The organism is Agrococcus phoenicis (assembly GCF_047302415.1).
Taxonomy (GTDB): domain Bacteria; phylum Actinomycetota; class Actinomycetes; order Actinomycetales; family Microbacteriaceae; genus Agrococcus.
Genome location: NZ_CP154854.1, coordinates 501,336 through 728,401, shown reverse-complemented (window position 1 = coordinate 728,401; position 227,066 = coordinate 501,336). Strand labels below are relative to the sequence as shown.

At 72.0% G+C, this 227,066-nt stretch carries 201 protein-coding genes, 2 tRNA genes, 3 rRNA genes, 1 other RNA gene, 1 pseudogene and 1 riboswitch (2 of these 209 cut by a window edge); of the genes and pseudogenes, 76 read left to right on the top strand and 132 right to left on the bottom strand.

The features are described from left to right. Positions 1-540, top strand: the end of a protein-coding gene (glgB, locus tag AA0Z99_RS03520) for a 1,4-alpha-glucan branching protein GlgB (RefSeq protein ID WP_413319505.1). It extends 1,761 nt beyond the left edge of the window; 540 of the gene's 2,301 nt are visible here — the last part of the coding sequence; its start codon lies off the left edge, out of view; its stop codon occupies positions 538-540. Positions 541-643: 103 nt separating this feature from the next. On the opposite strand, the gene AA0Z99_RS03515 is transcribed toward glgB, so the two are convergent. Together AA0Z99_RS03515 and AA0Z99_RS03510 are read right to left on the bottom strand one after the other, a co-directional pair. Then, positions 644-1,585 (bottom strand): tetratricopeptide repeat protein, encoded by a 942-nt coding sequence (locus AA0Z99_RS03515; protein ID WP_413319503.1) that lies wholly within the window; start codon positions 1,583-1,585, stop codon positions 644-646. Beyond that, positions 1,582-3,516 carry a hypothetical protein gene (locus AA0Z99_RS03510; RefSeq protein ID WP_413319501.1) on the bottom strand — a complete coding sequence of 645 codons (1,935 nt, stop codon included), beginning with the start codon at positions 3,514-3,516 and terminating at the stop codon, positions 1,582-1,584. Before AA0Z99_RS03510 ends, AA0Z99_RS03515 begins: the two co-directional genes overlap by 4 nt. 163 nt (positions 3,517-3,679) lie before the next feature. Here AA0Z99_RS03510 and AA0Z99_RS03505 point away from each other — a divergent pair, with 163 nt between their 5' ends. Further along, positions 3,680-4,747 (top strand): AI-2E family transporter, encoded by a 1,068-nt coding sequence (locus tag AA0Z99_RS03505; RefSeq protein WP_413319500.1) that lies wholly within the window; start codon positions 3,680-3,682, stop codon positions 4,745-4,747. 34 nt (positions 4,748-4,781) lie between these two features. Here the strand turns inward: AA0Z99_RS03505 and AA0Z99_RS03500 are convergent, their stop codons facing one another. The 8 genes from AA0Z99_RS03500 to rpsB all read right to left on the bottom strand — a co-directional run bounded on the left by AA0Z99_RS03500 (position 4,782) and on the right by rpsB (position 10,501). After that, positions 4,782-5,066: a hypothetical protein gene (locus AA0Z99_RS03500; protein WP_413319498.1), complete on the bottom strand. Its 285-nt coding sequence runs from the start codon at positions 5,064-5,066 to the stop codon at positions 4,782-4,784. Then, a complete protein-coding gene (locus AA0Z99_RS03495; protein WP_413319496.1) occupies positions 5,066-5,737 on the bottom strand; it encodes a lytic transglycosylase domain-containing protein in 672 nt (223 codons plus the stop codon). Before AA0Z99_RS03495 ends, AA0Z99_RS03500 begins: the two co-directional genes overlap by 1 nt. Before the next feature lie 31 nt (positions 5,738-5,768). Beyond that, positions 5,769-6,317 carry a DivIVA domain-containing protein gene (locus tag AA0Z99_RS03490; protein ID WP_413319494.1) on the bottom strand — a complete coding sequence of 183 codons (549 nt, stop codon included), beginning with the start codon at positions 6,315-6,317 and terminating at the stop codon, positions 5,769-5,771. Positions 6,318-6,348: 31 nt separating this feature from the next. Continuing rightward, positions 6,349-7,278, bottom strand: a complete 930-nt coding sequence (locus AA0Z99_RS03485; protein WP_413319492.1) for a phosphatidate cytidylyltransferase — start codon at positions 7,276-7,278, stop codon at positions 6,349-6,351. Positions 7,279-7,300: 22 nt separating this feature from the next. Then, positions 7,301-7,855 (bottom strand): ribosome recycling factor, encoded by a 555-nt coding sequence (gene frr, locus AA0Z99_RS03480; protein WP_413319490.1) that lies wholly within the window; start codon positions 7,853-7,855, stop codon positions 7,301-7,303. 44 nt (positions 7,856-7,899) lie between these two features. Continuing rightward, positions 7,900-8,613: a UMP kinase gene (gene pyrH / locus AA0Z99_RS03475; RefSeq protein ID WP_413319488.1), complete on the bottom strand. Its 714-nt coding sequence runs from the start codon at positions 8,611-8,613 to the stop codon at positions 7,900-7,902. 119 nt (positions 8,614-8,732) lie between these two features. Beyond that, the gene (tsf, locus tag AA0Z99_RS03470; RefSeq protein WP_413319486.1) at positions 8,733-9,560 is read right to left on the bottom strand and encodes a translation elongation factor Ts; all 828 of its coding nucleotides are present in this window, start codon (positions 9,558-9,560) and stop codon (positions 8,733-8,735) included. 11 nt (positions 9,561-9,571) lie between these two features. Continuing rightward, entirely contained in the window at positions 9,572-10,501 is a 930-nt protein-coding gene (gene rpsB / locus AA0Z99_RS03465) for a 30S ribosomal protein S2 (protein ID WP_413319484.1), read from the bottom strand. A 247-nt stretch (positions 10,502-10,748) separates the two neighbouring features. On the opposite strand from rpsB, the gene AA0Z99_RS03460 reads away from it, so the two are divergent. After that, positions 10,749-11,237 carry a murein hydrolase activator EnvC family protein gene (locus AA0Z99_RS03460; RefSeq protein WP_413319482.1) on the top strand — a complete coding sequence of 163 codons (489 nt, stop codon included), beginning with the start codon at positions 10,749-10,751 and terminating at the stop codon, positions 11,235-11,237. Here the strand turns inward: AA0Z99_RS03460 and AA0Z99_RS03455 are convergent. The 4 genes from AA0Z99_RS03455 to AA0Z99_RS03440 all read right to left on the bottom strand — a co-directional run bounded on the left by AA0Z99_RS03455 (position 11,222) and on the right by AA0Z99_RS03440 (position 15,118). Then, the gene (locus AA0Z99_RS03455) at positions 11,222-12,124 is read right to left on the bottom strand and encodes a tyrosine recombinase XerC (protein WP_413319480.1); all 903 of its coding nucleotides are present in this window, start codon (positions 12,122-12,124) and stop codon (positions 11,222-11,224) included. The genes AA0Z99_RS03460 and AA0Z99_RS03455 overlap by 16 nt on opposite strands. 1 nt (position 12,125) lies before the next feature. Continuing rightward, entirely contained in the window at positions 12,126-13,019 is an 894-nt protein-coding gene (locus AA0Z99_RS03450) for a metallophosphoesterase (RefSeq protein WP_413319478.1), read from the bottom strand. 4 nt (positions 13,020-13,023) lie between these two features. Then, entirely contained in the window at positions 13,024-13,758 is a 735-nt protein-coding gene (locus AA0Z99_RS03445) for a DNA-processing protein DprA (RefSeq protein WP_413319476.1), read from the bottom strand. Between the two features lie 331 nt (positions 13,759-14,089). Then, a complete protein-coding gene (locus AA0Z99_RS03440; RefSeq protein WP_413319474.1) occupies positions 14,090-15,118 on the bottom strand; it encodes an Abi family protein in 1,029 nt (342 codons plus the stop codon). Between the two features lie 300 nt (positions 15,119-15,418). Between AA0Z99_RS03440 and AA0Z99_RS03435 the strand changes: the two genes are divergently transcribed. The 6 genes from AA0Z99_RS03435 to AA0Z99_RS03410 all read left to right on the top strand — a co-directional run bounded on the left by AA0Z99_RS03435 (position 15,419) and on the right by AA0Z99_RS03410 (position 21,265). Continuing rightward, entirely contained in the window at positions 15,419-16,519 is a 1,101-nt protein-coding gene (locus AA0Z99_RS03435; protein WP_413319472.1) for a tyrosine-type recombinase/integrase, read from the top strand. Then, positions 16,516-16,869 carry a helix-turn-helix domain-containing protein gene (locus tag AA0Z99_RS03430; RefSeq protein ID WP_413319470.1) on the top strand — a complete coding sequence of 118 codons (354 nt, stop codon included), beginning with the start codon at positions 16,516-16,518 and terminating at the stop codon, positions 16,867-16,869. The genes AA0Z99_RS03435 and AA0Z99_RS03430 overlap by 4 nt, the downstream gene beginning before the upstream one ends. Beyond that, positions 16,862-19,435: a hypothetical protein gene (locus AA0Z99_RS03425; RefSeq protein WP_413319468.1), complete on the top strand. Its 2,574-nt coding sequence runs from the start codon at positions 16,862-16,864 to the stop codon at positions 19,433-19,435. The genes AA0Z99_RS03430 and AA0Z99_RS03425 overlap by 8 nt, the downstream gene beginning before the upstream one ends. A gap of 202 nt (positions 19,436-19,637) precedes the next feature. After that, a complete protein-coding gene (gene cmtR, locus AA0Z99_RS03420) occupies positions 19,638-19,997 on the top strand; it encodes a Cd(II)/Pb(II)-sensing metalloregulatory transcriptional regulator CmtR (protein WP_413319466.1) in 360 nt (119 codons plus the stop codon). After that, positions 19,994-20,596, top strand: coding sequence for a cadmium resistance transporter (locus AA0Z99_RS03415; protein WP_413319464.1), 603 nt, complete (start codon positions 19,994-19,996; stop codon positions 20,594-20,596). The genes cmtR and AA0Z99_RS03415 overlap by 4 nt, the downstream gene beginning before the upstream one ends. Positions 20,597-20,695: 99 nt before the next feature. Next, the gene (locus tag AA0Z99_RS03410; RefSeq protein ID WP_413319462.1) at positions 20,696-21,265 is read left to right on the top strand and encodes a signal peptidase II; all 570 of its coding nucleotides are present in this window, start codon (positions 20,696-20,698) and stop codon (positions 21,263-21,265) included. 289 nt (positions 21,266-21,554) lie between these two features. On the opposite strand, the gene AA0Z99_RS03405 is transcribed toward AA0Z99_RS03410, so the two are convergent. From AA0Z99_RS03405 to rpsP, 12 genes are all read right to left on the bottom strand, one after another. Continuing rightward, the gene (locus tag AA0Z99_RS03405; protein WP_413319460.1) at positions 21,555-22,094 is read right to left on the bottom strand and encodes a hypothetical protein; all 540 of its coding nucleotides are present in this window, start codon (positions 22,092-22,094) and stop codon (positions 21,555-21,557) included. Next, on the bottom strand, positions 22,091-23,623 hold the full coding sequence (locus AA0Z99_RS03400; RefSeq protein WP_413319458.1) for a YifB family Mg chelatase-like AAA ATPase: 1,533 nt from the start codon (positions 23,621-23,623) through the stop codon (positions 22,091-22,093). The genes AA0Z99_RS03405 and AA0Z99_RS03400 overlap by 4 nt, the downstream gene beginning before the upstream one ends. Further along, positions 23,620-23,973, bottom strand: coding sequence for a YraN family protein (locus AA0Z99_RS03395; RefSeq protein ID WP_413319456.1), 354 nt, complete (start codon positions 23,971-23,973; stop codon positions 23,620-23,622). The genes AA0Z99_RS03400 and AA0Z99_RS03395 overlap by 4 nt, the downstream gene beginning before the upstream one ends. A 162-nt stretch (positions 23,974-24,135) precedes the next feature. Next, positions 24,136-24,459 (bottom strand): DUF2469 domain-containing protein, encoded by a 324-nt coding sequence (locus tag AA0Z99_RS03390; RefSeq protein WP_072313771.1) that lies wholly within the window; start codon positions 24,457-24,459, stop codon positions 24,136-24,138. Positions 24,460-24,551: 92 nt separating this feature from the next. Beyond that, entirely contained in the window at positions 24,552-25,184 is a 633-nt protein-coding gene (locus AA0Z99_RS03385; RefSeq protein ID WP_413319454.1) for a ribonuclease HII, read from the bottom strand. Continuing rightward, on the bottom strand, positions 25,184-25,963 hold the full coding sequence (gene lepB, locus AA0Z99_RS03380) for a signal peptidase I (protein ID WP_413319452.1): 780 nt from the start codon (positions 25,961-25,963) through the stop codon (positions 25,184-25,186). The genes AA0Z99_RS03385 and lepB overlap by 1 nt, the downstream gene beginning before the upstream one ends. A 135-nt stretch (positions 25,964-26,098) precedes the next feature. Further along, the gene (gene rplS / locus AA0Z99_RS03375) at positions 26,099-26,446 is read right to left on the bottom strand and encodes a 50S ribosomal protein L19 (protein WP_413319451.1); all 348 of its coding nucleotides are present in this window, start codon (positions 26,444-26,446) and stop codon (positions 26,099-26,101) included. Between the two features lie 180 nt (positions 26,447-26,626). Then, positions 26,627-27,253, bottom strand: coding sequence for a hypothetical protein (locus AA0Z99_RS03370; RefSeq protein WP_413319449.1), 627 nt, complete (start codon positions 27,251-27,253; stop codon positions 26,627-26,629). Positions 27,254-27,314: 61 nt separating this feature from the next. Then, positions 27,315-28,040, bottom strand: coding sequence for a tRNA (guanosine(37)-N1)-methyltransferase TrmD (gene trmD, locus AA0Z99_RS03365; protein WP_413319447.1), 726 nt, complete (start codon positions 28,038-28,040; stop codon positions 27,315-27,317). A 4-nt stretch (positions 28,041-28,044) separates the two neighbouring features. After that, positions 28,045-28,632: a ribosome maturation factor RimM gene (rimM, locus tag AA0Z99_RS03360; RefSeq protein WP_413319445.1), complete on the bottom strand. Its 588-nt coding sequence runs from the start codon at positions 28,630-28,632 to the stop codon at positions 28,045-28,047. Positions 28,633-28,639: 7 nt separating this feature from the next. Then, on the bottom strand, positions 28,640-28,876 hold the full coding sequence (locus AA0Z99_RS03355; protein ID WP_413319443.1) for an RNA-binding protein: 237 nt from the start codon (positions 28,874-28,876) through the stop codon (positions 28,640-28,642). A 2-nt stretch (positions 28,877-28,878) separates the two neighbouring features. Then, complete coding sequence (gene rpsP / locus AA0Z99_RS03350) at positions 28,879-29,331, bottom strand: 30S ribosomal protein S16 (RefSeq protein WP_413319441.1); 453 nt, start codon at positions 29,329-29,331, stop codon at positions 28,879-28,881. A gap of 181 nt (positions 29,332-29,512) precedes the next feature. On the opposite strand from rpsP, the gene AA0Z99_RS03345 reads away from it, so the two are divergent. Next, a complete protein-coding gene (locus tag AA0Z99_RS03345) occupies positions 29,513-30,607 on the top strand; it encodes a YbdK family carboxylate-amine ligase (RefSeq protein ID WP_413319439.1) in 1,095 nt (364 codons plus the stop codon). Here the strand turns inward: AA0Z99_RS03345 and AA0Z99_RS03340 are convergent, their stop codons facing one another. Then, a complete protein-coding gene (locus AA0Z99_RS03340; protein ID WP_413319437.1) occupies positions 30,608-31,423 on the bottom strand; it encodes an LLM class F420-dependent oxidoreductase in 816 nt (271 codons plus the stop codon). It lies immediately after the preceding gene. Positions 31,424-31,492: 69 nt separating this feature from the next. Here AA0Z99_RS03340 and AA0Z99_RS03335 point away from each other — a divergent pair, with 69 nt between their 5' ends. Then, on the top strand, positions 31,493-32,638 hold the full coding sequence (locus AA0Z99_RS03335; protein ID WP_413319436.1) for an N-acetyltransferase family protein: 1,146 nt from the start codon (positions 31,493-31,495) through the stop codon (positions 32,636-32,638). A 16-nt stretch (positions 32,639-32,654) separates the two neighbouring features. Here the strand turns inward: AA0Z99_RS03335 and AA0Z99_RS03330 are convergent, their stop codons facing one another. The 5 genes from AA0Z99_RS03330 to ffh form a co-directional block, all read right to left on the bottom strand. Continuing rightward, positions 32,655-33,410 (bottom strand): ABC transporter ATP-binding protein, encoded by a 756-nt coding sequence (locus tag AA0Z99_RS03330; protein ID WP_413319434.1) that lies wholly within the window; start codon positions 33,408-33,410, stop codon positions 32,655-32,657. After that, positions 33,407-34,465 (bottom strand): iron chelate uptake ABC transporter family permease subunit, encoded by a 1,059-nt coding sequence (locus AA0Z99_RS03325; protein WP_413319432.1) that lies wholly within the window; start codon positions 34,463-34,465, stop codon positions 33,407-33,409. The genes AA0Z99_RS03330 and AA0Z99_RS03325 overlap by 4 nt, the downstream gene beginning before the upstream one ends. Beyond that, a complete protein-coding gene (locus AA0Z99_RS03320) occupies positions 34,458-35,444 on the bottom strand; it encodes an ABC transporter permease (protein WP_413319430.1) in 987 nt (328 codons plus the stop codon). The genes AA0Z99_RS03325 and AA0Z99_RS03320 overlap by 8 nt, the downstream gene beginning before the upstream one ends. A gap of 84 nt (positions 35,445-35,528) precedes the next feature. After that, positions 35,529-36,527 carry a siderophore ABC transporter substrate-binding protein gene (locus tag AA0Z99_RS03315; protein WP_413319428.1) on the bottom strand — a complete coding sequence of 333 codons (999 nt, stop codon included), beginning with the start codon at positions 36,525-36,527 and terminating at the stop codon, positions 35,529-35,531. A gap of 175 nt (positions 36,528-36,702) precedes the next feature. Then, entirely contained in the window at positions 36,703-38,247 is a 1,545-nt protein-coding gene (ffh, locus tag AA0Z99_RS03310; RefSeq protein ID WP_413319426.1) for a signal recognition particle protein, read from the bottom strand. Positions 38,248-38,308: 61 nt separating this feature from the next. Between ffh and AA0Z99_RS03305 the strand changes: the two genes are divergently transcribed. Next, positions 38,309-39,472, top strand: coding sequence for an AMP-binding protein (locus AA0Z99_RS03305; RefSeq protein ID WP_413319424.1), 1,164 nt, complete (start codon positions 38,309-38,311; stop codon positions 39,470-39,472). Between the two features lie 73 nt (positions 39,473-39,545). On the opposite strand, the gene AA0Z99_RS03300 is transcribed toward AA0Z99_RS03305, so the two are convergent. Next, positions 39,546-40,544: an IS481 family transposase gene (locus AA0Z99_RS03300; RefSeq protein ID WP_413319422.1), complete on the bottom strand. Its 999-nt coding sequence runs from the start codon at positions 40,542-40,544 to the stop codon at positions 39,546-39,548. A 115-nt stretch (positions 40,545-40,659) separates the two neighbouring features. Next, positions 40,660-41,529: a signal recognition particle-docking protein FtsY gene (gene ftsY, locus AA0Z99_RS03295; RefSeq protein ID WP_413319420.1), complete on the bottom strand. Its 870-nt coding sequence runs from the start codon at positions 41,527-41,529 to the stop codon at positions 40,660-40,662. A gap of 172 nt (positions 41,530-41,701) precedes the next feature. On the opposite strand from ftsY, the gene AA0Z99_RS03290 reads away from it, so the two are divergent. After that, positions 41,702-42,988, top strand: coding sequence for a TerC family protein (locus tag AA0Z99_RS03290; RefSeq protein ID WP_413319418.1), 1,287 nt, complete (start codon positions 41,702-41,704; stop codon positions 42,986-42,988). A gap of 802 nt (positions 42,989-43,790) precedes the next feature. On the opposite strand, the gene AA0Z99_RS03285 is transcribed toward AA0Z99_RS03290, so the two are convergent. The 4 genes from AA0Z99_RS03285 to smc form a co-directional block, all read right to left on the bottom strand. After that, the gene (locus tag AA0Z99_RS03285) at positions 43,791-44,741 is read right to left on the bottom strand and encodes a DUF817 domain-containing protein (RefSeq protein ID WP_413319416.1); all 951 of its coding nucleotides are present in this window, start codon (positions 44,739-44,741) and stop codon (positions 43,791-43,793) included. Beyond that, positions 44,738-45,895, bottom strand: coding sequence for a class I SAM-dependent methyltransferase (locus AA0Z99_RS03280; RefSeq protein WP_413319414.1), 1,158 nt, complete (start codon positions 45,893-45,895; stop codon positions 44,738-44,740). Before AA0Z99_RS03280 ends, AA0Z99_RS03285 begins: the two co-directional genes overlap by 4 nt. A gap of 895 nt (positions 45,896-46,790) precedes the next feature. Next, a complete protein-coding gene (locus tag AA0Z99_RS03275; protein ID WP_413319412.1) occupies positions 46,791-47,825 on the bottom strand; it encodes a hypothetical protein in 1,035 nt (344 codons plus the stop codon). 37 nt (positions 47,826-47,862) lie between these two features. Beyond that, entirely contained in the window at positions 47,863-51,345 is a 3,483-nt protein-coding gene (smc, locus tag AA0Z99_RS03270; RefSeq protein WP_413319410.1) for a chromosome segregation protein SMC, read from the bottom strand. A 126-nt stretch (positions 51,346-51,471) separates the two neighbouring features. On the opposite strand from smc, the gene AA0Z99_RS03265 reads away from it, so the two are divergent. Genes AA0Z99_RS03265 through AA0Z99_RS03250 form a run of 4 tightly spaced genes read left to right on the top strand, consistent with a single transcriptional unit; the run spans position 51,472 to position 56,251 of the window. Then, on the top strand, positions 51,472-52,581 hold the full coding sequence (locus AA0Z99_RS03265; protein ID WP_413319409.1) for a hypothetical protein: 1,110 nt from the start codon (positions 51,472-51,474) through the stop codon (positions 52,579-52,581). Beyond that, complete coding sequence (locus tag AA0Z99_RS03260; RefSeq protein WP_413319407.1) at positions 52,578-53,660, top strand: N-acetyltransferase family protein; 1,083 nt, start codon at positions 52,578-52,580, stop codon at positions 53,658-53,660. Before AA0Z99_RS03265 ends, AA0Z99_RS03260 begins: the two co-directional genes overlap by 4 nt. Continuing rightward, entirely contained in the window at positions 53,657-54,760 is a 1,104-nt protein-coding gene (locus tag AA0Z99_RS03255; protein WP_413319405.1) for a GNAT family N-acetyltransferase, read from the top strand. The genes AA0Z99_RS03260 and AA0Z99_RS03255 overlap by 4 nt, the downstream gene beginning before the upstream one ends. Positions 54,761-54,802: 42 nt before the next feature. Continuing rightward, positions 54,803-56,251, top strand: a complete 1,449-nt coding sequence (locus AA0Z99_RS03250; protein ID WP_413319403.1) for an aldehyde dehydrogenase family protein — start codon at positions 54,803-54,805, stop codon at positions 56,249-56,251. A gap of 64 nt (positions 56,252-56,315) precedes the next feature. Here AA0Z99_RS03250 and AA0Z99_RS03245 read toward each other — a convergent pair whose 3' ends face one another. Genes AA0Z99_RS03245 through AA0Z99_RS03225 form a run of 5 tightly spaced genes read right to left on the bottom strand, consistent with a single transcriptional unit; the run spans position 56,316 to position 59,389 of the window. Further along, positions 56,316-56,948, bottom strand: coding sequence for a DUF2461 domain-containing protein (locus AA0Z99_RS03245; protein WP_413319401.1), 633 nt, complete (start codon positions 56,946-56,948; stop codon positions 56,316-56,318). Positions 56,949-56,979: 31 nt separating this feature from the next. After that, positions 56,980-57,876 (bottom strand): bifunctional DNA-formamidopyrimidine glycosylase/DNA-(apurinic or apyrimidinic site) lyase, encoded by an 897-nt coding sequence (mutM, locus tag AA0Z99_RS03240; RefSeq protein WP_413319399.1) that lies wholly within the window; start codon positions 57,874-57,876, stop codon positions 56,980-56,982. Positions 57,877-57,885: 9 nt separating this feature from the next. After that, positions 57,886-58,596 carry a ribonuclease III gene (rnc, locus tag AA0Z99_RS03235; protein WP_413319397.1) on the bottom strand — a complete coding sequence of 237 codons (711 nt, stop codon included), beginning with the start codon at positions 58,594-58,596 and terminating at the stop codon, positions 57,886-57,888. Between the two features lie 25 nt (positions 58,597-58,621). Continuing rightward, on the bottom strand, positions 58,622-58,825 hold the full coding sequence (gene rpmF / locus AA0Z99_RS03230) for a 50S ribosomal protein L32 (RefSeq protein WP_072313798.1): 204 nt from the start codon (positions 58,823-58,825) through the stop codon (positions 58,622-58,624). A gap of 3 nt (positions 58,826-58,828) precedes the next feature. After that, positions 58,829-59,389 (bottom strand): YceD family protein, encoded by a 561-nt coding sequence (locus AA0Z99_RS03225; RefSeq protein WP_413319395.1) that lies wholly within the window; start codon positions 59,387-59,389, stop codon positions 58,829-58,831. Positions 59,390-59,495: 106 nt separating this feature from the next. Between AA0Z99_RS03225 and AA0Z99_RS03220 the strand changes: the two genes are divergently transcribed. Both AA0Z99_RS03220 and AA0Z99_RS03215 read left to right on the top strand, forming a co-directional pair. Next, on the top strand, positions 59,496-61,076 hold the full coding sequence (locus AA0Z99_RS03220) for a DUF222 domain-containing protein (RefSeq protein WP_413319393.1): 1,581 nt from the start codon (positions 59,496-59,498) through the stop codon (positions 61,074-61,076). A 109-nt stretch (positions 61,077-61,185) separates the two neighbouring features. Continuing rightward, positions 61,186-62,622, top strand: coding sequence for an MFS transporter (locus AA0Z99_RS03215; RefSeq protein ID WP_413319391.1), 1,437 nt, complete (start codon positions 61,186-61,188; stop codon positions 62,620-62,622). A 345-nt stretch (positions 62,623-62,967) separates the two neighbouring features. On the opposite strand, the gene AA0Z99_RS03210 is transcribed toward AA0Z99_RS03215, so the two are convergent. After that, positions 62,968-63,756: an SDR family NAD(P)-dependent oxidoreductase gene (locus tag AA0Z99_RS03210; RefSeq protein WP_413319389.1), complete on the bottom strand. Its 789-nt coding sequence runs from the start codon at positions 63,754-63,756 to the stop codon at positions 62,968-62,970. A 182-nt stretch (positions 63,757-63,938) separates the two neighbouring features. Between AA0Z99_RS03210 and AA0Z99_RS03205 the strand changes: the two genes are divergently transcribed. Beyond that, complete coding sequence (locus AA0Z99_RS03205; protein ID WP_413319388.1) at positions 63,939-65,270, top strand: bifunctional o-acetylhomoserine/o-acetylserine sulfhydrylase; 1,332 nt, start codon at positions 63,939-63,941, stop codon at positions 65,268-65,270. 25 nt (positions 65,271-65,295) lie between these two features. Further along, on the top strand, positions 65,296-66,540 hold the full coding sequence (gene metX, locus AA0Z99_RS03200) for a homoserine O-acetyltransferase MetX (RefSeq protein WP_413319386.1): 1,245 nt from the start codon (positions 65,296-65,298) through the stop codon (positions 66,538-66,540). 294 nt (positions 66,541-66,834) lie between these two features. On the opposite strand, the pseudogene AA0Z99_RS03195 reads toward metX, so the two are convergent. The 5 genes and pseudogenes from AA0Z99_RS03195 to AA0Z99_RS03175 form a co-directional block, all read right to left on the bottom strand. Continuing rightward, positions 66,835-67,581: pseudogene (locus AA0Z99_RS03195) on the bottom strand (glycosyltransferase 87 family protein); the annotation flags it as partial. Positions 67,582-67,712: 131 nt separating this feature from the next. Further along, the gene (locus AA0Z99_RS03190; protein WP_413319384.1) at positions 67,713-68,753 is read right to left on the bottom strand and encodes a hemolysin family protein; all 1,041 of its coding nucleotides are present in this window, start codon (positions 68,751-68,753) and stop codon (positions 67,713-67,715) included. Further along, positions 68,750-70,072 carry a hemolysin family protein gene (locus AA0Z99_RS03185; protein ID WP_413319382.1) on the bottom strand — a complete coding sequence of 441 codons (1,323 nt, stop codon included), beginning with the start codon at positions 70,070-70,072 and terminating at the stop codon, positions 68,750-68,752. The genes AA0Z99_RS03190 and AA0Z99_RS03185 overlap by 4 nt, the downstream gene beginning before the upstream one ends. Positions 70,073-70,188: 116 nt before the next feature. Further along, entirely contained in the window at positions 70,189-71,631 is a 1,443-nt protein-coding gene (locus tag AA0Z99_RS03180; RefSeq protein WP_413319380.1) for a GuaB1 family IMP dehydrogenase-related protein, read from the bottom strand. A gap of 101 nt (positions 71,632-71,732) precedes the next feature. Continuing rightward, the gene (locus AA0Z99_RS03175) at positions 71,733-73,328 is read right to left on the bottom strand and encodes a bifunctional 3'-5' exonuclease/DNA polymerase (protein ID WP_413319378.1); all 1,596 of its coding nucleotides are present in this window, start codon (positions 73,326-73,328) and stop codon (positions 71,733-71,735) included. A 72-nt stretch (positions 73,329-73,400) separates the two neighbouring features. Between AA0Z99_RS03175 and AA0Z99_RS03170 the strand changes: the two genes are divergently transcribed. The 5 genes from AA0Z99_RS03170 to AA0Z99_RS03150 all read left to right on the top strand — a co-directional run bounded on the left by AA0Z99_RS03170 (position 73,401) and on the right by AA0Z99_RS03150 (position 81,758). Continuing rightward, positions 73,401-73,907, top strand: coding sequence for an HNH endonuclease (locus tag AA0Z99_RS03170; RefSeq protein ID WP_413319376.1), 507 nt, complete (start codon positions 73,401-73,403; stop codon positions 73,905-73,907). Between the two features lie 88 nt (positions 73,908-73,995). After that, on the top strand, positions 73,996-77,847 hold the full coding sequence (locus tag AA0Z99_RS03165; protein ID WP_413319374.1) for a multifunctional oxoglutarate decarboxylase/oxoglutarate dehydrogenase thiamine pyrophosphate-binding subunit/dihydrolipoyllysine-residue succinyltransferase subunit: 3,852 nt from the start codon (positions 73,996-73,998) through the stop codon (positions 77,845-77,847). A 184-nt stretch (positions 77,848-78,031) separates the two neighbouring features. After that, positions 78,032-79,543 (top strand): sugar transferase, encoded by a 1,512-nt coding sequence (locus AA0Z99_RS03160; RefSeq protein WP_413319373.1) that lies wholly within the window; start codon positions 78,032-78,034, stop codon positions 79,541-79,543. Between the two features lie 21 nt (positions 79,544-79,564). Then, positions 79,565-80,722 carry a glycosyltransferase gene (locus AA0Z99_RS03155; RefSeq protein ID WP_413320744.1) on the top strand — a complete coding sequence of 386 codons (1,158 nt, stop codon included), beginning with the start codon at positions 79,565-79,567 and terminating at the stop codon, positions 80,720-80,722. 37 nt (positions 80,723-80,759) lie between these two features. Next, on the top strand, positions 80,760-81,758 hold the full coding sequence (locus tag AA0Z99_RS03150) for a DUF6492 family protein (RefSeq protein ID WP_413319371.1): 999 nt from the start codon (positions 80,760-80,762) through the stop codon (positions 81,756-81,758). Here the strand turns inward: AA0Z99_RS03150 and AA0Z99_RS03145 are convergent. Continuing rightward, a complete protein-coding gene (locus AA0Z99_RS03145) occupies positions 81,741-83,180 on the bottom strand; it encodes a polysaccharide biosynthesis tyrosine autokinase (RefSeq protein WP_413319369.1) in 1,440 nt (479 codons plus the stop codon). The two genes, AA0Z99_RS03150 and AA0Z99_RS03145, sit on opposite strands and share 18 nt — an antisense overlap. A gap of 181 nt (positions 83,181-83,361) precedes the next feature. Between AA0Z99_RS03145 and AA0Z99_RS03140 the strand changes: the two genes are divergently transcribed. From AA0Z99_RS03140 to AA0Z99_RS03130, 3 genes are read left to right on the top strand one after another with little or no spacing between them, the layout of a single operon-like run. Beyond that, positions 83,362-84,432 (top strand): polysaccharide pyruvyl transferase family protein, encoded by a 1,071-nt coding sequence (locus AA0Z99_RS03140; protein WP_413319367.1) that lies wholly within the window; start codon positions 83,362-83,364, stop codon positions 84,430-84,432. Beyond that, positions 84,429-85,664, top strand: a complete 1,236-nt coding sequence (locus AA0Z99_RS03135; RefSeq protein ID WP_413319365.1) for a Coenzyme F420 hydrogenase/dehydrogenase, beta subunit C-terminal domain — start codon at positions 84,429-84,431, stop codon at positions 85,662-85,664. The genes AA0Z99_RS03140 and AA0Z99_RS03135 overlap by 4 nt, the downstream gene beginning before the upstream one ends. After that, positions 85,661-87,145: a lipopolysaccharide biosynthesis protein gene (locus tag AA0Z99_RS03130; protein WP_413319363.1), complete on the top strand. Its 1,485-nt coding sequence runs from the start codon at positions 85,661-85,663 to the stop codon at positions 87,143-87,145. The genes AA0Z99_RS03135 and AA0Z99_RS03130 overlap by 4 nt, the downstream gene beginning before the upstream one ends. On the opposite strand, the gene AA0Z99_RS03125 is transcribed toward AA0Z99_RS03130, so the two are convergent. From AA0Z99_RS03125 to AA0Z99_RS03115, 3 genes are all read right to left on the bottom strand, one after another. Continuing rightward, positions 87,096-88,394, bottom strand: a complete 1,299-nt coding sequence (locus tag AA0Z99_RS03125; protein WP_413319361.1) for a hypothetical protein — start codon at positions 88,392-88,394, stop codon at positions 87,096-87,098. The two genes, AA0Z99_RS03130 and AA0Z99_RS03125, sit on opposite strands and share 50 nt — an antisense overlap. A 169-nt stretch (positions 88,395-88,563) precedes the next feature. After that, on the bottom strand, positions 88,564-93,258 hold the full coding sequence (locus AA0Z99_RS03120; protein ID WP_413319360.1) for a PKD domain-containing protein: 4,695 nt from the start codon (positions 93,256-93,258) through the stop codon (positions 88,564-88,566). A gap of 14 nt (positions 93,259-93,272) precedes the next feature. Next, positions 93,273-94,094, bottom strand: a complete 822-nt coding sequence (locus AA0Z99_RS03115; protein ID WP_413319358.1) for a hypothetical protein — start codon at positions 94,092-94,094, stop codon at positions 93,273-93,275. A 60-nt stretch (positions 94,095-94,154) separates the two neighbouring features. Here AA0Z99_RS03115 and AA0Z99_RS03110 point away from each other — a divergent pair, with 60 nt between their 5' ends. Further along, the gene (locus AA0Z99_RS03110) at positions 94,155-95,231 is read left to right on the top strand and encodes a glycosyltransferase (protein ID WP_413319356.1); all 1,077 of its coding nucleotides are present in this window, start codon (positions 94,155-94,157) and stop codon (positions 95,229-95,231) included. A 16-nt stretch (positions 95,232-95,247) separates the two neighbouring features. Here AA0Z99_RS03110 and AA0Z99_RS03105 read toward each other — a convergent pair whose 3' ends face one another. The 3 genes from AA0Z99_RS03105 to AA0Z99_RS03095 are packed head-to-tail and all read right to left on the bottom strand — an operon-like array spanning position 95,248 to position 97,533. Then, the gene (locus AA0Z99_RS03105; protein WP_413319354.1) at positions 95,248-95,856 is read right to left on the bottom strand and encodes a hypothetical protein; all 609 of its coding nucleotides are present in this window, start codon (positions 95,854-95,856) and stop codon (positions 95,248-95,250) included. A 1-nt stretch (position 95,857) separates the two neighbouring features. Beyond that, on the bottom strand, positions 95,858-96,793 hold the full coding sequence (locus tag AA0Z99_RS03100; RefSeq protein ID WP_413319352.1) for a glycosyltransferase family 2 protein: 936 nt from the start codon (positions 96,791-96,793) through the stop codon (positions 95,858-95,860). Next, positions 96,790-97,533, bottom strand: a complete 744-nt coding sequence (locus tag AA0Z99_RS03095; RefSeq protein WP_413319350.1) for a CDP-alcohol phosphatidyltransferase family protein — start codon at positions 97,531-97,533, stop codon at positions 96,790-96,792. Before AA0Z99_RS03095 ends, AA0Z99_RS03100 begins: the two co-directional genes overlap by 4 nt. A gap of 210 nt (positions 97,534-97,743) precedes the next feature. On the opposite strand from AA0Z99_RS03095, the gene AA0Z99_RS03090 reads away from it, so the two are divergent. From AA0Z99_RS03090 to AA0Z99_RS03075, 4 genes are all read left to right on the top strand, one after another. Continuing rightward, the gene (locus AA0Z99_RS03090) at positions 97,744-98,688 is read left to right on the top strand and encodes a glycosyltransferase family 2 protein (protein WP_413319349.1); all 945 of its coding nucleotides are present in this window, start codon (positions 97,744-97,746) and stop codon (positions 98,686-98,688) included. Positions 98,689-98,778: 90 nt separating this feature from the next. After that, a complete protein-coding gene (locus tag AA0Z99_RS03085) occupies positions 98,779-99,246 on the top strand; it encodes an adenylyltransferase/cytidyltransferase family protein (protein ID WP_413319347.1) in 468 nt (155 codons plus the stop codon). Positions 99,247-99,331: 85 nt separating this feature from the next. Beyond that, entirely contained in the window at positions 99,332-100,330 is a 999-nt protein-coding gene (locus AA0Z99_RS03080; protein ID WP_413320742.1) for a glycosyltransferase, read from the top strand. Positions 100,331-100,343: 13 nt separating this feature from the next. Next, positions 100,344-101,678: a phenylacetate--CoA ligase family protein gene (locus tag AA0Z99_RS03075; RefSeq protein ID WP_413319345.1), complete on the top strand. Its 1,335-nt coding sequence runs from the start codon at positions 100,344-100,346 to the stop codon at positions 101,676-101,678. A gap of 39 nt (positions 101,679-101,717) precedes the next feature. Here AA0Z99_RS03075 and AA0Z99_RS03070 read toward each other — a convergent pair whose 3' ends face one another. Both AA0Z99_RS03070 and AA0Z99_RS03065 read right to left on the bottom strand, forming a co-directional pair. Further along, positions 101,718-101,975: a zf-HC2 domain-containing protein gene (locus tag AA0Z99_RS03070; RefSeq protein ID WP_413319343.1), complete on the bottom strand. Its 258-nt coding sequence runs from the start codon at positions 101,973-101,975 to the stop codon at positions 101,718-101,720. Then, positions 101,972-102,592 (bottom strand): sigma-70 family RNA polymerase sigma factor, encoded by a 621-nt coding sequence (locus AA0Z99_RS03065; protein WP_413319341.1) that lies wholly within the window; start codon positions 102,590-102,592, stop codon positions 101,972-101,974. Before AA0Z99_RS03065 ends, AA0Z99_RS03070 begins: the two co-directional genes overlap by 4 nt. A gap of 95 nt (positions 102,593-102,687) precedes the next feature. Between AA0Z99_RS03065 and aroA the strand changes: the two genes are divergently transcribed. From aroA to AA0Z99_RS03050, 3 genes are read left to right on the top strand one after another with little or no spacing between them, the layout of a single operon-like run. After that, positions 102,688-104,019: a 3-phosphoshikimate 1-carboxyvinyltransferase gene (gene aroA / locus AA0Z99_RS03060; protein ID WP_413319339.1), complete on the top strand. Its 1,332-nt coding sequence runs from the start codon at positions 102,688-102,690 to the stop codon at positions 104,017-104,019. Continuing rightward, positions 104,016-105,056, top strand: coding sequence for a ribosome small subunit-dependent GTPase A (rsgA, locus tag AA0Z99_RS03055; RefSeq protein WP_413319338.1), 1,041 nt, complete (start codon positions 104,016-104,018; stop codon positions 105,054-105,056). Before aroA ends, rsgA begins: the two co-directional genes overlap by 4 nt. Positions 105,057-105,075: 19 nt before the next feature. Beyond that, positions 105,076-105,870, top strand: coding sequence for an inositol monophosphatase family protein (locus AA0Z99_RS03050; RefSeq protein ID WP_413319336.1), 795 nt, complete (start codon positions 105,076-105,078; stop codon positions 105,868-105,870). Between the two features lie 45 nt (positions 105,871-105,915). Here the strand turns inward: AA0Z99_RS03050 and AA0Z99_RS03045 are convergent, their stop codons facing one another. Further along, complete coding sequence (locus AA0Z99_RS03045; RefSeq protein ID WP_413319334.1) at positions 105,916-106,392, bottom strand: hypothetical protein; 477 nt, start codon at positions 106,390-106,392, stop codon at positions 105,916-105,918. Positions 106,393-106,480: 88 nt separating this feature from the next. Beyond that, the gene (locus AA0Z99_RS03040) at positions 106,481-106,951 is read right to left on the bottom strand and encodes a VOC family protein (RefSeq protein ID WP_413319332.1); all 471 of its coding nucleotides are present in this window, start codon (positions 106,949-106,951) and stop codon (positions 106,481-106,483) included. Positions 106,952-106,996: 45 nt separating this feature from the next. On the opposite strand from AA0Z99_RS03040, the gene AA0Z99_RS03035 reads away from it, so the two are divergent. Beyond that, complete coding sequence (locus tag AA0Z99_RS03035) at positions 106,997-107,287, top strand: rhodanese-like domain-containing protein (RefSeq protein ID WP_413319330.1); 291 nt, start codon at positions 106,997-106,999, stop codon at positions 107,285-107,287. 64 nt (positions 107,288-107,351) lie between these two features. Here AA0Z99_RS03035 and AA0Z99_RS03030 read toward each other — a convergent pair whose 3' ends face one another. The 8 genes from AA0Z99_RS03030 to prfB all read right to left on the bottom strand — a co-directional run bounded on the left by AA0Z99_RS03030 (position 107,352) and on the right by prfB (position 115,315). Continuing rightward, positions 107,352-108,719 carry an NAD-dependent succinate-semialdehyde dehydrogenase gene (locus tag AA0Z99_RS03030; protein WP_413319328.1) on the bottom strand — a complete coding sequence of 456 codons (1,368 nt, stop codon included), beginning with the start codon at positions 108,717-108,719 and terminating at the stop codon, positions 107,352-107,354. Between the two features lie 100 nt (positions 108,720-108,819). Beyond that, positions 108,820-109,190: a transfer-messenger RNA gene (gene ssrA / locus AA0Z99_RS03025) on the bottom strand. A 116-nt stretch (positions 109,191-109,306) separates the two neighbouring features. Then, entirely contained in the window at positions 109,307-110,335 is a 1,029-nt protein-coding gene (locus tag AA0Z99_RS03020) for a 6-phosphofructokinase (RefSeq protein ID WP_413319326.1), read from the bottom strand. A gap of 95 nt (positions 110,336-110,430) precedes the next feature. Then, complete coding sequence (gene smpB, locus AA0Z99_RS03015; protein ID WP_072313836.1) at positions 110,431-110,907, bottom strand: SsrA-binding protein SmpB; 477 nt, start codon at positions 110,905-110,907, stop codon at positions 110,431-110,433. Between the two features lie 108 nt (positions 110,908-111,015). Further along, on the bottom strand, positions 111,016-111,930 hold the full coding sequence (gene ftsX / locus AA0Z99_RS03010; RefSeq protein ID WP_413319323.1) for a permease-like cell division protein FtsX: 915 nt from the start codon (positions 111,928-111,930) through the stop codon (positions 111,016-111,018). Beyond that, entirely contained in the window at positions 111,927-112,658 is a 732-nt protein-coding gene (gene ftsE / locus AA0Z99_RS03005) for a cell division ATP-binding protein FtsE (RefSeq protein ID WP_413319321.1), read from the bottom strand. Before ftsE ends, ftsX begins: the two co-directional genes overlap by 4 nt. A gap of 97 nt (positions 112,659-112,755) precedes the next feature. After that, a complete protein-coding gene (locus AA0Z99_RS03000; RefSeq protein WP_413319319.1) occupies positions 112,756-114,189 on the bottom strand; it encodes a 4-hydroxyphenylacetate 3-hydroxylase N-terminal domain-containing protein in 1,434 nt (477 codons plus the stop codon). Between the two features lie 7 nt (positions 114,190-114,196). Further along, the gene (gene prfB, locus AA0Z99_RS02995; RefSeq protein WP_413319317.1) at positions 114,197-115,315 is read right to left on the bottom strand and encodes a peptide chain release factor 2; all 1,119 of its coding nucleotides are present in this window, start codon (positions 115,313-115,315) and stop codon (positions 114,197-114,199) included. 55 nt (positions 115,316-115,370) lie between these two features. On the opposite strand from prfB, the gene AA0Z99_RS02990 reads away from it, so the two are divergent. Beyond that, positions 115,371-116,600 carry an MFS transporter gene (locus AA0Z99_RS02990; RefSeq protein ID WP_413319315.1) on the top strand — a complete coding sequence of 410 codons (1,230 nt, stop codon included), beginning with the start codon at positions 115,371-115,373 and terminating at the stop codon, positions 116,598-116,600. Between the two features lie 66 nt (positions 116,601-116,666). Here the strand turns inward: AA0Z99_RS02990 and AA0Z99_RS02985 are convergent, their stop codons facing one another. The 8 genes from AA0Z99_RS02985 to AA0Z99_RS02950 form a co-directional block, all read right to left on the bottom strand. Then, positions 116,667-117,386: a dihydrofolate reductase family protein gene (locus AA0Z99_RS02985; protein ID WP_413319313.1), complete on the bottom strand. Its 720-nt coding sequence runs from the start codon at positions 117,384-117,386 to the stop codon at positions 116,667-116,669. Positions 117,387-117,546: 160 nt separating this feature from the next. Continuing rightward, entirely contained in the window at positions 117,547-118,023 is a 477-nt protein-coding gene (locus AA0Z99_RS02980) for a pilus assembly protein TadG-related protein (RefSeq protein ID WP_413319311.1), read from the bottom strand. A 41-nt stretch (positions 118,024-118,064) separates the two neighbouring features. Further along, positions 118,065-118,556 (bottom strand): hypothetical protein, encoded by a 492-nt coding sequence (locus AA0Z99_RS02975; RefSeq protein ID WP_413319309.1) that lies wholly within the window; start codon positions 118,554-118,556, stop codon positions 118,065-118,067. Then, a complete protein-coding gene (locus AA0Z99_RS02970) occupies positions 118,531-118,911 on the bottom strand; it encodes a TadE/TadG family type IV pilus assembly protein (protein ID WP_413319307.1) in 381 nt (126 codons plus the stop codon). Before AA0Z99_RS02970 ends, AA0Z99_RS02975 begins: the two co-directional genes overlap by 26 nt. Then, entirely contained in the window at positions 118,911-119,099 is a 189-nt protein-coding gene (locus tag AA0Z99_RS02965) for a hypothetical protein (RefSeq protein WP_413319305.1), read from the bottom strand. Before AA0Z99_RS02965 ends, AA0Z99_RS02970 begins: the two co-directional genes overlap by 1 nt. 11 nt (positions 119,100-119,110) lie before the next feature. Continuing rightward, on the bottom strand, positions 119,111-120,046 hold the full coding sequence (locus tag AA0Z99_RS02960; protein ID WP_413319303.1) for a type II secretion system F family protein: 936 nt from the start codon (positions 120,044-120,046) through the stop codon (positions 119,111-119,113). After that, positions 120,043-120,900: a type II secretion system F family protein gene (locus tag AA0Z99_RS02955; protein WP_413319301.1), complete on the bottom strand. Its 858-nt coding sequence runs from the start codon at positions 120,898-120,900 to the stop codon at positions 120,043-120,045. The genes AA0Z99_RS02960 and AA0Z99_RS02955 overlap by 4 nt, the downstream gene beginning before the upstream one ends. Next, the gene (locus AA0Z99_RS02950) at positions 120,897-122,129 is read right to left on the bottom strand and encodes a CpaF family protein (RefSeq protein ID WP_413319300.1); all 1,233 of its coding nucleotides are present in this window, start codon (positions 122,127-122,129) and stop codon (positions 120,897-120,899) included. Before AA0Z99_RS02950 ends, AA0Z99_RS02955 begins: the two co-directional genes overlap by 4 nt. Before the next feature lie 181 nt (positions 122,130-122,310). Between AA0Z99_RS02950 and AA0Z99_RS02945 the strand changes: the two genes are divergently transcribed. Then, a complete protein-coding gene (locus tag AA0Z99_RS02945) occupies positions 122,311-123,237 on the top strand; it encodes an alpha/beta fold hydrolase (protein WP_413319298.1) in 927 nt (308 codons plus the stop codon). A 70-nt stretch (positions 123,238-123,307) separates the two neighbouring features. On the opposite strand, the gene AA0Z99_RS02940 is transcribed toward AA0Z99_RS02945, so the two are convergent. Both AA0Z99_RS02940 and AA0Z99_RS02935 read right to left on the bottom strand, forming a co-directional pair. After that, a complete protein-coding gene (locus AA0Z99_RS02940) occupies positions 123,308-124,231 on the bottom strand; it encodes a hypothetical protein (protein ID WP_413319296.1) in 924 nt (307 codons plus the stop codon). A 90-nt stretch (positions 124,232-124,321) separates the two neighbouring features. Beyond that, on the bottom strand, positions 124,322-125,026 hold the full coding sequence (locus tag AA0Z99_RS02935; RefSeq protein ID WP_413319294.1) for a flavodoxin family protein: 705 nt from the start codon (positions 125,024-125,026) through the stop codon (positions 124,322-124,324). Between the two features lie 210 nt (positions 125,027-125,236). Here AA0Z99_RS02935 and AA0Z99_RS02930 point away from each other — a divergent pair, with 210 nt between their 5' ends. Genes AA0Z99_RS02930 through AA0Z99_RS02915 form a run of 4 tightly spaced genes read left to right on the top strand, consistent with a single transcriptional unit; the run spans position 125,237 to position 129,102 of the window. Further along, positions 125,237-126,385, top strand: coding sequence for a PP2C family protein-serine/threonine phosphatase (locus AA0Z99_RS02930; protein ID WP_413319292.1), 1,149 nt, complete (start codon positions 125,237-125,239; stop codon positions 126,383-126,385). Next, a complete protein-coding gene (locus AA0Z99_RS02925; RefSeq protein WP_413320740.1) occupies positions 126,385-128,358 on the top strand; it encodes a glycosyltransferase family 2 protein in 1,974 nt (657 codons plus the stop codon). Before AA0Z99_RS02930 ends, AA0Z99_RS02925 begins: the two co-directional genes overlap by 1 nt. Beyond that, complete coding sequence (locus tag AA0Z99_RS02920; RefSeq protein ID WP_413319290.1) at positions 128,355-128,687, top strand: STAS domain-containing protein; 333 nt, start codon at positions 128,355-128,357, stop codon at positions 128,685-128,687. The genes AA0Z99_RS02925 and AA0Z99_RS02920 overlap by 4 nt, the downstream gene beginning before the upstream one ends. Continuing rightward, positions 128,677-129,102, top strand: a complete 426-nt coding sequence (locus tag AA0Z99_RS02915; RefSeq protein WP_413319288.1) for an ATP-binding protein — start codon at positions 128,677-128,679, stop codon at positions 129,100-129,102. The genes AA0Z99_RS02920 and AA0Z99_RS02915 overlap by 11 nt, the downstream gene beginning before the upstream one ends. A 15-nt stretch (positions 129,103-129,117) precedes the next feature. On the opposite strand, the gene AA0Z99_RS02910 is transcribed toward AA0Z99_RS02915, so the two are convergent. Beyond that, a complete protein-coding gene (locus AA0Z99_RS02910) occupies positions 129,118-130,110 on the bottom strand; it encodes a 3-hydroxyacyl-CoA dehydrogenase family protein (protein ID WP_413319286.1) in 993 nt (330 codons plus the stop codon). Between the two features lie 2 nt (positions 130,111-130,112). Continuing rightward, positions 130,113-130,865, bottom strand: coding sequence for an SDR family NAD(P)-dependent oxidoreductase (locus AA0Z99_RS02905; protein WP_413319284.1), 753 nt, complete (start codon positions 130,863-130,865; stop codon positions 130,113-130,115). Between the two features lie 63 nt (positions 130,866-130,928). Here AA0Z99_RS02905 and AA0Z99_RS02900 point away from each other — a divergent pair. Together AA0Z99_RS02900 and AA0Z99_RS02895 are read left to right on the top strand one after the other, a co-directional pair. Continuing rightward, positions 130,929-131,011 (top strand) — tRNA-Leu (locus AA0Z99_RS02900). A gap of 29 nt (positions 131,012-131,040) precedes the next feature. After that, positions 131,041-131,763, top strand: a complete 723-nt coding sequence (locus tag AA0Z99_RS02895; protein WP_413319282.1) for a DedA family protein — start codon at positions 131,041-131,043, stop codon at positions 131,761-131,763. Between the two features lie 140 nt (positions 131,764-131,903). Here the strand turns inward: AA0Z99_RS02895 and AA0Z99_RS02890 are convergent, their stop codons facing one another. The 7 genes from AA0Z99_RS02890 to murI all read right to left on the bottom strand — a co-directional run bounded on the left by AA0Z99_RS02890 (position 131,904) and on the right by murI (position 137,602). Continuing rightward, a complete protein-coding gene (locus AA0Z99_RS02890) occupies positions 131,904-132,557 on the bottom strand; it encodes a metal-dependent transcriptional regulator (protein WP_072313857.1) in 654 nt (217 codons plus the stop codon). After that, positions 132,538-133,410 (bottom strand): metal ABC transporter permease, encoded by an 873-nt coding sequence (locus AA0Z99_RS02885; protein WP_413319279.1) that lies wholly within the window; start codon positions 133,408-133,410, stop codon positions 132,538-132,540. The genes AA0Z99_RS02890 and AA0Z99_RS02885 overlap by 20 nt, the downstream gene beginning before the upstream one ends. Next, positions 133,410-134,240 (bottom strand): metal ABC transporter ATP-binding protein, encoded by an 831-nt coding sequence (locus AA0Z99_RS02880; RefSeq protein ID WP_413319277.1) that lies wholly within the window; start codon positions 134,238-134,240, stop codon positions 133,410-133,412. Before AA0Z99_RS02880 ends, AA0Z99_RS02885 begins: the two co-directional genes overlap by 1 nt. Continuing rightward, positions 134,237-135,118 carry a metal ABC transporter solute-binding protein, Zn/Mn family gene (locus tag AA0Z99_RS02875; protein WP_413319275.1) on the bottom strand — a complete coding sequence of 294 codons (882 nt, stop codon included), beginning with the start codon at positions 135,116-135,118 and terminating at the stop codon, positions 134,237-134,239. Before AA0Z99_RS02875 ends, AA0Z99_RS02880 begins: the two co-directional genes overlap by 4 nt. 269 nt (positions 135,119-135,387) lie before the next feature. Beyond that, complete coding sequence (gene rdgB / locus AA0Z99_RS02870; RefSeq protein WP_413319273.1) at positions 135,388-136,005, bottom strand: RdgB/HAM1 family non-canonical purine NTP pyrophosphatase; 618 nt, start codon at positions 136,003-136,005, stop codon at positions 135,388-135,390. Further along, on the bottom strand, positions 136,002-136,754 hold the full coding sequence (gene rph, locus AA0Z99_RS02865; RefSeq protein ID WP_413319271.1) for a ribonuclease PH: 753 nt from the start codon (positions 136,752-136,754) through the stop codon (positions 136,002-136,004). Before rph ends, rdgB begins: the two co-directional genes overlap by 4 nt. 11 nt (positions 136,755-136,765) lie before the next feature. After that, complete coding sequence (gene murI / locus AA0Z99_RS02860; protein ID WP_413319269.1) at positions 136,766-137,602, bottom strand: glutamate racemase; 837 nt, start codon at positions 137,600-137,602, stop codon at positions 136,766-136,768. 112 nt (positions 137,603-137,714) lie between these two features. Here murI and AA0Z99_RS02855 point away from each other — a divergent pair, with 112 nt between their 5' ends. Genes AA0Z99_RS02855 through AA0Z99_RS02840 form a run of 4 tightly spaced genes read left to right on the top strand, consistent with a single transcriptional unit; the run spans position 137,715 to position 140,806 of the window. Beyond that, entirely contained in the window at positions 137,715-138,527 is an 813-nt protein-coding gene (locus AA0Z99_RS02855) for an ABC transporter ATP-binding protein (protein ID WP_413319268.1), read from the top strand. Between the two features lie 10 nt (positions 138,528-138,537). Next, positions 138,538-139,179, top strand: coding sequence for an ABC transporter permease (locus AA0Z99_RS02850; protein WP_413319266.1), 642 nt, complete (start codon positions 138,538-138,540; stop codon positions 139,177-139,179). After that, complete coding sequence (locus tag AA0Z99_RS02845) at positions 139,176-139,874, top strand: ABC transporter permease (protein WP_413319264.1); 699 nt, start codon at positions 139,176-139,178, stop codon at positions 139,872-139,874. The genes AA0Z99_RS02850 and AA0Z99_RS02845 overlap by 4 nt, the downstream gene beginning before the upstream one ends. After that, positions 139,871-140,806, top strand: a complete 936-nt coding sequence (locus tag AA0Z99_RS02840; protein WP_413319261.1) for an ABC transporter substrate-binding protein — start codon at positions 139,871-139,873, stop codon at positions 140,804-140,806. Before AA0Z99_RS02845 ends, AA0Z99_RS02840 begins: the two co-directional genes overlap by 4 nt. Here AA0Z99_RS02840 and AA0Z99_RS02835 read toward each other — a convergent pair whose 3' ends face one another. Further along, entirely contained in the window at positions 140,807-141,346 is a 540-nt protein-coding gene (locus AA0Z99_RS02835) for a GNAT family N-acetyltransferase (RefSeq protein WP_413319259.1), read from the bottom strand. A 98-nt stretch (positions 141,347-141,444) separates the two neighbouring features. Between AA0Z99_RS02835 and AA0Z99_RS02830 the strand changes: the two genes are divergently transcribed. Continuing rightward, the gene (locus AA0Z99_RS02830; RefSeq protein WP_413320737.1) at positions 141,445-142,728 is read left to right on the top strand and encodes a nicotinate phosphoribosyltransferase; all 1,284 of its coding nucleotides are present in this window, start codon (positions 141,445-141,447) and stop codon (positions 142,726-142,728) included. Positions 142,729-142,792: 64 nt separating this feature from the next. Here the strand turns inward: AA0Z99_RS02830 and AA0Z99_RS02825 are convergent, their stop codons facing one another. Next, the gene (locus tag AA0Z99_RS02825; RefSeq protein WP_413319257.1) at positions 142,793-143,083 is read right to left on the bottom strand and encodes a DUF3039 domain-containing protein; all 291 of its coding nucleotides are present in this window, start codon (positions 143,081-143,083) and stop codon (positions 142,793-142,795) included. Between the two features lie 116 nt (positions 143,084-143,199). On the opposite strand from AA0Z99_RS02825, the gene AA0Z99_RS02820 reads away from it, so the two are divergent. After that, entirely contained in the window at positions 143,200-144,066 is an 867-nt protein-coding gene (locus AA0Z99_RS02820) for a hypothetical protein (RefSeq protein ID WP_413319255.1), read from the top strand. 71 nt (positions 144,067-144,137) lie between these two features. Here AA0Z99_RS02820 and AA0Z99_RS02815 read toward each other — a convergent pair whose 3' ends face one another. Beyond that, complete coding sequence (locus tag AA0Z99_RS02815; RefSeq protein WP_413319253.1) at positions 144,138-145,649, bottom strand: S1C family serine protease; 1,512 nt, start codon at positions 145,647-145,649, stop codon at positions 144,138-144,140. Between the two features lie 91 nt (positions 145,650-145,740). Between AA0Z99_RS02815 and AA0Z99_RS02810 the strand changes: the two genes are divergently transcribed. Continuing rightward, the gene (locus tag AA0Z99_RS02810) at positions 145,741-146,982 is read left to right on the top strand and encodes an aminotransferase class I/II-fold pyridoxal phosphate-dependent enzyme (RefSeq protein WP_413319251.1); all 1,242 of its coding nucleotides are present in this window, start codon (positions 145,741-145,743) and stop codon (positions 146,980-146,982) included. A 45-nt stretch (positions 146,983-147,027) separates the two neighbouring features. On the opposite strand, the gene AA0Z99_RS02805 is transcribed toward AA0Z99_RS02810, so the two are convergent. Together AA0Z99_RS02805 and AA0Z99_RS02800 are read right to left on the bottom strand one after the other, a co-directional pair. Next, entirely contained in the window at positions 147,028-147,840 is an 813-nt protein-coding gene (locus tag AA0Z99_RS02805; RefSeq protein ID WP_413319249.1) for a carbon-nitrogen hydrolase family protein, read from the bottom strand. A gap of 63 nt (positions 147,841-147,903) precedes the next feature. Further along, on the bottom strand, positions 147,904-149,406 hold the full coding sequence (locus AA0Z99_RS02800) for a sugar porter family MFS transporter (protein WP_413320736.1): 1,503 nt from the start codon (positions 149,404-149,406) through the stop codon (positions 147,904-147,906). 55 nt (positions 149,407-149,461) lie between these two features. Between AA0Z99_RS02800 and AA0Z99_RS02795 the strand changes: the two genes are divergently transcribed. Then, positions 149,462-149,767 (top strand): MTH1187 family thiamine-binding protein, encoded by a 306-nt coding sequence (locus tag AA0Z99_RS02795; RefSeq protein WP_413319248.1) that lies wholly within the window; start codon positions 149,462-149,464, stop codon positions 149,765-149,767. Beyond that, the gene (locus AA0Z99_RS02790; RefSeq protein WP_413319246.1) at positions 149,764-150,450 is read left to right on the top strand and encodes an AIM24 family protein; all 687 of its coding nucleotides are present in this window, start codon (positions 149,764-149,766) and stop codon (positions 150,448-150,450) included. The genes AA0Z99_RS02795 and AA0Z99_RS02790 overlap by 4 nt, the downstream gene beginning before the upstream one ends. 88 nt (positions 150,451-150,538) lie before the next feature. Here AA0Z99_RS02790 and AA0Z99_RS02785 read toward each other — a convergent pair. The 3 genes from AA0Z99_RS02785 to AA0Z99_RS02775 all read right to left on the bottom strand — a co-directional run bounded on the left by AA0Z99_RS02785 (position 150,539) and on the right by AA0Z99_RS02775 (position 154,889). After that, a tRNA-Met gene (locus AA0Z99_RS02785) sits at positions 150,539-150,612 on the bottom strand. A 46-nt stretch (positions 150,613-150,658) separates the two neighbouring features. Then, positions 150,659-153,634 carry a UPF0182 family protein gene (locus AA0Z99_RS02780; protein ID WP_413319244.1) on the bottom strand — a complete coding sequence of 992 codons (2,976 nt, stop codon included), beginning with the start codon at positions 153,632-153,634 and terminating at the stop codon, positions 150,659-150,661. A gap of 124 nt (positions 153,635-153,758) precedes the next feature. Next, entirely contained in the window at positions 153,759-154,889 is a 1,131-nt protein-coding gene (locus AA0Z99_RS02775; RefSeq protein ID WP_413319242.1) for a PDZ domain-containing protein, read from the bottom strand. Between the two features lie 20 nt (positions 154,890-154,909). Between AA0Z99_RS02775 and AA0Z99_RS02770 the strand changes: the two genes are divergently transcribed. Together AA0Z99_RS02770 and AA0Z99_RS02765 are read left to right on the top strand one after the other, a co-directional pair. Continuing rightward, positions 154,910-156,370 (top strand): zinc-dependent metalloprotease, encoded by a 1,461-nt coding sequence (locus AA0Z99_RS02770; RefSeq protein ID WP_413319240.1) that lies wholly within the window; start codon positions 154,910-154,912, stop codon positions 156,368-156,370. A 72-nt stretch (positions 156,371-156,442) separates the two neighbouring features. Beyond that, positions 156,443-157,174 (top strand): hypothetical protein, encoded by a 732-nt coding sequence (locus AA0Z99_RS02765; RefSeq protein ID WP_413319238.1) that lies wholly within the window; start codon positions 156,443-156,445, stop codon positions 157,172-157,174. Here AA0Z99_RS02765 and AA0Z99_RS02760 read toward each other — a convergent pair. Together AA0Z99_RS02760 and nudC are read right to left on the bottom strand one after the other, a co-directional pair. Then, positions 157,077-158,834, bottom strand: coding sequence for an ATP-dependent helicase (locus AA0Z99_RS02760; RefSeq protein ID WP_413319236.1), 1,758 nt, complete (start codon positions 158,832-158,834; stop codon positions 157,077-157,079). The two genes, AA0Z99_RS02765 and AA0Z99_RS02760, sit on opposite strands and share 98 nt — an antisense overlap. Further along, complete coding sequence (gene nudC, locus AA0Z99_RS02755) at positions 158,819-159,793, bottom strand: NAD(+) diphosphatase (protein WP_413319234.1); 975 nt, start codon at positions 159,791-159,793, stop codon at positions 158,819-158,821. Before nudC ends, AA0Z99_RS02760 begins: the two co-directional genes overlap by 16 nt. A 58-nt stretch (positions 159,794-159,851) precedes the next feature. Here nudC and AA0Z99_RS02750 point away from each other — a divergent pair, with 58 nt between their 5' ends. After that, positions 159,852-160,979 carry a phosphotransferase gene (locus AA0Z99_RS02750; protein WP_413319233.1) on the top strand — a complete coding sequence of 376 codons (1,128 nt, stop codon included), beginning with the start codon at positions 159,852-159,854 and terminating at the stop codon, positions 160,977-160,979. Between the two features lie 41 nt (positions 160,980-161,020). On the opposite strand, the gene AA0Z99_RS02745 is transcribed toward AA0Z99_RS02750, so the two are convergent. Together AA0Z99_RS02745 and AA0Z99_RS02740 are read right to left on the bottom strand one after the other, a co-directional pair. Further along, positions 161,021-164,161 (bottom strand): UvrD-helicase domain-containing protein, encoded by a 3,141-nt coding sequence (locus tag AA0Z99_RS02745; protein ID WP_413319231.1) that lies wholly within the window; start codon positions 164,159-164,161, stop codon positions 161,021-161,023. Next, complete coding sequence (locus AA0Z99_RS02740) at positions 164,158-167,214, bottom strand: PD-(D/E)XK nuclease family protein (RefSeq protein WP_413319229.1); 3,057 nt, start codon at positions 167,212-167,214, stop codon at positions 164,158-164,160. The genes AA0Z99_RS02745 and AA0Z99_RS02740 overlap by 4 nt, the downstream gene beginning before the upstream one ends. Before the next feature lie 90 nt (positions 167,215-167,304). On the opposite strand from AA0Z99_RS02740, the gene AA0Z99_RS02735 reads away from it, so the two are divergent. Both AA0Z99_RS02735 and AA0Z99_RS02730 read left to right on the top strand, forming a co-directional pair. Further along, positions 167,305-167,523, top strand: a complete 219-nt coding sequence (locus AA0Z99_RS02735) for a DUF3107 domain-containing protein (RefSeq protein ID WP_413319227.1) — start codon at positions 167,305-167,307, stop codon at positions 167,521-167,523. Then, positions 167,523-167,828: a hypothetical protein gene (locus AA0Z99_RS02730; protein ID WP_413319225.1), complete on the top strand. Its 306-nt coding sequence runs from the start codon at positions 167,523-167,525 to the stop codon at positions 167,826-167,828. The genes AA0Z99_RS02735 and AA0Z99_RS02730 overlap by 1 nt, the downstream gene beginning before the upstream one ends. Before the next feature lie 20 nt (positions 167,829-167,848). Here AA0Z99_RS02730 and AA0Z99_RS02725 read toward each other — a convergent pair whose 3' ends face one another. Next, a complete protein-coding gene (locus AA0Z99_RS02725; RefSeq protein ID WP_413319224.1) occupies positions 167,849-168,574 on the bottom strand; it encodes a ferritin-like fold-containing protein in 726 nt (241 codons plus the stop codon). Between the two features lie 38 nt (positions 168,575-168,612). On the opposite strand from AA0Z99_RS02725, the gene AA0Z99_RS02720 reads away from it, so the two are divergent. Further along, complete coding sequence (locus AA0Z99_RS02720) at positions 168,613-170,193, top strand: DEAD/DEAH box helicase (RefSeq protein ID WP_413319222.1); 1,581 nt, start codon at positions 168,613-168,615, stop codon at positions 170,191-170,193. Between the two features lie 112 nt (positions 170,194-170,305). Here the strand turns inward: AA0Z99_RS02720 and AA0Z99_RS02715 are convergent, their stop codons facing one another. Further along, entirely contained in the window at positions 170,306-171,250 is a 945-nt protein-coding gene (locus AA0Z99_RS02715) for a PHP domain-containing protein (protein ID WP_413319220.1), read from the bottom strand. A 134-nt stretch (positions 171,251-171,384) separates the two neighbouring features. Between AA0Z99_RS02715 and AA0Z99_RS02710 the strand changes: the two genes are divergently transcribed. Beyond that, a complete protein-coding gene (locus AA0Z99_RS02710) occupies positions 171,385-172,404 on the top strand; it encodes an endonuclease/exonuclease/phosphatase family protein (RefSeq protein WP_413319219.1) in 1,020 nt (339 codons plus the stop codon). A 68-nt stretch (positions 172,405-172,472) separates the two neighbouring features. Here AA0Z99_RS02710 and AA0Z99_RS02705 read toward each other — a convergent pair whose 3' ends face one another. Together AA0Z99_RS02705 and AA0Z99_RS02700 are read right to left on the bottom strand one after the other, a co-directional pair. Beyond that, the gene (locus AA0Z99_RS02705) at positions 172,473-173,222 is read right to left on the bottom strand and encodes an esterase/lipase family protein (protein WP_413319217.1); all 750 of its coding nucleotides are present in this window, start codon (positions 173,220-173,222) and stop codon (positions 172,473-172,475) included. A gap of 84 nt (positions 173,223-173,306) precedes the next feature. Continuing rightward, positions 173,307-174,635 carry an MFS transporter gene (locus tag AA0Z99_RS02700; RefSeq protein WP_413319215.1) on the bottom strand — a complete coding sequence of 443 codons (1,329 nt, stop codon included), beginning with the start codon at positions 174,633-174,635 and terminating at the stop codon, positions 173,307-173,309. Between the two features lie 52 nt (positions 174,636-174,687). Here AA0Z99_RS02700 and AA0Z99_RS02695 point away from each other — a divergent pair, with 52 nt between their 5' ends. Both AA0Z99_RS02695 and AA0Z99_RS02690 read left to right on the top strand, forming a co-directional pair. Next, positions 174,688-175,236: an ArsR/SmtB family transcription factor gene (locus tag AA0Z99_RS02695; RefSeq protein ID WP_413319213.1), complete on the top strand. Its 549-nt coding sequence runs from the start codon at positions 174,688-174,690 to the stop codon at positions 175,234-175,236. 43 nt (positions 175,237-175,279) lie between these two features. Then, positions 175,280-176,806, top strand: coding sequence for an aminopeptidase P family protein (locus AA0Z99_RS02690; RefSeq protein ID WP_413319211.1), 1,527 nt, complete (start codon positions 175,280-175,282; stop codon positions 176,804-176,806). A gap of 47 nt (positions 176,807-176,853) precedes the next feature. On the opposite strand, the gene AA0Z99_RS02685 is transcribed toward AA0Z99_RS02690, so the two are convergent. Beyond that, positions 176,854-177,543 (bottom strand): LysE/ArgO family amino acid transporter, encoded by a 690-nt coding sequence (locus tag AA0Z99_RS02685; protein ID WP_413319209.1) that lies wholly within the window; start codon positions 177,541-177,543, stop codon positions 176,854-176,856. 85 nt (positions 177,544-177,628) lie between these two features. Here AA0Z99_RS02685 and AA0Z99_RS02680 point away from each other — a divergent pair, with 85 nt between their 5' ends. Continuing rightward, positions 177,629-178,510 (top strand): LysR family transcriptional regulator ArgP, encoded by an 882-nt coding sequence (locus AA0Z99_RS02680; protein WP_413319207.1) that lies wholly within the window; start codon positions 177,629-177,631, stop codon positions 178,508-178,510. Here the strand turns inward: AA0Z99_RS02680 and AA0Z99_RS02675 are convergent. Further along, positions 178,493-179,128 (bottom strand): general stress protein, encoded by a 636-nt coding sequence (locus AA0Z99_RS02675; RefSeq protein ID WP_413319205.1) that lies wholly within the window; start codon positions 179,126-179,128, stop codon positions 178,493-178,495. The genes AA0Z99_RS02680 and AA0Z99_RS02675 overlap by 18 nt on opposite strands. A 134-nt stretch (positions 179,129-179,262) precedes the next feature. Between AA0Z99_RS02675 and AA0Z99_RS02670 the strand changes: the two genes are divergently transcribed. From AA0Z99_RS02670 to AA0Z99_RS02660, 3 genes are read left to right on the top strand one after another with little or no spacing between them, the layout of a single operon-like run. Further along, positions 179,263-180,492, top strand: coding sequence for a magnesium transporter MgtE N-terminal domain-containing protein (locus AA0Z99_RS02670; protein WP_413319203.1), 1,230 nt, complete (start codon positions 179,263-179,265; stop codon positions 180,490-180,492). Next, positions 180,485-180,991: a DUF1003 domain-containing protein gene (locus tag AA0Z99_RS02665; RefSeq protein WP_413319201.1), complete on the top strand. Its 507-nt coding sequence runs from the start codon at positions 180,485-180,487 to the stop codon at positions 180,989-180,991. The genes AA0Z99_RS02670 and AA0Z99_RS02665 overlap by 8 nt, the downstream gene beginning before the upstream one ends. Positions 180,992-180,998: 7 nt before the next feature. Next, entirely contained in the window at positions 180,999-182,090 is a 1,092-nt protein-coding gene (locus AA0Z99_RS02660; RefSeq protein WP_413319199.1) for an Mrp/NBP35 family ATP-binding protein, read from the top strand. Between the two features lie 44 nt (positions 182,091-182,134). On the opposite strand, the gene AA0Z99_RS02655 is transcribed toward AA0Z99_RS02660, so the two are convergent. Beyond that, positions 182,135-182,512 (bottom strand): Sec-independent protein translocase TatB, encoded by a 378-nt coding sequence (locus AA0Z99_RS02655; RefSeq protein ID WP_413319198.1) that lies wholly within the window; start codon positions 182,510-182,512, stop codon positions 182,135-182,137. A gap of 79 nt (positions 182,513-182,591) precedes the next feature. Here AA0Z99_RS02655 and AA0Z99_RS02650 point away from each other — a divergent pair, with 79 nt between their 5' ends. Beyond that, complete coding sequence (locus tag AA0Z99_RS02650; RefSeq protein ID WP_413319197.1) at positions 182,592-183,230, top strand: O-methyltransferase; 639 nt, start codon at positions 182,592-182,594, stop codon at positions 183,228-183,230. A gap of 96 nt (positions 183,231-183,326) precedes the next feature. On the opposite strand, the gene AA0Z99_RS02645 is transcribed toward AA0Z99_RS02650, so the two are convergent. The 3 genes from AA0Z99_RS02645 to dapE all read right to left on the bottom strand — a co-directional run bounded on the left by AA0Z99_RS02645 (position 183,327) and on the right by dapE (position 185,832). Beyond that, positions 183,327-183,500 (bottom strand): DUF3117 domain-containing protein, encoded by a 174-nt coding sequence (locus AA0Z99_RS02645; RefSeq protein ID WP_413319196.1) that lies wholly within the window; start codon positions 183,498-183,500, stop codon positions 183,327-183,329. A gap of 83 nt (positions 183,501-183,583) precedes the next feature. Beyond that, entirely contained in the window at positions 183,584-184,768 is a 1,185-nt protein-coding gene (locus AA0Z99_RS02640; protein WP_413319195.1) for a hypothetical protein, read from the bottom strand. Next, entirely contained in the window at positions 184,750-185,832 is a 1,083-nt protein-coding gene (gene dapE / locus AA0Z99_RS02635; protein WP_413319193.1) for a succinyl-diaminopimelate desuccinylase, read from the bottom strand. Before dapE ends, AA0Z99_RS02640 begins: the two co-directional genes overlap by 19 nt. 23 nt (positions 185,833-185,855) lie before the next feature. On the opposite strand from dapE, the gene AA0Z99_RS02630 reads away from it, so the two are divergent. The 3 genes from AA0Z99_RS02630 to AA0Z99_RS02620 are packed head-to-tail and all read left to right on the top strand — an operon-like array spanning position 185,856 to position 189,359. Continuing rightward, positions 185,856-186,776 carry a DapH/DapD/GlmU-related protein gene (locus AA0Z99_RS02630; protein ID WP_413319190.1) on the top strand — a complete coding sequence of 307 codons (921 nt, stop codon included), beginning with the start codon at positions 185,856-185,858 and terminating at the stop codon, positions 186,774-186,776. A gap of 52 nt (positions 186,777-186,828) precedes the next feature. After that, a complete protein-coding gene (locus AA0Z99_RS02625; RefSeq protein ID WP_413319188.1) occupies positions 186,829-187,746 on the top strand; it encodes an ABC transporter ATP-binding protein in 918 nt (305 codons plus the stop codon). Next, complete coding sequence (locus AA0Z99_RS02620; protein ID WP_413319186.1) at positions 187,728-189,359, top strand: hypothetical protein; 1,632 nt, start codon at positions 187,728-187,730, stop codon at positions 189,357-189,359. The genes AA0Z99_RS02625 and AA0Z99_RS02620 overlap by 19 nt, the downstream gene beginning before the upstream one ends. Before the next feature lie 199 nt (positions 189,360-189,558). Here the strand turns inward: AA0Z99_RS02620 and rrf are convergent. The 10 genes from rrf to AA0Z99_RS02570 form a co-directional block, all read right to left on the bottom strand. Continuing rightward, a 5S ribosomal RNA gene (gene rrf, locus AA0Z99_RS02615) occupies positions 189,559-189,675 on the bottom strand. A 110-nt stretch (positions 189,676-189,785) separates the two neighbouring features. Beyond that, positions 189,786-192,898, bottom strand: a 23S ribosomal RNA gene (locus AA0Z99_RS02610). 405 nt (positions 192,899-193,303) lie between these two features. After that, a 16S ribosomal RNA gene (locus AA0Z99_RS02605) occupies positions 193,304-194,826 on the bottom strand. Together the 16S, 23S and 5S rRNA genes form the textbook arrangement of a ribosomal RNA operon. An 855-nt stretch (positions 194,827-195,681) precedes the next feature. Beyond that, on the bottom strand, positions 195,682-197,136 hold the full coding sequence (locus AA0Z99_RS02600; protein ID WP_413319184.1) for an NCS2 family permease: 1,455 nt from the start codon (positions 197,134-197,136) through the stop codon (positions 195,682-195,684). Between the two features lie 80 nt (positions 197,137-197,216). Continuing rightward, the gene (locus AA0Z99_RS02595) at positions 197,217-198,467 is read right to left on the bottom strand and encodes a citrate synthase (protein WP_413320734.1); all 1,251 of its coding nucleotides are present in this window, start codon (positions 198,465-198,467) and stop codon (positions 197,217-197,219) included. An 88-nt stretch (positions 198,468-198,555) separates the two neighbouring features. Beyond that, on the bottom strand, positions 198,556-199,629 hold the full coding sequence (gene dapC / locus AA0Z99_RS02590) for a succinyldiaminopimelate transaminase (RefSeq protein ID WP_413319182.1): 1,074 nt from the start codon (positions 199,627-199,629) through the stop codon (positions 198,556-198,558). Continuing rightward, positions 199,629-199,952 carry a ferredoxin gene (gene fdxA / locus AA0Z99_RS02585; RefSeq protein WP_072314026.1) on the bottom strand — a complete coding sequence of 108 codons (324 nt, stop codon included), beginning with the start codon at positions 199,950-199,952 and terminating at the stop codon, positions 199,629-199,631. The genes dapC and fdxA overlap by 1 nt, the downstream gene beginning before the upstream one ends. Next, positions 199,949-201,043: a PIG-L family deacetylase gene (locus tag AA0Z99_RS02580; protein WP_413319180.1), complete on the bottom strand. Its 1,095-nt coding sequence runs from the start codon at positions 201,041-201,043 to the stop codon at positions 199,949-199,951. The genes fdxA and AA0Z99_RS02580 overlap by 4 nt, the downstream gene beginning before the upstream one ends. A gap of 166 nt (positions 201,044-201,209) precedes the next feature. Further along, positions 201,210-203,114 carry a translational GTPase TypA gene (typA, locus tag AA0Z99_RS02575; protein WP_413319178.1) on the bottom strand — a complete coding sequence of 635 codons (1,905 nt, stop codon included), beginning with the start codon at positions 203,112-203,114 and terminating at the stop codon, positions 201,210-201,212. An 83-nt stretch (positions 203,115-203,197) separates the two neighbouring features. Then, the gene (locus AA0Z99_RS02570; RefSeq protein WP_413319176.1) at positions 203,198-205,099 is read right to left on the bottom strand and encodes an ABC transporter ATP-binding protein; all 1,902 of its coding nucleotides are present in this window, start codon (positions 205,097-205,099) and stop codon (positions 203,198-203,200) included. Positions 205,100-205,161: 62 nt separating this feature from the next. On the opposite strand from AA0Z99_RS02570, the gene AA0Z99_RS02565 reads away from it, so the two are divergent. After that, entirely contained in the window at positions 205,162-205,779 is a 618-nt protein-coding gene (locus AA0Z99_RS02565) for a PH domain-containing protein (protein ID WP_413319174.1), read from the top strand. 35 nt (positions 205,780-205,814) lie between these two features. Here the strand turns inward: AA0Z99_RS02565 and AA0Z99_RS02560 are convergent, their stop codons facing one another. From AA0Z99_RS02560 to AA0Z99_RS02550, 3 genes are all read right to left on the bottom strand, one after another. Continuing rightward, the gene (locus AA0Z99_RS02560) at positions 205,815-206,816 is read right to left on the bottom strand and encodes an ABC transporter permease (RefSeq protein ID WP_413319172.1); all 1,002 of its coding nucleotides are present in this window, start codon (positions 206,814-206,816) and stop codon (positions 205,815-205,817) included. Further along, positions 206,813-208,354: an ABC transporter permease gene (locus AA0Z99_RS02555; RefSeq protein WP_413319170.1), complete on the bottom strand. Its 1,542-nt coding sequence runs from the start codon at positions 208,352-208,354 to the stop codon at positions 206,813-206,815. Before AA0Z99_RS02555 ends, AA0Z99_RS02560 begins: the two co-directional genes overlap by 4 nt. A 138-nt stretch (positions 208,355-208,492) precedes the next feature. After that, entirely contained in the window at positions 208,493-210,313 is a 1,821-nt protein-coding gene (locus AA0Z99_RS02550; protein ID WP_413319168.1) for an ABC transporter family substrate-binding protein, read from the bottom strand. A 163-nt stretch (positions 210,314-210,476) separates the two neighbouring features. Between AA0Z99_RS02550 and AA0Z99_RS02545 the strand changes: the two genes are divergently transcribed. Then, positions 210,477-211,241 carry a CPBP family intramembrane glutamic endopeptidase gene (locus AA0Z99_RS02545; protein WP_413319167.1) on the top strand — a complete coding sequence of 255 codons (765 nt, stop codon included), beginning with the start codon at positions 210,477-210,479 and terminating at the stop codon, positions 211,239-211,241. Between the two features lie 63 nt (positions 211,242-211,304). On the opposite strand, the gene AA0Z99_RS02540 is transcribed toward AA0Z99_RS02545, so the two are convergent. The 10 genes from AA0Z99_RS02540 to AA0Z99_RS02495 form a co-directional block, all read right to left on the bottom strand. After that, positions 211,305-213,155 carry an ABC transporter substrate-binding protein gene (locus AA0Z99_RS02540; RefSeq protein ID WP_413319165.1) on the bottom strand — a complete coding sequence of 617 codons (1,851 nt, stop codon included), beginning with the start codon at positions 213,153-213,155 and terminating at the stop codon, positions 211,305-211,307. Next, positions 213,155-215,998 carry an aminomethyl-transferring glycine dehydrogenase gene (gcvP, locus tag AA0Z99_RS02535; RefSeq protein WP_413319163.1) on the bottom strand — a complete coding sequence of 948 codons (2,844 nt, stop codon included), beginning with the start codon at positions 215,996-215,998 and terminating at the stop codon, positions 213,155-213,157. The genes AA0Z99_RS02540 and gcvP overlap by 1 nt, the downstream gene beginning before the upstream one ends. After that, a complete protein-coding gene (gene gcvH / locus AA0Z99_RS02530) occupies positions 215,998-216,357 on the bottom strand; it encodes a glycine cleavage system protein GcvH (protein WP_413319161.1) in 360 nt (119 codons plus the stop codon). Before gcvH ends, gcvP begins: the two co-directional genes overlap by 1 nt. Before the next feature lie 2 nt (positions 216,358-216,359). Continuing rightward, on the bottom strand, positions 216,360-217,517 hold the full coding sequence (gene gcvT, locus AA0Z99_RS02525) for a glycine cleavage system aminomethyltransferase GcvT (protein WP_413319159.1): 1,158 nt from the start codon (positions 217,515-217,517) through the stop codon (positions 216,360-216,362). Between the two features lie 64 nt (positions 217,518-217,581). Beyond that, positions 217,582-217,668: riboswitch (glycine riboswitch) on the bottom strand. A gap of 30 nt (positions 217,669-217,698) precedes the next feature. Beyond that, complete coding sequence (gene mnhG, locus AA0Z99_RS02520) at positions 217,699-218,070, bottom strand: monovalent cation/H(+) antiporter subunit G (protein WP_413319157.1); 372 nt, start codon at positions 218,068-218,070, stop codon at positions 217,699-217,701. Beyond that, positions 218,067-218,483, bottom strand: coding sequence for a monovalent cation/H+ antiporter complex subunit F (locus AA0Z99_RS02515; protein WP_413319155.1), 417 nt, complete (start codon positions 218,481-218,483; stop codon positions 218,067-218,069). Before AA0Z99_RS02515 ends, mnhG begins: the two co-directional genes overlap by 4 nt. Further along, complete coding sequence (locus AA0Z99_RS02510; protein ID WP_413319153.1) at positions 218,483-219,013, bottom strand: Na+/H+ antiporter subunit E; 531 nt, start codon at positions 219,011-219,013, stop codon at positions 218,483-218,485. The genes AA0Z99_RS02515 and AA0Z99_RS02510 overlap by 1 nt, the downstream gene beginning before the upstream one ends. Beyond that, positions 219,010-220,518: a Na+/H+ antiporter subunit D gene (locus AA0Z99_RS02505; protein ID WP_413319151.1), complete on the bottom strand. Its 1,509-nt coding sequence runs from the start codon at positions 220,516-220,518 to the stop codon at positions 219,010-219,012. Before AA0Z99_RS02505 ends, AA0Z99_RS02510 begins: the two co-directional genes overlap by 4 nt. Continuing rightward, positions 220,518-220,973 carry a Na(+)/H(+) antiporter subunit C gene (locus tag AA0Z99_RS02500; RefSeq protein WP_413319149.1) on the bottom strand — a complete coding sequence of 152 codons (456 nt, stop codon included), beginning with the start codon at positions 220,971-220,973 and terminating at the stop codon, positions 220,518-220,520. Before AA0Z99_RS02500 ends, AA0Z99_RS02505 begins: the two co-directional genes overlap by 1 nt. Beyond that, positions 220,970-223,816, bottom strand: a complete 2,847-nt coding sequence (locus AA0Z99_RS02495; protein ID WP_413319147.1) for a Na+/H+ antiporter subunit A — start codon at positions 223,814-223,816, stop codon at positions 220,970-220,972. The genes AA0Z99_RS02500 and AA0Z99_RS02495 overlap by 4 nt, the downstream gene beginning before the upstream one ends. Positions 223,817-223,915: 99 nt before the next feature. Between AA0Z99_RS02495 and AA0Z99_RS02490 the strand changes: the two genes are divergently transcribed. Together AA0Z99_RS02490 and AA0Z99_RS02485 are read left to right on the top strand one after the other, a co-directional pair. Continuing rightward, positions 223,916-225,160, top strand: coding sequence for an exonuclease SbcCD subunit D (locus tag AA0Z99_RS02490; protein WP_413319145.1), 1,245 nt, complete (start codon positions 223,916-223,918; stop codon positions 225,158-225,160). Continuing rightward, on the top strand, positions 225,157-227,066 hold the 5' portion of the coding sequence (locus tag AA0Z99_RS02485; protein ID WP_413319143.1) for an AAA family ATPase. Its footprint extends 1,174 nt past the window's final position; the window shows 1,910 of its 3,084 coding nt (coding positions 1-1,910); its start codon is at positions 225,157-225,159; the stop codon falls past the right edge of the window. Before AA0Z99_RS02490 ends, AA0Z99_RS02485 begins: the two co-directional genes overlap by 4 nt.

Sequence of the window (227,066 nt, the reverse complement as noted above, 5' to 3'; positions counted from 1 at the left end):
CTGGCCTCCGTCCGCGCGTACCTGACCTTCATGTGGGCGCACCCCGGCAAGCAGCTGCTCTTCATGGGCCAGGAGTTCGGGCAGCCGAGCGAGTGGAGCGAGGCGCGCGGGCTCGACTGGTGGATCCTCGACCAGCCGCTGCACCGCGGGCTCATGTCGCTCGTGTCGCAGCTGAACCGCGTCTATCGCGACACCGAGGCGCTCTGGCTGCGCGACAACGAGCCGGGCGGCTTCGAGTGGATCGACGGCGGGAACTCCTCCGACAACCTGGTCGCCTTCCTGCGCTGGGGCGCTGCGGGCGACCCTGTCGCGGCGATCGTGAACTTCTCGGGGAGGCCGGTCGACGGCTACCGCCTCGGGCTGCCCTTCGCGGGCGAGTGGGAGGAGGTCGTCAACTCCGACGCCACGGAGTTCGGCGGCTCGGGCGTCGGCAACCTGGGCACCGTGCACGCGATCGACGAGCCGTGGGGCGGGCGCCCTGCCTCCGCGACCATCACCGTGCCGCCGCTCGCCGGTCTGATCCTGCGACCCAAGCCGTAGCGGAGCGAGCCTGCGCCGCCCGCTCGCCGCAGTGCGCGACGCGGGCGGCGCGCTCGCCGGCGCCGCGGCGCCGTGGGCGCTCCGACCGGCGAGATCGGCCGCGTCAGTAGAGCAGCGTCGTCAGGCGCTTGCGCGCCGCGCCGACCCGAGGATCGTCGACGCCGACGATCTCGAAGAGGTCGAGCAGGCGCAGTCGCACCTGCTGCTTCTCGTCCCCCGCGAGGGAGCCCATGAGCTCCAACAGCCGCAGGAACGCGTCCTCGACGTGCCCTCCGGAGAGGTCGAGGTCGGCGACCAGCATCTGCGCATCGATGTCGGTCGGCGCGGCCGCGGCCGCCGCGCGGATGTCCTCGGCACCGCGGCCCTGCAGCCGAGCGAGCAGTCGCACCTGCGCGAGGCCGGCGATCGCCTCGGCGTCGCGCGGGTTCTGCGCGATCGACTTCTCGAAGGCGGCGATCGCGGTGTCGAAGTCACCCGCCTCGATCGCGTCGTAGGCCTCCTGGTGCAGCGGCGGCACCGGCTCGGGCGCAGGCGCTGCGCCGGCCTCGTCGCCCGCGGCGTCGGCGACCGGCACGCTGCCGGTGACGCCCTGCTGCGCGGCGAACGCGAGCACCTGCGCGAGCACGTCCTGCACCTGCTCCTCCGACTGCGCGCCGGTGAACAGCGGTGCTGGCCGCCCGGCGATCACGGCAGCGACGGTCGGCACCGACTGCGCCTGGAAGGCCTGCGCGATCTGCGGGCTGCTCTCGCCGTCCACCTTGGCGAGCACGAGCTTGCCGCGCTGGGCCTCCACCAGGCGCTCCAGGATCGGCACGAGCTGCTGGCTCGGCTCGCTCCACTCGGCGACGATCGCGACGATGACCGGCACGCGCGTCGACAGCTCGACGAGCGTCTGCAGGTCGGCGTCGCCGATGGTGAGCACGACGCCCGGCGCTCCCCCGCCCGAGGAGGGCGGCTGCTGGGCAGCGGGCTGCGCGTGCTTGGCCGCGAGCGCCGACAGGTCGACGGCACCGGCGATCGATGCGGGCATGTGCGGGTTCGTCATCCTTGGACCTCCGAAGCGTCAAGCAGGGTCTGCGCGTAGCCCACGATCTGGATCTCCGCGCCCTCGGGCGCGTCAGCCGGGGGCACCGCGAAGAGCACCTGCAGCTGGTACGTGGTCTCGATGCCGGTCGACGACGCCTCGACACCCGCGAGGATGCCGGCGCCGTCGGCCGTGCTGATCTCGACGCCCTCCTCGTTGGGCGTCGTGCGCTGGGTCTCGTTGAACGATGTGGCGACGAGCGCGCCGCCGTCGTTCGCGACCAGCATGAGCGGGGCTTGCTCGTCATCCCGCCAGTCCCAATCGAGGGTCGTCAGCTCGTACTCTGGCAGCTCGCGCTGCTCGTCCTTCCAGGCGCGGCCGAACTGCTCGCGGAGCGCATCGCCCTCCTCCTGGAACCAGGAGGAGAAGCGGGAGTCGTCGCCGTTGAGCAGCATGTCGGCGTAGGCGAACGTGATCTCCGAGGGGCGACGCGCCAGGAGCGGCGTGTCGAGCGGGAGGCTCGCGGCACCGATCGTGGGGCTCGCGACCGCCGGCAGCTGCACGCCGGAGGCGAGGGTCATCTGGTAGACGAGGCGGTAGTCGCTGCGCGCATCCACCTGCTGGAAGACGAGCGCCGACTGCGCCTGAGCGCCGTCCTGCCACGCGACCACGGCCATCGCCGTGCGCGGCCACGCCTCGGTCTGCTGCGGCAGCAGCAGCTGCACCTCGCCGTCGGCGATGCCCTGGAGGGCCGGAAGCTCGTCGTTCTGGCTGCGCACCTCGTAGTTCGTGGCTCGCGCGTCGAGCGCGGGGCCGGCGACGCGGCGCGCGGCGGTCTCCTCCGAGAGCTCGGCGTCCGCGGCAGCGACGACCTCGCGCGTGTCGTCGAGCACGCGGGCGAACTGGTTCTCGGTCAGCGCGACCTGCGGCAGCGCCTCCTCGAGGGTGGAGGGCGTCGGCGTCGCGGCCGTCTCGCTCGGCTCGGGGCTGGGCCAGTACTGCGGCCCGCAGCCGGTCAGCGCGATCGACGCGAGCACGGGCAGCGCCACGATCCCGAAGCGCCTGCGGGTGCGGTGGATCCGACGCTCCGCCTTCGGCTCGCCCGTCGCGCGGGGGCGCTCCTCACCCCTCGCGGCATCGCTCGCGCCGCGATCGTCATGGGCGCCGCCGTCGGCGGATGCGCCGTCGGTGTCCTGGGGCTCCGACCCGGCGGCCGCATCCGGCGCCTCGATCGCGCCGCGCCCGGGCGCGGCGGCGACGGCGCGCTCCGGCAGCGGCAGGCCCGCCCGGGCGTCTCGCTCGAGCTGCCTGCGCTCGGCGCGGGTGAGCTCGCGGTGCGTGCGGCGCTGCGGGCCGCGACGGCGCCGATGACTGCGGAGGGCCAGCAGGAAGAGCACGAGCGCGAGCGCCAGGAAGACGAAGCCCGCGGTCATGAGCGGGCCGAACAGCGGCGTCTTCGCGTCGAACGGCCACTCGACCCGCACGTCCGCGGGAGCAGCCGCGCCCGGCTCGCCCTGGATGAGCATCGCGAACCCGACCGGCAGGTCGATCTCGAAGCGCACCGCTCCGTCACCGGCGTGCTCCTCGATCCACAGGTCGCTGCCGGCGATCGTGGGCAGCGCTTCGCTGTCGCCCGCCTGCTCGTCGAGCACGAGCTGGTCGTCCTCGGCGAGCTCGCCCACGGCGTGCGCGCTCCCGCCGATCCAGCCGAGCACGTCGTGGTCTCGCCCGACCGCGACGGTCACGGCGCCGCTGCCCGCGATCGACACCGTCTGCCTGCCATCGTGCTGGTTCATCGTCTCGCCGGAGACGTAGAGGAGCTGCGCGTCCGTCGGCTGCTCGAGCTGCGCCACGATGGTCTCGGGAGGAGCCCAGACGGTGCGCTGGCCGATGCCGAGTCCGAGCAGGACCAGCGAGATCACGAGGCTCACGGCCGCGAGGATGTATCGCACGAGATGCAGGTCCTTTCACGCTCACCGAGCGGATCGAGGCGCGTCGGGTGGGCACCGGGCTCGGCAGGCAAGCCTCCAGGGTACCGGAATCGCCCTGCCCGGCGCCATCCCGCGCCTGCGCGGCTGGCGAGCGCCAGCGCTCCGGCGGCCTAGGATTCGAGGTGTGAAGATCCGCAACGGCTTTCTGCTCGGGCTCGTCGGCGGCCTCGGGGTGCTGCTGGCCATCGCGATCGGCGCTGCCGTCGGCCAGATCAGCACGGTGCTCGTCTGGGCCTTCGCCGGCATCTTCCTGGCGCTGGGGATCGAACCCGTCATCCAGTTCCTCGCCAAGCGCAACGTGCCTCGCTGGGCCGCGGTCCTCATCGTCTTCGCGCTGATCCTCGCGATCCTCGTCGGCGCGACCTGGCTCATCATCCCGACGATCGTCGCGCAGTTCACCATCCTCATCCAGTCGGTGATCTCGGAGATCGAGGGCGGCGCGCTCGAGGGCGCGGTCGAGTGGCTGGGCGAGACCTTCCCGCAGTTCGACATCGACGCGACGATCGAGCAGCTCGAGGGAGCCCTCACCGACTTCGAGACGTGGTCGACGCTCCCGCCCTTCGTGGCCGAGATGGCCAGCGCCATCATCAACGGCGTCGGCCAGGTCGCCTTCGCGCTCGGCGGCGTGCTCATCGTCGTCGTGCTGATGCTCTACTTCACGGGCTCGCTGCCGTCGCTGAAGTCGGGCATGTACCGCCTCGTCCCCGCATCGTCGCGTCCGAAGTTCATCGAGATCGCCGAGCAGGTCATGCAGTCGGTCGGCCGCTTCGTGCTCGGCCAGGGCGCGCTCGGCCTGCTGAACGGCGTGCTGACCTTCATCGTCCTGTCGATCGTCGGCTCCGACCTCGCGGGGGTCTTCGCGTTCATCGCGCTCATCGCCTCGACCATCCCGCTCGTCGGCACGATCTCCGCCTCCGTGCTGATCTCGCTGCTCGTGCTCCTGCTCGACGGGCCGCAGACGGCGCTGCCGGTCGCGATCTACTACCTCGTGTACATGCAGCTGGAGGCGTACTTCATCAGCCCGCAGATCATGAACCGGGCCGTCAAGGTGCCCGGCGTGGTCGTGGTGCTCTCCGCGCTCATCGGCGGCACGCTGCTCGGCATCCTGGGCGCGCTCGTCGCCATCCCGGTGGCCGCCGCGATCCAGCTGATCCTGAAGGAGGTCGTCATCCCTCGTCAGGACGCGAAGTGACCGGCATCGGTCACTGACCGCTCGAGGGGTGCCGTCAGCCGGCGCGCCAGCAGCCGCTGTGCCAGTGGCGGCGATCCTCGATCGCCCGCTCGCCGAAGATCGAATCGGCGCGCCACACCACGACGTGCGCCGTGCCCTGCACGACGGTGCCGCCGCATCCAGGGCACGCGTAGTCCTTGACCGCGCTGGTCGCCGCCATGGGCTGCACGTGCCATGCGCCGGACGCCCGCTGCTCCACGCGCGCCACGCCCTGCAGCAGCCGTTCGACGTCGAGCGGCACGTGCGGCTGCGCGCGGCGCTTCGGCCGGCGCGCCGGCATCAGTACCAGCCGACCGACTGCGAGTGGCCCCAGGCGCCGCACGGCGTGCCGTAGCGGCCCTGGATGTAGCCCAGGCCCCAGCGGATCTGCGTCACCGGGTTGGTCTGCCAGTCGGCGCCGGCGGTCGCCATCTTCGAACCGGGCAGCGACTGCGGGATCCCGTAGGCGCCGCTCGAGCGGTTCTGCGCGTACACGTTCCAGTTCGACTCGCGCTGCCACAGGTTGTACAGGCATGCGTACTGATCCTCGCCCCAGCCGCGAGCGAGCACCATCTCGCGAGCCGCCGCCTGGGCGCTGCCCGGGTTCGGGGCGACCGCGCGAGGGATCTCGATCGAGGCCGCAGCGCTCCCTCCGGATGCCGGCGCGGCCGCGGCGGCCGCCTCAGGCGTCGGCGTCGGAGTGGGCGTCGGGGTCGGGGTGTGGACGACGATGTCGTCGCGCACGAGCGCAGCCTGCTCGCCCGTGATCTCGCCGATCGCCTGATCGGGGCGCTGCTCGCTCGGCAGCTCGATCGGGTCGGCCATCACCTGCGGGCTCGGCGTCGCGGCGAGCGTGACGAGCACGAAGCCGGCTGCCGCGAGCAGCGAGATCCCGGACAGCACGCCGCGCGTGCGCGTCGTGCGCGCAGATGCGGTGGCGGAGCGGGTGAACACGAGGAGCGAGGTTATCACGGAACGGTAACGAAGCCGAGGCCTCCTGCCGTCACCGCACCGCCAGCATCAGGCTCACGACCGTGTCGAGCAGCGCGTCGACCTCGTCCTCGTCGTAGCCGCCGAACTGCGCATCGAACTGGACCGTGCGCACCTCGCGGACCGTCATCTCCGGCCCGTCCTGCAGGTAGTCGGCGATGCGCGCGGCGAAGGCGTCGACCTCGGCCGTGCGGTAGCCGCGAGAGATGCGGCTCACGCGGCGGAAGCGCTCGCCGTCGGGCCCGGTGAGGCGAGCGAGCGCATCCTGCGCTCGCTGGCGCACCTTCGCGTACCACTCCTCCTCGCCGTGCTCGAGGATGCCTCGCTCGTGCTCTCGCCGGGCGAACGCCTCCTCGAGGCGCTCGAGCGCCGCGTCGACGTGGGCGGGCGAGTAGCCGCCCTTCTGCATCGTGAAGCTCGTGCGGCGGATCGCAGCGGAATCGATGGCCGTGGCTGCTCGAGCGTCGGTCGCGTACGCGCGCCGAGCGTCCTCGAGGAAGTCCTCGACCTGCTCGATGTCGTAGCCCGGCTGCGACCGTCGGGCTCTCGGGAACGTGCTCATCGACTCCATCATGCCAGCGGCAGGTGCGAGTTCACGCGTGCGTGATCTGGAAGAGCGCCATCATCACGGCGGCGCTCGGCAGGATCGAGTCGAGCCGGTCCAGGAAGCCGCCGTGCCCGGGCAGGAACGAGCCGATGTCCTTGATGCCCAGATCCCGCTTGATGATCGACTCGGCGAGGTCGCCGACGGTCGCGCTGATGACGAGCAGCACGGCGAGGACGATGCCGAACCACCACTCCTGCCCCAGCATCCACACCGAGAGCGCGATGCCCGCCGCGATCGCCAGCACCGCGCCGCCGAGCAGGCCCTCCCACGTCTTTCCGGGGCTGATGCGCGGGGCCAGCTTGTGCTTGCCGAGCCAGACACCCGCCGCCAGCGCGCCGGTGTCGATCACGGTGGTCATCGCGATCATCGCGATCATCCACCACTGCCCGTCCTCCTGCACGGTGAGCAGCACGGTGAACGCGCCCAGCACCGCGACGTAGGCGATGCAGAGGGCGCCGGCCCTCACATCCGCGAAGACCGCGGCAGCGCCTGTCCGCGTCGACGGATCGGCCAGCTCGACCACGCGCACCAGCGCGACGATGCCGACCGCGGCGAGCGTCGACCACCACAGGCCTGAGGCACCGAAGTACCACGTGGCGGGGATGATCGCGCAGCCGAGCAGCACCAGGGGCACGCGCGGCACGTCGCGGCCGGCGAACCGCAGCGCACTGGCCAGCTCGAACAGCGCGAAGCCGATCAGCACGGTCGCGAAGACCATGTAGAGCACCTTCACGAACAGCAGGCTCACCAGCAGCGCTGCGCCGAGCACCAGCGCGATGCCGATCGCAGCCGCCAGGTTGCGCCCGGTGCGCTTGTCCACCCGCTCGCGGGTGGCCTCGATCTGCTCTCGGGCGGCGTTGATCTGCGCCTGGATCTGCGCCTCGATCTCGGCGGCGCTTCGATGCTCGCGTCGCATGCGTCGCCCTCAGAGCCCTCGGTCAGACCTCGAGGAGCTCGGCTTCCTTCTTCTTCAGCGCATCGTCGATGCCCTCGATGGCCTGCTTGGTGCTGCCCTCGAGCTCCTTCTCGGCGCGCGAGATCTCGTCGTCGCCCACCTCGCCCTTGAGCTTCTCGAGGTCGGTCATCGCCTGGCGGCGCACGTTGCGCACGGCGACGCGCGCCTGCTCCGCCTTGTCCTTGACGATCTTCACGTAGTCCTTGCGGCGCTCCTCGGTGAGCTCCGGCATCACGACGCGGACGATGTTGCCGTCGTTCGACGGGGACACGCCCAGGTGCGGCGCAGCGACGATCGCGCGCTCGATGTCCTTGAGCGCGGTCTTGTCGAACGGCGTGATGACGAGCGTGCGCGCATCCGGCTGCTGGAACGACGCGAGCTGCACGAGCGGCGTCGGCGAGCCGTAGTACTCGACGTTCAGCCGCTGGAACAGCGCGGGGTTCGCCCGCCCTGCGCTGACAGTCTGGAAGTCGTCTTTCGCGACCTCGATGGACTGCGTCATCTTCTCCTTGGCCGAAGCCAGAACATCGCTGATCACGTGGTTCCTTCCGTCGCTGTCGAGTCTATCTGCGCCCGCGCGCCTCAGGCGCGCACGAGCGTGCCGACCGGCTCGCCGAGGATCGCGCTGCGCAGCTGGCCGTCGCCGTCCATGCCGAACACGCGCATCGGCATGCGGTTGTCCATGCAGAGGCTGAACGCGGTCGAGTCCACCACCTTGAGCCCGCGCACGAGGGCGTCCTGGTAGGTGATCTCCTCGTAGCGCGTCGCCGCCGGGTCGTGCTTCGGGTCGGCCGTGTAGACGCCGTCGACGCCGTTCTTCGCCACCAGCACCTGATCCGCACCGATCTCGAGCGCGCGCTGCGCGGCGACGGTGTCGGTGGAGAAGTAGGGCAGGCCGGCCCCGGCGCCGAAGATGACGACGCGACCCTTCTCCAGGTGCCGCTCCGCGCGCCGCGGGATGTAGGGCTCCGCGACCTGGGTCATCTGGATCGCCGACTGCACGCGCGTCTCGGCGCCAGCCTGCTCGAGGAAGTCCTGCAGCGCGAGCGCGTTCATCACGGTGCCGAGCATCCCCATGTAGTCGGCGCGACCGCGCTCCATGCCGCGCTGGCTGAGCTCCGCGCCGCGGAAGAAGTTGCCGCCCCCGACGACGATCGCGATCTCGACCGTCGCAGCCGCCTCGGCGATCTGGCGGGCGATGGCCTGCACCACGTCGGGGTTCACTCCGAGGCTTCCAGCCCCGAACGCCTCGCCCGAGAGCTTCAGGAGGACTCGACGGCGCGGCTGTGCTGGCATGTGGGCTCCTCCTGAGGGGTCTCGGCCCGAGCGCGGACCGCTCAGAAGCCTACCGCGATCCTCTCGCGCACGACGGAGGGCCGGGGTCTCCCCCGGCCCTCCGTGACGTGCTGCGGCGCTCAGGCGCCGATCTTGAAGCGCGCGAAGCCGGTGACCGTGAGGCCTGCCGACTCGAGCACCTTGGCGACCGACTGCTTGTTGTCGCGCGCGTAGTCCTGGTCGAGCAGGACCATCTGCTTGAAGAAGCCCGTGAGGCGACCCTCGATGATCTTCGGCAGGGCGCCCTCGGGCTTGCCCTCGCCGCGAGCGATCTCGGTGACGAGCTCGCGCTCCTTGTCGACCTCGGCGGCCGGCACCTCGTCGCGGGTGACGTAGCGCGGGTCGAACATCGCGATGTGCTGCGCGACCGCGCGGGCCGTCTCCGCGTCGTCACCCGTGTAGGCGACGACGACGCCGACCTGCGGGGGCAGGTCCTTCGAGGTGCGGTGCAGGTAGACGGCGTGCTCGGAGCCCTCGACGCGGGCGACCTTCGTCAGCTCGAGCTTCTCGCCGATCGTCGCGGCCTGCTCCTCGATCACCGACTGGACGGTGCCCGACTCGGCGGGCGCCGCGAGGGCGGCCTCGAGGTCGGCGGCGCCGGCAGCCGCGACCGCGGCGACCACGCGCTCCGACAGCGCGATGAACTTGTCGTTCTTCGCCACGAAGTCGGTCTCGCACGCGAGGGCGATCATCGTGACCGCGCCCTGGCCCTCCGCGGTGGCGATGAGGCCCTCGCTCGTCGAGCGGTCAGCGCGCTTCGCGTTGCCCTTCGCACCCTTGAGGCGCAGGATCTCGGTGGCCTTCTCGACGTCGCCACCGGCCTCCTCGAGGGCGGCCTTGGTGTCGCTCATGCCGGTGCCCAGCTGCTCGCGCAGCATCTTGAGGTCGGCGATGCTGATGGTTGCCATCCAGCGGCTCCTTAGTTCGACGCGGACGCGGCGGCGTCCTCGGTGGTCTCGGCGGGGGTTTCCTCGGCTGCGGGGGCCTCAGCCTCAGCGCCAGGGGTCTCCTCTGCGGGGGCAGCCTCAGCGGCAGGGGCCTCCTCGGCGGCGGGCTCCTCGGCAGCCGGCTCAGCGGCGGCCTCGGCCGGTGCCGCGTCCTGCTGCGCGAGCAGCTCGCGCTCCCACTCGGCCATCGGCTCGGCAGCGGCGTCGCCGCCGCCGTGGCGCTGCATGAGGCCCTCGGCCGCGGCGTCCGCGACGATCTTCGTCAGCAGCGCGACCGAGCGGATGGCGTCGTCGTTGCCCGGGATCGGGTACTGGACGTCGTCGGGGTCGCAGTTGGTGTCGAGGATCGCGATGATCGGGATGCCGAGCTTCTTGGCCTCGTCGACCGCCAGGTGCTCCTTGTTGGTGTCCACGATCCAGAGCGCCGACGGGGTGCGCTGCAGGTTGCGGATGCCGCCGAGCGACTTCTGCAGCTTGAGGAGCTCGCGCTTCTTGAGCAGCAACTCCTTCTTCGTGTAGCCCTGCGTGGTGTCCTCGAAGTCGATCTCCTCGAGCTCCTTCATGCGGCTCAGGCGCTTCGAGACCGTGTTGAAGTTGGTGAGGAGGCCTCCGAGCCAGCGCTGGTTGACGTAGGGCTGGCCCACGCGCGTCGCCTGCTCGGCGATCGACTCCTGCGCCTGCTTCTTGGTGCCGACGAACAGCACGCTGCCGCCGTGCGAGACGGTCTCCTTGACGAAGTCGTACGCGCGGTCGATGTGCGCGAGCGACTGCTGCAGGTCGATGATGTAGATGCCGGAGCGCTCGGTGAAGATGAAGCGCTTCATCTTGGGGTTCCAGCGTCGGGTCTGGTGCCCGAAGTGGACGCCGCTGTCGAGCAGCTGGCGAGTCGTGACGACGGCCATGGCCGCCTCCTTCTTCTGTTGCGGTTCTGTCGGCGCGGCCGGTGGCCGAGCCCCTGGCGCCCTGACCCGCCTCCGCCTCCCGCACGAGCACGGGGCTCGAGCCGAAGGACCGATGGAGGTGGTGTCGCGGTGGGCGCGCGAAGTCATCGCAGAGACGATGCCCTCCTATGCTACATGCTCCGCCGCTCTCCCCCGGTGCCCTCGGTGCGTGCGCGCGCGACGGCCGCGCCGGTGCATCATGCCCTCCATGCTCCCGTCGCCGCCTCGCACCCTCCGCCTGCTGCTCGCACTGGCGGTCGCGCTCGCTGCGTGGGTCTGGCCAGTGGACTCGCGCGACGTCGTGCGGGCCTTCGATGCGCCGGAGACCGCCTACGGCCCCGGCCACCGGGGCATCGACATCTCGGCGCCAGCGGGCTCGGCGGTCGTCGCTCCGCAGGATGGCACGGTGCGCTTCGCAGGGCCGGTCGCCGGCCGCCCGGTGGTCTCGATCGAGCACGCCGGCGGCCTGGTGTCGAGCTTCGAGCCGGTCGAGCCGACGGTCTCGGCTGGCGATGTCGTCGTGGCAGGCGAGCAGATCGGCGTGCTGCTGGCCGGCCACGCGCCCGGCCAGCCGAGGCTCCACCTCGGCGCCAGGCTCCACGGCGCCTACGTGGATCCGCTCGGCCTGCTGGGGGTGGAGCGGCCGGTGCTGCTGCCGATGGCAGGCACGAAGCTCGGTCGTCAGGCGCGCGGGTGAGCGGTGCGATAGGCCGCCGCGAGCCGCTCGAGCGACACGTGCGTGTAGAGCTGCGTCGTGCCGAGGCTCGCGTGGCCGAGCATCTCCTGGACCGCGCGCAGATCGGCACCGCCGTCGAGCAGGTGCGTCGCCGCCGTGTGGCGCAGGGTGTGCGGGCCGTGCGGGCCGGAGCCGGGCGCGGCCTCCAGCAGCGCCGAGACCAGCTCGTGCACGCGCCGCTGCCCCAGGCGCCCGCCGCGCGCTCCCAGGAAGAGCGCCGGATGCGGCTTCGAGGCGCTCGCGAGACCGGCGCGCCCGATGCGCAGCCAGTCGAGCAGCGCGTCGAGCGCCGGTCGCCCGAAGGGCACCACCCGCTCCTTCGAGCCCTTGCCGATCACGCGCACCGTCAGCCGCTCGAGATCGACGTCGTCCACGTCGAGGCCGACGAGCTCGCTCACGCGCAGCGCAGAGGCGTAGAGCAGCTCGATGACGGCGCGGTCGCGCAGCGCGAGCGGGTCACCGTCGCTCGCCGCCTCGTCCAGCTCGCCGAGCATCGCGTCGATCGCCGTCCGCGAGAGGACGCGAGGCAGGTGCTGGTCGCGCTTCGGCGTGCGCAGCCGGCTGGCGGTGTCCGCACCGCCGTGCGCTGCGATCCAGCGGCTGAGGCCGCGTGCCGCGGCGCTCCTGCGGGCGATGGTCGCCTTGCCCGCCCCTGCCTGGGTGGTCGCGTACAGCCAGTCGCGCAGGGTCTCGATGTCGAGCGCCTCCGCATCGTCGATGCCGCTCGCATCGCAGTGCGCCACGAGGCTCGCCAGATCGCTGCGGTAGGCGCGGACGGTGTTCGCGGAGGAGCCCCGCTCCCGCTCGAGGTGCGAGAGGTAGCCCTCGACGGCGACCGGCAGCCGCATCTCAGTCCGGCTTCCTGCTGAAGCGCTCCATGCGCGCAGCGGGCTCGAGCAGCAGCAGCTGCTCGACGACGTGGGCCGGCAGCGTCTCGCGCGAGTCGTGGGGCAGCGCGGGCACCACGGAGTGCGCGACCGAGTCGGGGTAGAGCTCGATGAGGTTGAACGACTGCGTGGCATCGATCCCGTGCATCGCGGGAGGCGGGCCACCGAGGTCGTCGGCGTAGCTGGTCGCACCGGCGAGCACGACCGGGATCTCGGTGAAGGTGCCGGAGCCGTTGACGTGCAGGTGCCCCGAGAGGATGGCCCGCACGTCGGCGTCGCCGAGCGCGGCGGCCAGGCGCTGCTCGTCCCGGAACTCGAGCAGCCGCATGAGCCTGCTGCGGTACGGCAGCGGCGGGTGGTGCATCACGAGCACCGTGCCGAGCGCGGGCGGATCGGCGAGCGCTCCCTCGAGCCACTCGGCTTGGCCCTCGTCGAAGCCGCCGTGATGCCATCCCGGCAGGCTCGTGTCGAGCGACACCACCCGCAGCGCCCCGACCTCGACCACGAGGTCGATCGGATCGCCCGCGCCCCCGGGGAGCCCGAGCGCTGCCCGCATCGGGGCGCGCTCGTCGTGGTTGCCCGCCGCCCAGACGATCGGGGCCCCGAGCTCCGCGGCGACCGGCTCGAGGATCTCGCGGGCCAGCGCGTAGGCCTCGGGCTCGCCCAGGTCCGCGACGTCGCCGGAGACGACGATGACATCGGCGTCGCTCGCGGCCGTGCGCAGGCGCTCGACGGTGGCGCGCAGGTGGTGCTCGGTGTCGACGATGCCCGCGAGGGCGGCGCCGCCGGCGAGCAGGTGGGTGTCGCTGAGGTGCGCGATGACCGCAGAGGGCGCGGGGTGGATGCCGAAGCTCACCCCTTCAGGCTAGCCTCGCTCCTCCACCGGACGCGGTCGCCGCGCGCACCCAGCCGCTGCTGCGCTCGACGGCGCGGCCTGCGAGCTCGAGCAGCGCGAGCGCCGCTGTCACATCGCGGGGCGCCATGCCCGTGCGCACCGCGAGCTCGTCCACCCCTCGCGCCGCGCGCGTGCTGAGCGCATCCAGGACGCGTAGCTCCTCGGCGTGCACGGCGTCGAGCGCACCGCCACCGACGCCTGCGCCCTCGATCCTCGCGCCCTCGACCAGCTCGACGACGTGCTCGGCCCGCTCGACGACCACCGCGTCGTACTCCCGCAGCAGCCGGTGGCATCCGGTGCTCGCGCCCGAGGTCACGGGGCCCGGCACAGCGCCCAGGGGCCGACCGAGCGCAGCGGCATGCCCGGCCGTGTTGATGGAGCCCGACCGCTGCCCGGCCTCCACCACCACCGTCACGCTCGCGAGCGCGGCGATCAGCCGGTTGCGCGCGAGGAAGCGCCATCGCGTGGGAGGGATGCCGCTCGGCGCCTCCGCGATGACGCAGGCCGTGGCCTCGATCCGGCGCAGCAGCTCGTCGTGCCCCGCGGGGTAGAAGCGGTCGAGCCCTCCTGCGAGCACCGCCACGGTGATGCCGCCGGCCGCCATCGTCGCCCGGTGCGCGGTGCCGTCGATGCCGTAGGCACCGCCCGAGACGACCGCGAAGCCGCGATCGACGAGCCCGGAGGCGAGCTGCGCCGTCACGAGCTCGCCGTAGCCCGAGGATGCGCGTGAGCCGACCAGCGCTGCAACCCAGCGCTATTGCGTCAGATGCACGATCCCAGTCGACAGATATCGTCCCTAATCGTACGGCGGTGGCGTCGAGCGCCCAGCGGCAGTTAGGGAAGTGCGAACGACAGGGCGGGAGATTCCCGTCTAACGCCGAAACTTCGCATCTAGCGGGAAGCGACGGGCCTTCCCGAACTGGACTTCACGGCGGACCGCATCGCGGCGCGGCGCGTCTGATGAGGCCTTCCCTGCACCCGTGTAATCGCCCACCCAAGTGCCCGAGGGCCGAAGAACTGGACGGCTTCCCTCAGGCTGGTCGGGCCCGCGCGTGGCACTGAACGCTCTGGTTCCCCACGCGCCAGATTGGGAAGTCGGCGAAGTCAGGCGGGCAGCCCATGTCTCCGAGCCCCACGCCGGGAATCCGCGTGATCTTCAGCAGCTGCGTCTTGAGGCTGGCCGGCCACTGGATGTCGGGCGCTGTGGCGCGCAGCATGTACGCGAGCAGTGCCATGTACCCATACAAGCGATCGCGGTCGCCTCGCTGGTCGAGGCTGTCTGCGCCATTGGCAAGCACGCCCGGGGCGAGCGTCGCGAGCGTTTGAGGGATGCGGCGATTCCACAAGCGGGTGTGGTGTGCGCACTGATTGCGGATCACGTTGAAGCCTTGGAAGGCCCCGACCAGACGGGTTCCGTCCGTGATCCCGAACGTGCGTGCGACGGCGTTCTGATCGTCACGGTGCAGGAGGCGGTAGAGGCGGACCAAGGTTCCGAAGTCCACGGTCTCGAGGACCAACCAGATGGGCTCCGGCTTCGCGTACTTGGCGCGGAAGTGCTGGAGGAAGTCTTCACTCGCGGCTTTCGTCAACTGCTTCTCGATCGCCCCGAGCAGCATCTCGTGCTGGGTCGCGTACTCGCTCTGATACGGCTGCGGGGGCCGATCCGCGGCGCGAGGACCGAGTGCGCCGGCGTTCGCGTGACCGAATACATCGCGCTGGCCGAGCACGTAGGCGACTCGAGCTCGCAGGACGGTCTCGAATGTGCCCAGCCCCTCGAGAACGACGCTCCTCAGCTTCGCGTCGAACCGGGCAAGCTCCAGCGCCGCGCTCAGGGTGGCGCCGGCGACGAAGTCATCGCCACGGTACTGGTGAGCAGTCTCGCGAGGCTCGTGGTCGAGCAGCAACCGCCGGAACGGGTAGAGATATGCGCCCAGCCGGTAGTATCCGTGGTGCTCCAGCGCCCGCTCGGCCGTCGCCCTGTCGCCGCAGTCGAGCCCCCTGGCCGAGAGCCGCTCGACTTGCCCTGCGTACGACAAGTGCGGCTTCGAGTAGGGATGCACGCTCGCACTCTATGGCACGAGAAAACCGGCCCTTACGCCGAAGGCGAAGAGGGGCCGGTGTGTATGCGTTCACCTTAGTCACCTGGAAACCGCCCGATCAAGTCCGTTCGCTTTCGGCGTGTCGTAACCGCAACCGAAAACTACCGGCAGCAATCGGTGGCCGATGCCGCTGCGCGATCCGGTTCGGGTTGAGACGGCTCGCCGGGAGACGCCAGGGCTGATTTGCGCAACCACGTAGTGTTCGCGTTAGATGCAGGCAGTCGGCATCTGATGGGAGAGCCTGGAGTGGTTGCTGGAAGCGTGCCGCACGGAGTCGCTGCGCTGTACCTGGCTTCCGGGGTCTCGTTCCTGCGAGAAGAAGAGGCCGTCTTCGAGGGCATGCTGGCGGGCTGGCGAGCGCAGCAGCTCGGTGGCCGCAACCTCGGCGAAGACTACGTGCGCAGTACAGCGCGGGCGGTGGCTAAGTTCCGAGCGCACTCCGGCACGTTGCCGTGGGAATGGTCGGCTGGGCAGTTCGACGAGTGGATGCTCGACCTCGTCTCGGTGCGCAAGCTGGCCCGCTCGACGATCCGCTCCTATCAGCAGGCGGTGCGGGGGTTCTGCGAGTACCTGACGTCTGAGCACTACGGCTGGGTTGCCGAGTGCGAGCGACGGTTCGGGACCCACCCGGTGCAGGTCTGTCACGACTGGAACTCCGTTCGCCACCTGCAGGACTACGAGGGCCGGCCGGGCCGGCGGCCCTTGACGCGCGATGAACTGCAGATGCTCTTCGACCGGGCGGACGAGGAGGTCGAGCGGTGCTTGGCCCGAGGGCGCAAGGGCGCTCTGCCGGCGTACCGAGACGCGGTGCTGCTCCGCGTCACCTACGGGTGGGGGCTGCGCGCGAACGAGGCGGTCAACCTCGATGTCACGGACTTCTACCGCAACGCACACGCACCCCAGTTCGGCGAGTTCGGGATCTTGCACGTGCGGCACGGGAAGGCCTCGAAGGGCGGCGCGCCCAAGCGTCGCTCGGTGGTCACGCTGCACGACTGGGCGGTGGAAGCGGTGCGCGACTATCTGGACAACGTCTGGCCACTGATGAGACCGGACGGAGAGCGGGCGATGTGGCTCTCCGAACGGGGCACGAGGCTGCGCCCGAGAGAACTCTCAGAACGGTTCGCCGCCTATCGCAACGACCTAGGTTTGGAGCGGACGTTGTCGCCGCACGCACTGCGCCACAGCTACGTCACGCACCTGGTGGAGGACGGCGTGGACGCAGTGTTCGTGCAACGGCAGGTCGGGCACCTGCACCAGTCGACGACGTCGATCTACACAGCCGTCAGCGGCGACTTCGCGAACAAGATGATGCAGGACGCATTGCAGAGGCTGAGGCCAGAACCGGAAGGATTGAGCGAATGAAGGTTGTGGGGTACGAATGGCGGCTGCGCGAGGTGATGGCATCCGCAGGAATGTTCGCGACGTCGAAACTGGTTCCGCTGCTGCGAGAGCGAGGAATCGAGCTCTCCTCCAGTCAGATATACCGGCTGGCGGTCGAGAAGCCTGAACGGCTGAACATGCACGTGCTGGTCGCGCTGATGGACATCTTCGACTGCGGCGCGGACGATCTGATCCGGAAGGTCGACCTGGGCGCTTCCGCGACCAAGGCCACTGGCACGGACGGCGGCGACCGTCTCGCGAACGGCACGGCGGTCCTACGGGAGCGCGGCCTCAGGCCGCCGAGGGCGCGGGTACTGCCGCCGGATGCGTGAGCTCGTCGTTGCCGAGCTAGCCGGTGCCATCGCCAGTGTCGAGGCGAGTCTCGAGCCGTCCACCATCCACCAGGTCATCGACCGCCTAGTCGCCAAGGAGCCACAGGGCCGTCGGCTGCAAGCAGCGCTCAACGAGGACCCGGGACTGCTGACGGCCGCATCGCCGAAGACCCCGACCGGCCTCGCCCGCATCCTCCTCGCCCTCGTCCAGGCGGGCGCGCAAACCGTGCGCGCGCCCGCGTGCGGCGATTGCGGACGGGAGCGGCCGCTGCCTAACAGGGTGGGCGGAAGCGCCATCTGCGGGGTGTGTGCCCGGGAGCGGGCGGCGGTGACGGTGCGCTGCCATCGGTGCCACGAGCATGCCAAGCGGGACCGCTCCGTCGCCGGCCGCGACTTCTGCCGGACGTGCTGGCAAGCCCTGCAGCCGACTGCCGCGGAGCGGATCGCAAGGTTCACCGCCTCCCACGTTCCCGGCGGTGACAAGACTGTGGCTGCGGCCGCCGTCGAGCAACTGGGGCTGAAAGCCGATCGCAAGCTTCGGTTGGCCCTGGAATGTGACTACTTCGGAGCAGAGTGGCTCATCGACGCATCACCCGCATCCTCCCTCTTCACCGCCTTCTACGATGCGCTGCGCGCGGAGGGAGCGCAGCTGCCCCAGCGCACGTGCGGTCACTGCGGCAGGACCGGCAAGCTCACGAGCCGCCTGGACAGTCTCACCTGCTGCCGCAAGTGCTACCGCGCCGGCCACCTGGCAGCTTGCGACGGCTGCGGGCAACCCGCGAGCCTGGAGCTGCGTCGACCCGACGGGAGCCGACTCTGCCAAGCCTGCACCAATCGCCTCGACGAGTCGTGGGCGGACTGCGTTGGCTGCGACAACCGGAGGCTGATCGCCTACCGAGCGCCACACGGGCCCATGTGCTGGCGCTGCCGGGCCGTCCCGGTCCCGGACGTCTGCACCCGATGCGGCACCGAGGCCGAGTGCCGGTTCCAAGGCACCGACAGGGCGACCTGCCTCGCGTGCTACGCCGCCGCACGGATGGACACCTGCACCCGGTGCGGATCGAGGGGCGAGTGCAAGTTCGCAGCCACGGACAACGCGATATGCCTGCCGTGCGACCGCCGCCCCGAGCCGTGCTCGCTCTGCGCCCGACTCACCGTGCCGAGAGCTCGAGACGCCGATGGCGCACCGATCTGCTGGGCATGCGTCCCCCAGAACATCGAGCGGTGCATCAGCTGCGCCCTGCCCAAGCGGGTGAACGCGCGCACGACCGTCGGACCGCTGTGCCTCAGCTGCTCGACCAACAGCCCGCTGATGCATCGAGATTGCAAGCGATGCGGAACTCGAGCGCGCCTCCACCTGCGAAAGTGGTGCAGTCGCTGCTACGCCGACGACAAGCTCTATCAGCTGCTGCCCGATGAACTCATCGCGGCCCGGCCCACGCTGGCTCGACTTCGGGAGCGCTGCCTCGCCGCCGATGCGCGCCGCACCCTGCGCGCCTTCCGGCGCAACACCACCACAGCAAAGCTCGCCCTGGCCCTCTCCAGGACGGACACATTGAGTCACGAGCTCCTCGACAGCCTCGGCAGTCTCGACGAGGTCGCACCGGTGCGCTCACTCCTCGTCGAGAACGAGCTCCTTCCGCCGCGAGATGAGCACCTCGTCCGCTTCGAGCGGTGGTGCGCCGAGACGGCAGCGGGCATCACGGACGCTGGACATCGCCGCGCCTTCGAGCGATTCGTGCGCTGGCGACCGCTGCGTCAGTTGCGCGAGCAGGACCGCCCAGTCACACCGGGGCAGACCGCCGGCCGGCGGGATGAGTTGCGGCAGGTCTTGAGTCTGCTCGCCTGGCTCACCGACCGGTCCGAGTCCATCGCCCAGCTCGACCAAGCCAGACTCGACCTCTGGCTCTCGACGGGCACGACCCGCCGGATTCGAGCCGCCGCATTCCTGCGCTGGGCCGCGCGCAACCAGCTCTGCCCCCGACTCAGGGTGCCGCCGCAGCGCAAGTCGAACCTCACGCCGACCGGCTCGAGCGTAGGTGAGCGATGGGAGCTGCTCGAACGCCTGCTCCACGATCGGGCCATCGACCCGCGGACTCGCCTGGCGGGCGTGCTCGTGCTGCTCTACGGAACTCGGGTCGTGCAGCTGCGGCGACTGCGAGTCACCGACATCGCCGTGGAAGGTGGGCGAGTTGCCATCCGGCTTGGTGCCGATCCGCTCGATCTGCATGGCGCGATCGGCGAGCTGGCGGTCGCGGCTAGAGGCCATCGAGAAGCGCCGCGGCTTCTCTCTGACGCGGGTGAGGATGACTGGCTGTTCCCTGGCCAGTACCACGGCACCTCGATCTCCACAGACGCCCTCACCGACCGCCTCAACGCGGTCGGTGTGCGCGTGCGTGCTGCCCGAACCGGCGCGGTGGTCTCGCTCGTGCAGGAACTCCCGGCGCCGGTCGTGGCGCGGCTCACCGGCCTTTCGACCGCGACGTCCTGGGCTCAGGCAGTCGCCGTCAGCGACGGCCGCTACGCCGCCCTAACCGGCCTCTTCGACGATGGCGGCGGCCCGTAGACTGAGTCCCTAGCCTCTGTGACTAGCGCTGATCTGGGCCGCGCTTGGCCCAGGCTCATCCACTGCTCGTGCGCCGAAGATGCTGAACATCCTCGAGCGCCGAGCCGACGCAACCTCAGGGCCAGGGCCCTCACCATCCTGATGCCGATCGCGCCAGCCTGGGTGACGCTTGCAGTTCAGCCTGTGCTGTATAGTTCAGCGCATGATGACTATTGCCTCTCGTGTGGATGTGATGAATCGGTTGGGGCGCGCCATGTCCGACCCAACTCGATCGCGGATACTGCTGACGCTGCTCGAGGCGCCGGCCCACCCGGCGGAGCTTGCCGAAGCTCTGGGGTTGACGCGCTCGAACGTGTCGAACCATCTCGCGTGCCTGCGCGACTGCGGCATCGCGGTCGCCATACCCGAGGGCCGGCAGACGCGATACGAGATCGCCGACCCGCACCTGTCACGTGCACTGACCGCCCTGGTCGACACCACCCTCGCGGTCAACGAGGACGCACCCTGCCTCGACCCGGCCTGCTCGGTGCCCGGTTGCTGCGAGACGGGTGCGGGCGCGTGATCCTGTCCTCGGTCCTGCAAGCGATCGGCTTGTTCCTTGCCACCAACATCGACGACATCATCATCCTCTCGCTGTTCTTCGCCCGAGGGGCCGGTGAGCGTGGCACCACCGCCCGCATCCTCATCGGGCAGTACCTCGGGTTCATCGGCATCCTCGGTGCGGCCGTGCTGGTGGCCCTGGGAGCTGGGGCGTTCCTGCCCCCGGAGGTCATCCCGTACTTCGGCCTTATCCCGCTGGCCCTGGGGTTGTGGGCCGCCTGGCAGGCTTGGCGCGCGGACGGCGACGACGACGACGACGACGCGAAGATCGAAGGCAAGAAGGTCGCCGTGTGGACCGTCGCCGCGGTGACCTTCGCCAACGGCGGAGACAACATCGGCGTCTACGTCCCGGTCTTCCTCAGCGTGGGCACGGCCGCCGTGATCGCCTACTGCGTCGTATTCCTAGTGCTGGTGGCGGTGCTCGTGGCCTTGGCCAAGTTCGTTGCCACCCGCCGACCCATCGCGGAGGCGCTGGAGCGCTGGGAGCACATCCTGTTCCCGATCGTCCTCATCGGCCTCGGCATCTTCATCCTGGTCAGCGGCGGAGCCTTCGGGCTCTGACGCGAAACAGCGAAGGAGGTACATCCATTGAATGCGAACCAGATGCCGTCAGAGGCCGCGGACCCGGACTTGTCGCGGGCACTCATCGCGGATGGCGCCGTGACGCAGACCGCTGATGCGAGCGCGCCATCCACTGCCGCCGACGCCACCGCCTCGGGACGGGACGACCGACCGCGGCGTCGAGCGGCCCTGCTGGGGTTCGTTGTGGCCCTCGTCGCGGGTTCGGTCGATCAGCTCAGCAAGGTTTGGGCAGAGGCGACGCTCGCCATGGGAGAGCGGCAGCCCTTGCTCGGCGACCTGCTCGCCATTCAGCTTGCCTTCAACCCCGGCGCGGCGTTCTCGCTCGGCGCCAGCGCCACCCCGATCATCACGGTCATAGCCATTGCCGGCTCCGCGTTCGCCGCTTGGCTCATCGGGAGGACGACGTCGCTGCCCTGGGCGGTCGGCCTCGGACTGATCCTCGGTGGCGCCTTCGGGAACGTGGTCGATCGCCTGACACGAGCCCCTGGTTTGGGCAGGGGCCACGTCGTTGACTTCATCGCCTATGCCGACTGGTTCATCGGAAACGTCGCAGACGTCTTCGTCTTCGCTGGCTTGGCGGTGTGCCTGATCCTGGCGGCCAACGGCAAGCGAATGCGTCCCGAGCACGCGCCGCGGTCCACCTCGTAGCGGCCAGGAGCTCGGCCGACGCCGCGCCGAGCGCGCCATCCGGTTGCGTAGCGGTTGACTGCTCGACCTCGCCCCTCGTCTGCTCCCGTGCGCCCCTAACGGCCGGTGCTGCGCCCCGTCTTACCGAGGCGCCGCTTCGAACGCTGGAGAGCGATGACGCCGCTGGCCCCGTCCTCCAGAACCTCTGCCTGGCCCGGAGACCGACCACTGAGGGAAGCTCCGTCGACCTCGAGCACCCCGGACCGAGAGCCTTCTTTCAGAGCGAGTTCGGAGCTATAGCGTCAAGTTGCTACAGCGCAGGTTGCCAGTCAGAGCGGCGACACGCGGCCAGCGCCGACGGGTCGCCGCGCACCCACAGCGCCGAGGGGGCGTGCGGGCCGAGGTCGTCGATCGCCGTCGGCCAGGCGTCGTCTGCGCGCGTGAGGAGTCGCTGCCCGTGCATCGCACCCTGCGAGAACGCGCCGAGGATGCGGTCGGCCCCGAGCCGCGGTCGCCAGCGATCGAGCGCCTCTGGCAGCCGGCGCGCCAGCTCCGGCTCGGCCACGGCGCCGAGCCACTGCGCGGTGCTCGCGCCATCGACGAGCAGCTCGAGCGCGCGCACGTCACCGAGCGCCGCGCGCACGAGGCCCGCGACGCCGTCCCCCGGCTCAGGCAGCACCGTCCATGCGCCGGCGGCGAAGCGGGCGAGGACCGCCTCGTCGTCGAGCCGGGACGACGGCACCGCTGCGGGCCCGTCCGCCCCCGGTTCGGAGTGCTCGCCGCGGGTCGGCGGCAGCGTGCCGCGCACCGCCTCGCGCACCACGTCGAGACCGAGTCGGAACGCCTTCATGCGGGGATCCCCTTCCTGAGCGCGAGGGCGCGCCCGATGTGCGTGATGGTGGGCGCGGCCGCCGCGTCGAGGTCGGCCATCGTCCAGGCGACGCGGACGGTGCGATCGAGGCCGCGCATGGTGAGGGCTCCGCTCTCGAGCGCGCGCTCGAGCGGAGCGAGCAGGCCAGGCTCGAGCGGCAGGCTCCGCCGCAGCCACGGTCCTGGCACGTGACCCATCGCGCTCCAGGGGGTGCCCGAGAGGCGCCGAGCGGCCCGCGCCCGTGCCTCGGCGACGCGCGCAGCAGCATCCGCCGACGTGCGCTGCTCTCCCCCTCGCGCGCCGTCGGTGCCGTCGCCCGCTGCGGCGACGCGGTCGACGCGCACCTGCAGGTCGACCCTGTCGAGCAGCGGGCCGGAGAGCCGGCCGATGTAGCGTCGGCGCTGCTGCGGGGTGCACGTGCAGTCGCCGCTGCCGAACAGGCCGCACGGGCACGGGTTGGCCGCGAGCAGCAGCTGGAACCGAGCCGGGAAGGTGGCGCTCCCTGCTGCCCGGTCGATCGTGATGGAGCCGGACTCGAGCGGCTGGCGCAGCATGTCGAGCACGGCCCGCGGGAACTCCGGCGCCTCGTCCAGGAAGAGCACGCCGTGCGAGGCCCGGGCCGCGGCACCCGGCCGGATCGTGCCGGAGCCGCCGCCCACGAGCGCGACGCCGGTGGCCGTGTGATGGGGATGCTCGAACGGCGGCAGCAGGTCGAGGGTCGCGGGGGGCGGCTCGCCCGAGAGCGATCGGAGGGAGGCCACCTCGAGCGCCTGCTCCTGGTCCAGCGGCGGCAGGATGCCGGGCAGGCGCATCGCGAGCATCGTCTTCCCCGCCCCCGGCGGGCCGATCATCAGCAGGTGATGCGCCCCCGCCGCCGCGACCTCGAGCGCATCGATGGCGTCGCGATTGCCGATCACCTCCGCGAGGTCCAGGACGGCGTGCGCGCGCACGGGCACGGGCTCGGCCGGCACCGCCTCCACCGGCTCGGGGTCGACCTCCGCCCCCAGCAGCGCGGCGGCATGGGCGAGGCTCGGCGCCCCCAGCACGCGCAGCCCGGCGACGAGCGCAGCCTCGTCGACGGCGGCGCTCGGCACCACGAGCCTCGTCATCCCCGCCGCGGCTGCCGCGCGGGCGAGCGGGAGCAGGCCGGCGACGGGGCGCAGCCTGCCGTCGAGGCCGAGCTCGCCGAGCAGCGCGGTCTCGCCGTCGTCCGCGGGCACCACGCCGCTCGCTCGCAGCACGGCGATGGCCATCGCGAGGTCGAAGTGCGTGCCCGCCTTCGGCAGCGACGCGGGCGTCAGGTTGATGACGACCTTGCCGCTGGGCGCCGTCAGCCCCATCCTGGCGATCGCGCTCCAGGTGCGGTGGCGCGCCTGCTGCACCGATGGCCCCGGCAGCCCCACGATGACGACCGCCGGCAGCCCCGACGAGGCATGCACCTCGATCTGCACGCCGATGCCGGCGAGACCGCGCAGCGCGACGCACTGCGCGCGCCCGAAGCCGCTCACGCGATGCCCCGCAGGTGCTCGACCCGCCACGGGCCGCGGTGCGGCGCGATGATCGCCACCGCGTCGAGCCGCACCGGCCCGCGCGCGCCCGAGGCCTCGAGCCAGAGGCCGGCGAGCATGCGCAGGCGCCGCACCTTGCTCGGCGTGATCGACTCGAACGGATGGCCGAAGGCGAGCCCGCGTCGCGTCTTCACCTCGACGAAGACGACCGTGTCGCCGTCGAGCGCCACGATGTCGAGCTCGCCGTGCGCGCAGCGCCAGCGTCGGTCGACGATGCGCATGCCCGCGCGCTCGAGGTGGACGCTCGCGGCGGCCTCGCCGTCGAGGCCCAGCTGATCCTTGGCTCGCATGGGCGCAGGTAAGCGGATGCGAGCGCCTCCGCGCGCCGACCGAGCGCGCGGCTGTGGAGAAGGCGGGGCGCCACGGCCTGCGGCGACCGAGGACGAGTGCGCGGGTGAGCGCGCCGGACGGGCGCGACCGCAGCGATCAGCGCCAGGGCGCCGAGCGGTCGGTCACTCCTCGATCGCGAGGTCCTTCGGCAGCTCGAGGTCGCGCGAGGCGAGCTCCTCGACGTTGACGTCCTTGAAGGTGAGCACGCGCGCCGACTTGATGAATCGGTCGGAGCGATAGATGTCCCACACCCACACGTCCGTGAGCTCGAGCTCGAAGTAGAAGTCGGTGCCGGCGTCGTGCCGGGTGATCTTCACGTCGTTGGCGAGGTAGAAGCGGCGCTCGGTCTCCACGACGTGCTTGAACATGCCGACGACGTCGCGATACTCCTTGAAGAGGGCCAGCTCGACCTCGCGGTCGTAGTCCTCGATGTCCTCGGGTTCCACGCCCCCATCCTATGGCCCCTGGGCAGAGCCCCATGGACCCTCGCAGCGCAGGCGCCGCAGGCCCGGGCGGCCCCGCATCGGGCGGCCCCGCCTCAGGCGGCGCGCAACCAGGTGCGCCGGTGCAGCGGCGTCGGGCCCAGCTCGCTGATGGCGGCCATGTGCGCGGCCGAGCCGTAGCCCTTGTTGGACGCCCAGCCGTAGCCCGCGTGCACCTCGTCGGCCTCGACCATCCGCCCGTCTCGCTCCACCTTCGCGACCAGCGCGGCCCCCGAGACCGACGCGCAGTCGCGGTCGGCCTTCGCGCGCAGCACGGTGCGCACCGGGGCGCGCAGCGCCGGCGCGAGCCAGTCGAAGGTGCCATCGAGCAGGATCGCCGAGCCGAGCACGTCGATGCCTGCGGCATGGAGCGCGACGAGCGCTCTGCGGCCGGCGAGCCCGAGCGCGACGGTGATGCCGAAGCGGTCGATCTCGTCGTTGGAGGCGTGGCCGACGGCGCTGACGCCCCACTCCCGCACGAGCGGCGCCGTGGACGCGCGCCGCAGCGGCGTCATCGTCTTCGAGTCGCGCAGGTGCTCCGGCCAGGCTCCGCAGCCGGTGCGCAGCGCGAGGGCGCCGACGCTCACGGGCCCGGCGAGCGCTCCCCGACCGACCTCGTCCATGCCGATCACCTGCGAGGCATCCGCCCACAGGGCCTGCTCGACCTCGAGCGTCGGCGTCGCCGGCATCAGTGGCTCACCGCGAGCGGCCGGATCACCTCGGTGGCAGCGCCCTGCGACTCGACGCCGACGAACGACTGCTCGTAGCTGTCCAGCCAGGTCCATCGCTCGAGCGGCCAGGAGACCACGATCGCGCGGCCCACGACCGACTGCATCGGCACGAAGCCCCCGCCCGGAGCATCCATGTGCACGCGCGAGTCGCCCGAGTGGTTGCGGTTGTCGCCCAGCACCCACAGGTGGCCCTCCGGCACCGTGACGTCGAAGGCGGTCGAGCTCGCGGGCTGGCCGTCCTGGTCGAGGCGCAGGTAGGGCTCGTCGATCGGCACGCCGTTGACGAGCAGCTGCCCGAAGTCGTTGCAGCACTGGACGGTGTCCCCCGGCAGGCCGATCACGCGCTTGATCAGGTAGCCGTGGTCGTCCTCGGGTGCGAGGCCGACGAAGGTGAGGAACCAGTCGACGGCGCCCGCGATGCCCGTCTCGGGCTCGTGCGGCTGCTCGGGCAGCCAGCCGCCCGGATCCTCGAAGACCACCACGTCGCCGTGCTCGACCGGCACCAGCGTGGGCGTGAGCAGGCTGACGATGATCCGGTCGTCCACCTGGAGGGTGTCGTTCATCGACTCCGACGGGATCCAGAAGGGCCGGATCAGGAACGTCTTCACGAGGAACGAGATCAGCAGCGCGATGAGGAAGATGACGACGATGTCGCGCAGGAACAGCAGCACCCCGCGTCCGCCGCGGGATCCGCCGTCGCCGCGGCCAGCCCTGCCGGCCTCGACCGTGTCCGTCATCCGCGCCCTTTCGCCTCACCAAGTCTAGGCGCGCGGAGGGCTGTCTCCGCGGCCGCGCGCGCGCGTCGCATCACGATTCGGCGACGAACGCAGGAGGCGGGGTCGGCAGCACGCCGACCCCGCCTCCGCGAAGCGTCAGCTGTCGCGCTTCTCGCGGATCTTGGCTGCCTTGCCGCGGAGACCGCGGAGGTAGTAGAGCTTGGCGCGGCGGACGTCGCCGCGGCTGACGAGCTCGATCTTGTCGATGACCGGCGAGTGCACCGGGAAGGTGCGCTCGACGCCGACCTGGAAGGTGACCTTGCGGACCGTGAAGGTCTCGCGCACGCCGTGGCCCGAGCGGCCGATGACGACGCCCTGGAACACCTGGACGCGCGAGCGCGAGCCCTCGATGATGTTGACGTGCACCTTGACGGTGTCGCCGGGACGGAAGTCGGGGACGTCGGTGCGGAGGCTTGCTGCGTCGACCTTGTCGAGGATGTGCATGGCGGTATCGCTCTCTGCAGCCGCCACAGGTCGACCGCGTCATAGGTATCTGGAGACGGTGCCCTGCGTCCGCTCCCCTGTGGCAGAGGCCGCCCTCGCAGGCGGGACCGCACGTGGCACCAACGACCTATCTTGCCACACGCCGAGCGACTGCACCACCGGCCCGGCCGGCGCGGCGCGTCACGGGCGCTCGTCGTCCTCCATGCGGATCACCCGACCCGCCTGCGGGCCGTCGAGGGAGGAGAAGCTCGCCTCCGCCTGTCGCGCCTGCTGCTCGAGCAGCGGCGCCTGCAGGTCGTTCACGACGCGCTCGACGCGGCGGCGCGTCTCGCGGCCGAGCTCCAGCACCTGCAGCCAGAAGAGCACGATGCCGCCCAGGATGGTCGCCATGATGCCGATCGCGGTGAAGGAGCTCGACGCGGTCAGCCAGCCGTCCCCGAACCACGCGGTCAGCGCGCTCCCCGAGCGGCCGCCCGCCGAGTCGACGACGGTCACTCCGAGGAGCGCGATGACGAGGAGCCACGGCCCCACGAGCCGCAGGTCGCGCCAGGAGACCGCGCGCGGACCGCGCACCTCCTTGCGCGCGAAGGTGACGCCCACGACGAGCGCGATCATGATCGCCAGTCCCGGACCCAGGAACGCCTGCAGCAGCAGCGCATCGCCGAGCGGCGCGCCCGCGAGGCCGCGACCGAACATGATCCAGGCCGGCAGCACGAGGATCGCTGCCGCGAACGCCCAGAAGCCGGTGCGCAGGGCCCAGTGCCGAGGGGGTCGGTCGACGCTCTGCGGAGCGGTGCTCGAAGCCATGCTCCGAGGCTAGCGACCCGAGCCCGCTCGCGCCGGGCTGTTCGCTGAGGGCAGGCGCGCGTCAGCCGCGGTCGTCGCGCAGCAGGTCAGGCCGCACGCGGCGCGTGCGCTCGAGCGCCTGCTCGCGCCGCCAGGCGGCGACGCGGGCGTGATCGCCGCTGCGCAGGACCGCCGGCACCTCGAGACCCCGCCACACCTGCGGCTTCGTGTACGAGGGGTGCTCGAGCAGGCCGTCCTCGTGGCTCTCCTCGACGAGGCTCGCCGGGTTGCCGACCACGCCCGGCACGAGCCGCCCGATGGCCTCGATCATCGCCATCGCCGCGACCTCGCCGCCGTTCAGGACGTAGTCGCCGAGGCTCACCTCGAGCACGCGGGCGCGCGTCCCGGCATGGTCGACCACGCGCGCGTCGATGCCCTCGTAGCGACCGCAGGCGAAGATGAGCCTGCGCTCTTCCGCGAGCTCGCGCGCGAGCGCCTGCGTGAAGGGCACGCCTGCGGGCGTGGGGAAGACCACCACCGCATCCGCGAGCGCCGTCGCGTCGACGGCATCCCCGTCGGGCGCGCCGAGCAGCGCGTCGAGCGCATCGCCCCACGGCTCGGGCTTCATCACCATGCCCGCGCCGCCGCCGTAGGGCGTGTCGTCGACGGTGCGGTGACGATCGTGGGTCCAGTCGCGCAGGTCGTGGACGCCGAGCTGCAGCAGCTGGTCGCGACGCGCCTTGCCCACCAGCGAGACGTCCAGCACTCCGAAGAACTCGGGGAAGATCGTGACGATGTCGATCTGCACGGCGCTAGTCCGCGTCGGGGGCGGCGGTCGGCTCGGTCGCGGCGCTCGCTGGTTCGGCGTCGAGCTCCTCGAACAGGCCCGGCGGCGGCGTGACCGTCAGCCGTCCGGCGCGCAGGTCGACCTCCGGCACGATCGCCTTGACGAAGGGCACCATGATCTCGGTGCCCTCGACGTCCACGATCAGCATGTCCTGCGCCGGCATCGGGTCGACGCGCACGACGCGGCCGATGCGGCCGCCGTCTCGCCAGACCTCGAGACCGGCGAGCTGGTGCACGTACCAGGCGTCGGGCTCGACGGGCAGCTCGGTCGGATCCTGCTCGACCCAGAGCACCGCCTTCACGAGGGACTCGGCCTCGGTGCGATCGGTGATGCCCTCGAAGAACGCGACGGGGCTGCCGTTGTAGACCCGCAGCTCGAGCAGCTCGATGGACTTGCCGTGCCACTTCGACGACGTGGGCACCTGCAGCGCGAAGCGCGCGCCCGGGACGAAGCGTCGACCGGGGTCATCGGTGTAGAGCTCGACCTTGATCGCGCCCTTGAGCCCATGGGCCCTGGCGAGCCGTCCGACGCGCAGCTGGGTGCGCGCGGGCACGGCCGGCCTAGCGATCGGTGTCCACCACGTCCACGCGGACGCGGCGTCCTCCGGGGAGCGCACCCATCACGGTGCGCAGAGCGCCGGCGGTGCGACCGCCGCGCCCGATGACGCGGCCGAGGTCCTCGGGGTGCACGCGCACCTCGAGGACCTCGCCGCGCGGCGTGTCGCGCGAGCCCACTCGCACCTCGTCAGGGCGATCGACGATCCCCTTGACGAGGTGCTCGAGCGCATCGCGCAGCATGCTCAGTCCTCGGTCTTCTCGGCCTCGGCGGCACCCTCCGCGGGTGCCTCCTCGGCGTCGGTCGGCGCGGCCGCGGGCGCCTCGGCGGGCGCCTCGGCCGGCTTCTCGGCCTTGGGCTTCAGGACGGGCTTCTTGGCCTCGTCGATCTCGAACGACCGCTTGCCCTCGGGAGCCTTGACCTGGCTCTCCGTGGGGCCCTCGCCCGTGAAGCGACCCCAGTCGCCCGTGAGCTTGAGGAGCGCGGCGACCTGCTCGGTCGGCTGCGCGCCGACGCCGAGCCAGTACTGGGCGCGCTCGCTGTCGATGTCGATGAGCGAGGGGTTCTCGGTCGGGTGGTACTTCCCGATCTCCTCGATGACGCGGCCATCGCGCTTGGTGCGCGAGTCGGCCACGACGACGCGGTAGTAGGGCGCACGGATCTTGCCGAAGCGCTTCAGACGGATCTTGACTGCCACAGTTCTCCTGCTGTTGTGTGTTCGTAGTGCACCGCGGCCTGCGCATGTGGGGATGCGCGACCCGCAAAGCTCGGTGAGCGTCGCGCGCCGGATAGAGGGTCGGGCGCGTGCTCGACCCCCCATTCTGGCACATCTGCCGGCGACGCGCGCGCCACGCAGGCGCACGCCCTACGCTTCACCCATGAAGTTCGCCGCATCACCGCGATCGTCGCTCGGCATCGAGTGGGAGCTGGCGCTCGTCGACCCCTCCACGGGTGAGATCGCGCCGCACGCGAAGGAGCTGCTCGCCTCCATCGACGACAAGCGCTTCGACAAGGAGTTCCTCACCGGGATGATCGAGCTGATCACCGGCGTGCACACCTCCACCGACGAGGCCGTCGACGAGCTGCGCGCGATGCGGGACACGGCCTGCGCTGCGGCGGAGCGCATGGGCCTCGCGCTCGTGGGCACCGGCACCCACCCGACCAGCCGCTGGCGCGAGCAGACGCAGGGGGACGACCCTCGCTACGCCCGGGTGATCGAGAAGGCCGGCGACTGGGGCCGCCGCCTCATCATCTTCGGCGTCCACAACCACGTCGGCGTCGAGGACAGCGCCAAGGTCGTGCCGCTCATGCGCACCATGCTCGACCGGCTCCCGCTGATCCTCGCGCTCTCCGCCTCGAGCCCCTTCTGGCAGGGGCTCGACACCGGCTTCGCGTCGCACCGGACGATGCTCTTCCAGCAGCTGCCCACCGGCGGCCTCCCGCCGATGCTCGTCGACTGGGGCGAGTACGAGCGCACCCTGGACGACATGCTCACCGCGGGCGTGATCGAGGACATCGGCGAGCTCCGCTGGGATGTCCGGCCCTCGCCGGCGCTCGGCACGGTGGAGATGCGCGTCGCCGACGGTGCCCCGTCGATCGACGACCTCGCCGCCGTCACCGGGCTCATCCACTGCCTGATGGAGGAGGCGTCGCGCGCCCTCGACGACGGGGAGCCCCAGCGGCACCTGCCGTCGTGGCTCGTGCGCGAGAACAAGTGGCGCGCCGCCCGCGACGGCCTCGCCGCGACCGCGATCGTCGACGAGCGCGGCACGCTGCAGCCCGTGAGCGATGCGATCGGCGAGGCGATCGAGCGGCTCGCGCCGGTCGCCGAGGACCTCGGCGCGACGCGATCGCTCGCGGCAGCCGCTCGAGTGCTCGAGCGCGGCGGATCCGCCGAGCAGCAGCGCTCGGCGTTCGCCCGCGGCGGCCACCCGGCGGTGCTCGCCGAGATCATCCAGGCGATGCGCGCCTAGCTACCGCGCGTCGTCCTTGCGGTCGCGCCAGTCGAGGAACGGCTGCACGCGATCGAGCGCGTAGCCATCGGGCGTGTCGTCGCCCGAGAGGGGGATGGTGAGCAGGCGCGTCCCGGCGGCGTGCAGCGCGTCGAGCCGCTCGAAGCCCACACCGCCGACGCCGTCGCGCACGCTCGCGCCGTTCGAGATCTCGATCTCGTCGATGTCCCGCCCGCGCGCCTCGCACGCGGCGCGCAGCACGTCGAGCTTGTGCGGCAGCTCGTCGGGCCCGACGAAGGAGTGCCAGATGTCGGCGTGCTCCGCGACCATCGGCAGCGTCTTCTGCTCTCCCTTGCCGCCGATCAGGATGGGCATGGCCCCGACCGGCGGCGGGTTCAGCCGCGACCAGCGCTCGCGGATCCGCGGCAGGGAGGCGGCGAGGTCGTTCAGGCGGGAGCCGACCGTGCCGAACTCGTAGCCGTACTCCTCGTAGTCCCGCTCGAACCATCCCGAGCCGATCCCGAAGACGAAGCGGCCGCCGGAGATGTGGTCGATCGTGCGGGCCACGTCCGCGAGCAGATCCGGGTTCCGGTAGGAGTTGCAGAACACCAGCGGACCGATCTGCACGCGCTCGGTGGCGACCGCCCAGGCGGCGAGCTGCGCGGTCGCCTCGAAGTGGGTGCCGTCGGGCTCACCGGAGAGCGGGAAGAAGTGATCCCAGCCGAAGACGGCGTCGACGCCCATCTCCTCGAGCTGCCTCGCGGCGTCGATCGTGGCCTGCATGGTCGTGTGCTGCGGCGCGAGCTGCACGCCGATGCGAGTGGGTCGATCCGTCATGGCTCGAGCCTACGACCGCCCGGCGCCCTCGTGCTCGAAGTCGGCGAGGCGGCGCTCTACGCTGGCTGGGTGACCCACCTCTCCCCCATCGCAGAGCGCGCTCAGGCGCCAGAGACGCTGCCGACGATCACCGCCGGCGGCCTCACCTGGCGCCCCGCCACCATCGAGGACGCGCCGGCGCTGACGGCGCTCGACAACGCGATCGCAGCGGCCGACGGCGCGCCGTACCGCGAGACGGTCGAGGAGACGCGGGACGAGCTCGGCGCCAGCTGGCGCGATCTCGAGCGCGACTCGCTGCTCGGCTTCGACGACGAGGGCGCGCTGCGCGCCTCGGCGCTCGTCAGCTCCTTCCCCGGCGACACCACCACCGTGCGGGCGTTCGCCTTCGGCGGCGTGCACCCGGCGCGCCGCGGCGAGGGCATCGGCCGCGAGGTCTTCGCGTGGCAGCTCGCTCGCGCTCGACAGCTCCTGGCGGCGTCGGGCAAGGACCTGCCCGGACGCATCGCCGCCTACGCCGACGACGACGCGCCGCAGTCGGTGCACCGCCTCTACCTGCACGCCGGGCTCGAGCCGCGCCGCTACTTCTCCGACCTGAAGCGCACCCTGCCGACGCGCGCGGCGGCCGGTGCACCCGACGCCGACGCATCCGGAGCGCCGAGCGCGCCCCTCCCCGAGGTCGAGCTCACGGGATCGCTGCGGCTCGTGCCCTTCTCCCCCGAGCTGGACGACGCGACCCGGCTCGCCCACAACGACGCGTTCCGCGACCACTGGGGCAGCGAGCCGCAGACCCGTGAGCAGTGGACGAACGGCCGCAGCGAGTTCGCTCCTGAGTGGTCGTTCCTCGTCGTCGACGACGCGCCCGACGTCGAGGCGCTGCTGGCGGACGAGCGCACGGATGCGGCGACGCGCGCCGCGCTCGAGGCGGGAGAGCCGCTCGTGGTCGCGTACGCGATGAACGACCGCTTCGAGGCCGACTTCGAGGTGCGCGGCTACTCCTTCGGCTACACGGGCCTGCTCGGCACGCGCAGGGCGTACCGAGGCAGGAAGGCGGCGCTCGCGGCGCTCGCGGCGAGCATGCGCGCCTTCGTCGACGCCGGCATGGAGGCCGCGGTGCTCGACGTCGACACCGAGAACCCCTCCGGCGCGCACGGCCTCTACGCGAGCCTCGGGTACGTGAAGGAGCACGGCTCCCGCATGTACTCGATCGAGCTGTAGCGGCGGGCGACGGGCCTCAGTAGTAGACCGCGAGCCGCCCGTTCGGGCCGTCCACCACCTGCACGGGGGTGTCGAACACGCGCGTGAGCACCTCGTCGACCATGATCTCCTCGACGGTGCCGAACTCGACGACCGTCCCGTCCTTGACGGCGCAGATGCGGTCGGCGTAGTGGCCGGCGAAGTTGACGTCGTGCACGACCAGCACGATCGTGCGCCCGAGCTCCTCGGCCGCGCGGCGCAGGTGTCGCATCATCTGCACGGAGTGGCGCATGTCGAGGTTGTTGAGCGGCTCGTCGAGCAGCACGTACTCCGTGTCCTGCGCGAGCACCATGGCGACGTACGCGCGCTGGCGCTGACCGCCGGAGAGCTCGTCGAGGTAGCGGTGCTCCAAGGCGCCGAGGTCGACGAAGTCGATGGCGCCGCTCACGAGCTCCTCGTCGCGCGGCGTCAGCCTCCCCCTCGAGTGCGGGAAGCGGCCGAACGCGACGAGCTGCCGCACCGTGAGCCTCGTGACGAAGTGGTTCTCCTGACGCAGGATCGAGACGACCTTCGCGAGGTCCTTCGACCTGGTCTGCGCGACGTCGTAGCCGCCGATCTCGATCGTGCCGGCGTCGAGCCCCAGCAGGCGGCCGATCATCGTCAGCAGCGTCGACTTGCCCGCGCCGTTGGGGCCGATGAGCGCGGTGATGCCGCCCTTGGGGATCTCGAGCGACACCGGCCCGATCGCGACCTCGTCGCTGTAGTGCTTGCGCACGTCCTGCAGGGTGATCACAGCCGGCCCTTTCTGAGGATGACGAAGAGGAAGACGCTGCCGCCGATCAGCTCGATGATGATCGAGACGACGCCTTGCGCGGCGAAGACGTGGCGCATGATGACGTACGCCCCGCTCAGCACGACGAACGCCAGCAGGACCGCGACGGGCAGGATGCGCCGGTGGTCGTGCGTATCGGCCGCCTGATAGGCGAGGGTGGCGACGAGGAAGCCGAGGAACACCATCGGGCCGACCAGGGCGGTCGAGACCGCCATCAGGATCGACACGAGGAAGAGCACCTGCATCGTCTGCGCGCGGTGGCCGAGGCCCAGCCCCATGCTCGCGTCGCGGCCGAGCGCGAGCGCGTTCAGCGTGCGGGCGCGGGACCAGAGCGCTCCGGCAGCGAGCAGGCAGAGCGGGATGGCGACGGGCAGGTACGCCGGATCGGCGTTCGACACGCTGCCGAACAGCCGTGCGCTCAGGACGTCGAACTCGCTGGGCGTCAGGAGCCGCTGCATGAACGCGGAGACGGAGCCGAGGCCGCCACCGATCACGATGCCGATCAGCAGCATGACGGGGAGGTTGCCGTAGCGCCCCGACAGCAGCCAGCCGTAGAGCAGCAGCGAGAAGCCCACCATGAGCGCGATCTGCAGGACGAACTGCGGCAAGCCCTGCAGCGCGACGATGCCCGTGATGCCGAGGGCGTAGACGGCGGAGGTCTGGACCGCCGTGTAGAGCGACTCGAACCCCATGATCGAGGGGGTGATGATGCGGTTGTTCGTCACGGTCTGGAAGCTGACCGTCGCGACCGCCTGGCAGAGCGCCACCACGGCCATCACGACGACGCTCGTGACGCGCAGCTCGGCGATGCGCCAGAAGCCGTCGGTGCCGAACGGCATCGGGTTGTCCCAGGCGAGCAGGATGAGCGCGAAGGCGACGGCGAGCACGAGCAGGGTGACGAGCACGATCGCGAAGCGGCGCCGGGCCGCGGGCGTCGGCAGCGCGGCGGAGGTGCGTGGGGTCTTCGTCTCGCGCGGCACGGGCGGCGTGCGGCGCGGTCGGCTGAGGTCAACCACGGCGACGCTGCCGCAGGAGCAGGGCGACGAACACGACGGCGCCGAGCACACCCAGGATGAGCGAGACGGGCACCTCGAACGGCGCGATGATGGTGCGCCCGATGAGGTCGCACGCGGTGACGATGCCGATGCCGAGCAGGCACACCCAGGGCAGGTTGCTACGGAGGTCGTCGCCGCGGATCATCGAGACGATGTTGGGCACGATGAGTCCGAGGAAGGGCAGGTTGCCGACGACCACGGTGACGACGCCCGTGGCGACGGCGACGAGGCCGGCGCCCAGCAGCAGCACGCGGCGGTGGTCGAGGCCGACGTTCGTGGCGATCTCCTCGCCGAGCCCCGCGACCGTGAAGCGCTCGGCGACGACGAAGACGGCGATCGCGACGATCGCCACGACCCACAGGAGCTCGTACTGCCCGCGCAGCACCGAGGTGAAGCTGCCGGCGAACCAGACGCCGAGGCTCTGCAGCATGTCGGTCTGCAGCGCGAGGAAGGTGGAGACGGCCGAGACGACCGCGCCGAGCATGATGCCGACGATCGGGACGATCAGGGATGCGCGCAGCGACACCCGCCGCAGGAACAGGAAGAAGACCATGGTGCCGACGAAGGCGGCGATCACCGCGCCCGCCATCCGGGGCAGGATGCCCGCGGTCGGCACCAGGATCATCACGGTCATGAGGCCGAGCCCTGCCCACTCCGTCGTGCCCGTGGTCGTGGGCTCCACGAATCGGTTCTGCGTGAGCAGCTGCATCACGAGGCCGCACATCGCCATCGCCGCGCCCGCCAGCACGAGCGCGATGGTGCGCGGGATGCGCGTGATCCCGAGCATCTCGCCGCCGTCCTCGGCGCCGACGACGTCGTAGACGCCCGTCATCAGCGAGAGCGCCAGCAGGCCGCCCACCACGCCGACGCCGAGCAGCAGGCGCCAGTCGAGCAGCTGCCGGCTGCCGCGCGTGCGCGGCTCGAGCGCTGTGTTCGTCATCCCTCACCCATCGTCATGCGCTGCGTCCTCGACGGCCGAGGGCGGCGGAGCCTCCGTGGCTCCGCCGCCGCATCGGCCGCTCGATCAGCGCGCGCCCTCGAGGGCGTCGGCGAACGCGTCGAGGAACTCGGTGTAGGTCTGGATGCTCTCGTTCGTGTAGGTGTCGGCGGGCATGTACACGAGGTTGTCCTCCTGCACCGCGGTGACGCCCGCGAGCGCCTCGGAGCCCTCGAGGATGTCGGCGGCCGGCGAGAACGACGGGTCGTCGGCGCCCACGGCAGCGTCGCGATCCATCACCAGGATCCAGTCCGGGTTCGAGTCGGCGATGGCCTCGACCGAGATGTCGTCGCCCTGGTGGTCGTCGGTCGAGCCGTCGACCACGAGCGCGGGCGTCAGGCCCAGCACGTCGAAGATCGGGCCGAGCGTGCGGCCGACGGAGGGCGCGAGGTAGCCGATCTCGCCGCCGGTGGTGGTGACGGCCATCACGGTCTGCGAGGCGTCGTAGGCGTCGGCGGCGCGAGCGATGGCGGCGTCGAGGTCGGCCACGAGCTGCTCGGCCTCGGCCTGCTTGCCGAAGACCTCGCCGAGCACCGTCACCTGGCGGCGCAGCTCCTCGTCGAGGGGCTCGCCCTCGCGCGGCTCGAGCTGGAGGATCGTCGCGTCGGGGACGAGCGCGGCGATGTCGGCGTCGCGATCCCAGAATCGCTGGCCGCTGATCACGAGGTCGGGGTCGGCCGCGACGATCAGCTCGAGGTTGGGCTCGCGGTGGTTGCCGATGTCGACGATCGAGTCGTCCTCGGTGTAGGCGATCGTGTCGGGCATGAGCGCCACCGCTGCCGCCGAGAGCTCGACGCCCCAGTCGGAGAGCGTCTCGAAGGTGCGGTTGTCGAGCGCGACGACGGAGGAGGGCTCGGCGGGCACGGTCTGGATCCCGGCGTTGTCCTCGACCTCGACGACTGCCTCGGCAGGGGGCGTCGTGCCAGCGGGCTCGGCGGGTGCGGCCGTCGTGGCCGAGCAGCCGGCGAGCACGACTGCCGATGCGGCGAGCAGCGTGAGCGCGGCGATGGGACGCTTCGCGGGCATGGGGATCTCCTTGGTGTGAGGATCAGCGATGATCCGACCTCGCCGCTGCGGCGGCTCGGGTCGTGCGCGGCCGAGCGGCCCCGCTTGCTAGATAAGGCAAGCCTAACCTAACCTCACCGCGGATGCGCAAGCGGCACTGCGGCAGCGGCGCCGAATCGCCGCGCGGGCACCGCCGTCAGCGGTTGCCGAGCATGCGCTGCAGGGTCTCCTGCTCCGCGCCCGAGAGCTCGCCGAAGGCACCCTCGGTCTTGGGCGCCCCGAAGGCGCTCCCCTGCGGCGCAGCCGGCGCGGCAGGCTCCACGCCGCGCTTGGCGGGGTTGCCCGAGCGACGCTGCTGCTTGCCGCCCTTGGGCGCCGCCTTCTTCGCCTGCCGCATCCCAGGCATCGGACCCATGCCCGGCATCTGGGGCATGCCGCCCTTCGCGACCGTCTTCATCATCTTCGCCGCCTGCTCGAAGCGGGCGATCAGCTGGTTGACGTCGGTGACCGTCACGCCCGCGCCGCGCGCGATGCGCAGGCGCCGCGAGCCGTTGAGGATCTTCGACTGCTTGCGCTCCTGCGGGGTCATCGACTGGATGATCGCCTCCGTGCGCACCAGCTCGCCCTCATCGAATGAGTCGATCGCCTCGCGCATGCCCTTCGCACCGGGCAGCATGCCGAGCATCTGCTTGAAGTTGCCCGCCTTGCGCAGCTGCTGCATCTGCTTGAGGAAGTCCTCGAGGGTGAAGCCGTCGGTCGCGATCGCCTCTGCGAAGCGGTGCGCCTCCTCCTCGTCGAAGGCCTTCTGCGCCTGCTCGATGAGGGTGAGGATGTCGCCCAGGTCGAGGATGCGGCTCGCCATGCGATCGGGGTGGAAGGGCTCGAAGTCGTCGAGCGTCTCGCCGGTCGACGCGAACATGATCGGCTTGCCCGTGATGCCGCGGATGGACAGCGCGGCACCGCCTCGCGCGTCGCCGTCGAGCTTCGTCAGCACCACGCCGGTGAAGTCCACGCCCTCCTGGAACGCCTTCGCGGTGGCGACCGCATCCTGACCGATCATCGCGTCGATGACGAACAGCACCTCGTCGGGCTGCACGGCACGACGGATGTCTGCCGCCTGCCGCATCAGGTCGGCGTCGACGCCGAGCCGGCCGGCCGTGTCGACGATGACGATGTCGTGCTGGCGCCGCTTGGCCTCTGCCACGCCGTCGCGCGCGACCTTGACGGGATCGCCGACACCGTTGCCGGGCTCCGGCGCGAAGACCTGCACGCCGGCCTGACCGCCGACGACCTGCAGCTGCGTGACGGCGTTGGGGCGCTGCAGGTCGCTCGCGACCAGCAGCGGCGTGTGGCCCTTGCCGCGCAGGTGCTTCGCGAGCTTGCCCGCGAGCGTCGTCTTGCCCGCGCCCTGCAGGCCGGCGAGCATGATCACGGTGGGCGGCTGCTTGGCCAGCTGCAGCTGCCTCGTCTCCCCGCCCAGGATGCCGACGAGCTCGTCGTTGACGATCTTCACGACTTGCTGCGCGGGGTTCAGGGCCTCGGACACCTCCGCGCCCAGCGCTCGCTCGCGCACCGCGGCGGTGAAGCCCTTCACCACCTCGAGCGCGACGTCGGCATCGAGCAGCGCCCGCCGGATCTCGCGGACGGTGCCGTCGACGTCCGACGCCGAGAGCTTGCCCTTCGTGCGGAGCTTCGCGAGAGTCTCGGTGAGGCGGGTGGAGAGTGAACCGAACGCAGCCATGGTGCGGTCAGTCTACCGGCGGCCTGGCATGCTGGTTCCGTCACCGCAGAGGGGAGACCGCATGCGCCTCCGAGGCATGCCGCCGACGCACGCGCGCTCGCTGTGGCACAGCGTGCGCACCTACGGGTTCACGATCACGGCGCTCGCCCGCCACGCGTCGCGCGTGCACGGGGACCGGCCCGGGCTGGTGGTGGACTCCTGGAGCACCACGTTCCGCCAGCTGTGGCGCTCCGCCGAGGGCGTCGCGGCGGTGCTCTACGTCGGCCCGCTCCAGCGCAGGCCGCTGCCGGTCGTCGTCTCGTGCCCCGGGCCGGCGATGGAGATCGCGCTGCTGGCGGGCTCGCGGCTCGGCCTCGACGTCATGCCGATCAGCCCGCGAGCGCTCGAGGACTTCCGGCGCGCGGTCCCCCGCGACGCCCTGCTGATCCACGACGGCGACGCGCCGGCGTGGCATCCGGGGCCCACCGCATCCGCCCGTCAGATCATGGAGTGGTCGGTCACCGACGGCTCTGGGCTCGGCCGCACCCGGCATCGGGCTCGGATCGTGCTGCCCTCCAAGACCGCCTCGGGCACGATCACTCCCCACGTGCAGGGCGCGATGGGCGTGCAGGGTCTGCGCCAGCTCGCCGGGCTGCACGACCGGCTCGGGATCCTGGGCACCGACGTCGTGCTCGCCTGCGCTCCCCCGCACCGCGGCCCGGGGCTGCAGCTGCTCGGCATGGCGCTGCTGACGGGCGCCACGCTCGTCAGCGCAGCGCACACGCCTGCGGCCGACCGCATCCGCATCATCCGCGAGCGCTTCGTCTCGGTGCTCTCGGCCTCGCCGAGGCAGCTCACCGGCATCCTGGACGAGCTCGAGCGCTCGGGCGAGCGCCCGCCGCGGCTGCGGCGCATCATGGTCGCCGGGGAGGACATCGATGCCGACCTCGTGCGGCGCCTGCACGCGACCTGGGGCCCGATCGTGCTGACCGCCTACGGGTCGGTGCAGACCGGCACCGTCGCGGTCGCGACGCCCGAGCTGCTGACGGCCAACCCCGGCACAGCCGGACGACGGCTGCCCGGCAGCGACTTCGGCATCGTGGGCCACGCCGGGCGGGGCGACGCGAGCGGGCTGCTGTGGGTGCGCGGTGCGCACGCGACGGTCATCACCGAGGATCAGGCGCGGATCGAGGACGGGCGGCTGATGATCGTCGGGCCCTTGACGCACCCGGACACCGCGGACTGAGACGGGTCTCGTGACGCGCCGGCCTGCGGCCGGCGCTGCTCGACCGACGGGACCCGCGACCTGCGCGCGCGGGCTAGCTGTGATGTCCAGGCAGGTTGTTCAACCTGCTGATGGGTGTGCCGCCGATGGCGGAGTGTGCTCGGTGGTGATTGTAGAAGTGCAGCCAGCCGGGGAGCTGCGCTCGGCGCTCGGTCTCTGATTCGTAGCGGCGTGCGTAGGCCCAGCCGTCCGCGAGGGTGCGGTGGAAGCGCTCGATCTTGCCGTTTGTTTGCGGCCGGTAGGGGCGGGTGCGCTTGTGGACGATGTCGAGGTCGGCGCAGGCGTCGCGCCAGGCGTGTGAGCGGTAGGCGGAGCCGTTGTCGGACAGGACGCGCTCGACGGAGACGCCACGGTCGGCGAACCACGCGACGGCCCGCTCGAACACGCCGACGGCGGTCTCCGCCCGCTCGTCCAAGCAGATCTCGGCGTAGGCGACGCGGGAGTGGTCGTCGACCACCGTGTGCACGTACGCCGTGCCCAGCAACGGCCGGTGCTGCTCGTTCCGGCGCGCGCCGGTGCGCTCGACGGTCGCGACCCGGTTCCGGTCGCCCTGCCGCTTGCCGACATAGCGCCAGCCGCCGCCATCCGGGATGTTGCCGAACTTCGTCACGTCGACGTGCAGCAGCGAGCCCGGATGCGGGTGCTCGTAGCGCCGGATCGGTTCGCCGGTGACCCGGTCGATGGTGCTGAGCCGGTTCAGTCGGCACCGCACGAGCACCGCATGCACGGTCGACGCGGCGATGCCGAGCCAGCCGCCGATCTGCACCGGTCCCAGCCGGTGCCGCCAGCGCAGCATCACGATCGAACGCACGAGCTCGTCCGGAGTGCGGTTGGGGAAGGACTTGGGCCGGCTGGAGCGATCTTCCATGCCAGCCACGCCCTCCTCGCGGTAGCGCCTGGCCCACTTGCGCGCGGTCGGCGGCGAGACCATGTAGAGCTTCGCGGCCACCGTGGCCGGATAGCCGTCATCGACGATCAGCCGAGCCAAGGCGAGTCGGGCGCGCTTGGTCAGCGCAGCGTTAGCGTGGGACACGAAGGCCTCCTGGTTCGTGGAGCGGTGAACTGAACAGCTCCACTCCACAACCGGAGGCCTTCACCTATCCGCAGATCAGGCCCGTGTCACGAAACAACGTCCCTGGGCATCACAGCTAGCCGACCAGCTGCTCGACGAAGACGTGCGGGGTGAAGCCCGTCAGGTCGTCGATGCCCTCGCCCTGCCCGATGAGCTTGATGGGGATGCCGGTGCGCTCCTGCACCGCCAGGATGAACCCGCCCTTGGCGCTGCCGTCGAGCTTCGTCACCACGAGACCGGTGATGCCGGCCGACTCGATGAAGGCCTGCGCCTGCGAGACGCCGTTCTGCCCCGTCGTCGCGTCGAGCACCAGCAGCACCTCGGAGACGGGCGCCTGCTTCTCGATCACCCGCTTGATCTTGCCGAGCTCGTCCATCAGCCCGCCCTTGGTGTGCAGCCGTCCGGCAGTGTCGATGATGCACATCGTGTGGCCGTGCGCCTTCGCGGCCTCGACGGTCTGGTAGGCCACGGATGCAGGATCCTGGCCCTCGCGCTCGGGCCGCACGATCGCGACGCCTGCGCGCTGCGCCCAGGTGCCCAGCTGCTCGACCGCCGCGGCGCGGAAGGTGTCGGCCGCGCCCACCACGACGGACTGCCCGTGCACGACCAGGAAGCGCGCGAGCTTGCCGATCGTGGTGGTCTTGCCGACGCCGTTGATGCCGACCACCAGGATCACCGCCGGGCGCTCCTGGAGCGAGAGGGTCGGGTCGTACTCCGCGAAGCGCTCCTCCAGCCGCTCGCGCAGCATGCGGCGGAGATCCTGCGGGTCGTCGACCAGCAGCCGCTCGACATCCGCCCGCAGCGCATCGATGAGCTGCTCCGTGATGTCTGGCCCGAAGTCGGCGGTGATGAGCGCCGTCTCGAGGTCGTCCCAGGTCTCCTCGGTGATCGTCTCGCGCTGGAACATGCCCCGCAGGGCGCCGGAGAGAGACCACTTCGCTGCCATGGCTCCATGGTAGGCGGCCAGGGGCTAGACTCGTGCTTCGGCGAAGGGGAGTATCCCGTCACGCCGCGATCGTCATCACGGATCCGCTTGCGGCACCCGGTCGCGGCGGCGCGATGAGCGCGGGAGAGACGTTCGCGTCCATGCACGCACCCATTCCGAGAGGCCACGCGCTTTGACCGCTTACCAGATCTTCGAGGTCGTCTCCATGGCGCTCCTCGTCGCCGTGCTCATCTTCGACCTGCTCATCGTCGTGAAGCGGCCGCACGTGCCCTCCATGAAGGAGGCGACCGGCTGGGTCGTCTTCTACGTCTCGCTCGCCCTGGTCTTCGCCGGCGTGCTGTGGTTCATGGGCGACGGCGTGAAGGCCGGCGAGTTCGTCACGGGCTGGCTGCTCGAGTACTCGCTGTCGATCGACAACCTCTTCGTCTTCATCATCATCCTCAGCCGCTTCGCGGTCCCGAAGGAGATGCAGCAGCGCGTGCTCATGATCGGCATCCTGATCGCCATCGTGCTGCGCGGCATCTTCATCGTCGTCGGCGTGCAGATCATCGAGCAGTTCTCGTGGGTCTTCTACATCTTCGGCGCCTACCTCGTCTACGTCGCCTGGAAGCAGGCGTTCGGCAGCGAGGACGACGCGGGCGAGAAGGACAACTTCGCCGTGCGCCTGCTGAAGAAGCGCGTCAACCTCACCGACACGTGGAACGGCGGCAAGACGACGATCACGGTCGACGGCACGAAGTACGTCACCCCGTTCCTGATGGTGATCCTGGCGCTCGGCACGACCGACCTGCTGTTCGCGATCGACTCGATCCCCGCGATCTTCTCGGTGACGACGGATCCGTTCCTGGTCTTCGCCTGCAACATCTTCGCCCTCATGGGCCTGCGCCAGCTCTACTTCCTGCTCGGCGGCCTGCTCGACCGCCTGGTGTACCTGCACTACGGCATCGCCGCGATCCTCGGCTTCATCGGCGTCAAGCTCGTCTTCCACGCCATGGAGGCGAACGACCTCGCCTTCATCAACAACGGCGAGCCCATCACCTGGGTCCCCCACATCGAGACCTGGCACTCGCTCATCGTGATCCTCGCCTCGATGGTGATCGCGACGGTCGCCTCGCTCGTGAAGCTGCGCGTGGACGCGAAGACGACCGGCGACTCGTCGCTGCACCTCGGCCCGTCCGAGGCAGAGCTCGGCGCCGACGGGCACTACCACATCGTCGACGCGACGGGCAACGCGTTCTACCGCCCGCTGCGCGTGGAGCACACCGAGACGGGCACGCTCAGCGTCATCGACGCCCGAGGCAAGGAGGCGCCCGCCGCCGACTTCCACGAGGACGTGCTGCGCGAGGCCGCGCGCGAGGACATGGAGCCCGAGGCGCTCGACGAGGTGCGCCGCCGCATCGCCAAGGGTGAGCGGCTCGATGAGCGAGAGCTCGACGAGCGCGGTGACCGCCAGGTCTGACCTGCCGGCGCGGCCGCGGCCGTCGTCTGCTCGGCGGCGGTCGTGACCGGCGCGACCGGGATCCTCGCATGGCTCGCGCCGCGAGCGGTCCCGGGCCTCGAGGTGGTCTCCCGCGACGGCTACCGCCGCTCGCTCCCCGGTCCGCGCGTCGCCGCCGTCGAGGTCGTCGGCGACGCGGCGTCGACCGCCGATCCCGACCTCGCGCAGCTGTTCGACCTGACGGGGTCCGATGCGCGACGCGCCGCCGACGAGCGGCTCGCGTGGGCGGCGGCCCGGCACGGCGTTCCCGCGCTCGCCGCGGCCGTCGCGGCGCAGCCGGCGCTGGCGCAGCCGGGCTGCGCCGACCCGCACGAGATGCTGATCCGAGCGATCGTCGGGCAGCAGATCTCGGTCGTGGCGGCGACGCAGCAGCTGGGGCTGCTGGCGGCGCTCGGCGACGCGCTGCCCGCGGCGCTGGTCGGCGACGGCCTCGACCGCTGCTTCCCCACCATGGAGCAGGTGGCGGCGGGCGCCGAGGTGCTGCGCGGGCCGGCCGCGAAGACGGCCGCCGTGCGACGCGCGGCGGAAGCTGTCGCGACCGGCGCGATCGACGTCAGCCGCGCCTCCGACCCGCTCGAGACGCGCGCGCAGCTGCTCGCGCTCAAGGGCATCGGGCCGTGGACGGTCGGCTACCTCGCGCTGCGCCTGGGCGACCCCGACGTGCTGCTGCTGGGCGACGTCGCGGTGCGGAAGGGCGCGCGCAACCTCGGCATCGCCGACCTCGCGGCCTTCGCCGAGGACTGCGCCGGCCACCGCTCCGCGCTCATGCTGCGCTGCTGGGCGGCGGCGTCGATGCCGCCCGCGGCGACGGCGACCGCGGCGCCTGCGGCCGGTGCACGAGCGTCACGAGGACGACGGACAGGATCATCAGCAGGAACCAGCTGACGACCTTCGACCCGGAGACCGGCCGCCAGCCGTCGACCTGGTCGGGGTAGAGCCAGGCACCGCCGAGCGTCGCGAGGTTCTCGGCGCCCCAGATCACCGTGGCAACGAGGCCGAAGGCGACGACGATCGGCATGCGCAGGTGCGCGCGGAGCACGCGGAACCGCATGACGCATCCGCCCCACAGGGCCAGCACCGCGGCGACGAGCACCCAGCGCAGGTCCCAGATGAAGTGGTGGGTGAAGAAGTTGGCGTAGATGGCCGCCGCGACGACGAGCGTCGCCCAGAGCGGCGGGTAGCGCGTGAAGCGGAGGTCGAACATGCGCATCGTGCGCACCATGTAGGAACCGACCGCCGCGTACATGAAGCCCGAGAACAGCGGCACGCCGCCGATGCGCAGCACTCCCTCCGCCTCGTAGGCCCAAGAGCCGACGTCGGTCTTGAACAGCTCCATCACCGTGCCGCAGACGTGGAAGAGCAGCACCACCCAGAGCTCGCGGAGCGTCTCCAGGCGGAAGGCCAGCATGGCGGCCTGGATCAGGATCGCGGCGATCGTCAGCGCGTCGTTCCGCGCGACGGGTGCGCCCTCCGGCCACCACAGGCGAGCGGCGAGGATGCACAGGAGCAGCAGGCCGCCGAAGATGGCCGCCCAGCCCTGCTTGAGCGCGAAGACAGCCAGCTCGACGGCGGCGCGGCGCCACCGGGAGGGTGCGGGCGAGGCCGGCTGGGACTGCCCGCGGAGGCCGCGCCGATCGAGGATGCGGTGCGCCGCGCGATCGATCGCCTCCTCGACCGCGGTGAACTCGACCGAGCGCCCGGCCGGGCCCGTCATCGCCTTGTCGCCGTGACGGTGAACTTCGCGTTGCGGCTCACCTGTCGCGTCTCGCCGATGCGATCGAGCAGCGGGCGGTACCCGAGCGGGCTGTTGAACACGCACCAGAGCTCGCCGCCGGGCGCGAGCGCTCGACCCGCGTCGGCGATCAGCCGCTCGGCGATGCCCGTGTGCACGGCGGCGCCCACGTGGAACGGCGGGTTGAGCAGGATGAGCCGCGCGGATGCGTCGGGCACGCCCTCGAGGCCGTCGGCCTGCCGGGCGACGATGCGTTCGGCGACGCCGTTCGCCGCAGCGGTCGCGAGCGTCGAGGCGACGGCGGCGGCCGAGGCGTCGGTGGAGAGCACCCGGATGTCGGGCCGCGCGAGCGCGAGGGCGACGCCCAGCACGCCGGTGCCGCACGCGAGGTCGATGACGTCGGGCTCGGCCGCGTGCGACGCATCCGCGCCGCGCTGGGTGCGCGGCGACACGGCCGGCAGCGCGTCGAGGTGCTGCAGCAGCGTCTGCGCCCCGATGTCGACGGCGGTGCCGGCGAACGCCGCGCCGTGCGCGACGACGGTGAGCTCGCCGTCGCCGAGGCGATGGGTGCGGCTGCGCGGCCAGCTGATGCCCGGGCGCAGCGGGCCCTCGGCGTGGAGCACGCGCGACTTGCGCCAGCCGAGGCTCGCGTGCACGTGCGTGAAGGAGCGCCCGAGCAGCGCGCTCATGCTCATCGACATGTGCTTGACGCGACCGCCGGCGATCACGCGCACCCGCTCGTCGGCGTGCGTCGCGATGCGCTCGGCGATCTCGTCCAGCGCGTCGAGCGAGCGGGGCAGCTGCAGCAGCACGAGCGTCGCGCCGTCGACGAGGGAGGCGTCGAGCGGATGGTGCACGTAGCCCGTGACGCCCAGCTCGGCAGCGTTGGCGTCGAGCGCGCGCTCCGCGACGACGAGATCCTGGTGCACGCGGACGCTCGTCGCGCCGGCCGCGAGGGCGCCGAGCGTCAGCGCGCCGTGGCGGTCGCCGATGACGACGACCTCGCCGAGCTCGCGCCGCAGCGTCGCGGCCTCGTCGAGGATCAGCGCGTCGGAGGCGTCGTGCGCCTGCAGCGTGGGGTCCTCGACGTCTGGCCAGCGGCGCAGCCGCCCGAAGAGCGCGTCGCGATCGGTCACGCATCCATCCTCGCACCGCGGGGAGGGGCGTCGCCGCACGGCTGTGACGCGCGAGCCGCGCAGAAGGTTGGGATGTGCTCGGCCAGCCCGCGACCTAGCGTGGGTCCATGAGAACCCTCACGATCGGCGCCCTCGCGGTCGCAGTCCTCCTCGCCACGGTCGGCTGCGCATCCGTCGCGGGCCCCGCGGCGACCGCACCCGGCACCCCCTCCACGGACCTCGCAGACCTGCCGACCCCGAGCCCGGACGGCGAGGTGCTCGCCGTCGCCACGGTGCTCGAGCGCGGCGACGGCCAGATCCTGTGCGCGGGCGCCGTCGCCGAGTCCGCTCCACCCCAGTGCGAGGGGCCTGCGCTGCTGGCGTGGGACTGGGAGGCCTTCGAGCATCAGGGGACCGGCGGGGTGCGCTGGGCGCAGGGGGTCGCGGTCACCGGCACCTACGACGCCGACGCGTTCGCCTTCACGCAGACGGGCGAGCCGATGAGCGCCGCGGCCATCACGCTGCCGAGCGTCGAGGTGCCGGCCGGCGACCTCGACGCGGCAGCGGTCGAGGCGCTGCAGGCCGAGCTCATGGCGCTCGACCGGGCCGACTTCCTCGGCGCGTCCGACGAGCAGGGCACCCTCGCCCTGCAGGTGCTCTACGACGACGGCTCGATCCAAGCGGCGCTGGACGAGACCTACGACGCCGGCAGCGTCTTCGTGGTCTCCGCGCTCCGGGAGAGCGTGGCGGCGGATGGCGCGCGCTCCCCCGTCATGGATCCCCCGATGAGCACGGCGGCGCCGGTCATCGCCGGCGCCGAGGCCTCGGCGATGGCCAGCGCGCGCCTCTCCCAGCCGCCGGCGCCGCGCGCTGCAGCGCCCGCCGTGCTGCACGAGTCGTCAGTGCGCAGCGCGCATCAGCCGCACACGGTGACGACGACGAGCGAGGCGTTGACGCGCAGCGTCCGCTCGTCGAACACCGCGCGCGCATCGATGTGGTCGAACGCCGTCGTCGCCATGCCGATGCCCGAGAGCTCGGGGTCGGTGAGCGCTCCCTCCAACAGCGCGTCGAGCGAGGCCGCCATCTGCGCAGGATCGCTCGGCCGCGTCAGCTGCGCACCGTAGCGAGCGGGAGCGCAGCCGGCGTCCAGGTGCTCGGTGACCGACTCGGGGAACTCCCCCAGAGGCACCTGCGACGTGGGCGCGAACAGGGCGGCGCGCGCCTCGGATGCAGCGGTCGCGTGAGGGTTCGGCTCCATGGGCTCGAGCCCCGCAGCCTCGCGCAGCGCATCGACCTCCCGCAGCAGCGCCGCCTGGTCGATGGATCGGGCGACCGGCAGCCGATCGACGTGCAGGTACTGCTGGCAGCGCTCCGCGATCACGGTCGCGAGCTGGTCGCTGCGGAGCCCGGTGCACGCGTAGGAGAAGAGCTCTGTCGGCATGATCGAGCCGTCGGCCTCGACGTAGGAGTCCTGCCACGGCGGCACGAGCGCGCCCAAGCCCTCCTCGTCGTCGAAGGCCTCGTCGAGCGCAGTCGCGAGCGCGGCGTCAGCGTCGAGCCCGTCGCGCTCCCAGACGTGATGCAGGTACTCGTGGGCGAGCAGCTCCGGCTGCCGGAAGTCGGTCCACTCCGAGGTGACGACGATCGCCGGCTCCTCCGGCTCGTAGCAGGCGCCCGCGTCCGTGCCGCACTCCGACGCGACGCTGTCGCTGCTCCGCAGGGCGACGGGAGGCAGCTCCTCGACGATGAGGTCCTCGAGCATGGCGGCGAGCACGGGGTCGCGCTCGAGGTCCCCGCCCGTCGGCGGGCTCTCCTGGCCGGGAGCGCTCTGCGCAGGCGGGGCGGCATCGCTCGCCGTGGCGCCCGTCTGGCCCGGCCCCCCGCATCCGCTCAGGGCCACCCCGAGCGCCATGATCATCGCTGCCCCTGCCGCGCGCGCTCCGAAGCTCATGCGCGGATGCTAGCAAGCGCGCGCCGAGCGGATCCGACTACGCCTGCACTGCCTCGCGCTCGCGCACCGTGCGCTGCCCGACGACCGCCGAGACCCCGTCCTGCCGCATCGAGACACCGTACAGCGCATCCGCGATCTCCATCGTGCGCTTCTGGTGCGTGATGATGATCAGCTGGCTGCTCTCGCGCAGCTGCTCGAACACCGCGAGCAGCCGGCCCAGGTTGGCGTCGTCGAGCGCCGCCTCCACCTCGTCCATGATGTAGAACGGGCTCGGCCGCGCCTTGAAGATCGCCACCATCAGCGCGACGGCCGCGAGCGAGCGCTCGCCGCCGGAGAGCAGCGAGATGCGGTCGATCTTCTTGCCCGCCGGGCGCACGGTCACCTCGACGCCCGTCTCGAGCAAGTCGTCGGGGTCGGTGAGCGTGAGCGCGCCGGAGCCGCCGGGGAACAGCACCGGGAACACCTCGGCGAAGGCCGACCTCGTGTCCTCGAAGGCGGCCGCGAAGATCGTCTGCATCGTCTCGTCGAGGTCGGCGATGATCTGCTCGAGGTCGGTGCGGGTCTTGGCGAGATCGGCGAGCTGCTCGGTGAGGAAGGTGTGGCGCTGCTCGAGCGCCTCGAACTCCTCCAGCGCGAGCGGGTTCACGCGGCCGAGGCGCGCGAGCTTGCGCTCCGCCTCCTGCAGCCTCGACTGCTCGCCCTTGCGATCCCAGCCCTCCTCCGGCGCGTACTCCGCGACGAGCACGCGCTCCTCGAGCCCCAGCTCGCTGCCCGCGCGCTCGAGCAGGTTCGACAGGTGCAGGCGCTGCTCGTACGCCTCCATCTCCGCCACGTGCACGTGCTCGGTGAGCTCCTGCAGGCGCTCGCGCAGACCGCCCTCGTCGCGCCGCAGCCGCGAGAGCTCCTCGTTGCGATCGCGCCGCGAGGCCTCGCGCTCGGCCAGCACCGCGCGCGCCCGCTGCACGGAGCGCTCGGCGACCGCGAGCACCGGCGGGATGGCGGAGAGCACGCGGGCGGCCTGCTCGCGCTGCCGCTCGCGCAGCACCGCGCGGCGAGCGGCCTCCTCGGCGCGCGCCCGCTGCGCCTCCACGTCGCGGGCGAGCGACTCGGCACGGGCGAGCTCTGCCCGCACGCGCTCGCGCGCCGTCTCGAGCTCGATCCGCAGGTCCGTCTCGCCGCCGCGAGCCGCCTCCAGCTCGGCCAGCAGCCCCTCGCGGGCGGACGCGTCGAGCATGGGCCGCGGCTTCGCCTGGAAGCGGTCGAGGGCCAGCTCGGCCGCGTCGACGCCGCGCCGTGCCTCCTCGATGCCGCGCCGGGCCTCCGCCAGCGCCGCCTCCGCGCGCTCATGCTCGCCGGAGGCCGACTCGAGCCTCGCGCGCGCCCGGCTGCGCTGCTCACCGCGCGCCGCCGAGGCCGCGTCGTGCGCGCGCAGCGCCTCCAGCGCCTCCGCCGAAGCCCGCTTTGCCTGCTGGTGCGCCTGGCGGGCATCCTCGAGCGCTCCCGCCTCGCGCTCGATCGCGGTCGAGAGCTCGTCGAGCCGCTCGGTCGCCGCGTCTCGCTCGGCGATCAGCTCGAGCCGCGACTGCGAGTCGTCGCTGCCCCCGCGCATCAGGTATTCGCTCACGTAGTCGCCGCGCCGCGTCACGACGGTCACGGGCGCGCCGAGCTCGAGCGCCGCGATCGCGGGGCCCGCCTGCTGCGCGGCCTCCAAGGAGTCGACGACGAACGTGAACGCGAGCACGCCCAGCACCCCGGCGGGCGCGTCGACCACGGAGGGCGCGTGCACCGCACCCTCGACCTTCGGGACCGTCGGCCGCATGGGCACGGCGTTGCCGACGACAGCCTCGATGCGTCCGAGCCCCTCGCGGTGCGCGTGCTCGATGGCGGCGGCGGCGGCTTCCCGCGTCTCGGCGAGCACCGCTTCACCCAGGGTGCCCAGCGCGGCCGCGATCGCCGCCTCGAAGCCCTTCTCGACCTTCACGCGCTCGGCCACGAGCCCGTCGAGGCCATCGAGGCCGGCATCGACGAGCCCAGCGGACGCGTTCGCCTTCGACAGCGCCAGGTTCAGAGCCGAGGTGCGGGCGGCGACGGCATCGCGCTCGCGCTCGACCGCGTGGAGCGCGTCGCGCCGCTCGTCGAGCGCGCTCGAGAGCCGGGCCTGGGCGTCGTCGGCGTCGCGATACCGCCGGGAGAGCGACTCGGCGTCGTCGACCTCCTGCTCGTCGCCCGTCTCCTCGGCAGCAGCGCTGGCCTCGGCGAGGCGCTGCTCGGCGTTCGCGAGGGCGCTCTCGCGCCGCACGACCTCGGCCTCGCGGGCCGCGAGCGTCGACTGCGCCACCTCGACCTTCGAGCGGTGCCCTGCGGCCTCGAGGTCGTGCTTCGAGACCAGCGCGGCCTGCGCGGCGATCTCCTCGTCGAGCGAGTCGAGGTTGGCGCGTGCCAGTGCGGTCGCCGATGCCGCCCTGCCGAGCCGAGCCTCGGCATCCGCCACCCGCCCCTGCAGCGACCCGGCCTCCTCGCGCGCTGCCTGCACCATCTCGGGCGTCACGAGCGGCGCGGCGTCGCCCATCTCGGGAGCCTCCTCGAGCAGCGCGAGGCGCTGCCCCGCGAGCGCGTGCAGCGACTGCAGGCGCGAGAGCTCCCGCTCGAGCGCGTGCGCCACGTCGCGAGCCTGATCGACGTCGTCCCCGACCATCGAGGCCTCGATGCGGCTGGCGCGCAGCTGCGCCTGCTCCAGCTGCTCCTGGAGCACGATGCGCTCGGACTTGCGCTCGGACTCCGAGCGGGCGGATGCGTCGAGCTGCGCTCGGAGACCGATGACCTCGTCGGCGATCAGCCGGGCTCGTGCATCGCGCACCGTCGCTTGGATGGTCGCGGCCTCCTTCGCGATCTCGGCCTGCTGGCCGAGCGGCTTCAGCTGCCGCCGGATCTCTCCGGTGAGATCCTGCAGGCGCGTGAGGTTCGCCTGCATCGCGTCGAGCTTCCGGAGCGTCTTCTCCTTCCGGCGCCGATGCTTGAGGATGCCCGCGGCCTCCTCGATGTAGCCGCGGCGGTCCGTAGGCGTCGCCTGCAGCACGTTGTCGAGCTGCCCCTGGCCGACGATCACGTGCATCTCGCGGCCGAGCCCCGAGTCGCTGAGGAGCTCCTGCACGTCGAGCAAGCGGCACGACTCGCCGTTGATCGCGTACTCCGAGCCGCCGTTGCGGAAGAGCGTGCGCGAGATCTGCACCTCGGCGTACTCGATCGGCAGCGCTCCGTCGGCGTTGTCGATCACGAGCTCCACGTGCGCGCGGCCCAGCGGGCCCGTCGTGGCGGTGCCGGCGAAGATGACGTCCTCCATCTTGCCGCCGCGCAGCGTCTTCGCGCCCTGCTCGCCCATCACCCAGGCGAGGGCATCGACCACGTTCGACTTGCCGGAGCCGTTGGGGCCGACCACGCACGTCACGCCGGGCTCGAACTGGAAGGTCGTCGGGCGCGCGAACGACTTGAAGCCCTTGACGGTCAGGGTCTTGAGGTGCATGCGGCTCCCGATTCGTGGCTGCGAACACCGTAGCCCGGCGATTCCGCGTTGCGCGCACGGCACGCGCTGTTCTACGCTGCAAGGCTGCCCGCAGGCACGGTGCCTCGCGCGAGCGGCAGAGCACCCATGCACGCCTTCACGATCGACGACCTCGCCCTGCCCGCCGCGCCGGACGAGCAGAGCGCTGCGGGCGCCGGCTTCCGGGCTGCCCACGAGCACGGCGAGCGCATCGGCGTCGAGCGCTACGGTGCGGGCCTCGCGAGCCTCACCGCCGAGGAGCGGCTCGCCGCCTGGCAGCCGTCGGCGGCCGAGCGCCACGTCAAGCGCGTGGTGCGCGACGGCGGGCGGGTCATCGCCTCGTCGAGCCTCTGGCTGCCCATGCTCGAGTCGACCGAGGTCGGTGACCACGGCGTCTCGGTCGAGGCAGGGCTGCCGGATGGGGATCGCCGCGCGCTGATCGACGCGCTCGTCGACGATGCCGAGCGGATCGCCGCCGAGCATGGCCGCACGACGCTCATGGGCGGATCCCCCGCCGGCCCGACCGGCGCGGTCTCGGCATCGACGGGCTTCGGCGGCGCCGACCCCGACGAGCCGGAGGCCGCGGCGCTCCTCGCCCGCGGCTACCGGCTCGAGCAGGTCTACCGCATGAGCGTCGCCGACGTGCGGCTGCTGGAGCGCCGGGACGGCTCCCCCGATCACCCCTCCCTCGATGAGCGCTGGGCGCATGCCTCAGGGCGCGCCGCGGCCGCCGGCTACGAGACGATCGCGTGGTCGGGCCCCGCTCCGGCCGAGCACCGCCCCGCCATGCGCGCCCTCCACGAGGCGATGTCGGTGGACGCGCCGGTCGGAGGCCTCGCGCTCGAGGCCGAGTCCTGGAGCGACGAGCGCCTGGCGGAGTTCGAGCGGCAGAAGACGGCCGGCGGTCGCACGATGCGCACCGTGGTCGCGCGGCACCGCGCCTCCGGCGAGCTCGCCGGCTTCACGACCCTCTTCATCGGCAGCGGCGACGTCGCGCGGCAGCACGACACGATCGTCACGCGCGCGCACCGAGGGAACGGGCTCGGCATGCTCCTGAAGATCGCCAACCTGGTGCAGCTGCGCGAGCACCACCCGACGCATCCGCGGGTCGTGACGATGAACGCCGAGGAGAACCGCCACATGCTCGCCGTCAACGAGGCGACCGGCTTCGTACCCGTCGCCTACGAGGGCGTCTGGCAGCGGAACGTCACAGGATGAGCATCGAGATCGTGCAGGTGCCGACGCCGGAGCGCTGGGATGACGAGAGCGAAGGGGCGCGGCTGCTGCGCGCGTACGTCGACGTGCGCAACGCCGTCGTGGTCGAGCTCTTCGGCGGTGACGCCAGCCACGCCTTCAGCTATCGGCAGGCGTGGGCGCAGTGGCGCAACCAGCGGGGCGTCGAGGAGGCCCTGCGGCCGCTCGCGCTGCTCGACGGCGAGCCGGTCGGGCGCGGCTACGCCGCCCGCAGCCTGCTCGAGGCGCAGACGATCGCCGAGGTCGACGTGCTCGTGCGCTCCGACGCGCGTCGCCGGGGCGTCGCGACGGCGCTCGCCGACGACATGCTGGGCCGCATGCGCGCGCAGGGCGCGACCACCTTCCAGGCGTGGGTCGACCATCACCCCGCGCCCGGGCCCGTGCTGCGGGCGCCGACCGGCGTCGGCGAGGTGCCGGCCGAGACGGCAGCCGTGCGGCTGCTGCAGCGCTACGGATTCGAGCTCGAGCAGGTCGAGCGCATGAGCGAGCTCGCGGTCGCCGATGCGACCGAGGCGCTCGCGGAGCATCGCGCGACCGCCGAGCAGCGGGCGCTGCCGCGCTACCGCGTGCAGCGCTGGCAGGGCCGCACCCCGCCGGAGCGCATCGACGCGCTCGCGGCCCTGCACGCCCGCATGTCGACCGACGCCCCGGCAGCCGGCCTCGAGCACGAGCCCGAGCGCTGGGATGCGCAGCGCCTCCGCGCCTACGAGGACGCCCAGGTCGAGGGCGGTCGCACGCTCCTGCGCGCCATCGCGGTCGACGAGGCGACCGATGCGGTGGTCGCGTTCACGACGCTCGTGAGCGCCGGCGACTCCGCCGCCTGGTACCAGCACGACACGCTCGTGCACGGGGAGCACCGCGGGCACCGGCTCGGCATGCTGGTGAAGGCGGCGAACCTGGAAGCGCTGCTCGTCGCGGCACCCGACGCCATCGTGCGCACCTGGAACGCCGCGGAGAACGTGCACATGCTCGCCGTCAACGAGTCGCTCGGGTTCCGGCGCGTGCTCGACGAGGGCGCCTGGCAGCGGAAGGACGCGACGTGACGACCCCGATGCTCGAGTGGACGGCGATCACGGCGCCCGAGGATGCCTTCGACGAGCCGGCGCTGACGCGCATCGCCCGCTACGTCACGACCTCCAACCGCGTCTCCCAGCACTTCTGGGGCGACGAGCGCGGCGACTCGACGGTCGAGGAGATCGTCGCGAGCCTGCGCCTCGGCCAGGACGCGATCACGCGCCGGTGGCTCGTCTCGGAAGCCGGGCGCGACGTCGGCCGCGGCATCGTCTCCATCAATCGCGAGGAGGGCGCGAGCGTCGCCTACGCCTCTGCCTGGGTCGTGCCCGATGCGCGCAGTCGAGGCATCGGCCGCGCGATCGCCGAGCGCGTCGAGGTCGAGGCGGCACGCCTGGGCGCCACGACCGTGCAGGTGTGGGCCGACCACCGCGTGCCGACCGAGGGCCAGCCGGCCATCAGCCCCCGCAGCGGCACCGGCGTCGTCGCCGCCGACGCCCCGTCGCGGCTCCTCGCGTCGATGGGCTACGCCCTCGAGCAGGTCGAGCGGGTCTCCGAGCTCGACGTCGAGGCGGCCAGGGCGTCGCTCGAAGGGCACCGGGCGGATGCGCTGGCGCACGCGGGCGAGGCCTACGAGGTGCGGTCGTGGCGGGGCGCGACGCCGCCGGAGCTGCAGGAGGGCATGGCCGCGCTCTACGCGCGCATGGCGACGGACGCACCGCGTGCCGGGCTCGAGGTCGACGAGGAGCAGTGGGACGCCGCTCGGCTGCAGCGCGTCGAGCGGCAGCACGAGGCGGCGCACCTGACGCCGCTGCAGGCGGTCGCGCTGCACCGCGAGAGCGGCGTGCCGGTCGCCTTCACGGTGCTGCTGCTGCCGGAGCCCGGCAGGCCCGCCTTCCAGGAGGAGACGCTCGTGCGCACCGATCACCGCGGCCACCGCCTCGGCATGCTCGTGAAGGCCGAGAACCTGCTGCAGCTGGGCCGGCTGCACCCCGACCGCACGCGCATCATCACCTGGAACGCCGAGGAGAACCGCCCCATGCTGCGCGTGAACGAGGCGCTGGGATTCCGGCCCGTCGCTGCGGAGGGCGGCTGGCAGCGCAGCCTCGCGGACGCGCCCTCCCCCGGTTGAGCCGCACAGTCGAGGGTCGGCGCGACCTGCGAGCATGAGGCCATGAGCGAGACCGACGCGACCTCCGGCCCCCGCGGCACCACCGCATCCGACCGCGCCGAGCAGGCGCCCACCGCGCCCGCCGTCACCGGCATCGCCGCCGACCTCCGTGAGGCCGTGACGAGCGGCAGGACGCGCCCGCGCGCCTACCGCGAGCAGCAGCTCGACGCGCTCGTGCGCATGCTGCTGCAGAACGTGTCGCAGTGGCAGGCGGCGCTCGCCGCCGATCTCGGCAAGAGCGAGATCGAGTCGCACCTGACCGAGATCGGGGTGCTCGTCGCGGAGGCGCGCGCGGCCCGGCGCAGCCTGCGGCGTTGGATGGCGCCGACGCACGTGGTCGCGCCGCTCGCCCTGCAGCCGGCGCTGGCGAAGACGGTGGCGGAGCCGCTCGGCGCCGCGCTCGTGATCGCGCCGTGGAACTACCCGCTGCAGCTGGCGCTCGCACCTGCGATCGGTGCGATCGCCGCCGGCGACGCGGTCGCGATCAAGCCGAGCGAGGTGGCGCCGGCGACCTCGGCGCTGCTCGCCGCGCTCGTGCCCGCCTACCTCGATGCGCGCTCCGTGCGGGTCGTCGAGGGCGGGGTCGAGGAGACGACGGCGCTGCTGGACGAGCGCTGGGACCTCATCTTCTACACCGGCAACGGCACGGTGGCGCGCATCGTCGCCGCGGCCGCGGCGAAGCACCTCACGCCCACGGTCCTCGAGCTGGGCGGCAAGAGCCCCGTCTACGTGCACCGCTCGGCCGACCTCGCGGTGGCCGCCGACCGCATCGCGTGGGGCAAGTGGCTGAACGCCGGCCAGACATGCGTCGCACCCGATCACGTGCTGGTGGACCGCGAGGTCGAGGCGGCGCTGGTCGCCGAGCTGCGCAGGGCGACGGCCGAGCAGCTGGGCGATGCCCGCGCCTCGGCCGACTACGGTCGCATCGTCAACCAGCGCCACGTCGAGCGGCTCTCGGGCCTGCTCGGCGGGGCGACGGTCGTGACGGGCGGCGAGGTCGACGCGGATGCGCGCTACATGGCGCCGACCATCCTGACCGACGTCGTCGAGGGTGCGCCGGCGATGCAGCAGGAGATCTTCGGGCCGATCCTGCCCGTGCTGCCCGTCGACGGGGTCGACGGCTTCATCGCCGCGATGCGCGGCGCCGAGAAGCCCCTCGCCCTCTACGTCTTCGCCAGGGACGCCGATGCGGTGCGTCGCGTCGAGCGCGAGACCTCATCGGGCGCGGTGGGCGTCAACGTCGCCGTGGCGCACGTGGGCGCCGGCAACCTGCCCTTCGGCGGGGTGGGCGAGAGCGGCTCGGGCGCGTACCACGGCAAGGCGTCGTTCGAGGCGTTCAGCCACCGGAAGCCCGTGCTCTTGAAGCCGACCGCGATCGACACGCTGCGCCTGATCTACCCGCCCTTCGATCAGCAGTGGCGCCGCGAGCTGGTGCAGCGCATCCTGGGCTGACTCCCGCACGGCCGCCTGCCGCTGCCTGAGGAGCGCGCGCCGCAGGCGCACGCGTCTCGAAGGCTCACCGCTTCGGCGCGATGTGCTCCGCCGCCCAGCGCACCATCGGCTGCAGCTCCTCGACGGTGTCGAACAGCGCATCGAGCAGCTCCGGGCCCAGCGCATCCGCCTCGTCGACGTGGCGCCGCGCCATCACCCACTTGTAGCGCAGCAGCGCGATGCGCGGGTGCGCCGGATCGACGCCGCGCGGCGCGGTCTTCAGCTGCTCGCCGCCGAGCTCGTAGCCAGCGCCCTCGAGCTGTTCGAGGATGCCCTCGAGCTCGGTGCCGGGCCCGACCGCCTCGACCGCTGCGCGGTAGGCCTTCGTGAGGCTCGCGTCGCCGAAGAAGCCGCCGCCGAGCGAGACCCCGCTGGCGTCGAGGTTGAGGAACCAGCCGATCCCCGGCGCCCGCTGCGCGAAGAGCCCCTGGCGCGTCTTGTAGGGCGTCTTGTCGTGGCTGAAGCGCACGTCGCGGTAGGGCCGGTACACCTTGACGGTGCTCGCGATCGGCTCGAGCTCCTCGGCCAGCGCTTCGAAGGGTGCCCGCACGTGCGCGTCGTAGCGCGGCTTGTTGTCGAGCCACCACGCCCGCTCGTTGTTGGCCTCGAGGTCGCGGTAGAACGCGAAGGCCTCTGCTGAGAATCCGGTGAAGACCATCGAGCCAGCCTACGACCGGCACGGCGGCCGCTCAGACGTCGAGGCCGCGCGGCCGCCGCTGGCACCGCGGGCATCGCGTCGAGCCGCGGTTCGCCCACGCTTCGCGCACCATGATCGCCCCGCACCGGCGGCAGGGCTGCCCACCCCGGCCATAGGCGTTGAGCGAGTGCTCGAAGTAGCCCGCCTGGCCGTTGACGTTGACGTACTGCGCGTCGAACGAGGTGCCGCCCTCGGCGAGCGCCTGGTCGAGCACGTCGCGCACGTCGGCGAGCAGGCCGAGAGCCCGCGCCTGCGTGAGCCGCTGCCCGGGCGTCGCGTAGTGCAGCCGGCTGCGCCACAGCGCCTCGTCGGCGTAGATGTTGCCGATGCCCGAGACCAGCTGCTGGTCGAGCAGGGCGGCCTTCACCCCCTGACGGCGCAGCCGCAGGCGGCGGGCGACGGCGGATGCGTCGAAGGCGGGGTGGATCGGGTCGAGCGCGATGTGCGCGGCCTGGTCGGGCACCGCCGCAGCGCTGCCCGCGTGCTGCAGCGGCCGCACGGCGAGCCCGCCGAAGATGCGCTGGTCTGCGAAGCGCAGCTCGAGCTGGCCGTGCTCCGGATGGTCGAGCAGGAGCCGGATCCGCGTGTGGCGGTCGGGAGCGGCGCCCGGCTCCCGCACCAGCAGCTGACCCGACATGCCCAGGTGCGCGAGCAGCGCATCCGTCCTGCCCCCGTTGGTGGCGGGAGCGATGGGCACCCAGAGGAACTTGCCTCGCCGCGCCGGCGCGTCGAGCGCGCGGCCGACGAGCGCGGCCTCGAAGTCGGCGGCGTCGCCGCCGTGTCGCGAGATCGAGCGCGGCTCGAGCACCTCGACGGCGTCGATGCGCGCGCCGGTGACCGCGGGGGCGAGGCCGGCCCTGACGACCTCGACCTCTGGCAGCTCCGGCACGTCAGTGCCTCACGGCTGCTGCGCGCCCGCGGTCAGCTGCTCGTGCGCTGCGAGCGCGGCGGCCATCTCCGCCACCTTCTTGCTGGAGCCGGTGCCCGTGGCGACGGCTGCATCGTCGATCAGCACCGTCGCGGTGAAGGAGCGCGCGTGATCCGGACCCTCAGCCTCGATCGCGTAGGCCGGAGCACCCAGCCCCTGCGCGGCAGCGACTTCCTGCAGCGCGGTCTTCGGGTCGAGCGCGGCGCCCGCGCGGCCCGGGTCGTCGAGCAGAGGGCCGACGAGCCGGAGCACGAGCTCGGCGGATGCGGTGTGCCCGGCGCTGAGGAACGCGGCACCGAAGACCGCCTCCATCGTGTCGGCGAGGATCGACGGCTTGTCCGCTCCGCCGGAGGCCGCCTCGCCCTTGCCGAGCAGGATGTGCTGGCCGAGGCCGATGCCGCGAGCGACCTCGGCGAGCGCCACGGTCGAGACGACGCCGGCGCGGCGCTTCGCGAGCTGCCCCTCGGGCGCGCTGGGGTGACGGCGGTAGAGCTCGATCGTGATGGCCTGGCCGAGGATGGAGTCGCCGAGGAACTCGAGGCGCTCGTTGTGCGGCACGCCGCCTTGCTCATAGGCCCATGAGCGATGCGTCAGTGCCAACGCGAGAAGCTCGGGGTCGATGTCGACCCCGAGCTGCTCGAGCAGTCGGCTGTGCGCCGGTGATGCCGCGTGCTCCGTCATGCGACGGCGATCCTCGTCAGAGGGATCAGACGTCGGCGACCTTGCGGCCCTTGTACTCCATGTACAGCGGAGTGCCGGCCGAGTCCTCGACCACCTTCGCGCGGTGCGGGAGGCTGTAGACGGTCTTGCCGCCCTCGACGGTCTTGACCAGCTTCGGGGCCTCGGCCTTCCACTGCGAACGGCGCGCACGGGTGTTCGACCGCGACATCTTCCTCTTGGGAACAGCCATTGCTCACTCCTTCTTCGACGCCTGGGCGTCATCATCCGACTGGTCGTCGGCTACGTCTTGTGCGAATCCTTGGAGCGCAGCCCATCGTGGATCGATGGTCTCCGCCGGCACGTGATCGGTGCCAGGCTCGAGCCGCTCCCCTGTCTCAGGGTCGAGCCCAGAGCAGTCCGGTCGGTCGACCGGTTGGAACGGCAGCGCCAGCACGACCGCGTCCCGGACCACCGAAAGCATGTCGACTGATTCGTCGACCACGAGGTAGTCCGATTCCGACGCACCATCATACGTGAAGAGCTCGAGGAAGTCGACATCGAGGTCGAGGTCGAACTCCGTGAGGCACCGCGCGCACGTGGCGAGGGCCGTCACTCCGGCGGTGCCGGTGGCGAGGATCCCCTCGTGCACGCTCTCGAGGCGCAGCACCAGGTCGACCGGCTGATCGGGCAGCACGGCTGCCAGGCCCTCGCCGACCTTCTCGCCGAAGGGAGCGGTCGTGATGACCTCGCGCATCTCGCCCGGCCTGCGCACGATGTCGCGCACAGAGATCACGAACGGGTGGGGGGTTGGCATGCATCCATCGTACCGGCGACCACCGACGGCACCGGCCAGCGGCGGTCCGCGCCGGAGGTCGTCGTGCCGGTGCAGCCGTGTCAGTGGCTCGTGTGACACTTCGCCCATGACGACGGATGCGGTGCACGAGCAGGAGCCGGAGGGCGCGGTCTCGTCCGCTGCCGTGCCGCAGCTGCCGCCGCTTCTGACGCCCGATATGCCGCCGCAGCTACCGCCGCATCGCGTGCCGGTGCCGTTCGCTCCCGACGTCCTCGACGGGCCGACGTGGCTGCGCGGTGGTGCGCACCCGCTCGACTCGCCCGCGGAGCGGTCGGTCGTCGCATCGAGCGCACCGCTCCCGGCCGCTCCGGTCGCGGGTCGTGATGTGGCGGAGTCTGCGATGCGTGCGGTGGTGGAGATCGATGCGGCGATCGCGAGCCTGGAAGCGATGCGGGTGCGGTTCCTCGCCGGCATCGGGCACGTGGCGGTGCAGGACGCGCTCGAGGAGCATCTCGACCCTGGCGTCGGTGTCCGCGACGTCGCGTGCGAGCTGGCGCTGATGGGTCGGCGCAGCGACCGCACGATCGAGGCCGACATCGGGCACGCCATGGAGCAGGTCACCGCGTGGCCAGCGACGCTGGAGGCGTGGGGTGCGGCGCGCATCCACCGCGGCCACGTCGCCGTGATCGCCGAGATCGGCAGTGCCATCCAAGACCCCGAAGGGCGCGCCGCGTTCGAGCAGGCGCTGCTTCCGCATGCCGAGCAGACCACGCCGGGGCGGCTCCGCGCGATCGCCCGCCGAGCGCTCGAGGAGCACCTGGAGCGGCCCCTCGCCGCCCGACACAGGACGGCCCGTGACCGCCGCGGGGTGTTCCAGGAGGAGCTCGACGACGGCATGTCGCGGCTGGAGCTCATCGCCCCGACCGTGCTGGTCGCCGCGACCCACGACCGGCTCACGCAGATGGCCAAGGCCACGCTTCGCGCGGCCACCGGCAGCGGCGAGGGCAAGGACGAGGACCCACGCACGTTCGCCCAGCTGCGAGCAGACCTCATGTGCGACCTGCTCCTCACCGCCGACCCGACCGGCGTCACCCTCGACGCCATCCGCGCAGAGGTGAGCATCATCATGCCCGCCGAGGTCCTCACCGGCGACGACGAGGGCGACGACGCCGACGATCTCAGCAACGTCGAACGCCGCAACGCCGGCGTCGCGCGCCTCTCCACCGGCGCCCCCGTCGACCCCGTGACCGCCCGGCGTCTCGCCGAGCGCTCCTCCGCCTGGACCAGGCTCTTCACCGACCCGCTCACCGGCCACGTCACCGCCGTCGACACCTACACGCCCACCAAGCCCCTCCAGCGGCTCCTCCGAGCCCGCGACCAACGCTGCAGATGGCCCGGCTGCGGCCAGCGCGCCCACCGCAGCGACCTCGACCACACCATCCCCTGGGCAGAGGGCGGCACCACCGACATGCTCAACCTCGCCCACCTCTGCAGGCGGCACCACACGCTGAAGGGCACGCAGCTCTCCGGTGCCAGACGATGGAAGGTGACACAGCGCGCACCCGGCGTGCTCGCCTTCACCTCACCCACCGGCAAGACGTACGTCGACGAACCACCGGAGACCGGGCCCGTCTTCCGCGAACGAGCACCGGAGCCAGTGACATGGGGTGCTGGCAGCGATGCCAGCGCAAGCCCACGGCAATGCTGACGCCTCGCCTGCACCTCTCGCGAGTGAGCGCGAGCGCCGCGCGCACCCACCTCGACCAGCGCACGATCGAACGTGAGGATCTCTGCCACATCGGTGTCATGATGCATCCGTGACAGCGTTGCGCCCGGTGCCCCTTGCACTCATCGGCTGGCTCGTGTGCGTCGAGCTCACGAGCGGCGTCCTCCAGGGCTACTACGTGACCCTCACCCCGGACATCGCGCGCCACATCGGCGTCACCGATGCCGACGTCAACTGGCTCGAGGCCGGCCAGCTGCTGCTCTCGGCGCTCATGGTGCCGGTGCTGGCGAAGCTCGGCGACATGCACGGCCACAAGAGGATGCTGCTGCTCTCGACCGCGATCACCGCGGGCGCCAGCTGGTGGATGGCGTTCTCCGGCGACTTCTGGAGCTACCTCATCGCCTTCTCGCTCCAGGGTGCGTACACCGTCTGGCTGCCGCTGGAGGTGGCCCTCATCTTCGACCGCGGCCGCCGCACCGGCGTCGCGCCCTCCGCGACCCGTCGCGCCGCCGGCCTCCTCGTGGTCGCGCTCCAAGCCGGCGCCATCATCGGCGCACTCGGCGCTGCCGTCGCCTTCGGGGCGTTCGGCGACGCCATGGCACCGACGCTCATGCTCCCCGCCGCGATGGTGACGCTGTGCTTCTTCGCGATCCTCTGGGGCGTGCCCGAGTCGGAACCGCTCCCGGGCCGCGAGCTCGATGCCGGCGGCTTCGTGCTGCTCGCGCTCTCGCTGCTCACCATCACCTCCGGCCTCACCTTCCTCAAGATCGGCGGCCCCGAGGCGTGGTGGGGCTGGGCGGTGATGGCGATCGGCATCGCGCTGCTGCTGCCCTTCGCTCGCTGGGTGCTCGGGAAGGACGACCCGGCGATCGACCTGCGCGTCATGCGCCGGCCCGAGATGTGGCCGGTGCAGCTCACCGCGGGGCTCATCGGCGTGAGCCTGCTCGGGGCCCAGACGCCGCTCGCCACCTACGCCGGCACCGATCCCGCGCTCGGCTACGGGCTCGGCCTCGACGCGAGCGGCAGGTCGATCCTCATCGGCGTCTACCTGCTCTCGCTGATCGTCGGCGCCGCCGCGCTCGCCATCCTCTCGGCGCGCGTCCGCCCGCGCCTGCTGCTCATCGTCGCCGCGACCCTCGTCGGCGTCGGCTACCTGCTGCTGGTGCCCTTCCACCTGGAGGTCTGGCAAGTCTTCGCGTGCATGGCCGTCGCTGGGCTCGGCTCCGGTGCGCTCGTCGGCGCCCTGCCGGCGGCGGCGGCAGCGGCAGCGCCCCGCGGTCAGACAGGCGTCGCGACCGCCATGACGAACACGACGAAGACCATCGGCGGCTCCTTCGCCTCATCCATCTTCGCCATCGTGCTCGCGGTCGGCGCGATCGGCACCGCCGCGAGCCTGGGCGGCTACATCGTCGTCTGGATCATCTGCGGCGTCACGGCGCTCATCGCCGCCGTCGGCCTCGTCGCGGTGCCGAAGCTCGCCTTCGCCGACCCCGAGCCGGTGCCGACGCCGGTCGCCGCGGAGGGCTGAGCGCTGGAGCTCATCGACATCCCCGGCGGCGAGCTGCGGCAGCGCGACGCCCGCACCGGCGCCGAGCGCATCGTGCTCCTGCAGCCGTACCGGCCCGCGCGCAGGACGCTCGCCCATCGCGACGGCATCCCCGTGCACGGCGTGCGCTGGGTCGACGCCGTCGCGCTGTGCATGGATCGCGCAGGGCGCGGTCGCCGAGCCCGGTGCGGCAGCTGCGCAGGACTGGTCGGCCGCCGCCGATCGCGAGCGCGCTGGGATCCGCGGCCCCGCTGCCGGTCGGCTGGACGCCCCTGCGCGAGCTGCTGGTGTGACCGGCGGCGCTGCTCGCCCGGGCACGCAGGCGGGTCAGCCCTTCGCGCGCAGCGGCCCCTTGAAGACCCTCCACGGGTGCGTCTGCGCGACGGGCTTGATGATCGTCTCGTCGATCGACACGTGGCCCGGCAGCGCGAGGATGTCGGTCATCACCTGGGCGACGTCGTCGGCCGAGAGCGGATCCTGCACGTCCTTGTAGACCGCATCCGCCTTCTCCTGGTCGCCCTCGAAGCGCACGAGCGAAAACTCCTCGGTCCAGACCATGCCCGGCGCCACCTCCATCACGCGGATGGGCTCGCCGTGGAGCTCGAGCCGCAGCACGTCCACGAGCTGCTTCTCAGCCGACTTCGCGGCGTTGTACCCCGAGCCGCCCGGGTAGGCGACGGTGGCCGCGATCGACGTCACGACCATGATCTCGGCGTAGCGCGCAGCGCCATCCGGACCGGGCTCGGTGGATGCGCGCAGCAGCGGCAGCACCGCGTCGATCACGCGCTTGGTGCCGATGACGTTCGCCTCGAACATCCAGCGCCAGTCGTCGATCGACGTCTCGGCGAGCTCGGCCGCACCCTTGGCGCCGCCCGCGACCTGCACGAGCCCCGTCGGGCGGAACTCCGCCGCCGCCTCGGCGAAGGCCGCGACGGCGGCCTCGTCGGTGAGATCGGCGGCGAAGGTCCGGCAGCCGATGTCGGCCGCGAGCGCCTCCAGGCGCTCGGCGCGCCTCGCGACCGCGAGCACCTCCCAACCGCGCGCGACGGCCTGCCGCGCCACCGCCTCGCCGATGCCGCTCGATGCTCCCGTGACGATGATCCGCTTCTCGCTCATAGCGCCATGCAAGCAAAAGAGATCAGATCTCGCCACTCGGGCGCGGATGGCGCGTCGCGACGGCGCGTCGTCGACGCAGTGTTACGCCGTGCGACGCGCCCCTCTGGCGATCCGCGGCCCGCCGTCGCAGGCTGGAGCCACGACCTCATCCCTGGCGCGACCAGGCCCAGCAAGGAGACCCCATGAGCGACTGGAAGTTCGAGACCCTGCAGGTGCATGCGGGCGCGCAGCCCGACCCGACGACCAATGCCCGCATCACGCCGGTCTACCGCACCACCTCCTACGTGTTCGACAGCGCCGACCACGCCGCGCGCCTGTTCGGCCTCGCCGAGTTCGGCAACATCTACTCGCGCATCATGAACCCGACGAACGACGTCGTCGAGCAGCGCCTCGCGGCGCTCGAAGGGGGCAGCGCCGCCCTCCTGCTCGCCTCGGGCCAGTCGGCCACCACGTACGCGATCCTCAACATCGCGAGCGCAGGCGACCACATCGTCTCCTCCTCGTCGATCTACGGCGGCACCTACAACCTCTTCCACTTCACGCTGCGCAAGCTCGGCGTCGACGTGACCTTCGTCGAGGACCAGGACGACCTCGACGAGTGGCGCCGCGCCATCCGCCCGAACACGAAGGCGGTCTTCGCCGAGACGATCGGCAACCCGCGCATCAACCTGCTCGACATCGCCGGCGTCTCCTCCGTCGCGCACGATGCGGGCCTGCCGCTCATCGTCGACAACACCATCGCCACGCCCTACCTGATCCGCCCGCTCGAGCACGGCGCCGACATCGTCGTCCACTCGGCGACCAAGTTCCTCGGCGGCCACGGCTCCGTCGTCGCCGGCGCCATCGTCGACGGCGGCCGCTTCGCGTGGTCGCAGTCCGACAAGTTCCCCGGACTCACCGAGCCCGACGACTCCTACCACGGCGTCACGTTCACCGAGGCGCTCGGCGACGCGATCGCCTACATCATCAAGGCCCGCGTCACGCTGCTCCGCGATGTCGGCGCATCCGCCTCCCCCGACTCCGCGTGGCAGCTGCTGCAGGGCATCGAGACGCTCTCGCTGCGCCTCGACCGCCACGTCGCGAACGCCACGGCGGTGGCGCAGTACCTCGAGTCGCACACGCAGGTCGCCGGCGTCCACTACGCGGGCCTGGCCTCGAGCCCCTGGCACGAGCGCGGCGAGCAGATCGCCCCGCGCGGCACCGGCGCGGTGCTCTCGTTCGAGCTCGTCGGCGGCGTCGAGGCCGGCAAGGCCCTCGTCGAGGCGCTCGAGCTCTTCAGCCACCTCGCCAACATCGGTGACGTGCGCTCGCTCGTGATCCATCCCGCCTCGACGACGCACGCCCAGCTCACGCCCGAGCAGCAGCTGACGGCCGGCGTCACCCCTGGCCTCGTGCGCCTCTCCGTCGGCATCGAGCACGTCGACGACCTGATCGCCGACCTCGGTCGCGGCCTCGAGGCGGCAGCCGCAAAGGCCCGGGCCTCGCATGCCGCAGCGGTCGAGGCGGCCGTCTGATCACCCCGGCGGAGAGCGGGCACCCGTGGACTGGCAGCTGAGCGACGACGCGCAGCCGGCCTCGAGGGTGCCCGCCGCTCGCCTGGCAGAGCTCGGCTCCGGCCACGGTGCGGCGCCCGGTGCCTGGCTCGGCTCAGAGCGGGCCCCCGTGCCCGTCACCGGCGCCTGGCGGCCGGGCGACGACCCAGGCGACCGCCGCTTCGCGCGCATCGGCGACCTCGACGTCGAAGCCGGCGGCACGATCGCGGATGCCGTGGTCGCCTACGAGACGTGGGGCACGCTGGACGCGACCCGCGGCAACGCGGTGCTCGTGCTGCACGCCCTGACCGGCGACAGCCACGTGCGCGGGCCCGCCGGCCCCGGGCATCCGACCGCAGGCTGGTGGCAGGAGGTGGTCGGCCCCGGGCTCGCGATCGACACGGACCGCCACTTCGTCGTCGCACCGAACATGCTCGGCGGCTGCCAGGGCACGACCGGCCCCGCCTCTCTCGGGAACGACGGCGTCGAGCTGGGATCGCGGTTCCCGCGCGTCACGGTGCGGGATCAGGTCGAGGCGCAGCGTCGGCTCGCCGACAGGCTCGGCATCGCCCGCTGGCATGCCGTCGTCGGCGGCTCGATGGGCGGCATGCACGCGCTGGAGTGGGCCATCACCCACCCCGAGCGCGTCGGCAGCGCGGCGCTGCTCGCCTCCAACGCCGCCACCTCCGCCGACCAGATCGCGCAGAACACGCTGCAGATCGAGGCCGTGATGAGCGACCCAGGGTGGCTGGGCGGCGACTTCTACGACCTGCCGGGCCACGCGGGTCCCGGTCGCGGCCTCGCGCTGGCCCGGCGCATGGCGATGCTCGGCTACCGCTCGCAGCAGGAGCTCAACGAGCGGTTCCGGCGCGAGTGGCAGTCGAGCGTCGACCCGCTCGCCGGCGGGCGCTTCCAGGTCGAGTCCTACCTCGACGTGCACGGCAACCGCTTCACCCGCCGCTTCGACGCCGGCTCCTACGTGCGGCTCGTCGACGCGATGACCACGCACGACGTAGGACGCGGTCGGGGCGGCGTCGAGGCCGCGCTCGAGCGGATCAGCTCACCGACGCTCGTCGTCGGGATCTCGAGCGATCGGCTCTTCCCGGTCGCCGATCAGCGTCGGCTCGCCGCCGGCATCCCCACCAGCGCCTCCGGCAGCGAGCCTGTCGTGCTCGAGAGCGGCTTCGGCCACGACGCCTTCCTCATCGAGTCGGGCCGCGTTGGCGAGCTGCTCGCGTCGCTCATCGGCTGAGAGCGCGAAGGGGCCGCGGCGAGCGGCCCGCACCAGCATCACGATCGCGCCGACGAGGATCCCGACGTGCACCGCGTTGCGCAGCGTCAGCAGGAGCACCGCCATCGGATCGGCGATGACCAGCCACTCGTACGACCACGGGAACTGCAGCTGCGTGAGCAGCGCGACCGCCCCGATCGCTCCGACGCCGATCCAATGGCGTCGCGCGCCGGCCTCTGCCAGCAGCAGGGCCGGCAGCGTCAGCCAGAGCACGAACTGCGGCGAGCCCACCTTGTTCGTCACGATCAGCGCCGCCACGAGGGCCACGGCGAGCCAGACGATGGCCTCGCGCCGGTGCGCGCGCCGCACCGCGATCGCGCCCAGCAGGCAGAGCGCGGCGACGGTCGCGACGAGCACGGGCGTGGCGAGGTCGGCCACCAGCGAGACGCCGTCGTGGTCGATCTGGAAGGTGTAGATCTGCCGGTCGAAGAAGACCGAGCCGTCGCCGAAGGCCGCGAGCCACATGAAGGGCGTCGCGCTGACCGCCTCGATCTGCAGGCCGCGATCACCCTGCTGGAACAGGAACGAGAGCGCGTGCTCCGATCCCAGCAGCGCCGCGACCGCGAGCACGGCGGCCGAGACGAGCGCTCCGGCGAGCAGGATCCTCCCCCGCTCTCGCCGCGCGATCAGCATCGCGAGGTAGAGCACGCCCGGCCACACCTTCATCCACGCGGCGATCGTGAACGCCGCTGCCGCCCAACCGGTGCGCCCCCCTCGCAGCACGACGAGGCCGATGATGCAGACGGCGACGGCGACCGTGTCGATGCGGCCGAGCGCCACGGGCCCGAGCGCGAGCTGCAGCCCCAGCCACACCCACGCGAGCACATGACCCCTCGGCATGCGCAGCAGCAGCGCGAACGCGACCGCGTCGAGCGCCGTGACCATCAGCATCCACACGAGCGGCAGCGCATCCGTGCCGAGCACGCTCGAGAGCAGGATCGGCACCCACGCCAGCAGCGGGTAGACCCACTCGACGTCGATCCCGAGCCAGCCGCCCTGCATGCTCTGCTGCACCCAGAACGGGTACACGGTGCGTACGTCGCCGTACGCGTCCGAGACGCTCGGGATGTTCAGGATCGCGAGCAGGGCGTGCACGCCGCCGAAGGCGAGCCACGCCCAGCTGCGCGATGGCCTCAGAAGAGCCGCCTCGTGGCATCGCGGACCTCGCCGACGAGCTCCTCGATGATGTCCTCGAGGAACAGCAGCCCCGTCGTCTCCCCCTGCTCGTCGAACGAGCGCGCGATGTGGGCGCCGGTGGAGCGCATCAGCGCGAGCGCGTCCTCCACCTCGGCATCCTGGTAGATCGAGGCCAGCTGGCGGATGCGCTTGGCCGGCACCGGCAGGTCGGCGTGCGCGTCGTCGGCCCCGAGCACGTCCTTGATGTGCACGTAGCCGCTCGGCGTGCCCTCGGCGTCCGTCACCACGTAGCGCGAGAAGCCGCGCTCGCGCACCGCCGCCTCGATGTCGGTGGGCGTCGCCCCGGGAGCCAGCGTCACGATGTCGTCGAGCGGCAGCGCCACGTCTCGCACGCGGCGCGCCGTGAACTCGAAGGTGCGGCTGATGGCGCCGGTCGGGTCGAACAGCAGCCCCTCACGCTTCGAGGTCTCGACGATCGTCTCGACCTCGTCGATCGTGAAGGCGCTCGCCGCCTCGTCGACCGGCTGCACCCCGAACAGGCGCAGGATCCCGTTGGCGACCGCGTTCATCACCCAGATGACGGGCTTGAAGATGCGGGAGATGAGCACGAGCGGCGGCGCGAGCAGCAGCACCGCGCGGTCGGGGACGGTGAATGCCGCGTTCTTCGGCACCATCTCGCCCAGCACGACGTGCAGGTAGGTGACCAGCAGCAGCGCGATCACGAACGCCACGACCGAGACGACCTCCGGTGCGAGGCCCGTCCAGGACAGCGGGCCCTCGAGCAGGTGGTGGATCGCCGGCTCGGAGACGTTCAGGATGAGGAGCGAGCAGATGGTGATGCCCAGCTGACACATCGCCAGCATGAGCGAGACGTGCTCCATCGCCCACAGCGCCAGCTTGGCCGCCGCGTTGCCGCGATCGGCGAGCGGCTCGATCTGGCTGCGCTTGGCGGAGATGACGGCGAACTCTGCGCCGACGAAGAAGGCGTTCGCCACCAGCAGGATGACGAGCCACATGATGCCCAGCCAGTCGTTCATCGCTCCACCTCCGTCGTCTCGGCGTTCGCGTCGCTCGCGGCGATGTGCCGCACGCGGTCCACGCGGCGGCCGTCGATGCGCTCCACGCGCAGCGTGCCGCCCTCGATCGCGACGGTGTCGCCGACCACGGGCAGGCTGCCGAGCTCGGCCATGATGAACCCGCCGACGGTCTCGTACGGGCCGTCCTCCGGGATCTCGATGCGGGCGCGCTCGCGCAGCTCGTCGGGCCGCAGCTCGCCCGGGAAGGTCGTCCAGCCCGGGCCGTGGATCACGTCGACGTGCAGGCGATCGTGCTCGTCGGCCACCTCGCCGACGACCTCCTCCACGAGGTCCTCGAGGGTCGCGATGCCTGCGGTGCCGCCGTACTCGTCGACGACGATCGCGAGCTGATAGCCGCTCTCCTTCAGGTCGGACAGGAGCGCGTCGAGGTGCACCGAGTCGGGCACGCGGTGCGCATCCTCGGCGATCGCGGCGACGGGCACGTCGGCGCGGCGGTCGCGGGGCACCGAGATCGCCTGCTTGACGTGGGCGATGCCGATCACCTCGTCCAGGTCGCCGTCGATCACGGGGAAGCGGGAGAAGCCGGTCGCGTGCGCGAGGGTGACGAGGTCGGCGACCGAGTCGCCGCGCTCGATCGCCTCGACCCGGGGGCGCGGGGTCATCACGTCGCCCGCGGTGAGCTCCGAGAAGCGCAGCGTGCGCGAGAGGAGCGTCGCCGCGTCGGCGTCGAGCGCGCCCTCCATGGCGCTGCGGCGCACGAGCGTCGAGAGCTCCTCAGCCGTGCGGGCGCCGGAGAGCTCCTCCTTGGGCTCGATGCCGATCGAGCGCAGGATGCCGTTGGCGGAGCCGTTGAGGGTCAGGACCGCCGGCTTGAAGATCGCGGTGAACGCTCGCTGGAACGGCGTGACGCCGATCGCCGTGCCGAGCGGCTTCGCGAGCGCGAGGTTCTTGGGCACGAGCTCGCCGATGATCATCGAGAGGATCGTCGCGCCCGTCATGGCGATGACGCTGGACGCCGGGCCGGCGACACCCTCGGAGAGGCCCCAGGAGACGAGCACCGGGCTGAGCAGGCGCGAGATCGCGGGCTCCATCGTGTAGCCCGTGAGGAGCGTCGTCAGGGTGATGCCGAGCTGCGCGCTCGAGAGGTGCGTCGAGGTCTGCTTGAGCGCCTTGATCGTGCCGTCGAGGCGCTTCTCCCCGCGATCGCGGCGCGCCTCGACATCCGCGCGGTCGAGGTTCACCAGCGCGAACTCGCTGGCGACGAAGAGGCCGGTTCCGATCGTCAGGATGACGCCGATGGAGATGAGGATGATGTCCATCAGCGGATCGGATCCGGCTCGGGACTATGACTGGAGTCGTCGTTCACGCGGGGAATCCTACCGAATCCAGCCCTCGCGTCCGCAGTCGGGCAGCAGCGCCGACTCCAGGGCTCCCGTCACCAGCTCACCGGCAGCGCCTTGCCCTCCTCGTACCCGGCGGCCGACTGCACGCCGACGCGCGCGCGCTCACGGAACTCCGGCACCGACGATGCCCCGGCGTAGGTGAAGGACGAGCGCACGCCGGAGGTGATCATGTCGACGAGGTCCTCGACGCTGGGGCGCTGCGGGTCCAGCAGGATGGTCGAGGAGGAGATGCCCTCGGCGAAGAGCGTCTTGCGCGCCAGCTCGTAGGCGTCGAGACCGCCGAATCGCCCGACGACCGCCTTCGTGGAGGCCATGCCCCACGACTCCTTGTAGAGGCGGCCGCGCTCATCGCGCTGCAGCCTGCCGGGCGCCTCGATCGTGCCCGCGAACCACGAGCCGACCATCACGCTCGACGCGCCGGCGGCGAGCGCGAGCGCCACGTCGCGCGGGTAGCGCACGCCGCCGTCGGCCCAGACGCGAGCGCCCAGCTCGATCGCCGTCGCCGCCGTGTCCAGCACCGCCGAGAACTGCGGCCGGCCCACCGCCGTCATCATGCGCGTCGTGCACATGGCACCGGGGCCGACGCCCACCTTCAGGATCGATGCGCCCGCCGCGACCAGGTCGCGCACGCCGTCGGCGGAGACGACGTTGCCGGCCGCGACGGGGACGGCATCGCCGATCGCCGCGCGCACGCCCTCGAGCGCGCGCAGCATGCCGCCCTGGTGGCCGTGCGCGGTGTCCACGACGATCACGTCGGCACCGGCGCCCACCAGCGCGGCAGCCTTCTCTCCGGGGTCGCCGTTGATGCCGACGGCTGCCGCGACGCTGAGACGACCGGATGCGTCCACGGCCGGCCGGTAGATGTCGAGCCGCAGCGCGCCCAGGCGGGAGGCGACCCCGACGCACCGGCCGCGCTCGACGACCGGCGCCACCGTGACGCCCTCGCGCTCGAGGGCGGCGAACATCGCGCGCCCGTCGACGACGTCGGCCGGCGCGAGCTGCGGCAGCTGCGAGTGCAGCAGGTCGCCGAGCGCGGCGTCCGGCAGCGCCGACGCGAGCCGCTCCGCCGGGATCGCGCCGAGCAGCCCGCCCTCCTGGTCCTCGACCACGACGCAGTGGCCGGCGATCGCGGGCACGCGCTCGAGCACCTCGGCGACGACGTCCTCGGGGCTCGCCACGTGCGGCGACTCGAGTCCGATCGGCTGCGCCTTCACCCAGTCGATGGATCGACGGGTCTGCTCCAGCGGCGGATCCTGCGTGAGCACCGCGAGCCCGCCGCGGCGGGCGAGGGTCGCGGCCATGCGCGGGCCGGTGACCGAGTTCATGTTCGCGGCGACGATCGGGAGGGTCGCGGTCGTGCCGTCGTCGGGCGAGAGGTCGACGCTCATGCGCGAGCCGAGGTCGCTGCGGCTGGGGACCAGGAAGACGTCGGAGTAGGTCAGGTCGTGCTCGGGGACGTCGTCGATGAATCGCATGGCTCCAGCGTATTCGCGGTCCGGCGGGGCATCCGCGGTCGAGCAGGGCGACCGCGGTCGAGCAGGTCCGGCGGGCGAGGCGTCCGCGAGGCGGGCCGCGCTCAGTCCTTGGCCTGGCCCCAGTCGCCCACCACCGCCGTCTGCACGGGGAAGTCGATCGGGAAGCGCCCGAACAGCAGCCTGCCCGCCTCCGCCGCGGCCCCGCGGATCGCCTCGGCGACCTCCTCCGCGCGCTCCTCGGGTGCCTGCACGATCACCTCGTCGTGCAGGAAGCACACGAGGGCCGCCCCGTCGACGTCGCGGATCGCCCTGCGCACGCCCGCCATCCACGCCAGCGCCCACTCGGCAGCCGTGCCCTGCACGACGAAGTTGCGCGTGAACCTGCCCCATGCGCGCGCCTGCGGCACGCCACGCTCGTCGTCGCGCCAGCGCGGCGGCAGGGGCGAGGTGCGCCCCAGCCACGTGCGCACGCGCTCGCGCCGCTCGCCTGCGCGCGCTGCCGCCTCCACCACGCCCATCGCCTTCGGGTAGGCGCGCGCGAGCCGCGGGAGCACGACCGCCGACTCTCCGGTCGTGCCGCCGTACAGCGCGCCGAGCATGCCGAGCTTCGCGTGCTGCCGCGTCTCCACCACACCGCGGTCGACGAGGCCGCGGTAGAGGTCGGTGCCCCTGCCCGCCTCGGCGAGGGCCTCGTCGCGCGCGATGGCGGCGAGCGCCCGCGGCTCGAGCTGCGCGGCATCGGCGACCACGAGGCGCATGCCGGGCTCGGCCGCGACCGCGCCGCGGATCTGGCGCGCGATCTGCATGGCGCCGGAGCCCTCGGTCGCCCAGCGCCCGGTGACGACGCCACCGGGCACGTACTCGATCGCGAGCCGGCACCGACCGCGCTCGTCGATGCGCGCCCAGCGCTGCGCCCAGGACCAGCCGTTTGCGGTGTGGAGGCGCGACAGGTGCTTGTACTCGACCAGCGGCGCGACGGCGGGATGCTCGTGCTCGGCGAGCTCCCAGCGCGCGGTGGATGACACATCCAGCCCCGCGCGCCGCAGCGCCTTCAGCACCTCCTGCGGCGAGTCGGGGTTCAGCGAGGGCGCGGCGAGCGCCGCTCGGACCTCGGCAGCCAGCGCCTCCATGCGTCGCGGCCGCGCGCCCGCACCCGCGCCCGCCGGGCGCTCGCCGAGCGCTTGCACGAGCAGCGCATCGTGACGCTCGCGGTCGAAGGGCAGGCCCTGCCTGCTGAGCTCCACCGCGAGCACGCCGCCCATCGACTCGGCCGCCGCGAGCATCCGCAGCCCCGCGTCGTCGCCGATCGCCAGCTCCTGCGCCGCGAGCTGCTCGGCGAGCGCGTCGAGCGGCTCGGCCTCGGGCGCGAGCGAGAACAGCCCTTCGGCGTCGCTGCGCAGGGGGCGCGACCAGCGCTCCTCGGCGCGCAGGCCACGGGCCTCGACGAGGATGCGGTGCACGAGTCGCACGTCGCGCACGCGATCGAGCGCGACACCGGCGTCGAGCAGGAGCGGCGCGGTCGCCCTCGCGTCCTGCCAGACGATGCGCGCACCCGGCATGGCCAACCGCGCGTCCTCGGCGACGCGCGCGCTCTCGTGCACCGCGGCCCCCGAGGCCCGGCCTCCCGCCAGCGTCGCGACGACGACGCGCGCGCCGCGGTCCAGCGCAGCGACGCCGATGTCGGGAGCAGCGGCCATGCCTGCACCGTAGTCGGCGGGTCCCACACCCGCCGTTCACCCACGTGCGGCACGATGGGCGCGGAGGCAGCGATGACCGCGCAGGTGGTGGTGCTCAACGCGACGCTCGAGCCGATCGGCGTCGCCTCGCTGCAGCGCGCTGTCGCGTTCGTCGTCAAGGAGCGGGCGCAGATCATGCTGGCGGCGGACGGCGTGATCCGATCCAGCTCGGTCGAGCTGCCGGTGCCGCGCGTGGTGGTCTTCAACGACTACGTGCCGATCCCGCACACCCGCCTCTACGACCGCATGCCGTGGAGCCGCCGCGGCGTGCTCGAGCGCGATCGGCGGCGGTGCGCCTACTGCGGCGGCGCGGGAGCCACCATCGACCACATCCACCCGCGCTCGCGGGGCGGCGCCTCCGACTGGCTGAACACCATCACCGCGTGCACGCGGTGCAACGGCGCGAAGGGCAGCCGCACCCCCGCCGAGGCGGGCATGGAGCTGCGCTTCGAGCCGCGCGTGGTGTGGCGTCGCGAGGTCATGCTGCTCGCCGTCGAGGCCGCCGGCGTCGATCTCGCGGAGCTCGGCCTGGCGCACTGACGAGAGCGGCTCGCCACTATGCTTGATGCAGTGTGGCCGCGACCTGTCTGCGGCATGCCCGAACGAATCGAAAGAGGCGATCGATACCGTGTCCAGCCCTGCGGACGAGAACGACTTCGGAGCGAACGAGTGGCTCGTCGAGGAGCAGTACCAGCTCTTCCTCAACGACAAGGACGCGGTCGCACGATCGTGGTGGCCCATCCTCGAGCGCTACGCGGCGCAGCGCGACGCCGGCGGAGCCACGACGGGCATGAGCGACGCGCCGAAGCCCGCAGCCCGCGAGGCCGCCCCGGCACCGTCGCCTGAGGCCGCCCCGGCATCGTCGCCTGAGGCCGCCGCCCCCGCGCAGCCGGCGCCGCCGCGCCAGCCCACGCCGCCGCGACAGCCGGCGCGCCCGGCCTCTCGCCCCGACCAGCCGGTCGACCCCGGCGAGGGCCAGCGCGCGCAGGACGCGCCGCAGGAGGACACCGAGGGCCAGGCCGAGACGCCGGCTCCCGCCACGAAGGGCGACGGCGCGATCGTCGCGAAGACCACCGCGCAGGCCGCGCGACCGAAGCCGGTGCCGGCGGATGCGCCCTCGGCCGAGTCGAAGAAGCCCGCCGAGGAGCAGACCGACGAGCCCGTCGTCACGACGCTGCGCGGCATGCCCAAGACCCTCGCGGCGAACATGGACAAGTCGCTGTCGATGCCGACGGCGACGAGCGTGCGCACGGTGCCCGCGAAGCTCATGATCGATCAGCGCATCGTGATCAACAACCACCTGCGCCGCACCCGCGGCGGCAAGGTGTCGTTCACCCACATCCTCGGCTACGCCCTGGTGCAGGCGCTCAAGGCCTTCCCGAGCCAGAACGTCTACTACGACGTCGTCGACGGCAAGCCCGCGATGGTGGCTCCCCCGCACATCAACCTCGGCATCGCGATCGACATCCCGAAGCCCGACGGCAGTCGAGCGCTGCTCGTGCCCAGCATCAAGGGCTGCGAGACGATGGACTTCTCCGAGTTCGTGGCCGCCTACGAGGCGCTCGTCAAGAAGGCGCGCGACAACAAGCTCGGCGCCGCGGACTTCGCGGGCACCACCCTCTCGCTCACGAACCCGGGCGGCATCGGCACGGTGCACTCGGTGCCGCGCCTCATGCCCGGCCAGGGCTGCATCATCGGCGTCGGCGCGCTCGACTACTCCGCAGAGTTCATGGGCTCGAGCACCGAGTCGCTCGCCAGCGCCGGCATCGGCAAGACCGTCACGCTCACGTCGACCTACGACCACCGGGTGATCCAGGGCGCCGGTTCCGGCGAGTTCCTGAAGATCGTGCACGCGCTGATCGTCGGCGAGCACGACTTCTACAAGGACATCTTCGCCGACCTGCGCATCCCCTACGAGCCCATCAAGTGGTCGACGGATGTCTCGGTGCGGGAGGCGGACGAGCTCTCGAAGCAGACGCGCGTCACGACCCTCATCAACGCCTTCCGCGTGCGCGGCCACCTCATGGCGGACATCGACCCCCTCGAGTTCGTCCAGCGCACGCACCCTGACCTCGAGATCGAGCAGCACGGGCTCTCCTTCTGGGACCTCGACCGCGAGTTCGTCACCGGCGGCTTCGGCGGCAAGCGCTCGGCGCTGCTGCGCGACATCCTCGGCGTGCTCCGCGACTCCTACTGCCGCACCATCGGCATCGAGTACATGCACATCGCCGACCCCTCGCAGCGCCAGTGGTTCCAGAGCCACCTCGAGGTGCCGTACGTCAAGCCGACGCACGACGAGCAGATGCGCATCCTGCGCAAGCTGAACGAGGCGGAGGCCTTCGAGACCTTCCTGCAGACCAAGTACGTCGGGCAGAAGCGCTTCTCGCTCGAGGGCGCCGAGTCGATGATCGCCTTCCTCGACGCGCTGCTGGCCGGCGCGGCGGCCGCCGGGCTCGACGAGGTCGCGATCGGCATGCCCCACCGCGGCCGGCTGAACGTGCTCACCTCGATCGCCGGCAAGACCTACGGCCAGGTGTTCCAGGAGTTCGAGGGTGCCGCGGTCTTCCAGGGCTCCGGCGACGTGAAGTACCACCTCGGCAACGCGGGCGAGTTCACCGCGGCCGACGGCTCCACCGTGCCGGTCTACCTCGCCGCCAACCCCTCGCACCTCGAGGCCGTCAACGGCGTGCTCGAGGGCATCGTCCGGGCGAAGCAGGATCGCATCGGCAACGGCGAGCACACGGTGCTGCCCGTGCTGGTGCACGGCGACGCCGCGAACGCCGGCCAGGGCGTGGTCTTCGAGACCCACCAGCTCTCGCAGCTGCGCGCGTACAAGACGGGCGGCACCGTGCACCTGGTGGTGAACAACCAGGTCGGCTTCACGACGCCGCCTTCGGAGTCGCGCTCCTCGACGTACGCGACCGACATCGCGAAGTCGATCCACGCGCCGATCCTGCACGTGAACGGCGACGACCCCGAGGCCGTCGTCCGCGTCGCGGAGCTGGCCTTCCAGTACCGCCAGGAGTTCAAGCGCGACATCGTCATCGACCTCATCTGCTACCGCCGACGCGGGCACAACGAGGGCGATGACCCCACCATGACGCAGCCGCTCATGTACTCGCTCATCGAGCAGAAGCGCTCCGTGCGCACGCTCTACGCCGAGAACCTCGTCGGCCGCGGCGACATCACCAAGGACGAGTACGAGGCGGCGCAGGCCGACTTCCAGGGCAAGCTCGAGCAGGCCTTCATGGAGACGCACGCCGCCGCGACCGGCTCGATGCCCGTGGTCGAGCCGGAGGTGACCGAGTCGGTGGCGAGCGAGCCCGACACCACCGGTGTCGACGCGTCGGTGATCGAGGCGATCGGCGCCGCGCACGGCAACCCGCCGGAGGGCTTCAAGGTGCACCCGAAGGTGCAGCAGGTGCTCGACAAGCGCGTCAAGGCCAGCCGCGAGGGCGGGGTGGACTGGGCGTTCGGCGAGCTGCTGAGCCTCGGCTCGCTGCTGCTCGAGGGCACTCCCGTCCGCATGTCCGGTCAGGACACGCGACGGGGCACCTTCGTGCAACGCCACGCCGTGATGCACGACCGCCGCAACGGCCAGGAGTGGCTGCCGCTGGCGAACCTCGGCGAGGATCAGGGACGCCTGTCGATCTACGACTCGCTGCTGAGCGAGTACGCGGCGATGGCCTTCGAGTACGGCTACTCGGTCGAGCGGCCCGACGCGCTCGTGCTGTGGGAGGCGCAGTTCGGCGACTTCGCGAACGGCGCGCAGATCGTGATCGACGAGTTCCTCTCGTCGGCCGAGCAGAAGTGGAACCAGCACTCCTCGCTCGTGCTGCTGCTGCCGCACGGCTACGAGGGCGCCGGCCCCGACCACTCGTCGGCGCGCATCGAGCGCTTCCTGCAGCTCGCCGCCGAGAACAACATGACGATCGCCCGGCCGTCGACCCCTGCGAACCACTTCCACCTGCTCCGCCGCCAGGCGTACGCGCGACCGCGCCGCCCGCTGATCGTGTTCACGCCGAAGGCGATGCTGCGCCTGCGCGACGCGACGAGCTCGGTGGAGGACTTCACCACCGGTAGGTTCCAGACGGTGATCGACGACAAGCAGGTGCAGGATCCGGAGTCGGTGACACGCGTGCTGCTCCACTCCGGCAAGCTGCACTACGACCTGAAGGCAGAGCTGGCGAAGCGGGGCCGCAGCGACATCGCGCTCGTGCGCATCGAGCAGCTGTACCCGCTGCCGGTGGACGAGATCAACGCCACGGTCGACCGCTACCCGAACGCCGAGCTGATCTGGGTGCAGGAGGAGCCGCTGAACCAGGGCTCCTGGCCGTTCATGCACTTCGCGCTCCCCCGCCACCTGCACGGTCGCACGCTGCGCGTCATCGGCAGAGCGCAGTCGGCCAGCCCTGCGACCGGGTCGGCGAAGCGCTCGGCGCGCGAGCTCGCCAGCATCCTGGAGTCCGCCCTGGGCTGATCGAGCCCGGCCGGCCTGACCTCAGGAACGGCTCAGCACCAAGGCTCCCCGCACGCGAAAGCGTGCGGGGATCCTTGCGTGCGCCCGCCATGCGCTCACACGAAGTTTGCTGATACTGTTACCAAACAACGTTATGGCAAGGGCGGCGAGGGATCCTCGCGGCCGACGGGGAGCGGATGTAGTGGTGCACGGACTCACGATCCCGACAGCGCTCAGCGGGGCTGAGCAGCGCGTCTTCGACCTTCCGGGAGTCCGGTCGCCGAGGTCGACCGCGTCGCTCTCGCGCCGGCTGCAGTCCGAGCGGCGCACGCGCGCCCGCCTGGCGGTCACCGATGCCGCGATCATCGCGGTGCTCACGACCACCGTGACGCTCGGGACGCTGCTGCCGACCTCCGTCTTCGAGCTCCGGGCTCCGGAGCTGGCCGTCGTCGCCCCGCTGCTCCTCGGGCTCGTCTGGTCGATCATGCTCGCCGCGTTCCGCTCGCGCGAGTCGGCGATCCTCGGATCCGGACCCGTCGAGTACCGCCGCGTCGTGCACGCGACGGTGCTCACCTTCGGCCTGCTCGCCGTCCCCTGCCTCATCACCGACTGGCCGTCGATGCGCGTGCAGCTGCTCATCGCCCTCCCCGCGGGCTTGATCGCCCTGCTGCTCGGCCGCTGGCAGTGGCGCCGCTGGCTCCTCTCCCGCTGGCGCGCCGGCGAGCTCGCCCCGCGCACGATCCTCGCGGGAGACCGCGACGAGATCGCCCACGTGCTCGAGCGCCTCGACAGCCTCGACTCGTCGCCCTACCGCATCGTGGGCGCTGCGATCGCGGGCGAGGTGGGTGCCCCGCTGCGCTTCCGCGGCGAGGCCGTGCCCGTGCTGAGCTCGCAGGAGTCGCTCGCGGCGACCGCGGAGCGGCTCGGCGCCGACACCGTCATCCTCGCGAGCGGGACGGACGCCGACGACCCGACGCGGCTCAGCCGGCAGCTCGAGGGCACCTGCGCCGAGCTGCTGCTGTTCAGCCGGCTCACCGAGGTCGCCGGCCCTCGCATCTCGTTCCGCCCCATCGACGGGCTGCCGCTGCTGCGCGTGCGGATCCCCACCTTCGACGGCGGCACGCACGTGCTGAAGCGGGTGACCGACATCGCGGTGGCCGGTGCAGCGCTCGTCGCTGTCGCGATCGCCGCCGTGCCGATCGCGCTCGCCATCAAGCTCGACTCCCCGGGCCCGGTGCTCTTCCGCCAGCGGCGAGTGGGCCGCGACGGGCGCACCTTCGACATGCTGAAGTTCCGCACCATGCGCGTCGACGCCGAGCAGCAGCTCGCGGCGCTGCTGGCGCAGAACGACGGCTCGGGGCCGCTGTTCAAGATGCGCGACGACCCGCGCGTCACGCGCGTCGGCCGCTTCCTGCGCAAGCACTCCCTCGACGAGCTGCCGCAGTTCTGGAACGCGCTCAAGGGCGACATGAGCGTCGTCGGGCCGCGCCCGCCCCTGCCGCACGAGGCGACCACGTACGATGGCGTCGTCGCGCGACGGCTCTACCTGAAGCCCGGCATCACGGGCCTCTGGCAGATCAGCGGCCGCAGCGACCTGACGTGGGAGCAGAGCGTGCAGCTCGACCTGCGCTACGTCGAGAACTGGTCGGTCATGGAGGACCTCATGATCATCTTCCGCACTGCGCGGGTCGTCCTGCGACCCTCCGGCGCCTACTAGGAGCCCGACGTGCGCATCACCATGCTCGGCACCCGCGGCGTGCCTGCCGCATACGGCGGCTTCGAGACCGCTGTCGAAGAGGTCGGATCGCGGCTCGCCGCCCGGGGTCACGAGGTGACCGTCACCGGCGACCGGACGCACCCGCACGTCACCGAGCACCTCGGCATGCGCGTCGTGCACCTGCCGGCGCTGCCGGTCAAGCAGCTCGAGACCCTCAGCCGCTCGGGATTCGCGACGCTGCGCGTGCTCGCCGGCCGACGCCCGGACGCGGCGTTCGTCTTCAACGCGGCGAACGCTCCGTACGTCTCGCTGCTGCGCGCCCGCCGCATCCCGGTCGCCGTGCACGTCGACGGCCTCGAGTGGCGGCGCGCGAAGTGGGGCGGAGCGGGACGCGCCTACTACCGCTGGGCCGAGGCGCACTCGGTCCACACCGCGGATGCGCTCATCGCGGACGCGCCGGGCATCGCCGAGTACTACGACGACGAGTTCGGGGTGCCGACCGAGCTGATCCGCTACGGGGCGCCGGTGCTCCACGACTGCCCCGCGGCACCGCTCGCGGCCCTCGGCCTCGAGCCCGCTCGCTTCCACCTCGTCGTGGCTCGCTTCGAGCCCGAGAACCACGTGCTCGAGATCGTGCGCGGCTACCGCGCCAGCACGGCGACGCTGCCCCTCGTCGTCGTGGGCTCCGCCCCCTACTCCGCCGAGTACACCCGCGCGGTGCGGGCGGCCGCGGAGGGCGACGACCGCATCCACCTGCTCGGCGGGCTCTGGGATCAGGGTCTGCTCGACGCGCTCTACGCGCACGCCGCCACCTACATCCACGGCCACTCCGTCGGTGGCACGAACCCCTCGCTGCTGCGCGCGATGGGCGCCGGCACCGCCACGATCGCCTACGACGTGGGCTTCAACCGCGAGGTGCTCGACGACGACGCGTGGTGCTTCGAGGATCCGCGCCAGCTCGGCGACGCCGTCATGGCCGCCGAGCGCGACGAGCCGCTCGCGATCGCGAGGGGGATCCGCGCGCGCGAGCGCGTCGAGCGCGTCTTCCGCTGGGACGACGTGGCCGACGACTACGAGCGGCTCGCGAAGGCCATCGCCGGCGGGGCATCGATCCACCCGCAGGCGCGCGCTGCGCCGCGCGACTCGAGCAGCTCGCGCACCGAGCAGCAGCTGCGATGATGCCTCGTTGGCGCGCGCCCGCTGCCGGGCGGCGGCCGTGACGACGAGCTCCGGGGCGACGGAGGCGCGCGGCGATGCGCAGCTGACCTTCGTCACGGTCGTGTTCGAGCCCGAGCTGGGCCTGCTGCGGCTGCAGGCGCGGTCGATGGCGCGGTTCCTCGACCCGGAGTGCGTCGCGGCGCTCATCGTGCTCGACAACTGCGCCGGCGGGATGCCGGCGCGGGCCCAGCGCTCAGTGCGCTCGGCGCTCGGCCCGGTGCTCGGCGCCCGCGTGCGATTCGTGCGCACCGCAGAGCTCGGCGTGCTGGCGCAGGCGCAGGGCTGGCGCAGCCAGCAGGCGGCGAAGCTGCTGATCGCCCGCTCGGTCGACACGCGGCACCTCGTCGTGCTCGACGCGAAGAACCACCTGATCGCCCCGGCCGGTGCCGACGCCTTCGTCGACGGAGCGGGTCGGCCGCGGGGCGGCACGCACCCGTACCGCGCGCACCCGCTGCGCGCCGACCTCGAGCGCACCCTGCGCTACCTCGGCGCGAGCGACGCGGTCGTCGAGGCAGCGCTCGACGACTTCCCGCCCACATCGACCCCCTTCGTCCTCGACGTCGAGCTGGCGAGGGCCATGCTCGACGACGTCGAGCATGGCGCGGGCCGCTCCTTCGCCGAGGAGTTCGAGCGAGCGCAGCTGCTCGAGTTCTTCCTCTACTCGGGCTGGTCGATCCTGCGGGCGGGACGCGCGCCGGTGACGGGCGAACCGATCCCCGCACCGATCGTCTGGCCGGGCCGAGCCGACGTCGCGGGCGCGCGCGCCGCCATCGCCGAGGCCGAGCGCACGGGAGCCGCCTGGTTCGCCGTGCACCGGCGGGTGCTCGCGCGAGCCGACCGCGCTGCGCTCGCACTGATCGTCGAGTTCTGGTCGTCTCGCGGGCTCATGAGCACGCGCGACGGCGCGTCGTTCGTGCGCCGCTTCCGCGCTGCGTTCGTGCCGTCGATGCTCAGGTCGCGGCTGGCGCAGCGCGTCGCGTCACTGCGCTCCCGCTGAACCGCGCTCCGCCGGGGGCTTCCGCCGGAACCGCTTCGGCTCGGCGGTCTGCACGTAGTAGGCGGTCTGCTTCGCCGGCCGCGCCTTCGTGAGCACGATGCCCAGGATCCGCCCGCCGGCCGCCTCGAGCGAGCGGATGGTGTTCGCGAGCTGCGCGCGCCGAGTCTTCCGCGCATCCACGATCACCACGACGCCGTCCACCTGCGGGGCCAGCAGGTTGGCGTCGGCGACCGTCAGCACCGGCGGCGCGTCGATGATGACGACCTCGTAGCGCTCCGCGACCGCATCGAGCAGCGACCCGAACGCGTCCGAGGTCACGACCGACGCCGGGTTCGGCGGGACTTGGCCCGAGACGAGGATGTCGGGGCCGGATTCGCGCCACGGCACGAGCGCGTCGGCGAGGTCGACCTCGCCGATCAGCACGCCCGTGAGCCCGGCTGCGCCATCGAGCCCGAAGAGCTCGCTGACGCGTGGGCGTCGCAGGTCGCCGTCGATGACGAGCGTGCTGTCGCCGGTGTCGGCGAGGGCGACCGCGAGGTTGGTGGCGAAGGTCGACTTGCCCTCGCCCGGCGATGCCGAGGTGACGAGCAGCCGCCGCGAGTCGGCGTCGAGCGCGGTGAACGCGAGCGCGGACTGCACGCGCCTGATGTCCTCCGCGATCGCGCTGTGCGGCTCGCGAGCGACCACGAGGGAGGGATCGCCTCCGCGCTTGGGGCGGCTGACGACGCCGAGCACGGGCAGGTCGGTGACGCGCGCGACCGCCGCCTCGTTGCGCACCCGAGTGTCCGCGATCGTGAGGATGGTGGCGACGAGCATGCCCAGCAGCAGGCCGACGAGCGCCGCGAGCGCCGCCTCGCGCGGCTTGTTCGGCGAGGACTGCGACTGCGGCGGCACCGCGTCGTCGATGACCGATGCGCTGATGGTCGCCGCGCCCGCGACCCCCTGCGCGGCGACGTCCTGCACGACCGCAGCGAGCTCGGTGGAGACGCTGTTGGCGATCTCGGATGCGCGCATCCGATCGGTCGACGTGACGGTGACCTCGAGGATCACGGTGTCCTGCGGGATCGTGATCGCCACGGAGCGCGCCAGGTCGCGCGGCGTGGTCCCGAGGTCGAGCTCGTCGATCACCGGCTCGAGCACCCTCGAGGAGGTCGCGAGGCGCGCGAACGAGAGCATCTGGTTCTGGGTGTACGCCGAGCCCTGGTTGAGATCGGCACCGGAGGTGCCCTGGTCCAGCGCGAAGTAGAGCGAGGCGCGCGCCTGGAACTGCGGCTCGGTCGACGCGGCGACGGCGTAGCCGACGGCTCCGCCCACCATGGCGAACCCGAGGATCAGCAGCCAGAGCTTGCGGAGCGCCTCCCAGACGTGGGCGAGGCTCCAGGTGCCCGGATCGACGGTCGCGGCGCGCAGCGGAGCGCTCACCGCGTCGGCTCCGGGCGTCTGCGAGCGCCCGCACGGCCCACCGCGGCCGTCGGTGCTGCGATCGCGCGCTCGCTGCGTCCGGTCTGAACCGTCATGGCTGTAGAATAGCGGCGTTACGCCCTCTGAACCTGTGGTCGCGCTGCGGCACCCTGGCGGGCGTCGAGCGACGAGAGAGGATGCCGTGCGGATCCTCATCGCGTGGGCGGACGACTCCTCCCCCAACCTTGGCGTCCGAGCGCTCGGCGAGGGCTCTGTCGACCTGCTGCGCAGGACGTGGCCGGACGCGGAGTTCGTGTTCATGAACTACGGCCGGCGCCCCACCCAGATCCCCTGGGGGCGGCAGCGCTCGCTGCTGCGCGAGCGAGCCACGGCACGCCTGGGCATGCAGCGCTGGCTCGCCGGCTTCGACCTGGTGTGGGACACGCGCTCGGGCGACAGCTTCGCCGACATCTACGGCCTGCCGCGGCATCTGACGATGTCGCTCATCCACGAGTTCGCGGTGCAGGCCGGCACCCGCGTCGTGCTCGCTCCGCAGACCATCGGCCCCTTCGGCTCGCGCCGTGGCCGCGCGCTGGCGAGGCGCACCCTGCGCCGGAGCAGCATGGTCTTCGCGCGCGATCCGATCAGCGCCGGCGCCGCCGCGCGGCTCGGCCGACCGGTCGACGCCGTGACGAGCGACCTCGTCTTCGGGCTCGAGCAACCGGAGCCCGGCGCCGAGCGCGACGTGCTGCTCAACGTCTCCGGGCTGCTGTGGCGCGGCAACGCCCACGTGGACGCGGGCGGCTACCGGAGCGCCGTGCACGGCATCATCGACTCGCTGCTGGCCGAGGGGCGCTCCGTCACCCTGCTGCCCCACGTGCTCGATGCCGACAACCCCGACACCGACGTCGCCGTCTCGCGCGCCCTCGCCGACGGCTACGACGGCCGCATCGGTCTGCACGTGCCGACGAGCCTCTCCGATGCCCGCAGCGCGATCGCCGGCGCCCACCTCGTCATCGGCGCCCGCATGCACGCGTGCCTCAACGCCCTCTCCACGGGCACGCCGACGGTGGCGATGGCCTACTCGCGCAAGTTCGCGCCGCTCATGGCGTCGATCGGCTGGGAGCGCGTCGTGCAGCTCGGCGCCGACGACATCGCGAGCGCGGTGCTGGAGCACGCGCGAGCGGCCGACCTGGGGGCAGAGGCCGAGGCCGCCCGCGGCCAGGGTGCGGCGCTGCTGCAGCAGGTCAGCGAGCGGCTGGGCGACGGGTGACCTCGCCGCTCGAGCAGCCGATCCGCGACGTCGTCGAGCGCGGCGCGTGCTCGGGGTGCGGGCTGTGCACCCGGCTCGATCCCGCGGTGACGATGCACCTCGATGCAGACGGCTACCTGCGCCCACGCGTCGACGGCGAGTCCGCCGCGATGGCGGGAGCCGCCGAGATCTTCCGCGGATCGTGCCCCGGCGTCGTCGTCCGCGCCCCTGCGCATCCGCCCGGAGCCACGGCCGACGCGCTGCTCGGCAGCCACCTGGGCATCTGGCGCGCGTGGGCGAGCGACCCCGCCCTGCGACACGCGGGCAGCAGCGGCGGTGCGCTCAGCGCGCTGCACGCGTGGCTGCTCGCGAGCGGCCGCGCAGCGGTCGTCACGGGCGCCGCCGTCGACGCAGCGAGCCCGCGCCGCACCGTGCCCGTGACGATCATGACGCGTGAGCAGGCGCTGGCGGCGGCCGGATCGCGCTACGCGCCGGTCGCGGCGCTCGACAACCCCGACGTGCTGCGACCGGGTGCCGCGGTGGTGGGCAAGCCGTGCGAGATCGCAGCCCTGCGGCAGGCGGCTCCGGCGCTCGTCGGCGAGGAGCAGCCGCTGCTGCTCTCCTTCTTCTGCGCAGGCACCCCGAGCCAGCGCGCGACCGATGCGCTGCTGGCAGAGCTCGGCATCGACGAGGAGGCGCCGGTCGACGCGCTGCGCTACCGCGGCAACGGCTGGCCGGGCCGGTTCACCGCGCGCAGCGGATCGCACGAGGTCGCGGCCGACTACGACACCTCCTGGGGTCGCACGCTCGGCCCCACCACGCAGTGGCGGTGCAAGGTGTGCGTCGACGGCGTGGGCGAGCTCGCCGACGTGGTCTCCGCGGACTCGTGGGAGACGGATGCCCGCGGCTATCCGCTCTTCGCCGAGGGCGAGGGGATGTCGGCGCTCATCGCGCGCACCGAGCGCGGGCTCGCCGTCGTCCGTGACGCGGAGGCTGCGGGCGTGCTCGTGCTCGCCCCGCTGGCGCCCGCGGCGCTCGCCGCCGCGCAGCCGCTGCAGACCGAGCGGCGGCGGTTCCTGCTCGCGCGGCTGCTCGGCTCGCGGCTCGCCGGCAGGCGTCCGCCCAGCTACCCGGGGTTCCGGCTCGCGCGCCTCACCCTCGCCTCGCCGCGGCTGGCGGCGCGGGTGCTGCGCGGCACGTACCGCAGGGTGCGCGCGGCTCGCGCCCTCCACGCGACGACGCGCGACCGATGAGCTCCTCGCTCGCGCAGGACGCGGCGCGCGGCGCGTTCTTCACGCTCGCGGCGCAGGGCGCGCGCGTGCTGCTGCAGCTGCTCTCGGTCGTGGTGCTCGCCCGCCTGCTGACACCGCACGACTACGGGCTGCTCGCGATCGTGCTGGTGGTCGTCGGGCTCGGCGAGATCTTCCGCGACTTCGGCCTCACCTCCGCGTCCATCCAAGCGCCGGTGCTCGAGCGCGAGCAGCGGGACAACCTCTTCTGGATCAACGCGGCGATCGGGGCGACGCTCGCGCTGGCCATGCTGCTCGCCGCCGCTCCCCTCGGCGCCCTCACCGGGCTGCCGGAGCTCGTGGGCATGGCGCAGTGGCTCTCCCTCACCTTCCTCCTCAACGGGCTGGCGACCCAGCATCGCGCGAACCTCATGCGCGAGCTGCGCCTGCGGGCGCTCGCGCTCGCCGACGTCGCAGCCTCAGCCCTCGCGCTCGCCGCGGCGATCACCGCCGCGCTGCTGGGCGCCGGGTTCTGGGCGCTCGTCATCCAGCAGCTCACGACCGGACTCGTCTCGCTCGTCATCGTGCTGATCGCCGGCCGATGGGCGCCGCGCCGCTACTCGCGCGCCCACAGCGTGCGGTCGATGGTGCGGTTCGGCGGCAACCTCGTGGCGGCGAACCTCATCCAGTACGCCGCCCGGCAGATCGACACCGTCGTCGTCGGCCTCCGCTTCGGCACCGCATCGCTCGGCCTCTACAACCGGTCGTTCCAGCTCATCATGACGCCGCTGAACCAGGTGCGATCGCCGCTGCAGTCGGTCGCGCTGCCCGTGCTCGCGCGCGTGCAGCAGGATCAGCCGCGCTTCGAGACCTACGTGACGGCAGCCCAGCTCGCGCTCGGCTACCTGATCGGCATCCCCATCGCGATCGTCGCGGGTCTCGCCGAGCCAGTCGTCGCGATCATGCTCGGCGGCGCCTGGCTCGAGGCCGCGCCCATCCTGCGCATGTTCGCGATCGCGGGCATGCTCACCACCATCTCGTTCGTGGGCTACTGGGTCTACCTCGCCAGGGGCCTCGGCACGGCGCTGCTGCGCTACACGCTCGTGACCGCCGCGATCAAGATCGTCTGCATCCTCATCGGCTCGATGTTCGGTGTCGTGGGCGTCGCCGTCGCCTTCGCCATCCACCCCGCCATCGCCTGGCCGATCTCGCTCGCCTGGCTCTCCCGCGTCACGCCCATGCCGACGCGCCGGCTCTACGCCGGTGCAGCGCGCATCCTGGGCGTGACGATCACAAGCGGTGCGGCCGCCTGGGGCGTCAGCCTGCTCGTCGCGCAGCACGGGGACTGGCTCGAGGTCGCCGTCGGCCTCGTCGCCGGCGCGCTCACAGCCGCCGCCGCGCTCGTGCTGCCCGCCTATCGTCGCGACGCGCGCTCGCTGTCGGGGTTCGTGCGCCTCATGGTGCGACGCCGCCCCGGTGCAGCCGCACCGGAGCGGGAGGGCTGAGCCCGACCGGTGGGGCGAGGCCCGCCTCGTCTGCCCCGTGCGATCCCGCATCGGTCGGCCGCAGCCGCCAGGCGACCGAGAGCCCGATGAGGAACCAGAGCAGCATGCCGAACTGCGTGATGAGCGCGACCGCGAACAGCGCGGGGATCTGCGACACGACCGCGATGGTCGCGGGGTCGGAGCGCCGCCGCAGCGCACCGAGGGCGATGGCGGCGAAGACCGCCAGCACCAGCAGCACGGGCAGCCAGCCGAAGCGCAGCCCGATCAGCAGCAGCGTGTTGTCGACCGAGCGCGCGAAGGTGCCGAGGTAGGTGCCGTCGACGGTGCGCGAGGACCAGTCGCCCGCAGACCCGAGCAGCTGCACCTCGCTCACGAGCGTGAGCAGGCCGGTGCGGTAGTCGGCGCTGCCGCCCGCCTCGTCGCCCGCGTCGGTGAACACGCCGCCGATGAAGGGCACGATCATCGCGATCGCGATCGCGCCGCCGACCCCGATGGCCCAGCGCGCGCCGCGTGCGACGTCGGGGAGCAGCAGCAGGCTGAGGGCGACCGCGATGCCGACGGTGACGATGCCGATGCGACTGAAGGTGACGACGATCGCGCCGACCGCGAGCGCGAGCGCGAGCAGGGTGAGCGGCGCCCGCCAGCGCGCGGCGACGATGAAGGGCGCGGCCATCGCGAGCGAGGCGCCGAGCGCGATCGAGTGGCCGAACGCGCCCTCCGCGCGCACGAACGAGGCGCGAGGCTGCAGGGTCGACCACTCGGCGTAGGGTCCGGGGCCGGGGATCCCGACGAACACGTTGACGCCGGTGGCGAACTCGACGAGCGCGACCACCGCGACCGCGGTCGCCACCGCGGCGATGACGCGCGTCACGAAGTCGGTGCTGAGCCGAGTGAGCACGAGCCGGCCCCAGAGGTAGGGCACCACCCACTCGAGCACCGCGATGACGGTGGCGGCGAGGGATGCGAGCTGCAGCGCGAACAGCGCCACGACGAGCACCACGAAGAGGGCGACGATCGCGTCGACGACGCTCAACCGCAGGTCGCGCAGGTTCGCAGCGATCGCGACCAGGGTGACGGCGGTGATCGCCGCCCAGAAGAAGCCCGCCGTCGCCCCGATCCACACGGGCACGAAGCACAGCACCAGCATCCAGATGACGAACGCCGCCTTCGGGCTCGCCCGGAAGACAAGCAGCGCGACGCCGCCGGCACCGAGGGCGAGCAGGCCGAGCAGCGCGAGCGGCCAGCTCACGGCCGCCCGCTCGCCTGCTGCGCTGCGCGCTCGGCCGGGCTCACACCGCTCAGCCTATGCGGAGCGGGCGGCGGAGCCGCCGAGACCGCTGCGCGCGAGCGCGCGGAGCCGGCGCTCGGCGGCCCGAGCCTGGGCGGCCCGAGCCGGGGCGGCACGGGGCGATCCGGCCTCACCCGAGGTCGTCGACCCGGAGCCCGTCGACCGTGAAGACGCCGGTGGTGGTGGCGCTGCCGGCACGGTTCACGTGCACGCCCACCGCACCGCTCGCAGCCAGGCCCGTCGCATCCACGGTCGTCAGCTGCCAAGCGGCGGGCGGCGTCGTGCCGGCCGGCCAGAGCTTGGCCGAGATGGTCGTGGTCGCGCCGCCCGTCACCTCCACCTGCAGGGTGTGCACGGCTCCCGCCTGGCGCACCAGGCCGGGCACCTGCACGCTCTGCAGCACGGTCGAGCCCTGCTGCGCGACGAGCCAGAGCGTGCCGTTGTCGCGCATCCACACCCGAACCCGGTAGTCGTCGGATGCGCTGGCGCGCGCGAGCACGCCCAGGTAGGAGGAGCCGGTCGCGGGCGCCGCATCGAGGCTCAGGTCGGCCGTGATGCGCACGTCTCGCAGCGGCGTCTGCGTGAGCGCGAGGTTGCGGGTGGAGCCCGCCGGGATCGTCAGCCGACCCGCGCCGTCGGCGACGGAGGCGGGCGCTGCCGTGCCGCTGAGCATCGACCAGGCCCCGCCGGTGTCCGCGACGCCCCATCCTCCGGTGACGGTGCGGTCGAAGTCGTCGGCGATCGCATGCTCGGGCTGCGGGGGCTCCGCGACGGTCACCGAGCGCTCGGCGACCGCCGTGCGCCCGTCGTCGTCGGTGACGGTGAGGCGCACCGCGTAGGTGCCCGGCGCCGCGTAGGCGTGGGTCGCGGTCGCGCCCGTGCCGTCGGGGGTGCCGTCGCCCCAGCTCCACCGGTGTCCGACCACGGTGCCGTCGGCATCCGCGGAGGCTCGCCCGTCGACCGTGACCTCGAGACCGCTCGCTGTCGCGTCGAACGCGGCGACGGGGTCGACCGGATCGACCGGATCGACCGGATCGACCGGGTCGACGGGGTCCACCGGCGCACCGAGGTCGGTGACCCGCAGGGTGTCGAACGAGAAGACACCCGTCGAGGACGCCGAGGCCGCGCGGGCGGCGTGCAGGCCGATGCTGCCGGCGGCCTGGAGGGCAGCGGTCGCATCCGTCGTCGTCAGCTGCCAGCTCGCGGGCTGAGCATCGCCGGCCTCCCAGATCATCGCCCGGATGGTCGTCGGCGACGAGCCCGTCACCTGGACCCTGAGCTGCAGCTCGTCGCCGGCGCTCCACTGCAGCGGCAGCGCCTGGGTCGCGATGACGGTGCTCCCTCGCTGCGCGACGAGCCAGACCCGGCCGTCGGTGCGCAGCCAGGCGCGCACGGCGTAGGAGTCGCTGCCGTTGACGCGAGCGTAGGCGCCGATGTAGGAGCCGCCGGTCGATGGCGCCTGGTCGAGCGTGGCCGTGACCGTGGTCTCGGAGTCCGCGACCGACAGTCCCTGCATCGCCATGACGCGGCTCTGCCCGGGGGGCAGGGTCAGGTCGCCCGTGCCGTCGACGGACGCGACGGTGACCGAGCCCTGCATCCTCGCCCAGGTGCCGCCGACATCCGCTGAGCCCCAGCCGTCGGCGACCGAGCGCCCGAAGTCGTCGCGCGCGGCGAAGGAGGTCTCCGTGACGCTCACCTCGCGCGTCGTGGTGGAGCTCGCGCCGATGCTGTCGGTGAGCGTGAGGGTGACGGTGTACGTGCCTGCCTGGGCGTAGTCGTGGGTCGCCGAGACGCCGCTGCCCGCGGGGGTGCCGTCGCCCCAGCTCCAGGCGTAGGAGAGGCTCGCGTCGTCGCTCGCGGTGGATGCCGAGGCGTCGACGGCCACGCGCAGCTGCGCTGCGGTCGCCGCGAACGAGGCGACCGGGTCAGCATGCGTCACGGTGACATCGCGACTGGTCGTGGAACGTGCCCCGCGGTCGTCGGTCACGGTGAGCGTGACGGTGTAGGTGCCGGGGCTCGCGTAGCGGTGGGAGTCGGTCGTGCCGGAGCCGGCTTGCGACCCGTCGCCCCACTGCCACTCGTGCGAGGCGATCGAGCCGTCGGGATCGCTCGAGCCTGCGCCGTCCACCGTCACCCGGAGGCCCTCCGGGGCGGCCGTGAAGGCGGCGCTCGGCTGCTGGTTGGCCGCGAGCACGGCGACCTCCCGGGTGGCGGTGCCGCGGATGCCCCTGCTGTCCGTCGCCGTCAGCGTCACCGTGTACGTGCCGGGTGTCGCGTAGGTGTGCGAGGTCGTGACCCCCGAGCCGGCGGGAGTGCCGTCGCCGAAGTCCCACGCGTACGAGGCGATGGTGGCGCCTGAGGCCGGGGTGGTGCCGGAGGCGTCCAGCGCGACCCCGAGGTCGGTGGTCGTCGCGCTGAACGCAGCCGCCGGCGCCGTGTAGCCGAGCCCCGCCGCGTGGTGCGCCGCGACCTGGGCGCCGCTGAGCGCCGTGCCGTAGACCGCTGCCTCGTCGAGCGCGCCCGAGAAGTAGGCCGAGGTCGGCGAGCCCGGCCACGAGCCGAGGTTGTCGCCGCCGATGCGCCAGTAGCCCTGGTAGGCCTGCGCCGACGTCACGGAGGCGTCACGCGCGACCTCGGCGCCGTCGACGTAGAGCACGATGCCGTCGCTGCCCTGCGTCGCCACCATGTGGTGCCAGCGGCCGTCGTTGTACGCGGCGCTCGAGGTGATGGTCTTCGTCTCGTTCGGGTAGACGCCGAAGGTCAGCCTGCCGTTGTTCTGCATGTAGACGTGGCGGTCGTAGCTGCTCGACGAGCCGGTCTGGGAGCTGCCGAAGCCGATGAGCTTGCCGCCGCGGGTCGTCGTGGTCTGGAACCAGAGCTCCACGGAGAACGCGGCTGGTGCCGGGAACCTCGCCGAGGAGACCCGGCCGGAGGTCGTGGCGTTGAACGCCGATGCGCTCGTGCCGGTCGGCCCCGCCACCGCACCCGGGGTGCGGTTCGTCACGCCGAGGCCGAAGAGGGGGTCTGCGCCCCCGGCCCAGTCGGTGCGGATGGTGCCGAGCGGGTAGTAGAGCATCGCGCCGTCGTCGAGCACGGTGTCGCCGTAGGGCGAGGCTTCCCCGCTCGCGACGGTGACGCTCGCTGGCTGGCTCGTCACCGCGTTGCCGTCGGCGTCGACGACCCGCACGCGATAGGTGTGCGTCGCCCCGGGCGTCAGACCGGTCTCGCTGAGCGAGACCTGCGGTCTGGTCCACCAGTTCGACGCGGTCGTCACCGAGGCCACGGGGGCGGCGGTGCCCTCGCGCAGCAGCTGGTACGTCAGGTCGCGGTCGTCGCGATCCCAGTTGGTCGGGATCGAGACCCGCACGCGCCCGGCGACCGCCGAGGCCGCGGTCGGCGCGCCCCACTCCGAGGCCGGGATGCGCGGTCCGTCCTTCGCGCCGCCCGGCGGGTTCACGGCGAACCGGACGATGCCCTGGTGCCGCTGGTTGTTCACGCTCGTGAACTCCCCCGCGACCGCGATGAACCCGTCGGCGCCGGTGATCGAGAGACCTGCCTGCCCGAGCCCGGATGCGGTGCCGACGGTGAAGTCGGGGTACCAGGTGTAGGCGGAGGGCGACGGCGTGCCCTGCCAGTTCGCGTAGGTCGTGCCGGTCGTGGGGCTCCGCGTGAGCGTGCCGCGCGCATCGGCCGTGAAGGCCTCGACGTAGCGGTACTGCCGCGGGCTCAGCTCCGGCGCGAGGTCGACCGTGTCGCACGCGTGCGTGTGGCTCGTCGCGTAGACGGTCTCGCCGGTGGAGTACACGCCGTAGTGGTCGCCGTGGCAGTCGGCGACCCAGCGGATCGCGCCGGAGCCCGCCTCGGCGGCGAAGACGCCCTCGAGGTTGCCGACGGTCGCGTTCGCGTAGACCCAGCCGGTGCCGTAGATGCCGGAGTCGTCGGTGGCGAGCGTGAAGATGCCCGCCTTGCCGGCGCTCGTGCCCGAGTTCCAGCCGTTGACGACCGTGAGTGGCGCCTGCCAGCCGGTGTCGATCGACCCGGATGCCGGGTCGAGCGCGACGAGGCCGCGCTGGACGACGCTGTTGACGAGGTAGAAGCGACCGGCTGCGACGATGCGCGCCCCGCCGGGCTCGACGACGAGCGCGTCGACCTGCAGGTCGGTGGTCGGCGCCCAGGGGCGCAGCGCGCCGTTCGCGGTCGCGAAGGCAGCGAGGTTCCTGCGCGCCGTGCCGTTCGCCTGCGTGAAGAGCCCGCCGACGTGCACGCTGTCCGCCGTCACCGCGATGCCGTAGACGCCGGTGCCGCCGATCGACGGAGAGAAGCCCGGGACCAGGGCGCCGGTCGTGGCGTCGAGCGCCGCGAAGTTCCAGCGGGCCTGGCCGTTCACGCTGGTGAACGACCCGCCGATGTAGAGCCTCGAGCCATCGGGCGAGGCTGCGACCGCCCTGATGACGCCGTTGACCTGCGGCGCGAAGGCCGTGAGGCTGCCGGTGCGGATGTCGAAGGCCAGGATGTTCTGCCGCGGCGTCAGGCTGGTGCCGGGCGCGGCGAGCGGTGCGCGCGCGTTGCTGAAGCTGCCGGCCGAGTACACGGTGGTGCCGATCACGGTCTGCGCCCAGACGTAGCCGGAGTCGATCTGCACGGTCGGCAGCGCATCGGCGGTGACGACGCTGTCGTCGCGCTGCTGCACGGGAGCCGGCGAGGGCAGCTCGGCCGCATGGGCGGCGGGCGCGGCCGTCAGGCCCGACAGGATCAGGGCGCCGGTGGCGAGGGTTGCCGCGGCGGCGAGCAGAGCTGCCCGCAGTGGCGCGCGTCGAGCGTGCATGGTGGTTCCCATTCTCAGGAGGTGGTGCCGGTGAAGACCGCGACCGGCTCGCCGGCTGCGTAGTTGACGCTGACCGCGATGTCGCGGTCGGTCGCCGGATCGAGCATGAAGACGTAGACGCCGGTGGCGCTCGCTCCGGGAGCGAGGTCGCCCTCGAGCGGCGAGGGCGATCCCGCCGTGGTGCCGATGCCCACCTCGTCGCCTGCGGCGAGGGTGACGACGGCAGAGCCGATCGGATGCGCGTCGGCACCGTCGTTGCTCGCGCGCACGGTGACGCGCACGGCGGTGCCGGAGACCTCGCCGGGCGTCTCCGCCTCCACCTCGACGGTCTCGACGCCGACGAGCGCGACGGTGACGCCGCTGTCGAACTCGACCGGCTCGTCGAGCGCCGCCTCGCTCGTCGGGAGCGGTGCCGCCTCGGTCGGACCGAGCGTGCCGAGATCGTCCTCGTCGACGGCGGGCGGGGGGATCGTCGTGGCCGTCGGCGCGGGAGCTCCCGTCGCGGGGCTGGACGCCGATGGTGTCGCCGCCGGTGTCCCGGCCGGCGTCGCGGTCGAGGTGGCCGCCGGGCTCGCCCCGCCGCCGCATGCCGTCACCGCGGCGATGACCGCGGTGCCGAGCAGGAGCGCGAGCGACGCGCGCCAGGGCCCAGGACGCTGCTGCGAATGACGCTGCTGCAGCCGACGCTGCCGACGGTCGCTCCGACCGTCGCGCGAGTGGCTCGTCGGCCACTCCCCGTGCACTGCACCCACGTCTCCCCAGACTCCCGTGATGCACGATCGCACCGCATCCGCATCGGCCCTCACGACGCCCACCTGTCGGTGAGGGTCGCTCACGATCGTTGCTGACAGCGTATGCGATAACAGCGTTATCTGTCGAGACCTAAGATGCACGATGTGGAGATCGAGCGAGGGGCGGCGATGCGGATCCTGTTCGACGCCTACTGGTGGCACGCGGGGCCGGGCGCGAATCGCACGGTCCAGCGCGAGCTGATCGCGGCCTGGGGCCGACGGTTCCCGGGCGATGCGCTCGTGCTGGCCCTGCGGCACGGCGCCGAGGCGCCCGACGCACCGGAGGGCGCGCAGCTGGTGCGCACCCGGCTCTGGCCGCACGCCCTCGCGAACCGCTGGGAGCTGCCCAGGCTCGCCCGCCGCGTCGACGCCGACGCCATGCTCGTGCACAACTACGCGCCGGCCTCCGGCCGCTCGCTCGTCTTCCTGCACGACGTGATGTTCGAGGAGCACCCGGAGTGGTTCTCGGCAGCGGAGCGCGCCTACTTCTCCCCGATGCTGCCGTGGGCGCGCCGCGCGGCGGCGATCGCGACGTCCACGCGCACCGAGGCGGCACGCATCGCCCGGTGCGCGCCGTCGCTGCCCGCCGCCGCGGTGACCGGGCTGTGGCTCCCGCCGGGCCTGCTCGCAGAGCCGCGGCGGCCTCCCGCGGTGCCGGAGGGCGCCGGCTTCGCGATCACGGTCGGCCGGCTGAACGTGCGGAAGAACCTGGAGACCGTCATGCTCGCCGCCGCTCGCGCCGCGCGCATCACCCCCGCCAGCCCGCTCTACGTCGTCGGCAGCGCCTCGCACTCCGGCCGTGCGTCCGCCGTGCCGGAGGCCGCTCGCGCAGCGCTCGACGACGGCTCGATCGTGCTGCTCGACGGCGTGACCGACGCCGAGCTCGCCTGGCTCTACGCGCGCGCCGCGCTCGTGGTCTCGCTGAGCCTCGACGAGGGCTTCGGCATGCCCGCGATGGAGGCGGCGAGCTTCGGTGCGCCGCTGCTCGTCAGCGACATCGCGGTCTACCGCGAGACCGTCGGCGGCTACGCGAGCTTCGTCGAGCCGCGGGATGCGGCTGCCGCGGCACAGGCGATCGACGCGACGTGGCAGGTGCGGCCCTCGGAGGATGCGCGCCGGAGCACGGTGGAGCGCCACGGCTGGGAGCTGGCGGCCGAGCGCCTGCGTGCCGCGCTGCGCTGACGGCGGCGCCGACCGCTCAGTCGCCGGCCGCGCCGACGACGAGCGCTGCGATCGACGCGGCGGCCTGCTCGGTGGCCTGCAGCGTCGCGGCATGCGCGCGGCGCCCCATGGTGTGGCCGTCGACGATGTCGAGCGGATCATCGGGCGTCGAGAACCATCGCGAGCGCTGCGCGGTCGGCGCCGCCCGCATCCCCCGGAGTCCGTCGATGTGCTGCTGGAACGCCTCGACCGCCGCCGAGCCGCGCAGGCCGGGGGCGCGGGCGAAGCCGGTGCCCAGCCAGACCGCCTCGCGCAGGGTGACGATGCGCCGACGTCGCTCCGGCACGGCCGCCACGACCGCGGCGCGCACCTCGCGCGAGGCGGTGAGGACGAGGTCGGCCTCGCGCACGGCCGACGGTTCGAGCGCGCGCGCCCGGTGCTGGTCGGCGTGCGCCTCCCACGCCGTCCCCGCGACGCGCTGCGCCACCGCGCGGCAGATGCCCCGCGACTCGCGCGCGCCGACGCCCGCGCTCGTCACGCGCAGGCCCTCGAACCCCTCGACCCCGTCGAAGCCGCGCAGCAGCGCGATCTCCGCGAGCGGCGAGCGGCAGACGTTGGCCATGCAGACCACCAGGATGCCGGCCACCTCACGCCTCGCCGCGCCGCGCCGGTGCGCGCTGCTGCCGCAGCGCGCGATTGCCCTCCCGGAGGCCGCGCAGCAAGGCCCGCCACGGTCGCCACGAGGTGACCAGCTGGCGCCGCCCGCCTTGGAGGAGGACGCCGAGCGCGACGCGGGGCGCAGAGCGCTGCCAGTGCCGCGCGGCATCGGGCTCGAGGTGCTTCGAGGCGTAGAGCAGCCGGTTGCGGATCGAGTAGGTGTAGTACAGCTCGGACTTCGCGCGCCCGGTGCGCTGCTGGCCGTGGGTGCCGCCCTCGTCGTGGACGATCGTCGCGTCGATGACGGCCAGTCGCGCGCCGGCGTCGAGCGCGCGGTGCGAGAGGTCGATGTCCTCCCAGTAGAGGAAGTAGTCCTCGTCGAACCCGCCGAGGCGCAGCCACAGCGCCGTGGAGATCGCGAAGCACGCGCCCGTCGCCCATGCCCGGCGCGCCTCGCCCTCGAAGCGCTGGCGGGCGCGGGCCCCGCGCGAGACCCCGTCGGCGAGGTACAGATCAGCGCCGGAGAACCAGGGGGCGCCCGTGCTCGAGACGATCGTGGGCGAGGCGATCAGCTGGGGGTCCGCGGCCACGGCCGCGACCAGTCGAGCCAGCGCCGCGCCCTCGGCGCGCGCATCCGGGTTCAGCGGCACGATCACCTCGGCCCCGAGCTCGATCGCGCGTCGCGCTCCGGCATTGGTGCCGCCGCCGTAGCCGGCGTTCTCCTCCAGCAGCACCGCATCCCAGCCGCGCTCCCCGGCGAGCGCGCGCACGCGCTCGCGCTCGCGCTCGTCCGTGAAGCAGTCGACGACGACCACGCGCCCGCCCGGCGGCAGGGCCATCGTCGACGCATTGTGCCGCAGCAGCGCGCTGGAGGCGTAGCTGACGATCACGACCGCGAACGGCGGCAGGGCGCCCGAGCCTGTCATGCCCCGGCCGCTCGGCTGCGATCGATCTCCCGGATCTCTCGGAACCACTTCACTGCGGCGAGCGCGAGGAACGCGGCGTTGGCGACCGCGAGCGCCGCGTAGGCCCACAGGAAGCCCGTGCCCGAGCCCCACAGCACGAAGACGAGGCACAGCACGCCGAAGTCGGTCGGCAGCAGCAGCATCGAGCGGCCAAGGGTCCCCTGCCCTCGCGCATGGGTCGACGCGACGCCCACCTTCCCCTTCAGCAGATCGTTGAGGAGCATCCCGAAGAAGGTCACGACCCCCACGATCGAGAACCCGAGCGGCACGAGCAGCCACGCGGTGTCCCTCGCGGGCGTGTGCAGCCAGAGCGCGACCAGGACCGCCAGGTGGAGCGAGGCGATCTTGAGTGCGTCGACGAAGTGGTCGAGCCACTCGCCGGAGAGCGTGCCGCCTCCGCGCAGCCTCGCGACCTGACCGTCGGCGGAATCCCAGGCGTAGCCGAGGACGAGCAGGAGCGCGACCACGACCCCGGTCGCCCAGGATGCGGGCAGCAGCACCAGCAGCGCGATCGCGAGGAAGGTGTGGAGGGCGCTGACGGCCGTGACCCGGTTCGGCGTCCAGCCCCAGCGGTGCGCTGCCGCCGCGAGGATCCTGCCGAGCCGACGGTTGACGTACACCGAGTAGCCGGGCGCGCCGCGGGCATGGCCCTTCTGCGCTGTCGCGAGCCGTCGATGCGCAGCGGCGAAGCTCTCGGTCATCCGCTCACCTCCGCGCTGCGTGCCGCGCGTCGGCCGCGCATGGCGATGAGTCTAGGCCTACGGCGACGGCTCAGCGCAAGGTGGCAGACTGAGGCGGTGGTGCGCGGCAGTCGCGAGGATCGCACGGGGAGACGAGCGATGCGACCGCCTCCCGCGCCGCACCACCACGATCGCGCATCGGCGATCCACCGCATGCCAGGGAGGCCGACGATGACCGACGACGAGCGCTCGGCGCCGAAGGTCCTGATCGCGATACCGACGTATCGGCGACCGGATCTCCTGCCGCCGCTCGTCGCCGCCGTCCGCGACGACATGGCCGCGGCCGATGCCCCCTGCCGGCTGCTGATCGTCGACAACGACCCCGAGCGATCCGCAGCGCCGGTGGCCGCGGAGCTCGACGCGCCCTACGCGCACCAGCCGATCCCCGGGATCGCCGCCGTGCGCCAGGCTGCGCTCGACGCTGCCGCCGACGACGAGCTGCTCGTCATGATCGACGACGACGTCCTGCCGGAGGAGCACTGGCTGGAGGGGCTCCTGGAGGCGTGGCGAGCGCACCGACCGACCGCCGTGATGGGGTTCGTGCGCTACGTCTGGCCAGCAGAGGCCGACCCCTGGGTCGCGGCAGGCGGCTTCATGCGCCGGACCCGCTTCCCGACCGGCACCCGGCTCGATGCGCTCTCCACCGGGAGCGCGCTCCTCGACGTCGCCGCGGTGCGGGCGCTCGGCATCGGCTTCGACCTCTCGCTCGGCCTCGCGGGCGGCGAGGATCTGCAGCTCGGCCGCGACATCCTCGCGCGCGGCGGCAGCATCGTCGCCTCGGCCGACTCCGTCGCCCGCTCCGACATCCCGCTCGACCGCGCCAGCCGCGAGTTCGTGCGGCGTCGTGCCATCTCCCAGGGCCAGACGCGCGTGCGGCTGCTGGTGCGGGATCCGAACCCCGTGCTCCAGGTCGCCAAGCGCGGCCTGCACCTCGCCGGCGGGCTCGTGCGACTGCCGCTGTTCGTGGCGGCCGAGCGGTTGGCGATCGCGCGAGGCGACGTGCCCGCGAGCGCGGTCTACCGCCGTCGAGCGTGGTTCGCGCGCGGCCGCGTGCTGGGGGCGGTCGGGCACATCACCCCCGAGTACGCTCGCGACCCGCGGAAGAAGAACTCGTAACGCTGTTCGCATTCTGCGGCCGGAGGCCCTACGCTGTCCCGTAACAGTGTTGCGCAACGCGGGGTTGCGCCACGTCGCCGGGGAGGGCATGTGTCCAGACGCATCGGCTACGCCGCGGGCGCGTTCGACCTGTTCCACGTCGGGCACCTCAACCTGCTGCGCCACGCGAGCGAGCGCTGCGACGAGCTGGTCGCCGGCGTGGTGAGCGACGAGATGCTCCGCCAGGTCAAGGGCATCGAGCCGATGATCCCGACGCTCGAGCGCGTCGAGATCGTGAACTCGATCAAGTGGGTCGATCGCGTGCACGTCGAGACCGTGCCCGACAAGCTCGACACCTGGCGCGAGGTCGGCTTCACGCACTTCTTCAAGGGCGACGACTGGCGCGGCACCGAGAAGGGCCTGCGCCTCGAGCGCGAGCTCGGCGCCGTCGGCGTCGAGGTCGTCTACTTCCCGTACACCGCGCACACCTCGAGCACCGCGCTGCGCAGGGCGCTCGCGCAGCTCGACGAGATGGCGGATGCGGTGCGGCGGTCGACGCTGACGGCCGTCGTCGGCTAGCCGCGATCCGAGCAGCGCAGACAGGCCGATGATGCACACCCGGAGGAGCGCCAGAGGTGGCGCCGCGCGACGGGAGCTGCGCGTGATGCAGTCCTTCCCGACGCCGCGCCCCACCTCCAACCCCTACATCCACATGCTCGACGCCGCGCTCGCGGAGACCGCGGGCGTCGAGCACCTGCGCTTCGATCGCCGCACGGCGCTCTTCGGCAGCTACGACGTGCTGCAGCTCCACTGGCCCGAGACGATGCTCGGAGGCTCGACGCGCGCGAAGGCGCTCGCCCGCCGCGCGTTCGCCGCTGCGCTCGCCGCTCGGCTGGCGATCTCCCCCGTCGCGGTCGTGCGCACCGTGCACAACGTCGAGCTGCCGAGCGACGTCGGCCGCTGGGAGCGTCGCTGGCTCGAGTGGATCGAGCGACGCGCCGACCACCGCATCGTGCTGAACGAGCAGACCGAGCTGCCGAGCGACGCTGCCAGCACGCTCGTGCTGCACGGCGACTACCGCGACTGGTTCTCGCGCTCACCCGAGCGCACCGCCGAGCCCTGGACGCTGGCGTTCGTCGGCCTCGTGCGGCGCTACAAGGGGGTCGAGCACCTGCTCGAGGCGTTCGCCGCGACCGCGCACGCGGCTCCCGAGCTCCGCCTGCGGATCGCGGGTCGCCCGACGAGCGCCGACATCGAGCGCGAGGTCCGCGGGCGCGCCGCGGCCGACGAGCGCGTCGCGGTCGACCTCCGTCACCTGTCGGAGGATGACTTCGCCGTCGCCATCCGGAGCGCGATCGGTGTCGTGCTCCCCTACCGCTTCATGCACAACTCCGGCAGCGTGCTCGCGGCGCTCTCGCTCGAGCGCCCCGTGCTCGTGCCTCGCACGAGGGTGAACGAGGCGCTCGCCGCCGAGGTCGGCGAGGGCTGGGTCACCATGTTCGACGGCTCGCTCGACGCCGAGGACCTGCGGGCCTTCGCGGCCTCCTCGATGGCGCCGCCGGCGCGCCCGCCCGACCTCGCCCGACGAGCGTGGCACCTCGCCGGACCCGCGCACCTGTCGGCCTTCCACCGCGCGGTCGCGCGCCGGCGGCCCTCGCGCTGACGACGGCGGCACCGTGTCCCTCAGGAGCGTCGCGTTCACCGCCAAGGCCCGCACCGTGCGAGCGGGCGCCGGGCGCTTCTACGACGAGCTGCGCGGCAACGAGCGGATGGGTCGCGACGACTTCGCCGCGATGGAGCGCGCGCTCGCGATCGGGATCGTCGCGTTCGCGATGACGAGCTCGCCCTTCTACCGCCAGACGTACGGCGCGCTCGACATCGATCCCGCGGCGCTGCAGGACGACACCGCCTGGCGGCGCCTGCCGATCCTGGATCGCGCGACGGTCAAGGCGCGCTCCGCCGACTTCCCGACGCCCCAGGCTCGCTCGTCGACGTCCAGGCCCGCGCTCACCGGCGGCAGCACCGGCGAGCCGCTCCGCACCCTGCACGATGCGCGCGTGCCGGCCCTCGCGCTCAGCTGGCGCATGTACGCCTGGTGGGGCGTCGCCCCGCACGACGACCTGGCGCGCATCGGCCGGTGGAGCTTCGACCGGCGCGCGACGCTCAAGAACGCGGTGTCCTGGTGGCCGACGCGGCAGACCTACCTGGACGCCGGACTGCTCTCCCCCGAGACGATGCTGGCGTTCCACCGCGCGCTGCGAGCCACGCGCCCCCGGCTCATCGAGGGCTACGTCGGTGCGATGGTCGAGTTCGCCGACTTCCTCGAGCGCCGCGGGCTCTCGGTGCCCGTGCCGCATGCCGTCGCGACCACGGCTGCACCCCTCACCGCGGCGATCAGGGCGCGCCTCGAGGCAGCCTTCCGGGCTCCGGTGCACGATGAGTACCGAGGCTCCGAGTTCGGCTGGATGGCGGGCGAGTGCGCGTGCCGCGACGGACTCCACATCTTCGCCGACGTGCGCCGCATCGAGGTCGTCGACGCCGACGGCGAGCCGGTCGCGCCCGGCGAGGTCGGGGACATCGTCGTCACCGATCTGCGCAACAGGGTCTTCCCGCTCATCCGATACCGCACCGGCGACCGCGGGGCGCTGCGCGCGGAGCCCTGCCGATGCGGCAGCGCGCTGCCGATGATGGAGCAGCCGCAGGGCCGCACCACCGACCTCATCCGCCTGCCCAGCGGGGCCGTGCTCGCGCATCGGCTGATGGGCATGTTCTCCGCGGAGCCGGCCGCGGTGCGCCTGTTCCAGATCCATCAGCAGGCGGATGCCTCGATCACGATCCGCGTGATCGAGGGCGAGTCTCCGCTCGCGCGAGCGCACGTCGAGCGCGCTGCCGCCGACCTGCGGGAGCGCATCGCGCACGAGGTGCCCGTCCGGGTGGAGTACGTCGAGCGATTGCCCTACACCGGCGGCAAGATCAAGTACGTCATCAGCGACGTGCCGCCGACTCCCTGAGCATCGGACACGACCTCGCGTCGGCCGGCTCCCCTCCGGTCAGCCGTGCTGCGCCTTCGCGGCGCGCAGGCTCGCCAGGAGCCGATCGCGCAGCTCCTCGGGCGCGCGATCCTTGCAGGCGCCCTGCAGCGCGACGGTGAGCGTCTCTCCCACGTGGTGCTCGGCCGAGCACTCCTCGCAGGCGTCGAGGTGCGCGCGCACATCCGCCGCGTCCTCGGCGCAGAGCTCCTTGTGCAGGTACTCCTCGAGCGCGGCCCGCGCCTGCGTGCAGTCCTGCTTCTCGTCGAGTGCGCTCACGGCTTCTTCTCCTTCTCGGTGTCCGGCACCGCGATCCCCTGCTCACGGGCGTAGTCGGCCAGGAGGCCGCGCAGCAGCTTGCGGCCGCGGTGCAGCCGACTCATCACGGTCCCGACCGGGGTCTCCATCACCTCGGCCGTCTCCGCGTAGCTCAGACCTTCGACATCCACCCAGTAGACGGCCATGCGGAAGTCCACGGGCACCTGCTGCAGCGCGTCCTTCACGATGCCCGAGGGCATCCGGTGGATCGCCTCGGCCTCGGCGCTGCGCGAGGAGGTGGCGGTGAACGACTCGGCGTCGCCGATCTGCCACTCCTCCATGTCGTCCAGCGGCGCTTCGAAGGGTCGGCGCTGCTGCTTGCGATAGAGGTTGATGTAGGTGTTGGTCTGGATCCGGTAGAGCCAGGCGCGGAGGTTGGTGCCCTGCTTGAACGAGCCGTAGGCCGCGTAGGCCTTCAGCAGCGTCTCCTGCACCAGGTCGGCCGCGTCCGCGGGGTTGCGCGTCATGCGCATGGCAGCGGCGTAGAGCTGATCGGCGTACTGCATCGCCTGCTCGACGAAGTCGTCGCGCGTGCTGCGCTGCGCCTGCTCGCTGACCTGGCCGTGTTCGCTCGTCATCGCGGCTGAGTCTAGTGTCGCGCGGCTCGCCGCGAGGGTCGCTGTCGCCACGGGCACCTCCTCCAGATCGCTCCCTGACCGATAGATTGCAACCGATGAGCCACGCAGAGCATTCCCGCCAGCCCGCAGCGCGCGCCTGGGTCGCGCCCGCTGCCTCCGCCAGGATCGACGCGCGCGTGCAGCTCCCCGGGTCGAAGAGCCTGACCAACCGCGCGCTGCTGCTCGCCGCGCTCGCCGATGGCCCCTCGACGCTGCACCGCCCGCTCCGCAGCCGCGACGCGAGCATCATGGTCGAGGGCCTGCGGGTGCTCGGCGCCGTCATCCGCGAGGTGCCGGGCGACGGCGCCTTCGGCCCGGACCTCGCCATCGCGACCCAGCCGATCGCCGGCAGCGGCGACATCGACTGCGGCCTCGCGGGCACCGCGATGCGCTTCCTTCCGATCGTGGCCGCGCTCGGCGAGGGCGTCGTGCGCTTCGACGGCGATCCGCACGCGCGCGAGCGACCCATGGATCAGACGGTCGCGGCCCTGCGCGCACTGGGCGTGCGCGTCGATGCCGACGAGGCTCGGCTGCCCTTCACCGTGCACGGCGCCGGCGGCGTGGCGGGCGGCGAGCTCGAGATCGACGCGAGCGCATCGAGCCAGTTCGTCTCGGCACTGCTGCTGGCGGCACCGCGCTTCGCGCAGGGCCTCACGCTGCACCATCGCGGCAGCAGGCTCCCCTCCATCCCCCACATCGAGATGACCCTCGAGGCCCTGCGCCAGCGCGGTGTCGACGCCCGCCGCACAGGGGACGCCTCCTGGCGCGTCGAGCCCGGCCCGATCGCGGCGCTCGACGAGCAGATCGAGCCCGATCTCTCGAACGCGGCGCCGTTCCTCGCCGCCGTGGTCGCGGTCGGCGGCCGGGTCGTGCTCGACGGCTGGCCCGCGCAGACCACGCAGGTCGGCGCGACGCTGCCGTCGCTGCTGGCGGCCTTCGGAGCCGAGACCTCCGTGTCGGAGGGCCGCCTGACGGTCGAGGCCGTCGGCGGCAGCATCCCCGGCGCCACCCTCGACATGCACGCGGCAGGCGAGCTCGCACCCACGATCGTCGCGCTCGGGGCCCTCGCCGCGGCACCGGTCGAGGTGACGGGCATCGGACACATCCGGGGCCACGAGACCGACCGCATCCGCGCGCTCGTCGACAACGTGAACGCGCTCGGCGGTCGGGCGACCGCGCTGCCCGACGGCATCCGCATCGAGCCCGCGGCGCTGACGGGCGGCAGCTGGGGCGCCTTCGACGACCATCGGATCGCCACCGCCGCCGCGGTCGTGGGGCTGCGAGTGCCGGGCATCGAGGTCGATGACATCGGGGCGACGGCGAAGACGATCCCCGAGTTCCCGGAGCTCTGGGCAGCGATGCTCGAAGGCGGGACGAGGGCCGCGTGAGCTGGATGCAGGACTTCGAGGATCCGTACGAGGAGTACGACGAGTCGAGCGTGCGCGAGCGGCCGAACCCGAAGGCGAACCGGCCGCGCTCCAAGCACCGCCCCGAGCACGACGACGCGGTCACCGGCATCGTCACCGGCGTCGACCGCGGCCGCTACCGACTGGCCGTGCGCGTCGGCGAGGCCGATGAGGCGGTCGTGACCGCGGCGCGGGCGCGCGAGCTGCGCACGCAGGCCATCGTCGCGGGCGACCGGGTCGACGTGGTCGGCGACACCACCGGCGAGGAGGGATCGCTCGCCCGCATCGTGCGCATCCAGCCGCGCACGACGGTGCTGCGCCGTTCGGCGGACGACGCCGACGTCATCGAGCGCGTCATCGTCGCGAACGCCGACGTCATGCTCATGGTCGTCGCCTCCGCCGACCCGCCGCCCCGAGCCGGCATGGTGGACCGCTACCTCGTGGCCGCGCTCGACGCGGGCATCACACCGGTGCTGGTGATGACCAAGACGGATGTCGCCGATCCCGAGCCGTTCATCGCGAACTTCGCGGGCCTCGACGTGGAGGTGTGGCGGTCGTCGCTCGGCGATCCTCCCGTGGAGGCGCTGCGCGAGCGCCTCACCGGCCACACCACGGTCGCCGTCGGCCACTCGGGCGTCGGCAAGTCGACGCTCGTCAACGCCCTCGTGCCGGACGCGCATCGCGCCGTCGGTCACGTCAACGCCGTCACGGGACGCGGCCGCCACACCTCGTCGTCGACGGTCTCCTTCAAGCTCGGCGACGGCTGGATCATCGACACGCCGGGCGTGCGCTCCTTCGGCCTCGGGCACGTGGCGACCGCCAGCGTGCTGCGCGGGTTCCCCGACCTCGCGGAGGTCGCCGAGGAGTGCCCGCGCGGCTGCACGCACCTGGTGAGCGAGGAGTACTGCGAGCTCGCGATCGCCGCGGCCGACGGCCGCCTCGAGCGGCGCCGCGTCGACTCGATGCAGAGACTGCTCGGCACCCTGGTCGCCGCCCGAGAGCTGCGCCACCAGGAGTGAGTGCGCCTACGCTGGCTGTGTGACCAGCTACGACGACGACCTCGCCCTCGCCCTGCGCCTGGCGGATGCGGCCGACGCGATCTCGCTCGACCGCTTCGGCGCCCGCGACCTCGAGATCACCGCGAAGCCCGACACCACCTTCGTCACCGACGCCGACCGCGCGGTCGAGCAGCGCATCCGAGCTGTGCTCGCCGCCGAGCGCCCGGGCGACGCGATCTTCGGCGAGGAGTTCGGGCAGGCCGGGGAGGGCTCTCGGCAGTGGATCATCGATCCGATCGACGGGACCGCGCACTTCTTGCGCGGGGCGCCGGTGTGGGCGACCCTCATCGCGCTCGCGATCGACGGGGAGCCGGTCGTCGGCGTCGTCTCCTCCCCTGCGCTCGGCGCTCGGTGGTGGGCTGCGACGGGCAGCGGCGCGTGGACCCTCGCGGCGGGCGCCGAGTCGCCGCAGCGGATCCGGGTGTCGGGGGTGCGAGCGTCTGCGGAGTCCGCCGTCTCCTACAACTCCATCCAGGGCTGGGACGGCGCGGGCCGCATCGACGACCTGGTCGCCTGGCAGCGCGACGTGTGGCGAGCGCGCTCCTACGGCGATGCCTGGAGCTACATGCTGCTCGCCGAGGGCAAGATCGACGCCGTCGGCGAGTTCGACCTGCAGCCCTACGACATGGCCGCGCTCGTGCCGGTGGTGCAGGAGGCGGGCGGCCGCTTCACGTCGATCGACGGCGAGCCCGGCCCCTGGCACGGGACGGCGCTGGCCACGAACGGCCTGCTGCACGACGAGCTGCTCGAGCGCTTCGCCCGCCGCGAGAGCTGATGCCCGCGCCCGGTCGCTCGTCGACCGGGCGCGGGCCGCAGCGCGCTAGAGCGGCTGGATCGCGACGCTCAGCATGACCATGTCGCCGGCCTCGACCGTCGAGACCGCGACGATGTGACCGCTGCCCTGGTAGACGTTGGCGACGACGCCTGCGATCTCCTGGGTGCCCTCCTCCATCGGCGAGAAGCCGGCGGCCTCGAGGTCGGCCGCGTACGTGTCGGCGGCCCCCGCGTCGTCGACCTGGAAGACGACGACCGTCTGGTTGCCGTTGGAGGCATCCTGCTGCATCTCGCCCGGCGGCACGGGCACCTCGGCCGGCCAGCCCTCGACGGGCGCGTCGGCGGCGTCGCCGCCCTCTGCCGCGTCGGTCTCGCCCGTCTCCGTGCCCTCCGTGGTCTCCGTGGTCTCGCTCGACTCGGTCTCGGCGGCGGGCTCGGTGGCGGGCGGGCTCATCGAGCATCCCGCGAGCCCGAGTGCGAAGGCTGCCACGATCGTGGTGGCGGCGATGGGACGGAGCTGCATGGCGATTCCTCTCCTGCGCACGGCTGTCGCGCGACGACTGGATCCTCGCACAGTCACCGCACAGGCGGCTGGGGCTCGAATCCGTGCGTCAGGCCGCCGCAGCCGCCTCCAGCGCCGCCACGTCGAGCTTCTGCATCTGCGACATCGCGCGCTGCACGGCGGCGGCGCTCGGCCCGGCAGCGAGCTCGAGGTATCGGCGCGGGATCACCTGCCAGGAGAGCCCGAAGCGATCCTCGCACCAGCCGCACTGCGACGCCGCGCCCCCGTCGGCGGTGAGCGCATCCCACAGCCGGTCGACCTCCTCCTGCCCGTCGACGACGAGCACGATCGACACGGCTTCGGAGAGCGGGAACATCGGGCCGCCGTTGAGCAGCATGTAGCCGGTGCCGGCGAGCGAGAGCTCGATCGTGACGGCCTCGCCCGGTGTCCCGCTCGGGAACGGGTTGGGGTCGGGATAGCGCGTCACCGCGCCGACCGACGAGCCGGGCACGAGCGAGGCGTAGAGCTCCGCCGCCTCCTCGATGCGCCCGTCGAACCAGAGGCAGGTGCTGACATCCATGGGGGCATCATGCTCCCCGGATCTCGGCTTCGCTAGCCTCGATGCATGCGAGAGATCACGCCGCCCGAGGTCGCCGACCGTCCGCTCATCGATGTGCGCGAGCCCCACGAGTGGCAGCAGGGCCACGCCGAGGGCGCCGTGCACATCCCGATGAGCCAGATCGTCGAGCGCCTCCACGAGGTGCCGGATGGCGCCGCCGTCATCTGCCGCACCGGCGGGCGCAGCGGTCAGGTGGTCGCCTACCTCGAGCACCAGGGCCTCGACGCGGTGAACGTCGCCGGCGGCACGGTCGCGTGGGCGGCCGCGGGCCGACCCATGATCGGCACGATCGACTGACCGACCGCGAGACGACGGATGCGGCGCTCACGATCGAGCGCCGCATCCGTCGAGCTGCCGAGCGTCAGCCGACGATGAGCTTCTTGTTCATGAACTCCTCCATGCCGTGGGGGCCGAGCTCGCGGCCGTAGCCAGAGCGCTTCGTGCCCCCGAAGGGCATGTCGTAGTCCTCGGCGCCGGCGCCGTTGATGGACACCATGCCGGCATCGATGCGGTCCGCGACCGCGAGCGCGAGCTCGGGGTCCTTGCACCACACGCGGGAGCCGAGACCGAAGGGCGTGTCGTTCGCGATCCTGACGGCGTCGTCGACGTCGCGCGCTCGGTAGACCGTGCCGACCGGACCGAAGAGCTCCTCGCGGTACGCGTCCATCTCGGCCGTCACGCCGCCGAGCAGCGCCGGCGCCACGCGCGTGTCACCGGGCGCCGTCGGCTCGCCCACCAGCACCTGCGCGCCCTCGTCGATCGCCGAGGAGACCTGGCTGCGCAGCCGGTCGGCCGCGGCCTGCGACGAGAGCGGCCCGATCAGCGCGTCCTCGTCCTCAGCGCCGCCGACGGGTAGCGCGCGGAGCGCGGCGCTCAGCTTCTCGGTGAACTCGTCGTAGTGCTCGTCGACGACGATGAAGCGCTTCGAGGCGTTGCACGCCTGACCCGAGTTCTCCATCCGCGCCTCGACGGCGCTGTCGACCACCGCGTCCATGTCGTCCGCCGACAGCACGATGAACGGGTCGCTGCCGCCCAGCTCGAGCACGACCTTCTTGAGGTTGCGGCCGGCGATCTCGGCGACGGCCGCACCTGCCCGCTCGGAGCCCGTCAGCGAGACGCCGCGCACGCGCGGGTCGGGGATGACGATCTCACCGATCTGGTCGTTGGTGGCGAAGACGTTCTCGTAGGCGCCGGCGGGCAGCCCTGCCTCCGCGAGGATCTCGGCGATCACGCTCGCCGACCACGGGCACTGCGGCGCGTGCTTGAGCACGACCGTGTTGCCGAGCACGAGGTTCGGGAAGGCGAAGCGCGCGACCTGGTAGTAGGGGTAGTTCCAGGGCATGATGCCGAGGATCACGCCCTGCGCCGACTTGCGCACCCGTGCGTCGACGCCCGAGCGCACCTCCAGCACCTCGTCGGCGAGGAAGGCCTCGGCGTTGTCGGCGTAGTAGCGGATGATCTCGCTCGAGAACTCGGCCTCGAAGACGCCCTGGTCGATGGGCTTGCCCATCTCGGTGCGGATGATCTCGGCCAGCTCGCGGGAGCGCTCGGCGAAGGCGTCGGCGGCCCTGGCGATCACGGCTGCCCGCTCGGCGATCGGCGTCCGCGACCACGGCTCGAACGCGGCGTGCGCACGATCGATCGCCGCGCGGACCTCGGCATCGGTCGCGGTCGGATACTCCTTGACGACCTCGCCGGTGTAGGGATCGGTGACCTTGTACTCGCTCACGCTCTGCCTCCTCGCAGGGTCGGGGACGACCCCAGCGTACTGGGAGGCCAGCGTACGGGGAGGCGAGCGGGAGCTCTCAACAGCGTGCGACTCGGCCCGATGGTGGAGATGGGGGGAATCGAACCCCCGTCCAACGCTCAAACCGTGCGGCTTCTCCGGGTGCAGCTCAGGGAAGGCGTTCTGCTCGGCTCCGACCTTTGTCCTGAGCACCTAGGTCGACGAGCCCAGTCACAGTGCACGTCCCGCGCCGCCCTGTGACGCAGCGGCGCAGCAAGCTCTCAAAACGACGCCAGGGTCCGGGGCGAGAGCGACCCCGGTCTGACGGACTTCAGGCTCGCTTATGCAGCGAGGGCGAAGTCGGTGCGCTTTGCGTTGGCACCTATGGTTGTGCAGGGAGCGTTCAAGAGATAACCCTGCATCCTCTACCCGCTTCCCGCTCCGACTGAGGCGCTGTCGAAACCGATCATCCCCATGGAGTGGTGCGAGTCGCACGCTGTTGAGTTCCCAATGCCGGACGCAACCGGCGCGCTGGCGAGGCCAGCCCACCACGATAGCGCGCGTGCGCGCGCCTCGGCAACCCCTCGCGATCAGCCGAACAGCATCTCCGCCTCGCGGTAGCGGTGCTCCGGCACCCGCTTCAGGTCGCCCAGCGCATCCGCCATCGGCACCCGCACGATGTCGGTGCCACGCAGCGAGACCATCGAGCCCCACTCCTCCGCGACGATCGCATCGATCGCCGCGAGGCCGAAGCGCGTCGCCAGCACGCGATCGGCGCCGCTGGGCGCCCCGCCGCGCTGGATGTGGCCGAGGACGGTGGAGCGCGACTCGATGCCGGTGCGCTCCTCGATCATCGGGGCGAGCAGCTCGCCGATGCCGCCCAGGCGCGGGCGGTTGGACGCGTCGAGCCCCTTGTGCGAGTGCGCCTCCTCCATGCCCTCGAGCTTGAAGCCCTCAGAGACCACGACGAGCGGCGCCCGGCGGCGGTCGTACACCGACTGCACGTACTCGCTGATCCACTCGATCGAGCGCGGCTGCTCGGGGATCAGCGTGACGTGCGCGCCCGTGGCGATGCCGGTGTGCAGCGCGATCCAGCCGACGTGGCGGCCCATCACCTCCAGCACCATGCACCGCATGTGCGAGTCGCCGGTGGTGCGCAGCCGGTCGCCGGCCTCCGTCGCGATCTGCACGGCGGTGTCGAAGCCGAAGGTGTAGTCGGTGGCGTCGAGGTCGTTGTCGATGGTCTTCGGCACGCCGACGATCGGCAGCCCGTCATCGGCCAGGCGGTTCGCTGCAGCGAGGGTGCCCTCGCCGCCGATCGCCATCACCGCGTCGATCCCGAGGCGCGAGAGCGTCTGCTTGACCTTCTCGGCGCCTCCGTTGGGGCCGTCGTAGGGGTTCGTGCGACTCGTGCCGAGGATGGTGCCGCCGATGCGGCTCGTGCCGCGCACCGACGAGCGGTTGAGCACGCGCACATCGCCGTCGACGAGGCCGCGGTAGCCGTCGCGGATGCCGACGAACTCGAGGCCGTGGTGCACCATGCCGGTGAGCACCGCCGCTCGGATGACAGCGTTGAGGCCGGGGCAGTCGCCGCCGGACGTGAGGATGCCGACTCGCATTTCACCTTCCCACCGGAGGGCCCTGGGTGAACCCTGCCAGCGAGACCATCAAAGCGACTGCGCCCCTGTTTGTCGAACGGGGCGCCCGCGCCGCGCTAGTCGCCGAGGCGGTTGCGGGAGCGCATGGCGCGATCGGCCTCGCGCTTGTCCTGCCGCTCGCGCAGCGCGTGGCGCTTGTCATACTCGCGCTTGCCCTTCGCGACCGCCAGCTCGACCTTCGCGCGGCCGTCGGAGAAGTAGAGGGAGAGGGGCACGAGCGTGTAGCCGCCCTGCGACACCTTGCCCTGCAGCTTCTCAATCTCGTCCCGGTGCAGCAGCAGCTTGCGCTTGCGGCGCGGCGGGTGGTTCGTCCACGTGCCCTGGCCGTACTCGGGGATGTGCACGGCGTCGAGCCAGGCCTCTCCCCCGTCGATGAATGCGTAGCCGTCGACGAGCGATGCCCGCCCCGCCCGCAGCGACTTCACCTCGGTGCCGCGCAGCACCAGACCAGCCTCGAACCGATCCTCGATCGTGTAGTCGTGGCGCGCCTTGCGGTTCTGCGCCACGACCTTGTGCCCCTGTTCGCGCGGCATGGGTGGCTCCTGGTGTGTGGGTGGTCGGTCGGGTGTCGGCAGTCGCGGCCCGCGGTGCGGGCAGCCGTTCAGCCTACCCCAGCGACGACCCGCGTGGGAGGCCCGTCGTCAGATCTTCAGGTACCGACGGATCGCGACCGCTGCCGCGACGCCGGCGAACAGCACGCCGATCGCGACCAGGATCGGTGCGACGACGAGGGCGTCCTCCACCGTCACGATCGCGATCGTCTGCAGCATGGGCGCCACGTAGCCCTGCAGGAAGAAGTGGACGATCGCCACCACCGAGGCGGCTGACAGCACAGCGCCCAGCAGCGCCGCGACGACCCCCTCGATGATGAAGGGCGTCTGGATGAAGCGGTTCGAGGCGCCGACGAGCCGCATGATGCCCAGCTCGCGCTTGCGGGAGAACGCCGAGAGCCTGATCGTGGTCGAGATCAGCAGCACCGCGGCGACGAGCATCAGCACGGCGACGCCGATCGCGGCGAGGCTCGCGGTGTTCAGGACCTGGAAGATGGGCTCGAGCAGCGCCCGCTGGTCGCGCACCTCCAGCACCCCGGGCAGCGCGGAGGTCGCCTCCCTGATGAGGTCGGCGTCGGTGGGTGCCGAGGGTCGCACCCAGAGCGCCTCGTTCATCGTCTCGGGGCTCGCGAACTCCGCGCTCGCCGTGCCGCCGAACTGCTCGATGAAGTGCTCGTACGCCAGCTCGCGATCCTCGAACTCCACGTGGTCGACGTAGGGCGCGATCGCGCCGCTCTCCAGCACATCCCGCACGGCCTCCACCTGCTCTGCGGTCGCCGCGGTCTGGGTGCAGGTCTCGGTCGCGTCGACAGGGCCGCAGAAGTAGATGCCGACCTGCGCTCGGTCGTACCAGAAGCCCTTCATCTGGTTGATCTGCAGCTGCAGCAGGATCGCGGCACCCACGAAGGAGAGCGAGATGAAGGTGACGAGCACCACCGAGACGACGACCGACAGGTTGCGGCGCAGGCCGCTCCAGACCTCCTGCGAGATCAGCTGCAGCCTCATGCGATCTCCTCCAGGCCCACGGGGGTGTCCTCCAGCTCGGCCAGGTGCCGGCGGTAGCTGCCGTGCGCCTCGTCGCGCATGATGACGCCGGCGTCGAGCTCGACGACGCGCTTCTGCATCTCGTCCACGATCGACGCCTCGTGCGTCGCCATCACCACGGTCGTGCCGCCCTCGTTGATGCGCGCGAGCAGCGCCATGATGCCCGCGCTCGTCGAGGGGTCGAGGTTGCCGGTCGGCTCATCGGCGAGCAGGATCGGGGGTCGGTTGACGACGGCGCGGGCGATCGCGACGCGCTGCTGCTCGCCGCCGGAGAGCTCGTGCGGCAGGCGGCTCGCCTTGCCGGCGAGGCCGACGATCTTCAGCACGTCGGGCACGGCCTCGGAGATGAAACCGCGGCTCTTGCCGATCACCTGGAGCGTGAACGCGACGTTCTCGTAGACCGTCTTGTTGTTCAGCAGCCGGAAGTCCTGGAAGACGACCCCGAGGTTGCGGCGGAAGAACGGCACGCGGCGGCTGGGCAGCGCCTTCAGCCGCTGGCCGAGCACGTGCACCTCGCCGCTCGAGGGGGTCTCCTCGCGCAGCACCATGCGGATGAGCGTGGACTTGCCGGAGCCCGAGGCGCCGACGAGGAACACGAACTCGCCCTTGAGGATCTCCAACGAGATGCCGTCGAGGGCGGGGCGGGCCTTGCGGGAGTAGGTCTTCGAGACCTCGTCGAACCGGATCATGACCTGTCGAGGCTACGGGTGCCGCGCGCGTTCGGCGCGGCACCGCGTCGGCGCGGCGGCGGATGCGTCGCTGCGAGCAGCGGCGGGCCCTCCTGCCTCAGCGGCCCTGCCACGCAGCGACGCGCCCTGTCGCCTGCGCGCCGCGCAGGATCCCGAGGTGCATGCGCTCGGGCTGACCGAAGTAGCTGCGCTCGTAGAGCTCGTGCCGCGCGCCGAAGCCGCTGCCGACCGCATCCCACAGCTCGCCCATGACCTCGAGGCGCTCCCGCGCATCCGCTCCGCCGGAGCCGCGCAGCAGCGGCTCGATCGGGGCGACGTGCTCGCTGCCGAGGGCGTCGAGCGGCACCGGCAGGTGCGCGAAGGCGGAGGCGAGCATGGTCTGCAGCGTCACGCGCATGCGGCTGTAGGCGTCGGGGCCGTAGCCCGCGAAGGCCATCGCCGCGTGCGGCCCGGGCCCGAGCGAGTCGCCGGAGGGCACCGCCTGCTCGATCATCGCGTCGCGCAGCGCCGCCACGGTGTCGCGGTACGCGATCAGCTCGCCGAGCGCCGCCTGCACGCCGCGCAGCTCGCTCGTTCCCATGATCTCCGTGGCGCGCACGGCGAGCCCGGCGATGCGCTCGAGCTTGGCCTCGAGCCTCGTCGTGGCCTGGAAGACGAGGCGCACGTTCCAGCCGACGGCGCCGCTGTTGAACGCCAGCATCGTCTCGGGGTCGCGGATGAAGACGTCCTCCCAGCGCACCAGCACGTCGTCGAAGACCACGAGCGCGTCGTGCTCGGCGAAGCGGTTCGCGAGCGGCTGGTCGGGGCGGGCGGGCGTGCCGCGGGTGTAGACGCGGATGCCCTCGGTCGCGACCGGCACGGAGGCCGCGATCGCGAAGTCGGCCGTCTGCACCTCGCCGCCGAAGTGCGACACGAGCAGCCGCTGCGCGGTCGCGGCGCCGGTGACGACGGCCTTCGCTCCCCGGATGACGACGCCCTCGTCGGTCTCGCGCACGACGTGGAGGAACACATCCGCCACCTCGTCGGGCGGCAGGTCGCGGTCGACCGGCGGGTTGACGAGCGCCTGCGCGTAGTGCGTGACATCGCGCTGGTCGCGGGCGTACATGTCGCGCACCTGCTGCTCGAAGCGGCCGAAGAACGGCGCGTGCGCGGCCATGGAGCCGATCACGCTCGCCATGAACTCCGGCGTGCGCCCGACCCAGCCGTGCGTCTGGCGCTGCCAGGCGCGGATCGCCTCGCGCTGCGCGCGCAGGTCGTCGCGCGTCTGCGGCAGCACCCAGAACGGATGCGTGAGGCCGGCGCCGTCGGAGGTCGGGACGAGCACGGGGCGCGTGCCGCGCTCGCCCGCACCGCTGCCCTCGCCGTGCAGCGAGTCGTACAGCCCCGCGATCGTGTGCGCGAGGCCGCGCATCTCGGGATGCTCGGCCACGCGCGCGACGGGCAGGCCGTCGTGGATGACGACGCGGCCGTCGTCGAGGCTCGCGAGGTAGTCGGCGCCGGTCTGCGGGCGAGCGTCGGAGGGCCGAGCCATGGTGCTCCTAGTCGTCGGACTCCTGCTGCTGGCGCTTGCGCCACCGGATCCCCGCCGCGATGAAGCCGTCGAGATCGCCGTCGAAGACCGCGGAGGGGTTGTTCTGCTCGTGGAGCGTGCGCAGATCCTTGACCATCTGGTACGGCGCGAGCACGTAGGAGCGCATCTGGTCGCCCCAGCTGGCGGCGATGTTGCCGGCGAGCTCCTTCTTGCGGGCCGCCTCCTCCTCGCGCTGCACGAGCATCAGGCGGCTCTGCAGCACGCGCATCGCGGCCGCGCGGTTCTGGATCTGGCTCTTCTCGTTCTGCATCGAGACGACGATGCCGGTCGGGATGTGCGTGATGCGCACCGCCGAGTCGGTCGTGTTCACGCTCTGGCCGCCCGGGCCCGACGAGCGGAAGACATCGACGCGGATGTCGCTCTCGGGCACCTCGACCTCGTCGACCTGCTCGAACAGCGGCACCACCTCGACCGCCGCGAACGAGGTCTGCCGCTTGCCGGCGGCACCGAAGGGGCTCATGCGCACGAGGCGGTGGGTGCCTGCCTCGACCGACATGTTGCCGAAGGCGTAGGGCGCGTTGATCTCGAACGAGGCCGACTTGATGCCCGCCTCCTCGGCGTAGCTGGTCTCGTAGACGCTGACGGGCATGCTGTGCTGCTCGGCGTAGCGCAGGTACATGCGCAGCAGCATCTCGGCGAAGTCGGATGCGTCGACGCCGCCGGCGCCGGCGCGGATCGTGACGACGGCGGGCAGCGCGTCGAACTCGCCGTCGAGCAGCGTGCGCACCTCGAGCTCGGAGATCACCTTCTGCAGGCCCTTGAGCTCCTTCTTCGCCTCGTGCTGCGTCGCCTCGTCGCGCTCCTCGTTCGCCATCTCGACCAGCACCTCGAGGTCGTCGATGCGCTGCTCGGTCTCGGTGATGCGGCGCAGGTCGGTCTGCGCGTGGCTGAGCTCGCTCGTCACCTTCTGCGCGGCCTCCGGGTCGTCCCACAGGTCGGGCGCGCCGGCAGCCTCGGAGAGCCGGTCGATGTCGGCCTGCAGGCGCTCGGCGTCGAGCACCGACTTGATGTCGAAGAACGTGGAGCGCAGCTCGGCGATGGCGCCGGCGATGTCGAGATCGGCCATGATGCCCCAGCCTACCGACGCGAGCGCGGTCGGTTCGCAGTCCTAGGCTCGCCTTGTGAGCGGCATCGACCAGTCGGAGCGGTTCCCGTGGCGCAGGATCGCGGGCGCCGCCTACGTGCCCACCGCCGCGTTCGCGATCGGCGAGGGTGCGGTCATCCCCTACATCCCGCTCATCGCGGGCGATCTGGGCGCAACGCTCGCCGTCGCGGCGATCGTCGCGGCGATGCTGACGGTCGGCCAGCTCGCCGGCGACCTGCCCGGCGGCTCGGTGGTCGCGCGCTTCGGCGAGCGGCCGACGATGATCGGGGCGGGCCTGCTGGTGCTCGTGGCGCTCGCGATCGCCTACGTCGCCACGACGGTCTGGATGCTGGGCCTCGCCATCTTCGTGCTGGGCCTCGGCCATGCGGTGTTCGCGCTCGCGCGGCATGCGTTCATGACCACCTACGTGCCGCTGCGCTACCGGGCACGGGCGCTGTCGACGCTCGGCGGCATCTTCCGCCTGGGCATGTTCGTCGGGCCGCTGATCGGCTCGGCGGTGCTCGGGCTCGGCCTCGGCGTCAGCAGCGTCTGGCTCGTCTGCGCGCTCGGCACGATCATCGCGATCGTGGTCCTCGTGGTGCTCCCCGACCCCTCGTCGGTCTTCGAGCGCACGCCGCCGACGACCGGCGTCATCGAATTGCGGCAGGAGCGCACCGGCATCTGGAGCGTCGTGCGCCAGCACGCCCGGGTGCTCGCGACGGTCGGCGTCGGCGCCGCGATGCTCGCGCTCGCGCGCCAGGCGCGCAACGTGCTGCTGCCGCTCTGGGCCGTCTCGATCGGGCTCGACGGCGTGACGACGGGCCTCGTGATCGGCGTCGCGGGCGGCGTCGACTTCGCGCTCTTCTTCATCTCCGGCTGGGTCATGGATCGCTTCGGCCGCCTCTGGAGCGTGGTGCCGTCGCTGACGCTCATGGCGGCGTCGTTCGTGGCCCTGGCGCTCTCGCACGATGTCGATGGGGCGGTCGGATGGTTCGTGGCAGCGGCGCTGCTCATGGCGCTCGGCAACGGGCTCGGCTCCGGCATCCTGATGACCCTCGGCGCCGACCTGGCCGATCCGCGGAACCCCGCGCCGTTCCTCGGTGCCTGGCGCCTCACGACCGACGCGGGCGGTGCCGCGGCGCCGCTGCTGATCTCGCTGCTCATCTCGGTCGCGTCGATCGCGTGGGCGGCCGGCGGGCTGGCTGCGCTGTGCGTCGTGGGCACCGCGATGCTGCTGCGCTGGCTGCCGCGCAAGGCCCGGGGCTAGCGGGCGGGCACACCGTCCGCCGGGGAGGCCCCGTCGCTCTCCCGCCAGGAGGCAGGGGTCAGCTGTTCAGATGCTCGCCTGCTGCGCGGCTCCCGCGGCGTACTCCTCGACGACCACGCCCGAGCTGAAGGCGCGGGCGCGCTGGAGCGCGAACCTGCGCGGCTCGCAGTCGGCGTCGCCGAACACGCGGATGCCCGAGCCGAGCACCACCGGGTGCCGCTTCAGCACGAGCCGGTCGATCTCCGGCAGCAGCGTGCCTGCGAGCGCTCCGCCGCCGCAGAGCCAGATGTCGAGCCCGTCCTCCTGCTTCAGCGCGCGCACGGCGGCGAGCGGGTCGGCCGTGAGCTCGATCGCCGGGTCGACCTCGCGGTGGGTGCGGCTCGCGACCACCTGCCGCAGGTGCGGGTACGGGCTCGCGATGCCCGCGTCGAGCGCCGGGGTGAGCGTGTTCCAGCCCATGATCACGGTGTCGAATCGCGTGCGCGGGGGTTCGATGCCGAGCGCCGCGTGCGCGTGCGCGGGCAGCGCATCCGCGTACTCGTCGAAGACGACGCTGTCGTGATCGCCGCCGCCGAGCAGTGCCTCGAACCCGCCCTCCGGATCCGCGATGCAGCCGTCGAGGCTGACGGCGACGTAGTAGACGAGCTCACGCGTGCGGCCGCCGAGCGCGGCGGAGCCGGCCGACGAGGCAGCGCGCTCGGGGTCACCGGCCGACGAGCTGCCTGCGACAGCGTCGTCGATGCCCTCGGGGTCGATCTCGCGCGAGGTGCGTGGCTGCTCGCTCATGCTGCGAGGGTAGCGGCGCTCGCGAGACGAGTCGCGAGCATCTTGACGGCGGTTCGACGGCGATCGCCCGCGGGGATGCGCCTCGACCGCGCTGGTCGGCGGCGGTGCGCAGTGGCGGTGCTCGGCAGCGAAGCACGGTGGCGGTGCTCGGCGGCGGCGCTCAGTCGACGAAGACGGCTCTCGCCGTCGAGGTGACGTCGAGGCGGATGCCCTCCGGCAGCAGGATCGAGACCACCGGCGGTCGCCACGCGCTCGAGATCGTGACGGTGGCGCTGCGCGCGTCGGCGCTCGCGCCCACGACCTGGATCGCGTCGAGGTCGCTCGCTGCTCGGGCCGCCCACGCCGCAGCAGCACGATCGACGGCCGCATCGGCGAGCTCGGGGCTCGCCGACCGGCCGTCGAAGCGCACCTGCTCGAGCGCGAACGCCTCCGCCGCCGCGAGCGCCGCACCGTCGGCGACGGTGAACAGCCGACGACGCTCGATCAGGAGGCTCGTGGCCGCGGTCACCGCGAGGATGAGGGCGAGCGCCAGCGCTGCGAAGCTGATCGTGAGCACGAGCGTGGAGCCCTGCTCGTCCGATCCGAGGCGCCGCCAGATGCTCGTCGCGCCGCCTCGGCTCGGCGCTCGTCCTCGCACGCACTGCGCCGGCCGATCGCATGCTCTTCCTGCGAGGCGCGTCACGGAGCGCGCCCGAACGCGGAGACCGGCTGCATCGCGACCGCCGAGACCGGCACGCCGAGTCCCACGTCGAGGTCGAGGAGCGGCGGAGCGAGGGGCAGCGGGACCGTGACGGCGATCTCGACCGTGACCGTGCCCCGCGGGGTGGTGCAATCGCCCGGGCTCGGAGCGCAGACGATCGACACGGTCGCGTCGGACGACGCGACCCCTGCACCGGTGAGCGCCACGCGGATGGCGCGGTCTGCCGCGGCGAGGCCGTCGCCGTGGCTGTGGGACTGCGCGATCGCGCGGGCGGCGTGCCGGGCTCCGCCCTCGACGCCGAGCACCGCGTGCTGGACCTGGCCGAGCGTGAGGACGAGGTAGACCAAGGGCACGAGGAGCAGGGCCCCGACGCTCAGGAACTCGAGCGACGCGGAGCCGTGGTCGTCGCGCAGCGCCGCGACGAGGCGGCGACCTCCGCCCTGCTCACCCCAGCGTCTCGACCGGTGCATGGCCGCTCACCTCCAGCGAGGTCGGACCGAGCAGTCCGAGGACGGGAAGCGGCGCGACCACGCGGATCGCGATCGTGTCGAGGCCGTCGACCTCGCTGCGAGCGGCGGACACGTGCTGCGCGTAGTCAGCGCCGATGGCGGTGGTGATGAGCGCGCGGGTGCGCGAGACTCCCGCCGCCGCGTCTGCGCCGACGAGGGACGCGTGCCTCGCGCCCTCGGCTGCCGCATCGGTCACCGTCGCCCGCACATGCAGCGCGAGCGCCAGCTGCAGCACCGACAGCACGAGCGCCACGAGCAGGCCCGCGACCATCGTGAACTCCGCGACCGCCGACCCGCGCTCGTCGGCCACCCCCATCAGAAGCTCGTGACGCGCGCGATGGCCTGCTCGAACACCCCCGTGAGCGCAGGCCCCGCGACCGTCCAGATCACGATCACGAGCCCCGCCGTCATGAGGGTCACCAGCACCCAGCCGGGAACGTCGCCGCGCTCCTCCTGCTGGATGCGTCCCGCCAGTCGCGAGCACCGTCTGCTGATCGTCGTCATTGCTTCCTCCTTCAGAATCCGACATGGAGCACGTGGATGCCGGGCCACAGGGCGAACGCGACGGTGGTGGGCAGCAGCCCGAACACCAGCGGCACCAGCATCGAGATCTCCTTGCGACCCGCTGCCTCGAGCAGATCGCGCTTCGCCGCCTCGCGGGCGTCGAGCGCCTGCGCCTGCAACGTCTGGGCGAGCGGTGTCCCTCGCTCGAGCGCGCCCCGCATCTGGTCGACGCAGCGCGTGACCCCGGGATGCCGCAGATCCTCCGCCAGCGTGGTCAGGGCGACGGTGAGGCTCGAGCCGGCGGCTGCGTCGGCCACCACGCCTGCGAGCTCCCGACCCAGCGCACTCTGCCCCGCTCCTCCGACCCGGCGAAGGGCATCCTGCAGCCCCTCGCCCGCGGCGAGGCTCAACGAGATGAACTCGAGGATCGAGGGCAGCTCGCTCGAGATGCGATCGAGCCGACGCGTGGCTCGCCGCTGGAGCGACCAGTCCACAGCGAACGCCCCGATGGCAGCGCAGAGCAGCCCGAGCGCAGCCGGCAGCGCGACCGGTCCGCCCTGCACCGCACCGATGACACCGAGCGCTGCCCCCACCGCTCCGCAGAGCACGGCCCAGCGCAGCTGACGGCCGCGGAACTCGCCGACGCTCTCCTTCGCGGACGCCTGGCGAAGCCGTCGAGCGATGCCGTCGGGCGCGCCGAGCACCGCGTGCACTATGGGGGTGAGGCGATCGCCCACCGGCGATGCGACCACGCCGACGATGCCCAGCGGGTTCACTCGGCGACGAGCCATGAGGTCGCGTGCGCCCGAGGAGACGTCGAGCACGTGCGGCGCGACGCGGTGCAGCAGCAGCGGCCTCCGCAGCAACGGCACCGTGCTGACGATCATCCACGCGCCGAAGCCCAGCGTCGTGCCGAGGATCAGGCTCCACCCGACCTCGGCGGTCATGCGAACCACCGGGCCTCGGTGGGGAGCGCGCCGATGCGCAGCATCACGCGGTAGGCGATCCAGGTGATCGCCGCTCCTGCGGCGATGAGCGCGAAGCCGCCGGGCGAGTTGTACGCCTGCGCGGCCTCGGGCCGCGTCGACAGCAGCAGCAGCACGATCCACGGAGCGACGACGCCCAACCGGGCCGCGCTGACGATCCAGGTCTGGCGCGCCTCCAGCTCACCCCTGGTCGCGAGGTCGACGCGGAGGTAGGCCGCCAGCTCCCGCAGCACGGTCGTCACCTCGGTGCCGCCGACCTCCCTGGCCATCCGGAGCGTCTCGACGATGCGGTCCGCGACCGGGTCGGCGAGCCGGGCCTTCAGCCGATCGAGCGCGTAGCCGAACGAGCCCGTCGCGCGTTGATCGGCTGCGTAGGCGGCGAAGGCGGCGCGCGTGATCGCGGGACCTGCGTGCTCGAGCTGCGCCACCGCGTCCGGGAGGGCCAGACCGCTGCGCACAGCGGAGACCAGGTGGTCGACGACGTCCGGCCAGACCGCTGCCTGCGCGGTGCGGCGACGCCGAGCGCGCCAGCGGACGGCGATCACCGGGGCCGCCGCGCCCGCGGCGAACGCGGCACCAGCGACTGCGACGACCGGCGCGAGCGCGAGCGCGAGACCTGCCGCCAGCGTGCCGGTGAGCAGCGCGACGAGGGCCAGCGCGAGCGGCGGCGCGTCGTCGAGCCCGGCGTGGGTGAGGCGATCCAGGAGCGTGGCACGGGGGCGTGCGTCGCCGACGCCCGAGCTGCGCGGCCAGAGCCAGGGGCTCGCGACGAGGACGAGGCCGAGCCCGAGCGCCGCACCCAGGAGCCACGTCATGCGGTGACCCTGGAGAGCAGCGCGGTCGGATCGACGCCGGCCGCCGCGAACTTCGCCGATCGCGCGGGGTGCGAGCCGGTGGGCTCGAGCAACCCGCCGCGCAAGGCGAACAGGCTCGACGCCTCGATCACCCCCGCCGTCGCCTGACCGGTCGGCGCGAGGATCTCGACCACGTGCCGGTTGCCGCGCGCGTCGATCGCGAGGTGCACCACGAGATCGATGCACTGCGCGACCGTCGGGACCACGAAGCCGACGTCGATGTTGCGGCCCGCGAGCAGCGGGAGCGTCGTGAGCTTGCTGAGGGCATCGCGGGCCGAGTTGGCGTGGATCGAGCACATGCCGCTCACGCCGCAGTTCAGCGCGACCAGCAGGTCGAGCGCCTCGGCCTCGCGCACCTCGCCGACGACCAACCGGTCCGGCCGCATGCGCAGCGACTCCTTGACGAGGCGCCGCAGGGAGATCTCTCCCGTGCCCTCGAGCGATGGCTGGCGGCACTGGAGACCGACGATGTCGTCGACCGGAGGATCGAGCTCGAAGGTCTCCTCGACGGTCACGACGCGCTCGCCAGGGCGCACCGCCGCCAGCAGGGCGTTCAGCATCGTCGTCTTGCCGGCGTGCGTGGGGCCCGAGACGAGGATGTTGCAGCCCGCCACCACCGCTTGCCTGAGGAAGGCTGCAGCCTGCTGGCTGAGCGCGCCGCGCTCGACGAGCGCCGTCAACGATGCGAGGCGGCGCGAGAACTTGCGGATGTTCAGGCTGATCGCCCCGCGCGCGACATCACCGCTGGCCACGTGGAGGCGCGAGCCGTCCGGCAGCGACGCGTCGACGAAGGGCGAGCTGAGATCGACCCTGCGGCCGGTGGTGGAGAGCATGCGCTCCACGAGGTCTCGCACCTCCGCCTCGGTGAGGCGGAGCGGCAGCTGCTCGCTCACTCCGCCGCGAGCGCAGAAGACGCGTGATGCTTGGTTGACCCAGAGCTCCTCGATCTCGGGGTCGTCGAGGTAGGGCTGCAGCGGACCGTAGCCCGATACGGCCGCGAGCACATCGCGCTCGGCCTTCCGCTCGTCGGCCAGCATCGGCAGGCTGCCGCCCAACGAGCGCTCGGCGTAGGCGCGGACCGCCTCCCGCACGTAGCGTGCAGCGAGGTCGCCGGAGCCGGCCAGATCGATGCCGTCGCGACGCACCTTCGCCCGCACGCTGGCGGTGATCTCGGCGACGGCTTGGTGCATGCCGGCCAGTGAACTCGACCGGCGGCGGGCGCAGGAGAAGTTGTCCACAGGTCGCAGCGCCCCCGGACCCGACGCCGGTCCGCGACGCGCGCAGCGCCAGGCGACGGCAGCTTGCGGGCACGACGGGGCGGCTGCGACTCGGGCGCCGCGCGATCGCGTCGCGTCGCCAATACCATCGGCGATGATGACCACCGCGCCCGCACCCCACGCCCGCCGCACCGTCGCGCTGCCCTGGGGAGCCGTGTCCTACCTCGAGTGGGAGCCTTCCACCCCGCCATCGCGATCGCCGAGACCCACAGGCGCGCCGCCGACGCTGCTGCTGCTCCACGGCGGTGGACTGGACTCAGCGCTGCTCTCCTGGGGCGAGATCGGCGGCGAGCTCGCCTCGGCCGGCTACCGGGTGATCGCCCCCGACCACCCCGGGTACGGCGGCAGCGCCAGGGCTGCCTGGAGCGCCACCCAGGACCGCCTCCTGGGCTCCGTCGCGTCGCTCATCGATGCGCTCAGGATCGAGCGGTGCGCCATCGGCGGCCTCTCGCTCGGCGGCGGCCTCGCCATCGGGTACGCGCTCCGCCACCCGGAGCGAGTCGCTGGCCTCATGCTGCTGGGCAGCTACGGGCTCATGGAGACCATCGTCCCCGGACCGCTCGCCGCCCCCGTGCAGGTGCTGTCCTGGCTCGGTACGCGCACGGGTCTGCTCGCGCTCGGGAGCCGCGCGGCACTGCGCAACCGCGCCCTGCTCGAAGCCAGCCTGCGCCCGGTCGTGCGCACCGCCGCGCAGCGCACGCCCGAGCTGCTCGACGCCATCCTCGACGAGGGTCGCCGCGGCACGGGCATCGAGGTCTTCGCCGAGTGGCAGCGCGCCGAGGTGGGGCTGCGCGCCCAGACGACCAGCTACGGCCCGCGCCTCGCGGAGCTGACGATGCCGGTGCTGTTCGTGCACGGCGAGCGCGATTCCGGCGTGCCGCTCGCGGCGGTCCGCGCAGCTGCCCAGGCCGTCCCCGATGCGGATCTCGTGGTGGTGCCGGATGCCGGCCACTGGGTGCAGCGCGACCGACCGGAGGTCGTCGTGCCCGCGATGCAGCGGCATCTCGCCCGGCTCGACTGACGGAGGCCGCAGCGCGCGCCACCGCGCCGAGATCAGCGCTCCGCGCGGCGCTGAGCCCTCCGCGCGGCGCTCAGCCCTCCGCCCAGCGCAGCACCCGCAGCGCCCGCAGCGTGATCCAGCGGTTCGGCTCGCCGACGGCGCCGTAGTCGTTGACGGCGTCGCCGCCGTGGATCACGTCGAGCGGCCAGGTGCCGTCGTCGCGTCGCTTCGAGCGCACGAGGTCGAGCGCCTCGCGCATCCGCGCGTCGGGCGTCGCGCCGACGGCGCGGAAGTGCTCGAGCGCCCGCAGCGCGTCGTACTCGTGGCGCGGCGGGAACGCGAATCGCACGTACGTCGGCTTCGGCACCTCGCCCGTCGTCTTGCGCCGCAGCAGGTGCCGCTCCAGCAGGTATGCCTCACCGCTCTCGCGCGCCTCGCGCAGCCGCGGGTCGTCGCGCACGGTCAGGGCCGCCGCGAGCGCCTCCAGCACCGCGATCGTCGTGTCGAACGACGATCGCACCGAGCCTCGCTCCTGGTCGCAGTTCCAGCCGCCGTCGGCCATCCGCTCCCCCAACAGCCGCTCGACGATGCGCTCGTCGAGCTCGCCGTAGTAGACCGCGTTCGTGACGAGGGCGGCGTTGATGCACGGCTCGACCTCGCCCTCGAAGAAGGGCTCGTCGTCGTACTCCCACCGCGTGATGCGCTTGACGTCGGCGATCGCGGCCCGCACCGCGGCATCTGCCGGATCGACGCCGAGCAGCCGGAGCTCGGTCAGCACGTGCGCGGTCGAGGTCCAGGGCTGGCCGGGGAGCGTCGGCTGCGTCGACGGGAAGTGCGCGCCGCCGGCCCACTGGCCGTCAGCCCCGCGAGCGGCGAGCAGCGCTGCGCCCCAGCCCTCGGTCGCGACCTTCGCGCGCTCGCGCGCCACCGTCTCGGCGTCGTCGCCCAGCAGGTCGGCCATGACCTGCCACCGGATCGCGGGGTCGCCCTGCATCAGCCAGTCAATGGTGCTCATGCGCGCGAGCCTGGCACGGCCCGCCCACGAGCGCCAGGGTCGAGCGCCGCAGGGCTCCGCGAGCGAGCGGGCGCTCGCAGATCCGGCCCGCTAGCGGTACTCGGGGTTGTGGAAGCCGAAGCGGCTGCCGCGCTCCCAGGCGTTGCGGTCGTTGCCCTCGGTGGGGATCCCGCCCTGCAGCATCCGCCCGAGGTGCAGCAGGTTCCACGCCATGATCGTGATGTTGCGCTTCGTGAAGTCGTTGTCGAAGCCCACGCGCGCGCCGTCCTCCTGCTCGTCGCCGTAGGAGGGACCGGGGCCCGCCTCGCCCACCCAGCCGGCGTCGGCCTGCGGCGGGATCGTGCAACCGAGGTGCTGCAGGGCGTAGAGCCCCTCGCGGGCGACGTGCTTCATGCCGTCCTCGTTGCCGCCGACCAGCACGCCGCCGACCTTGCCGTAGAAGATCGACTGGCCCGCCTCGTTCAGCTCGCCCGACTCCGCGTAGAGCCGCTCGACGACCCGGCGGAACACGCTCGACGCGTCGCCGAGCCAGATCGGCGTCGCGAGCACCAGGATGTCGGCGCCGAGCACGCGCTCCCAGAGCGCCGGCCAGGCGTCCTCGCTCGCGCCGTGCTCGGTCATGTCGGGCTGCACGCCGGGCGCGATCGCGTGGTCGACGGCCCGCACCACCTCGACCCCCACGCCCTGCTGGCGCAGGATGTCGGCGCTCGCCTCGATGAGCAGATCGGTGTGGCTGTCCCCAGGCGAGGGGGTGAGCGTGCAGTTGATGTAGATGGCGCGGATCGGTTCGGTCATAGTGCCCACCCTTGCACGCGCAGCCAGGTGGAGCGCCTGACGGGCGACGTCCTCCGTGCGACCTCACCCCGCTGCGGGTGCGCGGTCTCTGGGCCCGATGGGGGCGACGAACCGCGTCGGTGGCGCGCAACCTTGCGCATAGGGCACGATCGAGGTTCCGGGCTCGCCGTCGGCGCCCACCTGTGGAGTGACGAAGCGAGAGGCACTGCCATGGCAGATGAGCAAGCGAGACAGCGCGCGCTGGAGGCGCTCGATGTGCTCGACACGCCGCCTGACGAGCGCGTCGATCGGATCACGCGGCTCGCGAAGGAGCTCTTCGGCGTCCCGATGGTGAGCGTGACCCTGCTCGACCGCGACCGGCAGTGGCGCAAGTCGCAGATCGGTCTTGGCGGTGCGGAGGCCGTGCGCGCAGGGTCTTTCTGCGACGCCACGGTGCGCAGCCGGGACACGATGGTCGTTCCCGATGCAGGGCTGGACGCCGCGTGGGCCGACAACCAGTTCGTCGCTGGCGACCCCCACCTGCGCTTCTACGCCGGCCATCCGCTCGCAGCGCCAGGCGGAGAGCAGGTCGGCACGCTGTGCATCCTGGACACGGAGCCGAGAGAGCTCGACGACCGCGGGCGCGAGCTGCTGCGCGAGCTCGCGCAGTGGGTGCAGCTCGAGCTGGCGCAGGCGAAGGAGCTGGATGACGCCGCGCTCATCCAGCACGCACTCTCGCCGCGCCGCCTCCCCGACGTGCACGGCTATGCGGTCGCGGCAGCCGCGCGCGCTGCAGGCAGCATCGCGGGCGACTTCCACGACGTGGTCGCCCACGAGGGCGAGCTCCGCATCACGCTCGCCGACGTCATGGGCAAGGGCACGGGACCGGCGATCATCGCTGCAGCCGTGCGCGCATCGCTTCGCACGGCACCCGGGCGCCCGCTGGCAACGGCGGTGCAGGAGGTCGATGCGCTGCTCGAGGAGAGCCTCGCCGACGCCGGCATCTTCGTGACGGCGTTCCACTCCAGCCTCGACCTCGACACCGGGGAGCTGTCGTTCGTCGACGCCGGGCACAGCCTGGCCTTCGCGCTCCGCGCGGACGGCTCCTGGGAGCAGCTCCGCTCCACCGGCCTGCCGCTCGGCATGGGCATGGGCGAGCAGCGCACGCAGGCCGCCGTGATGCTCGCGCCCGGTGACGCCTTCCTGTGCTGCAGCGACGGCCTGCTCGATGTCCTCGACCCCGGAGATCCGTTCCAGCACGTCAGCTCGGTGTACGCCGAGCGCGGCCCGGCGGGCGCCGTGCGCGAGGCGCTGCGCCTCGCAGCGGAGCGGAACGCGCCCGACGACGTCACCGTCATCATCGTGCGGCGGGATGCATGATGCGCCTCCTCGTGATCCGGATCCTCGCCACGCTCGCCGTGCTGCTCGGGGTGAACTACGTCGCCTGGCGCTGGCTCGAGTCGGTCAACTGGTCGGCGTGGTGGATCGCCGTGCCCCTGATCATCGCTGAGACCTACAGCCTCATCGACACGGTGATCTTCGCCGCGACGATGTGGCGCGCGAAGGAACGACCCCGGCCGACGGCGCGGCCGCAGGGCACGGTCGACGTCTTCATCACCACCTACAACGAGCCGATCGAGCTCGTCATGGCGACCGCCGAAGCCGCCAAGCGCATCACCTACCCTCACAAGACCTGGATCCTCGACGATGGCGCGCGTCCCGAGATGGCGCGCGCGGCGCGCGCCTCGGGCATCGGCTACATCGAGCGCACGGCGGACTGGGAGGGGAAGCCCCGCCATGCGAAGGCCGGGAACCTGAACAACGCCCTCTTCCAGACCGACGGCGAGTTCCTCCTCATCCTCGACGCCGACCAGGTGCCAGACCCGCGGATCCTCGACCGCACGCTCGGATACTTCGCCGACGAGCCGCAGGTCGCCCTCGTCCAGACGCCGCAGTGGTTCGTGAACGTCGACGAGGCGGACCCGCTCGGCAGCCAGGCGCCGCTGTTCTACGGGCCGATCCAGCAGGGCAAGGACGGCTGGAACGCCGCGTTCTTCTGCGGCTCGAACGCTGTGCTGCGGCGTGATGCGCTCATGCAGCTCGGCATCGTGGGCTACGTGCGCGATCTCGAGGCGTCCACGCGTCGGACGCTCAAGGCGGCTGAGTCGCTGCTCGCCCGCGAGTCGCAGCGGCGAGCCTCGCAACCGCAGCTGCGCGCCGAGATGGCCTCCCTGCGTGCCGAGGTGGCACGTGCGCGGCGGGAGGTCGACGCCGGCGAGCCGATCGCGGAGGTCACCTACCGCCTCCGCTCGGCCATCGACGCCGCCTCGAGCCGCCTCGTCGCCGGCGACGTCGACCGCATCCACGCCGACCTGGCGGCGATCCAGGCGTTGCCGGTCGAGCGCGACGCGGAGCTCGGCGTCGTCGTCATCGATGACGAAGCGCTCGCGCGGCTCGCGGCGACCGAGCTCTCACCGCTGGGCGCCGTCGACGCTGTGGCAGCGCTCCTGGACGCCCTCCGTGTCGACCGTCCCGACGAGGCTCAGCCCATCCAGCCGCTCGCGACGATCTCGGTGACCGAGGACATGGCGACGGCGATGCAGCTGCACGCGCTCGGATGGCGCAGCGTCTACCACCACGAGATCCTCGCGCACGGGCTCGCGCCCGAGGACCTCGGCACGATGCTGCAGCAGCGGCTGCGCTGGGCGCAGGGCACGCTCCAGGTCATGCTGCGCGACAATCCGCTCGTGAAGCGCGGCCTCTCCGCGGGGCAGCGACTCATGTACTTCGGAACGATGTGGAGCTACCTGTCTGGCTTCGCCGCGCTCGTCTACCTGGCGGCGCCGATGGTCTACCTCATGCTCGGCATCCTCCCGGTCACCGCGTGGAGCGTCGACTTCTTCGTCCGCTTCCTCCCCTACTTCCTCGTGAACCAGGTCCTGTTCGTCGTGGTCGCGCGAGGCATACGGACGTGGCGCGGTCAGCAGTACTCGCTCGCGCTCTTCCCCGTGTGGATCAAGGCGTGCGTCACCGCCTTCGCGAACGTCGTGCTCAAGGCACCGCTCGACTTCGTCGTGACGCGCAAGGACAAGGTGCGTGAGGGCGGCGTGCCGTGGCGGGAGATCTGGCCGCAGGTGACGGCGATGGTGCTGCTGGTCGCCGCGCTCGTCATCGGAGCCGGGCGCGTCATCGTCGGCACGGGCGACGGCACCGGCACGCTCGTGAACACCGCATGGGTCGCCTACGATCTGCTGGCCCTCAGCATCATCGTCCAGGCCGCCCGCTACAGAGGATTCGTCGGTGCACCCGGGATGGACGCGGGCGCCGCCGAGCGAGAGAAGGGGATCGCATGAACGTGACCACCGCCACCAACGACCGGTTCGCCACCGTGGCACCGGAGGGAAGGCTCACCGCCGTCGGCGCGCCGCGAGTCCGCCAAGCCGTGCAGGACCTGATCGACGCCGGTTCGGTTCGCATCGTCGTCGACATGGCCCGCACGGAGTTCGTCGACTCCTCAGGGCTCGGCGCCCTCATCGGCGCGCTCAAGGCGGCCCGCCTCGCCGGCGGCGACCTGCGGATCGCCGCCGTCCCGGACGCCGTCCGAACCGTGCTCCGCCTGACGAACCTCGACCGGGTGCTCCACGCGCATCCGACGGCCGAGGCGGCGTTCGATGCCGACTGACGATCCGAGATCGACGACGATCGAGGGTCCAGCCGACCTCCGCTTCGTCGACACGGTCATCGAGGCGCTCGATGCGCTGTGCGAGGCGGCTGGCGACGTCGACGCCGAGGATCGAGTGCTCTTCCAGCTGGCGGTCACCGAGGTCGCGACGAACATCGCCGAGCACGGCCTTCCACCCGGCGAGGTGCGAGTGATGGCGCATCTCGAGGTGCGGCCCACGCACCTCGCCGCGACCTTCACCGACACAGCGGTACCTGCCGAGGTCGAGCTGCACGATGCTGCGATGCCGGGTCCGCTCGAGGAGTCCGGCCGCGGCATCGCCCTCGCTGCCGCAGCGCTCGAGCGCTTCGAGCACGAGCGTCGCGGCGGCAATGTCTGGCGACTCCGACGCGACCGGCTCGGGCCGCGCGACTGAGACGGCGAGCCTGCGTCAGCCCGACGACCACCCATCGGCAGACTCGAGCGCATCGCGGGCCGCGAGGAGCTCCGCGAGTCGCTCGGCGAAGCGCGCGACGGCGTCGGGCTCGCGCGGCAGGAAGCCCTCTCCGGTCTTCGCGCCCAGGTCGCCGCGCGCTGCCCGGTCGCGCAGCATGCCGGGGGCCGCGGATGCGTCGCCGAGGCTCGGGAAGACGCCGTCCGCGACGCTCGTCCAGACGTCGAGGCCGCCGAGGTCCATGACCTCGAAGGGCCCCGCGAGCGCCCACCGCGGGCCGAGGCCCGCGGTCACGGCCCGGTCGACCTGCTCGGGCGTCGCGATGCCGAGCTCGACCAGGTGCATGGCCTCGCGGTAGAGCGCCGCCTGCAGCCGGTTGGCGATGAAGCCCTCGACCTGCTGGGCCAGCGGCACCGCGGTCTTGCCGCAGCCCTCGAGCAGCCGCACCATGCGATCGACGCTCGCCTGCGGCGTCGCCGGCCCCGGCACGACCTCGACGAGCGGCACGGTGTCGGCCGGGTTGAAGAAGTGCGCGATCACGAGCCTCGCGGGCTCGCGCATGCCCGCTGCGATCGCATCCGGAGCGATCGACGAGGTGTTCGAGGCGATGATCGCCGTCGCGTTCGCCGCCTCGACGCGGGCGATGAGCTCGCGCTTCAGCTCGAGCCGCTCGGGAGCCGCCTCGAGCACGACGGTCGCCCCGTCGACGGCGCTCTCGACGGTGTCGTGCGCCGAGGCGCCGGCCGACGCCGCGGCGGCGCTCGCCACCTCGGGGCGCACGTCGAACACCCGCACGCGGTGCCCGGCGGCGCCGAGCACGCGAGCGATGCCTGCGCCCATGACGCCTGCGCCCAGCACGGCGATCGTCTCCCGGGTGGTCCCGTCGAGCGCGTCGCGGGCGCCCTCGGCGGTCGACTCGGCGGTGCGCCCAGCCGCCGTCGCACCGACCGGCTCGCCGCCGCCTGCCGCCATCGCGCTGCCCTCCTGCACGGTCAGCTCGTGCGGCTGCCGAGCCCGAAGGAGGCGGCGACGCGGTCGGGGATCAACGGGATCAGCGGGGCGGCGAGCCGGTAGCGCCAGTCGGCGACCACCACCGCGCGCCGCGTGCGCAGGCCGCGGAGCCCGTCGCGCACGACGGTCGACGCATTCGCCCACCCCGCCCGCGGCACGCTCGTGGGCGCGACGCCCATGCGCGCGTGGAACTCCGTCGGCACGAAGCCCGGCAGCAGCGCGGTGACGACGACGCCGTCGCGGCGGTACTGCGCCGAGAGCGACCGCGACAGCACGATCAGGTGCGCCTTCGCCGCCGAGTAGGTGCCGCTCGGCAGGCGCCCGGCGAGGCTCGCGACGTTCAGGACGCCGCCGCGGCCTCGCTCGCGCATGCCCGGCAGCGCCGCGTGCGCCAGGCGCGTCGGCACCCACGCGAGCAGCTCGTGCATGCGCCGCTCATCGTCGACGGCGGATGCGTGGAAGGGCTCGGCGACGGCGAAGCCCGCGTTGTTGACGAGCACGTCGACCGGTCGCGCCGCATCGGCGAGCCGCGCGGCGACCAGCTCGAGGCCATCGTCCGTGGTCAGATCCGCCGGCAGCACCTCGGTCGCCACCGGCAGCGACGACGCCAGCGCGGCGAGCCGCTCGGCGTCGCGCGCGACGAGCACGAGCGAGAAGCCGTCGGCGGCGAGCTGCCTGGCGAACTCGGCTCCGAGCCCCGCCGAGGCGCCGGTGATGAGCGCACGCATCTGCATGCCGTCAGCCTGGCAGAGTGCGCGCGTCCATGTCGGCTGCCGCCGGTATCCTGATCGCACCACGCGGGAGTGGTGGAATTGGCAGACACGCAAGGTTTAGGTCCTTGTGCCCTCGTGGCGTAGGGGTTCAAGTCCCCTCTCCCGCACTCGACGCACTATGCGAAGGAGCACGCGCGTGCATCCGCTGCCATCAGAGTTCCTCATCGACATCGAGGGCCTCATCACCGGCGCGGGCTCCTGGGCGCTCGTCGTCGTCTGCGCGATCGTCTTCATCGAGACGGGTCTGCTGGTCGGGTTCCTACTGCCTGGCGACACGCTGCTCGTGATCGCCGGCGTGCTCTCCTTCACCGGCGTCATCCACCAGCCGATCTGGCTCGTGATGCTCTGCATCGCGGTGTGCGCGATCGCTGGCGATCAGCTGGGCTACTACATCGGCAAGAAGGCCGGGCCGCCGATCTTCCAGCGCCGATCATCGGGGCTCTTCTCGCATCGCACGATCGAGCGGACCAACCGCTTCTTCGTACGCTACGGCGCCGCCGCGGTCATCATCGCCCGCTTCATCGGCATCGTGCGCACCTTCATGCCCGTCGCCGCGGGCGTCGGCCGCATGCCGTGGCCGCTCTTCTTCCGGCTCGACATCATCGGGGGCCTGCTGTGGGGTGCCGGGCTGCCACTGCTGGGCTGGGGCGTCGCGCACATCCCGGGTGTCGCAGAGGTCGTCACCGAGTACATCGACCTCGTGCTCATCGGCGTCGTCGCGATCGCCATCGTCTTCATCGTCGTGCACGCCATCCAGTCGCGGCGGGAGGTCGAGCGCGAGATCCGCGACGGCTCATCCGACAGCCAGGTGCAGACGCTCGACCTCTCCGGCTCGAACGACGTCGGGCTCGACCGCTGACCTGAGCGCTCACCGCGCTGGCTGCGCAGGCCCGCGAGGCGGAGCGCGGCGGAGCAGGAGCGCCGCAGCGCGGAGTCAGCCAGCGGAAGAGCGCCGACAGCGGCGCATCCGCTCAGGCGCAACCGCTCAGGCGCAACCGCTCAGGCGCTCAGCCAGATCGACCGCGCGACCTCGGGGCCGAGGTCGACCGTGCCCCGCGCGGTCTCGACCTGGATCGAGCCCGAGTAGGGCTTCTGCCCCAGCACCGTGAGCGTGGCGTCGAGCGCGACCCCCTCCTCGGCGAGGAAGCGCAGCATGGCCGGATCGTCGTCGGCGATGCGCACCACGGTGCCCGCATGGCCGAGCTCCGCGGCCGCCAGCAGCACCGCATCCGGCCGCACCACCGTGCCGTCGACCGTCGGGATGGGGTCTCCGTGCGGATCGCGCACCGGGTCGCCGAGCGAGCGGGCGATCGAGTCGAGCAGCCGATCGCTCATCGCGTGCTCGAGGATCTCGGCCTCGTCGTGCACCTCGTCCCACTCGTAGCCGTGTCGCTCGACGAGCCAGGTCTCGACGACGCGGTGGCGTCGCACCTGCCGCAGCGCGAGCGCCGCGCCCTCGCGCGTGAGCTCGATCGCGCCGTAGGGGCGGTGGTGCACGAGGCCGGCGGCCGCCAGCTTCTTCACCATCTCGGTGACGGTCGAGTTCGCGAGCCCGAGGCGCGCGGCGAGCTGCGAGGGCGTCACCGGCTCAGGCTGCCACTCGGTGTGGTGGTAGATGGCCTTGACGTAGTCCTCAGCCGCTGTGGACTGCATGTCGCCTCGCTCTCGCCCACCGCATCACGAGGCCCCGGCGGGGCCCGAAGAGCAACGCTAGCCCGAACGCGAGACCCTGCGTCAGCACCACCGCGCCGCCGGGCGAGATGTCGAGCCAGAAGGCCGCCATCAGGCCCACGAGCGACGCGACGACCGTGACTCCCACCGACCAGGCGAGCAGCGCATCCCACCGCACCGCGATGAGCGAGGCCGTCGCACCGGGGATCACGAGCATCGCGACCACCAGGATGATGCCGACCGCTTGCAGCGCCGTCACGACCGTGAGCGCGAGCGCCCCCAGCAGCACGGCGTGCAGGATGCGCGGGCGCAGCCCGATCGCGTGCGCGTGCCCCGCGTCGAAGGCGACGAGGGTCAGGTCGCGCCGCAGGATCAGGAGTGTCGCGCAGACGATGCCGCCGACGATGAGCACCTGCGCGATGTCGAGGTCGCTGACGCCGAGCACGTTGCCGAACAGGATGTGCTGCAGGTCGGTGTCGGATGGGGTCACCGAGATGATCACGAGGCCGAGCGCGAAGAGGGTGGTGAAGACGACGCCGATCGCGGCATCCGCCTTGATCCTGGTGGCGGCGCGCACGCCGCCGATGAGCGCGACGGCGCCGATGCCGAAGACCGCCGCGCCGATCGCGAAGGGCAGCCCGAGGATGTAGGAGAGCGCGACGCCGGGCAGCACCGCGTGCGAGACGGCATCGCCCATGAGCGACCAGCCCATCTGCACGAGCCAGGTCGACAGCAGCGCGCACGCGACCGCGGCGACCAGCGTCACGAGCATGGCGCGCTGCATGAAGCCGTAGGCGAACGGCGCGAGGATCGCATCCAGCAGGCTCGCGTCCATCACCGCTCCTCCGCACCGTCACGGGGCTCGCCCCTGCTCGGCCGCCCGCCGCCGAATGCCTCTGCGATGCGCTCGGGCGTCAGTGCCTCGGCGGGCGGGCCGTGGTGCAGCAGCCGGCCGCGCTGCAGCAGCAGCACGCGATCGACGAGCTCCGCCACGCCCGTCAGGTCGTGGTGCACGATGACGACGCTGCGACCGCGATCGCGCAGGCCGCGCAGCACCGCGCCGATCGCGGCCTCGCTCGTGCGGTCGACTCCGGCGAAGGGCTCGTCGAGCAGCATCAGCTGCGCGTCCTGCGCGATGGCGCGCGCGACGAATGCGCGCTTGCGCTGCCCGCCGGAGAGCTCGCCGATCTGCCGGTCGGCGAGGTCCTCGAGGCCGAGCAGCGCGATCGCCCCCTCGACCGCCTCGCGATCCGCGCGTCGCGCGATGCGCAGCACGCCCATCCGCCCGTACCTGCCGGTGGTGACGACGTCGCGCACGGTGACGGGGAACTCCCAGTCGACGGCCTCGGCCTGCGGCACGGATGCGACGAGGCCCGCCCGACGCGCCTGGGCGGGCGTGCGGCCGAGGATCCGCACGGAGCCCTCGTGCGGCACGCGCTCGAGCACGGCAGCCAGCATCGACGACTTGCCGGAGCCGTTGACGCCGACGAGCCCGGTGATCTCGCCCGAGCGGATGCGCACGGTCACGCCCGAGAGCGCGCGCACCTCGCCGTACCGCACCCCGAGCGCCTCGGTGGCGACGGCGACGGCGTCGGGCGCGGCCGCATCGCGCATCCGCGCAGCGCTCGTGCCGCCGGTGCTCCCGGTACCGATCCGATCGCTCATCCGCGCAGCCCCTCCAGGATGGTGTCGACGTCGTGCTCGATGAGCGCGAGGTAGGTCGGTGCCGGGCCCTCGGGCGGCGACAGCGAGTCGACGTGCAGCCCGCCGTCGAAGCGCACGCCGACGGTGCGGGCGATCTGCTGCTGCGTGCCCGGATGCGTCGTCGACTCGCAGAAGACGGTCGGCACGCGGGTGCGCTCGACGACCGCGGCGACGTGGGCGATCGCCTGCGGCGTGCCCTGGCCTCCGGCGTTCACCGGCCACAGGCTCGCCTCCGCCAGGCCCGCGTCGCGCGCGAGGTAGCTGAAGGCGCCCTCGCAGGTGACGAGCACGCGGTGCTCGGGCGGCAGCGCGGCCACGCCGAGGCGGAGCCGCTCGTGCTGGCGCTCGAGCTCGGCGGCGACGGCGGCGGCGTTCTCGTCGATCGCGGCGCGCTCGTGCGGCACGAGGTCGCCGATGGCGACGCGCAGCGCCTCGACGTAGCGCGCGCCCTCCACCGGGGAGACCCACGCGTGGGCGTTGGGGCTGCCTGCGTGGTGACCGGTCTCGATCGCGATCGGCTCGACGCTGTCGCTGAGGACGACGTGCGGCGCATCGGCGCGCTCGACGAGCGTCAAGAGCCAGTCGTCGATGCCCATGCCGTTCGTGACGACGAGGTCGGCGCCCTCGGTGCGCACGAGATCCCCCGGGGTCGGCTCGTAGTCGTGCACCTCGACGCCGACGCGCGTGAGCGACTCGACCCGAGCGGCATCGCCCGCGACCTCCCGCGCCAGGTCGGCGATCACGGTGAAGGTGGCGAGCACGAGGGGGCGCTCGTCGGCGGGCGCCGCGATGTCGGCTGGGCTGTCGCCGGATGCGCATCCGGACGCCGCTGCGAGCACGCCGGCGCATAGGGCGGCTCGCAGGAGGATTCGCCTGCCCGAACGATGATGCTTCGGCACACCGAAATCGTGCCACATCCGCCGGCGCCGCGCGAGCGCGGAAGACGCCGACCCCTCCGGCCAGGGAGGACCCGGTGCACCGGGTCGGTCGTGGCGCGCGGGGTCGGCGACTCGAGTCGATGCGCGGCGAGCGGCGGGCCCTGCGACAGGCCGAGCGCCAGGCTGCGGCGAGAGGCCCGGGCGGCAGGCTGTGGCGCCAGCCGCCCGCGTCAGCTCGCCCGGATCCGCTCGGCGAGCGCGGTGAACGCGATCCGGCGGTGGCTCAGCGCGTCCTTCTCCTCCGCCGTCAGCTCTCCCGCGGCCCTGCCGCCGCCGTCGTGCGGCACGAAGATCGGGTCGTAGCCGAACCCGCCCTCGCCGCGCGGCGCATCCGCGATCTCGCCCTGCCACTCGCCCCGCACCGCGATCTCGCCGTCGGCGTCGACCCATGCCGCCGCGCAGACGAAGCGGGCAGCGCGATCGGCGGTGTCACCCAGGTTCGCCAGCAGCAGCTCGAGGTTGTCCCGATCGTCGCGCGTGCCGGCATAGCGCGCCGAGTGGATGCCGGGGGCACCGCCCAGCGCGTCGACCTCGATGCCCGAGTCGTCCGCGAGCGCCGGCAGCCCCGTGCGCTGGTGCGCGGCGCGCGCCTTGATGAGCGCGTTGGCCTCGAAGGTGTCGCCGTCCTCGACCGCCTCCGGCCCGTCGTCCGGCAGCAGCTCGACGCCGGGCAGCAGCGGCGCGAGGATCCGCCCGAGCTCCTCGACCTTGTGCGGGTTGTGGGTCGCGACGACGACCTGGAGCCCGCCGCCGACGAGGTCGACCCCCGTGGATCCCTCCACGCTCATGCCGCGCCTCCCAGCACCTCGCGCTGGATCTCCGTGAGCCGCGCGGTGCCGGCGAGCGCGATGTCGAGCATCGCGTCGAGCTCTGCGCGGTCGAAGGGCGCCGCCTCAGCGGTGCCCTGCACCTCGACCAGCAGCCCGCGGCCGGTCGCGACGACGTTCATGTCGGTCTCCGCCCTGACGTCCTCGGTGTAGGCGAGGTCGAGCATGGGCGCGCCGTCGACGATCCCGACCGAGATGGCGGCGATCGAGTCGACGAGCGGCTTCGCGCTCCTCGGCACGCGCCCTGCGGCCTGCGCCCACGCGATCGCGTCGGCGAGCGCCACCCACGCGCCGGTGATCGCCGCGGTGCGCGTGCCGCCGTCGGCCTGCAGCACGTCGCAGTCGACCGCGATCGAGAGCTCGCCGAGCGCCCGCATGTCGACGCCCGCGCGCAGGCTGCGCCCGATCAGCCGGGAGATCTCGTGCGTGCGGCCGCCGACCTTGCCGCGCACGCTCTCGCGATCCATCCGCTCGTTGGTCGATCGCGGCAGCATCGAGTACTCCGCCGTCACCCACCCCTTGCCCTTGCCCGCCATCCAGCGGGGCACGGTCGGCATGACGGATGCGGTGCAGAGCACCCGCGTGCGACCGAAGGAGACAAGGGCGCTGCCCTCGGCCTGCTCGCTCCAGCCTCGCTCGATCGTGACCTCGCGCAGCTGGTCGAGGTGTCTGCCGTCCGCGCGCGTGCCCGCTGTGCTGTCCATCCCCATGGGGGCCTCCTTCAATCGATGCGACCGGGCAGCTGGATGACGCCGGTCTGCGTGAACTCCACGTGCGTGACCTCGGGCCCGAGGAACCGTCGCGCGAGGCGCAGGAACGGCTCCTGGGCCTCGGTCGTCGCCTCGAAGGCGTAGGTCGGTGTCGCGCCGGGCTGCGCGAGCATGCCGCGATCGCTGAGGATCCGGTAGACGTCGGCGGCGGTCTCCTCGGCGCTCGAGACGAGTCGCACCTCCGGCCCGGTGACGTAGCCGATCGCGCCGGCCAGCAGCGGGTAGTGGGTGCAGCCCAGCACGACGGTGTCGGGATCCTCGGCGAGCAGCGGCGCGAGGTACTCTCGCGCGGCCTCGAGCACCTCGTCGCCGGTCGTGACGCCGGACTCGACGAACTCCACGAAGCGCGGCGCCGCCGCTGCGGCGACGCGGGGCACGCCCGCGTCGGCGAAGGCACGCTGGTAGGCGCCCGAGCCGATCGTCCCCGCGGTGCCGATGACGCCGATGCGCCCGGATCTGCTCTGGGCGACGGCCGCGCGCACCGCTGGGTGGATGACCTCCACCACCGGGATGCCCATGCCGAGCTCGTAGCGCTCGCGCGCGATGTCGAAGGTGGCGGCCGACGCGGTGTTGCACGCGATCACGAGCATCTTGACGCCCTGGGCGACGAGCGTGTCGAGCACGTCGAGCGCGAGGCGGCGCACCTCGGGCTGCTCGCGCGGGCCGTACGGGCCGTTCGCGGTATCGCCGATGTAGGTGATCGACTCCGCCGGCAGCTGATCGATGATCGCCCTCGCCACGGTGAGCCCGCCGACGCCGCTGTCGAAGACTCCGATCGGGCGCTGCACGTCGGCAAGCCTAGCGGCGCGGCGCCGTGCCGCTCCGTGCGCCGCGCTCTCTGTACCCCCATGTCAGATGTGCCGGGTATCGTCAGCACTCCGGCGATCGGCAGGAGTCCGCATGATCGAGTTCGCATCCGTGCGCAAGGAGTACCCCGACGGCACGACCGCCGTCGCGGACTTCAGCATGACCATCCCCTCCCACTCCGTCGCCGTGCTCGTGGGTTCGTCCGGCTGCGGCAAGACCACGCTGCTGCGCATGGTCAACCGCATGGTGGAGCCAACGTCGGGCGCGGTGCTGATCGACGGCGTCGACGTGCGGTCCATGGACGCGGTCAAGCTGCGCCGATCGATCGGCTACGTCCTGCAGGCGGGCGGGCTGCTCCCCCACCGCACGATCGCCGACAACGTCGCGACCGTGCCGGTGCTGGAGGGGCGCAGCCGCAAGCAGGCTCGACACGAGGCGCTCGGCCTGCTCGAGCGCGTCGGCCTGGACACCGCGCTCGCCGACCGCTACCCCGCGCAGCTCTCCGGTGGTCAGCAGCAGCGCGTCGGCGTCGCTCGGGCGCTCGCGGCCGACCCCAACATCCTGCTCATGGACGAGCCGTTCGGCGCCGTCGACCCGATCGTGCGAGATCAGCTGCAGGCAGAGATGCGCTCGCTGCAGGCCGAGCTCGGCAAGACCATCGTGTTCGTGACGCACGACATCGACGAGGCGTTCGCGCTCGGCGACGAGGTGCTCGTGCTGCGCAAGGGCGCCGAGATCGCGCAGCGCGGCACGCCCGCCGAGATCCTCGCGAACCCCGCCGACGAGTTCGTGTCGAGCTTCGTCGGCGCTGACGCCGCTCGCCGCACGCTGCGCATCCGCGAGGTCGACGGCCGGAGCGTCGTCGTCGACGGCGACGACCGCCCGACCGGCGTGCTGGCGAGCTGAGGGGCCGCTCGTGAACTGGCTGAGCCAGAACCTGCACATCGTCGGCGGCCTGCTCGTCGACCACCTCGTGCTCTCGATCGTCCCGATCGTGCTGAGCCTGCTGATCTCGGTGCCGCTGGGATGGCTGGCGTCGCGGTACCGTCGGGCGCGCACGCCGCTGCTCACCGGCACGGGGCTGCTCTACGCGATCCCCTCGCTGCCGCTGTTCATCATCGTCGCGCCGATCCTCGGGGTCGCCGTGCGCTCGCCCATCACGATCATCGCCGGGCTCACCCTCTACGGCTGCGCGCTGCTCGTCCGCGGCGCCGCCGACGCGTTCGGCTCGGTCGCGCGCGAAACGATGCTCGCCGCCGACGCGATGGGCCACTCCGCCTGGGCGCGGTTCTGGCGCGTCGAGCTGCCGCTCGCGGGGCCGGTGCTCCTGTCGTCGCTGCGCGTGGTCGTGGTCTCCACCGTCAGCCTCGTCACCGTCGGGGCGGTGGTCGGCGCGTCGAGCCTCGGCACGCTCTTCACCGACGGGTTCCAGCGCGGCATCGAGGCCTCGATCCTCACCGGCCTGGTGCTGACCGTCGTCGTCGCCTACGCGCTCGACGCGCTGTGCGTGCTGCTGGGTCGGCTGGCCATGCCCTGGCGCGGGGCGGTGCGCGCATGAACCTCTTCCTCGACGCGATCGCCTACCTGCTCGACCCGGCGAACTGGAGCGGCGCCGGCAGCCTCGGCATGCGCATCCTCGAGCACCTGTCGTTCTCGGGCACCGTGCTCCTCGTCGCCGCGCTCATCGGAATCCCCGCCGGCGTCCTCATCGGGCACACCGGCCGGGGCCGAGGCCTCGTGATCGCCCTCACCAGCGGTGCGCGCGCCATCCCCACGCTCGGCCTCCTGACGATCTTCGGCCTCATGCTCGGCATCGGCCTCGAGGCGCCGTTCCTCGCGCTCATCGTGCTCGCGCTGCCACCCGTGCTCGCGGGTGCGTACGCGGGCGTCGAGTCGGTCGACCGCCAGGTCGTGGGTGGCGCGCGCGCCATCGGCATGACGGAGCGGCAGATCATCCTGGGCGTCGAGCTGCCCCTCGCGAGCCCCGTGCTCATCGGCGGGCTCCGCTCCGCCGCGCTGCAGATCATCTCGACCGCCACGCTCGCCGCGTACATCTCGAACACCGGGCTCGGCAGGCCCATCTTCCAAGGCCTGAAGGGCCGCGACTACGAGATCATGCTCGCCGGCTCCATCCTGGTCGCCCTGCTCGCCCTGGCCGTCGAGCTGCTGTTCCAGATCGCCCAATCCGCGGCATCCCGCCGCGCCGAACCCCACCGAGCGCGATCCCGCGCTCCAGAGAGGATCACCGCATGACCCACTTCACCCGCAGGTCGGGCCTCGCGCTCGCCGCCATCGGCGCGACCGGCGCCTTGCTCGTCGGCTGCGCGAGCGCCGACCCCCTGGAGGAGGGCGAGTCGAGCGCTCCTGCCGCGAGCGGCGACAGCACGACGCTCGTCGTCGGCTCGCAGGACTACTACTCGAACGAGATCATCGCCGAGCTCTACGCCTACGCCCTGGAGGACGCCGGCTACACGATCGACCGCCAGCTCCGCATCGGCCAGCGCGAGGTCTACCTGCCGGAGATCGAGGCAGGCTCCATCGACCTGTTCCCCGAGTACACCGGTCCGCTGCTGCAGGTCTGGGCGGAGGAGCCGGCGGAGCGCGAGAGCGACGAGGTCTTCGCGGCGCTCGAGGACGCTGCTCCCGAGGGGATCACGATCCTCGACCAGGCTCCGGCGACCGACCAGGACTCCTACGTCGTCACGCGCGAGTTCGCCGAGGAGTACGACCTCACGACCGTCGCCGATCTCGCCAACGTCGACGAGCCGCTGACGATGGGGGCCAACTCCGAGGCCGAGACGCGGCCGAACGGGCCGCAGGGCCTCGCGGAGGTCTACGGCATCGAGGTCGGCTTCACGCCGATCGAGGACGGCGGCGGCCCGCTCACCGTGCGAGCGCTCCAGGACGGCGACGTGCAGCTCGCGATCCTGTACACCGCGCAGCCGGAGATCGCCGAGAACGACCTGGTCGTGCTCGAGGACACCGAGGGCCTCTTCCTCTCGTCGAACGTCGTGCCGGTCGCGAGCGACCGCGTCGACGCCGAGGCGCAGGAGATCGTCAACGAGGTCAGCGCCGCGCTCACCTCGGAGCAGCTCATCGAGCTCAACCGCCGCAGCACCGTCGAGCAGTCGCCGGCGGCCGACATCGCGCAGGCATGGCTCGAGGAGCAGGGCCTGCTCGGCTGATCAGTCGCGCAGCATCCTGTGCATCGGGATGTTGCCCCAGGTCGGGCCGGTCTCGACCTGCTCGTCGAGGTGACGGAACCCGCGCCGCTCGTAGAACCGAGCGGCGCGGTCGTTCCCGTCGATGAGCCACAGGTAGTGCGGGCGCGCATCGACGACCTCGTCGAACAGCGCGGCGCCGAGCCCGGTGCCGTGCATGTCGGCGTGCACGTAGAGCCGGTCGAGCTCGCGCTCCGCGGGGGCCGGCACGAAGCCGAGCGACACCTCCCACGCGGCGGGCGCGGTGCTCGCCGAGGCGACGCCGACGATCCGGTCGCCCTGCCATGCGATCCTGCGCACCGCATCGCTCGGCTCGGCGAAGGCGGCGGCGAGCGAAACGACGTTCGCCTGAGCCAGGCCGGTGAGCGCGAAGTCGCGCGGCAGCTGGCCGGCGTAGGTGCGCTGCTGCTCCTCCACGAGGAACATCGCCCAGGCGGGCGCGTCCCTCGGGGCGGGCTCGCGCAGCTCGACGCCGTCCGGCAGGGTCCTCGTCTGGTGCAGCACCCGACCACGCTACCGGCGGCTCGCGCGCCGTCGCGCGCTCGCCACGACCCGCGCGGCGTCAGCGCCGTAGGCTGGCGCTCGTGACCGACACCGCGCTCATGACCGACCGCTACGAGCTGACGATGATCGATGCCGCGCTGCGCAGCGGCACGGCGTTCCGGCCCTCCGTCTTCGAGGTGTTCGGCAGGCGACTGCCCGGCGCCCGCCGCTACGGGGTCGTCGCCGGCACCGGCCGGTTCCTCGAGCGCCTCGCCGACTTCCGATTCCGCGACCCCGAGCTGCGCTTCCTGCGGGAGAACCGCGTCGTCTCGGCCGAGCTCATCGACTGGCTCGCCGACTACCGCTTCGCCGGCGACATCCGCGGCTATGCCGAGGGCGAGCTCTACTTCCCCGGGTCTCCCCTGCTCGTGATCGAGGGCTCCTTCGCCGAGGCGGTCGTGCTCGAGACCGTCGCGCTCTCGGTGCTGAACTACGACTCGGCCGTCGCCAACGCCGCCACCCGCATGGCGCGCGCCGCCAAGGGCCGCCCGCTCGCCGAGATGGGGTCGCGCCGCGCCAACGAGGAGGCTGCGATCGCTGCGGCCCGCGCGGCCTACATCGCCGGCTTCTCGGCCACCTCGAACCTCGCCGCCGGAGCCCGCTGGGGCATCCCGACGATGGGCACAGCCGCGCACTCGTTCACGCTGCTGCACGACTCCGAAGCAGAGGCCTTCCAGGCGCAGATCGATGTGCTGGGGGTCGGCACGACGCTGCTGGTCGACACCTACGACATCGAGCAGGGCATCCGCACGGCCATCGAGGTCGCAGGCACCGGGCTCGGCGGCATCCGGCTCGACTCCGGCGATCTCGCCGAGGTCGCCGGCGAGGCGCGCGCGCTCCTCGACTCGCTGGGCGCCACCGAGACGCGCATCACCGTGACGAGCGACCTCGACGAGTACGCCATCGCAGGTCTCCAGGCGAGCCCGGTGGATGCCTACGGCGTGGGCACGAGCGTCGTGACGGGTTCGGGCGCGCCCGCGGCCGGCATGGTCTACAAGCTGGTGGCGCGGCAGGGCGACGACGGATGGGTCGGGGTCGCGAAGCGCTCAGAGGACAAGGCCTCGAAGGGCGGCGAGAAGGTCGCCGTGCGCACCCTCAAGGACGGCGTCGCGGTCGAGGAGACGGTGCTGCTCGGCGACGGCGCTGCCCCCGCCGAGGCGATCGCTCGCGGCCGCTCGCTGCAGGTGCAGCTGGTCACCGGCGGCGAGATCGACGACCGCTGGTCGGGCTCGGCCGGCGTGGCCGCTGCGCGCGAGCGCCACGCCGCCTCGGTCGAAGAGCTGCCGGCCGATGCGCACCGCCTCGCCCGCGGCGAGCCCGCCATCCCGACGGTCTTCCGCTGACCGCGCGCGGCCCGAGGCAGGCCGCGGTGCTGGGCTCCGCGGTGCCGGGCTCCTCGATGCCGGGCTACTCGGTGCGCAGCTTCTCGTAGATCGCCTTGCAGGCGGGGCAGATCGGGAACTTCTCGGGGTCGCGACCCGGCGTCCACTTCTTGCCGCACAGCGCGCGCACCGGCTTGCCGGAGAGCGCCGACTGCAGGATCTTCTCCTTCTTGACGTAGTGCGAGAAGCGGTCGTGGTCGCCGTCCTCCACCGACTCCTCGTTGAGGAGCTGCTCGAGCTCGCGGTCCAGCACGTCGGTGCCGCCGCCGGCGCCGATCGAGCCCGGTCCGGCGGTGTCGGGTCCTGTGGTCGTCATGCAGCCATGATCCCACGCCGCTCCGTCGCACGCACAGCGCGCTCCCGGCCTGGGTGCGCGAGGATGCTCCACGGTGCCGCTGGGGGGCGCGCACCTCGCCGACAGAGGGGGAACCGATGGGTGAGATCGAACCGAACGAGGATCTCGGCTGGATGATGAAGACGCTCGAGGGCATCCTCGGCGTGCAGCGGCCGCTCGTCGTCAACCACCTGCGCTCGCTGCGCCGCAAGCATCCTGACCTCACCCCCGCGCAGGTCATCGCGCGCCTCGAGAAGCAGTACCTGACGGCTGTGTCGACAGGCGGCGCCGCGGTCGGCGCGACCGCGGTCGCTCCCGGCATCGGCACGGCGGCCGCGCTCGGGCTCACCGTCGCGGAGACGGCCGGCTTCCTCGAGGCGAGCGCCTTCTTCGGCCAGGCCGTCACCGAGGTGCACGGCATCGCGGTCGAGGACGAGGAGCGCGCGAAGGCCCTCGTCATGGGGCTGATGCTGGGCGCCGGAGGTCAATCGCTCGTCAAGCGCGCCGCCGAGCAGGCGCTCGGCCGCGGCGGCGTGCCCGGCAACGCCTACTGGGGCCAGCTGGTCACCTCGGCCATGCCCTCGGGCGCCATGGGCCAGGTCGTCGACTTCCTCCGGCGCGCGTTCCTGCGCCGCATGGCGCGCAACACGGGCGCTTCGATGCTGGGCCGAGCCATGCCGTTCGGCATCGGTGCCGTCGTCGGCGGCGTCGGCAACAACATCCTCGGCCGCCAGGTCGTGAAGGCTGCCCGCGAGGCCTTCGGACCCGCACCGCTGGCCTTCGACGGCAACCTCGCACCTCGCATCAAGGAGGTGCGCCCGAGCCTGGGCGAGCGCATCGGGCAGGCGCGCCGGATCGAGCGCGAGGGCCTGGCGGGCGGCCTGCGGCGCATGCGGGACCGCCGATCGGCGCAGGACGCACCGGTGGGCGACGACCAGCAGCCGCAGGATCCGCAGGAGCGCTAGCGGTCCGAGGACGAAGGCCCCGCCTCCGCCGAGCGGAGCGCGGGGCCGAAGCCTTGCCTGCGAGCGCTGGATCAGCTCAGCTCGCCCAGCGTCACCTGGACGTCGGACTGCTCGCCCTCGCGCAGGTAGGTCACGGTCACCTCGCTGCCGGCGGCGTGCGCCCGCACCTGCGCCGTGGCGTCGATCGCTCCGGTGACCGGCTGCCCGGCGATGCTGGTGATGACGTCGCCCGCTCGCAGCCCGGCGTCCGCGGCGGCGCCGCCGTCGCTCAGCTCCTGCACCTGCGCGCCAACGTTGCCCACCGAGGCGTCGGTGACGTCGCTGACGGTCGCGCCGAGCAGGCCGTGCGTCGCCTCGCCCGTCGAGATGATCTCGTCGACCACGCGCTGCACGAGGCTCGCCTCCACGGCGAAGCCGATGCCGATCGAGCCAGCGGACTCCGAGTCGGATGAGCCCATGCTGGCGATCGCGACGTTCACGCCGAGCAGCTGGCCGGAGGAGTTCAGCAGCGCGCCGCCGGAGTTGCCGGGGTTGATCGAGGCGTCCGTCTGGACCACGGGGATGGAGATCTCCTCCTGCGCAGCCTGTGCGCCGTCCTCCTGCCAGAAGCCGAAGGGCGACTGCTCGCTCTCCTGCTCGTCGCCGCCCTCCGGCGCAGCGCTCGACGCGATGCGGAGGCCGCGGTCGACCGCGGAGACGATGCCGTCGGTGACCGAGTTCGAGAGTCCGAGCGGCGCGCCGATCGCGATCGCCGTGTCGCCCACGCGCACGTCGTCGCTCGAGGCGAAGGTGACGACGGGCAGATCCGCGTCCACCTTGATCACCGCGAGGTCGACCACCGGGTCGGTGCCGACGATCTCGGCCGCGAGCAGGCGGCCGTCGCTGGTCTGCACCGTGATCGTCGCATCCGCCGTCTGACCCGAGAGCGTGACGACGTGGTTGTTCGTCACGATGTAGCCGTCGGCGGCGATCGCGACGCCTGAGCCCTCGCCCGACCCGGCGCGCGAGACGGCCTGCACGGTGACGACGGACGGCCCGGCGGCGGCCGCGACGTCGGCGATCGTCCCGGCGTCGGAGACGGCCTCGCTCGTAGGCCCCTCGGCCTCCGGCGCCGTCTGCGTCTGCGGCTGCTGCTGGCTGCCCGCGAGCGCTCCCCCGCCGAAGCCGGCCGCGCCGCCCAGCAGCGCGACCGCGATGAGCGAGCCGACCACGAGACCGGTGCGTCGTCGCGGGCGCCCGACACCGGCTGCCGGTGCCGACGTCGCCGCGCCGAGCGCCGGCGACGGGCCGTAGCTCGGAGCGCTCGCGAACGCGCCGCCGTTCGAGTACACGGGCGCGTAGGCCTGCGTCGCAGCATCGCGCTGCGGCTGCGGCTGCCGCACGGCATGCGCGTCTGGCTGGCCCTGCTCGGGCGCGTACGGCTGCGCGGGGGGCTGCGCGGGCGCCTGCCAGCGCTGCCACTGCTCGCCGCTCGTCGGTCGCTGGAACTGCTGCGCCTGCGGGTCGTGCCCGGGCTGCTGGGCCGGCTGCTGCTGGCCTCGAGGCCCCATGGGATTGGGCACGCTGTCGTACGGGTTCGTCATGACCCCTACGGTGCCACTCGATCCCATGCGATTCCTACGCGCTCGCGATGTCGGCCGTTCGGAACCTCTGGGAACCGGGTAGCGTCGAACCATGGAGCAGGCACCCTGGCAGCGAGCCGCCGCAGGTGCGGGACTGCTCGGCGCGGATGGCCGGCTGGCGCCGACGATCTTCGCCGAGATGACCGCCCTCGCCACGAAGACCGGAGCCCTCAACCTCGGGCAGGGCTTCCCCGACGAGGACGGCCCGCGCGCCGTGCTGGACGCCGCCAAGCACGCGATCGACCACGGTCGCAACCAGTACGGGCCCGGCAGGGGCGCCCCGGAGCTCATCGACGCGATCATCGAGCACCAGCGCCGGTTCTACGGCATCGGGCTCGGGCGCAGCGACGTGCTGGTGACGGCCGGTGCCACCGAGGGCCTCGCGGCGACGCTGCTCGCCTACCTGCAGCCCGGCGACGAGGTGATCGTCTTCGAGCCGTACTACGACGCGTACGCGGCGATCGTGGCCCTGGCCGGCGGCGTGCTCGTGCCGGTGCCGCTGGCCGCGCCCGACTTCCAGCCCGACATCGAGCGGCTGCAGCGCGCTGCCACGCCTCGCACGAGGATGCTGATCGTCAACTCGCCGCACAACCCGACGGGCTCGGTGTTCACCGAGGACACGATGCGGCACATCGTCCGCGTCGCTGAGCGGCGCGACGCGATCATCGTCACCGACGAGGTCTACGAGCACCTGGTCTACGACGACCAGCACGTGCCGCTGGCCTCCTTCAGCGCTGCGCGCGATCGCCTCGTCTCGATCTCGTCGGCCGGCAAGACCTTCTCGGTCACGGGGTGGAAGGTCGGATGGGTCATGTCGACCCCCGAGCGCATCGCGCAGATCAGTGCGGTCAAGCAGTACCTCACCTTCGTGAACGGCGCGCCGTTCCAGCCCGCCGTCGCTGCCGGGCTGCGGCTGCCGGATGAGCACTACGACACGATCGTCGCCTCCTTCGCCCGCAAGCGCGACATCCTGACGCGCGGACTCCGGAACGCGGGCTTTGCCGTGCACGACGCGAACGCCGGCTACTTCGTGCTCGCCGACGCCGCGCCGCTCGGCATCGACGACGCGACCGCCCTCTCTCGTCGGCTGCCAGAGCTGGTCGGCGTCGTCGGGGTGCCGCTCTCGGCCTTCGCGAGGTCCTCGCGGCGCGACCTGCGCTCGACGATGCGCTTCGCCTTCTGCAAGTCCGACGACATGCTGCGCGACGCCTCACAGCGCCTCGCGGGCCTCAGGGCGGCAGAGCTGGAGCACGCCGCGCAGTCGGCGAACCGCGCCGCGACCGTGCTGGGCTGAGCGGCACGCGGCCGGCCGATTCGGGCGCAGCGCCCCGGCCGGCCCTCAGCTGACTCGGTAGCGCCGGTTCGCCAGCGAGGGGTTGCGCCTCCGCGTGCGGGCGATCGCGTCGGCGTCGATGGGCGCGACCGCGATGCCCTCCTCATCGCCGAGCGCAGCGAGCGGGATGCCCATCGGGTCGACGATGAGCGAGCAGCCGACACCCAGCGGCGGCGCCTGGTCTGCGGCCACGACGTGCACGGTCGACTCGATCGCGCGCGCGGTGACCAGCGTGGTCCAGTGCCGCTCCTTCTGCGGGCCGCGCACCCACTCGGCGGGCACGACGACGAGGTCGGCGCCCGCATCCACGAGCCGCCGGGTGGCCTCGGGGAACCGCAGGTCGTAGCAGGTCTGGATCCCGATGCGGGTGCCGAAGGCATCGACGACGGGCGTCTGCGCGGGGTCGCCGGCCGTGAGCCAGTCGGACTCGCTCGAACCGAACGCGTCGTAGAGGTGCACCTTGCGGTAGGCGACCCGCACACCGCGCTCATCGACCGCGACGACGGTGTTGGAGACGCCTGCCTCGAGGCGCTCGACCATGCCCGCGATCACGAGCGCGCCGTGCGCGGTCGCGCGCTCCTGCAGCATCGACGCGAAGGGCCCGTCGAGCGCCTCCGCGGCGGCCGGCGCGGTCGCCGCGAGATCGCTCGAGCAGTGCTGCGAGTACTCCGGCAGCACGATGAGCCGCGCACCCCGGGCGGCAGCCAGATCGATCCAGCGCGCTGCCGCAGCGCGATTCTCGGCCGGATCCTCGCCCGGCGCCCACTGCACGGCCGCTGCCAGCACCACGGTCGGCGCCACCGCATCCACCTCACCCATGCGGCAACCCTACGGGCTGCGCACGACCGGCGTCGCCCGCGCGACGCAGCGAGCCGGAGGCCGCTAGCCCGTCATGTCCTCGAGCTCCATGCCCTTGGTCTCCGGCACCTTCCACAGCACGAAGAAGAACGACAGCGCGGCGAAGAACGTGTAGAAGCCGTAGGCGAAGGTGAGGCCGATGTCTGCCATCGCGGGGAACGTCGTCGAGATCGCGAAGTTCGCGACCCACTGCGCTGCCGCCGCCACCGCGAGCGCGGAGGCGCGGATCCTGTTCGGGAACATCTCCCCCAGCAGCACCCACACCAGCGGCCCCCACGTCGCGCCGAAGAAGACGACGAACAGGTTGGCGCCCACGAGCGCGACGATCGACCAGGGCGGGCCAAGCTCGACCGACTGCGAGCCGTCGGCCGCCGTGGCGAGCTCGCCGAAGGAGAACGCGAGCGCCATGGCGCCGAGCGCGAGCGTCATGCCGACCGAGCCCACCAGCAGCATCTTGCGGCGTCCCACTCGGTCGACGAGCATGATCGCCACGATCGTCGTCACGATGTTGACGACGGAGGTGATGACGCTCGTGAGCAGGGCCGTGGACTCGTCGAAGCCGACCGAGCGCCACAGCGTCGTCGAGTAGTAGAAGATGACGTTGATGCCGACGAACTGCTGGAACACCGACAGCAGGATCCCCACCCAGACGATCGGGCGGAGGCCCAGCGCACTGCCCCGCAGATCCGCCATCGACTCGCGGTCCTCGCGCTCGAGCGAGAGGCGGATCTTCTCGATCTTGAGGTTCACATCCGTCTCGCCGGTGAAGTCGAGCAGCACCTGGGAGGCCTTGTCGTAGTCGCCCCGCGCGACGAGGAATCGCGGCGACTCCGGCAGGCGCAGCGCCATCACGCCGTAGACGAGGGCCGGCACGGCCTCGGCCATGAACATCCAGCGCCAGGCCGGCAGGTCGAACCAGAGGATCTCCGCCGAGCCGCCCGCGATGTCGGCGAGCCAGGCGTTCGACAGCAGCGCCGCGAAGATGCCGCTCACGATCGCGAGCTGCTGCAGCGAGCCGAGCCTGCCGCGCACCCGGGCCGGCGAGACCTCCGCGATGTACGCGGGCGCGATGACGCTGGCCGCGCCGACCCCGAAGCCGCCCACCACCCGCCAGGCGATGAGATCCCACACGCCGAACGCGAGCCCGGAGCCGAACGCCGAGATGAGGAACAGCACGGCAGCGGCGAGCATCACCGGGATGCGCCCGAAGCGGTTCGCGGCGGAGCCCGCGAACCACGCGCCGATGGCGCAGCCGATCAGCGCCGACGAGACGCTGAAGCCGGTCAGGCCCGCCTCGAGCGAGAGCTCGTCGGCCAGCGCATCCACGGCACCGTTGATCACGGCGGTGTCGAAGCCGAACAGGAACCCTCCGAGCGCTGCGGCGATCGTGATGCCGATGACGCGGCGATGCAGGCGGTTGTAGGTCTCAGGCATGGTCGCTCTCCTTCGGACTTCCGCGACACCACTGCTGTCACGCGCTGGCGACGCCGCCGCACGACGCCGCTGTGGGACGCAACTGTGCCACATCAGGGTGGTGCCGGGCACGGCGCACTGTCAGGATCAGAGCGACGAAGGGAGCAGGATGCTGGTCGCATTCTCCGTAGCGCCGGCGACAGCCGGACCGGACGGCTCGGTGCACGACGCCGTGGCCGCCGCCGTGCAGGTGGTCCGCGAGAGCGGCCTGCCGCATCGCACCGACGCCATGTTCACGACCATCGAGGGCGAGTGGGACGCGGTGTTCGACGTCGTGCGCCGCGCCACCGACGCGGTGCTCGTGCACGCGCCGCGCGCATCCCTCGTCATCAAGGCCGACATCCGGCCCGGATGGACGGATGAGCTCGACGGCAAGCTCGTCAGGCTCGAACGAGCCCTGGAGGGGGAAGCATGAGATCAGAGCTGTTCGCCGAGGCGAACCAGGAGCGCCAGTCGACGGAGCGGTGGGTCAAGCAGTCGAGCAAGATGCTGCGGATCAACGTCTCCGGCGGTCGCGACGTGCTGTCGGCCAAGGGCGCGATGGTCGCCTACCAGGGGCAGATCGAGTTCCAGCACGAGGGCGCCGGCGCGGGCAGGATGCTGAAGAAGCTCGTCACGGGCGAGGGCACCTCCCTCATGCGGATGCGGGGCGAGGGCGAGGTCTTCGTCGCTCGCGACGCGGCCAACGTGTTCACGGTCGAGCTCGAGAACGAGGGGCTGTCGGTGAACGGCAAGAACCTGCTCGCCTTCGACCCCGACCTGCAGTGGGACATCACGATGCTCCGCAGCGGCAACATCATGGCCGGCGGGCTCTTCAACGTGGAGATCGGTGGCACCGGCACCGTCGGCATCTCGTGCGAGGGCCAGCCCCTGCTGCTCGACTGCTCGCGGCAGCCGACCTTCGTCGACCCGAACGCCGCGGTCTGCTGGTCGTCGAGCCTCAGCCCCTCCGTCGTCAACAGCATGAACGTGCGATCGATGCTGCGCGGCGGCTCGGGCGAGGCGTTCCAGCTCGCCTTCCACGGCCCGGGCTTCGTCGTGGTGCAGCCCAGCGAGGGCCGTCCAGAGCTGTCAGGCGCGAACGGCGGCAGCCGGTAGGACCCGGATCCGGCCGCCCCGGCCGGAGATGCAGAAGAGGCGCCCTCTCGGGCGCCTCTTCTGTGTGCCGCAGTTCGCGGACTTCTTGTTGCGGGGACAGGATTTGAACCTGCGACCTCCGGGTTATGAGCCCGGCGAGCTACCGAGCTGCTCCACCCCGCGGCACAAGAAGAGACGTTACCAGTCCTCGCGCCGCGGGGCAAATCCCCTAGGGCGCGGGGCTCTCCTGCGGCTCCTCCGAGGCCTCCGGAGCGGCAGGATCCTCGGGCGCCGGCGTCTCGCCCGACTCCCCCTGGATCTGCCCGGAGAGCTCGAGCGCCTGGGCGAGCGCCGCCGTCAGCCGCTCGTCGGCCTCGGCAGCTGCGACCAGGTCGTTCTCGGCGTAGGCGGCCTGGCGCTGCTGCAGCGCCTCGCCCGCCTCCTGGACGGCCGCGTCGAGCTGCGCCTGCAGGCTGCCCTCGGGCGCGGGCTCCTCGGAGGGATCCTCGCCCTCCTCGCCCGGTGCGGCGGGGTCGACGCCAGAGTCGCCGGCCTCCGCACCCGAGTCGCCGCCGAACAGCGCGTCGAGGGCTTCGTCGAGCGTGTCCTCGAAGGCGATGTCGTCGCCGAACGCCACGAGGATCTTTCGGAGCACCGGGAAGGAGGTCGCACCCGTCGACTGCAGGTAGACCGGCTGCACGTACAGCAGGCCGCCACCCACCGGCAGCGTCAGCAGGTTGCCGTTGATGACCTCCGAGGCACCCTGGCGGAGCAGGTTGAGCTGCTGCGAGACCGCGTCGTCGGTGTCGAAGGTGTTCTGCACCTGACCGGGTCCGGGGATCGATCTGTCCTTCGGCAGCATCTGCAGCGTGAGCTGCCCGTAGGACTCCGCCACCTCGCCCGGCGTGCCACCCGCGTCGGCGTTCACCGACAGGTAGCCGTAGAGCACGTTGCGGCCGTCCCGCGGGATGAACGTCGAGTACAGCGTGAACGCCGGATCCTGGCCATCGACCGACATCGTCAGGTAGAACGGCGGCTGCAGCGGAGCCGTCGCCTCCGTGGCGCCCTCGGTCGGGTCGTTCGGCGTCGCCCACTGGTCGTCGCCCGAGAAGAAGGTGCCCGGGTTCGTGACGTGGTAGTCGCCGAGGATCGAGCGCTGCAGCTTGAACATGTCGGCCGGGTAGCGCACGTGGCTCATCAGCTCGCCCGACATCTCGCTGATCGGACGGATCGTGCCCGGGTAGATCTCGTTCCACGCCTGGAGGATCGGATCCTCGGCATCCCACGCGTAGAGCGTGACGGAGCCGTCGTACGCGTTCACGACCGCCTTCACCGAGTTGCGCACGTAGTTGATGACGTCGCCGATGGGCGGCGTCGGGTTCGTGGAGTCGGCGATCGCCTGCTGCACCGAGCGGTGCGACGAGTAGGGGTAGGTCGAGGCGGTCGTCATGCCGTCGACGATCCACACGAGCTGCTCGTCGACGATCGCCGGGTAGGTGTCGCTGTCGAGCGTCAGCCACGGCGCCACCTCGGCCACGCGCTGCAGCGGGTTGCGGTCGTAGAGGATCTGCGACTCGTCGGTGACGGCATCGGAGAGCACGATCTGCTCGGACTGGAACTTCAGCGCGTAGACCAGGCGGTTGAAGATGTTGTCGAGCTTCGGGCCGCCCTCGCCGGCGAAGGTCGTCTCGGCGTTGCCGCTGCCCTCCTCGCTCGAGCGCGGGTAGTCGAGCTCGAGGTTGCCGGGCGCGCCGACGATCGAGTAGTCGGGCATCGACTCGCCGAAGTAGACGCGCGGCTCGTACTCCCCGAGCGCACCGGTCGTCGGGATGCCGGCCTGCATGAACACCGGCTGGCCCTCTGGCCCGCGCTGGTTGCCGTAGGCGGCGACGACGCCGTAGCCGTGGGTGTAGACGATGTGGCGGTTGTACCAGCTGTCCTCGTCGAGACCGGAGAGGTCGAGCTCGCGCACCGCGATCACCGTGTCCTGCGTCTGGCCGTCGATCTCGTAGCGGTCGACGTCGAGCTGGTCGCGGAAGCCGTAGTACTGGCGGTACTCCTGCAGGTTCGCGAACGCGTCCGTCACGAGCGCGGGGTCGATGATGCGGATGTTCGCGGTCGTCTCCGCGTCCTCCCGCAGTGCGCCGGGCTCCGCGTCGGTGCGCGCATCCGAGGCCGTCTCGACCATCTCGTCGACGCCCCACGCGGAGCGGGTGGCGTCGATGTTGCGCTGGATGTACTCGGCCTCGAGGGTCCTCGCGCTCGGGTCGACGTTGAAGCGCTGCATGATCGCCGGGTAGGCCACGCCGACGACGAGCGACGCAGCGATCAGCAGGCCGGTGCCCACGATGGCGACGCGCCAGCGGCCGATGATGGCGGTGACGATGAAGAACAGCGCGACGACGCCGGCGATGCCCGCGAGGATCTGCGCGCCGGGGATCGAGGCGTTGACCTCGGTCCAGCCGGCACCGGTCGGCAGGAAGCCCTGCGAGGTCTGCGCGAGCGTCGCGTACTGGCCCAGCCAGATCGAGACGCCGAGCACGAGCATGTAGAGCGCACCGACGACGGCGAGCTGGATGCGCGCGGAGCGCGAGATGCGCACCTCGCGGCCCGTGATGCGGATCGCTCCGTAGAGGTAGGCGGTCGCGAGCGTCGCGACGCCGCAGATGAACAGCACCGCGAGCGCGAAGCCGACGATCTGCTGGTAGAAGGGCAGCTCGAAGATGTAGAAGCCGACGTCGAGGCCGAACTGCGGGTCGGTCTCGCCGAAGGGACGGCGGTGCAGCCACAGCTGCGCGGTCTCCCACTGCGAGGCCGCGGCGACGCCGGAGAAGAGTCCGAGCGCGGCGGGAGCCGCCCACATGACGAGCTTGCGCAGCGGCTCGACGAGCTCCTGGTAGCGGTCGAGCTGCGAGTTCAGCTGCGCGTAGACCGGCCGCGAGCGGAACGCGACCTGCACGGCGATGGCGAGCGGCACGGCCATCGCGACGAAGCCGATCGCGAACATCGTGGCGATCGAGAGCCAGCGCTTCTGCAGCACCTGCACGAAGCCCAGCTGGTCGAACCAGAGGATGTCGGCGTAGAAGCCCGAGAAGAGCACGAAGGCGCCGATGATGGCGGCCACGATCAGCACCGTGATCAGCAACGGCGATGGCCGCTGCCTCCCGGTGGTCGCTGCGGTGGGTCGTTCGGCGTTGGCAGACACGTCGTAGGGCTCCAGAGCTCAGTGTGGCGGTCGCGCCATCGTATCTGCCGAGGCTATGAGTCTTCGCCGCGCCCTCGGCGAGGTCGCGGGGGCCGCAGCCGCCCGGGGCTCCGTCGCGGTCGTGTCAGTCGCCGGCGCCGCACGTCGGCAGCTGCGAGGTGTCCTCGTTCATCGCCACCGCTTCGATCGCGGCGATCGCGTCGTCGAGCGTGTCGACGGCGAAGACCGTCAGACCGGGCGGCACGCGCCCCGCGACCTCGCCGCAGTTCTCGACCGGCGCGAGGAAGTGCGTCGCACCCGCGTCCACGGCGCCGTGCAGCTTCTGCACGATGCCGCCGATGGGGCCCACGTCGCCCAGCGCCGAGATCGTGCCCGTGCCCGCCCAGCGCGTGCCCGCCGTCATCGCGCCGGGGGTCAGCTCGTCGACGATGCCGAGGGCGAACATCATGCCGGCGCTCGGGCCGCCGACGTTCGGCAGCTGGATCTCGACGTCGAAGGGGAAGGTGAACTCGTTGGAGGGGTAGATGCCGACGAGCCGCTGCTCACCCTCCACCAGCGGCGTCACCTCCACCGTCAGCGGCTCGCCGTCGCGCTCGATGTCGAAGGTCGCCGGACCGTCGACCGCGGCGATGGCCTGGCGGATCGACGCGACGTCGTAGGCCGTCTCCCCGTTGACGCGCAGGATGCGGTCGTCCTCCTCGAGGATCCCGACCGCGGGCGCATCCGGGATCACGCCGGCGACGCGCACGTCGCTGACGATCTCGAGCCCCTCGTGCAGCAGCGCGGCGGCGACGGCGGCCTGCTGCGAGTTCTGCATCTCGATGCGGCCTGCCTCGTTCGACTCCTCGACCGAGACGTCGTCCGGGAAGGCGGCATCCATCGGGATGATGGAGTCAGCGGGGTCGAGGTAGGCCTGCGCGACCTCGACCCAGCTCAGCGGGCGCTGCGGGTTGCCGTAGAGGGCGATGGTCAGCAGCCGCAGCTCGCCCTCGGTGGGGAAGGTCTCCTCCCCCTCGATCGAGATCAAGGGGCCCGCATCCGTCGTTCCGAGCGTGTCGTAGGTCGGGCCCGGCACCTCCACCACGTAGGGCGAGGGCACGAAGGCGAGCGCGAGCGCGGCGAGCGCCGTCGCCGTCAGCGCGCCCCACCCGGCACGGCGGAGGCGCCGCGGCCGGACATCCGGGAAGCGCCGGTGTGGCGGGTGTTCGCGGACGGCGGAGGGCGGGATGGACGGATTCCCGGCTGGTGACGACATGCTGCGGATAGCGTAGTCGCATGCCTGAGGACTCCGAAGATCGGCGCCCCGAGGACGAGCTGCGCGAGATGCTGCAGCAGTTCCTCTCCGGTGATGGCCCCATCGACCCGTCCCGCCTCGCGGGAGCCGCGGGGATGCCCTCCGATCCCGCGCAGCTGCAGGCGCTGATGGCGCAGCTGCAGGCCGCGCTCGCGCGCAGCGACGACGGCATCGACTGGAGCGCGGCTGCGCGCCAGGCGGCCTCGGTCGTGCAGCGCGACCCGGGCTCGGTCACCACCGCGGAGCGCGAGGCCGTCCAGCAGGCGGCCGACCTCGCGGCGCTGTGGTTGAGCGAGACGACGGAGATCGGCGCGGTGACCGCGCTCACGATGATGTCGCGGCAGCAGTGGGTCGACGCGACCCTGCCGGTCTGGCAGGAGATGAGCGAACCCGTCGCCAGCAGCATCGCGAACGCGCTCACCCGAGCCATGCAGGAGCACGCGCCCGAGGAGGCGCAGGCGATGCTCGCCGGCGCCGAGAAGATCCTGCGCAACGTGGGCGGCACGATGTTCGCGATGCAGCTGGGCAACGTGATCGGCCAGCTCGCGGGCGAGACGGTGGCTGGCGGCGACTTCGGCTTCCCGCTGCTGGAGAGCACCGCGGCGCTGCTGCCCGTGAACCTGCGCTCGGTCGCGGACGGCCTCGAGATCCCCGAGGACCAGGTGCGCATCTGGATGGCGGCGCGCGAGCTCGCCCACGCGCGGCTCTTCCACCACGCGCGCTGGCTGCGGCTGCACGTGCTCTCCGCGGTGCGCGAGTACGCCGAGGGCATCAGCATCGACGTGGAGCGCCTCGAGGAGCTCGCGGAGTCCTTCGACCCCACGAACCCCGACGAGCTGCGCCAGGCGCTCTCCAGCGGCGCGCTGATCCCGCCGAAGACGCCCGAGCAGCTCGAGGCGCTCGCCCGGCTCGAGACCACCATCGCCCTCATCGAGGGATGGGTCGACGCCGTCACGGAGGCTGCGACCGTCCGCCTGCCCAAGCGCGACGCGATCGCCGAGTCGGTGCGACGCCGGCGTGCCACGGGCGGCCCCGCGGAGAAGGCCTTCGGCACCCTCGTCGGCCTCGAGATCCGACCGCGGCGCCTGCGCGAGGCCGCGGCCTTCTGGCGGACGGTGACGGACGCGGTGGGCGCGGAGGTGCGCGACTCCCTCTGGGATCAGCCCGACCTGATGCCCGGCTCCGACGACATCGATGACCCCGCGCGGGTGATCGCCCGCCTGCAGGGCGTCGGCGAGCTCGACGAGATGGATCTCGCGCTGCAGGAGCTGCTGGACGACGCCGAGCGCGGCTCGACGGAGGATCGGCAGGGCGGAGCCGACGCCGGCGAGGACGGCGCAGACGACGCGGATGCGGGCGAGCGCGATGCTGCCGAGCCCGGCCCAGCCGACGCCGATGGCGAGGGCGCCGGCTCCCCCGACGACGACCCCAAGCCGGTCTAGCTCGCCGCGGACGGCATCGGCGGCTGTGGAGAGCCGGCGACGTGCACGACGGCGATGGCGCACCATGCGCGCATGCTGAGACTCGATCCGCACCTGGCCGTCTTCCGCTCCGCTCCCGACCGCATCGCCATCGGTGCGCAGGAGCGCGTCGCCGACCTGGACGCCGATCCGTCGACCCTGCGCGCCATCGCCGCGCTCACCCGCGGGGTGCTGCCGCGCGAGCTCGAGCAGCTGATCGGCGAGGGCCAGGCGACCGCGCTGCTCGCGTCGATCGGCGCAGCCGTGCTCGACCACCGGCCGCGCCTCCCGGTCGTGGTGCGCGGGCGCATCCGCCTCGCCGAGCAGCTGCACCGCGGGGTGCGCGAGGCAGGGCACCGCGCTGGCGACGACCTCGTGCTGCCGGTGGCGGCGTGGCGGCTGCCGACCGGCGAGCTCGAGCGGCTGCTGCTCGAGGGCGTCGCGCACCTGCCGGTGATCGTCGGCGACGCCTGGCTGCAGATCGGCCCCTTCGTGCCGGCGGGCGGCGGGTGCGCGCGATGCACGATGCTCGCAGAGGACGCGCTGCTGCCCGCGCACCTGACGCCCGAGGCCAGCGCGATCGCAGCAGCGCAAGCGATGGTGACGGTGCTCGGCGCGCTGCACCGTGCGAGCGAGGGGGCGCTGCCCGCAGGCTGGGGCACGCGCATCCGTCAGCGCGACGGCGCGGTCAGCGCCCTGCGGCGCCGCCGCCCGTGCTCGCACCGCGGCGACCGACGCCGGCCCGCGGCGGAGCGATCTCGGCCAGGAACCGCGATGGCTGCCTGACCTGGTGGCCGGATCCCTTGGCCCAGCTGAGCGAGAGCGTGCGCTGGGCTCGCGTGATCGCGACGTAGAGCAGACGGCGCTCCTCGTCGATCTCTGCGAGCGTGGTCGCGTGCGAGATGGGCAGCAGCCCCTCGGCGAGGCCGGCGATGTGCACGTGCCGCCACTCCAGCCCCTTCGCGGCATGGATCGTGGCGATCGTGACGGCCGCGACCGAGGGCTCGTGCTCGGTCTGGGCGCGACGCTGCAGGTCGCGGGCGAACGCCGGCAGGTCGGTGCCGCCCACCTCCTCCGCGAGCGTGACCAGCGCGTGCAGCGCATCCCACTGCGCCCGCTCCTCGCCGTGCGTCGTCGGCGGCTGCGCGCGGTACCCGAGACCCATCACGATGTCGGTGACCGCCTGGAAGACGGGGCGGTCATCGGCGGGGGCGCTGCGCAGCATCAGCACGGCGCGCTTGACCACGGGGATCTCGAAGAAGCGCTGCGAGCCGCGCACCGTCGACGACAGCCCGACGCTCGAGAGCGCCTGCTCGATCAGCCCGGACTGCGCGTGGAATCGGATGAGCACGGCGATGTCGCCCGCGTCGGCTCCGGCGTCCACCTGCGCCCGGCATGCGGCGGCGATCGCGGCCGCCTCGGCCGAGTCGTTGGCGTGCACGGTGAGGCTCGGCTCGCGCCCTGCCTCGCCGGATGCGGCAGAGAGGGTGAGCGCGTCGCGGCCTCGCATGAGCCGGTTGGCGCTGCCGACGATCGCGGCCGTCGATCGGTAGGAGCGCTCCAGCCGCACCACCTCCGCCTCCGGGTGGTCGTGGACGAAGCGGCTGAGGCTCGCGGCGTCGGCGCCGGCGAACGAGTAGATCGTCTGGCTCGGGTCGCCGACCACGCAGATGTCGCGGCGCTCACCGAGCCACGCGGCGAGCACGCGCTGCTGCATCGGTGAGACGTCCTGGTACTCGTCGACGGTGAAGTGCCGGTAGCGCGAGCGCACCTCGTCGGCGACGACCGGCTCGCGCTCGATCATGCCGGCGGTGGCGAGCAGCACGTCCTCGAAGTCGATCTGGCGCCGCTCGTCCTTGACCCGCTCGTACGCCATGTGCAGGTCGATCATCGCCTCCGGGGCGATGCCGGTGGGCAGGGGGCGGATGCGCGCCTGGACCGCGTAGTCCTCGATGGTCATCGCCTGCGACTTGCGCCACTCCACCTCGCCGGCAGCATCGCGCAGCTGCGCCGTCGGCAGCCGCAGCCGCAGCTGGGCCGCGGCGTCCGCGAGCGTCGACGCCTTCTGCGGCAGCAGCGCCGGCATGCGGGAGCCCGTGATGCGCGGCCAGAAGTGCGAGAGCTGCGCGAGCGCTGCTGCGTGGAAGGTGCGGGCCTGCACGCCGCCGGCGCCGAGGCGGGCGAGCCTCGTGCGCATCTCGCCCGCCGCGCGCGCGGTGAAGGTGAGCGCGAGCGAGGCGTGCTCGGCCTGCTCGCCCGTGGCGACCGCGTAGGCGATGCGGTGGGTGATGGCCCGCGTCTTGCCGGTGCCTGCGCCGGCGAGGATCGCGACCGGACCGCCGAGCGTGGTCGCGGCGAGCCGCTGCTGCTCGTCGAGCCCGGCGAGGATGCGGTCGGCGTCGGTCACGGCAGCGGCCGGGTCGGCCTCGATCACCGGTCGAGCCACGCCTCGAGGATCCACGAGGCGATCGAGGTGCGGCCGGGCAGCTGGACCACGCCGGAGCGCAGCTCGTCCCGCGTGAACCACCGCACGTCGAGGATCTCCACCCCGTCGGGGACCAGCGTGTCGGGATCAGGGGCGGTGCACTCGAACCCGATCATGAGGCTGCGAGGGAAGGGCCAGGGCTGCGAGCCGAGGTAGCGCGGCGCGACCACGCGCAGCCCCGTCTCCTCGTGCACCTCGCGCACCACGGCGGCCTCGAGCGACTCCCCGGGATCGACGAAGCCGGCGATCAGCGAGTAGCGGCCCTCGGGCCACGCCGCGTTGTGGCCGAGCAGGATCCGCTCGTCGGCGGGGTCGTGGATGGCGACGATGACGGCAGGATCGGTGCGCGGGAAGTGCGGTGCGCCGCTCTCCGAGCGACGCACCCAGCCCGACTCCTCGAACGCGGTCGACGAGCCGTCGAGCGGGCTGTGCGCGCTCTCGCGCTGCCAGACGCCCAGCGCCACGGCCTGCACGAGCACGCCCGCGTCCGCGTCGTCGAGGTCGGCCCCGACCTCGCGCAGCGAGCGCCACTCGGCGCCGGGTACCTCGAAGGGCTCGGCGACGAGCTGGCTGAGGATCACCGCGCCCCGCTCGTCGGCGTCCGAGGGCGTCAGGCGCCCCAGCCAGCTGGGCGGCACGGGCGGGTCGACGGGCGCGAGATCCGGCGGCAGCTCGCCGGGCGCGAAGCGCACGAGGCGCCCGTCGCGCACGGGTGCGCGGTCGCCGGCGACGACGACGATGCGCGTCGAGGCTGCGGCGAGCGCCCGATCGACCGCGTCGGGCAGGATCCGCGAGACGTGGTCGCGGTCGAGCTGCGAGCGCGAGAGCGGCGGCACCGCTGCGGTCGGCGCGGCACCTGCAGCGCCTGCGTGCGCCGATCGAGCCGCGGGGCCCTGGGGCCCACCTGTCGTGCTGGGCACGTCACCTCCGTCGCGTGGCGCGGCCCCGCTGCAGCGAGTGCGGCCTAGCCTGGCATCCATGAGCTCGAACCCCTTCACTCTAGCCGCGCTCGCCACGACCGCTGTGCCCGGCCTCGACGTGGCCGGCGCTGCGGAGGACGGCTCCGACGAGCACCGATCCGTCGTCGCGGCCCGGCTCGCAGACGGTTCGACGGTGCAGATCATCCTGCCCCGATCGGTCACGGCGCTGCGCACCGAGCAGGCGCACGAGCGAGCGCTCGCGGCGCTGACCCTCGCGACCCGCTCGCGGCTGCCGTTCGAGGTGCCGACGCTGCTCGGCACGACGGAGGCGGGGAGGTCGACGCTCTCCGTGCTCACCCGCCTCGGGGGCACGACGATGCGGCTCGGCGACCTGTCCCCCGCGAAGCCCGGCCTCCCCGAGAGCGTCGGTCGAGCGATGGCGGCGCTGCACGAGCTGCCGACCTCTGTCGCCTCCGACGCCGGGCTCCCCCACGAGAGCGCGCAGGCGCTGCGCACTCGACTGCTCGACACCTTCGACCGCGCCGCGGCGACCGGTTCGGTGCCGGCGCCGCTGCTCGAGCGGTGGGAGGCGGCGCTCGGCGACGACCAGCTGTGGCAGTTCAAGCCCGCGCTCGTGCACGGCGACCTGCAGGCACCGGCGTTCCGCATCGAGGGCACCGAGGTGGTCGGGCTCGACGGCTGGCACGCCCTCGCCATCGGCGACCCGGCGCGGGACCTCGCGTTCCTGCTGGGGTCGAGCGAGTTCGGCAGCGTCGACGCCGCCTTCGACGCGCACGCCGCGGCGCGCGGCATCGGCGACCGGCAGGTGCGACAGCGCGCGATGCTGCACGCAGAGCTCGACATCGCTCGCTGGCTGCTGCACGGCGTCGACCGCGGCGACGCCGCCATCGTCGAGGACGCCAAGGGGATGCTCGCGGGGCTCGTGGCTCGGGTGGACCGCGACCCGGGTGCTGCGATCGCCGCGCAGCGGCTCGAGACGATGGACCTCACCGGCGTGCAGGCCTACCTCGGCGACACCTCGGAGGTGTCGGGGCGCCTGGAGGATCCCGAGGCGCAGCGGAGCACCGACGTCATCGACGAGCCCGCCGCGGGCACCGGCCAGCACGCCACCGCGCTCGAGCCGACGGGCGACCGCGACGCCGACGGGGACTCCGCGCAGCGCTGAGGGGCTGCCAGAGCCTCTGCGTCCGTGCCGATGGCAGGCGCTCAGCGCAGCGCCGCCGCCGCCACCGCCTGCTGCGCCCGCGACCAGCGGGCCTCGAGCTCGGCGAGGGACTCGATGCGCGACGGCCTGACGATGCGGTCGTGCTCGACGAAGTAGAGCTCCGCGTCGACCTGCTCCGGCTCCAGGCCGGCGTGCGCGGCGTACGCGGCGCGGTACAGCGCGAGCTGCAGCTGGCGCGCCTCGAGGTCTGCGGCCCCGCTCGGCAGCCGACCCGTCTTCCAGTCCACCACCGTGGCGCGATCGCCGTCGCGATAGACGGCATCGATCTTGCAGACCACCGTCGTGCCCGCCAGCGGCAGGTGGATCTCGATCTCGGTCTCCGCCGGCTGGCGATCGCCGTAGGGCGAGGCGAGGAAGGTCTGCTTCAGCCGCTCCAGGCGCTCCGCGTCGATGCCGACGAGCTCCTCGTCGAGCGCCTCGTCGTCGACCGCGTCGCCGAGCCCGATCGCGCCGTCGCGGCGCTCGACCCAGCCGTGGAAGAGGGTGCCCAGCCTGGTCGCCGCGAAGGGCCGCTGCGGCATCGGCCGCGCGATCTGCCGCGCGACGGCGACGGGGTCTGCCGCCCAGTCCTTGAATCCCGACGCGGCGATGCGGCTCGGCAGGGCCAGGGTCGTGGTGACGCGATCGGCCAGCAGCAGCTCGATCGCGGCGTCCCACGGTGAGGGCGCGCTCGAGTCGGCCGCCTCGACGATCGCCGCGGCGCGCTCGACGCGGTCGCGACGGGCACCGAGCGGGTCGGCGGGCCACGTCACCGTCGTCGTGCGCGCGCCGAGCGGGTTCTCCGCGCCCTTCTCCGGCGGCTCGAGGAGACGCACCCCGCGGGCGTGGGCCGCCTGCTCGAGCAAGCGCTTCGGCTTCGCGGCGCCCTTGGCGGTGCCATACCACTGCGCCGCGGACAACCACAGCGCCTCCTTGGCCCGGGTCACCGCGACGTACGAGAGGCGATCCCCCTCGGCCTCCTGGTGCGCCAGGAGCTCGCCGACGTAGCGCTCCCGCGCCCGCGCGTACGAGGCCTTCGTCGTGTGGCCCTGCCACTGCAGCGCCGCGAGGAGCCCCGCGTCGCCCCGGAGGGGATGCGGCAGCCGCGCCCAGTCGAGCCAGCCGAGCGGGGTGCTCTCCGCCTTCCCCTCCGCGAGTCGCGGCAGGGCGACGAGATCCCACTCGAGCCCCTTCGCAGCGTGCATCGTCATCACCACGACGACACCGGGTGCCTGCTGCGGCTGCGGAGCCTCGGGGCCGCGACCCTCGTCGAGCACCTCGAGATAGGTGAGGAAGGCCTCGAGCGTGCCGCGCTCGTCCGCGGCGGCGAAGGCCTGCACCTCGCGCGCCAGCGCATCGAGCGCATCGTGGCTGCCGCTCGGCTTCGCCGCGAGCTCGATGTCGAGGCGCAGCGCCTGCTCGACCGTGCGCACGAGCTCGGGCAGCGGCATGCCGGCGCGGCTGCGCAGGGCGCGCAGCAGCGACCCGGCCTCCAGGAGTCGGGCGAGCCCCGCCTCGGTGGCGCCGTCGAGGCGACGCTCGTCGACGACCGCGTCGAGCGCGTCGACGATGGAGGCGCTCGCCTCGGCCGCGACCGCGCCGCGATCCGCCCTGCGCTGCTCCTCGCTCAGCCCGCGGCGCACGATCGACTGCGCGTGCCGCTGCAGCGCCGCGAGGTCGGCGACGCCCACGCGCCAGCGGCTGCCGGCCAGCAGGCGCACGAGGCTCGAGCCCTCCTCGGGCCGGCCGAGCACGCGCAGGGCCGCGATCAGGTCGACGACCTCCGGCTCGTCGAGCAGGCCGCCACCGCCGGAGCGCGTGACCGAGATGCCCTCCGCCCGCAGGGCCTGCGCGATCTCGACGCCGGCGGCGTGGGATCGCACCAGCACCGCGGCGCTCTTCGAGCCGCGGCCCTCACCGCTGCCGTGCGCGCGGAACCAGCCGGCGAGCTCGCGCGCCTCGTCCTCCACCGTCTCGACGTGGCGCACCTCGACCTCGCCAGGGCCGGCACCTTCGCGCGGCTGCAGGGGGTCGACGGGCACGCCCGGCTGCAACGGGAGGTCGCGGGCGATCGCGTGCGCGACCTCCAGCACCGCGGCGTCGTTGCGCCAGCTGGTCGAGAGCGAGAGCGTCTGGCGCACCTCGAGGCTGTCCGCGAAGAGCTTCAGCGTGCCGGCGCTCGCTCCGCGGAAGCCGTAGATGGCCTGGTTGGGATCGCCGACCGCCATCACCGGGGTGCCGTGGAAGAGCCGCTGCAGCAGCTGCAGCTGCAGCACCGAGGTGTCCTGGAACTCGTCGAGCAGCACGAAGCGGTGGCGTGCTCGCAGCTCGTCGATCGCGGCGGGGTGCGCCTCGATCGCATCGAGCGCGAGCCGCACCTGATCGCTGAACTGCACGGCGCCGAGTCGGCGCTTCTCTCGATCGAAGGCATCCACGAGCGCGAGCAGCGGGTCGAGCGCGCCGACGCGCTCGATGTCGTTCTGCAGCCCCTTGCGCGCGTCGGCGGCCAGCTTCTCGCCCTCCTCGGCATCCGGCAGGGCCGCGAGCAGTCCGAACCCGTCGGCGTACTGCCTGCGGCGCACGTCCTCGGTCGTGACGTGGTGGTCGCCGAGCTCACCGGCGAGCTGCAGCACGCGCCTGGCGATCGTGTCGGCGGTGCCGAGCCTGGCCAGCCGCAGGTCGTCGGATGCGCGGGCCACGCGCATGGCGAGCAGGAACGCCGCCGGATCGGTCAGCACCTCGGATTCGGGATCCCTTCCGATGAGCAGCGCCCACTCCCGGAACAGCGCGCTGGCGAAGGAGTTGTAGGTCTGCACCACCGGCAGCCGCTGCTCCGCGCCCGCTGGCACCAGGCCGGCCTGCCGCAGGTGGTCGAGCTGCGTCCGGAGTCGATCGCTCAGCTCGCGCGCGGCCTTGCGGGTGAAGGTGAGGCCGAGGATCTCATCCGGCAGCGCCTTGCCGTTCGCGACGAGCCACAGCACGCGCTGCGCCATCGTGTGCGTCTTGCCGCTGCCCGCTCCCGCGACGACGAGCACCGGCTCGTCGGGCGCCTCGATCACGGCGATCTGCTCGGGCGTCGGCGGCAGCGCATCGCCCCCTCGCGCCACCGCGAGGGCCGTCTCGATCTCGATCGCGGTGGTCACTCGGTCACCTCCGGGATGACGTGGATGCGGCAGCTGCCGTAGGCGTAGCGGTTGGTGCAGTGCACGGCAGGCTGCGCGGAGAAGCTCGCGCCGCCCATGGTGTCGACGGCCGCGCGCAGGTGCTCGCGGAACGCATCCGCGACCTGGTCGTAGGGGTCGGAGTCGACCCGCTTGTCCTTGCGGGAGAGCTTCGGCATGAGCAGTCGCGCCTGCGTCGGAGCCCCCTCGGCGATGCCCTCGATCGCGCCCAGGGCGACCGCCAGCTGATAGGCGCGCAGCTGCAGGTTCCCGAGCTCTGGCACCGCCTTCGGCACCGATGCGCCCGTCTTGAGGTCGACGATGCGCACCCGGCCGTCCGGATGCCGCTCGAGCCAGTCGATCGAGCCCGAGAGGGTCGCACCGTCGAGATCGACCGAGAAGCGCGCCTCGCGGTCGCCCTGCTCGATCACCCACCCCTCGCCGCGCAGCACCTGGAAGTAGTCGGCGAGCGCCGCCGTCATCGGCGCCACCTCCTGCCGCTGCCGCGCCGCCTCCCAGCTCGATTCGTGCGCGAGCTCCGGGAAGCGGGCATCGATGGCCGCCTCGAGCGCGGCAGGGTCGGTCGAGTCGGCGCGCTCGACGGCGTCGTGCACGATCGTGCCGAAGGCTGCCGCCCTGCTGCCGGTGCCGCCGGCGATCCGGCCGATGATCCACGAGACCTCGCAGTCCGAGAGGGTCTGCAGCGCGGAGGGGCTGATGCGCACGGGCTCGTGGGCGTCCAGCCGCTCCACGCTCGAGAGCGGAGCGAGGCCCGCCCACTCCCGCGGCGACGCGCCCGCGACACCGCGCTCGGCGAGACGCCGCAGTGCGATCGCCGCGTCGGCAGCGATCGTCGGATCCGGGGCGGTCACGACGCGTCGCCGCAGGTGGCCGACGAGCGACCTGAGCGAGTGCCAGCCATCGGTGAAGGGCGGCACCGGCTCGACCCCTGCGAGGAAGGGTGAGCGCTGCTCGTCCTCGTTCTCGACCGCGGTCAGCACGACCGAGCGACGCGCGGTCGAGACGGCCTTGACGAACATGCGCAGCTCGTCGTGCAGCACCGCGGTGCGGGCGTCGTCGGTGTCGTCACCGGCGAGGCGGTTGGCGCCGAGCAGCGAGCCGCGCAGCCGGAGGTTCGGCCACACGCCGTCCTGCAGCCCCGCGACGACCACGGTGTCGAGCTCGCGCCCGACGAACTGCCCTGGCGTGCCGATGGCCACCCGCGCACCCTCGGCGCGCGCGGCGAGGGAGTCGTCGTCGACGCTCGAACCCAGCCAGGCCTCGACGAACCCTCCCGTGTCGACGTCGGGGCGGCGCTCGATGAGCCTCGCCACCTGGTCGAACAGCGCCACGACGCCGTCGAGCCGGCGGTTCGCGAGCTCGCGCTCCACCCCCACGCCCTCGAGCGCTGCGGACCGCCAGGGCTCCGCGACCGCTGCGGCATCCCAGACGGCCCACAGCACCTGATCGACGGATGCGGGGCTCGCTCCGCCCGCGAGCTCCCGCGCGCGCTCGATCATGCGCGCCAGGCGCCGCGCAGCGGCCGCAGCCGCTCGTGCAGCGCCCAGCCCCTCGAGGCGCTCCGGTCGCTCGATTGCCTCGCGCACGAGCTCGGCGCCGGGCACGTGCACCTCGCCGCCGGCCGCGACGACGCGGTGCCGCAGCGCCCGCTTGAGCCGGCGCACCGCGAGCGCATCCTGCCCCAGCAGGTCGCTGCGCAGCAGCTGCTCGGCGAGCTCGGCCGTCAGCGGCACCCGCCCGGCTGCGACGGCGAGCACCTGCACGAGCGCGTCGACCACCCCGACCTCGCGCAGCCTCGTGGGCCCGCCAGCCGCGATGGGCACGTCGAGCGAGGCCAGCAGCGACGCGAGCTCGGCGGCTGCCCGACCCGTGCGGGCGATGATCGCCATCTCGTCGTGGGGCACCCCGAGCGCGCGGCGCTCGTGGAGCACGCGAGCGATCTGCCGCGCCTGCTCGTCGACCGACGCGGCGATCCGCAGCTCCACGGCGTCTGCCGCGGCGGATGCCGGAGCCGCGCCGCGCTGATCGCCCGCTCGCGCCGTGCCGATGCGCTCGGCGGCGGATTCGGCGAACGCGCGGATCGCTGCACCGTGCCGGTGGTCGTGGGTGAGGCGGAGTCGGTGCCGCGGCTGCGCGGCGAACCCCAGCCGCTGCGGCAGGGCGCCGAGCAGCGCAGGATCGGCGCCCCGGAACCCGCCGGTGGCCGTGTCGGGGTCGCCGAAGGCCACGACGGTCGCGCCCCGTGCGCGCAGCGCCTCGAGCACGACGACCGCACCCTCCGTGAGCTCCTGCGCGTCGTCGACGAGCACGAGGGAGGGCAGCCGCACGGTCGTGACGGCGATCTCGGCGGCCGCCCGACGCAGCAGCGACGCAGCGGTCACCGCCTCGGCCCCGCGGCGCTCGAGTCGCTGCAGCCTGTCGAACTCGGCCATGAAGTCGCCCGCGGCGACCCATTCCGGCACGTCGCGGCGCCGGCCCTCGCGCGCCAGCGCGTCCGCCCCCATGCCACGCTCGGCCGCCGCCGCCATGAGCTCCCGCAGCTCGGCCCTGAAGCCCGCCTGCTCGCGCACCTCGAGCCCGAGGTGCGCCGGCCACGTCGGCCCGCTCGGCCGCCCCTCGGCCGCGTCGTCGGCATGACCGGCGAGCATGGCGGCGATGATGCGATCCTGCTCGGCGCCGGAGAGCAGCTGCGGCGCCGGGCGGCCCTCCGCGAGCGCCGCGGCGCTCAGCACGGCGTGCGCGAAGGACGGCATCGAGCGAGCGAGGGGGCCGGGCGTGACGAGCGCGGTACGCCGCGCCAGGCGGTCGCGCAGCGCGGTCGCCGCCTGGCGCGAGCCCGCGACGACGAGCAGCGCGGCGGGGTCGAGCCCGCCGCCCAGCCGGCTCGCCGCGAGCTCGACGAGCGTCGACGTCTTGCCCGTGCCCGCTGCGCCGATGACGATGGCGGATGCGGTCTCCGGCAGCGCGAGCACGGCGCGCTGAGAGGCGTCGAGGGCCACCGTCTGATGCGTCACAGCGCCACGGTACCGACGGCCGCCGACATCCGCGTTCGCCTGGCGCGCAACGGCGCGTCAGCCCGCATCGGTGTCGCTATCCTCAGGAGCATGGACATCCGCATCGGCATCAAGGACTCTGCGCGCGAGATCGCGTTCGACTCGGCACAGGCTGCCAAGGAGATCGAGGACACCGTGGTCGCCGCCCTCGACTCCGGCCACCTCGTGCTCGACGACGCGAAGGGGCGCCGCTACATCGTGCCGAGCTCGGGCATCGCCTACGTCGAGATCGGCAGCGAGTCCACGCGCAAGATCGGCTTCGTGGCCTGATGCTGCCCATCCTCGTGCTGGTGCCCATGGTGATGGGCGCGGCCATCGGGCTGCTCGCCCGCTACCTGCTGCCCGGGCGCCAGTGGGTCGGCCTCTTCCTCAACCCGCTCGCCGCTGCCGCGGCGGCGGGCGTGGTGTGGACGATCGGAGCCGCGCTGGGCGCCGGCGCGGACAACGGCTGGCTGTGGCTCGGCAGCCTCCTCGCAGCCCTCGCGGTGAGCGTCGTGCTGCCGCGGGTGCTGCCCGCGCGCCGCGAGCGCGCCGACGCCGAGTACCTCGCCCAGCTGCGCGCCGCCAAGGCCTGAGGGCCGCGCGCCCGGAGGCCTCAGGCGGTCAGGCCCAGCTCGTCCATGCGGCGGGTGTGCGAGGCGACGATGTCGTTGAAGGCAGGCTCGAGGCGCTTCTGGCTGGGCACGGCGCGGCCCGTCTCGTCGAGGCCGTTGACCGCCAGGTACATCTGCAGGAGCGTGTCGCCCACGAGGCGGCGCCCCCACACGGCCATGCGGTCCGAGAGCCGGGGCGTGGCGTCGATCGCCTGCCGCAGCAGGCGCACGAGGTGCGGATGCGCGCTCTCGCCCCGCAGCGCCCGCAGCATCGCGTCCTGATCCTGCTCCGGCAGTCCCGGCACGATCGCGACGAAGAAGTCCTCGAGCAGGCCGGAAGCGACGTGGATCGCGAGCAGCTGCTCGTACCAGTCGGCGCCCTCGATCGCGCGCGAGAACTGGTGGATCGACTCGACGAACGGGCCGATCGCCTCCTCCGGGTCGACGCCCTCGCCCTCGAGGATGCGCGCGAAGGCGCTCGCGCGGCTCGCGTGCATGCGCACGACCTCCGCGAGCTCGGTGCGCGCGTCGAGCGTCGGGGCCTGATCGAGCACGCGGCCGGACTTCACCACCAGCTCCAGCTCGAGGCCGAGCGCCTGGCCGACGAAGGGCACGAGCGCGGGTCGCACGTCCGACAGCAGCACGCGGTCGCCGACCACCGGGACCCGGTGCTGCCGCAGGAGCTGGCGCGTCACGTCGCGCGGCGTCCGATCGAACCACTTCACCACGGGAAGGAGTCTAGGGGCGGTTCGGAGCCCGCCGACGCATGCCGCCGCTAGGATTGCCGGAGCATACGAACAGGTGGAACACTCCCTTGACTTTCCAAGACCTCAACATCGACGCCGACATGGTCCAGGCCCTCGCCGACCGCGGCATCCTCGAGCCCTTCCCGATCCAGCAGCAGACGATCCCGCTCGCGCTGTCCGGTCAGGACATCATCGGCCAGGCGAAGACCGGCACCGGCAAGACCTTCGCCTTCGGCCTCCCCCTCTCGCAGCGGCTGGGCGAGACGCCCGCGCCGGGCGTGCAGGCGCTCATCGTCGTGCCGACGCGCGAGCTCGCCGTGCAGGTGACCGAGGACATGGAGCTCATCACCTCCAACCGTCCGACCACGGTCGTCTCCATCTACGGCGGCAAGGCCTACGAGGGCCAGATCGACCAGCTGAAGGCCGGCGCGCAGATCGTCGTCGGCACGCCCGGTCGTCTGCTCGACCTCGTGCAGCAGCGCATCCTCGACCTCTCCAACGTCAAGGAGATGGTGCTCGACGAAGCGGATCGCATGCTCGACCTGGGCTTCCTGCCCGACGTCGAGAAGCTGTTCTCGAAGGTGCCGGCCGTGCGCCACACGATGCTGTTCTCGGCCACGATGCCCGACGCCATCGTCGGTCTCGCCCGCCGCTTCATGTCGCGCCCGCTGCACATCCGTGCCGCCGGCGTCGACGAGACGATCGCGCAGGCCAACATCGAGCACATCGTCTACCGGGCGCATGCGCTCGACAAGGACGAGGTGGTCGCGCGCATCCTGCAGGCGGAGGGTCGCGGCAAGACGGTCGTGTTCACGCGCACGAAGCGCGCCGCCTCGCGCCTCACCGAGGAGCTCATCGACCGCGGCTTCCAGGCAGCTGCCGTGCACGGCGACATGAGCCAGGAGGCGCGCGAGCGCGCGATGGCGCAGTTCAAGGCCGGCAAGAAGGATGTGCTGGTCGCCACGGACGTCGCCGCGCGCGGCATCGACGTCGACGACGTCTCGCACGTCATCAACCACACCATCCCCGAGGACGAGAAGGCCTACCTGCACCGCGTGGGCCGCACGGGCCGCGCGGGCCGCACGGGCATCGCCGTGACCTTCGTCGACTGGGACGACCTGCACAAGTGGGCGCTCATCGACCGCGCGCTCGAGTTCAACAAGCCCGAGCCGGTCGAGACCTACTCGTCGAGCCCGCACCTCTACACCGACCTCAACATCCCCCAGGGCGTGAAGGGCCGGCTCACGCCGACGCCACCCCACAAGGAGGCCAAGCGCGAGGGCGTCGCACCGCGCTCGCGCAGCGGCGAGCGCAGCGGTCGCGGAGGCGAGCGCGGCGGTCGCAGCGAGCGCGGCGGCGGCGAGCGCACCGAGCGCAGCAGTGAGGCCAGCACCGAGGCGTCCGAGGGCCAGCGGCGCCGACGCCGCGGCGGCCGCGGTCGCGGCGAGAGCGGCGCGGATGCGGCGCAGCAGCCCGAGGGTCGCGGCACGCACGACGGCGGCGGCGCGGAGCACCACGACGGCAACGCCGCCCCGCAGCGCCGGCGCCGGCGCCGCCGCACCGGCGGCGGGGGCGCTGCGCCCCAGGCTCCGCAGGCCTGACCCGGCGTCACCGAACGGCCGCCCCGCAAGGGGCGGCCGTTCGGCTTCCCGGTCGCACGACGACGCGGTGCCTCCCGCCACCGGCGGCGGCAGCGGGCTCGGGGGCCTTGGCTCAGCGCTCGCCCAGCGGGAGCACCGGCGGCCAGCCGCTCGCGCGGCGCACGATCTCCTGGACGACCGCCGCGGCCGTCGTGTGCTCCCCGAGCAGGTTCGGCTTGCCGGAGCCGTGGTAGTCGCTCGAGCCGGTCACGAGCAGGCCGAGCCGCTCCGCATCGCGCAGCAGCTGCGCTCGATCGGCGTCGTCGTTGTCGCGGTGCCACACCTCGACCCCGTCGAGGCCGGCGTCCGCCAGGTCGCCGAGCGCGCCCAGGTGCATCACGGGACGCCCGCGAGCGCCGGGGTGCGCGAGCACCGAGACCCCGCCCGCGTCCCGGATGATCGCGATCGCCTCTTCGGGCGCGGGAGCACGGTGCGGCTGGTAGTAGCCGCCCTGCCAGTGCAGGATGCCCTCGAACGCGGCCGACCGGTCGGCGACGATGCCGAGCGAGACCAGCGCGTCGGCGATGTGCGGGCGGCCGATCGTCGCGCCAGGCGCCGAGTGCTCCTCGACGTGCTGCCAGGTGAGCGGGTAGTCGCGGCCGATCGCGTGCACCATGCGCTCGGCGCGCGTGACCCGCTCGGTGCGGATCCGCTCGCGCTCGCCCATGAACGCCGTCGACTCCGGATCGAGCAGGTAGCCCAGCACGTGCACGCTCGCCGGCCCGATCTGCGACGAGAACTCGACGCCCGGCAGCAGCGCGACGCCGGCCTCGCGCGCGGCGTCGCTCGCCTCTGCCCACCCGGAGACGGTGTCGTGGTCGGTGAGCGCGACGACACCCAGCCCTGCCGCCGCGGCGGCGCGCACGACGTCACCCGGCGCGTCGGTGCCGTCGGACTCGCGCGAGTGCGCGTGCAGGTCGGCGGGAGCGGCCGCTGCCCAGTCGTGGGCCTCGGCTCGCGCCCACGCTGCCGCGCGCTCGGGGCCCTCAGCCGCTGCCGGCACGCGGTCTCGTTCCATGCAGCCAGCCTACGCGCGGCCATCGACGACGTCCGCGCCGACGGCGACCCTGCTGCCGCTGCCGGCACGGCAGCGACGTCGGCGCAGTGCGGCGCCCCGAGCCCGCGCATGGCCGCATCGCCTACGCTCGCAGGGTGCTCGCGATCCTCGGCTGGCTGCTCGCCATCGTCATCGCCGCGTGCCTGGCGCTCGCGGCGTGGCCGCAGGCGCTCGGCCTCGAGCAGGCGCCCGTCATCGCGCAGGTCGTCTCCATGCGGATCGGCGTCGTCGGCATCGCGCTGCTGCTCCTGCTGCTGTTCCTGTGCTTCGCGGGCTGGCGGCGCGTGCGGCCGTTCGTGCTCGGCGTGGCGTCGATGCTGCTCGTCTTCGCGCTCGCCTCCACCGGCATCCACGTCTCGCGCGGTCTCGACGCCTCGCAGTCCGTCGACGACGGCGACGACCTCGTCGTGCTGACCTGGAACACCCTCGGCGACGAGCCGGGGGTGGACGAGATCGCCCGCATCGTGGATGAGACGGGCGCGGATGCGGTGATGCTGCCGGAGACGACGCTCACGACGGGCGTCGCGGTCGCCGAGCTGCTGCGCGACGCGGGCAAGCGCTTCTGGGTGCTGACGAACGGCTACTCCCCCGCCTACGGGGCGCTCAACACGACCCTGCTCGTCTCCGCCGAGCTCGGTCGGTACACGGCCGATCAGGAGGTCGGCGGCACTCGCACGCTGCCGACCGTCGTCGCGCGCCCGCAGGACGGCGACGGGCCGGTGTTCGTGTCGACGCATCCGGTCGCCCCCGTGCCGCAGCAGATGCGCAACTGGCGCGCAGACCTGGAGTTCGTCGCGGGGCTCTGCGACGGCGCCGACTCGGTGATCATGGGCGGCGACTTCAACTCGACCGTCGACCACTGGTGGGGGCATCGGGCAGCGCTCGAGGACGGCAGCATGGGCGACCTCGGCGTGTGCCGCGATGCCGCGTCCGCGGTCGGCGCCGGCGCCGTGGGCACCTGGCCGACCTGGGCGCCGCCGTGGCTCGGGGCGAACATCGACCACGTCGTCGCGACGCCGGATTGGACGCCCGTCGCCGCCCGCGTGCTGACGGGCCTCGACGACTCGGGCACCGACCACCGGCCCGTCGTCGTGCAGCTGCGCCGCACCGGCTGAGCCGACCGCGCTGCGCGCCGGCGCGGCGGCCCGCGGTGGGCCGCGACCTCGCGCGCGAGCGCGGCCGCTCAGGAGCGGTCGGCCCTCGCGGGGTCGTCCTGGTCGTGCGGAGCCGGCGCGAGCTCGTCGATCGCCGCGAGCACGGCGCGCGCCGCCTCGCGCGTGGCGAGCGGGCGGAAGTGCCCGCTCGCGCGCAGCCGCACCCCGGCGACGCCCTCCGGGAACGCGTTGTCGGGGATGTGGGGGTCGAGGCGGGGCAGGACCACGCGGATCCTGCGGTCGGCGCCGCGCTCCGCCGCGAGCGCGAGCAGCCGCTCGTCGCTCGGGTCGAGCTCGCGGATCGCAGGCACGCGCACGAGCAGCCGAGCCCGGCTCGAACCGGCGAAGGGCGGCGCGAGCGCGACGAGCCCCGCGGGCTGCGGCGCCGTCGGCTCGCTGGCGCGGTCGATCAGCAGTCGCTTGCCGGAGAGCCCGCCCTTCGAGTGCCCGACGAGCACGATCTGCGCGTGCGGATGCGCGGCGGCGACCCGGTCGACGGCGGCGCCGACGATCACCGCCGCCTCGCGCACGGGCACCGTGTGGCGGTCGAGCTCCGGCAGGAAGTGCACCGCGTGGCCCGCCGCGATCATGCGCTTCGCGAGGGGCTCCATGAACGGCCAGCGCTCCACGACGCCGGGGATCAGGATCACGTGCACGCGGGCCCCCGGCATGCCCCGCAGCCGAGGCGGCCGCACGTCGATCGCCGAGCGCACGTGCATGCGGGCCGCGAAGGCGTAGTCGCGGGCCCACACCGCGACCTCGCGCAGCGTCACCGTCATCGCGCGAGCTCCATCCTCCGAGGGTAGGACGGCCATGCTCCGGGCGGGCTCGACGCGAGCCGCCCCCTGGCGGTCGATGGCGCCTCAGCGCGGCGGTCGCGCATCGACCTGCGGCAGCTCCCGCAGCGCCCAGAAGGGTCCGATCACGACGCACAGCGCCGACAGCAGCTGCCCGACGGCGGCGATCCACATCGTCGGCACGACGCCGAGCCAGGTGCCGAGCACCCCGGCGAGCAGCGCGGCGATCGGCATCACGCCCCAGACGCAGAAGCGCACGGAGGCGTTCATGCGGCCGAGCAGGCGCGGCGGCGTGATGCGCTGGCGGAAGGTGACCTGGGTGATGTTGTACAGCAGCACGGTGCAGCTGCCGATGAAGCCCTGCACCACCAGCAGCGGGAACGCGACGGCGGGGAAGGTCGCGGCCAGCGGCAGCATGCAGGCGACCGCGCTGAAGGCGATGGCGCTCGCAGGGATGGCGCGCGCCTCGCCGATCCACCGCACGACGTGGGGCGTCGCGACGGCGCCGGCGAGTCCGCCGACCGAGCCGAGCGCGAAGATGATGCCCATCGCGGCGGGTGTGAGCCCCAGCTCCCGCAGCAGGAAGATCGGCAGCATGGTGAACGAGATCGTGCTGAAGAAGTTCGAGATGCCGGTGGTGCCCACGATGCGCAGCAGCAGCGGGTTGCCGAAGACCCAGCGCAGGCCCTCCGCGATCTCGGTGAGGATCGGCCCGCGGTCCTCGGCCGCGCGCGGCTCCTCGTGGTCGCGCGTCAGCAGCAGCGCGACGAACGAGGCGACGTAGGTCACCACGGTCGTCAGGATCGCGAAGGGCGCGCTGATGATGCCGATGAGCCACCCGCCGAGCGCTGGCCCGCCGATGTTCGCGAGCTCGCGGGTGGCCTCGAGCTTGCCGTTCGCCTCGGCGATCTGCGTCGGGCGCACGAGCGAGGGGATGATGCTCTGGTACGACACGTCGAAGAAGACGGTGGCGACCCCGACCACGAGCGCGACGAGGTAGAGGTGCCACATCTGCAGCGCACCGGCCCACCACAGCAGCGGTAGCGCCAGCAGCGCGGCCGCTCGCACCGCATCCGCCCAGATCATCACGCGACGCTTGCGCATCCGATCGATCCAGGCGCCAGCCGGCAGGCCGACGACGAGGAACGCGGCGACGCCCGCGGCGTTCAGCAGCCCGACCTCGAGCTCGGTCGCCTGCAGCAGCAGCACGGCGAGCACGGGGATCGCGAGCTCGGTGACCTGCGAGCCGACCTGGGCGAGCGCTTGCCCGGACCACATGGTCAGGAAGTTGCCGTCGCGCCAGAGCGATCCTCCCGCGGCGTCAGGGACCGCTGCGGGCTGGCGCGGCTCGATCGGTTCGTCGGGGGCCGCGCTCTGCAGCTCTGATTGGGACATGCCAATCAGTATGCGGCATCGATTGAAGAAGCTCAATCGATATGCTCGCACCATGGCTGACCAGCGCGCGAGCACCGGGGTCGACGACGGCGAGGGCGACACCGATGCCGACCTGCAGGCGCGAGGACGTGCGCTCAGCTCGCCGCTGCGCCTGCGCGTGCTCCGACTGTGCGCCTTCGACGCGCGCACCAACAAGGAGCTCGCCGAGCTGCTCGACGTGAACCCGGGCACGATGCTCCACCACGTGCGCACGCTCGTCCAGACGGGCTTCCTGGTCGCCGAGGAGGAGCGCAGCGGCACCGGCGGCGCGCGCGAGGTCCCGTACCGGGCGACCGGCCGCTCCTGGAACACGCCTGTGCCCAACATCTCCCCCATCCTCGTGGAGACGTTCCTCCAGCAGATCGACGGCCTCGGCCCCGACGCGATCGACGTGGCGTGGATGGGCATGAAGCTGAACGCCGAGCACCGCGAGGAGTTCCAGCGGCGGCTCGCCGAGCTGATGAACGAGTTCAAGGATCGCGGCCCCGACGCCGACGGCGAGACGCTCGGCGCCTTCACCGCGGTCTACCCCGACTTCAACCCGGCAGCGCCGACCGCCTGACCCACCTGACCCACCCGACCCGCACCGGTGCGAGACTGGTGGCATGAGCAGCGACCACACGACGACGCAGGACTCCGCAGCGGACACCACGGCCGCGGCGACATCCGCAGAGCCCACCACCGCCGAGGCCGCGACCGCTGCGGCCACCACCAACCGCTCGACGACACCGACGTCGTCCGCGTTCACCGAGCACATCCAGTCGGGATGGGCCGACCGCGCCGAGGCGACGCCAGCGCCGCGCGCCGCCGCGCCCTTCGCCGCCGAGCGCCGCGCCAGCATCTCGGCGATGCACCCCGGCGTGCGGCTCGTGATCCCCGCGGGCCCGCTCAAGGTGCGCTCGAACGACACCGACTACCCGTTCCGCGCGCATCCCGACTTCACCTACCTGACCGGGTGGGGCTCGGATGCGGAGCCCGACTCCGTGCTCGTGCTCGAGCCCCTCGCCGGTGCCGACGAGCACCGCGCGACCTTGTACTTCAGGGCTCCGGCCGGTCGCGGCACGACGGAGTTCTACGCCAACCCGGCGATCGGCGAGTTCTGGGTCGGGCCGCGCCCCTCGCTCGCGCACGTCGCCGCCGACCTCGGGCTCGAGGTCGCCGACCTCGGCGAGCTCGACGCAGCGCTGGCCGCCGACGGAGACACGCTCGTCGTCACCGGTGCCGACCCCTCGATCGAGGCGCAGCTGCGCGCGGCGAACCCCGAGGGCGACGTGCTCGCGCGCGACCTGAGCGAGCTGCGCCTGGTCAAGGACGCGCACGAGGTCGCCGAGATCCAGGCCGCTGTCGACGCGACGGCGCGGGGCTTCGACGACGTCATCGCAGACCTGCCCGATGCGACCCGGCACGAGCGCGGCGAGCGCGTGGTGGAGGGCGCCTTCCACCGCCGCGCGCGGCTCGACGGCAACGCGGTCGGCTACGACACCATCGCGGCATCGGGCCACCACGCGTGCTACCTGCACTGGACCCGCAACGACGGCGCGGTGCGGGAGGGCGACCTGATGCTGCTCGACGCCGGAGTCGAGGTCGACAGCCTCTACACCGCCGACATCACGCGCACCCTGCCGATCTCCGGCGAGTTCAGCGAGGTGCAGCGGCGCATCTACGACGCCGTGCTCGAGGCCGCTGACGCTGCCTTCGCCATCGTGCGGCCGGGCATCGTCTTCAAGGAGGTGCACGCCGCCGCGATGGAGGTCATCGCGCGCCGCACCGCCGAGTGGGGGCTGCTGCCCGTGGCAGCGGAGGTCTCGCTCCAGCCCGACCAGCAGCTGCACCGCCGCTGGATGGTGCACGGCACGAGCCACCACCTCGGCCTCGACGTGCACGACTGCGCGCAGGCCCGCCGCGACTTCTACCACGAGGGCGTCGTGCGCGAGGGGATGGTCTTCACGATCGAGCCGGGCCTCTACTTCCAGGCCGACGACCTCACCGTCCCCGAGGAGCTCCGGGGGATCGGCATCCGCATCGAGGACGACATCCTCGTCACCGCCGACGGCGCGGTGAACCTCTCGCAGGCCATCCCCCGCACGGCCGACCAGGTCGAGGCCTGGATGCGCGAGGTGCGCGCGCGCTGATCGCGCATCCGCCCGCGCTGCCCGCGACCAGGGCAGCGCGGGGCGGGTCAGCCGAGCACGAGCGTGGTCGCGATCACGAGCATGATCACGGCGATGCCGCCGTCGAGGATGCGCCACGCGCGCTCGGTGCGCAGCAGCGGCGCGAGGAACCTGGCGCCGTAGCCGAAGGCGATGAACCAGATCGTGCTGGCCGCGATGCCCCCGACGAGGAACCACCAGCGGTCATCGCCGTGCGTCGCGGCGACGGAGCCCAGCACGACGGTGGTCTCCACGATCGCATGGGGGTTCAGCCAGGTGACGGCGAGGATCGTGAGGAACGTGGCCGTGCGACCGCTGCGCGTGCGGCGCCGTGTCGCCACGGCCCCGGCGGCGGCCTCGCCCGCCTGGTCGGCCTGCGGCGCCTGGCCCGCCGGCGCATCATCGGGCGCTGCCTCGAGGGTGCCGCCGCCCCGGATCGCGCGTCGCGCGCTCAGCACGGCGAAGCCGACGATGAACACCGCGCCCGCCCAGCGAGCGAGCGTCTCGAGCCACGGCTGCGCCGTCACGAGCGTCGCGACCCCCGCCACGCCCACGAGCTGCAGGATCGCGTCGCTCACGACGCAGACCGCGACGACGATGCCGACGTGCTCGCGGCGCAGTCCCTGCCGCAGCACCACCGCGTTCTGGGCGCCGATCGACAGGATCAGCCCCAAGCACAGCGCGAAGCCCGACAGCAGCACGACGATCCCCTGGTCCATGCGCTCCACGCTAGGCACCGGCGAGGATGCAGTCCAGCGAAGGTTCCTGAAGCATCGTAAGCAGGGCTTCATCTAGGCTCGCGGCATGGAGCTGCCCCTTGACCATCTGCGCACCCTCGCAGCCGTCGTCGACGCCGGCACGCTCGAGCGCGCAGCCATCGACCTCGGCGTCACGCCCTCGGCGGTCAGCCAGCGCATCCGCGCGATCGAGCAGCGCGTCGGCCGCATCGTGCTGCGACGCACCAAGCCGGTGCGGGCCACCGAGGCGGGCGAAGCGCTCGTGCGACTCGCGCGGCAGCTCGCGGTGCTCGAGCACGATGCGCGCACGGCGCTCGGCGACGCCGCGCCGACGCCGCGCATCCCGCTCGCCGTCAACGCCGACTCGCTGATCACCTGGTTCATGCCCGCCCTGATCGCCGTCACGGAGCGCGTGCCCGCGACGTTCGAGCTGCACCGCGAGGATCAGGAGCGCACCGCGCAGCTGCTGCAGGACGGCACCGTCATGGCTGCGGTCACCGCGCAGCGCGAGCCCGTCTCCGGCTGCCTCGCGACGCCGCTCGGGCGCATGCGCTACGTGCCGATCGCCCAGCGCCAGTTCGCGGCGCGGTGGTTCCCGGACGGCCTGGCGCGCCCCGCGCTGGAGGCCGCGCCGATCGTCGACTTCGACGCCCACGACTCGCTGCAATCCCGGTTCGCGCGCCGCCACGGGGCCCGAGCCGCGGCTCCGCGGCACATCATCTCCGCCTCGGCGGAGTTCGCCCAGGCGGTGCAGATGGGTCTCGGGTGGGGCATGCTGCTGCCCGGTCAGTTCGAGCGCGGCGTCGCTGACGGCTCACTGGTGGTGCTCGCCGACGACACCGTCGAGGTGCCGCTGTGGTGGCAGCGGTGGAACCTCGCCTCGCCGCTGCTCGACCTCGTCAGCGACGCGGTCGCGGATGCGGCGCGAGCGTCAGACGCGATCGCCTGATGCCTGCTCGCCCTGCGGCTGGGGGCCGGGCTGCTGCGGGCCGGCCTGCTGCGGGCCGGCCTGCTGGGGGCCGGCCTGCTGCGGCGGCACCACCGGGGCGCCGTGCGGCGGCGGCGCCGTCTGCAGCTCCGCTGCGGTCGGCTGCTGCATGCCGTCGCGCTGCCCGATGATCTGCATCGCGCGGCCTGCGATCTGCTGCGGCGCGACCACGTCGTAGCGAGCCGCCAGCACCTGCTGCGTGGAGGCGAAGTCCCGCTTGCGGCGCACGATCGAGTGCTGCACGACGCCCAGCAGGATGCCGAAGGCGAGGCCGAGCAGCGGGAAGACGAGCACCGAACCGATCGCCTCCGGCACGAAGACGAGGAACATGAGGCCGAGGAAGGCGCCGAAGCCGAGGCCGCGCAGCGCCCCGCGCATCGCGACCTTGCCCCAGGTGAGGCGCCCGACGATCCGCTCGACGAGCTTGAGGTCGTTGCCGATGATGGCGAGGCCGGCGAGCTCGGTGTCGGAGCTCGAGACCTTCGCCACGGCCGCCTGGGCCCGGTCGTAGGTCTCGAAGGAAGCGACGACGACCCCCTTCGGCAGCTGCTGGTCTCCGAGGGCAGAACGCTGGAACATGCTCACCCCTCCAGTGTTCCACGCGCGTGCGCGCCACGACGGGCCGGTTCGCTCTGGGCGTCAGGCCGATCCGACGACCCGAGGGGCAGCGCCGCAGGCGCCGCGCACCGTCGTCGCGCGATACCTTGGAGCCCATGAGCGCCCCCACCGTCTTCGTCGCCCGCCTCGCGGGCGCGGGCGTGTTCGACCCCGCCGGCGAGCGCATCGGCAAGGTGCGCGACGTGGTGTCCGTGCCTCGCCACGAGGCGTCCCCGCGGGTCGTCGGACTGGTCGTCGAGGATCGCGGTCGGCAGAAGGTGTTCCTGTCGATCGGGCGCGTGCTCTCCATCGGCGGCGGGCAGCTGATCGCCTCCGCCATCAGCGACCGCCGCTTCAGCCAGCGAGGCAGCGAGCGCCTGCTCCTGGCCGACATCCTGGGGCGCACGGTGACGCTGCGCGACGGCACCAGCGCGACGCTCGAGGATCTCTCCATCGCCGAGCAGGGCCCGGGCGAGTGGGAGGTCGACGAGCTCTTCCTCCGGAAGCCCAAGACCGGCCCCTTCGGCAAGGGGCCGACCGCCCTCGCCCGCTGGCACGAGGTGCGGCACGAGCTCGACGCGGAGCACGACACCGAGCACCTGCTGGCCTCGCTCGAGGAGCTGCCGGCTGCCGACGCCGCCTCCGCGATGCTCGACCTGCCGCAGCAGCGCATGATCGAGGTCGCCGAGGACCTCTCCGACGACCGCCTGGCCGACATCCTCGAGGAGATGCACGAGGATCGCCAGGTCGAGATCCTCGCCGCGCTGGAGGACTCCCGGGTCGCTGACGTGCTCGACCAGATGGAGCCGGACGACGCGGCCGACCTCATCGGCCACATGTCGACCGAGCGCGGCGAGACCCTGCTCGACCTCATGGATCCGGATGAGGCCGAGGACGTCAGGATGCTGCTGTCCTTCGGCGCCGACACCGCCGGCGGCCTCATGACGACGGAGCCGATCATCATGGCCTCCGACGCGACGGTCGCCGAGGCGCTGGCGCTCATGCGTCGGCACGAGGTCGCGCCAGCGCTCGCCGCCGCCGTCTGCGTCACCCTGCCGCCCTACGAGGCGCCGACCGGCCGCTTCCTCGGCATGGTCCACTTCCAGCGACTGCTGCGGTACCCGCCGAACGAGCGCGTCGGCACGCTGCTGGACGAGCAGATCGAGCCGGTGCTCGCCAGCGACTCGGCCGCGGAGGTCACGCGACAGCTCGCCGCCTACAACCTCGTCTCGGTCCCCGTGGTCGACGCCGCCGGTCGCCTCGTCGGCGTCGTGACGATCGACGACGTGCTCGACCACATCCTGCCCGAGGACTGGCGAGCGCAGGAGGAGGCGCCGCATGGCTGAGCGCGACGACGAGTTCTCGCGCCCCAAGGCGCGCCGCCGCATCCGCATGCCCGAGTCGAAGGATCGCTTCGGGCGCTTCACCGAGGCGTTCGCGCGCGGGATGGGCACCCCTGCGTTCCTGATCGGCATGACGATCTTCTGCGGGTTCTGGCTCACCTACAACTCGGTGGTGCCGGCCGAGGTGCAGTTCGACCCGCAGGACCAGGGCTTCCCGCTGCTCACGCTCGTGCTCAGCCTGCAGGCCTCCTACGCGGCCCCCCTGCTGCTGCTCGCGCAGAACCGCCAGGACGATCGCGACCGCGTGCAGATCGAGCAGGACCGGATGCGCGCCGAGCGCAACCTCAACGACACCGAGTACCTCGCGCGCGAGGTCGTGGCGCTGCGCATGGCGATGCGCGACATGGCCACGCGCGAGTTCATCCGCGCCGAGCTGAAGTCCTTCGTCGACGACCTCGACGAGCGCCGAGGGCAGGATCCGCGCGCCGAGCGCGACACGTGAGCCGCCGGTGAGCGACGGCATCGATCCCGCGCTGCAGCGTGCGCTCGCGCAGGTCGTCGACCCCGAGATCCGACGGCCGCTGATCGAGCTCGACATGATCCCGTCCGCCACGCTCGCCGATGGAGTCGCGAGCATCGCGCTCGAGCTCACGGTCGCGGCGTGCCCCGCCAGCGACAGGATCCAAGCGGATGTCCGTGCGGCAGCCGCGTCGGTCCCGGGGGTCGACCGCGTGGAGCTGGCGGTCGGCGTGATGTCGCCCGCGACGCGGCAGGCGCTCGTGGAGCGATTGCGGGGCTCGCGCCCGCAGCAGTTCGGCCCCGACACGCTCACGCGCATCATCGCGGTCGCGAGCGGCAAGGGCGGCGTCGGCAAGTCGACGGTGACGGCGAGCCTGGCGGTCGCGCTCGCGCAGCGCGGCCTCGCCGTGGGCGTGATCGACGCCGATGTGCACGGCTACTCGATCCCGGCCCTGCTGGGCACGCGGGCTCGGCCGACGCGGGTCGGCGACATGATGATGCCGCCGGAGGCGCACGGCGTGCGGCTCGTGTCGATCGGCATGTTCGTCGAGGGCAATCGCTCGGTCTCCTGGCGCGGCCCGATGCTGCACCGCACGCTCAACCAGTTCGTCACCGACGTGTGGTGGGGTGACCTGGACGTGCTGCTCATCGACATGCCGCCCGGCACCGGCGACGTGGCGATCTCGCTCGGCCAGCTGCTGCCGCACGCAGAGGTGCTCGTGGTGACGACGCCGCAGCGGGCTGCAGCAGACGTCGCCGAGCGGGCGGCGGAGGTCGCCCGCCAGACCGGGCAGCGGGTGCTCGGCGTGGTCGAGAACATGGCGGGGCTGCAGCAGCCCGACGGCACCCTGCTCGAGGTCTTCGGCGCCGGCGGCGGCGAGGAGGCGGCGGCGCGGCTCGGAGTGCCGCTGCTCGCGCGCATCCCCCTGTCGATCGCGCTGCGCGAGGGCGGCGACGAGGGCATCCCCATCGTCGCCAGCGATCCCGCTGACCCCGCTGCGACCGCGATCGTGGCACTGGCCGCATCCCTGCGCGGCACACGACCGATCGCCGGCCGCAGCCTGCCCCTCGCGACCGGCTGAGGACGCCCTCGCCGCGCAGCGCTCCGCGCGACGCGGCGCCCGACCTACGTGGCCTCGTCGTCGAACCGCATCGGCCCCGCTGCGCGGTTGGGCAGTCCCGTCACCGTCGCGACGGCAGACCGCGGTGCCGCGGACGGGAAGTCCCCTGCGGGCGTCGGCGCGGGGTCGTCCTTCAGCGCGTCCATCACGATCCGTCGCGGGTCGTACTGCCGCGGGTCCAGCTTCTTCCAGTCGACCTCGTCGAACTCGGGGCCCATCTCCTCGCGCATGCGATCCTTGGCCCCACCGGCCAGGTCTCGCAGGCTTCGCACGAGCACGCCGAGCTTCTCTGCGAGCAGGGGCAAGCGCTCGGGGCCGATGAGCACGGCCGCGAGGATCGCGATGATCAGCAGCTTGTCGAGCGTGATGCCTGCCAGGGACACCCCACTAGGGTAGCGAGGACTGCGGCGAGCCCTGGACGGGCGGATGCGTCGCGTCGCTACGCTCGACGTCGGAGGAACCGTGCAGACATCACCGCTCATCGCCAAGTACCTCGACGACCTCGCCGCAGAGGATGAGGTGCTCACCGCGGCGCGGGACGCCTCCGTCGAGCTCGGCATCACACCCATCGCGCCCGCGGTCGGCGCGCAGCTCGCCGCCATCGCCGCGTCGACCCAGGCGGGCGCGATCCTCGAGGTCGGCACCGGCGCCGGTGTGAGCGGCCTCTGGCTGCTGCGCGGCGCGCCGGGCGCGACCCTCACGTCGATCGACACCGAGCTCGACCACCAGCAGCACGCGCGCGCAGCCTTCGGCAAGGCGGGGATCCCCGTCACGCGCGCACGACTCATCACCGGCAAGGCACGCGATGTGCTGCCGCGCATGAACGAGGCGAGCTACGACATCGTGCTCATCGACGCGGATGCTGCCAGCATGCTCGAGTACGTGGAGCACGCGCTCTCGCTGGTGCGCGTCGGCGGCTGCGTGCTCGTCGCGCACGCACTGCTGGGCGGCCGCGTGGCCGACCCGGCGCAGCGCAGCGACGAGGTCGCCGATCTGCGCGGGCTCCTCAAGGAGCTCTCGACGTCGGACGCCGTGCGTGCCGCGGTCTCCCCCGTCGGCGACGGCCTGCTCCAGATCGTGCGGCTGCCTGAGCCGGCCTAGGCTCGACGGCACCTCGGCGGATGCGATGAGGGCCCGATCCTCGGATCGGGCCCTCCCCCGTCGACCATCATCGGACGACGTCGCGCACAGCGCGGATCAAGCGGTGACGACGACCCCGCCGAGCGCCTTGTGCAGCGCGGCGGCTTCCTCATCGTTCACGGAGACGACCAGGCGTCCCCCGCCCTCGAGCGGCACGCGCACGACGATCAGCCTGCCCTCCTTGACGGCCTCGAGCGGTCCATCGCCGGTGCGTGGTTTCATGGCGGCCATGCGGCTCCCCCTTCGGTTCCTGTGCGTGCATTATCTCACGTCCGGGTGACACGAAGACCTCGCTGACCACAAGGGTCGCTGTGCTAGGGCACCGTCCAGTCGGCGCCGACCACGTGCCAGCAGTACCAGATCCAGACGGGCTGCAGGGCGATGCATGCAGCGAGCAGCATGCCCCGAGCCCACGCGGGTCGCAGCGCCGCGAGCATCAGGGCCGCCGGGAACAGCGGCAGCAGCAGCCGCCACGTCGACGACTGCGGGAACCACACCGCTGCCAGGTAGGTCGCGTAGGCGATGCACCACAGCCTGCCCTCGATCGCGACGCGCCTCGCCCACGGCCCCACCAGCAGCGCGACGACCACGGCGACGATGCCGGCGAGCCACAGCGGCCACCACGCCCCGAACCACCACTCGAGCCCGATCGGCCAGGTCGTGAACGGCACGAGCTCCTGCCTGCCGACGTAGGCGGAGCGCCAGCTCAGCTCCGTCTCCAGGTACGCGCTCGTGCTGCCGGTCGCGATCGTGCATGCGAGCAGCCAGGCGAAGCCCCAGAGCGCGCTCCACGCCCCGAGGCCGACGAGCATCCAGCGCTCCCGCACCGCGAAGCGCTCGCGCTCTCGGGACCATCGCACGAGGAACCACAGCCCGAGGCCGAAGGCGAAGGCCAGACCACCGGGTCGCGTCAGCGCCATGATCGGGAGCAGGACCCACAGCCACTCCCACTCGCGCAGCCGCCAGGCGAGCAGGCAGCTCGCCAGCAGCAGCAGGAACAGCGCCTCGGCGTAGCCGAGCTGCAGCACGGGCGCGACGGGCGAGAGGAGCACGAGGGCGAGGGCGAAGCGCTCACGGCCGGGCGCCAGCTCGGCGAACAGCCGGTAGGCGACGAGCGCGAAGGCCGCCGACGCGAGCACCGACAGGAGCACCGCGGCGCCCTCCCACGGCAGCCCGGTGAGCATCAGCGCCCGCGCGAGCAGCGGGTAGACCGGCATGAACGCCCAGGCGTTCTCGCCCACGTGGCCCGAGTCGTCCACGGGCAGCTCGGTCGGATACCCCGACATCGCGATGATGAAGTACCAGTGGGCATCCCACATGGTCGAGTAGTCGAGCAGGCCGGGCCCCGCAGGCGTCCACGCGCTCGCCTCCTGCCTGCCGGCGAAGGCGCCGAGGAACGCCGTGCTGACGAGCCTCGACACCAGCCAGAGCGCCAGCGGCCACAGCCACCAGCGCTGCCGCGTCGACGCGCGCGCCTGCGTCAGGCTCGCGTGAGCCACGTGCGCAGGCTCTCCTCCGTCGCCACGATCTGCGCGACGGGCACCGACTCGTCATCCGCGTGGGCCTTCGACGGGTCGCCGGGCCCGAAGTTGACGGCGGGGATGCCGAGCGCCGAGAAACGGGCCACGTCGGTCCAGCCGTACTTCGCCTGCGGCTCCGCGCCGACGGCGACGATGAACTCCTTGGCGAGCGGCGCATCCAGGCCGGGCCGGGCGCCGGGCGCCGCGTCGACGACGCGCACGTCGAAGCCCTCGAAGAGGTCGACCACGTGCGCGGTGGCCTCCTCGACCGAGCGCGACGGGGCGAAGCGGTAGTTCACCTGCACGACGCACTCGTCCGGGATCACGTTGGTCGCGACGCCACCGGAGATCATCACGGCGTTCAGCCCCTCACGGAACCGCAGCCCCTCGACGTCGATCTCGCGCGCCCGGTAGTCCTGCAGCACCTGCAGCACCTCGGCCGCGTCGTGGATGGCGTTGTGCCCGACCCACGAGCGCGCGGAGTGCGCGCGGACGCCGCGCGTGCGGATCTCGGCGCGCAGCGTGCCGTTGCACCCGCCCTCGATCGCGCCGTTCGACGGCTCGCCGAGGATCGCGAAGTCGGCCTGCATGAGCTCGGGGTGCGACGCGGCGAGGCGGCGCAGGCCGTTGTGCTCCTCGCCCACCTCCTCGTGGTCGTACCAGATCCACGTCACGTCGACGTTCGGTGCCGCGAGCTCGACGGCCAGCTTCAGCTGCACGGCCACACCGGCCTTCATGTCGACGGTGCCGCGGCCCCAGATGTGCTCCTCGCCGTCGACGACGCGTGGCTGCGTGGGCACGTTGCCGTTGATCGGCACGGTGTCGATGTGCCCGGCGAGCACCACGCGGCGGGCGCGACCCAGGCTGGTCCGCGCGACGACCGTGTCACCCACGCGCGTCACCTCGAGGTGCGAGGCCGAACGGGCGACCGCCTCGATCGCATCCGCGAGCGGCCCCTCGTTGTCGGAGACCGAGTCGATGTCGCACAGCTGGCGGGTGAGGTCGGCGGACGAGGCGGCGGGGTCGAGCACGAGGGCGGTCATGCGGTCAAGCCTAGACTTGGAGCATGGCTCGCCCCGCACACGGACATGCGCTCGTCACCGTCTTCGAGGGGCGGGTGCTGGATGCCTGGTTCCCCTCCCCCGCGCTCGGCACCGCTTCGGGCGAGGCGCACTGGATCGGCGCCGGCGGGCTCGACGACCTCGGCGGCCCGGTGCCGGCGCGCGGCGTCGTGCTCGAGCCGCGACACGTCGAGGTCGACCTGGATGCCGCCCCCGCCTCCACCGAGGATGCGTACCTGCGCCTGCACCTGCTGAGCCACCGCCTCGTGGAGCCCAACTCCATGAACCTCGACGGCATCTTCAGCGCGCTGCCGGTCGTCGCCTGGACCAACGGCGGCGCGGTCGCACCGGAGTGGGCGCGCGACCACCGCGTCGAGCTGCAGCGGGCGGGCCTGCAGGTGCAGCTCGTCGACCGCTTCCCGCGGATGACCGACTTCGTGCTGCCCGACGGCGTGCGCATCGGCGACGCGAGCCGTGTGCGCCTGGGCGCGCACCTCGCCGCGGGCACGGTCGTCATGCACGAGGGCTTCGTGAACTTCAACGCCGGCACGCTGGGCGCATCCATGGTCGAGGGCCGCATCTCGCAGGGCGTCGTCGTGGGCGACGGCACGGACATCGGCGGCGGCGCCTCGATCATGGGCACGCTCTCCGGCGGCGGCAAGGAGCGCGTCTCGCTCGGCGAGCGGGTGCTCCTCGGCGCGAACGCCGGCGTCGGCATCTCGCTCGGCGACGACTCGGTCGTCGAAGCGGGCCTCTACGTCACGGCAGGGACCAAGGTGACGCTCGTGCCCAGCGGCGAGCGGGTGAAGGCCGTCGAGCTCTCCGGTCGCCCCGGGCTGCTCTTCCGCCGCAATTCCGCCTCCGGAGCGGTCGAGGTCCTCGCTCGCGACGGCAGGGGCGTCGAGCTCAACGCCGCCCTGCACTGAGACGCGGCGCAGCACTGAGGAGGCGCGCAGGCCGGCGCGCGATGATCGTCCCATGCCCGACCAGCCCTCCCCCGCATCCGCCCCGCAGCACGGCCGGCCCCCTGCGCCGGATCGGTGGCCACCGCTCGCTCCGGCCCCGATGCAGGGCGACGCTCCCCGGACCGGCGCCGACGCCGGAGCCGGAACCGCACCCGCGCAGCCGCGACCGGCAGCGCCCCCGGTGCTCGCGCTGCGCGAGCTGACCAAGCGCTTCGGCCAGCACACCGCGGTCGACCGCCTGTCGCTCGACGTGCCGGCCGGCAGCATGTTCGGGCTCCTCGGCCCGAACGGCGCAGGCAAGACCACCACCTTGTCGATGACGACGGGGCTGCTGCGCCCCGACGCGGGCACGGCGTTCATCGGGGGCATCGACGTCTGGGCCGACCCCGCAGCTGCGAAGGCACGGATGGGCGTGCTTCCCGACGGCGTGCGCCTGTTCGACCGGCTGACCGGCGCCGAGCTGCTGCGCTACCACGGGCTGCTGCGCGGCCTGCCGGAGGCCGACGTCACCTCGCGCGCGGGCGACCTGCTCGCCGCGCTCGGCCTGACGGAGGCGGGCTCGACCCTCGTGATCGACTACTCAGCCGGCATGCGCAAGAAGATCGGACTGGCGTGCGCGCTGATCCACGCGCCCCGGCTGCTGCTGCTCGATGAGCCCTTCGAAGCGGTCGACCCCGTCTCGGGCGAGGCCATCCGCGAGATCCTGCGCGGCTTCGTCGCCTCGGGCGGCACGGTGGTGCTCTCGAGCCACGTGATGGAGCTCGTCGAGTCGCTCTGCGACCGCGTCGCGATCGTCGCGCAGGGGAGGATGCTCGTCTCCGGCACGCTGGACGATGTGCGGCAGGGCAAGACGCTGCAGCAGCGGTTCCTCGACCTGGTCGGCACCCAGGCGCTCGACGCGGAGAGCCTCGCGTGGCTGCGCTCCTCGTAGGCCTGCGCCTGCGGCAGCTGGGCCGCGCGCTCGGCCGCAGCCCGTGGGCGATCGTGACGCTCGTGCTCTCGGTGCTCGCCGCCCTCGGCGGCCTCGGGCTGCTCGCGCTCATGCTCGCGACCCTGCGCGCCTTCGCCCCGGCGTCGGCGGCGGATGCGGTGGTGATCATCGGCAGCGCGCTCGTGGTCGGGTGGATGGTCGCCAGCCTGCTGGTCTCCGCCGACGACGCGCTCGCGCCAGAGCGGTTCGCGCTGCTGCCGCTGCCGGCTCGCAGGCTGCTGCCCGGCGTGCTGCTCGCAGGCGCGATCGGCGTCGGCGGCGTCGCGACCGCGGCGGCGCTGCTGCTGACGCTCATCGGTTGGAGCACCCACCCCGTCGCCCTGCTCACCGCGGCCGTGCTCGTACCGCTGCAGCTGCTGACCTGCCTGCTCGCCGCCCGCGCGCTCGCCTCGGCCCTCGCGCGGCAGCTCGCCAGGCGCAGCGGACGCGATCTCAGCCTCGTGCTCGGCAGCGTCCTGATCATCTCTGCCGGGATCCTCTTCGCGATCCTGCTCGAGGGGCTGCGCTCGCTCGGCCCGCCCGAGGCGGTGTTCGGCGCGATCGCGCAGGTGCTCGGATGGACCCCGCTCGGCGCCGCCTGGGCGGTGCCGCAGGCGATGGCGGCAGGCAGCTGGCTCGAGGCCCTCGCCAAGCTGACGATCGCGATCGCGACGGCGGCGCTCCTGTGGCTCGTGTGGTCGCGCGACTTCCGGGCGCGCCTGACGGACCCGATCGCCTCGACCGGTGGTGGACGCGTGCGCGGCGGCGCGTGGATCGACCGCGTCCTCCCCGCCTCTCCGACGGGCGCCATCGCAGCGCGCGGACTCCGCTACCGCTTCCGCGACCCGCGTCACCTGATCAACGTGATCGGTGTCGCGATCGTGCCGCTGCTCGTGCTCGCGATGAACCTCGTGGTCGGCAACGGCGTCAGCATCGACCTCACCGCCGATCCGGGTGAGCAGGCGGCCCTCGACACCTTCGCGCAGCTCGGACCGATGCTGCTGCCGCTCCTCGGCGCCATCGTGCTGATGTCCGTGGCGCAGCTCGATGCCGCCTACGACAGCTCCGCGCTCTCCACCCATGTGCTCACGGGCGTGACAGGCACGCAGGATCGCGCCGGACGCGCGCTCGGCATGGTGGTGCTCTTCGGTCCGATGCTGCTCGCGATGTGCGTGCTCGCCACGGCCGTCTCCGGCGACTGGCACCTGCTGCCCGCATCGCTCGGCGCGACCATCGGCACCGCGGGTCTCGTCATCGGCGTCGGCTCGGCCATCAGCCCCTGGATGCCCGGCCAGACACCGGCGCCCGAGACGAGCCCGTTCGGCAAGGGCTCCTCCGGCGGAGCGCAGGCGCTGCTCGGCGCGCTCATCACGATGCTCGCGATCGCGACGGTCGGCGCTCCCGCGATCGGCACCGCCATCGCTGCCGCGTGGATCCCCTGGCTCGCGTGGCTGAGCCTCGGGATCGGCCTGGTCGTGGGATGCCTCGCCACGTGGGGCGGCGTCCGCATCGGCGGCAGCGCGCTCGATCGGCGGTGGCCCGAGGTCCTCGCCGGCGTCTCGCGCGAGGGCTGACCACGCCGCAGCAGGCATCCGTCGCGCAGACGCATCCCTGCGCGGACGCGCAGCGGTGGCCGCGCGGGCGCACGCTGCGTGCGTGCGTGCGCCTGTGCGCGAGCATGCGGCAGGGTTGCGCTGCGCTCCGGGGTACACACGAGTGTGCACAAACGGAAAAAGGGGCCCCAGACGAATCTGGGGCCCCTTTCCAAAAGAAGTCCGGCGGTGTCCTACTCTCCCACAGGGTCCCCCCTGCAGTACCATCGGCGCTGAGAGCCTTAGCTTCCGGGTTCGGAATGTGACCGGGCGTTTCCCTCTCGCTATGGCCGCCGAAACACTGTTGATGTTTCAGTCTGCACAGCTCTCCACTCTCGTGGAGGGCTGCAGTCCTCGACCGTACATCGAGAACCACAAAGTGGACGCGAGCAGCAAGCTCATATATATGTTATCAAGTCATCGGCTTATTAGTACCGGTCAGCTTCATGGGTCGTTAGTCCCCACTTCCACATCCGGCCTATCAACCCAGTAGTCTGGCTGGGAGCCTCTCGCCCGAAGGCACGGAAGTCTCATCTTGAGGCCGGCTTCCCGCTTAGATGCTTTCAGCGGTTATCCATCCCGAACGTAGCTAATCAGCGGTGCTCCTGGCGGAACAACTGACACACCAGAGGTTCGTCCAACCCGGTCCTCTCGTACTAGGGTCAGATCCTCTCAAACTTCCAACGCGCGCAGCGGATAGGGACCGAACTGTCTCACGACGTTCTAAACCCAGCTCGCGTGCCGCTTTAATGGGCGAACAGCCCAACCCTTGGGACCTACTCCAGCCCCAGGATGCGACGAGCCGACATCGAGGTGCCAAACCATGCCGTCGATATGGACTCTTGGGCAAGATCAGCCTGTTATCCCCGAGGTACCTTTTATCCGTTGAGCGACAGCGCTTCCACAAGCCACTGCCGGATCACTAGTCCCGACTTTCGTCCCTGCTCCAGTTGTCACTGTCACAGTCAAGCTCCCTTGTGCACTTACACTCGACACCTGATTGCCAACCAGGTTGAGGGAACCTTTGGGCGCCTCCGTTACTTTTTGGGAGGCAACCGCCCCAGTTAAACTACCCACCAGGCACTGTCCCTGAACCGGATTACGGTTCGAAGTTAGATATCCAGAGTGACCAGAGTGGTATTTCAACAATGACTCCACCCGAACTAGCGTCCGAGCTTCACAGTCTCCCACCTATCCTACACAAGCCACACCGAACACCAATACCAAGCTGTAGTAAAGGTCACGGGGTCTTTCCGTCCTGCTGCGCGTAACGAGCATCTTTACTCGTAGTGCAATTTCGCCGAGTTCGCGGTTGAGACAGCTGGGAAGTCGTTACGCCATTCGTGCAGGTCGGAACTTACCCGACAAGGAATTTCGCTACCTTAGGATGGTTATAGTTACCACCGCCGTTTACTGGGGCTTAAATTCTGAGCTTCGCTTGCGCTAACCCTTCCTCTTAACCTTCCAGCACCGGGCAGGCGTCAGTCCGTATACATCGACTTGCGTCTTCGCACGGACCTGTGTTTTTAGTAAACAGTCGCTTCCCACTGGTCTCTGCGGCCTTCAAACGCTTCCGGCAGCAAGTGCCGTCACGCCTCAGGCCCCCCTTCTCCCGAAGTTACGGGGGCATTTTGCCGAGTTCCTTAACCACGATTCTCTCGATCTCCTTAGTATTCTCTACCTGACCACCTGAGTTGGTTTGGGGTACGGGTGACTTGAACCTCGCGTCGATGCTTTTCTTGGCAGCATAGGATCACAGACTTCCCTCTAGGGTTCGGCAAAGCTCTCAGGCTATGTGTGGGACGGATTTGCCTATCCCACGCCCTACGGCTTACCCGGACTCAACCATCGGCCCGGTTCTGCTACCTTCCTGCGTCACACCTGTTAATACGCTAGCCGCCCCAGCATAGGGTCGAGTGCTAGGCCAAGGACGTCACCCCGAAGGGATCGGTCCAAGGATTCGGACTCTTAGCATCACTGGTTTGGCTTGGGCGGTTCTTCGCCAGCTCAGGAGTATCAACCTGATGTCCATCGACTACGCCTGTCGGCCTCGCCTTAGGTCCCGGCTTACCCAGGGAAGATTAGCTTGACCCTGGAACCCTTGGTCATTCGGAGGACTGGTTTCTCGCCAGTCTTTCGCTACTCATGCCTGCATTCTCACTCGTGTGGCGTCCACGGCTGGATTCCTCCGCCGCTTCACTCGCCACACGACGCTCTCCTACCAATCCGTACGCCTGGACAGCCGAAGCTGCCGAGCTGTTGTACGAATTCCACGACTTCGGTGGCGTGCTTGAGCCCCGTTACATTGTCGGCGCAAAATCACTTGACCAGTGAGCTATTACGCACTCTTTCAAGGGTGGCTGCTTCTAAGCCAACCTCCTGGTTGTCTCAGCAACTTCACATCCTTTTCCACTTAGCACGCGCTTAGGGACCTTAGTCGGTGGTCTGGGTTGTTTCCCTCTCGACGATGAAGCTTATCCCCCACCGTCTCACTGCTGCGCTCTCACTTACCGGCATTCGGAGTTTGGCTGACGTCAGTAACCTTTTGGGGCCCATCGGCCATCCAGTAGCTCTACCTCCGGCAAGAAACACGCAACGCTGCACCTAAATGCATTTCGGAGAGAACCAGCTATCACGAAGTTTGATTGGCCTTTCACCCCTATCCACAGCTCATCCCCTCAGTTTTCAACCTAAGTGGGTTCGGTCCTCCACGAGGTCTTACCCTCGCTTCAACCTGGCCATGGATAGATCACTTCGCTTCGGGTCTAGGACATGCGACTGAATCGCCCTATTCAGACTCGCTTTCGCTACGGCTACCCCACACGGGTTAACCTCGCCACATATCGCTAACTCGCAGGCTCATTCTTCAAAAGGCACGCTGTCACAGCTACCAGGGCTGCTCCAACGGTTTGTAAGCAAACGGTTTCAGGTACTATTTCACTCCCCTCCCGGGGTACTTTTCACCTTTCCCTCACGGTACTTGTCCGCTATCGGTCATCTGGGAGTATTTAGGCTTACCAGGTGGTCCTGGCAGATTCACACGGGATTTCTCGGGCCCCGTGCTACTTGGGATGAACCTCGCGCCATCGCGCGGTTTCGGCTACGGGATTGTCACCCTCTGTGATGGACCTTTCCAAGTCCTTCGCCTACCGCGGTCTGTCACGCTTGCTGATCGGCAGATCAGCGGAGATGTCCCACAACCCCGACCGTGCAACGCCTGCCGGCTATCACACACGATCGGTTTAGCCTCTTCCGCGTTCGCTCGCCACTACTGACGGAATCACTGTTGTTTTCTCTTCCTGTGGGTACTGAGATGTTTCACTTCCCCACGTTCCCTCTACCCGCCCTATATATTCAGGCGGGAGTCACTGGGTCAGCACGCTGCCCAGCGGGGTTTCCCCATTCGGAGATCCTCGGATCACAGCTCGTTTATCAGCTCCCCGAGGCTTATCGCAGATTACTACGTCCTTCATCGGCTCCAGATGCCAAGGCATCCACCGTTTGCTCTTAGAAACTTGACCACATACATGAGTATTTTGGTTAGGACACCACCGTCGAAACGATGGCGACCAATGATCTATAAAGATCATCAAGACTCGAGCCGAAGCCCGAATCTAAGATGCTCGCGTCCACTGTGTAGTTCTCAACTTACGGTCGGTACCGACGACGAACACGCCTACGCGCATCCACCGGCCGGTCCGAGGGCCCAACAACGCCAAAAGGCGCCGTCCGGTCCCTCAGGACCCAACAGCGTGCATGCACCCGAGCTCCCACGCCCTCCCCTTCCAGACTGCCGAAGCAGCCGTACTCAGGAGGACCCGATCACTCGAGCACCAATGTCAATGTTCCACCCATGAGCTGACCACCGGTCGACGTGTGCGACCGAAGTGGCTCTGCGCCGGCAGAACCGGCGAGATGCTCCTTAGAAAGGAGGTGATCCAGCCGCACCTTCCGGTACGGCTACCTTGTTACGACTTAGTCCTAATCACCGATCCCACCTTCGACGGCTCCCTCCAAAAGGTTAGGCCACCGGCTTCGGGTGTTACCGACTTTCATGACTTGACGGGCGGTGTGTACAAGGCCCGGGAACGTATTCACCGTAGCGTTGCTGATCTACGATTACTAGCGACTCCGACTTCATGAGGTCGAGTTGCAGACCTCAATCCGAACTGAGACCGGCTTTTTGGGATTCGCTCCACCTTACGGTATCGCAGCCCATTGTACCGGCCATTGTAGCATGCGTGAAGCCCAAGACATAAGGGGCATGATGATTTGACCTCATCCCCACCTTCCTCCGAGTTGACCCCGGCAGTATCCCATGAGTTCCCACCATAACGTGCTGGCAACATAGGACGAGGGTTGCGCTCGTTGCGGGACTTAACCCAACATCTCACGACACGAGCTGACGACAACCATGCACCACCTGTATACGAGTGTCCAAAGAGTTCACTGTCTCCAGTGCGTTCTCGCATATGTCAAGCCTTGGTAAGGTTCTTCGCGTTGCATCGAATTAATCCGCATGCTCCGCCGCTTGTGCGGGCCCCCGTCAATTCCTTTGAGTTTTAGCCTTGCGGCCGTACTCCCCAGGCGGGGAACTTAATGCGTTAGCTACGACACGGAGACCGTGGAATGGTCCCCACATCTAGTTCCCAACGTTTACGGCATGGACTACCAGGGTATCTAAGCCTGTTTGCTCCCCATGCTTTCGCTCCTCAGCGTCAGTTACGGCCCAGAGATCTGCCTTCGCCATCGGTGTTCCTCCTGATATCTGCGCATTCCACCGCTACACCAGGAATTCCAATCTCCCCTACCGCACTCTAGTCTGCCCGTACCCACTGCAAGCCCGAGGTTGAGCCTCGGGATTTCACAGCAGACGTGACAAACCGCCTACGAGCTCTTTACGCCCAATAATTCCGGACAACGCTTGCACCCTACGTATTACCGCGGCTGCTGGCACGTAGTTAGCCGGTGCTTTTTCTGCAGGTACCGTCACTCTCGCTTCTTCCCTGCTAAAAGAGGTTTACAACCCGAAGGCCGTCGTCCCTCACGCGGCGTTGCTGCATCAGGCTTGCGCCCATTGTGCAATATTCCCCACTGCTGCCTCCCGTAGGAGTCTGGGCCGTGTCTCAGTCCCAGTGTGGCCGGTCACCCTCTCAGGCCGGCTACCCGTCGTCGTCTTGGTGAGCCATTACCTCACCAACTAACTGATAGGCCGTGAGCTGATCCTTGACCGAAGTTCTTTCCACCCCCAGGAGATGCCTCCGAAGGTCGTATCCGGTATTAGACGCCGTTTCCAGCGCTTATTCCAGAGTCAAGGGCACATTGCTCACGTGTTACTCACCCGTTCGCCACTAATCCAGAGAAGCAAGCTCCTCCTTCATCGTTCGACTTGCATGTGTTAAGCACGCCGCCAGCGTTCGTCCTGAGCCAGGATCAAACTCTCCGTAAAGAAAAATGCATACCACCCGGGAAAAACCGAGCGGCAGCGAGTTCGAAACTGACAAAAAAGACTGTCTACTGACAATCTGTCTCATCCAAAGGAATCGTTCTGCCCGAAGGCAGGACGAGTAAATAATTTGGCATATGACATTGTGCACGCTGTTGAGTTCTCAAGGATCGGACGCTCCCGTGCTTCACCCCATCAGGGATCAGCGCCGAGGCAACTTCTCAATCATAACCACTTCCCAGACCATGTCAATTCGACACGCCGTGCGGAGCTCGTACTCCCACCGGACCCTCAGGCCCGGCTCGTGGCAACCTGTCTAGGTTACACGCTCTGGAGCAGCTGTCAACTCGCTGTTCCCGCACGGTTCGTTCCCGGTTCATGGCAACCTGTTCAGCCTACACGGCCCCGAGCCGTCTGCGCACCAAGGCCGTTCCGGGCGCGTCGCCCACGGGCACGGTGCGCAGCTGCTCCCGTCGCCGTCGCCGGTCGCGATGTCGCACCGAAGGCTCCGGGTCGTCGGGGGGCGCCTGAGCACAGCGCCTCGTCGCCGGATCTGGCCGCGCCCGCAGCGCGTCGCGGTTCGCGGTCGCTCCTCATCGGGTCGCCCGCTCACCCGAGCGCCGGATCGGCGGATCGGTGGATCAGCGCACCAGCGGATCGGCGGATCAACGGATCGGCGGAACAGCGGATCGGCGGATGATCGAATCGGCGGAGCAGCGAGTCGCAGCTCGCGCCGCGATCGCGCGGGCCAGCGCGGGTGGTGGGCGCTCCGGGGGCTGTGGGACTGCGCGCCGAAGCGGTTCCGGCGGCGGGTCGGGTCGTGGGGCGTCAGGTCGCGAGGCCTCAGGTCGCGAGGCCTCAGGCCGCGAGCAGCGCCTCGATCGGACCCCGCGCGAAGAACACGACGAACAGCGCAGCGACGATCCAGAGGAGCGGCGAGATCTGCTTCGCCTTGCCGGAGACCGCGTTGATCAGCACCCAGGCGACGAACCCGACGCCGATCCCGTTGGCGATGTTGTACGTCAGCGGCATCACGACGATCGTGAGGAAGGCAGGCAGCGCCACTCGGAAGTCGGTGAAGTCGATGTCGGCGATCTGCGCCATCATCAGGGCGCCCACGACGACGAGCGTCGCCGCAGCGACCTCGAGCGGCACCACGGAGGTGAGCGGCGTCAGGAACATGGCGGCGAGGAACAGCACACCCGTGACCACCGAGGCCAGGCCCGTCCGAGCGCCATCGCCGATACCGGCGGCGGAGTCGATGAAGACCGTGTTCGACGAGGCGCTCGCACCACCGCCGGCGACGGCGCCCACACCCTCGACGACGAGCGCGCGCTTCAGCCCGGGGAACTGCCCGTTCGGGTAGGCGAGACCGGCCTGTCGGGCGAGCCCGGTCATCGATCCGATCGCGTCGAAGAAGTTCATGAAGACGAGCGTGAAGATGAACATCGTCGTCGCGAGCACGCCGATGCGCTCGAAGGATCCGAACGACACCTGGCCGATCAGCGAGAAGTCGGGCAGCGAGAAGATGGCGGTCGGCAGCGCTGGCGGGTTCAGGTTCCACGCGTCGGGGTTCTCCCCCAGCGACGGGCCGACCTTGAAGATGGCCTCGAGGATGATCGCGATGACCGTGGTCGCGACGATGCCGATCAGCAGCGCGCCCTTGACGCGGAGCGACAGCAGGACGCCCATGATCGCCAGCGCGATGATGAAGACGACGGTCGGGAGCGCCGTGATGGAGCCGCCGTCGCCGAGCTGCACGGGCGGCGAGGCGGCGAAGGTCGAGCGCACGAAGCCGGCGTCCACGAAGCCGATGAAGGCGATGAACAGACCGATGCCCACCGTGATCGCGCTCTTCAGCGCCGGCGGCACGGCATCGAAGATCATGCGGCGCAGGCCCGTCAGCCCCATCACCACGATGATGATGCCGTTGATGACGACCAGCCCCATGGCCTCCGGCCAGGTGAGCTCGCCGACCAGGCTGAACGCGAGGAAGGAGTTGATGCCCAGCCCAGCGGCGAGGCCGAACGGCACGTTCGCGATGAGGCCCATCGCGAGCGTCATGAGCCCGCCGACGAGCGCGGTGACGGCCGCGACCTGGTGGTTCGGCAACCATCCGCCCTCGACGTCGACCGCCGCCTGATCGGCCGAGAACCCGCCGATGATCAGCGGGTTCAGCACGATGATGTAGGCCATCGCGAAGAACGTGACCAGGCCGCCGCGCACCTCCTGCGTGACGGAGGAGCCCCGCTCCGTGATCTTGAAGAAGCGGTCGATGGCGCCCTTCGGCGCCGCCTGCGTCGTGCTGGTCATGGGTGCTCCGGGTCGGGCGCGGGGGCCTCGACGCGCTCGGCGCCCGTGGCGCGGAGCGGCTCAGCCGCCAGGAGGGTGGGTCAGATGTGGCGCTCGGTCGGGCCGACGTACAGCTGCTGCGGCCGGCCGATCTTCGTCTGCGGGTCGAGCATCATCTCGCGCCAGTGCGCGATCCAGCCCGGGAGCCGACCGATGGCGAAGAGCACCGTGAACATGCGCTCGGGGAAGCCCATCGCCTTGTAGATCACGCCGGTGTAGAAGTCGACGTTCGGGTAGAGCTTGCGCTCCTTGAAGTAGTCGTCGGCCAGCGCCACCTGCTCGAGCTCCTGCGCGATGTCGAGCAGCGGGTCGCGCACGCCGAGCTGGGCGAGCACCTCTTCTGCCGACGTCTTCACCAGCTTCGCGCGCGGGTCGTAGTTCTTGTAGACGCGGTGGCCGAAGCCCATGAGCTTGACGCCCTGCTCCTTGCGCTTCACGCGCTCGACGAAGCGCTCGACGCCCTCGCCCGAGTCGCGGATGCCGCGCAGCATCGACAGCACGGCCTCGTTCGCGCCGCCGTGGAGCGGGCCGGAGAGGGCGTGGATGCCGGCGGACACGGAGGCGAAGAGGTTCGCGTCGGTCGATCCCACCATGCGCACGGTCGACGTCGAGGCGTTCTGCTCGTGATCGGCGTGCAGGATCAGCAGGCGCTCGAGCGCGCGCACCATCACCGGGTTCTGGATGTACGGCTCGGCCTCGATGCCGAAGTTGAGCTTCAGGTAGTTCTCGACGAAGCTCAGGCTGTTGTCCGGGTAGAGGAAGGCCTGCCCGATGGACTTCTTGTGCGCGTAGGCCGCGATCACCGGCATCTTCGCCAGCAGGCGGATCGTCTGCTTGTCGACCTTCGCCGCGTCGCGCGGGTCGTGGTCGGGCTCGTAGTACGTCGACAGGGCGCTGACGGCGCTCGAGAGGGCGCTCATCGGGTGCGCGTCGCGCGGCAGCGCATCGAAGAACCGGCGCAGGTCCTCGTGCAGCAGCGTGTGGCGGCGCACGCTCTGGTCGAAGCCGGCCAGCTCGTCCTCGCTCGGCAGCTCACCGTAGATCAGCAGGTGCGCGACGTCGAGGAACGTCTTCTGCTCCGCCAGCTCCTCGATCGGGTAGCCGCGGTAGCGCAGGATGCCCGCGTCGCCGTCGATGTAGGTGATGGCGCTGCGCGTGCTGGCCGTGTTCACGAAGCCGTAGTCGAGCGTCGTCAGCCCCGTGTCGCGCGTCAGCTTCGACACGTCGACCGCGGCGCGACCGTCAGCGGCCTCCAGCACCGGCAGCTGCGTGGAGCCGCCGTCGTGCTGCAGCGTCACGGAACGGGCGGGCTTGGCGGTGTCCTCGATCGTCACGCAGACAGACTATCGCCCGGCGCGGCAGCCCCTTCACGCACGCCGATCAGCCCAGCAGGCGCGCCGCAGCCTCGTCGATGTCGGCATCGGAGGCGGTGAGCGCGACCCGCACGCGGGTGGCGTCGCCGTAGAAGGTGCCGGGGGCGACGAGGATGCCGAGCCGCGACAGCGCGTCGACCTGCTCCAGCGCATCCGAGCCGTCGGCGGCCCACAGGTAGAGGCCCGCGTCGGAGGCGACCTCGAAGCCGCGCTGCCGCAGCGCCGGCAGCAGCCGCGCGCGACGCGCTCGGTACCGCTCCCGCTGCTCGGCCACGTGCGCCTCGTCGGCGAGCGCGACGGCGAGCGCGTGCTGGACGGGGCTCGGCGCCATGAGGCCCAGGTGCTTGCGCACGGCGAGCACGCGCTGCACGACACCGGGGTCGCCGGCGATGAAGGCGGCGCGGTAGCCGGCGAGGTTCGACTGCTTGCTCAGCGAGTAGACCGAGACGAGGCCGCGGAGGTCACCGCCGGTGACGCGCGGGTCGAGGATCGAGGGCGCCTCGGCGACCTCCCACGGCAGCAGCGCGTAGCACTCGTCGCTCGCGACCACGATGTCGCGCTCGCGCGCGGCCTGCACGACGCGCCGCAGCGCCTCCACTCCGAGCACCTCGCCCGTCGGGTTCGAGGGCGAGTTGAGCCAGACGAGCCTCGTCCCCGCCGGCCACTCCTCGGGGTCGTCGGCGCGCACCGGCTCGGCGCCCGCGATGCGTGCGCCGATGTCGTAGGTCGGATAGGCGACCGACGGGTGCACGACCACGTCGCCGGCGCCGAGGCCGAGCTGCAGCGGCAGCCCGGCGACGAGCTCCTTCGAGCCGACCGTCACCAGCACGTGCTCGTCGGCGATGCCGTCGACGCCGCGCACGCGGGAGAACCACTCGGCGATCGCGGCGCGCGCCTCGCGCGTGCCGTGGTTCGTCGGGTAGGCGTGGGCGTCGGTCGCATCGCGGAGCGCTGCCTGGATCAGCGGCGGCGTGGGATCCACCGGGGAGCCGACGCTCAGGTCGACGAGCCCGCCGGGGTGCTGCTCGGCACGGGCCTTGGCGCCCGCGAGCGTGTCCCAGGGGAACTCGGGCAGGAGCATCAGCTGGTCTGCTGCGGCGGGAGGGCCGCCACGATCGGGTGGTCGTGCTTGATCACGCCCACCTTCGCGGCGCCGCCGGGCGAGCCGATCTCGTCGAAGAAGTGCACGTTGGCCTCGTAGTACTCGGCCCACTCCTCAGGCGTGTCGTCCTCGTAGAAGATCGCCTCGACGGGGCACACCGGCTCGCACGCACCGCAGTCGACGCACTCGTCGGGGTGGATGTACAGCATCCGCTCGCCCTCGTAGATGCAGTCGACGGGGCACTCGTCGACGCAGGCGCGATCCTTGAGGTCCACGCATGGGAGCGCGATCACGTAGGTCATCGGTCTTCCTCCCCTCCTGTCGTTCGGCTCCTGGCCATCCTAATCCGCCGCATCGACTCCGCATCCGGCCACGCCAGCGCGACGAAGGATGCGAGCACCGGCACGAGCGACCACAGCCAGCCCGCGAGGTTCGCGGGGACGATGGAGCGCTCGGTGCCCCAGGCGCCGCGCCCCAGCGGATCGATCGCGATCACGGCGATGACGCCGAGCACACCGACCACGGCCGCGATCGTCATCGGCCGAGATCCGCTCGTCGCGCGCACCCCGACGATGAGTCCGACGGCGGCGACGAGGGAGAGGCCGAGCCCCCACGGCAGCTGCTGGTGCGAGAAGGTGCCCACCGCCCCGACGACGAGGCCGGCCAGCAGCGCGCCCACCCGCAGCATCCAGCGCGTGCTGCGCTTCGGGCGCGCCTCGATCAGGCGATAGTGCTCGACCGCGTCGATCGCGCGGCGCTGACCGCCGACGTGCAGCACGTCGTCGCCCTCGACCGTCAGCTGCGAGCGGTGCTCGGCGAGCGCGGCGAGCACCCGGTGGCGCACCGGCGCGAGCGCGAAGGAGACGTCGGCGGGCCGGTGGGTGCGCACGTAGAGCGGCAGGTCGTAGCGGCGGGCGACGAGCACGGCGGCATGGTGCGCCGCCACGTGATCCGGATGCCCGTAGCCGCCGTCGGCGTCGTAGGTCACGAGGGCGGTCGGGTCGACCTCCTCGACGACGGCGCTGAGCGCATCCGCCAGGTCGTCGACGTCGGCGCGGCTCATGGAGGTCGGCGGCGCGTCGGGGGCGGCACCGGCCTTGCCGTTGGTGTGCCACGCCATGCCCGAGTCGTCCCAGCCGTGGATGCGGCGACCTCGCGCGCCCAAGGCGCGCAGCGCGGCATCGAGCTCGGCCCGGCGCACCTCGCCGATGCCGACCTCCTCCACATCGGGCATGCGCTCGGCGCGCACCTCGCCGCGCTCGCCGAGCGTGAACGTGACGACGACGGCGTCGCCCCCGCTCTCGGCGACAGCAGCGATCGCGACACCGGTCGAGAGCGTCTCGTCATCAGGGTGGGCGTGCACGAACATGACACGCTCGAGGCGGGGATCCATCCCTCTCATCCAACCACCGCTGGCGGGCCCTGACGGACGCGCCGGTCGGGCGCGCACCCGGCTGCTCACGTGGTGCGGCGTCCGCACGCCGAAGGACCCCTCCTGCCATCCGCGACCCGGTGCACCGGGTCGCCGTCGGCGGGAGGGGTCCTGTCGCGGAGCGGCGTCAGCCCTGCTTCTTGAGGCGGCTGGCCTCGCGAGCGCGCGTCGTCGAGTCGAGGTTCACCTTGCGGATGCGCACGTGCTGCGGCGTGACCTCGACGCACTCGTCGTCACGAGCCCACTCGAGGCACTCCTCGAGCGAGAGCTGCTTCGGCGGCGTCAGGCGCTCGAGCTCCTCACCGGTCGACGACCGGATGTTGTTGAGCTTCTTCTCCTTGGTGATGTTCACGTCCATGTCATCGGCGCGCGCGTTCTCGCCCACGACCATGCCCTCGTAGACGTCGTCGCCCGGCTTGATGAAGAACACGCCGCGCTCCTGCAGCGCCATGATCGCGTTCGGCGTGGCGGAGCCCATGCGGTCGGCGACCAGGGCGCCGTTGTTGCGCGTCGTGATCGCGCCCGCCCACGGCCGCCAGCCGTGCGCGATGGCGTTCGCGATGCCCGTGCCGCGGGTGATCGTCATGAACTCGGTGCGGAAGCCGATGAGTCCGCGCGAGGGGACGACGAACTCCATGCGCACCCAGCCGGTGCCGTGGTTCTGCATCCCGTCCATGATGCCCTTGCGGGCGGCGAGCAGCTGCGTGACGGCGCCGAGGTACTCCTCGGGCGCATCGACCGTCAGGTGCTCGAACGGCTCGTGCAGCACGCCGTCGATCTTGCGCGTGACGACCTGCGGCTTGCCGACGGTGAGCTCGAAGCCCTCGCGGCGCATCTGCTCGACGAGGATCGCGAGGGCAAGCTCGCCGCGGCCCTGCACCTCCCAGGCGTCAGGTCGGCCCACGTCGACGACGCGGAGCGACACGTTGCCGATCAGCTCGCGGTCGAGGCGATCCTTCACCATGCGCGCGGTGAGCTTGGCGCCCTTGACCTTGCCGGCGAGCGGCGACGTGTTCGTGCCGATCGTCATCGAGATCGCGGGCTCGTCGACCGTGATGGTCGGCAGCGGGCGCACGTCGTCGGGGTCTGCGAGCGTCTCGCCGATCGTGATGTCGGGGATGCCCGCCACCGCCACGATGTCGCCGGGGCCGGCGCTCTCGGCGGGAACGCGCTCGAGCGCCTTCGTCTCGAGCAGCTCGGTGATGCGCACGTTCTGCACCTCGCCGTCGTGCCGCACCCAGGCCACGGTCTGGCCCTTCTTGATCGTGCCGGCCTTCACGCGCAGCAGCGCGATGCGACCGAGGAAGGGCGATGCGTCGAGGTTCGTGACGTGCGCCTGGAGCGGCGCCTCGTCGTCGTACGTCGGCGCCGGGATGTGCTCGAGGATCGCGGCGAACAGCGGCTCGAGGTCTTCGCTCTCGGGGAGCGCACCGTCTGCGGGGCGCACGGTGGAGGCGCGGCCGGCCTTGCCGGAGGCGTAGACGACGGGCACGTCGAGCACGGCGTCGAGGTCGAGGTCGGGGACGTCGTCCGCGAGGTCGGAGGCGAGGCCGAGCAGCAGGTCCTGGCTCTCCCCCACGACGTCGTCGATGCGCGCGTCGGGGCGGTCGGTCTTGTTCACCAGCAGGATCACGGGCAGCTTCGCCTCGAGCGCCTTGCGCAGCACGAAGCGCGTCTGCGGCAGCGGGCCCTCGGAGGCGTCGACGAGCAGCACGACGCCGTCGACCATCGAGAGGCCGCGCTCGACCTCGCCGCCGAAGTCGGCGTGCCCGGGGGTGTCGATGACGTTGATGATCACGGGCCCGTCGACGGCGTGCTCGCCCACGTAGCGGATCGCCGTGTTCTTGGCGAGGATCGTGATCCCCTTCTCGCGCTCCAGCTCGTTGGAGTCCATGGCGCGCTCGTCGTGCGTGTCGTGCGAGCCGAACGAGCCGGTCTGCGTGAGCATCGCGTCGACGAGGGTGGTCTTTCCGTGGTCGACGTGGGCGACGATCGCCACGTTGCGGAGATCTGATCGCGATGCGATCGGCATACAGGAGCCTTCCGTATGGGGAGTGCGCGACGAACGGCCGCAGTCGCCCATCCTAGCGGGCGGCTGCGGCCGGTCGTCGCGGCTCAGATGCCGCGCTCCTCCTCGATCGCCGTCTGCGTCTTGCGCTCGTCGGCGAGCTGCTCGACGTCGACCTCATCGCCCTTGACCCGAGCGCCGTCCTCGGAGGTGCGCGCGAGCAGCTCGTGCCGCAGCGCGCGCCTGGCACGCTGCTTGTCGGGGTCCGGCACGGGGATCGCGGCGATGAGCCGCTGCGTGTACGGCTCCTTCGGGGCGCGCAGGATCGCGTCGCGGGCGCCCTGCTCGACGATCTTGCCCTGGTGCATGACCGCGATGCGATCCGACATCAGGTCGACGACGGCGAGGTCGTGGCTGATGAAGAGGCACGCGAAGCCCTGCTCCTGCTGCAGCTCCCGCAGCAGCTCGAGCACCGTCGCCTGCACCGAGACGTCGAGCGCGCTGGTGGGCTCGTCGGCGACCAGCAGCTCCGGGCTCATCGACAGCGCGCGGGCGATCCCGACGCGCTGCTTCTGGCCGCCGGAGAGCTCGTGCGGGAAGCGGTTGCGGTACGCGCGCGGCAGCCGCACGGCATCCAGCAGCTCCTCGACGCGCTTGTCGAGCGCAGCCCCGCGGTGGATCTTCGCGAGGTACATCGGCTCGCCGATCGACTCGCCGATGGGCAGTCGCGGGTTCAGCGACGACGACGGGTCCTGGAAGACGATGCCGACCTTGCGGTTCAGGCTCCGGGCGAGCTTGCGGTCGATGTGCGAGATGTCGATGCCCGCGACCTCGAGGCGGCCCTCGGCGATCGGCTGGAGCCCGATGGCCGCCCGCCCGATCGTCGACTTGCCCGATCCCGACTCGCCGACGAGGCCGAGGATCTCGCCGGCGCGGATCTCGAGCGAGACGCCGTCGACGGCGCGGAACGTGCCGAGCTTGCCCTTCTTGCCGTACTCGATCGCGACGTCGTCCAGGACGAGCACCGGCTCGCCGGTGAACTCCCGCTCGGTGCGCTGGGCCTGCTCCGCGGCGCGCGCGTTCTCCTCCACGCGCAGCCGCAGGTCGTCGTCCGTGACCTCGTGGTGCGCCGCGAGGGCGAGCGCGGCCGTCAGGTCGATCCGCTCCTCACCCTCGGCGCCCTCGCCGAGCCGCGGCACCGACGAGAGCAGCATCTGCGTGTAGGCCTGCTGCGGGTTCGAGAAGATCTCGCGCACCGGGCCCTGCTCGACGATGCTGCCCTGCTCCATCACGACCACCCAGTCGGCGAGGTCGGCGACCACGCCCATGTCGTGGGTGATGAGCAGCACGGCCGAACCGAGCCGATCCTTCAGATCGCGCATGAGCTCGAGGATCTCGGCCTGCACCGTCACGTCGAGCGCGGTGGTCGGCTCGTCGGCGATCAGCAGCTCAGGGTCGAGCGAGAGCGCCATCGCGATCATGGCGCGCTGCCGCTGGCCGCCCGAGAGCTGGTGCGGGTAGGACTTGAACGCCTTCATCGGGTCGGGCAGCTCGACGAGCTCCAGCATCTCGAGCGCTCGCTCCTGCGCGGCGCTCGGCACCATCTCGCGGTGCAGGCGGAGGCCCTCCATGATCTGGAAGCCGACCGTCAGCACCGGGTTCAGCGCCGTCATCGGCTCCTGGAAGATCGCGGAGACGCGGTTGCCGCGCACCTCGCGCATCTTCTGCGGGGCGAGCCCGAAGATCTCATCGCCCCCGAGCTTGATCGATCCGCGCGTGCGCGCGTTCTTCGGCAGCAGGTCGAGGATCGCCATCGAGGAGACGCTCTTGCCGGAGCCGGACTCGCCGACGACGGCGACGACCTCGCCCTTGCCGATCTCGTACGAGACGTCCTTCGCGGCGGGGACCCAGTAGCCGTCGACCGCGAAGTCGACGTGCAGCCCGGAGATCTGCAGGGCGGGTGCCCCGTCCTGCACGTGCTGGGGGTTCTCAGTGTGGTGCGAAGTCATGCCGCCTCCTCCAGCGGGGTGTCGGATTCGTCGCGCTCGGCGGTGCCTGCGACGATGGAGCCGTGAACGACGACCCGCGTGCCGTGACCGTCCACTCCCGCGTGAACCGCGGCATGGCGATCTTCTGCTGGGCCCTGCTGGCCGTGCTCGGAGCGCTCGGCGCGATGCAGGCGGACCCTCGAGGCGCGGCCGCTGCCGTGCTGGCCGTCGTCTGGCTCGCCTACGCGGCCTTCGTGGTGCTGTGGGCTCCAGCGCTCGTGGTGGACCGCGGCGGATGCGAGATCCGCAACCCGCTGCGCACCGTCCGCGTCGCGTGGGAAGCGCTCATCCACGTCGACACGCGCTACTCGCTCACGCTGTTCACACCGAACCGTCGCTGGCCCGTGTGGTGCGCGCCGCAGGCCGGCCGCCTCAGCGCCCGCCGCAAGGCTCGCCAGGCGGGCGATGACGCCCGCGATCCCCGCGATCCCCGCAACCCGCTCGACGTCGGCATGCGCATCGGCGACGTGCCCGGCACCGAGTCGGGTGACGCGGCGCGGCTCGTGCGCGATCGCTGGGCGTCGGCGCCGCGCGGCGCGGACGCCGAAGGCGTCGCCGTGCCGGTCGTCCTGCACTGGTGGCGCGTCGCGGCCCTCGCCGCGGGACCCGTGCTCATCGCGTGCGTGCCGCTGCTCCTCTGACGCGATCGCCGTTGCGCTGCTGCTGAGGCCGCGCATCATGCGCGCTGCTCAGCAGCCGCCGGCTGCTCCTTGGTGCGGCGCACCGAGAAGCGCTTCTGGCGCGGGTCGAACGCGTCGCGGAGGCCGTCGCCGATGAAGTTGATCAGCAGCGCGGGCGTCACGATGAAGAACGCCGGGAACCAGAACAGCCACGGCCTGGTCGCGAAGGCCGACTGGTTGTCGGAGACCTGACGGCCGAGCGAGGTGTCCGGCGGCAGGATGCCGTAGCCCAGGTAGCTCAACGAGGCCTCGAGGATGATCGCGGCCGCGGCGATCAGCGACGCCGCGACGATCACCACGCCCATCGCGTTCGGGAGGATGTGCTTGAAGATGATGCGGAAGTCGTTCGCACCCGCGACGCGCGCAGCCTCGACGAACTCGCGCTCGCGCAGCGACAGGAACTCGGCGCGCACGAGTCGCGCGATGCCCATCCAGGCCACGAGCCCGAGGAAGATCGCCAGGTACTGCACGCCGAGGCCGCCCGTCATGGCGCCGACGACGGCGCCGACGACGATCAGCGGGATCACGATGAACACGTCGGTGATGCGCATGAGGATCGCGTCGACCCAGCCGCGGTAGTAGCCGGCGACGGCGCCGACGACGGTGCCGACGATCGTCGCGACGCCCGCGAGCAGCACGATGACGACGAAGGAGTTCTGCACGCCGCGCATCGTCTGCGCGAAGTAGTCGACGCCGATGCGGTTCTGACCGAAGGGGTGGTCGCCGAGGTACAGCCCTGCGCCACCCAGCCACTCGGGGATGAGCGACATCGTCGGTCGCCCGCCCTCGACGACCGCGCTGGGCGTGCGGTAGTCGTAGTGCCACCAGCCCGGGATCGGACCGATGCCGATCGCCGAGATCGCGAACACGAAGATGGCGATCAGGAGCACGAGCGAGACCATCGAGGCCTTGTTCGAGATGAAGCGCTTGAGGATCAGGCGGCTCTGGCTCTGGCCGGCCACCTCGTCCTGCGTCGTGGTCTTGGCAGAGTTCGTCACTTGACCCTCACTCTCGGGTCGAGGAGCGCGTAGCTCAGATCGGCTAGGAAGTTGAACAGGATCGCGGTGATCGCGATCACCAGGAAGTAGCCCATGACCGGGTTCACGTCGACGCGGTCGAGCGCCACGTTGAACAGCGCGCCCATGCCGCTGATGGCGAAGACCCGCTCGGTGATGAGCGCACCGCCCAGCAGGGCGCCGATGTCAGCGGCGACGATCGTCGTGATCGGGATGAGCATGTTCCGGAACGCGTGCCGCGTGATCACGACGCGCTCGGAGAGTCCCTTCGCGCGCGCGGTGCGGATGTAGTCCTGGTTCATGACCTCGAGGAGGCCGGCGCGCGCGTAGCGCGTGTAGCCGGCGAACGAGATGAGCGTGAGCGAGATCGTCGGCAGCAGGAAGTGGGTGAAGGTGTCGATGCCCATGATCCACATGTCGCCGGAGAGCCCGACGGTCTGCTCGCCGACCGTCGCGATCGGGCGGTTGTTGATGCGCGGGTTCGCGATGTACGAGGGCCACGCCTGCAGGTAGCGGTCTGCCACCACGAGCAGCGACGACAGCAGGCCGACGACCATCGTGACGCGGATGACCTGGCTGCGGTCGGTGCCGCCGATGACCCATCCGATGACGAAGCACGCCGCGAGCGTCGCGAGCCCGAGGATGCCGATCGTCCACACCGTGGAGATGTCGAACAGGCCCTGCAGCACGAAGTACGAGACGTACGCGAGCACGCCGGCGCTGATGGCGCCGATGAGCGCGCGGCGGTTGCCGAAGCCGGCCAGGACCGCCGTCACGCCGAAGACCGTGCCGCCGATGAGCAGCAGCAGGCCGACAGCGCCGAGCCCGGGCTGCTGGAACCAGTTGACCGCGTCGAGGTAGTACAGCATGCCGAAGGTGGCGGCGCCGGAGACCAGGGCGGTGATGATGCGGTTGCGCCGCGAGCCCGCGACGAGCGCCTGCATGATCACCGCGATCACGAGCGCGATCACGAGCGTCGGGATGAACCCGATGCTGGAGTCGCCGCTCGAGAGCCAGTCGTTGAAGCCGATCGCCACGAACTCCTTCAGCAGCACTGCTGCGAGGAACGACGGCAGCGAGTAGAGGAAGAAGCTGACGAACGTCATGCCGAGGTCGAACGCCGAGTACTGCCGCAGCGCCGAGACGATGCCCGTGATGATGCCGAAGATGATCGCGAGGATCGTCGAGGCGGCGACGAGCCTCACCGTTGAGGCTGCCGCGGGCGGGAGGAGCTGCGTGACCTGTGCGTAGTTCAGGTCGGTGCCCAGGTCGCACGGCGTGAAGGGCGTGAGGCAGCCTGCTGCACCCGCGAGCCAGCCGAACCACCGCAGCGGCGGCGGGACGTCGAGGTCGAGGCGCTCGATGCGCTGGGCGATGAGCAGCTGCGCGTTCGGGGCGTTGGACGCCTGGAGGTCTTTGAGGGGGTTGTCCGAGTACGCCGTCAGGACGTACATGATGAACGACGCCACGAGGAGCGTGAGGATGGAGGCAAGGATGCGCCTCACGATGAAGCTGAGCATGGCTCTGTGCTCCGATCAGCCGGAGGACCGCGCGGGTCGCGCGCGAATCGAGGACGGACACGGGTTGGCCGTGGCTGCCGGGACGAGGTCCCGACAGCCACGGCCGAAGGACTAACTGGGAATCATACTGTCAGGCGATCAGCCCGCGAGCGTCCACTCCCACGTGTTCCAGATGGCGCCCGTCTGGCCGCCGTTGTAGACGACACCGTCGACGCCGCCGTTGGTCGCGACCAGACCAGGGGTCTGGAAGAGCGGCAGGCCGTAGAAGTCGTCGCGCGACAGGCGGTCGATCTCGATCTGGATCTCCGTCAGGCGCTCCTCGTCACCGATGGTGACCTGCGACTCGTCGGCGAGAGCGTCGACCTCGGCGTTCGAGTAGCCGTTGTAGTTGCCACCGCCGCCGGTCTTCCAGATCTGCGGCAGGCTCGCGTAGCCGACGCCCGGCGAGACCCAACCGAAGATCGACGCGTCGTAGTCGCCGCTGCCGAGCAGGCTCGACCAGTCGGGCGATCCGGCGTCGACCACGTTGAAGCCGGCCTCCGAAGCGCTCGCCTGGATGAGCTGGAAGGAGTCGACGCGGTTCGGGTTCTCCGTGTTGTAGAGGATGCTGACCGTCGGCGTGGCACCGGCGAGCAGCTCGCGAGCGCCCTCGATGTCGGGCTCAGCGAAGTCGCTGTAGCCGTTCTCCGCGATGGCGTCCTGGTACTGCGGCTGGTTCGTGACGAACTGCTGCGAGTTCAGGACCTCGGCGCCCTCCTGGATCGGCGTGATGATCGAGTCCAGGATCTGCTGGCGCGGGATGGTCATGAGGAACGCCTCGCGCACGGTCGGGTCGGAGAAGACCTCCGAGTCCATCGTGAGGTCGAGGTGGTCGTACGCCAGCTGCGAGCCCTGGATGAGCGTGCCGCCGAAGGCCTCGATCGAGGAGATCGTGTCGGCCGACGGCTGCGGCTCGATGACCTGCACCTCGCCGTTCTGGAGTGCCGTGATCTGCGCGTTCGGGTCACCGATGAAGCGGATGATCAGCTCGTCGAACGACGGCTGCATCTCGCCGCGCCACTCGGGGTTCGGCTCGAAGGAGATGAAGCCACCGTCGTCAGCCTGGAAGTCCTTCGGGATCCACATGCCGGCGCCGACGAGGAGGCCCTCGTCCTCAGGCATCGCGGTGATGTTGTAGCCCGTGTTCCACAGCTCGGCCATGGCCTGCAGCTGCTCGTTCGGCTCCGCGGGCGACTCGGGGTCGCCCTGCGGGGTCTCCTCGAGGAACGTCGCGAGCTCCTCGACCGAGCCGAAGCCAGCGGCCTCGGCGAAGACGTGCGCCGGCTTGTTGATGAGGTTGACCAGGTTCCAGTCGACGTACGGAGCGCCGTAGTTCAGCGTCAGCGTGCCCGCCTCCGCGTCGATCTCGGGGAACTCGGTGGTGTCGAGACCAGCCGTCGAACCGGCGAGCTGGAAGTAGACGTTGCCCTCGGTGACCTCACCGGTCGCCTCGTCGTAGGTGGCGTCGTCGTAGTAGCCCGAGCCGATCGCCCACGAGAGCAGGAGGTCGGTCGTGGTCATCGGCGTGCCGTCCGACCAGACAGCCTCGGGGTCGAGGGTGTAGCGCACCACGAGCGGCTCGTCGCTGACGAGCTCCATCGTGCCGTTGGTCTCGTCGGGGACGATGTTGAACTCCGGGTCGACGTACGCGAACGAACCCGGGCCCGTGCCGGCACCCATGAGGTAGTCGACCATGCCGTTCGTGTTCAGGTTCGTGTCGGGCGTGCCCGAGTTCAGCGCGGTCGCAGCGTTGGTCTGCGCGACGCTGATCGTGCCGCCCGCGGGAGCGGCCGAACCGGTGTCGCCGGACTCCGCCGGCTCCGGGGTGGTCGTGGTGCAGCCTGCGAGCGCGACCATAGCGGCGGTGCCGATGGCCAGCCCGGCGAGCGCGCGACCGCGACGCCTGTTGAGAATTGTCACTGGTTTCCTCCTGTGCAAGGTGAGCGAGCGGCTTCTTGAGCCGCAGTGCTCTGAGATAGTCGTCAGTCTAAGCACGGGGCTTCGAGCGATCAGGGCAGTTCTCCCGATCGTTACCAAGTTGGTGCTTGCGCGATCCGATGCCCGGAGCCCGTAGCGTGGGAGCGTGCACGACGCCCCCAGCCGCCGCCGCCTCGCGTCGGAGATCGCCATCGTGCTGCTGCTCTCGCTCGGCGCGAGCGCCCTGTGGTCCGTGCTGCAGTTCGCGGACGTCTCGACGCGCGAGGCGCCCATCGGCGAGCAGCAGGTGGCGCTGAACCCCAGCCGATCCGATCGCGCCTGGCTCGACCTCGCCTACCAGCTGACCGGGATCCTGCTCGACCTCGTGCCCGTCGCGCTGGTCATCTGGCTGCTCTGGCGCGCGCGGAGGCCCCACCTGGGCGCGCTCGGCATCGACGCCGCCCGCCCGTGGCGCGACACCGGATCCGGCGCCGCGCTCGTGCTGATCATCGGGATCCCGGGGCTCGCGCTCTACCTCGCCGGTCGGGCGATGGGGCTGACGGTCGACGTCGTGCCGTCGCCGCTCGACGCGCACTGGTTCACGGTGCCGCTGCTGCTGCTCTCGGCGCTGCGAGCGGGGCTCACCGAGGAGGTGATCGTGATCGGCTACCTCTTCGAGCGACTGCGCCGCATCGGCTGGAGCCCCTGGGCGATCATCGTCTCCGCGGCGCTGCTGCGCGGCGTCTACCACCTCTACCAGGGCGTGCCCGCGATGCTCGGCAACATCGCCATGGGGCTGCTGTTCGGCTGGCTCTACCAGCGCACCGGCAGGCTCGTGCCGCTCATCGTCGCGCACACGCTCATCGACGTCGCCGTCTTCGTGGGCTACCCGTGGGCGTACGCGACGTTCCCGGCGCTGTTCGGCGGGTGATCTCGTGACGCGCGCGACCGCGTCGCGCGCTCCTCGACCAGCGGGTGGAGGTGCGGCGCGGGGTCACGGGGCCGGAGCGGTGGCGGTCTCGACCGACCACTCCCAGGCGTTCCACGTGAGGGATGCGCTGTGCGGCCTGGGCGCGACGCCCTGCACCTCGGCGGCCGAGATGGTGGTCGGCGAGCGCTCGAAGATGGGCAGCACGAGCGCATCGGCGACCAGGGAGGTCTCCAGCTCGAGCAGGGTCTCCTCGAGCGCATCCCGATCCGCGGTGGCGAGCGCTTCGTCGAGCAGGGCGTCGCGCTCCGCGCTTGACGCCGCCGTGATGCCGCCGTCGCGCCAGCGCTCGTCGATCTCGCTCACGCCCTCCGGCACGGCGACCTGTCGCAGCACCGCGTTCCAGTCGTCGGCCGCGAGCCCCGCGCGCAGGTCGTCGACGCCGCAGTTGCGCACCGCCCACCCGGCCTCGGCGGCCTGCTCGCGCATCGCCTCGACGTAGGCGGTCGAGAAGCCCGATGCGCGGTCGTGGAGCACGCACAGCTCCGTGCCGGCGGGGATCGCCATCGAATCCCGCAGCAGGGCAGCGTCCTCGGCATCCGCACCGCCGAAGGCCTCCCCGAAGCCCGCGTCCTCGAGCGCGTACTCGTAGATGCGCGTGCCGGAGCGGAACAGGATCGAATCGGTGTCCGTGGCATCCTGCGCCTGCTCCCCCAGCACGGCCTCGGTCGCGCGGCGCTGATCGAAGGAGCGGAGGAACGAGGTGCGGGCCTCGACCGACTGCAGCGGGGCGCGATCGGCGCGCAGCACGAGCTCCCAGCGCGTGCCGTCGCCGTCGAGCAGGAGCGTGGCGTCATCGCGCTCGAGATCGCGGATCACGGAGCGGCTCTCCTGCGTCGGCTCGACCGTGGCGACATCGATCTCGCCCGCGGCGAGCGCCTGGAGCGCTGCGTCGTCGTCGGTGACGGGCCGCAGCGCGAGCCGCTCGATCGCCGCGCTCTGCGCCCCGACGTAGGAGGAGTTCGCCAGCAGGTCGACGCGACCGTTCTGGATCGCGTCGACGCGGAAGGCACCGCTCGAGACGAGCAGATCGGGAGCGGGCGCGAGCGGATCGATGGTGAACTCGCTGCTCCACGCCGCCGAGAGCCGGTGCAGCACGAGCGGATCGACGCGGTCGATGGCCTCGAGCACCGCCTGCTTCGCCTCCATCGGGTCGTCGATGCCGAGCACCCGTTGCGCGAGCACGTGCGCAGGCACCGCGATCGGCAGCGCCTGCTGCCAGTCGGGGATCGGCTGCGAGAGCTCGACGTCGATGGAGCGCTGCCAGTCATCCCTCGTGGCGCCGGTGGAGTGCACGAGGCCGCCCGACTCCGCGACGTCGAACCACACGGCATCCTCGGGGAGGTCGAGCGCCCCGTCCGTGCCGCGCAGCGCTGCCACGTCGAGGTCCGGCGTCGAGAGGGCGTTGGAGGTCGCAGCCCACGCCAGCATGAGGTCTGCCGCGTCGACCGGGACGCCGTCGGACCAGCGCACGCCGTCGGCGAGGTCGTAGCGCACGGTGAACGGGGACTCGCTCGCGATCGTGACCGTGCCGAAGCTCGGATCCTCGCGCAGCTCGCCGTCGTCGCCGAGCGTGGTGAACGCACCCCGGGTGAGGGCCGCGAGATCGCGGTTGCCCGGGGTCGCGCCCGTGGTGCTCTCGGCGTTCACGGAGGTCAGCTCGCCCTCCCACGCCACGTCGACGCTCGTGCCGGGCACCACGCGCGGCGGGTACGAGGGGCCGCCGCACGCGCTCAGCGCGAGCGCCGCGATGGCGGCGGTGGCGATCGCGGCGGCGCGGGGCCCCGCGGGGCGCGCGGCAGCACCGCGCGCCCGGGAGCCCGCGCCCCCCGAGGGGCGAGCGACAGACGATGGCATCAGGCGAAGGCCTCCACGGGCGGGCAGCTGCAGACGATGTTGCGGTCGCCGTAGGCCTGGTCGATGCGCGCGACCGGCGGCCAGTACTTCGCCCGCTCGACGCCCGGCACCGGGAAGACCGCCTGCTCGCGCGAGTACGGCCGGCTCCACTCCCCGTGCACGATCGAGCCCGCCGTATGCGGAGCACGGCGCAGCGCGCTCTCCTCGAGCGGCACCTCGCCCCGACCGATCGCGTCGGCCTCGGCCTTGATCGCGATCATCGCGTCCACGAACCGGTCGATCTCGGCGAGGTCCTCCGACTCGGTGGGCTCGACCATCAGGGTGCCCGCCACCGGGAACGACATGGTCGGCGCGTGGAAGCCGTAGTCCACCAGGCGCTTCGCGACGTCGTCGTTCGAGACGCCCGTCGCCTCCTTCAGCGGTCGCAGGTCGAGGATGCACTCGTGGGCGACGAGGTCGTGGTCGCCCGTGTAGAGCACCGGGAAGTGATCGCGCAGTCGAGCCGCGACGTAGTTCGCCGCGAGCACCGCGCTCGCCGTCGCCTTGGTGAGTCCCTCCAGGCCCATCATGCGCACGTAGGCCCACGAGATCGGCAGGATCGACGCCGAGCCCCAGGGCGCGGCCGACAGCGGGTTCGCGCCGAGCGTGAGCCCGTCGACGACCTGCGGCTCCTCGCGCGGGTCGCGGGGCAGGAAGGGCGCCAGGTGCGCCTTCGCCGCGACCGGACCGACGCCAGGGCCTCCGCCGCCGTGCGGGATGCAGAAGGTCTTGTGCAGGTTCAGGTGCGAGACGTCGCCGCCCATGTCGCCGAACGTCGCGTGGCCGAGCAGCGCGTTGAGGTTGGCGCCGTCGATGTAGACCTGGCCGCCCGCCTCGTGCACGAGCTCGCACACGCGCCGCACCTCCGCCTCGTAGACGCCGTGCGTCGAGGGGTAGGTGATCATGAGGCCCGCGAGGTCGTCGGCGTGCGCCGCGATCTTCGCCTCGAGATCGGCCAGGTCGACGTCGCCGTTCTCGCTCGTCGCCACCACGACCACGCGACACCCGGCGAGCACCGCGCTCGCCGCGTTCGTGCCGTGCGCGGATGCGGGGATCAGCACGACGTCGCGGTGCTCCTCGCCGCGCGAGCGGTGGTAGCCGCGGATCGCCATGAGGCCCGCGAGCTCGCCCTGCGCGCCGGCGTTCGGCTGCAGCGACACCGTGTCGTACCCGGTGATGCCCGCCAGCCACCCGCTCAGCTGGTCGACGAGCGCGAGCGTGCCCTCGGCATCCTCGATCGGCGCGTAGGGGTGCAGCTGCGAGAACTCCGGCCACGTGATGGCCTCCATCTCGGCAGCGGCGTTCAGCTTCATCGTGCAGGAGCCGAGCGGGATCATGCCGCGATCGAGCGCGTAGTCGCGATCCGACAGCCGCTTGGCGTAGCGCATCAGCTGCGTCTCCGACCGGTGCGCCGCGAAGACCTCATGGGTCATGAACTCGGTCGTGCGCGCGAGCGAGGAGGGGATGGCGTGCGCGCCCTCCCCCGCCTCGGCGAAGCCGAGCGCCTCGAGCAGCGTCGCGAGCGGCACACCGGTGCCGACTTCTGCCCACGTCTCGTCGAAGGCGACGTGCAGGGTGTCGTCGTCGACGGCGTGCACGAGGATGCCGGCGTCGGCGGCGCGGGACCGGAGCTCGGTCGCACGACCGGGCACGCGGATCCGCACCGTGTCGAAGAACGACTCGTGCACGAGCTCGTGACCGGCCTCGCGCGCCGCAGCGGCGAAGCGCGTCGCGACGGCGTGCACGCTCTCCGCGATCGCGAGGATCCCCGCGGGCCCGTGGTAGACGCCGTAGAACGAGGCCATCACGGCCAGCAGCACCTGCGCGGTGCAGATGTTGCTGGTCGCCTTCTCGCGCCGGATGTGCTGCTCCCGCGTCTGCAGGGTCAGGCGGTAGGAGGGGTAGCCGTCGGCATCCTGCGACACCCCCACGAGGCGGCCCGGCATCTGCCGGGTGAGGCGCTGCGCGACCGCCATGAAGCCCGCGTGCGGGCCGCCGAAGCCCATCGGCACGCCGAAGCGCTGCGACGAGCCGACGGCGATCTGCGCGCCCTGCCTGCCCGGCGCCTCGATGAGGGCGAGCGAGAGCAGGTCGGCGGCGGCGACCGGCACGCCGCCCATCTCGGCCGAGGCCGTGAAGATGCCGCGCGCATCCCAGACGAGGCCGGATGCACCGGGCAGCTGCGCGATGACGCCGAAGGAGTCGGGCAGGTCGGCCGGGGCCGTCTGCGCGAGCGGCAGCTCGACGAGCTCGATGCCCGTGGCGTGCGCGCGATGGCGCAGGAGCGCCTTCGACTGCGGCAGCAGGTCGGCGTCGACGACGAAGACCGAGGAGGCCGACTTCGAGGCGCGGCGCGCGAGCAGCATCGCCTCGACGACCGCCGTGCCCTCGTCGAGCATCGACGCGTTCGCGATGTCGAGGCCCGCGAGGTCGGCGACCATGGTCTGGAAGTTGATGAGCGCCTCGAGCCGGCCCTGGCTGATCTCGGGCTGGTAGGGCGTGTAGGCGGTGTACCACGAGGGGTTCTCGAGGATCAGCCGCTTGATCGGCGCCGGGGTCACGGTGCCGTGGTAGCCGAGCCCGATCGCGCTGTGGCGCACCCGGTTGCGGCCGGCGAGGGCGCGCAGCTCGGCGAGCGCCGCGGTCTCGGAGGCAGCCTCGCCGATGTCGGCGCCGGCGCTGCGGATGCCAGCGGGCACCGCGGCATCCATGAGCGCCTCGAGCGAGTCGAAGCCCACCGCTTCGAGCATGATCTGCTGCGCCGCCGCATCCGTGCCGATGTGGCGGTCGACGAACGGACGCATCAGGCGGTGAGCTCGCGGTAGGCGGCCTCGTCGAGCAGCTCGGGCTCCTCGGTGAAGCGCAGCCTCACGAGCCACCCCTCGGCCTCGGCGCCGGAGTTCACGAGCGTCGGGTCGCCCGCGACCTCGTCGTTGACCTCGACGACCTCGCCCGCGGCGGGGGCGATGAGCTCTCCCACCGACTTGGTCGACTCGATCTCGCCGATGGACTCGCCCGCGGCGAAGCTGCGACCGACGCCCGGCAGGTCGACGAACACGACGTCGCCGAGCTGCGCCTGCGCGAAGTCGGTGATGCCGACGGTGGCGAGGTCGCCCTCGACGCGGATCCACTCGTGGTCCTTGGTGTACTTCGTCTCGCTCATGCTCAGGCCTCTCGCTTGGTGAACGGCAGCTGGGTGATGACGACCGGCAGCCGGGTGCCGCGGACGTCGACGGACAGGGAGTCGGAGGTCGCCGAGCCGGGCTCGACGAGGGCCATCGCGATGGGATGGCCGAGCGTGGGCGACAGCGCGCCGCTCGTCACGGCCCCGACGACGCGGTCGCCGTCGAGCACCGGATAGCCCGAGCGGGGTGCACGGCGGCCCTCGGCGCTGAGGCCGATCAGCACCGGAGCGTCGGCTGCAGGGCCGGCCTCGATCGCGGCGCGGCCGACGAAGTCGCCCTTGGTCTTCAGCGCGACGACGCGCCCGAGGCCGACCTGCGCCGGCAGCACGTCGAGCGAGAGCTCGTTGCCGTACAGCGGCATGCCCGCCTCGAGCCGCAGCGTGTCGCGCGCGGCGAGGCCGCAGAGGGCCAGGTCGTGCTCCTCTCCGGCGAGCAGGATCGCGCGCCAGAGGTCCTCTGCCGCGTGCGCGGCGACGTAGAGCTCGAACCCGTCCTCACCGGTGTAGCCGGTGCGGGCGATCAGCACGTCCTCGCCCTCGAAGACGCCGGGCAGGGTGCGGTAGTAGCGCAGCCCCTCGAGCGGCTCGGACTCCAGCCCCAGGCGCTCGACGATGGCGAGCGAGGCCGGTCCCTGCACCGCGATGAGCGCGGTCTGCTCGGTCTCGTCGGCGATCCGGACGTCGAAGCCCGCCGCGCGCGCGGTGAGCGCGTCGAGGACCGCCCGACGGTTGGAGGCGTTCGCGACGACCAGGAACTCGGTGTCGCCGGTGCGGTAGACGATCAGGTCGTCGACGATGCCGCCGTGCTCGGCGAGCAGCAGCGAGTACTTCGCCTGCCACGGCTCGAGCGCCGAGAGTCGGCCCGCCAGCGCGTGGTCGAGCAGCGCGGCGGCATCCGGGCCGCTCACCCGCAGCTCCGCCATGTGGCTGAGGTCGAACAGGCCCGCTCGCTCGCGCACGGCCTGGTGCTCTGCGAGGTCGGAGCCGTAGCGCACCGGCATCTGCCAGCCGGCGAAGTCGATCAGCTGCGCGCCGGCCGCCTCGTGGATCGCGAGCAGCGGCGTGCGGGGGCCGGCAGCGGCGCTGGCCGCGCCATCGGCGCCCGCGCGGTCGGTGCCTGTGGGTTCGGTGCCTGTCATGAGAGTCCTCCATCGCTCGGACTCCCCCACAGTCGCCGATCGTTCCCGATCTGCTCCAGTGCGGCCTTCCCGAGCGGTTCTAGAACCTGAGAGTTTGGCGGGGAGGCTTGCTCCTTCGGTGCTCCCGAAGGAGCTCTCCCGCGCGGGCGTGCAGCGGCCGGCTGTGTGTGCTGCAGCGATCCTACCCGTTCTCGTCGCGCCCGGCGGGATCGTCGTCGCCGTTCGGCGAGCGATCGTCGACGACGACGATGTCGGAGCGGAACTGACCGGTGCGGTACGCCGCCTTCCCCATCATCTGCGTCGCGACGGGGGCGGTGACGAGCTGCATGCCGCCGGCCAGGATCAGCAGCGTCGTGGCACCGGGATCGCGCAGCACGAGCGCGAGGCCGGCGCACAGCAGCAGGAAGCCGAGCGACTGCGGCTTCGAGGCGGCGTGCATCCGGTTGAGCACATCGGGGAGCCGCACGAGGCCGACCGCTGCCGTGAGGGTGAAGAACGCGCCGATTAGGATCAGCACCGCTCCGGCGACGTCGAGCGCACCTTCGAGCGTCACGGGGTCTCCTTCCCCTCGGGCGAGGCATCCGGCACCTGGCCGGCATCCTCCTGGGAGCGGTCGCCCAGGGGCCCGGATGCCTCGCCCTCGGCGGGCGCGTCGCCCTCGGTCGCGTCGGGTGCGGGGCCCTTGGCGTCGGGGCCGGTGCCGACGACGCTCCCGCGGCCGGCGACGAACCGCGCCATCGAGACGGTGCCCGCGAAGGCGAGCAGCGAGAGCACCAGGATGACGGGCAGGGTGAAGCGCTGGTGGTTGATGGCGGCCTCGACGGCCAGCGAGCCCGCGACGGTCGTGATGAGCACGTCCGTCGCGACCACCCGGTCGGCCGGGCCCGGCCCGCGCACGATGCGCACGAGCGTCAGCGCCGCAGCGATCACCAGCATGACGCCGGCGATGATCAGGACGACATCCATCAGTCCTCCTCCAGCAGCGCTCGGTCGGCCGCCGTGCCGAAGGCCCGCAGAGCGGTCGCCTCGGCCTCGAGCACCTTGGCGCGCGCCTTCTCGACGCGAGCGGGCGTCGAGGCGTCGAACACGTGCACCAGCAGCCAGCGATCCCCCGCGTCCATCGCGACCGAGCCGGGCACCAGGGTCGTCAGCTCGGCGGTGATGGCGGTGATGAACATGGAGTCGCTGCGCAGCCGCACGCGGATGATGGCGTTCTGCGTCGGCCGCCAGAACGCGAGCACCTTGAGCGCGACCTCGAAGCTCGCGATCACCAGCCCCCACAGGGTGACGGCGACGAGCCGCAGGAAGCCGAGCGGCCGGAAGAACTGCAGCTCGGGCACGTCGGGCAGCGGGAAGAGCGCCTGGATCAGCAGCGCGATGATGACGCCCCAGAGCGCTGCGCCGAGCGTGAGCTCGCCCCACAGCATCATCCAGACGAGGGCGAGGCCCACGGTGGTGACGATCGAGAACCGGTAGCGGAGCTTGGGGCGCTTCACGGGATCGCCTCCTCGACCGCGACCTGGTAGGCACCGCCACGGATGTCGACCGCTGCGCGGTACGCGAAGTCGGTGAGCGGACCGGCGATCACCGTCAGCGCGAGCGTGATGACGACGAGCGTGGATGCGGCGACGACCCAGATGCGCGGCAGCACGCGGAGCGAGTGCACGCGGTCGTCGTCCTCGCCGCGATCCTGCCAGAACGCGCGCTGCCAGACGCGGATGACCGCGATCAGGGTCAGGATGCTCGTCGCGACCCCGGCGATGACCGCGACCAGCGCGAGCGGGGTGTCGAGCGCGAGCGCCGCATCCATGAGCGCGACCTTGCCGAGGAAGCCGGACAGCGGCGGGATCCCGCCCAGGTTCAACGCAGGCACGAGGTAGAGCACCGCCAGCAGCGGCACGGACGCGAGGCCGCCGAGGCGCGCGAGGCTCGTCGAGCCGCCGACCCGCTCGATGAGTCCCACGACGATGAACAGCGTCGTCTGCACGAGGATGTGGTGGACGATGTAGAAGATCGAGGCTCCGAGCCCCAGCTCCGTGCCGAGCGCGATGCCGAGCAGCATGTAGCCGATGTGGCTCACGAGCGTGAACGACAGCAGTCGCTTGATCTCGCCCTGGGCCAGGGCGCCGAGGATGCCGAACAGCATCGTCAGGATCGCCACCACCAGCAGCAGGTCGGTCAGCGGGCTCTCGGGGAACAGCAGCGTCTGCAGGCGCACGATGGCGAAGACGCCGACCTTCGTCAGCAGGCCGGCGAACACCGCCGTCACGCTCGCGGGTGCCGTCGGATAGGAGTCCGGGAGCCATGCCTGCAGCGGGAAGATGGCGGCCTTGATGCCGAAGACCACGAGCAGCAGCAGCTGGATGGTGAGCTGCAGGCCCGGGTCCAGCGCCGCGAGCCGCTCCGGCAGCTGCGCGAAGCTGACGGTGCCGGTCGCGCCGTAGACCAGCGAGATCGCCAGCAGGAACAGCAGCGACGAGACGACGCTGACCACGACGTACGTCGAGCCCGCGCGCACGCGCTCTCGCGTCGCGCCGAGCATGATCAGCACGTAGGACGAGAACAGCAGCATCTCGAAGCCCACGAACAGGTTGAAGAGATCCCCTGCGAGGAAGGCGTTCGACACCCCCGCCGTCAGCACCAGGAAGGTCGGGTGGAAGACCGAGACGGGCGCGCCGTCAGCGCTGTCGGCGATGTCGCGGCGGGAGGGGAAGATCACGACGATCGCGACCACGATGCTCGAGACGAGCAGCATGAGCGACGACAGGCGGTCGGCGACCAGCACGATGCCCAGCCCATCCGGCCACGCCCCGACCCACAGCACGATCGGACCCTGCGCATCCGCCGCCATGCACAGGACGAGCGAGACCACCGCGACCACGGCGAGGGTCGTCGCCGAGACCACCCGCTGCATGGCCGGATGCCGGGCGAGGATGAGCGTGATGCCGGCCGCCAGGAGCGGCAGCAGCACCGGGATGGGGACGAGGTTCGCGAGATCCATCAGCGCACCCGCCGATCGCCCGAGCGGCCGCCCGACTCGGAGTCGGAGTCGTCGTTCGGGTCGGCAGACGTGTCGACGTACGCCTCGCTCGAGAGGTCGGCCTCGGCTCGACGGCGCACGATGGCGTCCTCGACGTCGTCGGCGACCTCGTCATGGCCCTCGAGCTGGAACGAGCGGTACGACATCGCGAGCAGCAGCGCAGCGGTCGCGAGCGAGATGACGATGGCGGTGAGCACCATCGCCTGCGGGAGCGGATCGCCGATCAGCTCGGGATCCTCCCCCACGATGGGCGCGAGCCCCGCCGGACCGGAGGCGACGAGGAAGAGCAGGTTGATGCCGTTGCCGGCGAGCATCACGCCGGCGAGGATGCGCATGAGGCTGCGCTCCAGCAGCAGGTACACGCCCGCGGCGATCAGCACGCCGCCGGCGATCGCGAGGATCAGGGTCGGGGTCATCCGCGGGCCCCCTCTGCCGGCAGCGAGCGGTCGGAGCGCCACTGCGGGCGCGGTGCGAGGTTCTGCTCGCCGTGCAGGTCGACGCCCGCGCCGAGCGAGCGAACGAAGTCGAGCATGGCGCCGATGATGATGAGCCACACGCCGACGTCGAAGAAGACCGTCGTGACGAGCTTCTGCTCGCCCAGCAGCGGCAGCACGGCCTCCAGGGCGTACGACTCGCCGATGCGACCGCCGATGAAGACCGGCCACACCACGCTCAGCACCACGACGGCCATGCCGCCGCCGAGCAGCTTGCCCGCGTCGAAGGGCACGGCCTCGAGCAGCTCGTCGCGGCCGCCCGCGAGGTAGCGCACCGCGAGCGCGACGCCCGCGACGAGCCCGCCGGCGAAGCCGCCGCCCGGCTCGTTGTGGCCGACCGCGAGCAGGTAGATCGATACCAGCATCATGATCGGGAACAGCAGGCGCGTCATCATCTCGAGCACGGGCGACGAGCGCTGCTCGTCGGCGAACGCGCCGCGCAGCCAGGTGCGGCGGCCCACCGCGCTCTGGCGCTGGCGCAGCACGCCGGTGCCGGAGACGGGACGGCGCACGAAGATCAGGCTCGCGACGCCCGTGGCCGCGGCGAGCACGACCGCGACCTCGCCCAGGGTGTCCCAGGCGCGGATGTCGACGAGCGTGACGTTGACGATGTTCTCGCCGTGGCCGAACTCGTACGCCCACTCGTAGAAGCCGAGCGAGATCGGCTCGCCCGTGCGCGACTGCAGCGCGGCGAGCGAGCCCAGCGCCGCGAAGGTGCCGACCGCGATGCCGAGCGACGCGCGCAGGTAGCGCGCGGCCCGCAGCGGGCGGTTCGTGAAGTACTTGGGCAGGCGTCGCAGCACCAGCACGAGGATCACCAGGAAGACGGTCTCGGTGAGCGCCTGCGTGAGCGCGAGGTCGGGTGCGCCGTGCAGCAGGAACAGCAGCGCGACGCCGTAGCCGGCGACCGACAGCAGCATGAACGCCTTCAAGCGGCCGCGCGTCGTGGTCGTGTAGACCGCGGCGATGCTGACGATCACGGCCGTGGCGATCTGACCGGCGGAGTCGTAGAGGCGCAGGTCGCTCGTCAGCGCCCCGGAGAGCAGCAGCGCGATGCCGGGGAACGCCACGACCACCAGCAGGATCGTGGTGAGGTGCATCGGCAGCGAACCGGTCTGGAGGCGCCCGGTCACCTCGACGGCCAGGCGATCCAGGCCGCGCATGCCCGCGTGGTAGGCCCGCTCGAGCGGGTCCTGGCCGTGCGGTGCGCGACGGCGGCCGCCGAAGCGGCGGTGCACGACCCATCCGATGAGCCAGGCGGCGGCCGACGCGACGAGCGCGGGGGTGATGCCGTGCCAGAGGGCGAGGTGCGGCGGCGCCTCGCCTGCGGGCACCGCGGTCGCCTGCGGGGCGAGCAGCGCGGTGAGGAGCTCGCCGCTGAAGCCGCCGACCAGCCCCATCGCCGCGAGCGCGACCGGCGCGACGATCAGCCAGCGCGAGCGCCGCTGCGGCTCGGTGCGCACGGGGCCGAAGAAGGTGCCGACCACCAGGCGCAGCGAGTACGCCACCGTGAGCGCCGCACCCACGGCGATGCCGATGAACGCGATCCAGCCGATGGCGGTCACCTCGCCGTCGACCGGCCCGAGCGCGGCGTCGAGCGCCGCCTCCTTGCCGAGGAAGCCGAGCGCCGGCGGGATGCCGGCCATCGACGCCGCGGACAGGATCGCTGCGGTCGCGACCCACGGCATCCGACGGGCCAGGCCGCCGAGCTCGCGCAGGTCGCGCGTGCCGGTCGACTTGTCGACGATGCCGACCACCATGAACAGCGCCGCCTTGAAGACCGCGTGCGCGGCGAGCAGCGCGAGGCCCGACTGCATCGCGGCCTGGGTGCCGATGCCGAGCACCGTCACCAGCAGGCCGAGCTGGCTCACCGTGCCGTGGGCGAGCAGCACCTTGATGTCGAGCTGGCGCATGGCGCGCAGCGCGCCGAGCAGCATCGTCACGATGCCGAGGGTGACGAGGCTCCACCGCCACCAGGGCAGCTCGACGAAGGCGGGGCTGAGCGCCGCGATCAGGAAGATGCCTGCCTTGACCATCGCTGCCGCGTGCAGGAAGGCGGAGACGGGGGTCGGCGCTGCCATCGCGCCCGGCAGCCAGTACTGGAAGGGCACGATGGCCGACTTCGAGAGCGCTCCGACGACCATGAGCGCGGCCGCCCAGGCCGCTGCCGCCGTCTCCGGCGGCGCCGCCAGCATCGCCGCGAGGGAGAAGGAGCCCGTCTCCGCCTCGAGCAGCATGATGCCGACGAGCATCGTCAGACCGCCGGCGGTGGTGACGATCAGCGCGGTCTGCGCCGCCCTGCGATTGCTCGCCGACCGGTGGTTGAGGCCGACGAGCAGATAGCTGAAGACGGTCGTGAGCTCCCACCCGATCATCAGCACGATCAGGTCGTCGGAGAGGACGAGCAGCAGCATCGACGCCGCGAACCCGGTGAGGAGGCCGACGGTGCGGTTGGCGAGCTTCTTCGACTCGAAGTACCACGCGCAGTAGATGAAGATCAGGCCGCCCACGCCGAGCACGACCATCGCGAGCAGCCACTGCAGGGCGCCCAGTCGCAGGTCGATCGCGATGCCGAGCGCGGGCATCCACTCGACGCGCTCCTGCAGGATGCCGCCCGCGCTGACGAAGGGCGCCTGGAGGCCGAACCAGACGGCGGCGATGATGCTGGCAGCGGCGGGCAGCAGGAAGACGAAGCGGCCCATCTGGCTGCTGAGGGCGCTCGCGACGACACCGAGAACGGCGAGTATCGTCACAGTGAGCAGCACGTGGTGCAGTCCCTCTCGAGGCGCGGGCAGGGGCTGCTCCCATCCTATCTGCGCGCGGCGTCGCCGATTGACGTCTGCGGCGCCCCCTACCGTGGTGGCATGCGGCTGCTCCACACCTCCGACTGGCACGTCGGGCGCACCTTCCACGGGGCCGACACGCTCGGGGCGCTCGCCGGCGTGCTCGGGGAGCTGGCGAGCATCGTCCGGCAGCAGCGCATCGACGTGGTGCTCGTGGCAGGCGACGTCTACGACTCGGCCATGCCCGCGGGGCGGCACGTCGAGGCCCTCACGCAGGCGCTCGCCGAGATCCGCGCCGCGGGTGCGGAGATCGTGCTCTCGAGCGGCAACCACGACTCCGCTGCGCGCCTGGGCGCGAACGCGGGCTTCGCGCGGGCCGGCGGGCTGCACCTGAGCACGCAGGCGCTGGATCCCGAGTCGTGGCGCATCGAGCTCGCCGACGCGCACGGCCCCGTGCACGTCTACGCCCTGCCGTACCTCGAGCCGGTGCTGCTGCGGGCTGCGCTCCCGGGCGCCGGCGTCGCGACGCAGGCCGACGCCGTGCGGTGGGCGATGGAGGCGGTGCGCGCGTCGCGCGCCCAGCGCCCCGGCCGCGCCGTCGTGCTCGCGCACTGCTTCGCGGCGGCCATCGGCGATGGATCGGCGGGCGCCCAGGGCGCAGCCGAGCATGGCGCAGCGGAGCAGGGCGCAGCCGAGCATGCCGCAGCGGAGCGGGCCGCGGCGCACGAGCTCGACGACGCTCCCCGAGACATCACGGCCGGCGGGCTCGACGTCGTGCCCGCGTCGGTGTTCGAAGGCGTCGACTACGTCGCCCTCGGGCACATCCACTCTCGGCAGGAGCTCACCCCCTCCGTGCGCTACTCGGGGGCGCCGCTGCACTACTCGTTCCGGGAGCGCTCCCCGGAGCGCGGCGGCTGGCTCGTCGAGCTCGACGCGGATGGGCTGGGCGCGGTCACGTGGGTGGACCTGCCGGTGCCGAGGGCGCTCACCACGATCGAGGGCGATCTCGCCGAGCTGCTCACCGATCCGCGCCTGGACGGCACGGAGGGCGACTGGCTGCGAGCGCGCCTCACCGACCGGGTGCGACCCATCGACGCGATGCGGCAGCTGCAGCGGCGCTGGCCGCACTGCGCGGAGGTCGACTGGATCGGCGGCGCGACCGCCCCGCAGGTCGAGCTCCGCGAGCGGCTCGCCCGGCGCAGCGAGGGCGAGATCGTCGACGACTTCCTCGCGCACGTGCGCAGCGGCGCCGGCGCGAGCGAGGGCGAGGCGGCGCTGGTGCGCGACGCCCTCGCGCGCGTCGCCGCCGAAGAGGCTGCCCGATGAGGCTGCTGCGCCTCGCGGGCGCGGCCTTCGGACCCTTCCGCGACGAGTTCGCCATCGACTTCGCGGCCTTCGCGGCCGACGGCGTCTACCTCATCGCCGGCCCGACCGGTGCGGGCAAGTCGACCATCCTCGATGCGGTGACGTTCGCGCTCTACGGCTCCGCGCCGCGCTACACCGGCAGGCAGCAGCATCTGCGGAGCGACCTCGCCGGGCCGGAGCAGGCCACGTGGGTCGAGCTCGACTTCGCCGTCGGCGACCGCGTGCTGCGAGTGCGGCGCGCACCGGAGTACGAGCGGGCCAAGCAGCGCGGCACGGGGACGACGAAGGAGCGCGCGGCTGCGCAGCTGCTCGAGCGGATCGACGACGGTTGGCAGGCGGTCTCGACGAACGTGGGCGACGTCGGCGTCGAGGTCGGTCGCACGCTCGGGCTGACGAAGGATGAGTTCCTGCAGGTGATCCTGCTCGCGCAGAGCGGCTTCGCGCGGTTCCTCACCGCGTCGAGCGACGAGCGCAAGCAGCTGCTGCAGCGGCTGTTCGGCACGGGCAGCATGCGGCGGGTGCGCGAGCTGCTGCTGGAGGACGCGAGGGCCGTCGAGCTCGAGCGCGGCGAGCTCGAGCGCAGCCGCGATGAGCGCGGCGACCGGGTGCGCGCCGTGCTCGAGGAGCTGCGCGCGGCTGTGCCCACGCCCGACGGTGAGGAGCCCGGCGGCTCCGAGGCTGCAGCGCCCGACGCAGCTGCCGTGGACGACGCCATGCTGGACGCGGCCGTGGCCGACCTCGACGAGCGCGTCGCCGCCGCCGAGCGCGCGGCGGCGAGCGCCAGCACGGCTGAGCGGCAGGCGCGCGCCGCCCGCGACGCCGCCCTGGCGCTGGCCGAGCGATTCGCGCGCCGCGCGGCGGCCGAGGCGGCGCTGCGCCGGCTCGAGGAGGCCGCGGGGGCGGTCGAGGCCGATCGCTCCAGGCTCGCCGACGCCGACCGCGCTGCGGAGGCCGCCGGCGTGCTCGACCGCTGGGACCGCGCCGACCGCGGTCTGGAGCGCACCGCCTCGTCGCTCTCGGCCGCGACCGACGAGCTGCGGTCGCGGGGACTCGCCGCTGCCGGATCGGGACGGGAGACCGAGCCGGTGCGAGGGACCGGGTCGGGCGCGGCGACGGGCGCGGTGCCGGATCGTTCCGCCGTCGAGGGCGCGCACGCTGCTGCCGCGGACGACCTCGCGCGCGCCGGCGTCGCGGTGCGGGTGGAGGCCGAGCTGCCGGCGCTCCAGCGCGAGGCAGCGACGACCGCCTCGGTGGCCGGCGAGGCGGATGCGGCGGTCGACGCGGCGAAGCGGGAGCGCGCCGAGGCCCCGGCCGTGCGCGACGAGATCGCGCGGGCGCGGGAGCAGGCCGCGATGACCGCCGCCGGCCTGGCGGCGGCCGAGCGCGCCGTCGAGGCGGCGCGCGAGCGACTCGCATCGCGCACCGAGGCGGATCGGCTCGCGACGCCCCTGCAGCGCTCGCGCGAAGCGGCGGCGAGCACGGCCCAGGCGCAGGCGGCAGCCGCGGCCGAGGCCCAGCGCCTGCAAGCGGCGAGGATCGCGGGCATCGCCGGCGAGCTCGCCGAGGGCCTCGCCGACGGAGAGGCGTGCCCGGTCTGCGGCGCGCTCGAGCACCCCGCGCCCCACGCCCCTGCCGCCCAGGCAGTCACCGCCGCCGACGTCAGCGAGGCGATGGACGCCGCAGCGCAGGCGGCAGACGCGGCCCGCGCCGCCGATCGCGAGCTCGGCGAGCTCGAGCGTCGGCTGGCCGCGCTCGAGGCGCGCGCCGGCACGGAGGATCGTGCGACGCTCGACGCAGCACTCGCCGACGCTGAGGCCTCGTGCGCGGCCAGCCGTGCGGCCGAGGCAGAGCGCGAGCGGCAGATCCT

Coding starts and splice junctions, on each gene's coding strand:
- AA0Z99_RS02845 (WP_413319264.1), top strand. CDS start 139,176: ATGAACCTCTTCCTCGACGCGATCGCCTACCTGCTCGACCCGGCGAAC.
- AA0Z99_RS02705 (WP_413319217.1), bottom strand. CDS start 173,222: ATGACGGTGACGCTGCGCGAGGTCGCGGTGTGGGCCCGCGACTACGCC.
- rph (WP_413319271.1), bottom strand. CDS start 136,754: ATGGGGATGGACAGCACAGCGGGCACGCGCGCGGACGGCAGACACCTC.
- rnc (WP_413319397.1), bottom strand. CDS start 58,596: ATGACGGAGCACGCGGCATCACCGGCGCACAGCCGACTGCTCGAGCAG.
- AA0Z99_RS02795 (WP_413319248.1), top strand. CDS start 149,462: ATGCTGGTCGCATTCTCCGTAGCGCCGGCGACAGCCGGACCGGACGGC.
- AA0Z99_RS03180 (WP_413319380.1), bottom strand. CDS start 71,631: ATGCGATTCATCGACGACGTCCCCGAGCACGACCTGACCTACTCCGAC.
- AA0Z99_RS02775 (WP_413319242.1), bottom strand. CDS start 154,889: ATGTCGTCACCAGCCGGGAATCCGTCCATCCCGCCCTCCGCCGTCCGC.
- AA0Z99_RS03320 (WP_413319430.1), bottom strand. CDS start 35,444: ATGACGAACACAGCGCTCGAGCCGCGCACGCGCGGCAGCCGGCAGCTG.
- AA0Z99_RS03275 (WP_413319412.1), bottom strand. CDS start 47,825: ATGAGCTTCGGAGCGCGCGCGGCAGGGGCAGCGATGATCATGGCGCTC.
- AA0Z99_RS03130 (WP_413319363.1), top strand. CDS start 85,661: ATGAGCTCCTCGCTCGCGCAGGACGCGGCGCGCGGCGCGTTCTTCACG.
- AA0Z99_RS02500 (WP_413319149.1), bottom strand. CDS start 220,973: ATGACCCCGACCCTGATCCTCGCGATCGCCGGCGGCGTGCTGATCGCC.
- AA0Z99_RS03205 (WP_413319388.1), top strand. CDS start 63,939: ATGAGCGACTGGAAGTTCGAGACCCTGCAGGTGCATGCGGGCGCGCAG.
- AA0Z99_RS03355 (WP_413319443.1), bottom strand. CDS start 28,876: ATGCTGCGCGATGCGCTCGAGCACCTCGTCAAGGGGATCGTCGATCGC.
- AA0Z99_RS03260 (WP_413319407.1), top strand. CDS start 52,578: ATGAGCATCGAGATCGTGCAGGTGCCGACGCCGGAGCGCTGGGATGAC.
- AA0Z99_RS02855 (WP_413319268.1), top strand. CDS start 137,715: ATGATCGAGTTCGCATCCGTGCGCAAGGAGTACCCCGACGGCACGACC.
- AA0Z99_RS02540 (WP_413319165.1), bottom strand. CDS start 213,155: ATGCCATCGTCTGTCGCTCGCCCCTCGGGGGGCGCGGGCTCCCGGGCG.
- AA0Z99_RS03175 (WP_413319378.1), bottom strand. CDS start 73,328: ATGGCCGCTGCTCCCGACATCGGCGTCGCTGCGCTGGACCGCGGCGCG.
- AA0Z99_RS02675 (WP_413319205.1), bottom strand. CDS start 179,128: ATGTTCCAGCGTTCTGCCCTCGGAGACCAGCAGCTGCCGAAGGGGGTC.
- AA0Z99_RS03245 (WP_413319401.1), bottom strand. CDS start 56,948: ATGGTCTTCACCGGATTCTCAGCAGAGGCCTTCGCGTTCTACCGCGAC.
- AA0Z99_RS02580 (WP_413319180.1), bottom strand. CDS start 201,043: ATGGATCCCCGCCTCGAGCGTGTCATGTTCGTGCACGCCCACCCTGAT.
- AA0Z99_RS03100 (WP_413319352.1), bottom strand. CDS start 96,793: ATGACAGGCTCGGGCGCCCTGCCGCCGTTCGCGGTCGTGATCGTCAGC.
- AA0Z99_RS02925 (WP_413320740.1), top strand. CDS start 126,385: ATGCGCCTCCTCGTGATCCGGATCCTCGCCACGCTCGCCGTGCTGCTC.
- rplS (WP_413319451.1), bottom strand. CDS start 26,446: ATGCACATCCTCGACAAGGTCGACGCAGCAAGCCTCCGCACCGACGTC.
- typA (WP_413319178.1), bottom strand. CDS start 203,114: ATGCCGATCGCATCGCGATCAGATCTCCGCAACGTGGCGATCGTCGCC.
- AA0Z99_RS02695 (WP_413319213.1), top strand. CDS start 174,688: ATGGCTGACCAGCGCGCGAGCACCGGGGTCGACGACGGCGAGGGCGAC.
- AA0Z99_RS03225 (WP_413319395.1), bottom strand. CDS start 59,389: ATGCCAACCCCCCACCCGTTCGTGATCTCTGTGCGCGACATCGTGCGC.
- AA0Z99_RS03370 (WP_413319449.1), bottom strand. CDS start 27,253: ATGGCTTCGAGCACCGCTCCGCAGAGCGTCGACCGACCCCCTCGGCAC.
- AA0Z99_RS02890 (WP_072313857.1), bottom strand. CDS start 132,557: ATGCAGTCCACAGCGGCTGAGGACTACGTCAAGGCCATCTACCACCAC.
- AA0Z99_RS02955 (WP_413319301.1), bottom strand. CDS start 120,900: ATGACGTGGCTCCTGGGTGCGGCGCTCGGGCTCGGCCTCGTCCTCGTC.
- AA0Z99_RS03120 (WP_413319360.1), bottom strand. CDS start 93,258: ATGCACGCTCGACGCGCGCCACTGCGGGCAGCTCTGCTCGCCGCCGCG.
- AA0Z99_RS03250 (WP_413319403.1), top strand. CDS start 54,803: ATGAGCGAGACCGACGCGACCTCCGGCCCCCGCGGCACCACCGCATCC.
- AA0Z99_RS02680 (WP_413319207.1), top strand. CDS start 177,629: ATGGAGCTGCCCCTTGACCATCTGCGCACCCTCGCAGCCGTCGTCGAC.
- rpsB (WP_413319484.1), bottom strand. CDS start 10,501: ATGGCCGTCGTCACGACTCGCCAGCTGCTCGACAGCGGCGTCCACTTC.
- AA0Z99_RS02690 (WP_413319211.1), top strand. CDS start 175,280: ATGAGCAGCGACCACACGACGACGCAGGACTCCGCAGCGGACACCACG.
- AA0Z99_RS03315 (WP_413319428.1), bottom strand. CDS start 36,527: ATGCCCGCGAAGCGTCCCATCGCCGCGCTCACGCTGCTCGCCGCATCG.
- ftsE (WP_413319321.1), bottom strand. CDS start 112,658: ATGATCCGGTTCGACGAGGTCTCGAAGACCTACTCCCGCAAGGCCCGC.
- AA0Z99_RS03430 (WP_413319470.1), top strand. CDS start 16,516: ATGAAGGTTGTGGGGTACGAATGGCGGCTGCGCGAGGTGATGGCATCC.
- AA0Z99_RS03345 (WP_413319439.1), top strand. CDS start 29,513: ATGAAGTTCGCCGCATCACCGCGATCGTCGCTCGGCATCGAGTGGGAG.
- AA0Z99_RS02930 (WP_413319292.1), top strand. CDS start 125,237: ATGGCAGATGAGCAAGCGAGACAGCGCGCGCTGGAGGCGCTCGATGTG.
- AA0Z99_RS03425 (WP_413319468.1), top strand. CDS start 16,862: ATGCGTGAGCTCGTCGTTGCCGAGCTAGCCGGTGCCATCGCCAGTGTC.
- aroA (WP_413319339.1), top strand. CDS start 102,688: ATGAGCCACGCAGAGCATTCCCGCCAGCCCGCAGCGCGCGCCTGGGTC.
- AA0Z99_RS02685 (WP_413319209.1), bottom strand. CDS start 177,543: ATGGACCAGGGGATCGTCGTGCTGCTGTCGGGCTTCGCGCTGTGCTTG.
- AA0Z99_RS03460 (WP_413319482.1), top strand. CDS start 10,749: ATGCTCCCGTCGCCGCCTCGCACCCTCCGCCTGCTGCTCGCACTGGCG.
- AA0Z99_RS02665 (WP_413319201.1), top strand. CDS start 180,485: ATGGCTGAGCGCGACGACGAGTTCTCGCGCCCCAAGGCGCGCCGCCGC.
- AA0Z99_RS02940 (WP_413319296.1), bottom strand. CDS start 124,231: ATGAGCACCATTGACTGGCTGATGCAGGGCGACCCCGCGATCCGGTGG.
- AA0Z99_RS03485 (WP_413319492.1), bottom strand. CDS start 7,278: ATGCGACGCGAGCATCGAAGCGCCGCCGAGATCGAGGCGCAGATCCAG.
- AA0Z99_RS02645 (WP_413319196.1), bottom strand. CDS start 183,500: ATGGCCGCCATGAAACCACGCACCGGCGATGGACCGCTCGAGGCCGTC.
- fdxA (WP_072314026.1), bottom strand. CDS start 199,952: ATGACCTACGTGATCGCGCTCCCATGCGTGGACCTCAAGGATCGCGCC.
- AA0Z99_RS02765 (WP_413319238.1), top strand. CDS start 156,443: ATGCTGAGACTCGATCCGCACCTGGCCGTCTTCCGCTCCGCTCCCGAC.
- AA0Z99_RS03035 (WP_413319330.1), top strand. CDS start 106,997: ATGCGAGAGATCACGCCGCCCGAGGTCGCCGACCGTCCGCTCATCGAT.
- pyrH (WP_413319488.1), bottom strand. CDS start 8,613: ATGCCAGCACAGCCGCGCCGTCGAGTCCTCCTGAAGCTCTCGGGCGAG.
- AA0Z99_RS02805 (WP_413319249.1), bottom strand. CDS start 147,840: ATGGGTGAGGTGGATGCGGTGGCGCCGACCGTGGTGCTGGCAGCGGCC.
- AA0Z99_RS02950 (WP_413319300.1), bottom strand. CDS start 122,129: ATGCACCAAGCCGTCGCCGAGATCACCGCCAGCGTGCGGGCGAAGGTG.
- AA0Z99_RS02570 (WP_413319176.1), bottom strand. CDS start 205,099: ATGACTTCGCACCACACTGAGAACCCCCAGCACGTGCAGGACGGGGCA.
- AA0Z99_RS03155 (WP_413320744.1), top strand. CDS start 79,565: ATGCTCGGCACCCGCGGCGTGCCTGCCGCATACGGCGGCTTCGAGACC.
- tsf (WP_413319486.1), bottom strand. CDS start 9,560: ATGGCAACCATCAGCATCGCCGACCTCAAGATGCTGCGCGAGCAGCTG.
- AA0Z99_RS03020 (WP_413319326.1), bottom strand. CDS start 110,335: ATGCGAGTCGGCATCCTCACGTCCGGCGGCGACTGCCCCGGCCTCAAC.
- AA0Z99_RS03040 (WP_413319332.1), bottom strand. CDS start 106,951: ATGGATGTCAGCACCTGCCTCTGGTTCGACGGGCGCATCGAGGAGGCG.
- AA0Z99_RS02810 (WP_413319251.1), top strand. CDS start 145,741: ATGGAGCAGGCACCCTGGCAGCGAGCCGCCGCAGGTGCGGGACTGCTC.
- AA0Z99_RS03285 (WP_413319416.1), bottom strand. CDS start 44,741: ATGACGGGCCCGGCCGGGCGCTCGGTCGAGTTCACCGCGGTCGAGGAG.
- AA0Z99_RS03515 (WP_413319503.1), bottom strand. CDS start 1,585: ATGACGAACCCGCACATGCCCGCATCGATCGCCGGTGCCGTCGACCTG.
- AA0Z99_RS02975 (WP_413319309.1), bottom strand. CDS start 118,556: ATGCACCGGTCGAGACGCTGGGGTGAGCAGGGCGGAGGTCGCCGCCTC.
- rpmF (WP_072313798.1), bottom strand. CDS start 58,825: ATGGCTGTTCCCAAGAGGAAGATGTCGCGGTCGAACACCCGTGCGCGC.
- ftsX (WP_413319323.1), bottom strand. CDS start 111,930: ATGAGGCTGCAGCTGATCTCGCAGGAGGTCTGGAGCGGCCTGCGCCGC.
- AA0Z99_RS03190 (WP_413319384.1), bottom strand. CDS start 68,753: ATGAACGACTGGCTGGGCATCATGTGGCTCGTCATCCTGCTGGTGGCG.
- AA0Z99_RS03095 (WP_413319350.1), bottom strand. CDS start 97,533: ATGACCGAGAGCTTCGCCGCTGCGCATCGACGGCTCGCGACAGCGCAG.
- AA0Z99_RS02820 (WP_413319255.1), top strand. CDS start 143,200: ATGGGTGAGATCGAACCGAACGAGGATCTCGGCTGGATGATGAAGACG.
- ftsY (WP_413319420.1), bottom strand. CDS start 41,529: ATGGCAGCGAAGTGGTCTCTCTCCGGCGCCCTGCGGGGCATGTTCCAG.
- gcvP (WP_413319163.1), bottom strand. CDS start 215,998: ATGCGTCCGTTCGTCGACCGCCACATCGGCACGGATGCGGCGGCGCAG.
- AA0Z99_RS03185 (WP_413319382.1), bottom strand. CDS start 70,072: ATGGACATCATCCTCATCTCCATCGGCGTCATCCTGACGATCGGAACC.
- AA0Z99_RS02555 (WP_413319170.1), bottom strand. CDS start 208,354: ATGCTCAGCTTCATCGTGAGGCGCATCCTTGCCTCCATCCTCACGCTC.
- AA0Z99_RS02770 (WP_413319240.1), top strand. CDS start 154,910: ATGCCTGAGGACTCCGAAGATCGGCGCCCCGAGGACGAGCTGCGCGAG.
- AA0Z99_RS02840 (WP_413319261.1), top strand. CDS start 139,871: ATGACCCACTTCACCCGCAGGTCGGGCCTCGCGCTCGCCGCCATCGGC.
- lepB (WP_413319452.1), bottom strand. CDS start 25,963: ATGACGGACACGGTCGAGGCCGGCAGGGCTGGCCGCGGCGACGGCGGA.
- AA0Z99_RS02750 (WP_413319233.1), top strand. CDS start 159,852: ATGAGCTCGAACCCCTTCACTCTAGCCGCGCTCGCCACGACCGCTGTG.
- AA0Z99_RS03090 (WP_413319349.1), top strand. CDS start 97,744: ATGACCGACGACGAGCGCTCGGCGCCGAAGGTCCTGATCGCGATACCG.
- AA0Z99_RS03455 (WP_413319480.1), bottom strand. CDS start 12,124: ATGCGGCTGCCGGTCGCCGTCGAGGGCTACCTCTCGCACCTCGAGCGG.
- AA0Z99_RS03265 (WP_413319409.1), top strand. CDS start 51,472: ATGCACGCCTTCACGATCGACGACCTCGCCCTGCCCGCCGCGCCGGAC.
- AA0Z99_RS02730 (WP_413319225.1), top strand. CDS start 167,523: ATGCTGCCCATCCTCGTGCTGGTGCCCATGGTGATGGGCGCGGCCATC.
- AA0Z99_RS02625 (WP_413319188.1), top strand. CDS start 186,829: ATGCCCGACCAGCCCTCCCCCGCATCCGCCCCGCAGCACGGCCGGCCC.
- AA0Z99_RS02885 (WP_413319279.1), bottom strand. CDS start 133,410: ATGGACGCGAGCCTGCTGGATGCGATCCTCGCGCCGTTCGCCTACGGC.
- AA0Z99_RS02945 (WP_413319298.1), top strand. CDS start 122,311: ATGATGACCACCGCGCCCGCACCCCACGCCCGCCGCACCGTCGCGCTG.
- gcvT (WP_413319159.1), bottom strand. CDS start 217,517: ATGACAGGCACCGAACCCACAGGCACCGACCGCGCGGGCGCCGATGGC.
- smc (WP_413319410.1), bottom strand. CDS start 51,345: ATGCACCTCAAGACCCTGACCGTCAAGGGCTTCAAGTCGTTCGCGCGC.
- AA0Z99_RS02825 (WP_413319257.1), bottom strand. CDS start 143,083: ATGACGACCACAGGACCCGACACCGCCGGACCGGGCTCGATCGGCGCC.
- AA0Z99_RS02960 (WP_413319303.1), bottom strand. CDS start 120,046: ATGACCGCCGAGGTCGGGTGGAGCCTGATCCTCGGCACGACGCTGGGC.
- AA0Z99_RS02815 (WP_413319253.1), bottom strand. CDS start 145,649: ATGACGAACCCGTACGACAGCGTGCCCAATCCCATGGGGCCTCGAGGC.
- AA0Z99_RS02965 (WP_413319305.1), bottom strand. CDS start 119,099: ATGACGACGATCAGCAGACGGTGCTCGCGACTGGCGGGACGCATCCAG.
- gcvH (WP_413319161.1), bottom strand. CDS start 216,357: ATGAGCGAGACGAAGTACACCAAGGACCACGAGTGGATCCGCGTCGAG.
- AA0Z99_RS02915 (WP_413319288.1), top strand. CDS start 128,677: ATGCCGACTGACGATCCGAGATCGACGACGATCGAGGGTCCAGCCGAC.
- prfB (WP_413319317.1), bottom strand. CDS start 115,315: ATGGCCGATCTCGACATCGCCGGCGCCATCGCCGAGCTGCGCTCCACG.
- AA0Z99_RS02880 (WP_413319277.1), bottom strand. CDS start 134,240: ATGAGCGATCGGATCGGTACCGGGAGCACCGGCGGCACGAGCGCTGCG.
- AA0Z99_RS02720 (WP_413319222.1), top strand. CDS start 168,613: ATGCCGCCGCTAGGATTGCCGGAGCATACGAACAGGTGGAACACTCCC.
- AA0Z99_RS03210 (WP_413319389.1), bottom strand. CDS start 63,756: ATGAGCGAGAAGCGGATCATCGTCACGGGAGCATCGAGCGGCATCGGC.
- AA0Z99_RS02935 (WP_413319294.1), bottom strand. CDS start 125,026: ATGACCGAACCGATCCGCGCCATCTACATCAACTGCACGCTCACCCCC.
- dapC (WP_413319182.1), bottom strand. CDS start 199,629: ATGCTCCTGCCCGAGTTCCCCTGGGACACGCTCGCGGGCGCCAAGGCC.
- AA0Z99_RS03065 (WP_413319341.1), bottom strand. CDS start 102,592: ATGACGAGCGAACACGGCCAGGTCAGCGAGCAGGCGCAGCGCAGCACG.
- ffh (WP_413319426.1), bottom strand. CDS start 38,247: ATGGCTGCGTTCGGTTCACTCTCCACCCGCCTCACCGAGACTCTCGCG.
- AA0Z99_RS03500 (WP_413319498.1), bottom strand. CDS start 5,066: ATGCCGGCGCGCCGGCCGAAGCGCCGCGCGCAGCCGCACGTGCCGCTC.
- AA0Z99_RS02790 (WP_413319246.1), top strand. CDS start 149,764: ATGAGATCAGAGCTGTTCGCCGAGGCGAACCAGGAGCGCCAGTCGACG.
- AA0Z99_RS02800 (WP_413320736.1), bottom strand. CDS start 149,406: ATGTGGCACAGTTGCGTCCCACAGCGGCGTCGTGCGGCGGCGTCGCCA.
- AA0Z99_RS03170 (WP_413319376.1), top strand. CDS start 73,401: ATGACCGCGCAGGTGGTGGTGCTCAACGCGACGCTCGAGCCGATCGGC.
- AA0Z99_RS02630 (WP_413319190.1), top strand. CDS start 185,856: ATGGCTCGCCCCGCACACGGACATGCGCTCGTCACCGTCTTCGAGGGG.
- AA0Z99_RS03405 (WP_413319460.1), bottom strand. CDS start 22,094: ATGAAGGCGTTCCGACTCGGTCTCGACGTGGTGCGCGAGGCGGTGCGC.
- AA0Z99_RS02715 (WP_413319220.1), bottom strand. CDS start 171,250: ATGGAACGAGACCGCGTGCCGGCAGCGGCTGAGGGCCCCGAGCGCGCG.
- AA0Z99_RS03385 (WP_413319454.1), bottom strand. CDS start 25,184: ATGCCGGCGACGCCGACGCTCGAGGTCGAGCAGGCCCTGTGGGCGGAT.
- AA0Z99_RS02735 (WP_413319227.1), top strand. CDS start 167,305: ATGGACATCCGCATCGGCATCAAGGACTCTGCGCGCGAGATCGCGTTC.
- AA0Z99_RS02505 (WP_413319151.1), bottom strand. CDS start 220,518: ATGGATCTCGCGAACCTCGTCCCCATCCCGGTGCTGCTGCCGCTCCTG.
- AA0Z99_RS03395 (WP_413319456.1), bottom strand. CDS start 23,973: ATGCGAGCCAAGGATCAGCTGGGCCTCGACGGCGAGGCCGCCGCGAGC.
- AA0Z99_RS03305 (WP_413319424.1), top strand. CDS start 38,309: ATGCGCCTCCGAGGCATGCCGCCGACGCACGCGCGCTCGCTGTGGCAC.
- smpB (WP_072313836.1), bottom strand. CDS start 110,907: ATGCCGCGCGAACAGGGGCACAAGGTCGTGGCGCAGAACCGCAAGGCG.
- AA0Z99_RS03045 (WP_413319334.1), bottom strand. CDS start 106,392: ATGCAGCTCCGTCCCATCGCCGCCACCACGATCGTGGCAGCCTTCGCA.
- AA0Z99_RS03220 (WP_413319393.1), top strand. CDS start 59,496: ATGACGACGGATGCGGTGCACGAGCAGGAGCCGGAGGGCGCGGTCTCG.
- AA0Z99_RS03490 (WP_413319494.1), bottom strand. CDS start 6,317: ATGAGCACGTTCCCGAGAGCCCGACGGTCGCAGCCGGGCTACGACATC.
- AA0Z99_RS02700 (WP_413319215.1), bottom strand. CDS start 174,635: ATGTCCCAATCAGAGCTGCAGAGCGCGGCCCCCGACGAACCGATCGAG.
- AA0Z99_RS02670 (WP_413319203.1), top strand. CDS start 179,263: ATGAGCGCCCCCACCGTCTTCGTCGCCCGCCTCGCGGGCGCGGGCGTG.
- dapE (WP_413319193.1), bottom strand. CDS start 185,832: ATGACCGCCCTCGTGCTCGACCCCGCCGCCTCGTCCGCCGACCTCACC.
- AA0Z99_RS02515 (WP_413319155.1), bottom strand. CDS start 218,483: ATGGATGTCGTCCTGATCATCGCCGGCGTCATGCTGGTGATCGCTGCG.
- AA0Z99_RS03080 (WP_413320742.1), top strand. CDS start 99,332: ATGCAGTCCTTCCCGACGCCGCGCCCCACCTCCAACCCCTACATCCAC.
- rdgB (WP_413319273.1), bottom strand. CDS start 136,005: ATGAGCGTGGAGGGATCCACGGGGGTCGACCTCGTCGGCGGCGGGCTC.
- cmtR (WP_413319466.1), top strand. CDS start 19,638: ATGATGACTATTGCCTCTCGTGTGGATGTGATGAATCGGTTGGGGCGC.
- AA0Z99_RS02920 (WP_413319290.1), top strand. CDS start 128,355: ATGAACGTGACCACCGCCACCAACGACCGGTTCGCCACCGTGGCACCG.
- AA0Z99_RS02905 (WP_413319284.1), bottom strand. CDS start 130,865: ATGCAGATGCGTGCGCTCATCACCGGCGCCTCGGCGGGGCTCGGAGCC.
- AA0Z99_RS02490 (WP_413319145.1), top strand. CDS start 223,916: ATGCGGCTGCTCCACACCTCCGACTGGCACGTCGGGCGCACCTTCCAC.
- AA0Z99_RS03000 (WP_413319319.1), bottom strand. CDS start 114,189: ATGGCTCGGCCCTCCGACGCTCGCCCGCAGACCGGCGCCGACTACCTC.
- AA0Z99_RS02970 (WP_413319307.1), bottom strand. CDS start 118,911: ATGGGGGTGGCCGACGAGCGCGGGTCGGCGGTCGCGGAGTTCACGATG.
- AA0Z99_RS02985 (WP_413319313.1), bottom strand. CDS start 117,386: ATGAGCGAGCAGCCACGCACCTCGCGCGAGATCGACCCCGAGGGCATC.
- AA0Z99_RS03340 (WP_413319437.1), bottom strand. CDS start 31,423: ATGACGGATCGACCCACTCGCATCGGCGTGCAGCTCGCGCCGCAGCAC.
- AA0Z99_RS02600 (WP_413319184.1), bottom strand. CDS start 197,136: ATGACCAGCACGACGCAGGCGGCGCCGAAGGGCGCCATCGACCGCTTC.
- AA0Z99_RS02830 (WP_413320737.1), top strand. CDS start 141,445: ATGACCGACCGCTACGAGCTGACGATGATCGATGCCGCGCTGCGCAGC.